A 227,440-nucleotide genomic window follows, 5' to 3' on the forward strand; every position below is an offset into this window, starting at 1 on the left:
GCTCGGTTGTCCTTGACGTTCGAACCTCAGCACATCTTTGACTGCATCACCGACGAACCGGGAAGGTCCGCGGCTGCTCCACCCGGCTAAGGAAAGGAGCGCAATCAAACTTTCTGTTTCTCGTGCTTCAGTACCAAAGGCACCGAAGACCGACAAACAGTGAAGCTGACACTTCATTATCGCGCTACCGCTTTGCTACTTGAGCGCTACGGCGTTGCTAGAAGCGTTGATATGCTAGGCTTGATCCATCGAAATGAACCAGTGCCGCCCGCATATCTCTTCAGATATCTGCGATGTCAAAGAGCGTGAGAGACAAAACCAGACCAGTGCGCCCTAACTTCCGGCGCGCCCGCCTGCCCGTCTCTCGAATTCCTGTCCGCCTCGTCTGCGCCAGCCCCGCGTTTCCGCTCGCCGCCGCCCCGTCTGGCGTCCCGTTCAGCGCCTCAGCGCCGCCGGTGAGGGGCTATTTACGTACTCCACGCTGGACCCGCAACCCCTTTTTTCAATTTTCGTCATAAAAAATGCATAGAGGTCGGAAACCGCATAAAATCAGGGCTCGCGGCGGAGCGGAGCAGCAGGCCCCCCAAACCCTCAAGGATGCCGCGGGCCCGTGCTCGGCGGGGCGCCGCTGCGCCCCGGGAGAAACATGACAGCGCCGAGACACCCACAGCCGAGACACCCTGCGAGGAGTGACCTGGTTCAGCGCGCCAGCCTGAGTCCTTGGGCGGACCCGGGCAGGCCAGAAAGCGGCCGCGGGATTCCTGCCTCCTATATATGACTGAGACCTTGGGCCCAGCCCACCGCTCGACGCCCAGATCGGCCCGGCGATTCACCATCCATGAGGCGGGATCCTCACCCTCGCGGACCCAGCCCGAGCAGAGACCACCAGGATCTAGAAGCCCGACAGCCCGCGAGCGCACATATGGAGAGACGTTTGGACTTTGACCGCATCAGAGCCGTCAGGCCAGAAAACCAAAACCCCCGTGAAATCCGAAGATTTCACGGGGGTTTAATGGTGCCCAGGAGAGGACTCGAACCTCCACGGCCGTTAAGCCACTGGTACCTGAAACCAGCGCGTCTACCAATTCCGCCACCTGGGCACAGGTGGTGAGGGGGCGTTTAAATATGTCCGCAGGGAGTGTCAACGCAGTTTTTTCGATTTCTTCAACTTCCCCGACGGAGCCGCCTTGCCCGGTCCCGGACGGGCCGGTATTCAAGGTTTCAGAACCTCGGAGTAGGAGTAGCCAGATGAGCAAGCTCGTCACCATTTACGGCGGATCCGGATTTGTCGGTCGCTATGTCGCCCGCCGCATGGCCAAGCTCGGCTGGCGCGTCCGTGTCGCTGTCCGCCATCCCAACGAAGCGCTCTTCGTGAAGCCCTACGGCTCGGTCGGCCAGGTCGAGCCGGTCTTCTGCAATATCCGCGACGACGAGTCGGTGCGCAGCGTGATGCAGGGCGCGGATGCGGTGATGAACTGCGTCGGCACCTTCGACGCGCGCGGCAAGAACAGCTTCGACGCGGTGCAGGTCGAGGGCGCGGCGCGCATCGCCCGCATCGCCGCCGAGCAGGGTGTCGAAGCGCTGGTGCATATCTCGGCGATCGGCGCCGACAAGGTGAGCGCCAGCGGTTACGCCCGGACCAAGGCGCTTGGGGAAGAGGCGGTTCTGGACGCCTTCCCCGGCGCGATGATCCTGCGGCCTTCGGTGATCTTCGGAATGGAGGACCAGTTCTTCAACCGCTTTGCCTCGATGTCCCGAATGGGGCCGGTGCTGGCGCTGGTCGGAGCGGACAGAAACTTCCAGCCGGTCTACGTGGACAATGTCGCCGAGGCCGCCGAGAAGGGGCTGACCGGCACTGCTGACGCGGGCATCTACGAGCTCGGCGGTCCCGAGGTGAAGAGCTTCCGCGCTTTCATCGAAGAGATGCTGACCGTCATCCGCCGCCGCAAGATGCTGGTGAACCTGCCCTACGGCCTCGCTTCTTTCATCGGGCGCGTGTCGGAATTCCTGCAGCGGATCACCGGCGGGCTGTTCACCGCACCGATCACCCGCGACCAGGTGGTGATGCTGCGGAAGGACAACGTGGTGTCCGAGGGCGCCAAGGGTCTTTCCGATCTCGGGATCAGCGCCGTCGCCCCCGAGGCGGTGATGCCCGACTACCTGTGGCGCTTCCGGCCCGGCGGGCAATATGACGCCATCAAAGAATCGGCCGCGCACCTGCGGACCGAGTGAGATCAGAAAGCCGGCCCCGGGGCCGGCTTTTTCTTTTGCCGGGCTGCTTCTTTGTCCCGGTCACGGGCGCGAGAGGAGACCGCGATGACCGAGCTTCCCCAGATCGGGAGCTGCCGCTGCGGCACGCTGCAGCTCGAAGTGAGCAAACCCCCGATGATGACTGCCGCCTGCCATTGCCGTGGCTGCCAGAAGATGAGCGCCAGCGCCTTTTCCCTGACCATGATGGTGCCTCCTGACGGGGTCAGGCTGATTGCCGGAGAGGCGGTGAAGGGGGGGATCAAGGGGCCGCAGCTTGATCATTACATGTGCCCCGAGTGCGGGACGTGGATGTTCACCCGGATCAGCGGGGTCGACGCCTTCGTGAACGTGCGCCCCATCCTGTTCGACGTGCCCGAGTGGTGCCTGCCCTTCATCGAGACCATGACCGGCGAAAAGCTGGACTGGGCACAGACGCCCGCACGGCACAGCTACGACGGGTTCCCGCCCGAGACGGACTTCCCGATGCTGCGTCAGGACTTCGCGCGGCGGTAGGGGCCCATCCCGCGCTTGCAACGGAAAACGGCGCGCAGTCCCCTGCGCGCCGCTCCCTATTCTACTCGTCCGACAGGATCAGAAGTCGAGGTTCTCCACGCTCAGCGCGTTCTGCTGGATGAAGTCGCGGCGCGGCTCGACCACGTCGCCCATCAGCTTGGTGAAGAGATCGTCGGCCTCGGCCATGTCGTCGATCTTCACCTGCAGTAGCGTGCGCGCATCCGGGTCCAGCGTGGTTTCCCAGAGCTGGCCGGGGTTCATCTCGCCCAGACCCTTGTAGCGCTGCAGCGCGAGGCCCTTCTCGCCCTCTTCGAGGATCGCCTTCAGCAGGTCGAGCGGGCCGTAGACCGCCTGGCGGCGATCCTTGCGCTCCAGCACGGCCGGCGCGCTGTAGACCGCCTGCAGCGCCTGGGTGAAGCTGCCGGTGCGGCGCGCCTCGCCCGAACGAAGCATGGCCCCGTCCAGCGTCCGCACCTCTTCGACGCCGCGCAGGATGCGGGCAAGACGGATGCCGCGGTCCTGGGTGATGCGTCCCTGCCAGCCCTTCTCGTATTCCAGCGCGATCAGGTCGAGCCGCTGCGCCACCTTGTCGGCCACGCCCTGCAGGTCCGATTCCACCGCGCCCGGCACGAAGCCGCCGGCGATCGCCGCCTGCTCGAGGATGTGCCGCGGGTAGTGGGTCGGGAAGGCATCCAGCACGCGCTTGAGCTGACGCGCCTCGTCGATGACGCGCACGAGATCCTGGCCGGCGATCACCTCGCCATTGGCCAGCTTCAGCCCCGCGCCGTCGATGCCCTGGTTGATCAGGTACTCGTCGAGCGCGTTCTGGTCCTTCACGTAGACCTCGGACTTGCCGCGGGTCACCTTGTAGAGCGGCGGCTGCGCGATATAGAGATAGCCGCCCTCGATCAGCTCCGGCATCTGCCGGTAGAAGAAGGTCAGCAGCAGCGTCCGGATGTGCGCACCGTCGACGTCGGCGTCGGTCATCAGGATGATCTTGTGGTAGCGCAGCTTCTCGATGTTGAACTCGTCGCGGCCGATGCCGGTGCCGAGCGCCATCACCAGGTTGCCGATCTCCTGGCTGCCGAGCATCCGGTCGAAACGCGCGCGCTCGACGTTGAGGATCTTGCCCTTCAGCGGCAGGATCGCCTGGGTGCCCCGGTCACGCCCGGTCTGCGCCGAGCCGCCCGCGGAGTCACCCTCGACGATGAACAGCTCGGTCTTGGACGGGTCCTTCTCGGAGCAGTCCTTGAGCTTGCCGGCGAGGTAGTTCACGTCCATCGCGGTCTTGCGGCGGGTCAGCTCGCGGGCCTTGCGCGCGGCCTCGCGGGCCAGCGCCGCCTCGACGATCTTGCCGACGATCCGCTTCGCCTCGTTGGGGTTCTCCTCGAACCACTCGGCGAGACGCTCGTTCATCATCCCCTCGACCGCCGGGCGCACCTCGGACGACACCAGCTTGTCCTTGGTCTGCGAGCTGAATTTCGGGTCCGGCACTTTCACCGACAGCACGCAGGTCAGACCCTCGCGCGCGTCGTCGCCGGTGAAGGAGACCTTCTCCTTCTTGGCGATGCCGGACGCCTGCGCGTAGTTGTTGATCGTGCGGGTCAGCGCGCCGCGGAAGCCGGCCACGTGGGTACCGCCGTCGCGCTGCGGGATATTGTTGGTGAAGGGCAGCACCATCTCGTTGAAGCTGTCATTCCACCACATGGCGATCTCGACACCGATGCCGTCCTTTTCCCCGGTCATGTAGATCGGGTCGGTCATCACCGGCTGCTTGGAGCGGTCGAGATACTTCACGAACTCCTTCACGCCGCCCTCGTAGTGCAGCTCGGTCTTCAGCGGCTCGGCGGGGCGCTCATCCTCGAGAATGATGCGCACGCCCGAGTTCAGGAAGGCCAGCTCGCGCAGGCGCTTCTCGAGGGTCTCGAAGCTGTAGTCGAGGTTGCTGAAAGTGTCGGTGGAGGCCAGGAAGCGCACCTCGGTGCCCTTCTCGCCCTCAGCTTCGCCGACCACGCGCAGGTGCTCGACCGTCTCGCCGTGCTCGAAGCGCGCGTAGTGCTCCTTGCCGTTGCGCCAGATGCGCAGTTCCAGCCAGACCGACAGCGCGTTCACCACCGAGACGCCCACGCCGTGCAGACCGCCCGAGACCTTGTAGGAGTTCTGGTCGAATTTCCCGCCGGCGTGCAGCTGGGTCATGATGACCTCGGCCGCCGAGACGCCCTCTTCCTGGTGAAGATCGACGGGAATGCCGCGGCCGTTGTCGCGCACCGAAACCGAGTTGTCGGCGTGGATTTTCACCCGGACAGCGTCCGCGTGACCCGCCAGAGCCTCGTCGATGCCGTTGTCCACGACCTCGTAGACCATGTGGTGCAGGCCCGAGCCGTCATCCGTGTCCCCGATATACATGCCGGGGCGTTTGCGAACAGCCTCCAAGCCTTTGAGAACTTTGATGGAATCCGCGCCGTATTCCTGCGGTGCGCTTGCCGGTTCGGCCATGCCGCGATCCTTCATGATTTTTGTTGGTTTTATACGGTGTTCGGGCCCGATTGTCACGCCGCTGACACAAGATTTGGTGTCAAAGCGTGCGGTTTTCAACCAAAGATTGCCCGTCCCGCTCGATGACTTCCAGGTGCTGCGCGCGCCCCTCCAGCTCGGCGAAAAGTTCCGGCCCGGTGCCGGTCATCCAGGCCTGCGCTCCAAGTGCGCAGATCTCGTCGTAGAGCGCCGCGCGGCGGCCCGCGTCGAGATGCGCCGCCACCTCGTCGAGCAGCAGGATCGGCGCCGCGCCGGTCTCCAGCGCCAGGGCGCGGGCATTGGCGAGGATCAGCGAGATCAGCAGCGCCTTCTGCTCGCCGGTCGAGCAATCCTCGGCGGGCACGCCCTTGGCCGCGAAGGTGCCGCGCAGGTCGGCGCGGTGCGGCCCGACCAGCGTCCGCCCCGCCCCGAGGTCGCGCGGGCGGCTTGCCTCCAGCGCGGCACGGAGCTCGGCGGTGTCCTCGGGCGTGGGCGTCTCGGCATCGACCAGTTCCAGCTCGGCGGCGGGAAACTGCGTCTCGGCCCCGGCCTGGGCCTCGGCCAGCCGCGCCAGTGCCGCGCGGCGGTTGGCCTGCAGCGCCGCACCCGCCTCGGCCATCTGCCCCTCCAGCGCCGCGTACCAGAAGCCGTCGCGCACCTGGTCGCGCAGCAGCCGGTTGCGTTCGCGCATCGCCTTCTCGTAGCCGAGGCTCAGTTCGGCATGGTCGGGAAAGAAGCTCAGCGTCATCCGGTCGAGGAAGCGCCGCCGCCCCTCCGGCCCCTCGATCCACAGCCGGTCCATCGACGGGATCAGCCAGAGCACGCGCGCCAGCCGGCCAAGCGCCACCTGCGGCGCCGCCTTGCCGTCGATCTGCACCTGCCGGGCGGCGCCGGCCTCCGAGCGGAAAGTGAGCTCGTGCAGCGCGTCGCCGGTCTGCAGCAGCCCCTCGATCTTCCACCCCAGCGCCTCGGGGCGGCGGACCATCTCCTGCGCCGAGGCCCGCCGCATGCCGCGGCCCGGCGAGAACAGCGAGACCGCCTCGAGGATATTGGTCTTGCCCGCGCCATTGGGGCCGTGCAGCGCCACGGGGCGCGCGTCCACCTCGAGCTCGGCACCATGGTGCGAGCGGAAATGCGACAGGGTCAGGCGGGTGAGATACAGGGACATGGCTCAGGCGGTAGCGCGGGCACGATCCCCGCGAAAGGACGTATTTCAGGAATCACGAAAGGCAGAAGCATAGCCCCTGCCTTTCGATGAATGACGGATGCTCAAGATCGGAGCGTCAGACGCGCATCGGCATGACGACGTAGACGGCCGAGGTGTCGGTGCCTTCGCGCATCAGGGTCGGATCGCCCGAGGAGTTGAACATGAAGACGGCGTTCTCGCGGTCCACCTGGCTGGCGATCTCCAGCAGGTACTTCGCGTTGAAGCCGATCTCCAGCGGCTCATCGCCATAGGCCACTGCCAGCTCTTCCTCGGCGGCGCCGCTGTCGGGCGCATTGACCGAGAGCACGAGGCGGTCCTCGTCGAGCTGAAGCTTCACGGCGCGCGATCGTTCCGACGAAACGGTCGCCACGCGGTCCACCGCCTTGGCGAACTCGCCCGCATCGACCTCGAGCCGGCGGGTGTTGTTCATCGGGATGACCCGCGAGTAGTCCGGGAAGGTGCCGTCGATGACCTTGGAGGTCAGCGTGATGTCGGGCGTGGCGAAGCGCACCTTTGTTTCCGAGACCGAGACGGCGATGTCCATATCGTCCTCGTCGAGCAGCTTGCGCAGCTCGCCCACGGTCTTGCGCGGCACGATCACGCCGGGCATCGCTTCCGCACCAGCAGGGAGCGGCGCGTCGATGCGCGCGAGGCGGTGGCCGTCGGTGGCGACGCAGCGCAGCATCCGGCCCTCTTCGCTCTCGGCGACATGCATGTAGACGCCGTTGAGGTAGTAGCGGGTTTCCTCGGTCGAGATGGCGAACTTCGACTTGTCGAAGAGACGGCGCAGCACCTCAGCCTTGGCGGTGAAGTTCGACGAGTACTCCGAGGACGCCATGACCGGGAAGTCTTCCTTGGGCAGCGTCGCAAGGCTGAAGTTCGAGCGGCCCGCGGCCACGGTCAGGCGACCTGCGGCATTGTCGGCGGTCAGCTGGACCAGCGCACCGTCGGGCAGCTTGCGCACGATCTCGTGCAGGGTCACCGCCGAGACTGTGGTGGCTCCGGCCTGTTCGACCACGGCGGGGGCGCGGTCGAGTACTTCGATGTCGAGATCGGTTGCACGGAAGCTGGCAGTGTTGCCCTCGGCCTCGATCAGCACGTTGGCCAGGATCGGGATGGTGTTCCGGCGCTCGACCACCGATTGTGCCTGGCTGACTGCCTTGAGCAGCGTCGCCCGTTCTATGCTGACTTTCATCGCCCTGTTCCTCGGTTGGTCGAAGGGGTAGCCTGGCGGATCCGCGAAGCTACTCCAAATTCTTTTGCTGATTGATCCGATGGATTGTCTGCAGCGTCAAGGCCGCGGGGCCGCCCGAAGGCAGCCCCGTTTGCGAATGTGGTCGTGCGGTCTCAGGCTTCCAGCGCGCGGCGCAGCAGCTCGATGTCGTCGGCGATCTGGCTGTCCTGCATGCGCAGGTCCTCGATCCGCTTCACGCCGTGCATGACCGTGGTGTGGTCGCGCCCGCCGAAACGGCGGCCGATCTCGGGCAGCGAGCGGGCGGTGAGCTGCTTGCACAGGTACATCGCCACCTGGCGCGGGCGGGCGAAGTTGCGCACGCGCTTGGGCCCGATCAGGTCGGAAAGGCGGATGTTGTAGTGATCCGCGACCTTGCGTTGGATTTCCTCGATCGAGATCTTGCGGTCCGAGGCGCGCAGCACGTCCGCGAGGCAGTCCTGCGTCAGCTCCATGGTGATCGGCTGGCCGACCAGCGAGGCGAAGGCGAACAGACGGGTCAGCGCGCCTTCGAGCACGCGCACGTTGGTCGAGATGCGATGCGCCAGGAACTCGAGGATGCCATCGTCGATCTGCAGCGACGGGTACTGCTTGCGATAGGTGTCGACCTTCGACTGCAGGATGCCGAGGCGCAGCTCGTAGTCGGTCGGGTGCAGGTCGACCACGAGGCCGGACTGCAGGCGCGAACGGATGCGGTTCTCGAGATCCTTGATCTCGTCGGGCGCGCGGTCGGCCGAGATGACGATCTGCTTGTTCTGGTCCACCAGCGCGTTGAACGTGTGGAAGAACTCTTCCTGCGTCGAGTCCTTGCCGGCGATGAACTGCACGTCATCGACCATCAGAACGTCGACCGAGCGGAACAGCTCCTTGAAGTCCATCATGCGACGCTCGCGCAGGGCCTGCACGAAGCGGTACATGAACTGCTCCGCCGACAGGTACAGCACGTTCAGGTCGGGCCGGCGGTTGCGCAGCTCCCAGGTGATCGCGTGCATCAGGTGCGTCTTGCCGAGGCCCACGCCGCCGTAGAGGAACAGCGGGTTGAAGGTCACGGTCTCGGCCTCCGCCACGCGGCGCGCGGCGGCATGGGCGAGCTCGTTGGGCTTGCCGACGATGAAGTTGTCGAAGGTGAACCGCGCGTCGAGCGGCGCGCTCGGCAGCAGGTCACTTCCGGCCTGCGCGGCCTGGCCGTTGGCACTCGCCTGGGCCGGCTGCTCCGGCTGCGCCGAAACCGGGCGCGGGCTCGGACGGCCCGCCGCCGGACGCGGCGCGTTGCTCACACGGAACTGCAGGCGGCGTACCTGCGAATCCAGCGTGGAGATCTGCGACAGCAGCAGGTCTCCGAAATTTTGCGACACATAGGTGCCGATAAAATTCGTTGGTGCCAGGAAGACCGCCACCCCGTCGGCTTCCAGACCTTTATATTCGAGGGGCTTGATCCAGGTACGGTAATTGTTTTCCCCGATCGTGCTGCTCAGCCTGTCTTGCAGCGCACCCCATTGTTCCTGCGTCATTTATCCCCGCTCCGTGTCTTCACCGGTTCTTCTGTCCCTTGGGCAACACACACAAACGCGCCCATTCGAGACATCGTGGGGAAGCAAAATATGGCCCGATGCCGAACGGCATAGGTCAGGAAGAGTTTCCTCTGTCCCCGTGAATAAGCACACACGAACCGCCCCCGGGACTCCCAGCATCCCGAAGCGACCCCGCAAGGTGCACTACTCACCCATTTCACAATTGGACTGGCAGGATGAAATCACCCCAGTTTCGGCGTCCTTTTCGTCAGACGACCGAAGCGACGGAAACGAATCCACATTTCATGTGGTGTAGTCCCCGATTGCCTGTCCCCCCAGCGATGTGACTCGCCTGATGAAATTACTCCTGTTCTGAGAAGGGCAGCAACCGAACTTCAAACTTGACTCAATGGAATCCGAAAAAAGAATCTCGGCCTTCAAAATATGGTGTGAGTCACGAAAAAAGGCACCACCAATGGCGATGCCTTTTCGATCACACACTTTTTAGGTGTGTCATTTCAGCCTAACACTTGACGTGATTAGGCGAGCGATTTCACCCGCGAGGAAAGGCGCGACATTTTGCGCGATGCGGTGTTCTTGTGGAAGACGCCCTTGGTCACGCCGCGCATCAGTTCGGGCTGAGCTGCGGCGAGCGCTGCGGCGGCTGCGTCCTTGTCGCCCGAAGCGATCGCTTCCTCGACTTTGCGCAGGTAGGTGCGGATGCGCGAACGGCGTGCTTTGTTGACGGCGTAGCGCTTCTCGTTCTGACGGGCGCGCTTCTTCGACTGGGGCGTATTTGCCATGATGATCGGTCCTGTGTCTGTGGACTTGCCTGTGAGCGACAAGGCCAGGGTCTGAATTTCGGACGTGCAATATCCACCAGACCCGGATCTGTCGTCGCCGGACCGATTCTTGCCTGAGCGGGCATCACACGCATGTAGCCGCGGCGCATAGCCCATTTTCCGCCGGTTGCAAAGGGGCCTGCAGCAAAACTTGGGGAAACGGCACGGAATCGGCTAGGATCGGTCTCCCAAGGCGTTTGCACACGACGTTTGCACACGACGTTTGCCAAGGGACGCTTCATACTGAAGGGAGGAGTCAGCCATGAACGCGATGCAGATCAACGAGGCCGCACAGGCCCTCTATCGGGCGCATGGTGCCCGGGCCGAGGCCGAAGCCGCCGCGAAAGTGCGCGAGAACGAAAGCAAGGGCGCGGCCGAGGAGGCGGAGAACTGGCGCGCCATCCAGGCCGCCATCCGCCAGGTCCGTGGGCCGCTGCAGTCCTGAGCGCCGCGAGCGGCGCATAAACCCAAAACGGCATGAAAAAAGCCTGTCCCCGCGCGGGGACAGGCCCGAATTCCCAGGACGCCGGCTCAGCGGTCGCGGAACTGCGGCGTGCGCTTCTCGAGGAAGGCCGACATGCCTTCCTTCTGGTCCTCGGTCGCAAACAGCGAGTGGAACAGGCGGCGCTCGAAGAGCAGTCCCTCGTCCAGCGTGGTCTCGAAGGCGCGATTCACCGCCTGCTTCGCGGCGATCGAGGCCAGCATGGATTTCTCGGCGATCTTCGCCGCGGCGCTCTGAGCCTCGTCCATCAGTTGCTTGACCGGCACGACGCGGCTCACCAGACCCGAACGCTCGGCCTCCTCGGCATCCATGAACCGCCCCGTCAGGTGCATGTCCATGGCCTTGGCCTTGCCGACGTAGCGCGGCAGACGCTGCGTGCCGCCGATCCCGGCGATGACGCCGAGGTTGATCTCGGGCTGGCCGAATTTCGCGGTCTCGGAGGCAATGATGAAATCGCACATCATCGCCAGCTCGCAGCCGCCGCCAAGCGCGTAGCCGCTCACCGCGGCGATCACTGGCTTGCGTACCTTCGCGACAGCCTCGGTGGCCGGCTCGAAGAAATCGCCGAGGTACATCTCGACAAAGCTCTTTTCCGACATCTCCTTGATATCGGCCCCGGCGGCAAAGGCCTTGGCCGAGCCGGTCAGGATGATGCAGCGCACCTTGTCATTGGCATCCGCCTCGGTCAGCGCCTGCGCTAGCTCGCCTAGAAGCTGGCTGTTCAGCGCATTGAGGGCGTCCGGGCGGTTCAGGGTAATTGTTGCAACGTCGTCGTCTACTTCGACGATAATCGTCTCATAGGCCATGACTTCGGGCTCCCGTCCGTTGGCATTGTCGCGCAGCCTTACCAACTTGACCCCTGCAATCAAGCTATCTTTGGCAGCTCGGACAGAAGAAGGACGAGCGCCCGGACTGCACGATCCGGTGTACCATGTTCGCGCAACCATCGTTGCGGCAGGGCTGGCCTTCGCGCCCGTAGACATCGAAGCTGTGCTGAAAATACCCAAGTTCCCCATCAGCTTGGCGGAAATCCTTCAGCGAGGATCCGCCCGCGGCGATGGCCTCCGTCAGCACCGTCCGGATGATCGGCACCAGCGACGCGATGCGCTTTTCGGAGATTCGGTTGACGCGGCGTGAAGGATGGATACCGGCGCGGAACAAGGCTTCGCAAACATAGATATTCCCCAGACCGGCAACAATCTTCTGATCCAGAAGCGCGGTCTTGATCGGCATGCTCCGCCCCTTCAGCGCGGCGATCAGGTGGGATTCGCTGAAGGTGTTGCCCAAAGGCTCCGGTCCGATGGCCGCCAGCAGCGGATGCGTCTCGGCCGTGGCCGTCTCCATCAGGTCCATCGCCCCGAAGCGGCGCGGATCGTTGAATGTGACGCGCGCGCCACTGGCCATCTCGAACACCACGTGGTCGTGTTTCTCGGGCGCGGGGTGTTCATGCACGAAACGCCCCAGCGGATCGCCGGAAATCAGCATCCGGCCGGACATGCCGAGATGGATCAGCAGCGTCTCGCCGGTGTCGAGATCGGCCAGGATGTACTTCGAGCGCCGCCGCAGCCGCAGCACCCGCGCGCCGGTCAGCCGCTCGGCCATGCGTTCGGGAAAGGGCCAGCGCAGGTCGGGCCGGTTCACCTTCGCCTCGGCGATCACCTGGTTTTCCATCACCGGGGCCAGCCCGGCACGGACGGTTTCCACCTCGGGAAGTTCGGGCATCACGGATCCTTTCCACTGGGCCGCATTGCAGCGCGGCGCGCGGGCTCTATAAGGAGTGTCGGACACAGGACGGCAAGGCCCATGACCAAAGAGACCGGAAAAACCACCCATTTTGGGTTCACCGACATCCCCGAGGAAGAGAAGGCCGGCCGCGTGCGCGGGGTCTTCGGGTCGGTCGCGTCGAAATACGACGTGATGAACGACGCCATGTCCTTCGGCATTCACCGCGTCTGGAAGGATGCGATGATGGATTGGCTGGCACCGCGCCCCGGGCAGAAGCTGCTCGACGTGGCCGGCGGCACCGGCGACATCTCCTTCCGTTTCCTCAAGCGCGCGGGCCACGGCCACGCCACGGTCTGCGACCTGACCGAGCCGATGCTGGTCGAGGGCCGCAAGCGCGCCGAAGCGGGCGCCATGTCTGACCAGCTCGACTGGGTGGTGGGCGATGCCATGGCCCTGCCCTTCGCCGACAACACCTTCGACGTCTACACGATCTCCTTCGGCATCCGGAACGTGACCCGCCCGCAGGAAGCCCTGAACGAGGCCTTCCGCGTGCTCAAACCCGGCGGGCGCCTGATGGTGCTGGAATTCAGCCAGATCCCCAACGAGCTGATGCAGAAGGTCTATGACCTGTATTCCTTCAACCTGATCCCCCGCATGGGCCAGGTGATCGCGGGCGATCGCGACAGCTACCAGTACCTGGTGGAATCGATCCGCAAGTTCCCCGACCAGGAAACCTTCCTCGGCATGGTGCGCGCGGCGGGCTTCGGCAACGCCAAGTACCGCAACCTGAGCATGGGAATCGCCTGTCTGCATTCGGGCTGGAAGATCTGACATGAAGGGTCCGCACAATATCTGGCGGCTGGTTCGCACCGGCGCCACCTTCGAGCGCACCGGCGCCATGGGCGTGGTGCTCGATGCGGTGGACGCGCCGCCGACCCTGCGCGCCGCCGCCCGCATCCTCGCCTGGCCGTTCAAGTGGCTCGGCTACGAGGGCGATCCCGCGATGCCGCCGGTGACCCGCGCGCTCACCGCGCTCGGCCCCGCCTACATCAAGTTCGGCCAGGTGCTCTCGACCCGCCCCGACGTGGTGGGCGAGGATCTGGCGAACCAGCTGCGCGTGCTGCAGGACAAGCTGCCTCCGTTCCCGGTCGAGGCCGCCAAGACCCAGGTCGAGGGTGAGCTCGGCGTGAAGGTCGACGAGATCTTCTCCGAGTTCAGCCCGCCCGTCGCCGCCGCCTCGATCGCGCAGGTGCACAGGGCGCGGCTGGCCGAGACCGGCGAAACCGTCGCGGTGAAGGTGCTGCGCCCGGGAATCGAGCGCGCCTTCCGCAAGGATATCGACGCCTTCTGGCTCGCCGCCGATGCGATCAACCTCCTGTCCCCCGCCTCGCGCCGGCTGCGTCCGCGCGACGTGATCGCCCATTTCGAGGGCGTGGTGAACGGCGAGCTGGACCTGCGGCTCGAAAGCGCCTCGGCCAGCGAGTTCGCCGCCAACACCGTCGACGACGACGGCTTCCAGCTGCCCGAGGTGATCTGGGGCCTTTCGGGCCGCCGGGTGATGACCATGAGCTGGGCCGAGGGCGTACCGCTTGGCGACAATGCCGCCATCGACGCTGCCGGCCACGACCGCGTGGCGCTCAGCGAGCGCGTGCTGCAGCTCTTCCTCAACCATGCCTTGCGGGACGGCTTCTTCCACGCCGACATGCACCAGGGCAACCTGAAGGTGGCGCCGAACGGTGACATCATCGCCTATGACTTCGGCATCATGGGGCATATCGACGAGTACACCCGCCGGGTCTACGCCGAGATTCTCTACGGTTTCATCCGCCGCGACTACCGTCGGGTTGCCGAGGTGCATTTCGAAGCCGGATACGTGCCCGCCGACCAGGATGTCGACGAGTTTGCCCGCGCCCTGCGCGCCGTGGGCGAGCCGATCTTCGGCATGGATTCGACCCGAATCTCCATGGGCCGGCTGCTCAACTACCTCTTCGAGGTGACAGAGCGTTTCGGAATGGAGACCCGGACCGAGTTGATCCTGCTGCAGCGCACCATGGTGGTGGTCGAGGGGGTTGCTCGCTCCCTCAACCCTCACATGAATATATGGAGCGTCGCACGACCTGTGGTCGAGCAATACATCAAGACCTCCATCGGGCCGCGTGCCGCGCTGCGCGATTTCGCCAAGACCGCCCGCGTTATGGCCCGCTTCGGCCCCCGCCTGCCCGGTCTCGTCGAAGAAGCGCTCATCCGTCAAACCCAGGGACTCGCCGACGAACTCGAGTCGAAATGGGCCCGGCGGCTTGGCTGGGGCATCGGTGGGCTGATCTCCGGGGCCGGGCTGACGCTGGTCCTGATGTCTATTCTCTAGATTTGGCACTTTGCGCATTCCCGGCCCATGAGCGCACCCCAAGGGGCGCTCACTCGATTGGGCGACGCACGGCTGTGACCTCTGATGCCGGGACCTGGGCGTTTCCGGGCAGCGTCAGGAGCACGCCGTCCTCCGCCCGGGTCACCTCGGAAATCCGCAGGTAAGAGAAGGCAGGCAGGCTTTCTGCCTGCACATCGTCCTGAACGATCTCGATCTCCACATGATAGAGCCCCTCCGGCAGCACCGCACCGGCGAGGTCACGCCCGTCCCAGAGGTAACTGCCGTCGCCCGGCGTCAGCGCAATACGGTTCCGCACGGCGCCCTCCTCATCGCGGATGGCCAGCACCGCGCTCTGCACGTCCTCCGGAACCTCGTACTCGAAAGTGACCTCCGATCCGTCAAAATAGGCGGCCTCGGCGACACGGGCCTCCAGCCCGATCCAGGAGACCAGCCTTTCGAATTCGCCATCGCTCGCACGAAGAGAGAGCCCGGTCAGCAGCTCGTTGGTGAGCACCTGTTGTTCAACAGCCGAAAAGCTGGCGAGCTGCGAGGCATATTCCGTCGCATCGACCGGGTTGAACGGATCCTGATTCCGGGCCTGGGTCGTCAGAAGTTGCAGGAATGTATCGAAGTCACTGGTCAATGCAGCCGCACCACTGACCTCCGCAGAGGACGCAGTCGGGGAGGTCGAGGTTTGGGAAACCGTTGAAATATCCATATCTCTCTCCAGCCTAGAGCCTGAGGTCGAGCCCATCCGTGGCAGCGGGCGGGGTGAGGGGAGGCGTTGCCACAGGGTCCGACTCGGCGACAGAGGCCCCGCTGCTGCTCCCCCCGCGCGCCCGTCTGGATCGGCGCTCATCCGAGAAGTCTAGCCTGCTGCCCTGATAGCCCGCCTCCGAGAGGTAGCGCGCCAGTTGGTCGGCATTGCGCCGCAGCAGATCGAGCGTCTCGGGCCGGTCGGCGCTGACCTGAAGGGCGACCCCCTGCTCGGACACCTGCATATGGAAGCGGACGCGCCCCAGTTCCTCGGGTTCGAGGCGCAGCTCCACGCGCGCGCCCTCCGCCGCCACGATGGCCTCCGCGACCTGACGCATCGGGCTCATTGAGTTCTGCGGGCGACCCACCGGGAACTGCTCACGGGGCAGCACCGACTCCTTGGCGGCAGCGTGCTGTACACCGGCCAGGCTCACCTCTTCGCCCGCGTCGCCCCGTTCCAGGCCATCCCCAAACCTTGAGACCTTTGGCCCCAGACCTGTTGGTGCCCAGGGACTGCCCGCTGGAACGCGGGCGTTGCCCGCACTCCCCGCACTGACCATTGCCGAGAGGGCTGACGACGCCCCCCCGGCCACCGTCCCCCCTGCGGTTGGCACGACCGTCTGCGCCGGAGTGATAGGGGTCTGCGGGTTGGCAGTCCGCGCTGACTGCTCCACCGCTGTCTCTGGACCCGAATCGGAGGAGAGGGGCACCTCCGCTTGTCCCCCCATCGAGTCAAAGAGTCGCGAACTTGGCATCCGATACGAGATACCTTCCGGCGCGGCAAAGGCATCCCGCCGCGGCATCCCTTCTCCCGCCATTTCAGGCATCTGCCGAGCCGTACCATCCACGAGGAAAGGCGTAGCAAAGCTACGCCCGGGATCAGTCGCGCTCTCCGCGAAGCGCGAATGGTGCGCCGCAGATCGACCTTGCGCGACGGCGTCGTCACCAATGACCGCCTGCCCCGAGGCCCGCAGGCCCGGTTCGGCGCCAGGCACCGGTGTCGGAGGAGCGCCCGCCGACGCCGTCATCCCGACCTGTGGGCTCGGTTCGATAGCGCGTCGAACGGCAATCGTGCCTTCGCGAAACGACCTCTGCTGTGTACTAGCCCGCTTGCGCTTGGGTGCGTCTATGCCGCCCTCCTGCGTGCTCACGCCTGCGCCGCTTGGATCATCGCTTCCCCGGTTCCCGACAAGTCCCCGCGGAAACGCCCGCCCCGTCTGCCTCTCCTCGGGGTGTCCGAGGCTCGCGCCCGGGTCGACGGACGCGACATCGAGATGGGAAACGGACAGTTGTCCAGGGGCCGCACCGGTAGTCGCACGCTTCGCATCGGAACCCTCCTGACCGGCGGCGTCACCCTGGCTGACAGCCTGAACAACCGCATTCCGGCCTTCCCCTTGACGTTCGGGCTCTGACACATCCCGCCCTTCGCCCTTCGACAGATCGTGCCGCCCCCGCGAGGTACCGACCGAGCCCTTGAACGCGGGAGCGGAAGGGGTCAGCTCGTTGGGCAGGCTTTCGTCTCGCCGCGAAAGTTCAGGAGATGCTGATAACGCGACATGCGACCCGCTTGTGTCGACCTCTGCGGCCCCTCCCGGCAAGCCTTTCTGAGATGCAGAGCCCCGGCGCGACCCGGCGTCCGTGGCGGCTTGCGCCATTTCAGCAGTCTCCACACCCGAAGTCACGGTTCCGCGGATCGCATCTACACCGGCCATCTGCTGGTTTTCGAGAGGTTCCGGCTCAAGCGCATTCTCGGGACCCTCCTCTGGATCGTTCGGGCCGATTTCCTCCGAAGAAACTTCCTGACCAAAGACGGGCCCGACGGGCCGCATGTCAGGCATCACCCTCTTTAGAAACTCGCTGAAATCCTCTCTGTGCGCGCCTTGCTTCTGGGGATCGGCTGCTCTTTCCAAGTGCATTGCAGGCTCGCGCGCAGGGCGCGCTTGCGCGTCAGACGACACCGGGAACATCGCTTGCGTCGGGACCATTCTGTAAACCCCAGGTCAGGCAATACTTCCCAAGCCTGCACCCATAGCCGCTAAGAATACCTTTACCGGGATCATTTTAAACATCGAGGGGAGCACACGACCGAGTCATCCGGAGGATCGTCATGACAGACCCGTTGAAGGGCCAGGCCCTTGCCCCGCAGCACGCCCTGCTCAACCGCCTGTACGTCTCGCAAATGTTGAAATTCTCGGGCCTATTCGCAAGCCGCGCCAGCTACGGCGGCGGCGCCGGCGAGGAGCAGTTCGCATCCTTCCTACGAGAGGAATATGCCGCGCGCCTCGCCGACAGGGTCGATGTGCTGCCAGCCCGGCTGGCTCAGCGGGCATCAAGTCGATGAGGGCCCGGCCCCCGCGTGCCACGACGATCGAATCGGAGCCGGCAGCGCTGCTGGCTTTGCTCGACGCCGAGCGAACCGCCCTGCTCGCGGGTCAGCTGGGCCAACTGCCCGAGCTTGCCCGCAAGAAGGAAGCCAGCCTCGCGCGCTACGCGGCGGACCCTGAACGGCTGCGCCGGCATGCGCCGCGGCTCCTGGCCGAGCTGCAGCGCAACCAAAGGCTGCTCGACATGTCGCTGAAGGGGCTCGCCGCCGCGCAGGGCAGGCTCACCGCCTGGCAGCAGCTGATCCACCAGATGGATATCTACGATCCGGTCGGGCGCCGGACCCGGCTCGGGTCCGGACAGGCGGGAAAACTTCAAAAGAAAATTTAGGCGTTTACCCGCGTCACCGCGGCGGATTCGAAGGCGGCTTAGCCCGGGCTTAAGATCTCACAGGCTAGGTTGCTCTGGCATCCAAAGCTGGATGGCGCAGGGGGGCAGGACCCCCGCCTGCTTCGTCAGAACGACGTCCCGAGAGGTTTCCCCTCCCGCCCTGCGGCGCTCTTCAGCATCGGGGGCTATCGCTCCGTAGTGCAGTCCTGGGCGACGCGTGCGGCACGACGCAGGAGGTGCAACCGCAGACAGGAATGGCGCAAAGCGCCAAATTCAAGGACGAAACGAATGTCTAGCATCCTGACGAACAACGGCGCGATGGTCGCGCTGCAGACCCTCAAGACCATCAACATGAACCTGGACACGACGCAGGGCGAGATTTCGACCGGCAAGAGTGTCGCCAGCGCCAAGGACAACGCGACCGTCTGAATCACCTTGGCGTTCGAAGAATAGGCGCGCTGCGTCTGGATCATGTCGGTCAGTTCCTGCGCCACGTCGGTGGTGGATTCCTCGCGCGCATAGGACTTGATGTCGCCGGTCGGCCCGTCGCCCGCGTCCCAGAGGAAGTAGGACCCGCTTTCCGGCGAGGGTTTGAAGGTCTGGTTGTCCATCGGGATCATGCCGTTCGGGTTCGGCAGGTCGGCAAGCGGGATCTGGTAGATCGTCTTGCTCACCCCGCTGTCGTAGAGCGCATTGACGTAGCCGTTCTCGTCGACCTCGACCGAGACCATGTTGCCCACCGGCGAGCCGTCCTTGGCGATGGAGATCGGCGCGAAGCTGTTGGACAGCTGCGAGAGGCCGATGTCGTCGCCGATCGCGCCGATGTCGACCTCGATCGGCCCGCCCGCCACGGTCACCGTCATGGTGCCGGTGGTGGCGTTGTAGGCCCCGCCGGAGACGGTGGTGACCGTGCTGATCTTGCCGCCCGCGGCGCGGGTGTCGTCGAAAGTCACCACGTATTCGCCGATCACCGCGCCGGCAGAGGCGGAATCGGTCATCACGATGGTCCATTCGTTCGACATGCCGGTGGCCGGCACCGTCGGCGTGAAGGTCATCGAGATGTTCTGCGAGACGCCGAGATTGTCGAAATATTCCACCGAGAGCGTTTCCGACGCGCCATCGGAATCGGACATGGTGGCGGTGGCGGGCAGGTTCAGGCTCATCTCAACCGCGGTGGTCGGATCGCCCTGCAGGTTGAGGCTGAAGCGCACCGGCTCGAGCCCGTCGACCGTGTCGCGCGGGAAATTCGGAATGCTGCCGTCGATATCCGCGGGCCAGCCCATGAGGTAGTACCCCAGCTCGTCCGCCAGGTAGCCTTCCTCGTTGATGCGGAAGGAGCCGGTGGAGGTGAGCAGAAGCTCGGGCTCTGCCGGGTTGGCCTGGTATTGCGGGCCGCCCACCACGGGCAGCATCCCCCTGCCCCGCACCGCGAGATCGGTGGCATTGCCGGTCGTCACCAGCGAGCCCTTCTGGTCGATCACCCGCATGTTCGAGGACATCACCCCGCCCGCCGTGTAGGAGCGGCCGCCGTCGGTCATCACCAGCGAATTGAACTCCGTCTCGGCGCGGCGGTAGCCGTAGGTGGAGGAATTGGCGATATTGTCGGAGATCGCGGCGAGCCTGCTGGCATTGGCAGTCAGACCCGAGACACCGGCGTTCAGAGACGAAGAGATAGTCATGGGCGCGCCTTTCTGCTGTCACCTGTTCCCGTCCTCCGAACCCTACGAACCCCGGCTTAACGGCGGGCTAACAGGTAAAATCCCGGCGATTTCGCGGAGGGGTCTTTGACCGCCCAGGCGCCACCTTCCCCGATGCCACCTTTGCAGATGCCCGCTTCCCAGATGTCGCCTTCCGAGGTGTCACCGTTGGCGTGCCACAGTTTGGATGTCACAGTATGGGTGGCACGCCCCGCACGTCGCATCGGAGCGCTGCGCGGCGGAGCCGTGCCCCGCCACACAGGCGGGAGCACAGCCGCCCTGCCCGCTCCGCGCGGCACGTCACTGCCGCAGGAAGATCACCTCGACCCGGCCATTGCGCGTGTCCATGGGGTTGGCGCGCGCGGGCTCGCGGTCGGCATGGGCGGTGGTCCGGGCAAGCCTGGCGCCGGGCACACCCTCGGCCTGCAGCAGCTCGCGCATGCGGCTCGCGTGCTCCGCCGACCGCTCCCAGGAACGGTCGCGCGCCAGGACGATGGGCGATGCCGGCACGTGGCCCTCGACGGCGAGCGGGTTGCGCACCGTGCGGCTCGCCCCGGCGATGATCTGCGCCAGCCGCCGCAGCAGCGCCGTCGGGCCGCCGTCCTCGGCGAAGAGCCGTGCCTCGGGGGTCTCGAAGAGCTCGACCACCAGACCCTCGTCGGTGACCCGCGTCACCACGTGGCGCATCAGCCCGTCGTCGACCATGCTCTCGCCGTGGCGCGCGGTGAGCCGGTCCCGCAGCTCCTCGAGCTCGGCGGACTCGGCAGCATCGGGATCGGACTCGCCCATGGTCTCGCTGCCCCGCGCGGCGTTCTTCTCTGTCGCCTCGAGCGCGGTCGAGCCGGTGCCCATGCGCGGCAGCACGTTCTCGGAGAAGGTGCTGTCCCCGCCCATGAGCCCATCGCCCCCGCCGGAAATCCGGGCGACGGCAATCGTCGGGTTGAAGTAATCCGCAAGCCCCTTGCGCTGTTTCTCTGTCGTCGCGTTGAGCAGCCACATCAGCATGAAGAAGGCCATCATCGCCGTCACGAAGTCCGCGTAGGCGACCTTCCAGGCGCCGCCATGATGACCATGGCCGCCGCCCTTCTTCTTCCGCTTGATGATGACTGGCGCGACATTGCTGTCGACGGCCATATCCACCACCTTCCAAACACCCCGGAGACGGGATAGCCCGCGGCGGTTACCCCTGGCTTAAAATTTCGAATGCCCGGGATTATCGGCCACGCGCCCCCTTTGACGCGGCTCTGCGCGGAACTTCGCCCGCCCGCCGCAGGCAACCGTGCCGCAGAACCCACAGCCGCGACGCTGCGGCATGCAGATTGATGGACAGGGGCGGCGATTGCCTCTAGCTCTTGGGAAAACACCTAAGCAAGACAACAAAACAAGACGAGGACGTGATGGCACGACGGGCAGGTATCGCGGCATTGCTCGCAGGGGCAACGGCCCTGGCGGGCGCCCCCCATGCGGACACCGTGCCGAGCTACAACCTCTACGGCCTGCCCGGCCTCGTGGACATGCCCGACGCCAACATGTCGCCCGATGCCACGCTGGCGCTGACCTACGGCCGCATGGGGACCGCCAACCGCGGGTCGGTCAGTTTCCAGATCGCCCCGCGGCTCGTCGGCACCTTCCGCTATACCGGCATCGGCAGCTTCGATCACCGCGCCTCGGTGGACGGGGTCTACTACGACCGCAGCTTCGATGTGCGCTTCCAGCTTCTGACCGAAAGCGGCTGGCGCCCCTCGGTGGTGATCGGCCTGCAGGATTTCATCGGAACCGGCCTCTACAGCGCCGAATACCTCGTCGCCACCAAGACCATCGCGCCCGGGCTGCAAGTCACCGGCGGTCTCGGCTGGGGCCGTCTCGGCAGCTACAACGGCTTCGGCGGCTTCGGCACCCGCTCCGAGGAGGTGCTCGACGACGGCGGCCAGCCCACCACCGACCGCTGGTTCCGCGGCGACATCGCGCCCTTCGGCGGCATCGCCTGGTCGCCGGATGACCGGCTGACCTTCAAGCTCGAGTATTCCTCGGACCAATACGACCTCGAGCGCGAGAACTCGACCTTCGAGCACAATTCGCCGATCAATGTCGGCATGGACTACCGCTTCAAGGGCGGCAGCCAGCTGTCGCTCTACTACGCCCATGGCAGCACCATCGGCGCGCAATATACCTACACGATGAACCCCAAGACGCTCGGCGTGCCCGGCGGCACCGAGACCGCGCCGCTTCCGGTGAAGCCGCGCAGCGCCGCCGAGGCGCGCGATCTTGGCTGGACCAGCGATATCTCCGGCACCGAAGCCTCGACGCAGGCGCGTCTGGCACGCAGCCTGTCGCGCGAGAAGCTGGAACTCGAGGGCTTCGATCTCGAACCGAACCGCGCCACGCTGCGGCTGCGCAACGACACCTATGGCGCCACCTCGCAGGCGGTCGGCCGCGCGGCCCGGGCGATGAGCCGGATCCTGCCCGGCTCGGTCGAGGAATTCGTCATCGTCCCCTCCGAGCGCGGCATGCCGGCCTCGGCCATCACCCTGCGCCGCTCGGATCTCGAGGCGCTGGAAAACGAGGCCGCCGCCGACATGCTGGCACGCACCGGCTTCGGCGAGGCCCCGGCGAACACGCCGCCGATGGAGCTCGACGATCACCCGCGCTTCCTGTGGTCTCTGGCGCCCTATTACAACTACGCCACCTTCGATCCCGACGGCCCGCTGCGGCTCGACCTCGGCGTCGCCCTGCGCGGCCAGATCGAATTCAGTCCGAACATCGTGCTGAGGGGCTCGATCGGCAAGAAGATCGTCGGCAACATCGACGACATCACCCGCGAGTCCGCCTCCAACCTGCCACGGGTCCGCACCGACTATGCCGAATACGCCCGCGAGGCCGATCCGCGCATTCCGCGCCTGACGCTGGCCTTCTACGGCAAGCCCGCCAGCCAGCTCTACAGCCGCCTGACGCTGGGCTACCTCGAGACGATGTACGCCGGCGCCTCTGCCGAGATTCTGTGGAAGCCCGTGGGCAGCCGCCTCGCGCTCGGGGCCGAGCTGAACTACGTCGAGCGGCGCGATTTCGACATGCTGTTCGGCCTGCAGGGCAACGAGACCACCGACCCGGTCACCGGCATCACCCGCAGCTTCCCGCATGTGAACGGCCATGTGTCGGCCTATTACGACTTCGGCAACGGCTACAACACGCAGCTCGACGTCGGCCGCTACATCGCCGGAGACAAGGGCGCGACGCTGACCGTCGCCCGCGAGTTCGCCAACGGCTGGCGGATCGGTGCCTTCGCGACCAAGACCGACGTGTCCTCCAAGGACTTCGGCGAGGGATCCTTCGACAAGGGTCTGTTCTTCACCATCCCGGTCTCCATCGGCACCGGCAAGCCCTCGCGCAGCGATAGCACCTTCACCATCCGCTCGGTGCAGCGCGACGGCGGCGCCAAGCTGTCGGTCAGCGACCGGCTCTACGAACGCATCCGTGACAACCACGAGCCCGACGTGGCCACCTCCTGGGGGAGATTCTGGCGATGAGCTTCAAGACGACCTGCCGCGTCGCGCTTCTGACTGGGCTGATCGCAGCGCTGGCCGCCTGCGGCAACGACGACAACCGCGACCCGGTGTTTGAAACCGCTTATGCCAGCCTTTTCGGCAAGGACAACGAGGACCAGACGCCGATCTCCGACCAGGAGATCGCCGAGACCCTGGCCGCCACCGACCTGCCGGTGATCCGGCTGCGCATCGAGGCGCGCAAGTCCGAGGCCGTGGCGCTGGAAATCGAGCGCAGCGGCGAGCACCGCACCTATGGCACCGCCAACCGCCAGGGCATCGTGCTGCGTCACGGCATGATCACCGCGACGCGAGGCCTCGGCGGTGACCTGATGTCGGTCGAGGAAGACCAGCTTCTGAGCCTCGTGCGCGCCCGCAGCGCCGGGCAGGCGCGCTACGTGCAGCGCTACCTCACCCCCGAGGACGTGACCGAAGAGCTTGTCTACAGCTGCGAGATCCGTCCGCAGCAGCAGGTCGAGGTGACCCCCGGCGTGAGCGGCACGACGGTCCGGGCCGCCTGCAGCAGCGAGACCGCCCCCAACTTCGCCGATGTCTACATTGTCGATGCGGGCGGCGAGATCGTCGGCTCGCGGCAATGGCTGGGCAAGACCACCGGGTACGTCACCATGCAGCAGCTGCGGCGCTGATCAATGCAGCCCGACGCGCCTGACCACGGTTGCCGCCATCAGGCGCAGATCGTAGCACAGGCTCCGGCGGCGCGCGTAGATCAGGTCCAGTCGCGCCTTGCGCGGCACGCAGCGGCGGCAATAGACCGCCTCGGTCTCGTCGGCATCGCGGCAGGGCGCCAGCAGGCGCTCCTCGGTGCGGTGAAAGGCCAGGGTGGCCAGACCCGTCACCCCGGGCCGCGCGCGCAGCACCTCGGTGTAGAGCTCGGGAAACATCTCGGTGTAGCGGCGCAGCGGCGGGCGCGGGCCGACGAAGCTGATATCGCCGCGCAGGATGTTCCAGAGCTGCGGCAGCTCGTCGAGCCGGTGACGCCTGAGAAATTTTCCCGTTTTCGAGATCCGGTCACTCTTGTCTCCGCCCGACACACCGCGATCCCCGGCGTCGGGGCGCATGGTGCGGAATTTCCACAGGCGAAAGCCCCGCGCAGGGCTGTGCATCCGTTCCGACAGGTAGAGCACCGGGCGACCGTCGCGCAGCAGGATGGCAAGGCTGATGCCGAGGATCAGCGGCGACAGCAGGACGAGCAGCAGCGCGGCAAGGCAAATGTCGAGCAAGCGCTTCGAAACCGTCATCCCCGTTCGTCTCCTGCAAGCAATCCCACGGCCCGGCGCAGAGAAAACCCACGTCGAAGGCGCCACCTCGGCGCAAGCGACTTTTCCCAAGCCCAGAAACTGTCTATCACTTTGCTCAAACCTTTAGAAACCCTCGGAATGCCCCGGAGACACCTGTGTTGAAACTCTCGCGTAGTCTTTTTGCCGTCGCTGCGAGCCTTGCTCTTCTGGGGGGCTGCGCGCTGCCGCGCGGCGCGGCGATGCAATCCGAGATCCTCGCCGAAGCCAACAGCGAGACCCCGACCTACCAGGTCGTCGAGGTCACCCGCGCCAACATGCCGCTGATCGCCTCCTGGCCGGAAACCGGCCCGACGCTGGACGGCCACTGGCCGCGCACCGCGACCGGCTCGAACCAGAGCGTGATCCAGACCGGCGACCATATCGACATCCGCATCTGGGACAGCCAGGAGAACTCGCTGCTGACCAACCCGGCCGAGAAATCGACTGTGCTGCCCGGGGTCGAGGTCGGCTCGAACGGCGCGGTCTTCCTGCCCTATGTCGACGAGGTCTTCGTGCGCGGGCTCAGCCCGGCCTCGGCCCGCGGCCGCATCCAGGAGAAGCTCGAGGCCATCGTGCCCACCGCGCAGGTGCAGGTCAGCCTTACCGAGGGCCGCGGCAATGCCATCGAGATGGTCAGCGGCGTCGCCCAGCCGGGCAGCTTCCCGATGCCCTCGCGCAACTACAAGATCCTCGGCGCCATCGCCGACGCCGGCGGCATCAGCCCCGGGCTGAAGAACCCGCTGGTGCGCCTGATCCGGCAGGGCGCCACCTACGAGATCTCGGCCCGCACGCTGATGGAGAGCGGCACCTACAACTCGCTGCTCATGCCCGGTGACACGGTGGTGATCGAAGAGGATTACCGCACCTTCACCGGCATGGGCGCCTCGTCGCGGCAGACGCTGGTGACCTTCCCCAAGGACCAGATCAACGCGCTCGAGGCGCTGTCGCTGATCGGCGGCCTCTACGACGTGCGCGCCGATCCCACCGGGGTGATGGTGCTGCGCGAGTACACGCCGAAGCAGCTCGGGACGGGCGGTGCCAAGCCCAACATGCAGCAGGTGGTCTTCTCCTTCGACATGACCACCGCCGACGGGCTCTTCGCCGCGCGCAAGTTCCAGATCTACCCCGACGACGTGGTGCTGGCGACCGAGAGCCCGCTGGCCGGCCTGCAGACGCTGCTCAGCATCGTCAACAGCGGCGTCACGACCACCCAGCGCACCACCGCGCTGGTCAACTGACGCCGACCGGTCCCGGACCGCGGACACCAAAAAGGGCGCTCCCTCGGGAGCGCCCTTTGTCATTTCAGCGGCTATGCCTGGCTTACTCGGAGACCGAGGCGAGATAAGCGTAGACGTCTTCCATGCCTTTCTTCAGCTTGAAGGTCATGCCCGAGCGCGCGCCGCTGTCGTCGAGATATTCTTTCAGGAAGCCCGAGGGATCCTGCACATAGGCTTCGAGGCTCGCCTCGTCCCAGGTCAGGCCCTTCTGCCCGGCTTCGACGATGGAGTCCTTGTAACGGTAGCCCTCCTCGCTGCCCGCCACGCGCCCGATCACCCCGTAGAGGTTCGGCCCGGTGCGGCCGCCTTTCTGGATCGCCGTGCCGTCATCGGCCTGGATCATGTGGCAGGCGCGGCAGCGCTGCTGGAAGAGTTTCTCACCCGCCGCGACATCCCCGGCCTGCGCCGAGCCCGCCATGAACATCGCCGCGATGCCAAGTATCATCTTGTTGTACATACCATTCTCCAGTTTCGCGTCTCCAGGGACAGTTCTAAGTCACTCTGCGGCCCGTTGCGCTGCGACGGAATGCCCGCCTCGGGAAAAACCCCCGACTTGACCTCGCCGCGGGCACGGAGGAAACAGACGCCTCAGAAGGAGGCGCCGCATGGCCCAGGACATTCCCGCATGGGTGGGCGGAGAGCTCGTCCCGGCGGACAAGCTCGACGTGCATCTCAAGGGGCTGCGCCACAAGGCGGTCTCGGTCTTCGTCATGCGCGGGGGCCGCACGCTGCTGCAGCGCCGCGCCCTGGAAAAATACCATACGCCGGGTCTCTGGGCGAATGCCTGCTGCACCCATCCGCATTGGGACGAGGATCCGCGCGACTGCGCGCTGCGCCGTCTCGACGAGGAACTGGGGCTGCGCGGTCTCGATCCGCAGTATCGCGGGCAGGTGGAATACCGCGCCGAGGTCGGCGGCGGCATGACCGAGCACGAGCTGGTCGACATCTTCGTCGCCGAGGCAGGGGCAGGGGTCGAGGCCGCGCCCAATACCGCCGAGGTGATGGCCACCGAATGGCTGACGCTGCCCGAGTTGCGCGCCCGCATCGCGGCGGAACCGGAGGCGTTCACGCCCTGGCTGCGCATCTACCTCGCCGAGCATGACGAAATGATCCTTGGCTGAGGTTTCCACGTGCCGGGCGCCGGGCGGATTGGTTCGCCGCTCTACCGCCGCTTCTTGAGATAGACGTAGTAGGCGCCGCCGCCGCCGTGCTTGATATGCGCTTCCGAGACCTGAAGCACGCAGGCCGAAAGCGGCGGCATGCGCAGCCATTGCGGCACCTGGGTCTTCAGCACGCCGCGTCGGCGCGGCATCGGGTCGTGCGGATCCTCGCGCATGCCCTTGCCGGTGATCACCAGCACCAGCCGGAAGCCCCGCATCTGCGTGCCGAGGATGAACCCCACCAGCTCGCGATGCGCCTGGTCCAAGGTCATGCCGTGCAGGTCGAGCCGCGCCTCGGGCTGCAGCTTGCCGCGCTTCAGCCGGCCAAACGCCTTGGCATCCATGCGCACCGGATCCTGCGCCAGCCGGTCGGAGGTGGAGGCGAAGAAATCGTGCCGCTCCTGCGGGCTCGGGGCGCGGGTGCCGAGGGCGAAATTCTGTACCGGGTCGCGGGGCGTGATCGGCTTGCGCAGCTTGGCAGGTTTCGGGGCAGGGGCTTCGGGCGCCACCTTGCGGCCCGGCAGCTTCTCGGCGCTGCGCGCGACGAGCTCCCAGAGCTCGACCTCCTCGGGGCGCAGCTTGCGGCGGCTCACAGCACCGACTCCGGCAGCAGGGCATAAGCGCGCTGGATCGGCAGCAGCACCACCAGGCGGCCCGGATCCTTCATCGTGCCGGCCCGCCGCCCGGCCTCGTCGCCGGTGCCCATGAAAACATCGGCGCGCTGCGGACCCTTGATGGCCGAGCCGGTGTCCTGCGCGATCATCAGCCGGTGCATCGGCTCGGCGCCCGCCTTCTCGATCCACACCGGCGCGCCCAGAGGCACGTAGGCCGGGTCCACGGCGATCGAGCGCAGCGGCGTGATCGAGCGGTTCATCGCGCCAAGCGGGCCGAGCTCGGCGGGCACCTCGTTCACCTCGCGGAAGAAGACATAGGAGGGGTTGTGCATCAGCAGCTCGGCCCCGTCCTCGGGGTTGTCGCGCACCCAGGCCTTGATCACCTGCGCCGAAACCTCGTGCAGGGTGAAGATGCCGCGCTCGACAAGTTCGCGGCCGATCGAGCGGTAGGGATGGCCGTTGGCGCCGCCGTAGCCCACCCGCAGGTGATGGCCATTGGGCAGGCGGATGCGGCCCGAGCCCTGCACCTGCAGGAAGAACAGCTCGACCGGGTCGGCGACCCAGGCGATCTCGAGCCCTCGGCCCTGCATCACTTCGCCGGTGAGAATGTCGCGGCGCGAGAGCCACGGCCCCTCCGTCTCGCCGACCTCGGGGGGCAGGCGGTAGACCGGGTGGCTGTGCAGCGGATCGCGCTGCAGGGCGCCGTCGATCTCCGGCTCGAAATAGCCGGTGAAGAGCCCTTCGGTGCCCTCTTCTTCGTCCTCCGGCGTGCCGGTGATCATCACCGGGCGGAAGAACAGCTCGAAGAAGGCGCGGGCATCGCCGGCATCCCGCGCCAAGGCGCAGAGCGAGCCCCAGTCGGGATCGTTCATGTCGCCGCAGGTGTTCAGAAAAACCGAAAGGGCGGCGGAATGATCATCCGTCGCCCATCCGTCGAGATCGCCGAAGCTCAGGATCTCGTAGCTGGTGTCGCTCTCCGCAGCGGCCATGGTCCCTGTCAGTATTGCTCCTGTCAGCACGGCGGCCCGGATCGCGCGCCTCATTCGTCGGTCGCGACCAGCTGCCAGTTCGGATCGTCGCTACCCATGTTGCGGGCGTAGGTCCAGACGTCCTTCTGACGTTTCACAGACGTCGGGCTGCCCTCGATCACCGTGCCGGTCGCATCCTTCACCACCGAGGTCAGCTCGCCGGTGTAGCGCACGGTGATCTCGGCCAGCTTGGTGGCCTCGTCGAAGGTCGCCTCGACCAGGGACATCTCGCGCACGCCGACAAACTCGGCCTCGATGGTCAGACCCTGCTGGCGGCGGTTCTCGACCACCTCCGCAAAGCTGTCGTAGACATCGGGCGCGAGGAAGGGCTTGAGTTCTTCGACATCGCCGCGCTCGAAGCCCATGAGGATCATCTCGTAGGCGCCGCGCGCCCCGCCGAGGAATTCGCCGACGTTGAAGCTCGGCTCGGCCGCCTTCATCTTGGCCAGGGCCTTGGCCGAGGGGCTGCCCTCGGGCGCGTGGTCGATGATGTCGTGGTCCGGCCCGCCTTCGATCACCTCGAAGTCGCGACGGCTGTCATCACGGCGGGCAGGCGCCTGCGCGGGCGGCTTCTCGAACCCGTCGCGTGTGCCCAGCACGCTCCGCAGACGCAGGATCAGGAAGATCGCGATCGCGGCAAGTACCAGCAGCTGGACGATCGGCATATTCATCGGCACCTCTTGGGCAAAACATGGAAAATCTGATGTTGCATTCCTATGTAGGCACTGGGCGGCGCCAAGTCTACCGGTGCGCAGCCACGGAAAAGGAGTGAGGCCATGTGGCTTTTTCTGGCATTCGTCGCAGTGCCGCTGATCGAAATCGCGCTGTTCATCCAGGTCGGGGGGCTGATCGGGCTCTGGCCGACGTTGCTGATCGTCGTCGTCACCGCAATTCTCGGCACGGCGCTGGTCCGCCGCGAGGGGCTGCGGGCGCTGACCGACGTGCAGAGCTCGTTCTCGCGGCTGCAGGATCCGACCCGGCCGCTGGCGCATGGCGCGATGATCCTGTTCTCCGGCGCGCTGCTGCTGACGCCGGGCTTCTTCACCGACGCCTGCGGCTTCGCGCTGCTTATCCCGGCGGTGCGCGACGCGGTGATGCGCTTCGTGTCGAGCCGCATCAAGGTGCAGCGCTTCGAGATGGGCGGGCAGGGGCCGCGCACCGCGCAGGGTGGCCCGCAGACCGAACGCTACCGGCCCGGCCCGCGCGAGGATGACGTGATCGAGGGCGATTATACCGAGGTGCCGCCGTCGAAACGTCCCAATCACCCCGGGTCAGGCTGGACTAAGCATTGAGCCGCCTATCCCGGGCTGCTATTCGGGATACAAAATTCCAACAGGAGCTTTCCATGGCTGAAGAAGCAACCGAGAACGGCGCAGCCGCCGAACAGCAGACCCCGGCAGCGGTGAAGATGAACGTGCTGGCGCAATTTGTGCGCGACATGAGCTTCGAGAACATCCTCGCGCAAAAGGGCGTGAGCGGTGAGGTCCAGCCCGACGTGCAGGTGCAGGTCAACCTCGACGCCAAGAAGCGCACCGCCGAGAACCAGTACGAGGTCGTCCTCAAGCTGAAGGTCGAGTCCAAGTCGAAGGCGACCGGCGACATGCTGTTCATCCTCGAGCTGGACTACGCCGGCGTGTTCAACATCGAAGGCGTGCCGCAGGAGCAGCTGCACCCGTTCCTGCTGATCGAGTGCCCGCGGATGCTCTTCCCCTTCGTGCGCCGCATCGTGTCGGACGTGACCCGCGACGGTGGCTTCCCGCCGCTGAACCTGGAAACCATCGATTTCGTCGCGCTGTACCGCAACGAGATCGCACGCCGCCAGCAGGCAACTGCCGCGACCGGCGAAGAGCGCAAGCTCGACGCGTAAGCGCAAAGATGGTGGCGGGGCCTCAGCCCCGCGACCAGAGCGCGTTTTCTCCGAGTTTATCGACAAAGGCGGCGTGAGCCGCCTTTTCTTCTTCGGTGAGCCGCGAAGGCAGGGCCACGGGCCGCCGGGACGGACGCCATTCCTCGTCACCGCCGGCGCTGTTGCGGCCCGAGGACACCGGCGCCAGCACCAGATCCGGCTGCTTGCCACCGATCAGTTCCAGATAGACCTCCGCCAGGATCTCGCTGTCGAGCAGCGCGCCGTGCAGCGTCCGGCTGGAGTTGTCGATGCCGAAACGTCGGCAGAGCGCGTCCAGCGAGGCCGGCGAGCCGGGGAACTTCTTGCGCGCGATCATCAGCGTGTCGATCGCGCAATCCTTCGGTAGTTGCGGCCGGTTCGCCCATTTCAACTCTGCGTTGAGGAATTTGACGTCGAAGGTGGCGTTGTGGATCACCAGCTTGGCGTCGGTGCCGACGAAGGCGATGAACTCGTCGACGATCTTGGCGAAGACCGGCTTGTCGCGCAGGAAGTCGTCCCCCAGCCCGTGCACCTCGAAGGCCTCCTGCGGCATCGAGCGTTCGGGGTTGATGTACTGGTGGTAGACCTTGCCCGTGGGCACGTGGTTGTAGAGTTCGACCGCGCCGATCTCGACGATGCGGTCGCCCTGTTCCGGCTCGAAGCCGGTGGTTTCGGTGTCGAGAACGATCTCACGCATCGATCCGCCTTTCGATTTCTTTCAGCACATCCTGAACCTGCGCACGGGCATGGTCCAGCGTGTCCGTTACGATCACGAAATCCGCGCGGGCGCATTTCTCGGCATTGGGCATTTGGCGGGCGAGGATGCGATCCAGATCCGCCGCGCTCATCGTGCCGCGTGCCAGCACCCTGTCGCGCTGGAACTCTTCGGGAATGGTGACGCAGGCCACCGCGTCGAACTCGGCCTCCGACCCTGTCTCGTAGAGCAGGGGGATGTCGAAGACGCCGATGGCCTCGGGGTGGGATGTGTCGAACGCGGCGCGGTCCGCGCGCACCAGCGGGTGCACGATGGCCTCGATGCGCTTCAGCGCCCCGGCATCCGCCGCGATGACCTCGCGCAGCGCCTCACGTGAAACGGCGCCCTGCACGATGGCCTGCGGGAACTCTGCAGCGATGGCCGCCACCGCGGCGCCCCCCGCACCATAGAGCCTGTGCACCGCCGCATCGGCGTCCCAGACGAGGCAGCCCGCCTCGGCAAAGAACTCCGCGGTCTGCGACTTTCCCATCCCGATGGATCCGGTGAGCCCAAGCTTGAAGCGCATCAGAGCACCGCGTCGCGGGTCGCCTGATCCACCACCGGGCGCTGGCCGAACCAGCGCTCGAATCCCGGCACCGCCTGGTGCAGCAGCATGCCCAGCCCATCGACGCAGGTGCAGCCCAGCTCGCGCCCGATGCGCAGCAGACGGGTCTCCAGCGGCGTATAGACGATGTCGGTGACCAGCGTGCCCGGCCGCAACCCGTCCAGTGGCACCCGCAGCTCGGGCTTGCCGACCATGCCCAGCGAGCTGGTGTTGACCACCGTGTTCGCCTCTTCCAGCACGTTGCCCGCATGCACCCAGTCGATCACATGGATGCGCTGTCCGAAGTCTTCGCGCAGCGCTTCGGCGCGGGTCCGGGTGCGGTTGCTGAGATAGATCTTCGGCACACCCGCCTCGAGCAGCGAGGCGATCACCGCGCGCGAGGCACCGCCCGCACCCAGCACCACCGCCGGGCCCGCAGCGGCCCGCCACTCCGGCGCGCCCTGCTTGAGGTTCTCGATGAAACCATAGCCGTCGGTGTTGTCGGCATAGATCCGGCCGCCCTCGCGGAAGGTCAGCGTATTCGCCGCGCCGATCAGCGTCGCCCGATCCGAGACCACGTCGGCGATCTCCATCACCCGCTCCTTGTGCGGAATGGTGATGTTCACCCCGACAAAGCCGATCTCGGGCAGCAGCCGCAGCGTCTCTTCCAGCTTGGCCGCCGGAACCTCCATAGGAATGTAATGGCCGGGCAGCCCGTAGCTCTTCAGCCAGTGCCCGTGCAGCAGGGGAGAGAGCGAATGCGCGATGGGCGAGCCGATGACGCCGGCCAGGGGGATCCTGTCTGCACTCATCCCGCGATCACCCCGCGCACTTCCAGGAAGCCCAGAAGCTCCAGCAGGGGCAGGCCAAGAATGGTGAAATGGCTTCCCTCGATACTCGCAAACAGCCGCACGCCTTCCTCCTCCAGCTTGAAGCCCCCCACGGAACTGCGCAGGCTCTCCCAGTTTCGCTCTATATAATCGTCGAGATAGGCCTCGGAGAAAGCCCGCATCTTGAGACGCGCGACGCCGACATGGCGCCAGACCGGCTCGCCGCCTTCGTAGATCACCGCCGCCGACAAAAGATGCAGCCGCTGATCCCGCAGCTCCAAGAGCTGCGCGCGCGCCTCCTCGGGGCTGTCGGGCTTGGAATAGAGCTTGCCGTTGCAGCTCAGCACCTGATCGCAGCCGAGCACCAGCGCGCCGGGGTTCCGGTCGGAAACCTTGCGCGCCTTATACTCGGCCAGCGCGTCAGCCACGTCGCGCGGCGGCGCACCCTCCGCCAGCAGCGAGTCGCGAATCGAGGATTCGTCGACACGCGCCACCTCGATTCCAAAGGAAACGCCGGCGGCGCGCAGCAGATCGGCGCGGATCTGGGAGCCGGAGGCGAGGACGAGCGGAAGACTCATGGGGATAAACCTGTTCGCAGACTTGGGCCTTTGTCAGGGGAAGCTTCTGGGGAAAATCGCCCCCGGTTTCAAGGCTGGGGAGATCTCCCGAGGTTCACGTCGAGTCGGGGTGATTCCTGAGTCTGTGGGTTTGGATAACTTCCCACTGTGGAGAACCGGATCCGACCGGATCTCTTCAAGATCTATCCACAATGGACCTTATTGCTTTCAAAGGCCTTTTTTACATGATCAGAACGTCGATTCACCCAAAGCAGATCCGAGGGATCTCCGCAGATCTATCCACAGAGGGATCCGCCGTGGATAGGGTTCCGTGAAACATTTGATCCACCGGAGTCGGGTTACCAATAAACAAAATCATCTCTTCTTTTCTTTATTTAATTTTTTGAAAACTAGGCCGGGCCGACGTGCTCGGCCCCGGGAATTGACTTCGACCGGGGGAGCAGATAGGCATCTTCTCAACACCTGTTCTGGTGGGACCTTCCCGAAAGACATCCGCAGGATACTGCGAAAGCGACGGCCAACCGTGGCCCGGAGGAATGCATGACTGATGCCGATATCGTCGAGCGTCTGAACCTGTCTGATCTGAAGGCGCAGAGCCCGAAAGATCTCCTGGCGATGGCCGAAGAGCTGGACATCGAAAACGCATCGACGATGCGCAAGGGCGAGATGATGTTCCAGATCCTGCGCGAGCGCGCAGACGAGGGCTGGACCATCTTTGGCGACGGCGTGCTCGAGGTGCTGCAGGACGGCTTCGGCTTCCTGCGCTCGCCCGAGGCGAACTACCTGCCGGGCCCCGATGACATCTATGTCTCGCCGGAAATGATCCGGAAGTACTCGCTGCGCACCGGCGACACGATCGAAGGCGAGATCCGCGCGCCCGACAACGAAGAGCGCTACTTCGCGCTGGTCGACGTCTCGGCGATCAACTTCGAGGATCCGGACCGGGCGCGCCACAAGATCGCCTTCGACAACCTGACGCCGCTCTATCCCGACGAGCGCCTGAAGATGGAAATCGAGGATCCGACGATCAAGGACAAGTCGGCCCGGATCATCGACCTGGTCGCGCCCATTGGTAAGGGCCAGCGTTCGCTCATCGTGGCACCGCCGCGCACCGGTAAGACGGTGCTGCTGCAGAACATCGCCAGCTCGATCGAGAAGAACCACCCCGAGTGCTACCTGATCGTCCTGCTGATCGACGAACGCCCCGAGGAAGTCACCGACATGCAGCGTTCCGTGAAGGGCGAGGTGATCTCCTCGACCTTCGACGAACCGGCAACCCGTCACGTGGCCGTTTCGGAAATGGTCATCGAGAAAGCCAAGCGTCTCGTCGAGCATAAACGAGATGTTGTGATTCTTCTCGACTCGATCACAAGACTTGGTAGAGCCTTCAATACCGTTGTGCCGTCGTCGGGCAAGGTTCTGACCGGTGGTGTCGATGCGAACGCACTGCAGCGTCCGAAGCGTTTCTTCGGTGCCGCGCGGAACATCGAAGAGGGCGGTTCGCTCACCATCATCGCCACCGCGCTGATCGACACCGGCTCGCGCATGGACGAGGTGATCTTCGAAGAATTCAAGGGCACCGGTAACTCGGAAATCGTGCTCGACCGCAAGGTCGCGGACAAGCGGGTCTTCCCGGCGATCGACATTCTCAAGTCGGGCACCCGGAAAGAGGATCTGCTCACCGACAAGATCGACCTGCAGAAGACCTTCGTGCTGCGCCGCATCCTCAACCCGATGGGCACGACCGATGCGATCGAGTTCCTGCTCTCCAAGCTCAAGCAGACGAAGACCAACGGCGAGTTCTTCGACTCCATGAACAGCTAAACATAAACCGCAAAGGAGGCGGGGATGGATACGATCTTCGCACTTGCCAGCGCGGTCGGCAAAGCAGGCGTTTCCGTGGTGAGGGTTTCCGGACCCTCCGCATGGGACGCCTGTTCTCGTCTTTGCGGCGATGTTCCAACGCCGCGTTGCACCGCGCTGCGCAAGCTGACCGACGGGGCAGGGCAGCTGCTCGACGAGGCGCTGGTTCTGACCTTCGAGGACGGCAAGAGTTTCACCGGCGAGCAGGTCGTCGAATTCCACCTGCACGGCAGTATCGCCATCCTGCGTGCGGTGCTCCGCGAGCTCGCCGCGATGGAGGGGATCCGCCAGGCCGAGCCCGGTGAGTTCACGCGCCGCGCGCTGGAACACGACCGGCTGGATCTCACTCAGGTGGAGGCGCTGGCGGATCTGATCGAGGCGGAAACCGACAGCCAGCGCACGCAGGCAATGACGATTTTTGCCGGCGCGCTCGGGAAAAAGGTCGAGACATGGCGTGAGGAGCTGATCTTCGCCGCCTCTCTGCTCGAGGTGACGATTGATTTCGCCGATGAAGAGGTGCCGGTCGACGTCAGCGACGACGTGCGCACCGCGCTCATCAAGGTAAAGGCCGAGCTGGAGCGGGAACTCGCGGGTGTCGACGCTGCCGAACGCATCAGATCCGGCTTCGAAGTTGCGATCATTGGCCGTCCGAACGTCGGAAAATCCACTCTTCTCAATGCGTTGTCGGGTCGCGACGCGGCCATCACCTCGGAGCATGCCGGCACCACCCGAGATGTGATCGAGGTCCGCATGGAAATCGCCGGGCTGCCGGTCACGCTTCTTGATACGGCCGGGCTGCGCGAGGCGGCAGATCCGGTCGAGAAAATCGGCATCCAGCGCGCCCGCGATCGCGCCGAACTGGCGGACCTGCGGGTCTTCCTGCTCGAGGCGGACGAAACGCTCGACGTTCTCCCGCGGAAGGGTGACCTCGTGCGGCGATCAAAGGGAGATCTCTCCGGCGACGCGCAGGCGATTTCCGCCGCAACCGGGCAGGGGATCGAAGCGCTGATTTCGGAAATCGGCGCGACCTTGTCCGAGCGTGTGCAGTCCAGCGGGCTTGCAACGCGGGAACGGCATAGAATTGCCTTCCAGGACGGCGCCGATGCGCTCACAACCGGGCTGGAATTGCTTGATTTCGGACCCGAGCGGTACGATATCGCTGCAGAAGAAGTCCGGGTCGCGATTCGACGCCTTGAAGCCCTGATCGGGCGCGTCGACGTGGAAAATCTTCTGGACAAGATCTTTTCGAGCTTCTGCCTGGGTAAGTAAGGAGTGTTTCACGTGAAACAACTCGATTTTGACGTCGTCGTCGTGGGGGGCGGACATGCGGGCACCGAGGCCGCCGCGGCTTCGGCGCGAATGGGCGCGAAAACGGCGCTCGTCACCCTGACCCGAGGCGGGATCGGGGTAATGTCGTGCAATCCGGCCATTGGGGGGCTCGGAAAGGGCCATCTTGTGCGCGAAATCGACGCCATGGACGGTGTCATGGGCCGCGTGGCGGACCAGGCGGGCATCCAGTTCCGTCTTCTTAACCGTCGCAAGGGCCCCGCAGTGCAGGGGCCGCGAACACAGGCCGACCGAAAACTCTACCGCGAAGCCATGCTCCGCGAGGTGGAGGCCGCGCCGAACCTTTCCATTGTGGAAGGGGAGGTGACGGATCTGCTGAAAACCGGAGACCTCGTGCAGGGTGTCGTCCTTGCCGACGGATCCGAGCTCAGATCGGCGGCCGTAGTGCTCACCACGGGCACGTTCCTTCGCGGCGTCATCCATATTGGCGAGCAAAAACGCCCGGGCGGACGCATGGGCGACAAGCCGGCTGTAAAGCTGGCCGAACGTTTGGACGAGATGGCCCTGCCGCTCGGTCGCCTGAAAACCGGGACGCCGCCGCGTCTCGACGGGCGGACGATCAATTGGGACATTCTCGACATCCAGCCGGGCGATGACGATCCGGCCATGTTCTCTTTCCTGTCGAAAGAACCCTTTGTCCGGCAGATCTCCTGCGGCATCACCCATACCAACGCGCGCACACACGAGCTGATCCGCGACAATCTCTCGCGTTCGGCCATGTATGGCGGTCATATCGAGGGTATCGGCCCCCGCTATTGCCCCTCGATCGAAGACAAGATCGTGCGGTTCGCCGACAAGGAGTCCCACCAAATCTTCCTTGAGCCCGAGGGACTGGACGATCACACGGTCTATCCCAACGGAATCTCGACCTCGCTGCCGGAGGACGTGCAGGAAGCCTATGTACACTCCATCCTAGGCCTCGAATCCGCAAAGATCCTGCAGCCCGGCTACGCTATCGAGTATGATTTTGTCGATCCGCGGGCGCTGGACCTGCGGCTTTCGGTGAAAGCCTGCTCTGGACTGTATCTTGCGGGGCAAATCAACGGTACCACGGGATACGAGGAAGCCGCGGCTCAGGGCATGGTTGCGGGGCTCAACGCCGCCGCGCAGAGCCTCGGGCAAAAGGAAATCACCTTCAGCCGCGCGGAAAGCTATATCGGCGTGATGATTGACGATCTCACGTCGCGGGGTGTGACCGAGCCCTACCGCATGTTCACCTCGCGCGCGGAATTCCGGCTGTCGCTTCGGGCAGACAACGCGGATCAACGGCTTACTCCAATGGCGATTGCCCTGGGCTGCGTCTCGGAAACCCGCAAGGCTGCCTTCCTCGAAAAATCTGAGAAGCTCGAGCAGGGCAGGGGCGTGCTCAGCGAGATCTCTATGACTCCGCGCGAATTGACCGAGCTCGGGCTCAAGATGAATGCGGATGGCGCGCGGCGGAGCCTGTTCCAGCTTCTGTCTTTCCCCGACATCTCCATGGAGTTCCTGCGCCAGCATGTGCCGGAACTGACGGCGATCGACCTGGAAATTGGAGAACAGCTCGCGAAGGACGCGCTCTACGCCAATTATATCGACCGGCAGAAGCGCGACGTCGAAGCGCTTAAACGCGATGAGACCTACCAAGTGCCATCCGATTTCGATTTCTCGACGATCGAAGGGCTTTCCAATGAGCTGAAGCAAAAGCTTGCGAGGGCCAAGCCCTCGACGCTGGCGCAGGCCGCGAAAGTGGATGGGATGACGCCCGCTGCGCTCTCGCTTCTGCTCATTCGGCTTCGTCGGAACGACAGGGCGCGCAGCGCATGAGTGCGTTGGACCTTGGCGGCGGTCTCAGTGTTTCACGTGAAACATGGGACCGCCTGGAGCACTACACCGACCTTCTGCGAAAGTGGAATCCACGGATCAACCTTGTCTCGCCGACGACGCTCGAGGAAGCCTGGACCCGGCACATCGTGGATTCCGCACAAATCTGGAGTATTCCACAGGAATATCCCCAGCACTGGGCGGATCTCGGGGTTGGTGGCGGCTTTCCCGGGCTCGTAGTCGCGATCCTTCGGGATGAATTCGCGCCGGAGATGAAAGTCTCGCTCGTCGAAAGTGACCAGCGGAAATGCGCCTTCCTGCGCACCGTGCTGCGCGAGACCGGGGTCGACGCGAACGTCGAGCCCCGGCGTATCGAGGAAATTCCGCCGCTTGGTGCAGATTTGCTCAGCGCCCGCGCGCTGGCCTCGCTCGACAAACTTTTGGGCTTTGCCAACCGTCACCTGTGCGAGAATGGCACCGCACTCTTTCCCAAGGGGGCGCAGGCCGAAAAAGAAATCGCAGACGCACGCAAGATGTGGCAGTTTGATCTGGTACGGCATACAAGTCTTACGGATCCCCACGCGGTTGTCTTGCAAATCGGAGCGCTGACTCATGTCTGATACCTTCCGGCCGGGCGCGGCCAAGATCGTAGCCATCGCGAACCAGAAGGGCGGGGTGGGCAAGACCACGACGACGATCAACCTCGGCGCCGCCTTGGCAGAGCGCGGTCTGAAGGTGCTCATCGTTGATCTCGATCCGCAGGGGAACTCGTCGACTGGGCTCGGAATCGAGCCTGAGGCGCGGGAATACACCGCCTACGAGCTGTTGCTCGAGGACGCGCCGCTGTCGGACATGATCCTCGAAACCGAGACCGCAAACCTGAAATTGATCCCGGCGACGGTGGATCTGGCCTCGGCTGACATCGAGCTGGTGGCGAACGAAAAGCGCAGCTTCCTGCTGCACGACGCGCTGCGCCAGGCCGAGATGGCGCAATTCGCCTTCGACTTCATTCTCATCGATTGCCCGCCGTCGCTGAACTTGCTGACGGTCAATGCCATGGTCGCGGCGCATTCGATCCTCGTGCCTCTGCAGAGCGAGTTCTTCGCGCTCGAGGGTCTGTCGCAGCTGATGCTGACGATCCGCGAAGTGCGGCAGAGCGCCAATCCGGAACTTCGGATCGAAGGCGTGGTCCTGACCATGTTCGACGCGCGCAACAACTTGTCGCGCTTGGTCGAGGAAGACGCGCGCGCCAACCTCGGCGACCTGGTGTTCAACACGGTGATCCCGCGCAACGTGCGGGTCAGCGAGGCGCCGTCCTATGCCTGCCCGGTGCTGACCTACGACACCAATTCCAAGGGCGCGCTGGCCTACCGGGCGCTGGCGGACGAGCTGCTGCGCAACAACGCGCAGATGGCGGCATAAGAACAAATTCGAGACGAGAGGGCAGTTATGGCAGAGAAACGCGAAATGCGTCGGGGACTCGGGCGGGGTCTGTCGGCCCTGATGTCGGATGTGGATGTGCGCCCTGCGGTGGTTGCGGAAGAAGACGCTTCGCCGCGGCAGCCAGATCGGATGATCCCGATCGAGAAGCTGTTCCCGAACAAGGATCAGCCTCGCCGGACCTTCACGCCGGACCAGCTGAACGAGCTGTCGGAATCGATCCGCACGAAGGGGATCATTCAGCCGATCATCGTGCGGCCGCGTCCCGGCTCGGAGGGCGAGTTCGAGATCGTCGCGGGCGAACGTCGCTGGCGCGCCGCACAGATGGCGCAGCTCCACGAGGTGCCGGCGCTGGTGCGCGAGTTCGACGACATCGAAGTGCTCGAAGTCGCGATCATCGAGAACATCCAGCGTGCAGACCTGAACGCGATCGAAGAGGCGGCCGGCTACAAGCAGCTGATGAACCGCTTCGGCCACACGCAGGAAAAGATCGCCGAGGCACTGGGCAAGAGCCGCAGCCATATCGCCAACCTGCTGCGTCTTCTGAACCTGCCGGAGACGGTGCAGACCATGGTGGTCGAGGGCGAGCTGACCGCGGGCCACGCGCGCACGCTGATCACCTCGGAGAACCCCGAGGAGCTGGCGAAGGAAATCGTGAAGCGCAGGCTGTCGGTCCGTCAGGCCGAGCAGCTTGCGAAGCCGCAGACACAGAAAGCCCCGAAACAGGGTCAAACGAGTTTCGGCGGCGGGCAGAAGGATGCGGACACGCGGGCGCTCGAGGGAGATCTCTCTGCGGCGCTTGGCATGAAGGTCGCAATCCAGAACGCGCCCGGGGCGGAGAGCGGCAAGCTGGTGGTCAGCTACCAGAGCTTCGAGGAACTCGACAAACTCTGCGCCATCCTGAGCGCCGCGCGCTGAGGGATCTCTCCACAGGATCCTGTGGAGAGATCCCGCGCCGTTTCACATGAAACAAACGGCGCAGGCCCAGGAAGGGCTGTTTGTTCACCAGATCTGACCGGATCCGCCGGATCTGGTTCCAATAAAGAAGGCCGAGCCCTTGTGGCTCGGCCTTCTTGTTTTCCAGGGTGCCCGGACGGTGAGAGATCTCCACAGGATCCGGCGGATCCTGTGGGTAACGTTTCACATGAAACCGTCTTGGATCAGTTGGTCAGTAGTTCGGAGATCACGCCGTTGAGCACCAATCGGCCCTCCGTCGTGGTGCCGATCAGATCGAGGTCGCGCCAGAGCAGGCCCAGCTCCTGAAGCTCGGTCAGCTTGTGGGCGGGCAGGGGCGATGGCGAGATCTCTTCCAGGCGTGAGAGGGAGATGCCCTCGCGCAGACGCAGGCCCATCATGACAAATTCTGTCATGATGTCTTCACTCCCGAGCGGGTCGAAAACGCTGTCCGCGCGCCCGGTCTCGGCCTTCTCGATCCAGGCGCCGGGCATCTTCCAGGCCTCGGTCGCGTGGCGGGTGCCGTTCACCGTGACACGGCCATGGGCGCCGGGGCCGACACCGACGTAATCGCCGCCGCGCCAGTAGACCAGATTGTGCCGCGACTGCGCGCCGGGCAAAGCATGGTTCGACACTTCGTAAGGGGAATAGCCTGCCTTCGCCGTGATCTCCTGCGTCGCGAGGAACATGTCGGCGGCGAGGTCTTCATCGGGCAGCTTCTTCATCTGGCCGCGCTGCGCGCGCTCCCAGAACATCGTGCCTTCCTCGATGGTGAGCTGGTAGAGGGACAGGTGGTCGGCGGCGAGGTCGAGCGCCTCGCGCAACTCGGTCTCCCAGCCCTGCAGGGTCTGGTTCTCGCGCGCGTAGATCAGGTCGAAGTTGACCCGCTCGAAAACCGACTTCGCGGTCTCCAGCGCGACGATCGCTTCACCCACGTCATGCAGTCGCCCGAGGCGGCGGAGATCGTCCGGCCGCAGGCTCTGAATGCCCATGGAGACCCTGTTGACGCCCGCCTCGCGGAAGCCCTCGAACTTCGAGACCTCGACCGAGCGCGGGTTCGCCTCGAGCGTGATCTCGATATCATTGGCCCAGGTCCAGTGTTCCTTGGCAGCGTCGAGCACCGCCTGCACGGTCGCGGGCTCCATGAGCGAGGGCGTGCCGCCGCCGAAGTAGATCGAGTTGAGGATGCGCCCCGAGGTCATCTCGCCGTAGCGGCGGACCTCGGAGCTGAGTGCGTCTGCCCAGCGGGTCTGGTCGATCGACCGGACGACATGGCTGTTGAAGTCGCAGTAGGGGCATTTGGCCTCGCAGAAAGGCCAATGCACGTAGAGGCCGAAGCCCCCCTCACGCCAGGTTTCCGTGGCGGTTTCAGGCATCATCGCGGGCAAAGCAGCCCTTCACGAACTTGGCGAAGGCATCGGCGCGGTGGCTGATGCGGTTCTTCTCGTCGCTGTCCATCTCGGCGAAGGTGATCTCGTAGCCTTCGGGCTGGAAGATCGGGTCGTAGCCGTGACCGTTCTTGCCGCGCATCGGCCAGACCACCTTGCCCTCCATCACGCCGGGGAAGACCGCATCGGTGCCATCCGGCCAGGCCAGGACCAGCGTGCAGTTGAAGCGCGCGGTCCAGGGCTCTTCGGTGCCGGTCTGCAGTAGGGCGTCATGGGTCTTGCCCATGGCCATGATGAAGTCGCGGCCATTGCCGGTTTCGGCCCAATCGGCGGTATAGACACCGGGGGCGCCGTCCAGCGCATCGACCGAGATGCCGCTGTCGTCGGCCAGCGCGGGCAGGCCGGTGGCCTTTGCCGCCGCATGTGCCTTGATGCGGGCGTTCTCGACGAAGGTGGTGCCGGTTTCCTCGGGTTCGGGAAGGTTCATCTCCTTCGCGCCCACGACCTCGACCCCGTAGGGTGCGAGCAGCTCGGTGATCTCCTCGAGCTTGCCCGCGTTGTGGGTCGCGACGAGCAGTTTCTTGTCGCTGAACACCCGGGTCATTTGCAGGCCGCCAGCTGCGCGTCGACCAGCTGCGAGACGCCGGCTTCGGCAAGGTCCATCAGCTTGTTCATCTGGTCACGGCTGAAGGTCGCGCCCTCTGCCGACATCTGTACTTCGATCAGCTGGCCATCGCCGCGCAAGATGAAGTTGCCGTCGACGCCCGCCTCGCTGTCCTCGGCATAGTCGAGGTCCAGAACCGGCTGGCCGGCGTAGATGCCGCAGCTCACCGCCGCGACCGGGGTCAGCGGGTCGGTGGTGATGGCGCCGGTCTTCATCAGCTTGTTCACCGCAAGGCGCAGTGCGACCCAGCCGCCGGTGATCGAGGCGCAGCGGGTGCCGCCGTCGGCCTGGATCACGTCGCAGTCGATGGTGATCTGGCGTTCGCCGAGCGCGACGCGGTCGACCCCGGCGCGGAGCGAACGGCCGATCAGCCGCTGGATCTCGACGGTGCGGCCGCCCTGCTTGCCGGCGGTCGCCTCGCGGCGCATGCGCGAGCCGGTGGAGCGCGGCAGCATGCCGTATTCCGCGGTCACCCAGCCCAGGCCGCTGCCCTTCACGAAGGGCGGCACCCGGTCCTCGAGCGTGGCGGTGCAGAGCACGTGGGTGTCGCCCATCTTGATCAGGCAGGACCCTTCGGCATGTTTCGTGACGCCCGTTTCGATTGAAACGCTGCGCATATCGCTTAAATCTCGTCCAGAAGGTCTCATGAATGCCTCTCTTCTCGGTTGCTGCCGGGATACTGGGGCTGATGCTGTCTCGCAACCCCGATTGACGGCTGCGGAAGGGGGCCTTTAATGACCCTGAACAGCGGGAGTTTGCGCATGAAAGAGGGGAACCGTCTTCTCGATGAAATGAATGATCGCTCGCGCGAGGTGTTCCGCCGCGTGGTCGAATCCTATCTCGAGACGGGCGAGCCGGTGGGCTCGCGCACCCTGACGCGCAGCCTGTCGGAGAAGGTCTCGGCCGCGACGATCCGCAACGTGATGCAGGATCTCGAGTATCTCGGGCTGCTCGACAGCCCGCATGTCTCGGCGGGGCGGGTGCCGACGCAGGTGGGCCTGCGAATGTTCGTTGACGGGCTGCTGGAGGTGCGCGATCTCGACAACTCCGACCGTCTGGCGCTGGACGCGACCACCACGCAGGGCGGCGACGACGTGGGCGGGCTGCTCGACCGGGTCGGCGCGGCGCTCTCTGGCGTAACCCACGGCGCCTCCTTGGTTCTGACTCCGAAGCACGAGGCGCCGGTCAAGCACATCGAGTTCGTCTCGCTCGGCCACGACCGGGCGCTTGTGGTGCTGGTCTTTGCCGACGGTCACGTCGAGAACCGGCTGTTCCGCCCGCCCGCCGGGCAGACCCCCAGCTCGATGCGCGAGGCGGCGAATTTCCTCAACGCGCTGATCGAGGGCAAGACGCTCTCGGAGCTGCGCGGCGAGATCTCGCGCCAGATCGCGACGCGCCGGCAGGAGATTGACACGCTGGCGGCGGATCTCATCGAAACCGGCATGGCCGCCTGGGAAAAGGATGCCGACAACTCGGCGCGGCTGATCGTGCGCGGGACGTCGAATCTGCTCAGTCCGGAGGGAGAGGCGGAGGAGTTGGACCGCATCCGCTCGCTGTTCGACGACCTCGAACGCAAGCGGGATATCGCCGAGTTCCTTCAGCTTGCCGAAACCGGCGACGGGGTCCGCATTTTTATCGGCTCCGAGAACAAACTTTTCTCACTTTCGGGTTCCTCTCTGGTGGTCTCTCCATATATGAACGCGGATCGAAAGATAATCGGTGCGGTCGGGGTCATCGGACCCACGCGGCTCAACTACGGGCGGATCGTACCCATCGTGGACTACACGGCACAGCTGGTCGGCAGGCTGATTGCCGAGCGGAGCTAGAGGTTAGACATGGCAGACGCGAAGAAAGACGAATTCCTCGACGACATCGAGGCGGCAGAGGCAGAGGCTTTCGCCGACGAGATGGAAGAGATCGACAACGAGGCGCTCGAGCTCGACTCGCTGCGCGCCGAGCGCGACGAGTACAAGGACCGCTTCATGCGGGCGCTGGCCGATGCGGAAAACGCGCGCAAGCGCGCCGACAAGGATCGCCGCGAGGCGCAGCAGTACGGCGGCTCGAAGCTCGCCCGTGACCTGCTGCCGGTCTACGACAACCTCAACCGTGCGCTGAACGCGGCGCGCGAGGCAGAGGCCGGCGAGGCGCTGGTCGAGGGCGTGGAGCTGACCCTGCGCGAGCTGACCAACGTGTTCAGCAAGCACGGCATGACCGCGATCACCCCGCAGGTCGGCGACAAGTTCGACCCGAAGATGCACGAGGCGATGTTCGAGGCGCCGGTGCCCGGCACCAAGGCGGGCGAGATCATCCAGGTCTCGGCCGAGGGCTTCATGCTCTACGACCGCCTGCTGCGTCCAGCGCAGGTCGGCGTCAGCTCGATGCAGGGCTGATCTCGTCAGGAATGGCTACGGAGAACCCCCGGTCGCGAGGCCGGGGGTTTTTCTTTTTTGCATGGGAGCTACGGGGAGCCGGACCTGTGCCGGTCCGTGGCGTGGCGCTGCACCGGTTGCGGGGCAGCCGTTTGTCCCGGCCAAATCGGGACTCCGTTTGAGCGGGCTACGAGGACGAAGAAGCGCCAGCCCGCCGGGACGGGCCGGCGCTCGTCCGGCGGCTTCGCCTTGATCCCGGATGATCACCCGGCGTCCGTTTCACGTGAATCCAAATGCCGAGCATGGATTCACGTGAAACGCGCTTAGCCCTTCATCAGACCCTTCAGCTCGTAAAGCGCCTGCAGCGCCTCGCGCGGGGTCATCTCGTCGGGCAGCAGGGTGCCGAGCCGTTCCTCGACCACCGAGGGGCCCTTCGGCGCCGCAACAGGCTCTGGTTTCGCCGCCGCCGAGAAGAGCGGCAGGTCATCGATCAGCGCCTTCGGAGAGCTGCGGCCGCGCTCGCCTTCCTCCAGTGCGCTCAGCACATCGCGGGCGCGGGCGATGACGGCGGGCGGCAGGCCCGCCAGCTGCGCCACCTGCACGCCGTAGGAGCGGTCGGCGGCGCCCTCGCGCACCTCGTGCAGGAAGATCACCTCGCCTTCCCATTCCTTCACCGCGACGGTGGCATTGCCGACGCCCTCCAGCTTGGCGGCAAGCTGGGTCAGCTCGTGGTAGTGCGTGGCGAAGAGCCCGCGCACGCGGTTCACCCCGTGCAGGTGCTCGAGCGTTGCCCAGGCGATCGACAGACCGTCATAGGTCGCCGTGCCGCGGCCGATCTCGTCGAGGATCACCAGTGCCCGGTCGTCGGCCTGGTTGAGGATCGCGGCGGTCTCGACCATCTCGACCATGAAGGTCGAGCGCCCGCGCGCCAGGTCGTCAGAGGCGCCGACGCGGCTGAAGATCTGGCTCACCACGCCCAGATGCGCGCGGTCGGCGGGCACGTAAGACCCCATCTGCGCCAGCAGGGCGATCAGCGCGTTCTGCCGCAGGTAGGTCGACTTACCGGCCATGTTGGGGCCGGTCAGCAGCGTCACCGCCGCGCCCTCGCCATTGGCGTTCAGGGCGCAATCATTGGCGATGAAGGGTGCGCCGCCCTGCTGCTGAAGCGCGCGTTCCACCACCGGGTGACGGCCCGCGACGATCTCGAAGGCGCGGCTGTCGTCGACCTGCGGGCGGGCCCACTTCTGGGCCTTCGCAAGGTCCGACAGGCCAAGCGCCACGTCGAACTCGGCCAGCGACAGGCCGGTTTCCGAAACCTGCGGTGCGCGCTCCAGGATGGCAGCTTTAAGGCTTTCGTAGAGCCGCTTTTCGATCTCCAGCGCCTCGTTGCCGGCGTTGAGGATACGGGTCTCCAGCTCGGTCAGCTCGACCGTGGTGAAGCGCACCTGGTTGGCGGTGGTCTGGCGGTGGATGAAGGTCTCGCTCAGCGGCGCCGACATCATCTTCTCGGCGTGCGTCGCAGTCGTCTCGATGAAATAGCCGAGCACGTTGTTGTGCTTGATCTTCAGCGAATTCACCCCGGCCATCTCGGCATATTTCGCCTGCATCGAGGCGATCACGCCGCGGCCTTCGTCGCGCAGGGTGCGCGCCTCGTCGAGCTGCGCATCGTAGCCCGGCGCGATGAAGCCGCCATCGCGCACCATGAGCGGCGGTTCGGCGATCAGCGCGGTCTCGAGCATTTCGATCAGCGTGTCGTGGCCGGTCAGTGTTTCACGTGCATCGCGCAGCAGCGGCGGCAATTCGGCTCTGTTCAGGGTCTCGGCGATCTCCTCGGCCTGCGCCAGCGCGTTGCGCACGGCAGCAAGGTCGCGCGGACCGCCACGGTCGAGGCCAAGCCGCGAGAGCGCACGGTCGAGGTCGGGCACCTTGCGCAGGCTGTCGCGCAGGAGCTTTGCCTCGGCGCTCTCCATCGCCCAGTCCAGAGCCTGAAGCCGGGCTTCGATCACCCCCAGGTTGCGCGACGGGGAGGACACGCGCCTTTCCAGAAGGCGGGCGCCGCCGGGCGTCACCGTCCTGTCGATCACCGACAGCAGCGATCCGGCGCGACCGCCGTTCATCGAATGGGTCAGCTCGAGATTGCGCCGGGTGGCGGCGTCGATCTGAAGCAGGTTCGAGACCGCGTCGCGCTGCGGCGGGCGGAGCAGGGGCAGGCGGCCCTTCTGCGTGATGTCGAGATAGTCTACCAGCGCGCCGAGGGCCGAAAGCTCGGGCCGCTCGAAGGCGCCGAAGCCCGAAAGCGTCTGCACGGCAAAGAGCCGTTTCAGTCTCTCTTCCGCGCCGGTGGAGTCGAAGGAGGCGGCGCCCAGCACGGTGGGGTAGATGCCGAGATCGCTCAGCACCGGGCGCAGTTCCTCGTCGGTGCTGTCCGAGACCAGAACCTCCGAGGGCGCCAGCCGCGCCAGCTCGGCGCCAATGCGCGCGCGGCTCAGCGGCATGACGTGCAGCGCGCCGGTGGAAATGTCGGTCCAGGCCAGCGCCCAATCGTCCCGAATGCGGCCCAAGGCGGCGAGGTAATTGTGGCGCCGGGCTTCCAGCAGAGACTCTTCTGTGAGTGTGCCGGGGGTCACCAGCCGCACCACGTCACGCTTCACCACCGACTTGTGGCCGCGTTTCTTCGCCTCGGCGGGGCTTTCCAGCTGTTCGCCCACGGCGACGCGGAAGCCCTTGCGGATCAGCGTCAGCAGGTAGCCCTCGGCCGCGTGCACCGGCACGCCGCACATGGGGATGTCGTTGCCGGCGTGCTTGCCGCGCTTGGTAAGCGCGATATCCAGCGCCTCGGCCGCCGCCACCGCGTCGTCGAAGAACATCTCGTAGAAGTCGCCCATCCGGTAGAAGAGGAGCGCGTCCGGATACTGCCCCTTGATCTCAAGATATTGCGCCATCATCGGCGTGACTGCCGTCATCTAGTCCCCCAGTGCTGCTTCGGGCAGACATATCAAAGCGCGCAGGGTCGGTGAAAGGCGAAATGCGCCCAGTCGAGCGCAGTTGAGCCGGGGCTTCCCCTGCGCTAAGAGAAACGCCGCTCATACCGGAGGACTGCAGGCCAATGACAAAAACAAAATTCACCCGTGAAGAGGCGCTTGCCTTCCACCTCGACCCGACCCCCGGTAAATGGGAAGTGACTGCCACGGTCCCGATGACCACGCAGCGCGACCTAAGCCTCGCCTATTCGCCCGGCGTCGCCGTTCCCTGCGAGGAAATCGCCGCCAAGCCCGAGCTGGCCTATGACTACACCAACAAGGGCAACCTCGTCGCGGTGATCTCGAACGGCACCGCGGTTCTGGGTCTCGGCAACCTCGGTGCCCTGGGCGGCAAGCCGGTGATGGAGGGCAAGTCGGTGCTCTTCAAGCGCTTCGCCGACGTGAACTCGGTCGACATCGAGCTCGACACCGAGGATCCCGAGGAATTCATCAAGGCCTGCAAGCTGATGGGGCCGACCTTCGGCGGCATCAACCTCGAGGACATCAAGGCGCCCGAATGCTTCATCATCGAGCAGCGCCTGAAGGAAGAGATGGACATCCCGGTCTTCCACGACGACCAGCACGGCACCGCGGTGATCTGCGCCGCGGGTCTGATCAACGCGCTGCACCTCTCGGGCAAGAAGATCGAGGACGTGAAGATCGTGCTCAACGGCGCGGGGGCGGCGGGCATCGCCTGCCTCGAGCTGCTGAAGTCGATGGGCGCGCAGCATGACAATTGCATCATGTGCGACACCAAGGGGGTGATCTACCAGGGCCGCACCGAGGGCATGAACCAGTGGAAGTCGGCCCATGCCGCCAATACCAAGCTGCGCACCCTCGAAGAGGCGATGGTCGGAGCCGACGTCTTCCTCGGCGTCTCGGCCAAGGGCGCGGTGACCCAGGACATGGTCAAGAGCATGGCCGACAACCCGGTGATCTTCGCAATGGCGAACCCCGACCCGGAGATCACCCCGGAAGAGGCGCATGAGGTCCGCGTCGACGCCATCGTCGCCACCGGCCGGTCCGACTATCCGAACCAGGTGAACAACGTGCTCGGCTTCCCGTATCTCTTCCGCGGCGCGCTCGACATTCACGCCCGGGCGATCAACGACGAGATGAAGATCGCCTGCGCCCGCGCGCTGGCCGAGCTGGCGCGCGAGGACGTGCCCGACGAGGTGGCGCTGGCCTACGGCAAGTCGCTGACCTTCGGCCGTGACTACATCATTCCCACGCCCTTCGATCCGCGGCTCATCCACCGCATCCCGCCCGCCGTCGCGCGGGCCGGCATGGACACCGGCGCGGCGCGGCGCCCGATCATCGACATGGAGGCCTATGAGGCCGGCCTGCGCGGACGCATGGACCCCACCGCCTCGGTCCTGCGCAGCATCAACAGCCGCGCCCGGGCGGCGCAGGCGCGGATGATCTTCGCCGAGGGTGACGATCCGCGCGTGCTGCGCGCCGCGGTCATGTACCAGCGCAACGGCTTCGGCAAGGCGGTGGTCGTGGGCCGCGAGGCCGACGTGAAGGAGAAGCTCGAGGCCAGCGGCCTCGGGGATGCGGTGCGCGAGATCAAGGTGGTCAACGCCGCCAACACGCCACATCTCGAGACCTACAAGGAGTTCCTCTACCAGCGCCTGCAGCGCAAGGGCTACGACCGCCAGGACGTGCACCGGCTGGCGGCGCGCGACCGCCACGTCTTTGCCTCGCTGCTGCTGGCGCACGGTCATGGCGACGGGCTGATCACCGGCGCGACCCGCAAGTCGGCGCATGTGATGGAGGCGATCAACCAGGTCTTCGACGCCGACGCCGAAAGCGGTGTGGCCGGGGTGACCGCGCTGCTGCACAAGGGCCGCATCGTGCTGATCAGCGACACGCTGGTGCATGAATGGCCCGAGGAAGAGGACCTGGCGAACATCGCCGAGCGCGCCGCCGGCGTCGCCCGCCACCTCGGCCTAGAGCCGCGCGTCGCCTTCGTCTCCTTCTCGACCTTCGGCTACCCGGTGTCGGAACGCGCCTCGAAGATGCATCGCGCGCCGATGATCCTCGACAAGCGCGGCGTCGACTTCGAATACGAGGGCGAGATGACCGTCGACGTGGCGCTCAACACCCGGGCGCAGGAAAACTACCCGTTCCAGCGCCTGACCGGCCCGGCCAACATCCTTGTGGTGCCGGCGCGCCACTCGGCCTCGATCTCGGTCAAGCTGATGCAGGAAATGGCGGGAGCCACGGTGATCGGCCCGATCCTCGCAGGCATCGACAGCTCGATCCAGATCTGCTCGACGACGATGACCGCCAATGACATTCTGAACATGGCGGTGCTGGCGGCCTGCAAGGTCGGCTGACACGCACAATGTCCCCTGCCGGTCCTGCCGGTGGGGGACTTTCGAATTTCACAGGCTGGGGAACAGCATGGCGATCTACAACCTCGGCTCGATCAATGCCGATATGACCTACCGCGTGCCGCACCTTCTGGCGCCGGGCGAGACGCTGGCCACCACCTCGCTGACCCGCGGGCTGGGCGGCAAGGGCGCCAACATGTCCGTCGCCGCGGCGCGGGCCGGGGCGCAGGTCCGTCATCTCGGCGCGGTCGGGGACGACGGGCGCTGGGCGATCGAGCGGCTGACCGAATACGGCGTCGACACGCGGCAGATCGCGGTGCTCGAGGAGGCCACCGGCCATGCCATCATCATGCTCGACACCGAGGCCGAGAACTGCATCCTGATCTACCCCGGGGCCAACCGCATGCTCTCGGTGGAGCGCATCGAGGCCGGGCTCGCCGACGCCTCGCCCGAGGACATCTTCGTCTTCCAGAACGAGACCAATGCACAGCGCCAGGCGGCGGAACTGGCCTCGTCGCGCGGGCTGCGCGTGGCCTATGCCGCGGCGCCCTTCGATGCGGATGCGGTGACGCTGGTGCTGCCGCTGCTCGATCTGCTGGTGCTCAACGAGGTGGAGGCCGCGCAGCTCGAAGCGGCGACCGGCCAGAGCCTCGAGACGATCCCGGTGCGCGACCTGGTGGTGACGCTCGGCGCGCGTGGCTGCCGCTGGATCAACACCGACTCCGGCGAAAGCCGCGATTTCGCGGCGCTGCCGGTGACCCCGGTGGACACCACCGGCGCGGGCGACACCTTCACCGGCTACCTGCTGGCCGGGCTCGACCGCGGCCTGCCGATGGCCACCTCGATCGAACTGGCGCAGCGCGCCGCGGCGATCATGGTCACCCGCCACGGCACCGCCGACGTGATCCCCGACCTCAAGGACGTCACCGAATACCGGTTCTGAGCTAGTCTTCCGGGATCAGGCTTTGGATCAGCCGTTCAGATCAGCCACCGGCAAAGGGCGCGGCGCTGCCCCAGAGCGCCCGCACCCGGGCGTCCCGCCCGCAGGCCTCGCGGTAGCGCTTGTAGGCCTTCGACTGCCGCAGTGGCCCAAAGCGGGTCAGCACGAGCCCCGTGCCCTTGTAATAGTCCTGGTGCTCCGCCTCGGCGGGCCAGAAGTGCCCGGCCTGCAGCACCGGGGTGATGATGTTCTGTCCCAGCGCTGCCTGTGCCTGCGCCTTGGCCGCCATCGCCGCGCGCTTCTGCGCCGGCCCGTTGGCGAAAATCGCCGTGCGGTAGCTCTCGCCCCGGTCGCAGAACTGTCCACCCGCGTCGGTCGGGTCGATCGAGCGGAAGAACAGGGCATAGAGATCCTCGGCCGAAACGCGGGTGTCGTCGTAGAGGATCCGCACCGCCTCGTAATGGCCGGTGCCGCCGCGGCTGACCTGCTTGTAACTGGGGTTCGGCACGGTGCCGCCGATGTAGCCCGAGATCGCCGCGCGCACGCCTCGGACCTTTTCGAAGTCGGCCTCGACGCACCAGAAGCACCCCCCAGCGACGATGATCTCGCGGGTGGCCGCGGCCGCGGGCGGGGCCGTGCCCAGAAGTGTCAAAGCGGTCAGAAACAGTCCCGAAACAACAGCTTTCATCTCTCCTCCCTCCTCAGGTCTGCCAGCTTGCGCCCCCGCCGCCGGACGATCAACGATTTTCCGCCGACGCACGCGGAGCGGGGCACCACCAAACCCGAACCCGATGCCGAACCGGCGCGGCGGTCGCCTTGCTCTGGCATTGTATGGCGCGCCGCAAAAAAAGTTGCAGGCCGGTGAAACTCCTCGCTGCGTGGTTGCGTGACTGTTGCGATTGCCGCGGTGACCGGGTGCTGTTGCTCCTGCGTGCCGGTCCACGGCGGTATGAGTAACGAGTGAACTCGGTTGTGTTCGGCTGCGAGCTACAGGTGTTGTTAATGATTTGCCGCCAGTCTTTTGGGCAGCGGTCGGCGCGAAGACCGAGAGGTTTGACGGAACAAAAGACCGAATAAGGGTCTGAAGACCAAAGGATCACGGCGCCAGCCGCATGGAACGGGCTCTGCGAGGAGTCTGCTGTTGGCGCCGACAAGCTAGGGCACGCTTGCGTATCCCCACCTCTGCGTGCCTTGGGCCGCCTCCGGTGTCGTGACCGGGGGCGGCAATCTTTTTCAGGGCCGCCTTCTTTCCGCGAGGCAGTCTTCCCACGAGGGGTCAGACCGAGAGGGCCGCGCGCGTCACCGGGCAGCGCTGACCGCCGTAGAGACGCTCGAGCACCTCGGAGAAGACCTCGGGCGCGCCTTCAAGCCTCTCGAAGAGCGTCATGCTGGAGCGAACCTTCAGCGCATCCACAGGACCGAGCATCTGCTCGGCGCTCCGTTCAGGATGCAGCAGAAGCAGGCCCGCGACCTCGGCCAGCCGTGGCCCGAGCACCGGGTGGTCCAGGTAGCGCTGCGCCTCCGCGGCATCGCGCAGCCCGAAATGCCGCGCGCGCGGCGAGCGGCCGAGGCTTTCGAGCTGCGGAAACACCCACCAGATCCAATGCGTGACCTTCTGCCCGGCCCGAAGCTCGCGGGTGACCTGCGGCCAGACCTGCGCCTGCGCGTCGAGAAATTCCTGCAGCTCGGCCATGAGAGCGCCCTCCGTCCTGTGTGCCAGTCTAGCGCGGCACGGGCGGAAAGCGAGCGTGGGGCGCTGCCCCGCCCGCGCTGCGCGCGCACTGCCCGGGAAATTTGGGTCTGGACAAAGCCAGGGGCGGGCATGCGCCGCTTCGCTTAGATAAAAATATCCCCGCCGGAGGCATGTCCGGCGGGGATCATTCAGGTCAGCGCTGGGGGAGGGCTCAGCCCTTCAGACGGCGGTTCCGCGCGGCCAGCAGCTTCAGGCGCAGGGCGTTGAGCTGGATGAAGCCCGCCGCGTCCTGCTGGTCGTAGGCGCCGGCGTCATCCTCGAAGGTCACATGCGCCTCGGAGTACAGCGAGTGATCCGACCAGCGCGCCACGGTGCGGGCCGAGCCCTTGTAGAGCTTCAGGCGGACGGTGCCGCTGACGTGCTCTTGGCTCTTGTCGATCAGCGCCTGCAGCATCTCGCGCTCGGGCGAGAACCAGAAGCCGTTGTAGATCAGCTCGGCGTAGCGCGGCATGATCGAATCCTTGAGGTGGCCGGCGCCGGAATCCAGCGTGATCTGCTCGATGCCGCGGTGCGCTTCGAGCAGAACGGTGCCGCCCGGGGTCTCGTAGATGCCGCGCGACTTCATGCCGACGAAGCGGTTTTCCACGAGGTCGAGCACGCCGATGCCGTGCTTGCCGCCCAGCTCGTTGAGCTTGGTGAGGATCGTCGCGGGCGACATCGCCTCGCCGTTGATCGCCACGGCGTCGCCCTTCTCGAAGGTCACCTCGATGAACTCGGGCTCGTTCGGTGCCTGCTCGACCGGCACGCTGCGCTGCAGCACGTAGTCGGGGGCCTGCTCGGCGGGGTTCTCCAGAACCTTGCCCTCGGAGGAGGTGTGCAGCAGGTTCGCGTCGACCGAGAAGGGCGCCTCGCCGCGCTTGTCCTTGGCGATCGGGATCTGGTTCTTCTCGGCGAAATCGATGAGCTTGGTGCGCGAGGTCAGGTCCCACAGGCGCCAGGGCGCGATCACCTTGATGTCGGGGTTCAGCGCGTAGGCGGCGAGCTCGAAGCGGACCTGGTCATTGCCCTTGCCGGTGGCGCCATGGGCCACGGCATCGGCGCCGGTGGCGGCGGCGATCTCGACGAGGCGCTTGGAGATCAGCGGGCGGGCGATCGAGGTGCCCAGCAGGTAGAGACCTTCGTAGAGCGCGTTGGCGCGGAACATCGGGAAGACGAAGTCGCGGACGAATTCCTCGCGCAGGTCTTCGATGTAGATTTCCTTCACGCCCAGCATCTCTGCCTTGGCGCGGGCGGGCTCCAGCTCTTCACCCTGGCCGAGGTCGGCGGTGAAGGTGACGACTTCGCAGCCGTATTCGGCCTGCAGCCATTTCAGGATGATCGAGGTGTCGAGGCCCCCGGAATAGGCCAGGACGACTTTCTTGGGCGCGGACATGGGCTTTCCCTCACGTATGAACTGGCCCCGCGCATTACTGCCTTTTATCCCCGGTAGCAAGGATCGCCCGTTGACCTGCCGTCGTCATATGCTAGCGGTCGGCGATGAATTCGGAAACGGGCAGGGGTGTTTCATGAAGGGTTGGCGCATTTTCGTGCATTCGTTGCGGATGGTGGTCGACAATATCGGCACCGCGCTGCGCGTCTCTCTCGTGCTCTACCTCGTGCAGGCCGCCAGCCAGATCGCCACCTACCTGCACCCCGGAGAGGTTGGCGCCGACGGCATGCCGGTGCCGATCATCGGCGTGCCCGCGCTGGCGCTGGTGGTTCTGGCGGTGCTTGCCAGCCTGTGGATCGCCGTGGCCTGGCATCGCTTCGTGCTCACCGGCGAGCAACCGCGCGGCTGGCTGCCGCAATGGCACGGCGGCGAGATCCTCGGTTATTTCGGCCGCTCGATCCTCATCGCGCTGGTGATCTTCCTCGGCATGATGGTCTCGGCGATCCCGGTGGGGCTGGTCGGCGCGGCGGTGCCGGGGCTGGCGCCGATCCTGGTCTTCGGCCTGGTGGGGCTGGGCGGCTACCTGTTCTTCCGGCTCGGCCTGATCCTGCCCGCCGCGGCGCTGGGCGAGAAGCTGACGCTGAAACAGGCCTGGCGCGCGACGGCGGACGATGACGGCGCGGTGGTGGCCTTGGCGCTGCTGGTGATCGGTGGCTCGCTGCTGGTCGAGCTTCCGGCACTGATCGACAACAGCGCGGGCTCGATCGTCAACCTGGTCTACGGGCTGGTGATCAACTGGTTCGCCACGATGATCGGCATCTCGGTGCTGACCTCGCTCTACGGTCACTTCGTCGAGAAGCGCCCGATCGACTGAGGCCGCCCGGCGGCTTCGAGGCGCGCGTCGGTCTTGCGCTGGACGCGTCGATGCGCCACAGCCTAGGGCATGGATGATTTTCTCGCTCACGCCCGCGCCGCCACGCAGGAGATGCGCTCGGTCTTTCCCGAGACGCCGCTGCTGCGCAACGATCACCTCTCGGCGATCTTCGGCGCCGACATCTGGCTCAAGCGCGAAGACCTGAGCCCGGTGCGCAGCTACAAGCTGCGCGGCGCCTTCAACGCCATGCGCAAGCGCCCCGAGGTCGACACCTTCGTCGCGGCCAGCGCCGGCAACCACGCGCAGGGCGTGGCCTACATGTGCCGCCAGTTCGACAAGACCGGGGTGATCTTCATGCCGGTGACGACGCCGCAGCAGAAGATCCAGAAGACCCGCATGTTCGGCGGCGAGAACGTCGAGATCCGCCTGATCGGGGACTATTTCGACGAATGCCTCAGCGCGGCGCAGGCCTATTGCGCCGAGATCGGCGGGCATTTCCTGTCGCCGTTCGACGACGAGGACGTGATCGAGGGGCAGGCGACCGTGGCGGTCGAGATCGAGACGCAGCTCGGCCGGGTGCCGGATCACCTGGTGATCCCGGTGGGCGGCGGCGGGCTCGGCTCCGGGCTGCTGAGCTATTTCGGCACCTCGACCAACTACACCTTTGTCGAGCCGCGGGGCGGGGCCTGCCTGCGCGCGGCGCTGGAGGCGGGCAAGCCGGTGACCCTGCCGGCCGTGAACAATTTTGCCGATGGCGCCGCGGTGGCGCGGATCGGGGCGAAGACCTTCGAGGTGCTGAAGGGTGTCGGCCTTGCGAACACGCTGACCGTCGACGAGGACCGGCTTTGCACCACCATGCTCGACATGCTGAACGTCGAGGGTGTGGTGCTGGAGCCGGCCGGGGCGCTGTCGATCGACGCGCTGAAGGATCTTGGCCAGTCGATCAAGGGCAAGACCGTGGTCTGCATCACCTCGGGCGGCAATTTCGACTTCGAGCGTCTGCCGGAGGTGAAGGAGCGGGCGCAGCGCTACTCGGGGGTGAAAAAATACTTCATCCTGCGGCTGCCGCAGCGCCCCGGCGCGCTGAAGGATTTCCTGAATTTCCTTGGGCCGGAAGACGATATCGCGCGCTTCGAGTACCTGAAGAAATCGGCGCGCAACTTCGGTTCGGTGCTGATCGGCATCGAGACCGCGGACCCGGCGAACTTCAACCGGCTCTTTGCCGATCTCGACGCACATGGCTACGCCTATCGCGACATCACCGACGATGAGGTGCTGGCGCAATTCGTGATCTGATCACGACGCCCCGCAGCGCGCTGGGCGCGACCCGCCCGGCGCAGGGGCGCATGCTCCTTTTCAGGTCGCTTCTCGGCGGATCAGGCGGCGCGGAGGTCGGGCAACTGCGCAAGGAACTCCTCGCGCGAGCGCGCAAAGCACGTGCGCAGCAGCTCGGGATCGAGCCCTGCGCCGAGGCCGGCGCTGATCGCCAGTTCCCCCGCCTCGCAGAGTGACGAGAGCCGCGCGAAGCCGAGGTTCAGCGTGCAGCCTTTCAGGTAGTGGAGCTGCTCGGAGAATTCCTGCAGGGACTCGGGCCGCGCCGGCAGGCGGTCGAGCGTGGCCTGCACCTCGGTCAGGAAGAGCGCGACCACCTCATCGAAATCCGCGGCGCCGATTTCGCCGCGCAGCTCGGCCACTCTTCGCCAGTCGATCAGCGGCTCAATCGAGCCCGCAGCCACGGACCCCGCACCCGCGGAACCTGGGTCGAGCGACTGGCTGTCATGAGCTCGCCCATCACGAGCCTGCCCGTCTTGATCCAGTCCGTCCTGACAATACCCGCCATGACAATGCCCGTCCTGACCCTGTCTGTCCTGACCCTCACCGTCGTGAGCCTGCCTGCTGCGAGTTCTCGGCGCTTCGGTCATCTGCGTACCCTCCTGTGCGGAGCGTGGCAGCAAAAACTGAACGAAGTGTTTCGCCACCCGGGATCTGCCCCGCGTCCTGCGGTCGAAAGCCGGCATTAACGCGCGCGCTCTAGGCTCTGCCGGGCGCAGTTAGAAAGGACGCAGGTTGATCCCGAGCACGGCGGAGAGTTTCGAACCAAGGTGGGGACAGGCCCCGATACGGCGCGTTCTGGTGGTGGATGACAGTCCGCTGCAGTTGCGCATCCTTTCGGCGATGTTGCAGCGTTGGGGGCTCGAGGTGCATCAGGCGCAGGGCGGGGCCGAGGCGCTGCGGCTCTGCGACGTGATGCGCCCCGATGCGGTGCTGTCGGACTGGATGATGCCGGGGATGGACGGGCTCGAATTCTGCCGGTTGTTCCGGGCGCAATGCGGCGAGCGCTACGGCTATTTCATCCTGCTCACCAGCAAGAGTGACAAGGCCGAGATCGCCCGCGGGCTCGACGCCGGGGCGGATGATTTCCTCACCAAGCCGGTGAACGCCGGCGAGCTGCGGGCCCGGATCAACGCCGGGGCACGGATCCTGCAGATGCAGCGCCAGCTTTCGGCAACGCTGGGGCGGCTGCAGGCGGCCTATGACGCGGTGGACCGCGACCTGCAGCAGGCCCGCACCATTCAGGAGGCGCTGGTGCCGCGCCGCAGCCGGCGCATCGGCGCCTCGCAGGTGAGCCTGCTGCTGAAGCCCTGCGGCCATGTCGGCGGCGATCTCGTCGGCAGCTTCTCGCATTGCGAGCGCAGCGTAGGGCTCTACAGCATCGACGTTTCGGGGCACGGCATCACCTCGGCGCTGATGACCGCGCGGATCGCCGGGCTGCTGGGCGGAGATTTCCCGGATCAGAACATCGCGCTCGAGCGTATCGTGCACGGCACGCTGTTTCGCCCGCCCGAGGAGGTGGCGCGGCGGCTGAACGAGCGGCTGGCGGCGGATCCGGGGGTCGAGCAATACCTGACCATGGCCTATGCCGTGGCCGATCTCGATTCCGGCAGGGTCGAGCTGGTGCAGGCCGGCCACCCGCCGCCGCTGCTGCTGCGTGCCTGCGGCGGGGCCGAATTCGTGGGGCAGGGCGGGCTGCCGGTCGGGCTGATCCCCGGCGCCCGTCACGAGCGACTGTGCCTGCAGATGCACCCCGGCGACCGGCTCCTGCTCTACTCCGACGGGCTGACCGAGGCGCTGATGCCCGATGGCACGCAGCTCGACCTTGCGGGGCTGCGGTCGCTGGCGCTCGAGGTGCAGGGCCGGGGCACGGAATACCTCGACGACCTGTTCTGGAGGCTCACCCAGCGCACGCGCAGCGGTGTGCGTCTGGAGGACGATGTCTCGGCGGCCTTGCTGGAGTTCGGCGGGAAGTGAGCCTGCTGGGCCAGGGCCAGAGCCTCTCGGCTTGGGTCAGGCCCGGATCAGACACTCCAGGGGGGGGCGACCAGCCGTGGAGTCAGGCCAGCGCGCGGCGCAGGAAGTCGCGGTCTCCGGGGTTGCCGAGGATCTCTGCGGCCAGCACCGGGTCCATCCACACGGCCTGATGGCCGGGCTCGCTGGGGGCGCCGCGCGGCAGCACCGGGCGGGCGGCGTAGATGATGCAGAGCTTCTCGGCCCAGAGGTCGTATTCCGGCATGTAGGTGAAGCGGCGGAAGGCGCCGAGCCGGCGCGGCGCGCCAATTTTCCAGCCGGTCTCTTCGAAGACCTCGCGGTGCAGCGCCGCGATCGGCGACTCGCCCGCGTCGATGCCACCGCCGGGCAGCTGGTACTCGGGCCAGGGATCTGCCTGATGGGTGACCAGCACCGCCCCGTTTCGCGGCAGGATGGCATAGGCCCCGGGGCGCAGGGTGTACCGGCGCCCGGATTCGGGCGGTTCGCCGTATCTTGCGGTCATCGGTCCCCCTTGGTTCCCGTGTTTTTGCTGCTTATATGGGGCCGATATGCCAAGATCCGGCAGATAAGGAAACCCCATGACCATCGGCAGCAAACTCGCCTGGGACGATACCGTCCTGCCATTTCAATTGGATCACGCCGACATCCGGGGCCGCGTGGCGCGGCTCGACGGGGTGCTGAACGGGGTCCTCAGCCAGCACGACTACCCCGAGCCCGTCGAGGCGCTGGTCGCGGAGATGACTCTGCTGACCGCGCTGATCGGGCAGACCATGAAGCTGCGCTGGAAGCTTTCACTGCAGGTGCAGACCCGCGGCGCGCTGCGCATGATCGCGACCGATTACTTCGCTCCCGCCAAGGAGGGCGAGCCGGCCCGGCTGCGCGCCTATGCCAGCTACGACCCCGAGCAGGTCACCGATGCCCCGGCCTACGACCAGCTCGAGGACGGCTATTTCGCCGTGCTCATCGACCAGGGCAAGGGCACCACGCCCTACCAGGGCATCACCCCGCTTGCGGGCGGTGCGCTGGCGCGCTGCGCCGAGAGCTACTTTGCCCAGTCCGAGCAGATTCCGACCCGTTTCATGCTCAACTTCGGCAATGTGCCGCAGGCGGATGGCTCCTCGCACTGGCGTGCCGGCGGCGTCATGCTGCAGCACATGCCCAAGGCTTCGCCCTTCGCCAAGCCCCCGGTCGACGGCGAGGGCGGCAGCGGCGAGAACGGCGTGCTGCGCCCCGAGGACCTGCTCGGCGATGACGATCACGGCGAGAACTGGCGCCGCGTGAACTTCCACCTCGATACGGTGGACGAGCTGGAGCTGATCGGCCCCGACCTGCCTCCGACCGACCTTCTGGTGCGGCTCTACCACGAGGAAGGGCCGCGGGTCTTCGACGCCCAGCCGGTGCGCTTCGGCTGCACCTGCTCCGAGGATCGCGTGCGCCAGTCGCTGTCGATCTACTCGGCGCGGGACATCGAGAAGATGACCACCGACGACGGCAAGGTCACCGCCGACTGCCAGTTCTGCGGCGCGCATTACGAGCTCGACCCGGAAACGGTCGGTTTCGAGGCGAAGAAGTGAGCCGCGTCCGGGATCAGATCGATCTGCTGAAACGGGCGCTGGAGTCGACCTCCGGCGCGTCCTCCGATTTCGATCTGAACCCGGGCACGGTCCTGCCGGAGGGGCGCAAGCTGCGTCCCGCCGGTGTCCTCGCGGGGTTTGTCGCCTGCGAGCGGGGGCTCGAGCTGGTGCTGACCAAGCGCAGCTCGCGGCTCAAGCACCACCCCGGCCAGATCGCCTTTCCCGGCGGCAAGGTCGATCCCGGCGACGAGGACGCGGTGGCCGCCGCCCTGCGCGAGGCGCGCGAGGAGGTGGGCCTGTCGGAAAGCCGGGTGGATGTGCTGGGCACATTGCCGCCGCACGAGACGGTCACCGGCTTCCGGGTGACCCCGGTGCTCGGCCTCGTGATGTACGATTTCGAGCCTGTCCCGGAGCCCGGAGAGGTGGCCGAGGTCTTCCGCGTCCCCTTCGAGCATATCGCCGCGCTGGGCAACTACAGTATCCAGGGGCGGCGCTGGCGCGGCAGCACGCGGCACTATTGGACGGTGCCCTTCGGCCCCTATTACATCTGGGGCGCGACGGCACGGATGCTGCGCGGGCTGGCGGAGCGCATGGCATGAGCCTTGGAAAGACCACGGTCACCGGCGACTGGCTGACCCGCGCCGAGACGCAGCAGGTTCTGACCATGCTCGAAGACGGCGGGCATCAGGGCTACGTGGTCGGCGGCTGCGTGCGCAACGCGCTGATGGGCGTGCCGGTGAGCGATGTCGACATCGCCAGCGACGCGCGCCCGGAGCGGGTTGTCGAGCTGGCGCAGGCGGCCGGGCTGAAACCTGTGCCCACGGGCATCGAGCACGGCACGGTCACGGTGGTGGCGGGCGGCATCGGCCACGAGATCACCACCTTCCGCGCCGATACCGAGACCGATGGCCGCCGCGCGGTGGTGCGCTTTTCGGACGACATCGCCGAGGATGCGGCGCGGCGCGATTTCACCATGAATGCACTCTATGCCGATGCGCGCGGGCTGATCCTCGACCCGCTGGACGGCCTGCCGGACCTGCGCGCCCGCCGCGTCCGCTTCATCGGTACCGCCACCGACCGCATCCGTGAAGACTACCTGCGCACCCTGCGCTACTTCCGCTTCTCCGCCTGGTACGGCGATCCCGAGCAGGGCTTCGACCCCGAGGCGCTGGCGGGCATCGCCGAGACGCTCGAAGGGCTCGACACGCTGTCGCGCGAGCGCGTCGGGCAAGAGATGCTGCGCCTGCTGGCCGCGCCCGACCCGGTGCCTGCCGTGTCGGTGATGGCGCAGGTCGGCGTGCTGGCGCATGTGCTGCCGGGCGCCTCGGTGATCGCGCTGGGCCCGCTGGTGGCCGAGGAACAGAGACTGTCCGTCGCCCCGGACGGGCTGCGCAGGCTCGCGAGCCTCGGTGTGGAAGCGCCTGACCTGCGGCTGTCGAAGGCGCAGCAGCGGCACCTGGCCCTGTATCAGAGCCTGATCGGCACGCCGCAGGGCCCGGCGGAGCTGGCCTATCGCCACGGCGGTGACGTCGCGCAGAGCGTTCTGCTGCTGCGCGCCGCGAGCTTCCAGCAGCCGGTCAGCGAAGAGGCACTCTTCGAAATGGCCAAGGGCACCGAGGTGACCTTCCCGCTCTCGGCCAGGGATTTCATGCCCGCCCTAAAGGGCCCCGCGCTGGGCGAGGCGCTGCGTGCCGCCGAGAAACGCTGGATCGGATCGGGTTTCACGCTTACCAAGGCGGAACTTCTGTCTGACGAGTAAGCGCCTTCCATGACTCTCGACCCGCTCTACGCCTTTGTCTTCTTCGGGCTCTTCTCGCCGGGTCCCAATGTCATCCTTCTGACGGCCTCGGGCGCGCGTTTCGGCGTGAAGCGCACTCTGCCGCATCTTTTCGGCGTGGTGATCGGCGTCGGCATCACCGCCGGGCTCACCGGGCTCGGGATTGCCGCGCTGCTGCAGCAGATGCCGCGGCTCGAGTTCGCGCTGCGCATCGCCGCCAGCGCCTGGATGCTCTACATGGCCTGGGGCCTGTGGAATTCCGAGCGCCGCAAGAAGGCCGAGGCCGCAAGGCCGATGACCTTGATCGAGGCGGTGCTCTTCCAGTGGGTGAATCCCAAGGTCTGGGCGGTGGCGCTGGCGGCGGCCTCGGCCTACCCGTCGATGCTGGGCCCCTGGGGCGAGGCGCTGCGGCTGGGCTCGGCCTTTTCGGGTCTGAACCTGGTCTGCTGCCTGTTCTGGACCTCGGCGGGCGCGCTTCTGACGTACCTGCTCTCGACCCCGGCGGCCTGGCGCTGGTTCACGCGGGCAATGGCCCTCGCACTGGCAAGTTTTTCCGTCATGGTGTTCCTGTAAGGCCTGACCTAGACCTTTTGGTCAAAGTACAGGACCTGACCCATGTTTCGCCGTTTCGAGAGCATGGTCGATCCCTATGCGGACTATCCGCAGACGGACCGGCCCCCGACCAAGCTGCTGCCCTTCATGCTCGACTATTCGCGGCCGTTCCGCCGGGTGTTCGTCTGGACGGCGCTGCTTTCTGTCGTGGTGGCCAGCATCGAGATCGGGCTGATCTGGGCCATGGGCTGGGTCGTCGACATCCTCGGCGGCGAGCCGGCGCAGGTCTGGGAGGCGCACGGCTGGCAGCTCATCGGGCTCGCGCTGTTCATCCTGCTGCTGCGGCCGCTGTTCCAGGCGCTGGACGTGCTGCTGCTGAACAACGCGATCATGCCCAACTTCGGCACGCTGGTGCGCTGGCGGGCGCACAAACAGGTGCTGCGCCAGTCGATCGGCTGGTTCGAGAACGACTTCGCCGGGCGCATCGCCAACCGCATCATGCAGACGCCCCCGGCGGCGGGCGAGGCGGTGTTCCAAGTCTTCGATGCGATCACCTTCTCGCTGTCCTACCTCGTGGGCGCATTGGTGCTGCTCGGCGATGCCGACGTGCGGCTGGTGATCCCCATGCTGATCTGGCTCGCGCTCTACGCGGCGCTGATGAAATGGACGGTGACCCGTGTCGGCAAGGCGTCAAAGGCCGCCTCGGACGCCCGCAGCTTCGTGACCGGGCGCGTGGTGGATGCCTATACCAACATCCATTCGGTCAAGATGTTCGCCCACGATCGGCAGGAGCTCGACTACGCCAAGGAGGCGATCGAGGAAGCGCGGCGGACCTTCCAGGCCGAGATGCGGATCTACACCCTGATGGATCTGGGGCTGATGATGCTCAACGGTCTGCTCATCGTGGGGGTCGTCGGCTGGGCCATTGCGCTGTGGATGCAGGGTCAGGCCAGCACCGGCGCGGTGGCGGCGGCGACGGCGCTGACCCTGCGGCTCAACGCGATGACCGGCTGGATCATGTGGGCGCTGACCACCTTCTTCCGCCAGCTCGGTGTGGTGGCCGAAGGGATGGAGACCATCGCCCAGCCGATCGAACTGGTCGACGCGCCGGAGGCCAAGCCGCTGCAGGTGACGAAAGGCGAGATTTCCGTCTCGGATCTCTCGCACCACTACGGGCGCGGCTGGGGCGGTCTGGACCGGGTGACGCTGACCATCAAACCGGGCGAGAAGATCGGCCTCGTGGGCCGCTCGGGCACCGGGAAATCGACCCTCGTGAAGCTGCTTCTGCGGTTCTACGACCCTGAATCGGGCCAGGTCGAGATCGACGGGCAGGACATTACCCGGGTGACGCAGGACAGCCTGCGGCGGCAGATCGGCATGGTGCAGCAGGACAGCGCGCTGATGCACCGCTCGGTGCGCGAGAACCTGCTCTATGGCCGCCCCGAGGCGAGCGAGGCCCAGATGATCGAGGCCGCGAAGCAGGCACAGGCGCACGACTTCATCCTGACGCTCGAAGACGGGCAGGGGCGGCGCGGCTACGACGCCCATGTGGGCGAGCGCGGCGTGAAGCTCTCGGGCGGCCAGCGGCAGCGCATCGCGCTGGCGCGGGTGATCCTCAAGGACGCGCCGATCCTCATTCTCGACGAGGCCACCTCGGCGCTCGATTCCGAGGTCGAGTCCGCCATTCAGGACACGCTCTACGGCATGATGCAGGGCAAGACGGTGATCGCCATCGCGCACCGGCTCTCGACCATCGCCGCCATGGATCGCATTCTCGTGATGGACGGCGGGCACATCGTCGAGGAGGGTGCACATGACGCGCTTTTGGCCCAAGCTGGCCTATATGCAGGTTTCTGGGCGCGCCAGTCCGGCGGGTTCCTCGACCCCGACGCCGACAGCCAAGCGCAGGGCCCTGCATGATCTGACCCAAGACCGAGAGGGCAAGGCATGAGCCTTTCCGACATCATAGACCCGTTTTCCCGCGCCCATACGCCGCCACCGCAGACGCTGGGGCGCTTCGTGCTCTGGGCACTGCGCGGTGCCTGGCCGGTGCTGGTCCCGGCGGGGATCCTCTCGGCGCTCGGCGGGGTCTTCGAGGTGATGTCGGCAAAGCTGCTGGGTGACGTGATCGACCGCACGCTGAGCAGCCCGGCCAGCACGGTCTTTGCCGACCACTGGCTGTTCCTGCTGCTCTGCGCCGCCTTCTTCATCCTGCTGCGGCCGGGCATCGCCGGGCTCTCGGCCTACGTGCAGTCGGTCATCATGCAGCCCAACGTGTTCAACCTGATCCTGAGCCGGGTGCACCGTTACACGCTGGGCCATTCGGTGACCTTCTTCGACAATGACTTCGCCGGGCGCATCTCGCAGAAGGAGATGCAGACCGCGCGGGCGCTGAACGACGTGATCTCGGAGGTCATCCAGGCGGTGCTCTTCGCGCTGGCCTCGGTGATCGGCTCGGTCTGGCTCGTGGGCTCGATCGACTGGCGCATCGGCGTGGCGCTGATCGGCTGGATCGTCGTCTACGGCCTGCTGCTGCGCCACTTCATGCCGCGCATCCGAACGCGCTCGAAGGCGCGCGCGGCGGCGCGGGCGATGGTCACCGGGCAACTCGTCGACACGGTGACCAACATCAAGACGGTGAAGCTCTTCGCCCATGACGAGTTCGAGGATCGCGCGGCGCTCGACGCCATGTCGACCTACCGCGAGCGCTTCATCGCCTTCGGGCATATCGCCTCGGCCTTCCGCTTCTGGCTGATGGCGCTGGCAGGCACGCTGCCGGTGCTGCTGATCGGCGGGGCGCTGGCCTTTTGGTCACAGGGCTACGTCACCGCGGGCGATATCGCCGCCACCGGGGCCGTCGCCATCCGGCTCAGCCAGATGACCGGCTGGGTCAGTTTCACGCTGATGGGCATCTACGCCAATATCGGCGAGATCGAGGACGGCATCCGCACCATCACCCCCGACCACACGCTGCTCGACGCGCCCGACGCCCCGGCGCTGCAGGTGCCCGAGGGGCGCATCGAGTTCCGCGACGCCGGCTTTGCCTATGGCCGCGAGGAGGGCGGCGTCGAGCATATCGCGCTCGACATCCGCCCGGCCGAGAAAGTCGGCATCGTCGGCGCCTCGGGGGCCGGGAAATCGACCCTCGTGGCGCTACTCCTGCGGCTCTACGACACGGAAAAGGGCGGCATCTACATCGACGGGCAGAACATCTCGGAGGTTACCCAGGAGAGCCTGCGGCGCAAGATCGGCATGGTCACGCAGGAGACCGCCATGTTCAACCGCTCGGCGCTGGACAACATCCGCTACGGGCGTCCCGATGCCACGATGGAGGAGGTGATCGCCGCCGCCGAGAAGGCCGAGGCGCATGACTTCATCCTGCACCTGCGCGACCACATGGGGCGCACAGGCTATGACGCGCACCTCGGCGAGCGCGGCGTGAAGCTCTCGGGCGGGCAGCGGCAGCGCATCGCGCTGGCCCGGGCGATCCTCAAGGATGCGCCGATCCTGGTGATGGACGAGGCGACCTCGGCGCTGGATTCCGAGGTCGAGGCGGCGATCCAGCGCGCGCTCGAGCGGGTGATGGAGGGCAAGACCGTGCTGGCCATCGCGCACCGACTCTCGACCATCGCCAGCATGGACCGGATCGTGGTGCTCGATCAGGGGCGCATCGTGGAACAGGGCAGTCACGCGGTGCTGCTGGCGCAGAACGGGCTCTACGCGCGCTACTGGAACCGCCAGAGCGGCGGGGTGATCGACCCGCAGGAAGCGGCGGAATAGAGGCTGCGCGGCGTCGGGCACCCGGCTTATCAGGCTTGCGCGGGGCCCCGGTTTGAGGGCATGAGGCGGCGCATGGAACAGGTCACCATCGAACGGCTCGGGCACCAGGGGGACGGCATTGCCGCCGGTCCCGTCTTCGTGGCCGGCACTCTGCCCGGCGAGATCGTCGAGGGCGAGATCACCGGCGGCGTCATGGACGCGCCGCGCATCCTCACGCCCTCGGAGATGCGGGTCAGCGCGCCCTGTCGCCATGCGAAGACCTGCGGCGGCTGCCAGTTGCAGCACGCCCGGCCGGACTTCGTTGCCGCGTGGAAGCAGGACGTGGTGCGTCACGCGCTCGCCGCCCACGGCATCGAGGCCCCGTTCCGCGAGATCGCCACCTCGCCCGAGCAGACCCGCCGCCGCGCAGGCTTCTCGGCCAAGCGCACCAAGAAGGGCGCGCAGGTGGGCTTCCACCGCAAGCGCTCCGACGTGATCGTCGAAGTGCCCGATTGCCGCGTGATAGACCCGAAACTGGCCGCAGCGCTGCCGCTGGTCGAGGCGCTGGCGGTGCTCGGTGCGAGCCGCAAGGCCGAGCTGTCGGTGATGGTCACCACCAGCCACGGCGGGCTCGACGTGGTCGCCAAGGGCGGCAAGGAGGCCGATGCGCAGATGCAGCAGCAGCTCTCCGAGCTGGCGCGGCAGCATGACTGCGCGCGCATCGCCTGGGGCGACGACGTGGTGCTGACCCGCCGCCCGCCGATGCAGAAGATGGGCCGGGCCGAGGTCTCGCCGCCGCCGGGCGCCTTCCTGCAGGCGACGCCGCAGGGCGAGGCGGCGCTTCTGGCCGACGTGCTGGAGCATATCGAGGGCGCGAGCCACGTGGTCGACCTCTTCGCCGGTTGCGGCACCTTCGCGCTGCCGATTTCCGAGAAAGCGCGGGTGCACGCGGTCGAAGGCGACAGGGCGATGACCCAGGCACTCGATCACGGCTGGCGCCATGCGCAGGGGCTGCGTCACGTGACCACCGAGGCGCGGGATCTCTTCCGCAACCCACTGCTGCCGACCGAGCTGGCGCGTTTCGACGCCGCGGTGATCGACCCGCCGCGTGCCGGGGCCGAGGCGCAGGTGGCGCAGCTCTGCGAGGCGAAGATCCCGCGCATCGCCTTCGTTTCGTGCAACCCGGTGACCTTTGCCCGCGATGCCGCGGCGCTGCTGCGCGCCGGTTACGCGCTCGACGGGCTGCGGGTTGTGGACCAGTTCCGCTGGTCGACCCACATCGAGCTCGTTGCAGGATTCAAAAGGCAATAGTGCCGATATTCCGACAACTTCCTGCCAACTCCTTCTATCGCGATGCCGCAGCGTACTGTATAACTGAGGCAAAATAAGAACGAGTGAGACAGGCAAGATGTTTATTGGCAGGCACGTGTTCGTGCTCGCAGCAGTGTTGCTGCTTGCCGCCTGCGGCGGTGGGCGGGACCCGGCGAGCATGAAATTCAGGTCCTATAGCGGGCCGTCCGTCACCCATGTCGTGGTGCATAAGCAGGCCCGCAAGATGTACCTGCTGCACCATGATTCGATCATGAAGGTCTACGACATCGGGCTCGGTTTCGACCCGACCGGAGACAAGAAGATCGAAGGCGACGGCAAGACGCCCGAAGGGCTCTACATGATCGACCGGCGCAACCCGAACTCGCGGTTCCACCTGAGCCTCGGGATTGACTATCCCAATGCTGCCGACCGTGCCGAGGCGCGCTTCCTGGGTAAGAGCCCGGGCGGAGACATCTTCATCCACGGTCGCCCGCCGGCCTATCAGAACGGGGTCTGGGACTGGACCTGGGGCTGCATCGCCGTGACCGACCGCGAGATCGAGGATATCTACGCGATGATCCGCACCGACAGGCCGACGCCGATCCTCATCATGCCCTGAGCGGCGGCCCGGATCGGGTGGTGCCGCGAGCCTTGCCGACAGGCCGTCCCCCGGGGCGGCCTTTTGCTTGGGTGGATGCGGCGCCAAGCCTCGCGACGCGGCCTGCCGGGAAACAAAAAAGACCGCCCCGAGAGGCGGTCTTGTCATCGCTGCCGGGGCGGCGAGCTTCAGAAACCCGCCGTCTGCGTGCCGGGGGTCGGCGCGAGGTCGGGCGCGCCCATGACCAGGGTCCACCAGATCTTGCCGCCGGGTTCCTGGAACCAGGAGAAGCCCATCTGGCGGGCGGCCGGATCGAGGATGACATCGCGGGTCGGCGCGTCTTCCATCCAGGCGGCGAGGGTCTCGAGCTCGGATTCGTAGGTCTCGGAGATGTTCTCGCCCAGAAGGCGCCCGGTGTAGCCGACGCGCTGCACCCGGTCGATCGGCGAGGAGCCGTCGGAGCCGAAGTGCCAGGGACGGTTCTGCACCGACATGTCGCGCGAGTGGGTCGCCGCGGCGGCGTTGAGCCGGCTGTCGAGCGACACGGTCGGCACGCCGCGTGCCTGGCGCAGCGCGTTCACCGAATCGAGCATCGAATACTCGATCTTGCCGCTGTCGCTGTCATTGATCCGGTAGACGCGGGGAAGCGGCTTTCCGTCCGGGCCGATCTGCGGTGCGGTCACCGCAGGGGCGCATGCCGCCGCAAGGAGGCCGGTGGAGAGCAGGAGAAACGTGCGTCTGTTCATAGGGGGCTGGCCTTCGCGTACCGCTGGTTCACTATTGCCGAACACACATAGCCCGGCCCGCCTGCGTGATCAAACCCACATGCATGTGATCGCAGGTGTACACCCGCGTTTGATTTGCGACTGCGGCGCTCTCGCAATATGATTGAGGAACCCTTAACGACCGTCAGGCGTAGGGCCCTCACAAGCCCCTGACCGGGTCGACTACTGACATTTCGTTTCTCGTGGCTCCAAAGGACAGTTCCGCCATGGCAAAATCCCCCTACTCCCGTCGCGCCTTCCTCGCCGGATCGGCCGCGCTGGCCAGCGCCGCGGCGTCTCCGGCCCTGGCGCAGAGCTACAACGGTGCAGGAACGGTCGAGATGGAGAGCGACATCTCGAAGGTCATCCGACACAATATCTCCAGCTTCCGCACGCTCGACTGGCAGCCCTACTTCAGCAACCTGAGGAAGGGCGCCGTGCTGGTCGACATTTCGTCGCGCGCGCTGCACTTCTGGGAAGAAAACGGCACCTATCACCTGTATCCGTCGTCAGTGCCGCTGACCGACGACCTGACCCGCAAGGGCCGCACCGAGGTGGTGCTCAAGGATCCGAGCCCCGACTGGCGCCCGACGCCGTCGATGAAGGAACGCAACCCGGAGTGGCCGGACTATGTGCCGCCGGGCCCGGACAACCCCCTCGGCACCCGCGCGCTGCACCTGAGCTGGACCTACTACCGGATCCACGGCACCCACGACACCCGCAAGATCGGGCGCCGCTCGTCGAACGGCTGCATCGGGCTCTACAACGAGCACATCGAGGCGCTCTACGAGATGGCCCAGGTGGGCACGCAGGTGTTGCTCATTTGATAGCGGACGCGCGGCACGGCGGACCCTGGGTCAACCAAGGTTTGCAATCGCCGGGCTTTGCGGCTTAGACCAGAAGCACGAGGTAAGTCTTGGGGCTTGCCGCTTCTGGCTTTCTCCTGATGCGGCAAGCGTTTAACTGGAGAAGAGCAATGAAGAAATTCGCACTTGCCGCTGCGATCGCCGCATCCGCAACCTCGGCCTTGGCCGGGTCCTACGAGACCGCAGAGCCGGTCGCAGAGCCGATCGTCGTGGTCGAGGAAGCACCGGCGTCCTCGTCCTACGGCGGTATCCTGATCCCGCTGCTGCTGATCGCCGTTGTCGCGGCAGCAGCCTCGACCGACTGATCTGACGCGCGCTTCAGACATGGAGCTTCAGACATGGAAAAGGCGGTGCCGAGGCACCGCCTTTTTTAATGCGTCGAGGGGCCGGAGCGCCGCTGTCAGTCGAGCCAGCCCCTGAGGTTCTGTTCGATCACGCCGCTCAGCGCCGCGATATGCGCCGGGTCGTCGTTCAGGCAGGGGATATAGGTGAACTCCTCGCCGCCCGCGTGCTCGAAGCTCTCCTTGATCTCCTCGTTGATCTCTTCCAGCGTTTCGATGCAGTCGGCCGAGAAGGCGGGGGCGATCACCGCGATGCGCTTCTTGCCCTCGTCCTTGGCCAGCCGCGCGACCTCCTCGACGGTATAGGGCTTGAGCCATTCCTCGGGGCCGAAGACCGACTGGAAGGTGGTGCGGATCTCGGTCGTGTCCCAGCCGAGCCGCTCGCGCAGCAGGCGCGTCGATTTCTGGCACTGGCAGTGATACGGATCGCCCTGCATCAGGTAGCGCTTCGGCATGCCGTGATAGGAGACCACCAGGATCTCGGGCTTTTTCTCCTTGGCCGCATAGGCCCGCTCGACCGATTGCGCCAGCGCCTCGATATAGGCCGGGCTCTCGAAATAGGGATCGACCACGCGCGCGGTGGGCTGCCAGGGCTCGTCCATCAGCGCCTTGAAGAAGGCGTCGTTGGCGGTGGCCGAGGTCGCGCCGGCGTATTGCGGATAGAGTGGGAAGAACAGGATCTTGCGGCAGCCGGCCTCGGTCATCGCCTTGACCTTGGACTTGGTCGAGGGATTGCCGTAGCGCATGCAGAAATCGACCATGACCCGATCACCGTAGCGCGCCTTCATTGTCTCGGCGATGGCGGCGGTCTGCGCCTTGGTGATCGTCATCAGGGGGCTCTCGTTGAGCTCCTCGTTCCAGATCGACTTGTAGTTTGCGCCCGACGAGAAAGGCCGCTTGCTGAGGATGATGAGCTGCAGCAGCGGCTGCCACTTCCACTTCGGGTAGTCGATGACGCGCTGGTCCGAGAGGAACTCGGACAGGTAGCGGCGCATCGGCCAGTAGCTGTAGTGATCGGGCGTGCCGAGGTTGGCGAGCAGGATACCGACTTTTTCGCGTGGGAGCGCCGGGTGATCGGCGGGGGCCTGGGCGGGACGGATCGGGCCGGTGGTCATGTCGTTCATGCGTTCTGTTCCCTCAAAGTCTGCCGCTAGTTAACGCGAATTTAGAATGATTCAATCCTTGAGCGGCGTTTCCTTGGCGTTGAGCGCGTCGGCGAGACGATGCGCCGCAGATCCCGGGCGCAGCGGCTTTTGCTGGCTCTCGTCGGGTGCCCAGCCGGTCAGGGTGACCAGCTCGTAGGTGGCGGAAATCCTGCCGTCGGGGCGGGTGTAGCTCGCGGCGTAGATCTCGGCGGTGCGCAGCAGCAGCGCGCGGCGGGTGGGCCGGCGCAGCCGGGCGGAAAGCGCATTGGCCTCGCCCATGGCGCGCAGGTCGCGCATCAGGTGCAGCGCGCTCTCGTAGCTGACATCGAGCGGCAGCGAGTCCGCCACCGGCAGCGCCAGGCCCGCGCGTTGCAGCAGCGCGCCAAGGTCGCGAATCTCGCCCATCGGCAGCACGCGGGGCGAGAGCCCGCCGGTCACCTCGATCTCGGCCTGCCCCATCGCGGCGCGCAGCTCGGAGAGCGTCTCGCCGCCGAAGGCGATGGTCAGGCAGAGCCCGTCTGCCTGCAGCGCGCGGCGGCACTGGATGAGCTGGCCCACCGGGTCGTTCGCCCAGTGCAGGGCGAGCGCGTGGATCACCAGGTCATGTGCGCCGACTTCGAGATCGAGCACCTCGTCATCGCGGACGACCTTGGCGCCGGGCAGGGCGCCGTCCCAGACCTCGGGGAAGGGGGTGACGATGGCCGGGGATTTGAACTCCCTGTTAACCATCATCAGCCGATCCTGCGCCTCGTCCCGCGCGGCTTCATGCAGGAACATGGCGCGCGCGACATCCGGGGCGCGGCGCGCGCGGGCGCGGTTGCGCGCGAGGGCGGCGCGGTCGATGAGCTGCGGAGCCTGGCTTGGAACGGGGCTGGACATGGGGGCTAGATAGGGTGCGGCAGGAACGGTTGCAAACCTTGTTGCGCGGGGCGCTGCGGCTTGTCTACCCGCCGCGCTGCCTGATCTGCGGCGGGCTTGTGGAAAGCGACCACGGTCTCTGCGGTCCCTGCTGGCGCGACACGACCTTTCTCGGCGGGCTCTGCTGCGACCTGTGCGGCGCGCCCCTGCCGGGTCAGTCGGAAGTGGCCGAGGTCTGCGATGACTGCCGCGCGCTGGGGCGCCCCTGGGAGCGCGGCCGCGCGGCGCTGCTCTACAAGGGCAACGGCCGCAAGCTGACGCTGCTGCTCAAACACGCCGACCGGACCGACATCGCGCGGCCCGCAGCGCGCTGGATGGCGCGCGGGCTGCAGGGCCTCGACGGCGACACGCTGGTGGTGCCGGTGCCGCTGCATCTGCGCCGCCACCTGCGCCGCCGCTACAACCAGTCGGCGCTGCTGGGCGCGGCGCTGGCCCGCGAGCTGGGGCTGCGGCATGCGCCCGATGCCCTGCGCCGCACCCGTGCCACCCCGCCCCTCGACGGCAAGGGACGCGAGGAACGCTTTCGGGCGCTAGAAGACGCGATTGGCGTTTCCGGGCGCGTCGAGCTTCACGGGCGTCCGATCCTGCTCGTCGATGACGTTCTGACGTCCGGGGCGACGCTTTCCGCAGCGTCGCGGGCCTGCAAAGCGGCAGGGGCGGCACAGGTGATGGTCTCGGTACTGGCGCGCGTTGCAAAGGATACCTAAATCCCTGAAAGATGGGCTGCCAGCCCGCCGGAAAGGGAAACCGAATGAAACCGATCGAAATCTACACCACGCCCACCTGCGGCTTCTGCGTTGCCGCCAAGCGGCTGCTCACCCAGAAGGGCGCAGAGTTCACCGAGATCAACGTGGCTGCCGCGCCCGAGCGCCGCGCCGAGATGACCCAGCGCGCGAAGGGTGGCCGCACCGTGCCGCAGATCTTCGTGGGCGAGACCCACGTCGGCGGCTGCGACGAGCTTTACGCTATGGAGCGTGACGGCAAGCTCGACCCGCTGCTCGCGGGCTGACGGACCCGGGCGATGAAGGCCGCGCTGCTGCAGATCACCTCGTCGGACGATCCGGCGGAGAATCTCGGGACCGTCCGCGCGATGATGCGCGAGGCGGCCGGGCAGGGCGCGGGGTTCATCCTGACGCCGGAGGTCACCAATTGCGTCTCCTCGAGCCGCAAGCACCAGCAGGCGGTGCTGCGGCCCGAGAGCGAGGATCAGACTCTCGCCGGGCTGCGCGCCGAGGCGAAGGCGCTTGGCGTCTGGCTGCTGATCGGCTCGCTGGCCGTGACGTCCGAACCGCCCGAGACCCGCTTCGCCAACCGCAGCTTCCTGATCACGCCGCAGGGCGAGATCGCCGCGCGCTACGACAAGATCCACATGTTCGACGTGCAGGTGACCGAGACCGAAACCTACCGCGAGTCCGACGGCTTCGCGCCCGGTGACCGGGCGGTGGCGGTCGAGACGCCCTTCGGCACGCTCGGACTGTCGATCTGCTATGACGTTCGCTTCGCCTATCTCTACCGCGCGCTGGCCCATGCCGGGGCGCAGATCCTGACGGTGCCGGCGGCCTTTTCGCCCGCCACCGGCCCGGGCCATTGGGAGCCGCTGCTGCGCGCCCGCGCCATCGAGACCGGATCGTGGGTGCTGGCCCCGGCGCAATGCGGATCGCACAAGGTCTCCGAGGGCAAGCCGCGCCGCACGCATGGCCATTCGCTGGTGATCTCGCCCTGGGGCGAGGTCATCGCCGATGGCGGCGCCGCGCCGGGCATCATCTACGCCGAAATCGACCTCGCGCAGTCCGACAAGGCGCGCGCGCAAATCCCGGTCCTGAGCCACGACCGCGTCTTCGAGGGCCCCGCATGACGTCTTCCCCCGCAGATGCGCTTGCCATCTCGCTGTTCAGCGAGCTGCTGACCGCCGACCAGCTCTTGCGCAACCGGCTGACCCGCGTGCTGCCCGACCGCATGGAAATCTCGCATTTCTCGGTGCTCAACCATCTGGCCCGGGTGCAGAACGAGCGCAGCCCGGCGCAGCTTGCGCGCAGCTTCCACGTCACCCGCGGCGCGATGACCAACACGCTCACCAAGCTGGAGATCGCCGGCTACGTGCACATCCGCCCCGACTGGGACGATGCGCGGCGCAAGATGGTGGCGATCAGCCCCGCCGGAAAGCGCGCGCGAGAGGCGGCGCTGGCGGCGATGGCGCCGGTGATCTCGGAAATGGTCAAGGACCTGGGGGTCGACAAGGTGCGCGCGGCGCTGCCGGTGCTGCGCGAATTGCGCCTGAAGCTCGAGGCGGATTGAGCCGGACGCGGCCCGCCGCGGCAGGGTCATGCTGACCCAGCGTCACCTATTTTCTGGAAATTTGCCGAAAATCTATGCAAGCTGAGGGGGACTCGGAGTTGTCCGTTCACCTTTTCAGTTCGCGTGTCACAAAGAAATTCGCCTCCGGTGTCGCCTATCCGAAAGTGTAGGTCAGCAACAACAGGAGGGCGGAATGAGCGCCACAAGCACGAAACTCTCTTTGACCACCAAGGTGATGATCGGCATGGGGGCGGGCTTCGTCCTCGGCGTGATCCTGAACATGCTGCAGATCGGCTGGATCAACACCAATATCGTCGGCGGCTTCTTCGGCATGGTCGGACGCATGTTCGTCAACGCGTTGCAGATGCTCGTAGTGCCGCTGGTCTTCTTCTCGCTGATCTGTGGCGTCGCAGGCATCGGCGACATCCGCATTCTCGGGCGGGTCGGCGGGCGCTCCTTCGCGCTCTACCTGCTGACCACCGCCACGGCGATCGCCGTGGCGATCCTGATCGCGCTGGTCGTCGCGCCGGGCACCGGTTTCACCATCGAGGGCGTCGATACTTCGGGCGTCACCGGCAAGGAGGCCCCGACGGTCTGGGAGACCTTCGCCGCCATCGTGCCGCGCAACCCCGTGGCCTCCTTCGCGGCGGGCGAGATGCTGCAGATCATCTTCTACACCATCATCCTCGGCGTCGCGGCGCTGATGCTCGGTGAGCGCTCGACCACTTTCGTCGATGCCTGCGAGTACATGAACGAGCTAATGATGAAGGTCGTCGAGATCGTCATGGCCTTTGCGCCCTACGGCGTCTTCTGCCTGATCGCCAAGACCTTCACCGAGCAGGGCATCGGGCTGTTCCTGCCGGTGATGACCTACGTGCTTGTGCTGGTCGGGGCGCTGCTGCTGCACCTCTTCGTGACGCTGATGTTCTATCTCAAGGTCTTCTCCGGCCTCGATCCCTTCATGTTCATGCGCAAGATCCGCCCGGCGCAGATCTTCGCCTTCTCCACCGCCTCGTCCAACGCCACGATCCCCGTCACCCTGCGCGCGGTGACCGAGCGCATGGGGGTGAAAAACTCGGTGGCGTCCTTCACCGTGCCCTTCGGCGCGACGATCAACATGGACGGCACGGCGATCATGCAGGGCGTGGCGACGGTGTTCCTCGCCAATGTCTACGGCATCGACCTCGGGATCGGCGGCTACCTGACGGTGATCGGCATGGCGGTGCTGGCGTCGATCGGCACTGCGGGCGTGCCAGGTGTCGGCATGGTGATGCTGACCATGGTGCTGGGGCAGGTCGGCCTGCCGATCGAGGGCATCGCGCTGATCCTCGGGGTGGACCGGTTGATGGACATGATCCGCACTGCGGTGAACATCACCGGCGACGCGGTGGTCACCGCGATCGTCGCCAAGACCGAGGGGCAGATCGACATGGATGTCTACCGCGATCCGACGGCGGGCGTGGTGATCGACGATCTGCACATCGACCCCGAGGCCGAGGCCGAGCTTGCGGCCCACGCGCAACGGCCGGCGGAGTAGGGCCAGGGGCATCGGTAGCCGCGCAGCGCCTGCCCGCGGGGAGGCGCTGCGCGGCGGCTTCGTCTTGATTCCGCGAGACGGTGTCCTCAGCCCCTGGGCTTCAACGCCGCCGTCACGTAGTTCACCGACAGGTCCCGGTCCGAGATCGACCAGCGCCAGCTCACCGGGTTGAACACGTAGCCCTTGCGGTCCACCGGCTCGAGCCCCGCCGTGCGCATCAGCTCGTAAAGCTCGTCCGGGGTGATGAACTTGGCCCAGTCGTGGGTGCCCTTGGGCAGCCAGCGCATCACCCATTCGGCGCCGACGATGGCCATGGCGAAGCTCTTGGCGTTGCGGTTGATCGTCGAGCACAGGTGCAGCCCGCCGGGCTTCAGCAGGTCGTGGCAGGCATTCAGGTAGGCCTGCGGGTCGGCCACATGCTCGACCACCTCCATGTTCAGCACCACGTCGAACTGTTCGCCCGCTTCGGCCAGCGCCTCGGCGGTGGAGAAGCGGTAGTCGATCTCCAGCCCCGACTGCTCGGCATGGGTCTGCGCCACCGGGATGTTGCGCTCGGCGGCATCGACGCCGACGATCTCGGCCCCGAGCCGCGCCATCGGCTCGCAGAGCAGCCCGCCGCCGCAGCCGATGTCGAGGATGCGCAGCCCCTCGAAGGGACGCGGCGTCGCAAGGTCGCGATCGAACTCGCCGGCAATCTGCGTCGTGATATAATCGAGACGCACCGGGTTCATCATGTGCAGCGGCTTGAACTTTCCGTTCGGGTCCCACCATTCTGCCGCCATGGCTTCGAACTTGGCGACTTCGGACGGATCGACGGTCAGGGTCATAGTGCAGGTATCCCGTTTTCTTTTGGGCTCATTAGCCAATATAGAGGTTCCATGGACAAATACCCGGGCCAAAAGAGCGCAGTGCAACATCTCTATCCCGCGATCGACCCGTTCGACCAGCGCATGCTCGACGTGGGCGACGGGCACAAGCTCTATGTAGAGCAATGCGGTAACCCGTCCGGCATTCCCGTGATCGTGCTGCACGGCGGCCCCGGTGGCGGCTGCAGCCCGGCGATGCGGCGCTATTTCGATCCGGATGTCTACCGCGTGGTGCTCTTCGACCAGCGCGGCTGCGGGCGCTCCACGCCGCATGCCAGCGTCGAGAACAACACCACCTGGCATCTCGTCGCCGACATCGAGAACATCCGCGAGACGCTGGAGATCGACAAGTTCATCGTCTTCGGCGGCAGCTGGGGTGCAACGCTCTCGCTGGTCTACGGCATCAGCCACCCCGAGCGGGTGCGCCAGCTTGTGCTGCGCGGCGTCTTCATGATGACCCAGGCCGAGCTCGACTGGTTCTACGGCGGCGGCGCCGGGCAGTTCTGGCCCGAGACCTGGGCGCGTTTCGAGAGCCTGATCCCGGAAGGGGAGCGCGGCGATCTCGTCGGCGCCTACCACCGGCGGCTGTTCTCCGGCGACCTGCGCGAGGAAGTGCGCTTCGCCCGCGCCTGGTCGTCCTGGGAAAACGCTTTGGCCTCGGTCTATTCCAACGGCCACGGCGGCGAGGCCCCGGCGGAATACGCCCGCGCCTTCGCCCGGCTGGAGAACCACTATTTCGTCAACGCGGGGTTCCTCGAACAGGACGGCTGGATCCTTGACAACGTCGACCGGCTGCGTGGCATTCCCGGGGTCATCGTGCAGGGCCGCTACGACATGATCTGCCCGCCGCGCCGCGCCTGGGAGCTGTCGCGGGCCTGGCCCGAGGCCGAGCTGCGGATGATCCGCAACGCCGGGCACGCGCTCTCAGAGCCCGGCATCAGCGCCGAGCTGGTGCGGGTGATGGACCAGATCGCCCTGCTCGAGAGCCTGCCGAACCGGCACGAGGGCTGATTGTGTCACCCGATGGCGGAGGTTTGACCGGGACGCAGCGGAGCTGCTGTTGCACCCGGCCCGGTCGCCGTGCAGAGTGAGCGCCGCAAGAGACACGAAGCCCAGGGGAGCGCCCCGCACCATGACCGTCATCCGCCGCCGCCGCGTGCTGCAATCGGCCCTCGCCGCCGCCGTCCTCGGCGCGTCGGGACTGGCCGGGGGCGGCGCCGTGGCGGGCGCCACGCGCGGCGGCTACTTCCGCGCCGCGCTCGGCGGTGCACGCGGCACCGACGGCTGGGATGCACGGACGCATGCCGGGCTCTTCATGAGCGCCGCGGCGCAGGGCGCGGTCTTCGACACGCTGACCGAGGTCGGTGCCGACGGCGCGCTGCGCGGCGAGCTGGCGACCGGCTGGAGCGCCTCGCCCGATGCCCGTGTCTGGACCTTCGACCTGCGTCCCGGCGTGCGCTTCCACAACGGCAAGGCGTTCGGCGCAGAGGACGTGCTGGCCTCGCTCGCGCTGCACCGGGATGCGGCCTCTCCGGCTCGGCCCATCGTCGCCGAGATCGCGGAGATGCGCGCCACCGCGCCGCATCAGGTGCAATTCACCCTCGCCACCGGAAACGCCGATTTCCCCTACCTGCTCGCCGACTACCACCTGCTGATCTACCCCGCCGGGCAGATCGCGGAGGCCATGGCAAAGGGCATCGGCACCGGTCTCTACCGCGTCGAGCGTTTCGAGCCGGGCCGCCGCTTCATCGGCCGCAGGGTCGCCGAGCACTACAAGGATGGCCGCGCGGGCTGGTTCGACGGTGTGGATTTCCTCGCCATGAACGACCCCCGCGAGCGGCTCGACGCCCTGCGGTCCGGCCGCGTCGACGCCATCGACCGGCTGCCGGCGTCCGAGGCCGGTGTGCTCGAGGCCGAGCCGCGCTTCACGGTGCAGAGCCTCGCCGGCAACCAGCACTACGGCTTCGCGCTGCGCACCGATCTTGCGCCCTTTGCCGATCCGCACCTGCGGCAGGCGCTGAAGGCGGCGGTCGATCGCGAGGCGATGGTCGCCGAGATCCTGCACGGGCACGGCAGCATCGGGCAGGACAGCCCGATCGGCCCCGCCAACCCCTATTTCGCCGCGCTGGAACCGCAGGGCTTCGATCCGGACCGCGCCCGCTGGCACCTCGCGCAGGCGGGTCACGACGGCATCGCCCTGCCGATGCTGGTCTCCGAGGCGGCTTTCGACGGCGCCACCCGCGCCGCGGAGCTCTACCGCGAGAGCGCGGCGCAGGCCGGGATCACGCTCGAGCTGCGCACTCTCCCCGCCGAAACGAGCTGGCCGCGCGCCAGCGCCGGGTTCCGCGCCGGTGGCTGGTCGGGCCGTGCCACCGAGGATTGGGCGTTTTCCACCGTTCTCACCGAAACCGCGCCGTGGAATGCCACGCGCGGCGGTTCGGGCCGGTTCGGAGATCTGCTGCGCGAGGCACGCGCCGAGTTCGACAGCGCCCGCCGCGCCGAGCTCTATGCCGAGATGCAGCGCCTCAGCCGCGACGAGGGCGGGCTGATCCTGCCGATGTACGCCAACCACCTGCAGGCGCATTCGGCGCGCATCGCCACGCCCGCGCGCGTCGGCGCCATGCGCGCGATGGACGACTCGCGCATGGCCGAAAGGTGGTGGATGGCCTGAGGCGCCCGGCGCCAGCGTCACAGCTTGTCGTCGTAGTCCGAGACCAGCAGGTGCAGCGGCGCCTCGTCTTCCTCGATCTCCGAGAACCGCCCCAGCGGCTCGGCGAAGACATTGTCGGTCAGATCGTCGTTGACCGTCGAGACCTCGCCGATCAGCACGTCGCTGCCCTCGCCCCAGAATGCATGCCAGGTGGTCGGGAACAGCGTCACCGACTCGCCCGGCGCCAGCTTCAGGTGGCCACCCGCGGGCAGCGTCCGCTCCATGCCGTCACAGAGCACGGTGACCTCGGCGTCGCGGTCGATCTCTCCCTCGGGCTTGGCGGTGAAGAGCTCCAGCACCAGCGTGCCGCCGCCGCGGTTGATGATGTCCTCGACCTTCAGATCGTGGCGGTGCATCGGGCTGAGCTGGTTCTGCCGCGAGATCATGATCTTCTCGGCGTAGAGCATGGCGCTGCGCTGGCCCAGATCGGCATTGAGACCGTTGCGCGTGGTGAAGAGGAAGAGGCCCAGCTCGTCGAATCTTCCGCCGCCGTAGTCGGTCACGTCCCAGCCCATGCGGCGACGCTTGATCTCGCCGTGCTCCGCCTTCTTCAGCCCCTCGGGGGTGAGATAGGCAAAGGGCGGCAGGCTGTAGCCGTGGCTGCGAATGAAGGCCTCGCTGGCACGCAGGATCTCGTTGACGTGGGAACGTTTCATCGCCGGTCTCCTCTTCGGGATGCTGGGGCGACGATAGCCGGAGGGTGGGCGCAGCGGTAGGGGCAGGACGCCTCCGGCGGGCGTATTTGGAAAGAGAAGAAGCAGGGCGGTGTTCGCCCTTCTTCTCTTCGGAAATACGCCGGGGGGTGTGGGGGGCTGGCCCTCCCACGAAAAGGCGCGGCATGGGGGCTGCGCGGGGCGGTCCCGCGCAGCCTGAAGGTCAGAGCACGTAGCGGCTGAGGTCCGTCGAGCGGGTCAGCTCGCCGAGGTGCTTCTCGACGAAAGCCTCGTCGACGGTGATCTCGGTGCCCGGCTGGTCGGGCGCGGTGAAGCTCAGCTCCTCGAAGACCCGTTCCATCACCGTGTAGAGCCGCCGCGCGCCGATGTTCTCGACGCTCTCGTTGACCTCGGCGGCGATCTTCGCCAGCGCGTGGATGCCTTCCTCGGTGAAGCTGACGGTGACCTCCTCGGTGGCCATCAGCGCCGTGTACTGGCGGGTGAGGGCGTTGTCGGTCTCGGTCAGGATGCGCACGAAATCCTCTTCGGTCAGCGCCCGCAGGTTCACCCGGATCGGCAGGCGGCCCTGCAGTTCCGGCAGCAGGTCCGACGGCTTGGCGATGTGGAAGGCGCCCGAGGCGATGAACAGGATGTGGTCGGTCTTCACCGCGCCGTGCTTGGTGCTGACGGTGGTGCCCTCGATCAGCGGCAGCAGGTCGCGCTGCACGCCCTCGCGGGAGACGTCACCGCCGCGGGCTTCCTGCCGCGCCGCCACCTTGTCGATCTCGTCGAGGAAGACGATGCCGTTCTGCTCCACCGCCTCGATGGCGGCGAGCTTCACCTGCTCGTCGTCGAGCAGCTTGTCGGCCTCTTCCGAGATCAGCACCTCGTAGCTTTCCGCCACGGTCATCTTCTTGCGCGTGGTGCGCCCGCCGAAGGCTTTGCCGAAGATGTCACCGAGGTTCATCATCCCCATGTTCTGACCCGGCTGGCCGGGGATCTCCATGGTCGGGAAGGGCGAGGCGGTGTCGGCCACGTCAAGCTCGATCATGGTGTCGTCGAGCTCGCCGTTCTTGAGCTTCTTGCGGAACATCTCGCGGGTGCCCTCGCGCGCGTCCTCGCCGGCGATGGCGGAGACCACGCGCTCCTCGGCGTTCTTGTGCGCGGCGGCCTTCACGTCTTCGCGCATCCACTCGCGGGTCTGCACGATCGAGGCATCGACGAGATCACGGATGATCTGCTCGACGTCGCGGCCGACGTAGCCGACCTCGGTGAACTTGGTGGCCTCGACCTTGATGAAGGGCGCGCGGGCGAGCTTCGCGAGGCGGCGCGAGATCTCGGTCTTGCCGACGCCGGTCGGGCCGATCATCAGGATGTTCTTGGGGTAGACCTCGTCGCGCAGGTCGGCGCTCAGCTGCTTGCGGCGCCAGCGGTTGCGCAGCGCCACCGCCACGGCGCGCTTGGCGTCCTGCTGGCCGATGATGAAGCGGTCGAGTTCCGAGACGATCTCGCGGGGAGTCAGGTCAGTCATGGTCGTCCTTTCAGGCTCTGTCTCAGGCTCTGTTTCAGGCCGAAATGGTTTCAACGGTCAGCTTGCCGTTGGTGTAGACGCAGATGTCGGAGGCGATCGCCATGGCCCGGCGGGCGATCTTCTCGGCGTCTTCCTCGTAGTCGTAGAGCCCGCGTGCGGCGGCGAGGGCGAAGTTGCCGCCGGAGCCGATGGCGGCGATGTCATGCTCGGGTTCGAGCACGTCGCCGGCGCCGGTGATCACGTAGAGCTCCTTGCCGTCGGTGACGATCAGCATCGCCTCGAGCTTCTGCAAGTACTTGTCGGTGCGCCAGTCCTTGGCGAGATCGACGCAGGCGCGCTGCAGCTGGCCGGGGGATTTCTCGAGCTTGCCTTCCAGCCGCTCGAGCAGGGTGAAGGCATCGGCGGTGGAGCCGGCGAAGCCGCAGACCACCTCGTGACCGCCGGGCGCGAGCCGGCGCACCTTGCGCGCGGTGCCCTTGATGACGGTCTGGCCGAGGCTCACCTGCCCGTCACCTGCGACGACCACCCGGCCGCCCTTGCGGACGCCGATGATCGTGGTGCCGTGCCAGCCCGGAAATTCCTGATCGGACATTGTCTTTCCTTTCTTGCTGGGCGCCATATGGGGGCTGAGATGTCCCCTCGCAAGGCGCTGCCCTTGCCGGGGCAGATAGCGCAGGGGGCGGGAAATGGGAATGATCGCGGGGGATTTGGCGCAGGCGGCGCTGGCGCATTGGCCGGTTCTTGCCCGGGAGATCGGGCTTGACCCGGCGTCCTGGCGCGCCGCGCTGCTGGCCTGGCGCGAGGATGCGCGCGTGGCGCGGATCCTGCTGCGGATGGAGGGGCCGGACGGTGCGCGGCTGGTGCTGAAGCACGAGGCGCGGCCCGGCGATCCGGAGAAGTTCGCCGCGGCCATGGCGGCGCATCTGGCGGTGCAGGCGGTCTATGCGCAGGGTGTGCCGGAGCTGCTGGCCTTCGATGTGGCGCGGCGGGCCTGCGTCATGTCGTTTCTCGAGGCGCGGCCCCTTTCGGTGCTGCTGGAGGGTGCGCCGCTGGTGGAGCAGGCGGCGCTGCTGCGGCGGGCCGGGGTCTGGATGGGCGGGTTCCACGGGGCCTCGCCCGGCGCGCGGCGGGTGTTTCAGCCCAAGCATACCGTGCGGTTCCTGCGCACGGTCATGGCGGAGGTCTCCGACGGCGCGCGGATCGTGGAGGAGCCAGGGCGCTTTCTCGCCTGCGCCGAGGCGCTTTGCGCGGATCAGTCCCTATACGAAGGGCGGGAGACCGTCACGGCGCAGACCCATGGCGATCTGCACCTGCGCAATCTCGTGCTCGGTGGGGCGGGCTGCTGGGGGCTCGATTTCGCCGGGGGGCGGGTGGTACCGGTAGGGCATGACATCGCCCGCCTGCTGGCCGATTACGCTATCCTGCATGCGCCGAAAGGGGCCATCCCCGCAGGAGAGGTGCTGCCGCCCGAGGCCCTGAGCGCCTTTTTCGACGGCTATGGGCTGGTTGCGGCAGAGGATCCTTCGGTGCAGCTCCTGCTGCGCAACCGGGTGTTGGCGGAATGGTGGGGGCTGCCAGCGAGGGCCGTGGATCGCGGGCTGGCGCAGGCGCGGCGGTGGGCCGGTGTACAGGCGCTGGCGGCGCGGGTGTTTGCCTGCTGAGGATATGGAAAGCGACATGGATGACGATCTGCTCAACCGATTGCGCCGCGACGCGCAGGGCTTGCCCCAAGGCAAGTTCCACTTTCCGGCGCTCTACGGCGCTGGCTGGGAAGACCTTTGGATCGGCGACAAGGTGAAGATCGGTCGCGCCTTCCTGAAGGCGGTGCGGGCAGGCCAGATTCCGGACGTCGAGGATAGTGGGCACAAGGTCGGCGGTGGTCGGGTCTACCGAAAGATTTGAGCTTGCCTGGTCGGAACTTCTCTGATGCCAAAAGAAAATGCGCCCCCGCTCGGGAAGCGCATTTCCATGGTTCAGCGGGGTCGCCGGGCTCAGATCGACTCGTTGATCCAGCTCTGCAGTGAGGCTTTCGGGGCCGCGCCGGCGCGGTTCGAGATCACCTGGCCGTCCTTGAAGATGAACAGCGCGGGGATGCCGCGCACGCCCATGGCGGCGGCGGTGTTCGGGTTCTGGTCGACGTCGACCTTGGCAACCTTGATCTTGCCTTCGTACTCGGCGGCGAGCTCTTCCAGAGCCGGGCCGATCTGCTTGCAGGGGCCGCACCATTCGGCCCAGAAATCCACCACAACGGGGATGTCGGAGTTCTTCACTTCTTCGTCGAAGGTCGCGTCGGTGACGGGGACGGTGGCCATGGGAGGTCTCCTTGGCAGGGGTTTGGCAGCAGGGCGCGCGGCAGGGGCACGCCCGGGTTTCGGGAGGCGAAGGTAGGCACGCCCCGGGGAGTCGTCAAGCGATCGTGGTTCTTGAAAGGGCGGCAGACACTAGATCGTGTGGCAGGACCATCAGCTCCTGCGTCGCGGTCCAGACCAGACCGGTCTCGATGCTGCGCCCGGGAAAGACCTGCGTCAAGGCGGCGGCATAGGCGCCCATCTGGCGCAGCAGCCCCTCCGGCACCTCGGCGGGCGTGGCGGGCACGGTGCGGTTCGACTTGAAGTCGAGCGCGGTGACCTTTTCGGGGGTGACCAGCAGCCGGTCGATGACGCCGTGAATGCGCCCGACAGGCTCTATTTCAGCGGAAATCGGCACTTCGGCGAGGGCATCCCCGGCGAAGACCGGCGCCAGCGCGGGGGCGCCGAGCACCGCCAGCGCCTCTGTCACGATGCTGCCTGTCTCCTCGGGCAGTTCCTCGGCCAGCGTCAGCACGTGCGGCACGGCCTCGGCACGGGCCTCGGCATCGAGCGGGGCGAGATGTTCGAGCAGCAGGTGCAGCACCGTGCCGCGCAGCTTCGCCTCTTCCTCGTCGAGCCCCTCGATGCCCGAGAGCGCCTTGGCGCCGCCGAGGTCCGAGGGCGAACGACTCTCGGGCAGCGGCGCGGCCACGGGCGCGGGGGTGCGCAGGTGCGGCTCCAGCTCGGGCAGGACCGGGGTCTGCACCGTGACTTTTTCGAAGGGCAGGTGCGACCAATCGGCCTGACCGAGCCGCAGGCCCTCGCCCGAGCCCCACCGGCCGAAGTCGTAACCGACCTTCTCGGCGCCGGCGCGCTCCATGCCCTTATGCACCTGGTCGAACCAGGCGCTGCCGTCCTTGCCGAGGTTGCCCGCGGCAGCGACCACCAGCCATTTCTCGGCCCGGGTCAGGGCGACGTAGAGCAGCCGGTCACGCTCGCGCTCGGCGGCGGCCTTGGCGCGGTCCAGCGCCTCGGCCTGCACCTGCGGCTGCGACGCGGCGCTGGACTGCCAGACCATGCCTGCGGTCTCGCCCTCCCCGGCGGGCAGGAGGCGCTCGCGGATGGTTTTCGTGGGCTGGGCGCAGTCGGGCAGGATCACGATCGGGGCTTCCAGACCCTTCGACCCGTGCACCGTCATCACCCGGATGCGGGCTCCGGCGCTGTCGGGGGCGCGCTTGATCTCCAGATCGTCGGACTGCATCCACTCGAGGAAGCCAGTGAGCGAGGGCACGGTGCTCTGCTCGTAGGCCAGTGCCTGTTGCAGCAGCGCGTTGATGCCGTCCTCGGCCTCTTCGCCGAGCCGCCCGAGCAGCTTCTGGCGACCGCGGTGGCGGGTCAGGATGCGCTCGATCAGGTCGTAGGGGCGCAGGAAGTCGGTGCGGTTCAGCAGGTCGTCCATCACCTGCAGCACAGCGGGGAACTCCTCGCGCCGCTCTCGCAGGGCGACCCAGAGGTAGCTGCCCGGCTTGCGGTGGTGGGCGAGATCGAAGAGCGCCTTCTCGGTCAGCCCGAAGAGCGGCGAGCGCAGCGCGGTGGCGAGCGAGAGGTCATCCTCGGGCGTGGCGAGGAAGGCCAGCAGCGCGCCGATGTCCTTCACCGCCAGTTCCGACATGACCTTCAGCCGGTCGGCGCCTGCAATGGGCAGGCCGCGCGCCTTGATGGCGCGGATGATCTCGGTGAAGAGCGTGCCGCGACGGCGCACGAGGATCAGGAAGTCGCCGGCATGGGCGGGGCGGGCCTTGTACTCGCCGCTAAAGCCGATCTCGACGGGGAGCGGTTTGCCGATGGTTTCGTCGATGAAGAGGGCGATGCGGTTGGCCAGCCGCACCGTGTGGTGCTGCGCGCCGACCCGGTCGACCGGCTCGTACCACTCGGCGTCGTCCTCTTCCTCCTTGGCGGGCTCGATATGGGGCCAGAGATCGACACGGCCCGGCATCTCGGATTTGAACGCCTTGTGTCTCTGTTCCGGGGAAAAGCCCGACTCCTCGCGCCCTTCGAAGGTGGCGTCGACCAGCTTCAGAACCGGCCCGGCTGAGCGAAAGGAGTATTCCAGCATCATCCGGCTGAGCGGCGCGTCGGTGCCCTGCAGCCGTTCGGCGAAGTCGTCGCACATGCGGTCGAACTCGCGCGGATCGGCGCCCTGGAAGGAGTAGATCGACTGCTTCTTGTCGCCGACGACGAAGATCGTCCGCCGCACGTCGCCGCGCGCGCCTTCGCCCGAGGTGAACTCGCGCGCAAGCCGCTCGATCACCTGCCATTGCACCGGGCTGGTGTCCTGCGCCTCATCGACGAGGATGTGGTCGATGCCGCCGTCCAGCCGGTAGAGCACCCAGTCGGCCACCCGGTCGTCGGCCAAGAGGTCGCGGGCGCGCACCACGAGGTCGTCGAAATCGAGCCAGCCGCGGCGCATCTTCTCGGCCTCGTAGGCGGGCAGGAAGACCTGCGCGAAGCGGTGCAGGGTGATCTCGCGCTTCACCGCCTCGACCGCGAGGCGGCTTTCGCGGGCGCTCTCGACCCGCTGCGCCAGTTGCTCAAGCCGGGGCGCGTCGGGGCCGAGCGCCTGCTTGCTGTCCTTGGTCGGCACGCGGCTGCTGATCGTGCCCTTCTGGGTGAGCAGCGCGTCCTCGAGCGCCAGCATCCCGGCCATGTCCGGCGCGGTGAAGCGCTCCAGCTTCTTCGCAGCGCCCTGGTCGGTGCTCTTGCCGGCCTTCAGTACCGGCAGCACGCGGGCGATGAGATCGCTCTCGCTGCCGAGGAAGACCTCGGAGAGCACCGCCGCTTCGTCCATGTCGCCGGGCAGACCGTAGAGCGCGCGGATGTCCTCGGGGCTGCGCGGCGGCAGGAAGGCCGCCTTGCGCCCGCAAAGCTCGGCCAGTAGCGCCTCGGGCTGCTCGCCGAGGAAGGGGGCCATGGCCTCGACCAGATATGCCTCGCGCCCCTCGGCCATGCGCTCGAGCACCTCGGCGCGCAGCATCTCGGCGGAGCGGTCCTCCATCTCGGTAAACTGCGGCGAGACCCCGGCCTCGAGCGGGAAGCGCCGCAGCAGGCTCGCGCAGAAGGAGTGGATGGTCTGGATGCGCAGGCCGCCGGGAGTCTCGATGGCGCGGGCAAAGAGCGTGCGGGCCTGGCGCAGCCGCTCGGGCGGCAGCGCGCCGTCGAGGCCGAGCTGGCGCAGCTCGCCGATGAGCTGGTCGTCGTCGAGCATGGCCCAGGCCCCGAGCCGCTTGAACAGGCGGTTCTGCATCTCGGTGGCGGCGGCCTTGGTGTAGGTCAGGCACAGAATGTGCTCGGGCAGCACCTCGTCGAGCAGCAGCCGCGCCACACGGTCGGTGAGCACGCGGGTCTTGCCCGAACCGGCGTTGGCGGCGAGCCATGTGGAGGCATCCGGGCGCGCGGCCTCGACCTGCTTTTCGCTGGCCTCGTTGCGGCTCATTCCAGCATCTCCCGTTCGGCGGCGTCGATCACGTCCCATTCGCCGAAGCGCGAGAGGTGGTCGTAGTCGGAAAAATCGTTCTCGCTGAGCATGGCGGCGCGGGCGGTATAGCCGCGTTCCGGCTCGAACCAGCGGGTCATCAGGGTCTCGAACTGGCTCCAAACCTTGGCGGGCGGCACCTCGTCGAGCGGCGCCTCGACCTCGTTCGGATTGGCCGAGACAGAGACGAAGACGGCGCGCGCGGCATGGCGCGGGTGCAGGTTCGGGAAGGCCCCGCGCTCGACCATCGCCGCTTCGAGCAGCAGCTGCTTGTCGAAGTTCTTCTGCTGCTTGGCGGTGGGGGCCGCGCCGGTCTTGTAGTCGTAAAGGTGCGCGTTGCCCTTTTCGTCGATGTCGATCCGGTCCGCCGTCCCTTTCAGCGTGAAGCCGAGGGACGCAATGTCGCTGGAGCCGCTGGTCTCGAAATGCGCGGGGCGGGCGATCTGCTGGCGCGCGGTTTCGGTGCGGGTGAACCACTCGGCGATGCGCGCGATGCGCGATTGCCAGACGTGGCGGGTCACCGGGAAGGGAAGCACCTCGGGATCGCCGATCACCGCCGCGGCCTTGGCGCGCAGCGCCTCGGAGGTCAGAAGCCCCGGATCAGAGACTGTTTCGCGCACGAACTCCTCGAACACCTGGTGGATGAGGATGCCGCGCAGCAGGGCGTCGGGCGCGCGTTGCAGCGGGTTGAGCGGGCGCAGCTTCAGCACCCGCTTGGCATAGATGGCGTAGGGGTCGCGGATCAGCGTCTTGATCTCGGTGACCGAGAGCTGCCTCGGACGGGCCGTGACCGGCGGCACCGGCGACGGGCGCGCCGCCGAGGGGGCCTTGATCGGGCTCTCGACCTGCCGCGCCAGCGCCAGCCAGTGACGCCCGCGCGCCTGCATGGCTTTCAGCGCCTCGGGGCCCTGCTTCGCGGGCAGGCCGTTCATCAGGTTCATCAGCCGGTTCACCCAGCGGGCGGGCACCGTCTCGGCGTCGTCGGATTTCAGCGCGCGGGTGATCCAGACCTCGTCGGCGGCGACCGCCTGCTGGAAGTCATGCGCGGCGAGGCCGATGCGCCGCTCCGGCAGCAAGAGCCCGGCCTTGTGCCGCATGCGGCGGTTCAGCCAGGGGTCTGCGCCGGGGATTTCCGGCCAGCTTCCCTCGTTGAGCCCGCCGAGGATCAGCAACTCGGCGCCCATGACGCGGGCCTCCAGCGTGCCCCAGATCAGGATATGCGGGTGCGGCGCATCGCGGTCGCGCAGCTCGCCCTTGGCGAGGATGGCACCAAAAAGATCGGCGTAGTCGCGGGCGTCGAGATCGGTGCCGTGGCTGGCCTCGCCCTCGAGCTCGGCGACCACCTGCCGTGCCTTGCGGCCGGCGCCTTCCTTCCAGAGCTCGGATTCGCCCATCTCGGGTCCGGCGGCGATGGCCTCGGCCCGTTCCACGTGAATCATCAGCCAGTCGCTCAGCGCGCGCGTGCCGTGCAGGGGGGGCTGGCAGAAGGTCTCGGCGACCCAGTTCGCCCAGTCGGGGAAACCGGCCGCCGCGCCCCAGGCCTCGATCAGCTCGGCCTGCGGGAAGGGCCAGCTCTTCTTGCGGATGTGCAGTTCAAGCTCGCGGGTGGCGCGCAGGTGGTTGTTGCGTTCCGAGCCGCTGTGGGTCAGCGGGTGCTTCAGGAGCGACAGCAGGCTCTCGGCGGTCAGATCGCGCTGGAACAGCGCCGCCACCTGCCGCAGGAAGCGGCCCGGCGGGGTCAGCTGCAGCGGGATGCCGGCGCTGTCGTCGGGCACGATGTCCCAGCGGTCGAGCGCCGCGGTCACCTGACGCGTCAGCATCCGGTCAGGGGTGATCAGCGCCGCCGTGGTGCCCTCTTCCGCCGCCTGCCGCAGCCGTAGCGCGATGGCCATGGCCTCCTCGCGCTTGGAGTTGGCCTCGACCAGCGTCAGCTTTTCCGTCGCCGCGGTGAGCTCGGGCAGGTGCACGCCCTCCGAGCGCCACTGGTCGGTGACCGGCGCGGGGCGCAGGGCGAGCGAGACGAGCCGGTTGCGCGCGGCGCTGGGCGCAGGTTGGTCGTGCCAATGCGGCAGGGTCACCGGATCGAGCGCCAGCTCATGCAGCAGCCTTGCAAAGCGGAACTGCGGGTGGTCCTCGCCCGAGAGCGCATCGGTGAGCCCCCCCCAGACGGGCCCCGGCATGTCGAAATCATAGCCGGGCAGCACCAGCGCGCCCTGCGGCAGCTTCGAGACCGCGCACATCAGCCGATGCGTACCCCCGCGCGAGCCGGTGGAGCCGGCAAGGATCACCGGGTGCTCGGGCGGGGTCTCTTGCCAGCGCTTCAGTCTCTCTTCCAGCGCGTAGCGGCGGAAGGCGATGGTGTCCGGAGCCTCCTCGCCCTGCTCGAAGTAGCGCTGCACGATGTTCAGGAAGCTGAGCGCGCGCTGCCAATGACCGGACTCGTCGCTGACATCGAGCGCGGCGATCTCGTCCGGCGACACGCCCTCGTCCTGCATCTCGTCCATCAGCGTGGCGAGGCTGTCTGCCAGGTCGAAGAGCGCGGCGCGCGGGGCGAGGTCGGGCTGCGCGTCGAGCAGTTTCGACACCAAACCAGTAAGTTCGAGCCTGCGCCGCAGCGGCGGCACCGGCGCGGGCAGGTCGCGCAGCGCGGCGGGATCGGCCATGTCGGTCAGCAGGCGGATGCGCGGCAGCAGGGTCGCGGGTCCCTGGTCGAAGATCGCCTTCACCCGCCGCGCCATGCGGCTGGTGTTGAGGATCAGCTCGACCTTGGCCATCTCCTCAGGCGGTCGGCCCGCCATGCGCGCGCGCAGACCGGCGACCAGCGCGGCGGGGAAATCGACGCCAGGGGCGAGGCCGTAGACGCGGGGGGTGCCTGAAGGCTCAAACATTGCGGGCCAGCATCTCTTCGGCGAGGGCGATGCCCTCGGGGTGGCCGACATCGGCCCAGTGCCCGGGGTAGTCGAGCCCGTGCAGGCGGCCCTCGTCGCCCATCCGCTGCCACAGCAGACGCAACGAGAAGGCCTCGTCGGGCACCTCGGCCAGAAGCTCGGTCTTGATGATCTGTGCGCCTGTGTAGACGTGATCGCCTTTCCAGCGCAGTTGGCCACCCTCCTGCAGCGTGAAGTCTCCCGCACCCTTGCGGCCCACGGCATTGGCCAGCGGCACGCAGAGCAGCAGCGCGTCCATCCGGGCGGGATCCCAGGCCTCGGCCAGCAGGTCCAGCGGGTTGGGCCCGGCCCAGACGGCATCGGTGTTCAGCGTGAAGACCGGCTCCGGCCCCAGCAGCGGTAGCGCATGGCGGAGCCCGCCGCCGGTGTCGAGGATCTCCGGCTGCTCGACTGAGAGCACGACCCCTCTGCGGTCGAGATGCGCGGCCAGCTGTTCGGCGCGGTAATGGGCGTTCACGACCCGCGTGGGCAGGTCCGCCGTCAGTTCCAGCGCATGGTCGAGCAGCGGCTTGCCGGCGACCTCGATCAGCGGCTTGGGGCGGTCGGCGGTGAGCGCGCCCATGCGCGTGCCGAAGCCCGCGGCAAAGAGCATCACGGCGTGGGGCATCAGGATTTCAGCCTTTCGAGGGTCGCGGGCGTGGGGGCGGGCAGGGCCGGCTCGAGCAGGGCGCGCAGCTCCGCCAAGGCCGGATGGGCGAGGTCGGTTCGCAGGTTGCCCCAGACGCGCGGGATCAGGTCGATGTACTGCGGCTTGCCACGGGTTTTGGCGAGCGAGGCGAAGATGCCGAGGATGCGCAGGCTGCGCTGCACGCCGAGCACGGCGAGGGCGCTGCGGAACCGGGTCTCGTCGGTGCCCGTTGCCCCGAGATAGTGCCTGATGCAGGCCTCGGCGGTCTCGGCGGAGACGTCCCGGCGCGCGTCGCGGATCAGCGAGATCAGGTCATAGGCGCGGGGGCCCTTGAGCGCGTCCTGGAAGTCGAGCAGCCCGGCCCGCGCGGCCCCCTCGCGCCCGGGCAGCCAGAGGATGTTCTCGGCGTGGTAGTCGCGCAGGATCATCACGTCGGTTTCGGGCGCGTGCTCGGCGATCAGATCGTGCAGCGCGGCGATGACCCTGTCGCGGGTTTGCGGGTCCTGCGGAGCACCCGTGCCGGGCACGTAGGCGTCGAAGGCGAGGCCGGTGATCTGCGACAGGTGCGCGGCGTCGGCCACGGGCAAATTCTCGGGCGGGGCGTGCCGGTGCAGGGCGATCAGCGCGTCGGTTGCCACGAGATAGAGCCGCGTTTCACTCTCGACGTCGGTACAGAGCCGCGCCAACAGCCCGTCGCCGAGGTCTTCCAGCAGCAGCAGGCCCGGCGCCTCGGCCAGAACCCGCGGCGCGCTCAGGCCGATCGACAGCAGATGCCGCGCGAGCTGGGCAAAGAGCGCCACGTCGCCCTCGGGGTCGTCCATCAGGATGGCGCACTCGGTGCCACGGGTCAGCCGGGTGTAGCGGCGCGACGAGGCGTCGCCGGCGAGCGGATGCGCCTCGGCATCGGCCCAGCCCGCGGTAAGCAGAAAGTCGTTCACGAGAGCCCCTCCAGGCGGCTGTCCCAGCGTGCGTCCTGCCAGTCGAGCGTCACCTGCCGGGTCTCGTCACCGGTCACTTCGAAGCTGAGGGTCAGCGCCGCGGCGGGGGTGAGATCGGCGAGCCGGTCGGGCCATTCCACCAGGCAGATCGCCTCGTCGAAGGCCTCGGTCAGACCCAGCTCGACCACCTGCTCGGGGTCCGAGAGGCGGTAGAGGTCGGTGTGCCAGAGTTCGCCCGTGGGCACGTCGTAGACTTGTACCAGCGTGAAGGTGGGCGAGGGTACGTCCTCGGGCTCGTCCAGCAGGGACTGGATCAGGCAGCGGGCGAAATGGGTCTTTCCCGCGCCGATGCCGCCGATCAGCAGCAGCACGTCGCCGGGACGCAGGCGCGGGGCCAGCGTGGCGGCCAGCGCGCATGTGGCGTCTGGGGAGGGCAGGGACAGGGCGCGCGTCGTCATGGCGGGAAGATACAATTCCCGCCCGCACGCGCAAGCCGGATCGGGGGTCAGCCCGGAGCGTCGGCCATCCGGGGGGCCGGGATGAAACGCAGCAACGTCGCGCCGCCCGCCATCGGGCTGATGCGGCAGGTCAGCGGCGTGCCGTCCCGGGTGACCAGCGGCGCCTCCCAGACGGCGCGGTCGCGCAGGCTCAGCACGAAGCCGCGAATGTCGCCCCAGACCGGGCTCGGGGCGCAGGCGGCCTGCCAGCGCGCCGTCGCCTCGGTCACCGACAGGTCGGCGACGCAGGCGTCCGGATCATCGCCCCAGAGGTCGCGGTAGGCCTCGTTGCAGAAGCTGAGCGCGCCCTGGTGCGAGAAGACCGCCACCGCTTCCTCGAAACTGTCGAGCACCCCATGCGCCTGTTCGAGCTCGCGGCGGAAACGGCGGGTGAGCGAGACCTCGGAGCTGATGTCCTCGAAAAGGAAGGCAATCCCGGCATCCGGGTGCGGCCTTCCGGTGATCCGGTAGATCCGGCCGGTCGGCAGCTCCCAGGTCTCGACGTAGAGATCCGAGGCGGCGGCGGCGGTCACCGCGGCGAGATGCTCGCGCCAGCCCTGGTAGTTCTTCGGTTCCGGCATCATGCGCGCCTCGCGCAGCGCGTCGAAGACGCTCATCAGCTTGGGACGGGTGCTCAGGAATTCGGCTTCGAGCCCGGTGAGGTCAATCAATGCGGGGTTGAACAGCGCCAGCCGGTGATCGCGGTCGAACACGGCGAGACCGATGGGCAGATGCGCGAAGATGCGGGTCAGCGACTGCAGGAAGCTGCGCTGGTTGATCTCGGAGCGGATGATCGTGTCGATATTGGTGGCGAAATGCATCCAGCCGTCGCAGGTGCGGTGCGATTGCACCTCGTACCAGAACTCGCTGTCGTCGCCGCGGGCGCCGAGCGCGGTGCGGTTGCGGTGGGTGTCGCTGCCATCGGGGGCGGCAAGATCGAAGGGGGCGGGGCCGGTGGTCGGGGCGTCGACCTGGGCGCAGGCATCCTCGTAGGCGGCGTTGAACCAGGTGACCCTGTTGTTGTCGTCGGTCTGCCAGATGGGGCAGGGCACCAGCGCCAGCGCGCGGCTAAGCCGCGGCAGCTCGGCCTGCTGCTGGTGCAGTTTCAGTTGCGTGCCGGCGGCAACCGCCTGCGCTTCGACCGAGACCCGCAGTGCCTGTCGTTCGGGCCGCAGCACGAGGTCTATCCCGGCAGCGTTGCGGGCCGGAAGCCGCGCTGGCGCGGTTGGGGGCGTTGCAGGCAACGGGCCGAAAAAGGGCGCAAGTCTGGCGCACAGCCAGTCCCAGTCGAGCGTGTCGCCCGGCTCTGTCGCAAGCAACTCTCGGGCGGGGTCGGTCATGTCGGCGATACGGCTGCCGATCACGATAATCTCGGTCTTGGTGACGTCAGGGGGCGAGCTGGCATTACCCTGACCGGCGGTGACCTGCGCTGCGGGAAAACGCAGGAAGAACGCGCCGAGGAATGCGGCGATTCCGGCGCCGATTCCGATGGAAAGCGCGATTGTCAGCTCCAACCGGGACTCCGAATTACGAGGCTTTGTGCCTGCTTAGGGCCTCATTGGTAAATATTCCGTAAATGATGAGCCAAAAAGATGACTTTTAAATAGATGTCTGGTCGACATGTTTCTGGCCCTCGTATCGGCAGCATCGCTGCTCATGCATCGAAGCTGGGGTTCTCTCCGAGCGGGGTGCCCGGCGCCGCCTCGGGGGCGGCGATCGCCTCGCGCGGCCAGACCAGTTCGACCACCGCGCCACGGCGGGTGCCCGGCGGCTCGGGCGCGGTCGGATCGGAGCCATTGGCAAAGCTCAGCTCGGCGCCGGAGCGCTCGAGCAGGGTCTTGGCGATGAACAGCCCCAGCCCCATGCCCTCGTACTCGGGGCGGGCGCGGCGCTCGGCCTCGGAGCGGCGACGACGGATCATCGGATCGCCGATGCGGCCGATCAGCTGTGGCGGAAAGCCGGGCCCGTCGTCGATGATCCGCACGGTGATCCTGTCGGCGTCCCAGCCGGTCTCGATCCAGACCTGGCTGCGGGCGAAATCCACCGCGTTCTGCACCAGGTTGCGCAGCCCGTGGATCACTTCGGGGTGGCGCAGGACCTGCGGCATGGGCAGGTCGGTCTCGCCGATCGGCTCCAGTGTCACCTGCTTGCCGCGGTTCTCATGCGGCTCGGCGGCCTCGCGGATCACCTCGGTCAGCGGCGCGCGGCGCAGGTGCAGGTCGTCCTTCCCGGCCCGGCCCATGGAGCGCAGGATATCGCGGCAGCGGTCGGCCTGCGCCCGGATCAGCCGCGCGTCCTCCTGCAGCTCGGGAAGGTCGTCGAGTTCCTCGATCAGCTCGGCCGAGGTCAGCTTGATCGTTGCCAGAGGTGTGCCCAGCTCATGCGCCGCGGCGGCCACCACGCCGCCCAGGTCGTTGAGCTTCTGCTGCCGCGACAGCGCCATCTGCGTGGCGTTCAGCGCATCGGACATGGCGTTCATCTCGGTGGTGACCCTACGCGCGTAGACCGACAGGAAGACCAGCGCGATGGCCACGGCGACCCATTGCCCGAAGACGAAGAGATCGGGGATCTGCAGCACCTCGCCCTCGACCGTGTGCAGCGGCACATGCACGAAGACCATGCCCGAGATCAGCAGGAAGGCGGTGACGTTGAGCACGATGGTCGAGCGCAGCGAGAGCATCACCGCCGAGACGGTCACCGGCCCCAGCACCATGACCGAGAAGGGGTTGTGCAGCCCGCCGGTCAGATAGAGCAGGAAGCAAAGCTGCAGCAGGTCGAACATCACCATCAGGAAGTTCTCGGCTTCCGACAGGCGCTTGGTTTCCGGGAAGATCAGGCTGGCGACGAGGTTGCCCATCACCGAGATGCCGACCGCGAGGTAGCACAGGCCAAGCGGCAGCTGCAGGTCGTAGATCGACTGCGCCACCACCAGCGCGGCGATCTGACCGACGATCGCCACCCATCGCAGCAGGATCATCGTGCGCAGGCGGATGAAGGTGCTGCGCTCTTCCTGCCAGGGCAGGTCCAGGTCCGTCGGGCTCATGTCGTTGCCTTCTATTGCGCGCGTTCCGCGCTTGATCCCCGGGGGGCAATTGGTAGGTGTGGCAGTGTCATGTCCGGGGCGGGGATTTGCAATGCGCCCCGCCCCGCCGCCGCAAACAGGAGACCGCCATGAAACCCGCCACGCTTGTCGCCCTCGTTGCCGCCGGTGGGCTTGTCGCGCTTTCAGCCGGGGTCTGGGTGGCGACGCAATGGGGCCGCGGCGACGATCCCTTCGCCGATTGCCGCGAAGGCGTGGTCGCGGGCGGTGCCGGGGCGATCGGCGGGCCGTTCGAGCTGGTGCTGCCCTCGGGCGAGACGGTCACCGACGCCGAGGTCATCACCGAGCCGACGCTGCTCTATTTCGGCTATACCTTCTGCCCGGACATCTGCCCGCTGGACAATATCCGCAACGCCGACGCGGTCGATCTGCTGGCCGAGGCGGGGTATTCGGCGACGCCGATGATGATCTCCGTCGATCCGGCGCGCGACACGCCCGAGGTGATGGGCCAGTATGCCGCCAACATCCACGAGAAGATGATCGGGCTCACCGGCTCCGAGGCGCAGATCGCTCAGGCCGCGAAGGCGTACCGCGCCTACTACAAGAAGAACGACGACGACCCCGAGTTCTACTCGGTGGACCATTCGGCCTTCACATACCTTGTGCTGCCGGGCACCGGATTTGCCGAGTTCTTCCGCCGCGACGTCTCGCCGGTGCAGCTTGCGGAGCGCACCACCTGTTTCATCGACCACATGTGAGCCGCAAAGCGGCGCTGCGATTTGACCGCATGTCGCGGGCGGGATAAGAGAATTTCCTAGGCGGCGCTTTCTGCCGCTGGACAGGACGGGGGCCCCCGTGGCGGAGCTGACAGAAGACGACCTGGGCGAAGATCGCTCGTTGCTGCTTGTCGATGACGACGAGCCTTTCCTGAAGCGCCTGGCCAAGGCCATGGAAAAACGCGGCTTCGAGGTTGAGACCGCCGAGACGGTCGCGGCCGGCACCGCCATCGCCAAGGCGCGCCCGCCGGCCTATGCCGTGGTCGACCTGCGGCTCGAGGACGGCAACGGGCTCGACGTGGTCGAGGTGCTGCGCGAACGCCGCCCCGACAGCCGCATCGTCGTGTTGACCGGCTATGGCGCCATCGCCACCGCCGTCGCCGCGGTGAAGATCGGCGCCACCGACTACCTGTCGAAACCGGCCGACGCCACCGACATCACCAACGCCCTGCTTTCGCGCGGCGACGATCTGCCGCCGCCGCCGGAAAACCCGATGAGCGCCGACCGGGTGCGCTGGGAGCACATCCAGCGGGTCTACGAGCTGTGCGACCGCAACGTCTCGGAAACCGCGCGCCGGCTCAACATGCACCGCCGGACGCTGCAGCGGATCCTCGCGAAACGCTCGCCGAAATGAGTGGAGCGCCCTCTCGGGCGCTGCCTCCGGCGGGGATATTTCTGCCTAGAAGAAATCAGGGGCCGCGCTTCGCGAGGGGCGCGGCTTTCGAGTGTTCAGCGGCACTCAGAGATCGTAGCGCTTGAGCACCTTGTCCACGGTGCTGCCGTCGCCGAGGCGGTGGCCGCGGATATGGCCGTAGTCCTCGAAGCCGCGGCTCTGGTAGTAGATCAGCCCGCTTTCGTTGTCGGCGCGGATCTCGGCATTGATCCAGGTGTACCCCTCGGCGCGGCAGGCGGTGCGCGTCGCCTCGAAGAGCGCCGTGCCGGTGCCGAGCCCGGTGCGTCCGACCCGCGCGAAGCTGGCGATCTGGGCCACGCGTGCGCCGTGCTGCGGGTGCGGCTCGACCCATTGGAAGCCGAGCAGCGCGCCGCACTCGTCCTCGGCGACATGCCAGATCGCGCCAGGGGTGCGCATCCAGGCGCGCAGCTCTGCGCCGCTGACCGGCGCGGTCATCGCGTTGGTGCCGCCCCGGGCGATCACCTCGTTCAGCAGCTCGGCCATGGGGCGGGCATCGAGCGCCCCGGCGCGGCGCACGGAGATCGGCGCGCTCACAGCTCGGCCAGCAGCTCGGCGTGGCGCGCGGTATAGGCGCGGCGGACCTCGACCGGCGGGCGCAGGTGGATGTCGAGCCCCTCGATCAGCGCGGGTTCGGGGCGCTTGAAGAAGCGCGAGGCCTCGGCTTCGGAAAAGCCGGCGATCTGTGTCGCCTCCATCCAGGCCGAGACATTGTCGGCCTTCTTGATCTGCTTCTTGAGGCGGATGCTGGGGGCCGAGGCCAGGCCGAAGCGGATGTGGATCGCCGCCGCCAGCCGTTTGTCGAGCTCGCCGTAGCCGGGACCGACCGCCGCCTTCACCGGCGAGATCATGTCGCCGATGACATATTCCGGCGCGTCGTGCAGCAGCGCAAAGAGCTTCTCGGCGGGCTTGGCGTTGGGACAGATCCGGCAGAACAGCGTTTCGACCAGCAGCGAGTGCTCGGCGACGGAATAGGGGAAGTCGCCCATCGTCTGGCCGTTCCAGCGAGCGACGAAGGCGAGGCCGTGGGCGATGTCCTCGATCTCGATGTCCACCGGGGTTGGGTCCAGCAGGTCGAGGCGGCGGCCGGAGAGCATGCGCTGCCAGGCGCGGGGCTGTTTCGGCATGGGCTCAGCGGCCTGCGCTTGGGGTGGCGGGGGCGGGGATCATCTGGCTGCGGCCTCTGGCGAATTCTCTGGCGGATTATGTTTCCGTTTGCCCCGAATAGTGATCGACGTTGCGGGGCATAGCAAGGGATGCTACCTCGCGGGGCAATCCCGATATTGGAATTGGAGCGCCGGAACATGGCTGAAGACTATATCGTCAAGGACATCTCGCTGGCCGACTTCGGCCGCAAGGAACTCGACATCGCCGAAACCGAGATGCCGGGCCTGATGGCGTGCCGCGCCGAGTTCGGCGAGGAAAAGCCGCTGACCGGCGCGCGTATCGTCGGCTCGCTGCACATGACCATCCAGACCGCCGTGCTGATCGAGACGCTGGCGGCGCTGGGCGCCGACGTGCGCTGGGCGTCGTGCAACATCTTCTCGACCCAGGACCACGCCGCCGCCGCGATCGCCGCGGGCGGCACGCCGGTCTTCGCGGTGAAGGGCCAGACGCTGGAAGAGCACTGGGACTATCTGGACCGCTCGTTCCAGTTCCCCGAGGGCGCGAACATGATCCTCGACGACGGCGGCGACGCGACGCTCTACATCCTGCTCGGCGCGCGCGCCGAGGCGGGTGAGGACCTGGGCGTGCCGACCTCGGAAGAGGAAGAGGTGATCCACGCGCAGATCAAGAAGCGGATGGAGCTGAGCCCCGGCTGGTTCGCCAAGACCCGCGACGCGATCATGGGCGTTTCGGAAGAGACCACCACCGGCGTGCACCGCCTGTACGATCTGCAGAAGAAGGGCCTGCTGCCCTTCCCGGCGATCAACGTCAACGACTCGGTCACCAAGTCGAAGTTCGACAACAAGTACGGCTGCCGCGAGAGCCTGGTGGACGGCATCCGCCGCGCCACCGACGTGATGCTGGCCGGCAAGGTCGCCGTGGTCTGCGGCTACGGCGACGTGGGCAAGGGCTCGGCCGCTTCGCTGGCCGGCGCCGGCGCACGGGTGAAGGTCACCGAGGCCGACCCGATCTGCGCCCTGCAGGCAGCCATGGACGGCTTCGAGGTGGTGCTTCTGGAAGACGTCGTCGCCGACGCCGACATCTTCATCACCACCACCGGCAATAAGGACGTGATCCGCATCGAGCACATGCGCGAGATGAAGAACATGGCCATCGTCGGCAACATCGGCCACTTCGACAACGAGATCCAGGTGGCCTCGCTGAAGAACCACAAGTGGACCAACATCAAGGATCAGGTGGACATGATCGAGATGCCCTCGGGCAACAAGATCATCCTGCTGTCGGAAGGCCGCCTGCTGAACCTCGGCAATGCCACCGGCCACCCGAGCTTCGTGATGTCGGCTTCCTTCACCAACCAAGTGCTGGCGCAGATCGAGCTCTACAAGAACGGCTCGGCCTACGAGAACAAGGTCTACATCCTGCCCAAGCACCTCGACGAGAAGGTGGCGCGTCTGCACCTTGATCGGGTGGGGGCGAAGCTGACCCAGCTCTCGACCGAGCAGGCATCCTACATCGGCGTGACGCCGGAGGGCCCGTTCAAGCCCGAGCACTACCGCTACTGATTTCGAGTCTGTTTCAGGCTTTTTGCGACGCCCCGCCATCTGGTGGGGCGTCTTTCGTTTGGAGCACATTGCGCTGATCAGTCCGGAGACAAGGCCGAAGGCCGCCGGGCGAGCGCCTGCCCGTCCCGGCAGGCTGGCGCTCTGTCATGCTCGTACAACGCACGGGTGTCACAAGGATTTGGCGGGATAAAGCGCAGACCTCAACAGGCGAAGTGCCACCCCACGGGCAGGCGCTCGCCCGGCTCCCCACTTTCACCGCCCCGTCACATCACGGCCATGTGAGCTTTACGCAAGAGCGGTAGCAGCGGCGCATCGCAGCATCCTTGAGGAGATTCACGATGCGTCTTTCGCTGTCCGTTCTCGCGCTCGCCAGCGCGCTTGCCGCGCCCGCCCTGGCACAGGACGTCTTTCCGGCCAAGCTCGCCGGTCACGCCTACCTGCCCGCCCTCTCGCTGGTCGAGCCGCCGGCAGACGCGCCGCGCGATGCCTGGCTCTCGGGCAAGTTCACCGGCGGTGCGCGCGTTGAGCGGGCGATGAGCGTCGAGGGCAACACCGGCAAGAACTACGGCAACCACGGCACCGGCATCTCGCTGCCGTTCATCGGCCAGCCGGTGCAGGGCATGTCGGGCTTTGCCATGACCCGCGCCGAGGATGGCAGTTTCTACACGCTGACCGACAACGGCTTTGGCTCGAAGCGCAACTCGCCCGACGCGCTGCTGTTCTTCCACCGCATGGCCCCGGATTTCGAGACCGGCAGCGTCGAGCGCCGCGAGACCGTCTTCCTGTCGGACCCCGACCATAAGGTGCCCTTCCGGATTGCCTATGAAGGCACCGAGAGCCGCTACCTGACCGGTGCCGATTTCGACACCGAGTCGATCCAGGTACTCGACGGCGAGGTCTGGATCGGCGACGAGTTCGGGCCCTACCTCATCCGCGCCGGTCTCGACGGCGTGGTCCGGCAGGTCTTCGCCACCGAGCTCGATGGCGCGGAACTGCACGGGCCGGACACCTACAGCGTCTACGTCCCCGCCGAAGCCGGCACCGACTACCAGGTGCAGCGTTCGGGCGGCTACGAGGGCATGGCGCTGCAGCCGGGCACCGACCTTCTCTGGGCGATGCTGGAAAAGCCGATCCTGATCGAGGGTGGCGAGATCGAGGGCCCGTTCCTGCGGGTCATCGCATTCGACCCTAATGCTGGGGAATGGACCGGCGAGAGCGTGAAGTTCCAGCTTGCCGAGGGCGCCACGGCGATCGGCGATTTCAACTTCATCGACGAGACCCGCGCGCTGGTGATCGAGCGCGACAACGGCGAGGGTGACATGGCGATGGCCTGCGCCGAGGGGGCGACCGAGACCGCCGACTGCTACCCGAACCCCGCCAGAGTGAAGAACATCGTGCTGGTCGACATGGCGCAGACCGACGATGAGGGCTTCATCCGCCGCATTGGCCAAATCGACTTGCTGAACATCGCCGATCCGGGCGCCAAGGCGCTGGACGGCATGGGCGCGGGCGGCGAGACCTTCAGCTTCCCGTTCTTCACCATTGAGGACGTGATTGCGGTGGACGAGAGCCACATCCTCGTGGCCAACGACAACAACCTGCCCTTCTCGGGTGGCCGGGTGCCGGGCGAGGCGGCGCACAACGAGTTCATCCTGCTCGAAGTGCCGGAGCTGCTGGCGGCGAAGTAAGGCTGCCGGGAACGAGAAAGGGGGCGCCGGGTGGCGCCCCCTTTGCGTTGCGGTTGGGGGTCGATCAGGCGTAGCGCTTGATCTCGCCCGACTTCAGCCGCGTCTGGTAGCTGTTCAGCTCGGCCTTCACGATCGGCATCAGGAAGTAGAGGCCGATGATGTTGATCAGCGCCATGGCGAAGATCGCCGCATCCGAGAAGTCGATCACCGGGCCGAGGTTCATCGCCGCGCCGATGATGACGAAGATGCAGAACAGGATCTTGAAGCTCAGCTCCTGGAACTTGCCCTCGCCGAACATGTAGGTCCATGCCTTGAGCCCGTAGTAGCTCCAGGAGATCATCGTCGAGAAGGCGAAGAGGATCACCGCCAGCGCCAGCACGTAGGGGAACCACGACAGCGCCGAGCCGAAGGCCGCCGAGGTCAGCGCCACGCCCGACACGTCGCCCAGGGTTTCCACGCGGCCCAAATCGGCGTTCCAGATGTAGTTGCCGGTCTCGGGGTCGATCTGCAGCACGCCGGTGATGACGATGACCAGCGCGGTCATGGTGCAGATCACCACGGTGTCGATGAAGGGCTCGAGCAGCGACACGAAGCCCTCGGTGATCGGTTCCTTGGTGCGCACCGCCGAGTGGGCGATGGCGGCCGAACCGACGCCTGCCTCGTTCGAGAAGGCGGCCCGCTTGAAGCCCTGGATCAGCGCGCCGACGAGACCGCCGGCCACGCCGAGCCCGGTGAAGGCGCCGTCGAAGATCTGTCCGAAGGCCCAGCCGATCTTGTCGAAGTTCATCAGCAGGATGATCAGCGCCGTGCCGACGTAGAGCACGCCCATGAAGGGCACGACCTTCTCGGTCACCTGGGCGATGCTCTTCAGGCCGCCGATGATCACCGCGAAGACGATGGCCGCGAAGATCACGCCGGTGATCCAGCCCGGGTAGTCGCCGATGATATTGGCGAGCTGCGCATGCGCCTGGTTGGCCTGGAACATGTTGCCGCCGCCGAGCGAGCCGAGCACGCAGAAGATCGAGAAGATGATCGCCAGCACCGAGCCGAGCCCGCCGAAGCCACGCTCCGCCATGCCTTTCTTGAGGTAGTACATCGGCCCGCCCGAGACGGTGCCGTCGGGGTATTCGTTGCGGTATTTCACGCCGAGGGTGCATTCGGTGAACTTCGACGCCATCCCCATCAGACCCGCGAGGATCATCCAGAAGGTCGCGCCGGGTCCGCCGATCGAGACGGCCACCGCGACGCCGGCGATATTGCCGAGCCCGACGGTGCCCGAGAGCGCCGTGGCAAGGGCCTGGAAGTGGCTGACCTCGCCGGCGTCATTGGGGTCGGAGTATTTGCCCGACACCAGCGCGATGGAATGCGGGAAGGCGCGGAACTGCACGAAGGCGAAGTAGAGCGTGAAGATCGTCGCGGCCACCACCAGCCAGAGCACGATCCACGGGAAGGACGTGCCGGGGAAGGGGGCGAAGATGAAGTTCACGAAGGGGCCGGTGACGGAGCCGACAACCTCGTTGATCTTTTCGTCGACGCTGTGCGCGGTCTCCTGAGCCTGCGCAGGCAGGGCGGCAAGCGCCGCGCCAAGGGCCGGCAGGGCGGCGCGAAGGGCGAATTGATTGGGTTTCATAAGGGGTCTCCAGCGGCTCATGGCACGATGACGGTCGGCACGGGGGCGATCTGCGAAAGCCCCAGCGGCACGGACCCGAAGATGCGCGCGGTCATGGATTGGGTGCCGGATCGGCCGACGAAGATCATGCTGGCCTTCTCTTCGGTTGCGATCTCGGCCACCAGTTCCACCACCGAGCCGTAGCGGATGCGGCAGTCGCCCTCGAGTCCCGCCGCGCTCACCTTGGCGAGCGCCGGATCGAGGATCACCTCCTTGGCCCGCGCCAGCTCTTCCTTGCGGCGGGCGTGGCGCTCTTCCAGCTCTTGAGGGGTCAAGAACTTGTAGGGCGACCATTCAAGGATATGGACGAGCAGCAATGCCGCATCGTCCTTCTTGGCCCGCGCGATCGCGTAATCGAGCAGGCCGTCATCACCTTCCTTGTTCTCGTAGGCGACGACAAACGTCTCTGTTGCCATTGGAATTCCCCGGTTTCTGCGTTCTGAAAGCCGTCCGCTGTGCCCGTTTTCCGGATCTTCACGGCCCAGTGCTCTCTGGCCCATGCTGCGGGCGACGTCACGGGTTTGTCACTAAAAAAAGCTTAATGGGATGCCGTTACGTAATGCGGTGCGAGAAAACAGGCGATTTTCTTCTCTTTATCAACAATCAGGGCCGACTATAGTCGGCGCAGGAACGGCCGTGACGGTCGTGCCGGAACATGCAGTTGCAAGGGAGAGTGACATGGGCAAACGGGACGAGCTGATCGAGAAATACGCCGGCGACCTGCGCGACAAGTGCGGCATGGAGCCCGACATGGACCTGCTCACCAAGGTCACCATCGGGTGTGGCCCATCCATCTACGATGCCGATGCCTCGACCGTCGCCGCCAGCCAGGATCACGAGCTGGAAACGGTGAAGGACAACTTCCTGGTCAAGAAGCTGGGGCTCGAGGACGGGCCGGAGCTGATGGATGCGATCCATGCGGTGATCGAAACCTACGGGCACTCCGAGCGGAACAAGTACCGGGCGGTGGTCTACTACATGCTGGTGAAGCATTTCGGCAAGGACGGCGTCTACGCCTGAGAGACCTGTAGAATGCGAGGCACTTCCGCTTTGCGCTGGCGCTGCGGACGTGCGATTTTGGGGCTCGGCCAGAACGGTCGGATCCAGTTTCTCCGAGACGTGCGTGGGAGCACGCGGGGTGGTGCAGGGGTCCGGCCTTTGGCGGACCCCTGTTTTCTTTGGGGGGTCTCCCGAAGACTTCTCCAGATCGAGCGCGCCGCAGCACGCGCGTCAGAGCCGCGCCGCGGCTCAGAAAAGCCCCAGAACCAGCCCGATCACCGCGCAGCCGAAGGTGGCGTAGCCGCCGTCGATCAGGGTGAGCGCGACGGGTCGCTGCCCGTAGGCGTTGTTGATCATGATCCAGGGCGCGATGAAGAACAGGCCGATCCCCAGCCCCGCAACCAGCCCGGCCCCGGCGCTGGTGATCCCGGCCATGTGAAAGATGTGCCGCATCATGCCCGCCACCAGCAGCATCGCCACCGCCGACAGCACGAAGGGCAGGGGGCCGGTGCTCTTAGGCTTGCCGGTCTCGTCACAGGCGATGCCCGCAGCCGCGAGCCAGGGTTTCGACAGGGTCATGTACCAGCCCGCGCCGAACAGCCAGCCGGCCAGAGCCGAGACGATCACGCTGATGAATTCCATGGCAGCCTCCCTCGCGCACGAGGAAAGCCTGCCGCAAAGCCGGTGTGCTGCCTAGCGGCTTTCGGCGCCGGATCAGCGCTTCAGGCCACCCTTGGCGCAGATATGCGCGAACTCGGCCTCGGTCACCGGCTGCACCGACAGGCGCGATTGCTTGATCAGCGCCATCTCCGAGAGCGCCGGGTCACCCTTGATCTCGTCGAGCGTGACCGGGGTCGGCAGCTTCTCGATCGCCTTGATGTCCACGCATTCCCAGCGTGGGTCATCGGCCTTGCTGTCGGGATGCACCTCGGCGCAGATCTCGACGATGCCGACGACGGCCTTTTCCTTCTGCGAGTGGTAGAAGAAGCCGCGGTCGCCGAGCGTCATCTCGCGCATGTAGTTGCGGGCCTGGTAGTTGCGGACGCCGTCCCATTCCTCGCCCGCCTCGCCCTTGGCGACCTGGTCCTCCCAGGACCAGGTCGAGGGCTCGGACTTGAAGAGCCAGTATCTCATCGCACAACCCTCAGCCGATGACCTTTTTCCACGCGGTCAGCGTGACGCTCTCGAACAGGCCCGCCAGCGCATAGGGGTCCTTGTCGGCCCAGTCCTGCGCCGCGGCCATGTCGGCGACGTCGAGGATCACCAGGCTGCCCGCCATCTCGCCGGCGTCATCCAGCAGCGGGCCGGCCTGGGACACGACGCCGGTGCGCTCGATGTAGGCGAGGTGTTCGGCGCGGGTGTCCTTGCGGATCTGCAGGGCCCCGGCTTTGTCCTTGGCAACGAGAGCGACGAGCATGGTTATTCCTCCTTCAGGGGTCTGGAAAGAAGCTCATCGAGAGCTTCGGAAATGGTGACCTTGCCTTCGGTCAGCGCGGCGACAACGCCCGAGACCGGCATCGGGATCCCGTTGCGCGCGGCGAGGGCGGCGACGGCGCGCGCGGTGGCGGCGCCCTCGACCGTGACCGACGGATCGAACCCCTCGGCGCGGCCGAGCGCCATGCCGTAGCGGTAGTTGCGCGACAGGTCCGAGGTGCAGGTGAGCGCCAGGTCGCCAAGGCCGGAAAGCCCCGTGATCGTCTCTGGTTTCGCCCCCAGGTGCACCGCGAGCCGGGTCATCTCGGCAAAGCCGCGGGTCATCAGCGCGGCGCGGGCGCTGTCGCCGAAGCCGGCACCGATGCAGGCACCGCAGGCGATGGCCATGACGTTCTTCAGCGCGCCGCCGACTTCGGCGCCGGTGACATCGGTGCTGCGATAGAGCCGCAGTGTCTTGGTCGAGAGCACGTGCTGCAGCACCAGCCCCGCCTCGGCGTCTTCGCAGGCCAACGTCAGCGCCGTGGGCAGGCCGCGCGCGATGTCGGCGGCAAAGCTCGGGCCGGTGAGGATCGCGGGCAGGGCGCCGGGCTTGGCGTTGGCGATGACATGGCTCGGCCCCTCGCCGGTGGCCAGATCGATGCCCTTGCAGCAGGCGACCAGCTTCTGCCCGTCGAGCGGGTCCGAAATAGACCCCAACACAGCGGAAAGCGTCTGCATCGGTACTGCCAGAAGCAGCGTCTCGGCACCGGCGGCGCGGGCGAGGTCGGCGGTGATCTCGATGCCCTCGGGCAAGGTCACTCCGGGCAGGCGGCCGGTCTCGCGGGTCCGCGCCATCTCGGCCATTGTGACTTGGTTGCGTCCCCAGAGCATGACCTGCCGTCCGTCGCGGGCCAGCGCCACGGCCAGCGCCGTACCGAAGGCGCCCGCGCCGAGAACGCCGATCATGCCTTGGCTCCCTTCTTCCCCGAGCCGAGCAGCGGCGCCGCGGCCTTGTCGAGCGGCCAGCGCGGGCGGGCGGCAAGGCTCATGTCCGAGACCTCGCCCGCCGCCAGCAGCTCGCCGCCGGCGTAGGCGATCATCGCGGCATTGTCGGTGCAAAGCCGCAGCGGCGGCGCGGTGAAGGCCACGCCATGCTCTTCGCAAAGCGCTTCCAGCGCCCCGCGCAGGGCCTTGTTGGCAGCAACGCCCCCGGCCACGGCCAGCGCGGGCTCGGCGGGGTTTTCCTCGAGGTAGGCACGCATCGCGCGGCGGGTCTTCTCGGCCAGAACGTCGCGCACCGCCGCCTGGAAGCCGGCGCAGAGGTCCGCCACGTCCTGCCGGTGCAGCCCGCCCTGCTCGTCGATCAGCTTGTCGCGCATGCGCAGCAGCGCGGTCTTCAGGCCCGAGAACGACAGGTCGCAGCCCTCGCGGTCGAGCAGCGGGCGCGGGAAGCGGAAGCGCTTCTCGTCGCCGGATTTCGCGGCCTCCTCGACCGAGGGGCCACCGGGCTGCGCCAGCCCGAGCAGGCGGGCGGTCTTGTCGAAAGCCTCGCCGGGCGCGTCGTCGATGGTGCCGCCGAGCCGTTTGAACTCCTGCGGGCCGCGCACGATCAGGAACTGGCAGTGCCCGCCCGAGACCAGCAGCATCAGGTAGGGGTAGGCGAGCCCGTCGGTCAGCCGCGGTGTCAGCGCGTGGCCGGCAAGGTGGTTCACCCCGATCAGCGGCTTGCCAATGGCCGCGGCGATGCCCTTGCCCATCATCACGCCCGAGAGCACGCCGCCGATCAGCCCGGGGCCCGCGGTCACCGCGATGGCGTCGAGCTCGTTCACCGGCACCCCGGCCTGCACCAGCGCCTGTTCGATGGCGAGATCGAGTTTCTCGGCATGGGCGCGGGCGGCGATCTCGGGCACCACGCCGCCGAAGGCCGCGTGCAGCTCGGCCTGTCCGAGCACCACCGAGGACAGGATCTCCTGCCCGCGCAGCACGGCGGCGGCGGTGTCGTCACAGCTGCTTTCCAGCCCGAGAATCGTCAGTTCAGGCATCGGCACATCCGTTGCATCCCTTTGGTCCTGCAGCTACCACCAGAGCAGGGTCCTCACAATCCCGGGCCCCGCAATCCCGGAGCAAGGATGCCAGATTCTCAGCCCCTCCTGCTGCTCACCCGCCCGCGCGCGGCGTCGGAGCGCTTTCTCGGGGCGCTTCGTGACGGCGGCGTTTCGGGGTTCACGCCGGTCCTCAGCCCACTGATCGAGGTCGAGACCACCGGCCCGCTGCCGGAGATGACCGGGGTGACGGGGCTCATCTTCACCTCTGCCAACGGCGTGCGCGCCTATGCCGGACTGGGCGGCGAGCCGCTGTCGCTGTGCTACGCCGTGGGCGAGGCGACGGCGCGGGCGGCGCGCGACATCTGCATGGACCCGAAGGTGGCGCAGGGCGATGCCGCGGCGCTGCGGGCGCTGGTTCTGGAGGAGGCCCCGGGCGGCCGGCTGCTGCACCTGCGCGGCACCCATGCGCGCGGCGATCTGGCGGCGCGACTCACCGCGGCCGGGCAGCCCTGCGCCGAGGCGGTGATCTACGACCAGCCGACTCGTCGCTTGAGCTCCGGGGCTGTGTCGGCCCTTCGTGGTCAACTCCCGGTGGTCGTGCCGCTTTTTTCACCGCGCAGCGCCGCGGTTTTTGCCGCCGCGGCGCGGGACGTTAACGCTACCGCGCCGCTTTTCGCCGCTTATATGAGCGCGGAGGTGGAAGCCGCCCTCTCTGGCCTCTATGTTCTCGACTCAGAGATTGTTTTGCGACCCGACGCCGGGCTCATGCGTAAGTCGGTGGAAAAGCTTCTAGAAAGCGCGCGATCGCTTGTGGAGCGTGGCGGGTCCGTGAAAAGTTATGAAAGTGACGTGAGGTCCGGTAAGGGCCCGCAGGCGACAGATTGAAAGGGTGGACCGCGTGGCCGACAAGAAGAAGCCTCTAGACGACGCCAAGGACAAGCTCGAGGGGGACAAGCCGGAGGAGGGCAAGCTCCCGGAGGCTGAGACTCCCGAGACCGAAACCACCCCGGAAGACAGGCCCGGAAGCAGCGACGAGACCTCCTCTGCCGACAGCGTGGCGGGCGAGGGCGCGGACACGCTCGGCGACGAGGTAAAGAACGCCGCCGGGGCCGAGAGCCTCGAGGCGGATGCCGATGATACGCTGCCCGCCGAGACCCCCGAGACGCTCGAGGGCGCGGATGGCGACGACACCGTCGCCCAGGAGGCCGCGCAGGAACCGGCGAACTCGATGGAATCGATCCACTCGGTCGGCGAGGCGGTCGAGCTCGACAGCGAGACGGATGTCGGCAAGGACGCCGATACGCTGATCGCCGGGGGCGAGGACACCGTCGCGGCGGAGGCGCAGAGCTTTGAGCCCGCCGCGGCAGCCGCCGTGCCGCCGCGCGAGGTGGTCCGCGAGACCGTGGTCGAGCGCAAGGGCGGCTTCGTGCCCATGGCGCTCGGCGGCATCATCGCGGCCGCCCTAGGCTGGGGCGCGTCGAGCTACCAATCCGGCAGCTACCCCTTCGGAGACGGCGGCGCGGGCTTCGAGGCAGAGACCTCGGCGGCGCTGGCGGCCCAGTCCGAAGAGATCGACGCGCTGAGCGGCACGGTTGCCGAAACCGCGGCGCAGGTAGGCGGCATCGACCTGTCGGGGCTGGAAACCTCCACCGCCGATCTCGGCGCCCGCATGCAGGCCGCCGAGGGCTCCGCAGCCTCGCTCAGCGAGCAGGTGGCGCAGCTGCAGACCCGCATCGAGGACATGCAGAACCAGTGGCTTTCGGAGTCGGTCTCGCCCGAGGCCATGGCCGCCTATGAAAAGGCGCTTGCCGACGTGCGCACCGCGATCGAGACGCAGCGCGCCGAGGTCGAGCAGATGACCCAGGAGGCGATGCAGGCCCGCGAGGCGGCCTCGGACCAGGCGATGGTCGCCGAGTCACGCTCGGCGCTCGCCGATGTCGAGACCGCGCTGCGCGACGGCACGCCCTATGCCGGTGCGATCCAGACCATGCAGGAGAACGGTGTCGACGTGCCCGAGGGGCTGAGCGCCCCGGCGGGCGACGGCGTGCCGACGCTCTCGGCGCTGGAAACGGAGTTCCCGCCGGCCGCGCGCGATGCGCTCTCGGCCGCGCGCCGGGCGGAGTCGACCACCGAGGACACCGCCAGCCGCGTCACCACCTTCTTCGCCAACCAGCTTGGCGCGCGCTCGGTCGAGCCGCGCGCGGGCGATGACCCGGATGCCGTGCTGTCCCGCGCCGAGGCGGCGCTGCGCTCGGGCGATCTCGGCACCGTGCTGAGCGAGCTCGCGGCCCTGCCCGAGCCGGCCCAGGCCGAGCTGGCCGAATGGACCGCCCGCGCCGAGACGCGCAAGGCGGCACTCGACGGCGCCGATGCCGTTGCACAGACACTGAACCAGAACTGAGGGTAAGGGATCGTTTTCATGCTTTGGTCACTTCTGAAAATCGTTCTCTTCGTCGCCGCCGTCGCGGGGCTGACCCTCGGGGCCGGCTACCTGATGGAAAGCCAGGGCGGCATCCAGGTCACCGCCGGCGGGATGGAATTCACCCTCGGGCCGCTGCAATCGGTGATCGCCGCCATCGTGCTGGTCATCGTGCTCTGGGTGGTCTTCAAGCTGGTCTCGCTGCTTATCGCGGTGCTGAAGTTCATCAACGGCGATGACACGGCGCTGTCGCGCTATTTCGACCGCAACCGCGAGCGCAAGGGCTACCAGGCCATGTCCGAGGGGCTGCTGGCGCTGGCCTCGGGCGAGGGCAAGCTCGCCATGGCCAAGGCCCAGAAGGCCGAGCGCTACCTGCACAAGCCCGAGCTGACCCAGCTGCTGACCGCGCAGGCCGCCGAGATGACCGGCGACTCGCGCCGCGCCGAGGAGGTCTACAAGAAGCTCATCACCAACGAGCAGACCCGCTTCGTCGGCATCCGCGGGATGATGAAGCAGAAGCTCGCCAAGGGCGACACGGATACGGCGCTGAAGCTGGCCGAGCGCGCCTTTGCCCTGAAGCCCAAGCACGAGGAAATCCAGGACGTGCTGCTGCAGCTTCAGGCCGCCAAGCACGACTGGCAGGGCGCGCGCAAGACGCTCTCGGCCAAGCTCAAGCACGGCGCGCTGCCGCGCGATGTCTACCGCCGCCGCGACGCGGTGCTGGCGCTGTCGGAAGCCAAGGACATCATGGACGAGGACAAGCCGATCGAGGCCCGCGAGGCGGCGATTGCCGCGGCCAAGGGCTCGCCCGACCTGATCCCCGGTGTCGCCATGGCGGCGCGCTCCTACATCGCGCAGGAAAAGCCCAAGCTGGCGACCCGCATCCTCAAGAAGGCCTGGTCGGTGCAGCCGCACCCGGATCTCGCCGCCGCCTTCGCCGAGATCGCGCCGAACGAGACTCCGGCGGCGCGGATGAAGCGGTTCGGCACGCTGACCTCGGTCAACACCGAGCACCGCGAGACCAAGCTGCTGAAGGCCGAGCTGGCGCTCGCCGCCGAAGACTTCCCCGAGGCGCGCCGCGCCGTGGGCAACCTCGCCGAGACCGAGCCGGATGCCCGCGTGCTGACGGTGATGGCGGCGATCGCCAAGGGCGAGGGGGCCGAGGAGCCGGTGGTGCGCGGCTGGCTGGCCAAGGCGCTGCTGGCGCCGCGCGGCCCGCAGTGGGTCTGCGACAAGTGCAACCACATCCACGCCGAATGGGGCCCGGTCTGCGCCAACTGCGAGGGTTTCGACACGCTGAGCTGGCGCACCCCGCCGCAATCCGACGTGGCCCCCGCCGGCGCCGAGATGCTGCCGCTGATCATCGGCTCGCTCGAGGACCGCAGCGCCGAGGCACAGGCGGAAAAGGACGCCGCGCAGGAGGCCGAGGCGGCACCGGAGGTGCTGCGACCGAGTCCGGAGGCCACCCCGGACTCCGCCTCTGAGTCCGGCGCCGCGTCGCCTGGGGCGAAGAACGATGTGCCGGACGCCGAGACCGTCGAGGACACGGTCGAAAGCGGTGCGGTGGAGCGCGAGCCCGAGAAGGCAAAATAGGCCTTTTCCTGCGGCGGCCTCGGTGCTAAGAGGCCGCCCACCAGTGCCGCTGTAGCTCAGCTGGTAGAGCACGTCATTCGTAATGATGGGGTCGGGGGTTCGAGTCCCTTCAGCGGCACCACGGTTCTTCCGAAAGCACTTCCGGAGACCGCATGAGAGAAAAGGCCACCCAGAGCGGGTGGCCTTTTTCGTTTGAGCGACGGGTTTTATGCGTCAGCTGCGCGGAAGAGGAAGAGGAAGAGGGGGCTCTGCCCCCGTCGCCTATGGCGACTCCCCCGGGATATTTGAACCTAGGCGAAAGGGCGGGCGCGCTGCCTGTTTCCGCGGCAGGGGCGCGGGGCATTGCCGCGGCGCGGGCTTCCGCCCTCTCGACTTGCCCCTGGGTCAGCCGTTAGGTGGCGGCATGCACCACCACCAAGAGGTCAGCCCATGCCCGCCATCGTCTCCGGAATCATCACACTGCTGCTCTTCCAGCTCTGCGGCGAGGTGATCTCGCGCATGTTTTCCCTGCCGCTGCCTGGGCCGGTGCTGGCGATGGTGGCGATGGTGATCGGCATGGCGCTCTCGGAACGGCTGCTGGCGCTGATCCGGCCGGTGGCGAGCTTCCTGTTGCAGAACCTCTCGCTGCTCTTCGTGCCGGTGGGCGTGGGGGCGGTGGCACGGCTGTCGGACCTGTCGGCGCATGCGCTGGCCATCGGCGTGTCGCTGATCGGCTCGACGCTGCTGGCGATCTGCGTCGGCGCGCTGACCTTCGAGCACGTGGCGCGGCTCACCGGCAATGTCGACGAGGAGGAGGAGGCATGACCGACCCGCTGCTGATCTGGTCCTACCTCGAGAGCGGGCCGCTGCTCTGGCTCACCGCCACGCTGGTCGCCTATTGGATCGGCGACCGCATCTTCCGCCTGTCGCGCGGCAAGCCCTGGTTCAACCCGGTGCTGCTGTCGGTGATCGTGCTGGGCACGCTGCTGCTCGCCACGGGCACGCCCTACGAGACCTATTTCGAGGGTGCGCAGTTCGTCCACTTCATGCTCGGCCCGGCGACTGTGTCGCTGGCGCTGCCGCTGCACGCCAACCTGCGCCGGGTGCGCAAGGCGGCGCTGCCCATGGCGCTGGCGCTGCTGGCGGGCTCGCTGACCGCGGTGGTGTCCGCTCTGGGTCTGGCCTGGCTGCTGGGGGCGGACTTCGGCCTGCTGGCCTCGCTGGCGCCGAAATCGGCGACCGCGCCGGTGGCGATCGGCATCTCGGAAAAGCTCGGCGGCGATCCGGCGATGACCGCGGTGCTGGTGCTGATGACCGGGATGATCGGGGCGATCGCCGTGACGCCGATGCTGAACGCGCTGGGGCTGCGCGACTGGCGCGGGCGGGGCTTTGCCACTGGCGTCGCCGCTCATGGCGTGGGCACCGCGCGGGCGCTGCAGGTCAACCCCACCGCCGGGGCCTTCGCCGGGATCGGCATGGGGATGAACGCGGTGCTGACCGGCCTGCTGGCACCGCTGGTGCTACAGCTCTTCCGCTAGGCAGAGGGCGGAGGGGGCGCCTACGCCCCCTTCGACACCTCGTCGAGCGCGCGCAGCTTGGTCAGCAGCGCGCCGAGCTGGTCCACCGGCACCATGTTCGGCCCGTCCGACGGTGCGTTGTCCGGGTCCTCATGCGTCTCGATGAAGACCGCGGCGCAGCCCACGGCGACGGCGGCGCGGGCCAGCGTGGGCACGAATTGACGCTGGCCGCCCGAGGACGTGCCTTGCCCACCCGGGAGCTGCACCGAGTGGGTGGCGTCGAAGACCACCGGGTAGCCGGTGTCCGCCATGATCGGCAGCGAACGCATGTCCGAGACCAGCATGTTGTAGCCGAAGCTGGCGCCGCGCTCGCAGAGCAGCAGCCGCTCGTTGCCGGTGCTGGCGATCTTGGAGGCCACGTTCGCCATGTCCCAGGGGGCGAGGAACTGGCCCTTTTTCACGTTGATCGCCGCGCCGGTCTCGCCCGCGGCGAGCAGCAGGTCGGTCTGGCGCGAGAGGAACGCCGGAATCTGCAGGATGTCGACCGCCTCGGCCACCGTGGCGCATTGCTCGGCGGTGTGGATGTCGGTGAGCACCGGCACGCTGAACTCGGCGCCGATCTGCGACAGGATCGACAGCCCCGCCTCCATGCCGATGCCGCGCTTGCCCGAGAGCGAGGAGCGGTTGGCCTTGTCGAAGCTGCCCTTGAACACCCACGGCGTGCGCGCGGCCTCGGCGGCGGCGGCGATCTTCTCGGCCAGCATGCGCGCGTGCTCGAGGCTTTCGAGCTGGCACGGCCCGGCGATCAGCGCCAGCGGCGCGTCATTGGCGAAGGTGACGGATTTGACGGCGACGGGCTTGTTGGCGGTCATGCGATGCCTTCCTTCTTCAGAACGGCCTCGATGCGGGCCACGTCGACGGGGTTGTTGAGTTCCCAGAACACCCGGCCGCGGGCCTCGACGGGCACGCAGGTGACAGGGGTGCCGTTCTCGAGGAAGCGCAGCTGCTCGAGCCCCTCGGCGCGCTCCAGCGGGCCCTCGGCCCAGGCGGCGTAGCGGCGCAGCGCATCGGGGCGATAGCCGTAGACGCCGACATGGTGCCAGACCTCGGGCGGGGTTTCGAGGTTGCCGACGTAGGGCAGCACTTCCTTGGAGAAGTAGAGCGCGGTGCCGTCGTGGCGCATCACTGCGGTGGTGCCGCCGACGCGGCCGGCGTGGCGGTCGGTGACGAAGTTCGCCAGCGTCTCGGGATCGGTCTTCAGCACCGGGGTGGCCATCTCGACTGACGGATCCTGCATGGCGGCGATCAGCGCCTCGATGAACCACGGCGGGGTCAGCGGGGCGTCGCCCTGCAGGTTGATCACCATTTCCGGCTCGCCGTCGAGCTGGGCGACGCCCTCGGCGCAGCGCTCGGTGCCGTTGCGGGCCTGGTCCGAGGTCATCAGCACCTCGGCGCCGAAGCCGCGCGCCGCCTCGGCGATGCGCTCGTCGTCGGTCAGCACGTAGACCGCCGAGACGCCCTCGACCGAGAGCGCGGCGTCCCAGGCGCGCTGGATCAGGCTCTTCTTCTCGCCGGTGGCGCCGGTCAGCTCGACCAGCGGCTTGCCCGGGTAGCGGCTCGAGGCGTAGCGGGCGGGGATGAAGATGACGGCGCTCATGCCACACCTGCCCGCAGCGCGTCGTGGATGTGCAGCAGCCCGACGAGGCGCTCGGCCTCGTCGACCACCAGAAGGACGGTCCGTTTCTTCGCGTTGAGCACGCCGAGTGCCTCCGTAAGCAGGGTGTCGGGACGGGTGACCAGCGGGCCGGGCGTGGCAACCTCGCCCGCGCGGCGCTCCAGCAGCCCCTCCATGTTGCGGCGCAGGTCGCCGTCGGTGATGATGCCCGCAACGCGGCCCTCGGTCACCACCGCCGCGACGCCGAAGCCTTTTTGCGACATGACCACCAGCGCCTCGCTCATGGGGGTGTCGGGGGTAACCACGGGCAACTCGTCGCCCTTGTGCATCACCGCCGAGACCCGCAGCAGCGCTGCGCCGAGCGAGCCGCCGGGGTGAAAATGCGCGTAGCTCTCGCGGCCGAAGCCGCGGTTGCTCATCAGCGCCACGGCGAGCGCATCGCCGAGCGCCATGCACAGGGTCGTCGAGGTGGTGGGCGCCATGCCGATGGCGCAGGCCTCTGGGGCGTCGGGGAGCAGAAGGATGTGGTCGGCGGCGCTGGCCAGCGTGCTTTCGGCGCGCTTGGTGAGGGCGATCATCGGGATCGAGAAGCGCGCGCAATAGCCGATCATGTCGGCGAGCTCGCGGGTTTCGCCGGAGTTGGAGATCAGGATCACCGCGTCGGCCGAGGTGATCATGCCGAGATCGCCGTGGCTGGCCTCGCCCGGGTGCACGAATTGCGCCGGGGTGCCGGTCGAGGCGAGGGTGGCGGCGATCTTCGCGGCGACATGGCCGGACTTGCCCATGCCGGAGACGATGACGCGGCCGCGGATGCTCAGCAGCAGCGCCACCACGGCGTCGAAATCCGCGGGCAGCTCGTCCGAGAGGCGCACCAACGCCTCGGTCTCGGTGGCCAGCACCCGGCGGGCGATGTCGGAAGGGGTTTCGGACATGGGGATCCCTGAACTTGAGATGTCCGCGTGTTATCCCGCTATGGCGGGCTTGTCCAATGGCGCGGGAGGGGCGGAGGGGCAGCGCTGTCGCGCCGCGCCCCGTCCGCCGTACGGCAGCCTGCGGGCCGGGTGATTCGACCCACTCACCGCCGGGGGTTGTGCGTGCCGGTTCGCGGCTCTGCCGAGGCAAGAATCTGACACAAATTGGGTCACCTGACTGCCGCTCAATGGCGTCATTGCCGCTAGGACCGGGGCGCGACGCTTGGTATTTTGAAAACTGCATACAAAAAGAAAACGAGAGCAGGATTTCAGGACATGGCAACGGCCTCGCATGGCACGTTTGTCGTCTCCTGGTCACAGACACACATAGACGGCCTCAAGGCCGCACCAGTGTCCTCGCTGCAGGTCGGGGCCCGATGGGCCTGGAATGGTGACATTGTACGGGTTGACGGACCTGTGGGTCCGTCGGGGATTGACCAGGCAGACGGAGAGGCGGCGCGTCGTGGACGCGCGGCTCTCAGAGTGCGTCAATTGGTTGGCGACGCCTTCGGTGGCGCGGGCGCCGTCACGCCGGACACGACCGAGGCGAGCTTCGTCGTCACCGACGGGCAGTCCCGCTACACGGTGAGCCGGATCGACCTGGCCCAGAGCCCCCGGCCTCTTCTGATGTTTCTCGACGCCGTGCCGCCGCGCGGCCGCGACCTGCGGGTGGTGAGCGGCTCTGGCGCGTCCGCGCCGCAGCGCGACCCGGCGCAGCCCGACGCAGGGGGCGTGATCTGCTTCGCCAAGGGCACCCGTATCCTCACCCATCGGGGCCTGGCGCCGGTCGAGACCCTGCGCGAGGGCGATCTCGTGCAGACCAAGGACAATGGGCTTCAGCCGGTGCAATGGACCGGCAGCCGCCGGATGACCGGCGCGCGGCTGCACGTGCTGCCGGAACTGCGCCCGGTGCTCATCCGTGCCGGGGCCTTCGGCATCGCGTGCCCCGAAGATGCGTTTCTCGTCTCTCCCGAGCACCGCATGCTGATCCGCGGCGCGGTGCCGCGGGAGTTGTTCGGCATCGACGAGGTCCTGGTGGCGGCCAAACACCTGGTGAACGGCTCGACCATCCGTCGTGACCTGGCGCTGCGCGAGGTGACCTATTTTCACCTGTTGCTGCCACGGCACGAGATCGTCTTTGCCAATGGCGTCGAGACCGAGAGCTTCCACCCGGCCAATACCGCGCTGTCGAGCCTTTCGGCGCCGGACCGCGCGCGGCTTCTGGCGCTGTTGCCGGGCGTCGAGCTGCGCCCGGCCGACTATGGCGCCCATGCCCGTCGCAACCTCTCCGCCCGCGAATCCGCGCTGCTGGTCCGGCAGGCGGCCTAACGCGGGCCCCCGCCGTTTTCCGTTTCCGCGGGCCCTGCGGAGGGCTATGGAAAGGGGTGTTTCGGAACCGGACAGGACCCCATGCAGATTACCCGGCGCATCGCTGTGCCTTCAGACGCGCCGGCGCTTGCCGAGCTGCGCGCCGAGGCAATGCGTCCGAGCCTCGAGGCATTGGGGCGCTACGACCCGCTGCGTGTCCGGCGCCGCTTCCTTGACAGCTTCGTGCCCGCGGAGACGACGGTGCTGCTGAATGTTGAGCAGATCATCGGCTTCTTCGTGCTGCGGCAGCGCCCGGACGAGCATTACCTCGACCACCTCTACCTCGCGGATCAGGTGCGCGGCCTGGGGGTTGGCCGCCGCGTCGTCGCGGAGCTGCAGCAGGACGCGCGGGCGGCGGGTCTGCCGATCCGGCTCATGGCGTTGAAGGGGAGCCCGGCAAACGGGTTTTACCGGGCCTGCGGTTTCGAGGCGGTGGGCGAGGAGCGCTTCGACATCCTCTACCGCTGGCAGCGCTGAGCGGGCTATTCGAGGATTTCGTCCGGTCCGACGCCCCAGACCGCGCTTTTCGGCGCCCAGCCGTCGTAGCCGCCCGCGGAGAGCTCGCACCAGTCCTTCTCGCAGTGCTCGAGATGGGCGATGACCCCGACCGCCAGCTTGGCCTCGACGGGGGTGTCCGGGTCGGGGCGCTGGTGCAGCTCGAGCATGTCCTCCTCGACCAGCACCGTGCGCACGCCCGAGAGCAGCGCGTAGTGGATCCAGCCGCCCGCGCCGTCCTTGTCGCGCACGCGGCGCCAGTGACCATATTCGGCGATGATCTCGAGCGGCATGTCGCGCCGCTTGTAGACCCAGTCGATGCGGTGGGTGAGCGAGGGGCCGCGCCGGGCGTTGCCCTCGCTGGTCTTCAGCGACACGTAGCGCGGCAGCGGCAGGTTGGTGACCGGCCCGCGCTCTTCGGCCGCCTGCGCGGCCGTGCCGCTCAGCAGGGCGGCAAGCAGCCCCGCCAACACAGAAGTCCTGACCATCGTGTCTGTCCTGCTCGAGATTTTATGCCGGGGTTCTTGTGCCCCGTGCACGCTTGCGACAGTGTGCCAAAGCGGAACGCGTAAGGAAAGGGAGGCCCTGACCGGAATGCCGCAGAAACGCCTGACTGTTGTCGTCACGCGACGTTTGCCGGAGGTGGTTGAAACCCGCCTGAGCGAGCTTTTCAACGTCAAGCTGCGCACCGACGACCTCGCGATGACTCGCGCGGAATTGACCGCCGCGATGGCCGAGGCCGATGTGCTGGTGCCCACGCTGACCGACCAGATCGACGCCGGGCTGATCGCCCAGGCCGGTCCGCGACTCAAGCTGATCGCCAACTATGGTGCGGGCGTCGACCATATCGACGTGGAAACCGCCCGGGCGCGCGGCATCATGGTGTCGAACACGCCGGGGGTGATGACCGACGATACCGCCGACATGGTGATGGGGCTGATGCTGGCGGTGATGCGCCGCATGCAGGAGGGTCTCGCCACCATGCAGGAGGGCAACTGGGCCGGCTGGGCGCCGACCGCCTTCCTCGGCACCCGGCTCGGCGGAAAACGGCTCGGCATCCTCGGCATGGGGCGGATCGGCCAGGCGGTGGCGCGGCGCGCCTCGGCCTTCGGCATGCAGATCCACTACCACAACCGCCGCCGGCTGCGCGACGAGACCGAGGCCGCGCTGGAGGCGACCTACTGGGAGAGCCTCGACCAGATGGTGGCGCGGATGGACGTGGTGTCGGTCAACTGCCCGCACACGCCCTCGACCTTCCACCTGCTGAACGCGCGGCGGCTGCGGCTGATGAAACCCTCGGCAGTGCTGGTGAACACCTCGCGCGGCGAGGTGATCGACGAATCGGCGCTGACCCGGATGCTCAAGGCGGGCGAGCTCGGCGGCGCCGGGCTCGACGTCTACCAGCACAAGATCAAGGGCAATCCCGAGCTGGTGAACATGCCCAATGTGGTGATGTTGCCGCACATGGGCTCGGCGACGCTGGAAGGCCGGATCGAGATGGGCGAAAAGGTGATCATCAACGTCAAGACCTTTGCCGACGGGCACCGCCCGCCGGACCAGGTCGTGCCGGCAATGCTCTGAGCCCGGCAGACAGGCAACTTGGAAGACACGGATAGATCATGCGGATACTGATGTTCGGCGCGACGGGGCAGGTGGCGCGCGAGGTGCAGCGCCGGGCGCCGGTGGTGGCGCTTGGGCGCGACGAGGCGGACCTGACCGACCCGGCCGATTGCGCCGAGGCGGTGCGGGCCGAGGCCCCCGACGTGGTGATCAACGCCGCCGCCTATACCGCGGTGGACGCCGCCGAGAGTGACGAGGTCACCGCCGCGCGGGTCAACGGCGAGTCGCCGGGCGCCATGGCGCGGGCCTGCGCCGATCTCGGCATTCCCTTCATCCATATCTCCACGGACTACGTCTTCGACGGCACGGGCGATCAGCCCTTTGCCCCCGATGCCCGCACCGGCCCGCTCGGCGCCTACGGCCGCACCAAGCTGGCGGGCGAGGCGGCGGTGCGCGCCGCCGGCGGCACCCATGCGATCATCCGCACGAGCTGGGTCGTCTCGGTGCACGGCAAGAACTTCGTGAAGACCATGCTGAGGCTCGGGGCCGAGCGCGACCGTCTGACCATCGTCGCCGACCAGGTCGGCGGGCCGACCCCGGCGGCGGATATCGCCGAGCTCTGCCTCGCCGCGGCGAAGCAGCTGATCGAGTCGCCGGAGAAATCGGGCACCTACCACCTTTCGGGCGGACCCGACGTCAGCTGGGCCGATTTCGCCCGCGAGATCTTTGCCCAGTCCGGGATCACCTGCGAGGTGGTCGACATCCCGACCTCCGACTTCCCGACGCCGGCAAAACGCCCGGCCAATTCGCGGCTGGACAACAGCGCGACCGAGGCCGCCTTCGGCCTGCCGCGCCCGGATTGGCGGGTCGGTCTCGCCGCGATCCTCAAGGAGCTTCGGGGCGCGGAGAGCTGATCTCCGCCCGCCCCGGGCAACTCATCCAGTTCAGCTAAAAACGCGGGAAACCTCCGCTTTCCGGCCATGTTCCTGCGCCGGTTCCGCCCGTCCTCTGCGCGATTGTGACGCCATCGCAACGAAGCGAATGAGGGTGACCCATGGAACGGACACAGGAACGCGGCCTGTCCTCCGGGCAGGCCTGGGGTGTGGACAACGGCGTCCATCACGATCACGCGGCCCGGGACCACGCGACTCAGGACCTGGCTCTCGTGGATGCCGGCATTTCTGCCGGGGTCTTCGGGTATGACAACACGGATGCGCGCTTGCGCGCGCGCCTCGAGGCACTCGACGAGGCGCGGCTCGAGGATGCGCTCGCCGAGCATGCGCTTGCGCATGAACAGGCCCTGCTCTCGCAGAGCCGGAAGTCGAAGCTCGCGTTGCTGCGCGGCGAGGCGGATGGCAGCGTGCGCGGCCTGCGCAACGCGGTGATCAGCATCGGCCATTGGTTCGACCTGGACCACGCGCCCGAGGACAGCGCCACGGCGCCCACGGTCGCGGGCTACGCGGAAAGCTGGCGCATCGGCTGGGCCGAGCGCCTGCCCGAGATCATGCAGCTTTCGATCGATGGCCCGCTCGAGGAGATGGGGCTCGAGGACAAGGAACACATGCCCAGCAGCGAGCTGGTTCCCGAGCCCTTCCGGATCGGCGAGAGCACGCCCGCCGTGAGCGCGGAGGCACCTTCGGAGGCCGGGCGCGCCTTTCTTGTCGGAATGTTGGCAGAGGAAGACGAGTCGGAAGGTTTCGTCTTTGCCGGGCCTGCGGACACGGCCGGACCCGCCGGGCAGGTCGGAGATGCCTATCATGCGCAGGAGCAGGTGATGTTCGCCGAGAGCCAATACGCGGCGCTGCACGGCGCGCTTTTCGATGGCGACGCCGCCTGGGAATGGAAGCTGGATCACACCGCTCCCGGCGAGGCTGCCACGCCGCATGAGGGGTACGATCGCCACGGCCCCGACGCGCATGGGCACAGCTACGATCTGCATTTTGCCTGAGCGGATTGATTGGGGCAGGGGTGCACGTTCGGGCCGCGGGCTGAGCACGCAGCAAAAAGCCCGCTCCGTTGGGAGCGGGCTTCGATGCGTCGTGGGGTGGCCCTTCGCGGGGTGGTCCGTCGCGTTGTCGGGCCGGGACCGGATCAGCCAACGTCCTTGTAGCTGATTTCTTTCTGGTCGGTGCCGGTCTTGCTGCGGCGCACGTGCAGGCGGTTGAGCGCGTTCACATAGGCCTTGGCCGAGGCGTAGACCGTGTCGGTGTCCGCCGACTGGCCGGTGGCGATCTTGCCGTCCTCTTCGAGGCGCACGGACACGGTGGCCTGCGCATCGGTGCCCTCGGTCACCGCGTTCACCTGGTAGAGCTGCAGCCGCGCCGAGTTCGGGTAGAGCGCGCGCACCGCCTTGAAGGTGGCGTCGACCGGGCCGTCGCCTTCCATCACGCAGGATTTCTCTTCGCCGCCGACCTCCATCTCGAGCGTCGCCTCGGCCGGGCCACCGGTGCCGCAGACGACCTTGAGCGAGACGATCTCGAGGTGATCGGCGCCATCGGTCATCGCCGCCGTCACCAGCGCGAGAATGTCCTCGTCGAAGACCTCCTTCTTGCGGTCGGCGAGATCCTTGAACCGGACGAAGATGTCCTTGAGTTGGTTGTCGCCCACATCGACGCCGAGATCCTTGAGCTTGGCGCGCAGCGCGGCGCGGCCCGAGTGCTTGCCGAGCGGCAGCGAGGTGCCCGCAAGACCGACGTCCTCGGGACGCATGATCTCGAAGGTCTCTTTGTTCTTGAGCATGCCGTCCTGGTGGATTCCGGACTCGTGGGCGAAGGCGTTCTTGCCGACGATCGCCTTGTTGAACTGCACCGGGAAGCCCGAGACCGTCGCGACGCGGCGCGAGATGTGCATGATCTTGCGGGTGTCGATATGCGTCTCGTACGGCATGATGTCGCCGCGGACCTTGAGCGCCATCACCACCTCTTCGAGCGCGGTGTTGCCCGCCCGCTCGCCGAGGCCGTTGATCGTGCATTCGATCTGCCGCGCACCCGCCTCGACGGCGGCCAGCGAGTTCGCCGTCGCCATGCCGAGGTCGTTGTGGCAGTGGGTGGCGAAGATGATCTCGTCGGCGCCCGGCACCTTCTCGATCAGCATGCGGATCAGTTCCGCCGATTCCACCGGCGCGGTGTAGCCCACGGTGTCGGGGATGTTGATCGTCGTGGCGCCCGCCTTGATGGCGATCTCGACCACGCGGCAGAGGTAGTCATGCTCGGTGCGGGTGGCATCCATCGGCGACCACTGCACGTTGTCGCAGAGGTTGCGCGCATGGGTCACCGTCTGGTGGATGCGCTCGGCCATCTCGTCCTGCGTGAGGTTCGGAATGGCGCGGTGCAGCGGCGAGGTGCCGATGAAGGTGTGGATGCGTGGGCGGTTGGCGTGTTTCACCGCCTCCCAGCAGCGGTCGATGTCGTTGATCTGGGCGCGGGCGAGGCCGCAGATCACCGAGTTCTTGCTGCGCTCGGCAATTTCCGAGACGGCGCGGAAGTCGCCTTCGGAGGCGATCGGGAAGCCGGCTTCGATGATGTCGACCCCCATCTCGTCGAGCAGCTCGGCGATTTCGAGCTTCTCGTCATGGGTCATGGTCGCGCCGGGCGACTGCTCGCCGTCACGGAGGGTCGTGTCGAAGATGTACACGCGGTCTTTGGCTTGGTCGGTCATTTTTCGGATCTCTTGAGTCGTCGTCCTGGAAAGGGTTCGCCGGCGCGAAACGTTCCTCCTCTGAGCGGTCGCGCCGAGATGCGCGCTCAGAGGCGGATTAGGACTAGACGCAGGCCAAGCGCAACCGGCGCGCGGAACGCACGTGCAGCAGCGGGGATATGGCCAAGGGTCAACATGGGCGCGACTATACGCAGCGGAACCGAAATGAAAACCGAAAATCCCACCCGGATCGCGGAAAGTTATGCCGCAGCGCAGCACCTTGCCCGCGCCGCTTGAGTGACCGCGCCGCGTGCCCATATGCTTCGGACAAGCTGTTTGGTTCAGGGTCGTTTCGGGGGAGTTTGATGATCGGGCGTTTACTGAGGGCGGCACTTCTGGCCGCCGGCTGGCCCCTCGCGGCCCTCGCGCAGGAAGGCGGCGGCCCCGAGCGCGAGGTCTACGTCTTCGGCAATTCGCTGGTGCATTTCCTCGGGCAGGAGGCGCATAGCAACACGCCCTACTGGCTTGCGCAGCTCGCTCAGGCGGGCGGGGCGGAACTGGCGCTCGACGGGCAATGGGGCTTCCTGCGCGATTTCTCGGACAACCTGCCGCCCGAGCCGAACTGGACGATTCCCGGCGTGAGCAACCATTGGGATCCGGGGCGCGGCGCCTTTGGCGATGCGGGCTATGACGCGGTGCTGATCACCCCGGCGAACTTCCTGCAGTACCAGGCGTCGGATGCGCCCTACCCGGGCATCAACCTCTCGGGCACCAGCCCTCTGGACGCGATTCTCAAGGTCGCCGACTGGGTCGAGAGCCACGCCCCGGGCACGCCGCTGTGGATCTACGAGGGCTGGCCGGACATGGCCTCGACCGCCGGCGACTACCCGCCCTCGGCGCGCGGCATGCGGCGCTACCACGACTACACGCTCGGCGCCTACGGGGTCTGGTACGACGATCTGCTGGACAAGCTGCGCGCCGCGCGGCCCGATCAGGCGGTGCATCTGATTCCCGTGGCGCGGGTCATGGCCGCGCTGCTCGAGGACGGCGGGCCGCTGCAGGACGTGCCGGTCGAGGTGCTCTATGTTGACGATGCGCCGCATGGCACGCCCTCGCTCTATTTCCTCGCGGCCATGGTGACCTACAGCGCTCTCTACGGCGCGCCGCCGCCCGAGGGGTACGCGCCGCCGCCCGAGATCGACCGCGAGATCGCCGCCGCCTACCCGCAGGTCGCCGCGCAGGTCTGGCAGGCGGTCTCGGAGGTTCTGCCCGAGGAAACAGCGGCGGATGCGCCGCAGCCGGACGCGCCGCGACAGGCCGCCGCCGAGCTTGCCGTCGAGCCTGCCGCCGAGACGCCCCTGCCGCCGCGCCCGGACCTGGCGCTGCCCGACTCCGGCGCCCGCCCCGAGGGCGCCCCGGCGCTGGCCATGGGGCTCAATGGCCTGTCGGACTGGTCCACCCAGCATCCCTTCGTCGATCTGATGAAATCCTCGCGGCCCTGGATCGGCCACCTGCCCGGGCAATGGGGGGGCGTCGAGATCGACGCGCTGCGCGCCCTCGGCGCGCTCGACCCGGACGGCTGGCCGCTGCGCATCCCCGACGGCGTCGAGCGGCTGGAGGCGCTGCTGCTCACCGACCAGCCCCCAGAGGCGCAGCACCTGCGCGGCACCTATGTCGTCACGTGGCAGGGCACGGGCGATCTACAGCTCACCGGCCGCGCCAGTCGCGTGCGCATGGAGGCGGGGCGGGCGCTCTTCGACTACACGCCGGGCGAGGGGTCCGTGGGCATCTCGATCTCGGCCACCGATCCCGAAGACCCGATCCGCGACATCCACGTGGTGCGCGAGGACCAGGTGCCGCTCTTCGAGGCCGGGGCCTTGTTCAACCCCGCCTGGCTGGCGCGCATCCACGACCTGCGCAGCCTGCGCTTCATGGACTGGATGATGACCAACGGCGCCCCGGTGCAGCATTGGGACGACCGCCCGCGGATGAGCGATGCCACATGGGTGGCCTGGGGCGTGCCGCCCGAGGTGATGATCGCGCTCGCCAACGAGGTCGGTGCCGACCCGTGGTTCACCCTGCCGCATATGGCCGATGACGACTACGTTCGGCACTTCGCCGAGCTGGTGAAGGCGCGGCTCGACCCGGGGCTGAAGGCCTATGTCGAATATTCCAACGAGGTCTGGAACTTCATCTTCCCGCAGGCGCAGTGGGCGACGCAGCAGGCCGAGGCACGCTGGGGCCGCTCCGAGACCGGCTGGATCCAGTTCTACGGGCTGCGCGCGGCGCAGGTCATGGACATCTGGAGCGAGGTCTACGGCGCGGAGGCGAAACAGCGGCTGGTCCGGGTGATCTCCACCCACACCGGCTGGCCCGGGCTCGAGGAGCAGATCCTCACCGCGCCGCTGGCCTATCTGGCGCTCGGCCACCCGCCGCAGGAGAGTTTCGACGCCTATGCCGTGGCGGGCTATTTCGGCTACGAGCTCGGCAGCGAGGAGATGGCCGGGCAGATGGACGACTGGCTGTCGCGCGCCGAGATGCAGGCGCAGGAGGACGGCGAGGCGCAGGGGCTGCGCCGCGTCGCCCTGCGCGAATACGTGAAACGGCACCGTTTCGACGCGGCCATGCTGCCCGTCGCCATGGCGCTGCAGGAGGGCTCGCTGGCCGAGCTGACCGGGGACATCCTGCCCTATCACGCCGGGGGGGCCGAGGCGGCCGGGCTGCGGCTGGTGATGTACGAGGGCGGCACCCATGTGGCGGCACAGGCCGAGCGGGTGCAGGACGAGAGGCTCACCGCCTTCTTCGCGCAGTTCAACTACAGCCCCGAGATGGCCAAGCTCTACGAGCAGCTGCTGACCGGCTGGATCGCCGCGGGGGGCACGCTGTTCAACGCCTTTGTCGACGTCGCGCCGGCCTCGCAATGGGGCAGCTGGGGCGCGCTGCGCCACCTCGATGACGCCAATCCGCGCTGGGACATGCTGATGAGCTACAACGCCTCGGCCTCCACCGGCTGGGAAGAGCGCGCCGATGGGGCCTTCAACGACGGGCTGCTGCTGCGCGCCGCACCCGGGGGCGAGACATTGGAAGGCAGCGCGCGGCCCGATATCCTGCTCGGCGGGGCCGGGGACGATCTGCTGGTCGGGCAGGGGGGCGACGATCACCTGCACGGTGGGGAGGGCGAGGACAGGGCGCTGCTGCCCGGGGCGCGGAGCGATTACGCCTTCGCGCGCGATGCGGCGGGGCGGCTGGTCGCCGAGGGGCGCAAGGGCCGGGTCACGCTCTTCGCCATCGAACTGCTGAGCTTCGAGGACGCGCCCGATTCGGCGCTTCCAACCTCCGGGTTCTGAGCCGCACCGCTCTTCGAAGAGACTCTTAAACGCCTTCGAAGGCTTTTGCCGCTACTGCCGCGCGCGCAGGATTTCCTCGACCAGTGACTCGGCGCCGAGGCTGGCGCGAAAGTCCTGCTCGACCTTGACCCGGCCCGCCGCGCCGAGCCGCCGCGCGGTGTCGGGGTTCTGCGCCAGGTCGCGGATCGCCCGCGCCAGCGCCGTCGGATCCCTAGGCGGCACCAGCTTGCCGCAATGCCCGTCGTCGATCAGCTCGCGCACCCCGCCCGCGTCGGTGCCGATCACCGGCAGGCCGCAGGCCATGGCCTCCATGTAGGCGACGCCGAGCGGCTCGTGCCAGGAGGCCAGCACGAAGACATGCGCCGCCAAAAGCTTGTCGCGCACGGCGCCGGCGTCGATCGCCCCCAGCAGCTTCACGTGGTCCTGCAGCCGCAGCTTGCGCAGGTGCGCCTCGAGCTCGGCGCGGTAGCCGCTGCCGCCGGCATCATCCTCGCCGGCGATCTCCAGCCGCACGTCGACGCCCTGGTCGAGCAGCTGGCGCATGGCCGACATCAGGTCCTGGTGGCCCTTCACCACGTTCAGCCGCCCGCAGGAGAACAGCCGCACCGGCCGGCCCTTCTCGGGCGGCGCGTAGGGCGTGTCGCGGCGCAGCACATCGGTGTCGACGCCCATCGGGCGGATCACCATGCGCGGCGGCAGGTTGTCCCCCAGGGCCGCCTGCAGCGCGCCGGTGAGCTTGCGGGTGATCACCGTGGCAAAGGCGGCCTCGCGCCATTTCACCCGCTGGCCGGGCCCGTAGTCGGAAAGCGGGCCGTGCAGGGTCAGCGAATAGGGCGTGCCGCCCAGTCTCTGTGCAAGGGTGGCCACCAGCGCGGCGCGGCCGCAGCTGTGCGCGTGCACGTGGTCGAGGGCGTGTTCCGCCGCGTAGTCGCGCAGCGCCTCGGCGGCCGAGAGCGTCAGCGCGGTGTCCCTTGCAAAGCCCGGCCCCTCGCGCAGCAGGTCCAGCGCCAGCCCGCGCGGCAGCAGGCGCAGCAAGCTGGTGGCGGCGGCGAGGGGGCGAATCTCGCCAAGGTAGGTGGTGCGGGCGATGGCTTCCTTGGACCAGCTGTGCGCGATCAGCCCGACCGGCGGCACGCGGGTCGACAAAAGGTGCACCTCGTGGCCCATGGCCTCGAGCGCCTGCACCTCGCGCCAGAAGAAGATATGCGTCTGCCCCGGGAACTGGGGCACGAGATACCCGATCCGAAGGTTTTGAGACACCAGACCCCCACGCGCCGAGCAGCCAGCCGGGACGGCTGTCGACATTTGAACCAAAAACTCCCTCAAACCATTCTTTGGCCATAGTTCACTGGCAAAGCCACCCCATCCTGGTGCAGGACATGGGCATGTGTGTCGTCCTTGGTACGGATCATGGCGTCTGACGAGTTTCGGTTTTGTGGCAGCCCCGCGGTTTCGGTGATCCTGCCCGCTTGCAACGAAAGCGCGCTGATCGGCGCGTGCCTGAAGGCCGTTCTGGCCTCGGACTGGCCCGGGGAGACCCCCGCGCCGGAGGTCATCGTGGTGGCGAACGGCTGCGCGGATGACACCGCTGCGCGCGCACGCAACTTCGTGGATGACTTCGCGTCACGCGACTGGTCCCTGCGGGTGATCGAGCGCGCGGAGGGCGGCAAGCTCGCCGCGCTCAACGCCGGCGACGCCGCGGCGCGCTCGGGCATCCGCATTTACCTCGACGCCGACGTGACGGTCAGCAAGGCGCTGCTGCAGCAGCTCCACGCCGCCCTGTCGCGGCCCGGCGCGCGCTATGCCAGCGGGCGGCTGCGCATCACCGCCCACGGCTGGGCCGCCCGCGCCTATGCCCGCAGCTGGCGGCAGGTGCCTTTCATGTCGGATGGCGTGCCGGGCTGCGGCGTCTTCGCGGTCAATGCCGAGGGGCGGGCCCGCTGGCAGGAGTTCCCCGACATCATCTCGGACGACACCTTCGTGCGGCTCAGCTTCGCCCCCGAGGAGCGCAGCGCGGTCCCGGCCCACTACGAGTGGCCGATCGCCGAAGGGTTGCCCGCGCTGGTCCGCGTGCGCCGCCGGCAGGATGCGGGCGTGGCGCAGGTCGGACGGCTATACCCGGGGCTGCTCGGCAATGACGACAAGCTGCCGCTTTCGCCGCTGGGCAAGCTGCGCATGGCGCTGCGCGACCCGCTGGGCTTCGCGGTCTACGCCGGGGTGGCGCTGCTGGTCCGGCTGACGCCGCAGGCGCGCCCGGCCTGGAGCCGGAGCCGGTGAGCCTGCCGCTGGTCCAGCGCTTCTCGGGCGCCTCGCTCGGCGCGCGCGTGCTGCGCAGCGCGCTGCTGACCGTGGGCAGCTTCGGTTTTGCGCAGGCACTGCGGCTCGGCAGCAACCTGATCCTCACCCGGCTGCTCTTTCCCGAGGCGTTCGGCCTCATGGCGCTGGTCTCGGTCTTCCTGATGGGGCTGATGCAATTCTCCGACGTCGGCGTCACCCCGGCGATCCTGCAGAGCAAGCGCGGCGACGACCGCGACTTCCTCGACACCGCCTGGACCATCCAGGTGCTGCGCGGCATCGGGCTCTGGCTCTCCGCCTGCGTGCTGGCCTGGCCGATGGCGCTGTTCTACGACGAGCCGCAGCTTTTGTACCTTCTGCCCGTCGCGGCGCTGTCGCTGCTCATCGTCGGCTTCCGGCCGACCCGCATGGACAGCGCCAACCGCCACCTGCGGCTCGGCCGGGTCACGCTGCTGGAGCTGGCCACCCAGAGCCTCGGCGTCGGCAGCGCGGTGCTGCTGGCCTGGGCCACCGGCTCGGTCTGGGCGCTGGTGCTCTCGGGGCTGATCAGCAGCCTCTTCGAGGTGATCGCCAACTCGCTGCTGCTAGCCGGAGGCCGCAACCGGTTCCGCATGGAGCCCGAGGCACGGGCCGAGCTGGTGAACTTCGGCAAGTGGATCTTCCTGTCGACCGTCTGCGGCTTCTTTTTCAGCCAGGGCGACAAGATCCTGATCGGCAAGTACCTCAGCCTCGATGCCTTCGGGGTCTACAACATCGGCTATTTCCTCGCCTCCTTCCCGATGCTGCTGGGCGGCATGGTGACGCGCAAGGTGCTGATCCCGATCTACCGCGAGAGCCCGCCGCGCCAGAGCCGCCAGAACTTCCTGCGCCTGCGCAAGATGCGCTTTTCGGTGACCGGCGTGCTGCTGGTGCTGGTCGCCAGCTTCGCCGTCTGCGGCCACTGGCTGGTCGATCTGATGTACGACGACCGCTACCTCGCCGCCGGGGCGGTGACGGTAATCGTCGCCTGCGTGCAGATGCCGCAGATCATCGTGCAGACCTACGACCAGGCGGCGCTGGCGGCGGGTGACAGCCGCAGCTTCTTCGTGCTGGCGCTGGCGCGGGCGCTGCTGATGGTCGGCTGCATCCTCGTCGGGCTCGAGAGCTTCGGCCTGATCGGCGCGCTGCTGGGCTACGGCGCGGCCTTCGGGCTGGCCTACCCGGTGGTGGTCTGGCTGGCGCGGCGCATGGGCGTCTGGGATCCGCTGCATGACCTGTGCTTCTTGCTCTTCGGCGCGGCCTTCGCCGCACTCGCGATCACCCTCAACTGGCCGGCCGTCACCGCGCTGAGCGCCCAGGGCTGGTGAGGCGCCGGGCGGCGGTCAGACTTGCCCGTGACACAGGACCGGCCCGAGACAGCCGGCGCCCTAGCTGATACGCTCTCTGCGGCGGACAGTGCCGGGACCTGTCCTGCTTTGTTTCCCGCGACCGCGCGTCATGCGAGGTTTGTGCCCAATTTTCTCCGTAATCTCTATTTACGGAGCATGGGGTCGCGGGGTTGTGCGAGTGAGGAAGGTTTCTTGGACAGTCAACGGGACATCGCCGAGACGGACATCGCCATCGTCGGCATGGCCGCGCATCTGCCCGGGGCTGCCGATATCGCCACCTACTGGGAGAACCTGCGCGAGGGCCGCCGCGCCATCCGCCGCTTCACCGAGGACGAGCTGCGCGCCGCCGGCGAAGACCCGGGCCTGCTGCGCCACCGCGACTACGTGCCCTTCGGCGCGCCGCTGGACGGCTTCGAGATGTTCGATGCCGAGTTCTTCGGCTTCGCCCCCAAGGACGCGGCGATCATGGACCCGCAGCACCGGCAGTTCCTCGAGACCGCCTGGGAGGCGCTCGAGACCGCCGGCCACGTGCCCGAAAGCTTTGACGGCGCGGTCGGCGTGTTCGGCGGTGTCGGCATGGGCAGCTATTTCTACGTCAACCTCTGCTCGAACCCCGATCTGGTCGACAGCACCGGCCTGTTCCTGCTGCGCCATACCGGCAACGACAAGGACTTCCTGACCACCCGTCTGAGCTACGTGCTCGACCTGCACGGCCCGTCGGTCAACGTGCAGACCGCCTGTTCCACGTCGCTCGTCGCCACCCATCTCGCGGTGCAGGCGCTGCTGAACGGCGAATGCGACATGGCGCTGGCGGGCGGGGTGACCATCGAGCTGCCGCAGACCCGCGGCTACCTCTACCGCGAGAATGAGATCCTCTCGCCCGATGGCGAATGCCATGCCTTCGACCACCGCGCACAGGGCACGGTCTTCGGCTCCGGCGCCGGGGTCGTGGTGCTGCGCCGCCTGAAGGATGCCGTGGCCGATGGCGATCACATCTGGGCGGTCATCAAGGGCTCGGCGATCAACAACGACGGCGCGGGCAAGGCGGGCTATCTCGCGCCTTCGGTTGACGGCCAGGCGCAGGCCATCGCCGAGGCGCAGGCCGTGGCGGGCGTCGGCTCGGACAGCATCGACTACGTCGAATGTCACGGCACCGGCACCTATCTCGGCGATCCCATCGAGGTCGCGGCGCTGACCCAGGCCTTCGCGCAAAGCGGCTCTGATACGGGCCATTGCCGCATCGGCTCGGTGAAGACCAATATCGGCCATCTCGACACCGCCGCCGGGGTGGCGAGCCTGATCAAGACCTCGCTGGCGCTGCACCACGGGCAGATGCCGCCCTCGCTGGGTTACGAGAAACCCAACCCCGCCATTGCCTTCGAGCACTCCCCTTTCGTGGTGAACGACGCCCTGACTCCCTGGACACGCGGCGATCATCCGCGCCGCGCCGGGGTGAACTCGCTCGGGGTCGGCGGCACCAACGCCCATGTGGTGCTGCAGGAGGCGCCGCCGCGCCCGGCTTCGGAACAGAGCGACTGGCCGTTCCAGATCCTCACCCTCTCGGGCCGCAACAAGGCTGCGCTCGACGCGAACGCGCAGCGCCTCGCCGCGCACCTGCGCGCGCATCCCGAGCAGCCGCTGGCCGATGTCGCCTTCACCCTGAAGGAGGGCCGCCGCGCCTTTGAAAAGCGCCGCGTGGTGGTCGCCGGAAGCCATGAGGAAGCCGCGCGCCTGCTGGAGGAAGACACCCTCCGCCGGGTGCACACCCACAGCGCGCTCGACCGGCCCGACGTCGCTTTCCTCTTCCCCGGCGGTGGCGCGCAATATGCCGGGATGGCGCGTGATCTCTACGAAACAGAGCCTGTTTTCGCCGACTGGATGGACCGCGGGCTGACCGCTCTGGACGAGATCACCGACGAGGACATTCGCGCGCTTTGGCTTCCCACGCCCGAGGCGAAACCCGCTGCCGAGGAGGCTCTGAAACGGCCTTCCCTGCAGTTGCCGCTGATCCTGATGACCGAGGTGGCGCTGGCGAAGCTCTGGATGAGCTGGGGCATCGAGCCCGCCGCGCTCGCGGGTCATTCCATGGGCGAGAACGCCGCCGCCTGTCTCGCGGGTGTGATGAGCTATGAGGATTGCATCGGCCTCGTGCACCTTCGCGGGCGGCTCTTCGACACGGTGCCCGCGGGCGGCATGCTCTCGGTTAGCCTGCCCGCCGAGACACTACGGGAGCACCTCGGCGAAGACCTCGATCTCGGCGCGGTCAACGCGCCCGGGCTTTCGGTGGCCTCGGGACCGGCGGAGGCGCTGAACGCCCTTGAACAGAGACTGATTTCGGACGGCATCGACTGCCAGCGCATCGCCATCGACATCGCGGCTCACAGCCGCATGCTCGAGCCGATCCTCGCGCAGTTCCGCGCCTACCTGCGCTCCATCGACCTCAGCCCGCCGCGCCTGCCGCTGACCTCGAACCGCACCGGCACCTGGTTGACCGACGAACAGGCGACCAGCCCCGACTACTGGGTGGAACACCTGCGCGGCACCGTCCATTTCGCCGACTGCATGGCAACGATTGCCCAGCAACAGAGCCGGATTTTTCTCGAGGTCGGGCCGGGCAAGGCGCTCTCCTCGCTGGCCCGCCAGCACCCCGTGGTGCCGGGCCAGCAGGTTCTGAGCTCGCTGCGCCACTCCGAAGAGAAGATCGCCGACGACCGCTACATGTTCGAGGTGCTGGGCCGTCTCTGGGCGCTCGGCGCCGAGATCGACTGGGCACAGGTCTGGGGCGGGGCTCGTCGCAACCGCGTCGTGCTGCCCACCTACGCCTTCCAGCGCGCGCCCTATTTCATCGAACCGGGCAAGCAGGTCGAGAGCGCGCCGAAACACCTGGTGCGCAACGATGACCTGAGCGCCTGGGGCTGGAAGCCGGTCTGGCGCGCGCGCGCCGCCGAGGCCGCGCTGGACGTGACCGAGGCGCTCTCGGAGACCGAGCCGCAGGTCTGGCTGATGTTCATGGACGAGGCCGGGCTCGCCGCCCGCTGCGCCGCGCGGCTCGCCGCGGCCGGGCACGCGGTGATCGAGGTGCGCCCCGGCGATGCCTTCACCCGCCTGTCGGACAGCGCCTACATCCTGCCGCCCGAACGCGGCCGCGAGGGCTATGATCTGCTGCTGCAGGACCTCGCCCTGCGCGGCCACGTGCCGACCCGCATCGCGCATTTCTGGCTGGTCACCGAGGGCGAGGGGCACCGCCCGGGCTCGAGCTTCTTCCACCGCGTGCAGGAGCAGGGTTTCTACGCGCTGCTCTTCCTGGCGCAGGCCATGGCCGAGGAAAACCTGCCGCGCCCGCTGCAGATGACCGTGGTGACCACCGGCGCGGCGCAGGTGCAGGGCGAGCCTACAACGCATCCGTCGAAGGCCACGATCGCCGGTCCCGCCCGGGTCATCCCGCGCGAATTGCCCGGTGTTCGTGTCGAAACGCTCGACCTTGTGCTGCCCGAGCCCGCCGCCGGCACCCTCTTTACCCGCCGCAAGGCCGAGGCCGCGCGCGATGAGGAGTTTGCCCGGCTCACCGACCTCGTGCTCGAGGACCTGCTGGCCGCGCCCGGGGAGGCGACCGCCGCCCTGCGACATGGTCGCCGCTTCGAATGCGCCATGGCCCCCGTGCCGCTGCCCGAGGGCGCGCCGCAGCCGGGGCAGGGGACCTACCTGCTCACCGGCGGCTTCGGCGGCATCGGCCTGACGCTCGGTATGGCCTTTGCCAAGCACGGCGCCAAGCTGATCCTCGTTGCCCGCCGCGCCCTGCCCGCGCGCGGGGCGTGGCCCGGCTACCTCGCCCGCCACGCGCCGCAGGACGCCATCGCCCGCCGCATCCGCGCGGTACAGGCGCTAGAGGAGGCCGGGGCCGAGGTCATGGTGATCGCCGCCGACGTCTGCAACCGCGCCCAGCTTCAGGCCGCGCGGGACGAAGCCGAGGCGCGCTTCGGTCGCATCACCGGGGTGATCCACGGCGCCGGGGTGATCGACGACGCGCCGCTGCTCACCAAGACCCCCGCCGCGGTCGAGGATGTATTCACCCCGAAGCTCCACGGCACGCAGGTGCTGGGCGAGGTCTTCCCCGACGGGTCCACCGACTGGATCGCGCTGTTCTCGTCGTCGTCCACCGTCACCGCCCCGGCGGGGCAGGTGGATTACGTCGCCGCCAACGAATACCTCAACGCCTTCGCCCGGTCCCGCGCGGGCGGGCAGACGCGGGTCACGGCGATCAACTGGGGCATCTGGAACGAGGTCGGCATGGCCGCCGAGGCCGTCGCGGCCCGCAGCGGCGATCTGCCCGCGCCGCCGGTGGCGCCCACCGGCCTTCCGCTGCTCGGCGATGCCACTTTCGACCGGCTCGGCAACCGGCTCTTCACCAGCACGCTCTCGACCGGCGACTGGATCATCGACGAGCACCGCACCCGCGCCGGCGACGCGCTGCTGCCCGGCACCGGCTATCTGACCCTCGCCGCCCACGCGCTAAAGGCGCAGCACGAAGACCGGGCTTTCGAGATCCGCGACCTCACCTTCCTGCGTCCGCTGCGGGTGGCCGACGAGCGTCCCCGCGACCTTCGCCTGCGCCTCACCCGCAGGGACGAGGGCTATGGCTTCGAGGCGCTGGCCGACGCCACGCTGAACGGTCGCCACGGGTTCGCTCTCACCGCGCAGGCCACGCTGTCGCTCGCGCCGCTGCCGCGCCCTGCACCGCTGGACCTGACAGCGCTGCGCGCCCGCTGCGCCGCCCCCGCGCGCGCGCCGCGGGGTGGAAAGCTCGCCGCCGCGCAGGAGCAGCAACTGGCCTTCGGCCCGCGCTGGAAGGTGCTCGACACCGCGGCGCTGGGGCAGGGCGAGGGGATCGCCGATCTCTCGCTGCCGCCCGAGGCGGCGCAGGACGGCTGCCTGCTGCACCCGGCGCTGCTCGACATTGCCACCGGCTGGGCGATGGAGCTGATCGCGGGCTGGCAGCCGACCCATCTCTGGGTCCCGGTCTCCTACGCCCGCGTCCGCGTTCACGCGCCGCTGCCGGATCGCATCGTGAGCTGGGTCCGCAACGCCGCGGACAACCGGGCCGACAGCGAGACCGCGAGTTTCGACGTCACGCTCTGCGCGCCCGATGGCCGCGTGCTGGTGGAGATCAACGGCTTCACGCTCCGCCGTCTCGACACGCCGGAGCAATTGCAGGCCGCGCCGCGCCTCACCGCCGCCGAGCTGGAGACCGAAGAGGATGGCGCCGCGCCGCCGCTCTCGCCGGCCGAGGAACGGCTCGCCCACAGCCTGTCGCAGGGCATCCTGCCCGAAGAGGGCGTCGAGGCCTTTGCCCGGGCGCTGCAGCTCGGCCTGCCGCAGGTGGTGGTCTCGCCCGTGGATCTCGACCAGCTCACCCGGCAGAGCGCCGAGTCTTCCGCCGAGACCCCCGAAGGGCAGAGCTTCGAGCGCCCGCAGCTCGACAGCGACTTCGTCGCCCCCGAGGGCGAGATCGAGCGCACCCTGGCGGGTTTCTGGCAAGAGCTGCTGGGCGTGCAGAGCGTGGGGGCCGAGGACAGTTTCTTCGACCTCGGCGGGCACAGCCTGATCGCCGTGCGGCTCTTTGCCATGGTGCGCAAGGCGTTCCGCGTCGACTTCCCGATCTCGGTGCTTTTCGAGGCGCCGACGATCCGCCGCTGCGCCGCACTCATCGCCGAGCGCACCGGCCACACGGGAGACGCCGAGCGCGCAACGCCCAGCATCCCCGAGCGCCGCTTCACCCACCTCGTGCCGATGCACGACGGCGAGGGCGGGCCGCGCCGGCCGTTCTTCCTCGTGGCGGGGATGTTCGGCAACGTGCTCAACCTGCGCCATCTGGCACATCTGCTGGGCGCCGACCGGCCCTTCTACGGGCTGCAGGCGAAGGGGCTCTATGGAGGCGAGGCGCCGCATGCCTCCATAGAGGACGCCGCCGCCGACTACATCGCCGAGATGCGGCAGGTGCAGCCTGAGGGCCCCTACATGGTCGGCGGCTTCTCGGGGGGTGGCATCACCGCCTACGAGATCGCCCGCCAGCTCGAGGCGATGGGCGAGCAGGTCGCGCTCTGCGTGCTGCTCGACACGCCGCTGCCCACGCGCCGCCCGCTGGAGCGCGGTGACCGGCTGCGCATCCAGTGGCAAGAGGCCAAGGCAAAAGGCCCCCTCTACCCGCTGATCTGGGCCCGCAACCGGCTGCGCTGGGAAATCGCCAAGCGCCGTGCCGGCGAGGCCACCGGCGCCGAGCATGCCTTCCATAACGCCGAGATCGAGGCCGCCTTCCTTCGGGCTGTGGCGCAGTACCGCGTGCGGCCCTGGGACGGGCGGCTGGTGCTCTACCGTCCGCCTTTGGTCGGCACGTGGCAGGTCGGCGGTGGCCGCATGGTGAACTCGGAACGCGCCTACGTGCTGGCCGACAACGACTGGGGCCAATACGTGCCCGGCGTCGAGGTGCAGGAGGTGCCCGGCGATCACGATTCCATGGTGCTCGAGCCCAACGTGCGGGTGCTGGCGGCGCTGATGCGGCAGGCAATCGCCGAGGCCGAGGCGCGTGACCGGGGCCCCGCGCCGATGCCCTACCGGGCCGAGGCGGCGGAGTAGACCGATGCCGCGCGTGCTCGTCATATCGCTCAACTACCGTACCGCGGAGATGACCCTGCGCTCGGCGCGGGCCGCGCTGCGCGCCATGAAGGGCCTCGAAGCGGAGCTGGTCATCGTCGACAATGCCAGCGGTGACGGGTCTTACGAGACCATGAAGGCCGCGCTCGCCGAGGCGCCCTGGGCGCAGGGCGCGCCGGTCCGGCTGATCGGCTCGGACCACAATGGCGGATTCGGCGCGGGCAACAACATCGGCATCCGCGCGGGCCTGTCGGACGGCAGCCGCCCCGATTACGTCTACCTGCTGAACTCCGACGCCTTCCCCGCGCCGGGCGCAATCCGCGCGCTGGTCGAGCACCTCGAAGCCCACCCCGAGGCGGGCCTTGCCGGCAGCTATCTCCACGGCGAAAACGGCGCGGCGCATATGACCGCCTTCCGCTTCCCCTCGCTCGCCTCGGAATTCGAGGGGGCCATCCGTTTCGGCCCGGTCTCGCGGTTGCTGAAGACCCGGGCCGTGCCGATGCCCGTCCCCGCGGGGACGCAGCCCGTCGACTGGCTGGCGGGGGCCTCGTTGATGATGCGGCGGGAGGTGCTCGAAGAGATCGGCCTCTTCGACGAGACCTTCTTCCTCTACTTCGAGGAAACCGAGCTTTGCCACCGCGCCGCCGGTGCCGGGTATCAGACCCACTACGTGCGCGGCAGCGAGGTGATGCACATCGGCTCGGTCTCCACCGGGATGAAGCGCTGGACCCGCATTCCCGGCTTCTGGCTCGACAGCCGCTGGCATTATTTTTCAAAGACCCGCGGGCGGGGCTACGCGGCGCTGGCGACGCTGTCCCATGTCTGCGGCGGGCTGCTCTGGCGGCTGCGCCGGGTGATCCAGCGCAAGCCCGCCGCCGATCCCGCGCATTTCCTGCGCGACCTGATATCCCATGACCTCCGCGCCCTGTTCCGGCCCGCGCCGGGCCGCGCCGTCCCCGCGGGGACAGGCGGCGCCGAGGCGAAAGTGGAGTGAGTGTGATGGCCAAGTTCAGCTCTGTCGTCGCCGGCAACGAGTCGCTGCTGGTGCAATGCTCGGAAAAACTGCGCGCCGCGGGGCATGACATCGCGGCGGTGGTGACCCAAAATCCCGATATCGGTACATGGGCGATGGATCAGGGAATTCCTGTCATTGCACCCGGTTCCGATTTGGCCGCGCGCCTGCCAAAGGATTTCGACTACCTGCTGTCGATCTCTAATCTGGGAATTATTCCCAAGGATGTCTTGGCGCTGCCCGCCAAGGGCGCGGTGAACTTCCACGACGGGCCGCTGCCGCGCCATGCCGGGCTGAACGCGCCGGTCTGGGCGCTGATCGAGGGCGAGACCCGCCACGGCATCACCTGGCACATGATCGAGGGCGGCATCGACGAGGGCGATATCCTCGTGACCCGCGGCTTCGACATCACCGCCAGCGACACGGCGCTGACGCTCAACGCCAAGGCTTTCGAGGCCGCGATCGAGAGTTTCGACGATGTCATCGAACAGCTGTCCTCCGGGCTGAGGCGCCTGCCGCAGGATCTTTCGCAACGCAGCTATCACGCGCTGGCGGACAGGCCCTCGGGGCATGGGCTGCTCGATTTCACCAAGCCCGCCACCGATCTCGCCCGGCTGGTGCGGGCGCTGGATCACGGCGGCTATGCCAACCCGCTCTCGGCCGCCAAGGTCCGTGCGAATGGCCAAATCTGGCTGGTGGGCGAGGCGCGGGGCATCGAGGGCCGCGGCACGCCGGGGGAAATCCTCGAGGCCACCGACGATCATCTCACCGTGGCCTGTGGCAGCGGTGCCCTGCGGCTGGCGCATTTCGCCCATCCCTGCGGTGCGCCCGCGCTGGTGGCGCAGGTCGGCAAGCCCGGCGGGGCGCTGGATCTGCTGGAACCGGACGAGCGCGCCCGGATCGACAGCGCGATCCGCGCTGTCGCCCCGCACGAAGCCGGCTGGCGTGCCCGTCTGGCCGGGCTCCGCCCCTTCGAGATGCCGGGTCTCGGTCGGGAAACCGGCGAGATCACCACACGCGCGCTCTCGCTGGGCGAGGCCGATCTTGCCTCGGTGGTCGCCGCCTTCGCCGCGCGGCACGATGAGCACGGCGCCTGCGATATCGCGCTTGCCGATCTGGCGCTGAGCGGGCTCGCCAAGAGCGGGATCCTCATGCCCTGGGTGCCGCTGCGCGCCGAGGCCGAGGGGGATGCCGCGGCCCTGCAGGCGCGCATGGCCGAGGCGGTCACCGAGGCGCGCACGCGCCGCGGCTTTGCCACCGACCTGCCCGCCCGCGCGCCCGAACTGAGCGCCGCGCCGCAGGTGCCGCATCTGGGGCTGAGCCTTGCCGCCGGGCCGATCCCCGGCGCCGTGCTGACCGTCGAGCAGACCGCGCAGGGCACTCTGCTGCACGCCGACACCGGCCGCATCGCCGCCGCGCAGGCCGAGCTGATCGCCGCCCGGCTGGAGCTGATCGCGGCGCATCTCACCGGCGAGACCGAGATCCGCGCCCTGCCGATCCTGCCCGAGGCCGAGCGTGCCATGGTCATCGACCTGTGGAACGCAACCGGGGTGGACCATGACCGCAGCCTGACCCCGCAGGCGGCCTTCGGGGCACAGGTGGCGAAGACACCGGACGCCGTGGCGCTGGTCTTCGAGGGGCAGAGCCTGAGCTACGCCGACCTCGATGCCCGCGCCAACCGCACGGCGAACGTGCTGCAGGGCATGGGCGTCGGGCCGGGCGTGGTCGTCGGGCTCTGCACCCGCCGCTCGGTCGACCTGATGGTCGGTGCGCTCGGCATCCTGAAGGCGGGCGGGGCCTACCTGCCGCTCGATCCGGCCTACCCGGCGGACCGGCTGCAGCACTACATCGCCGACAGCGGTGCACCGGTGATCGTGACGCAGGCGGCTTTGGCAGAGACTTTGCCCGAGCACGGCGCGCAGCTCCTGCTGCTCGACGCCGATCCGCGGCTGGCGCAGGCCCCGGCCACGCGCCCCGAGGCGACCAGCGCGCCCGGTGACATCGCCTATCTGATCTACACCAGCGGCTCGACGGGCACGCCCAAGGGGGTGATGGTCGAGCAGCGCAACGTGGTGAACTTCTTTACCGGCATGGATGCGGTCGTCCCGCATGAGCCCCCGGGAACATGGCTGGCGGTGACCTCGCTCAGTTTCGACATCTCGGTGCTCGAGCTGTTCTACACGCTGGCGCGCGGCTTCAAGGTGGTGCTCACCTCGGACGAGGACCGGGCGCTGATCTCGAAAGGGCCGATGCCGCTGTCGGACCAGCGCATGGACTTCTCGCTCTACTACTGGGGCAATGACGACGGCGTCGGGCGCGACAAGTACCGGCTGCTGCTCGAGGGCGCGAAGTTCGGCGACACACACGGGTTCTGCGCCGTCTGGACGCCTGAGCGGCATTTCCATGCCTTCGGCGGGCCCTATCCGAACCCCTCGGTGACCGGGGCCGCGGTGGCGGCGGTGACCGAGAATTTGGCGGTACGCTCTGGTTCTGTGGTTTCGCCGCTGCACCACCCGGCGCGGATCGCCGAGGAATGGGCGGTGATCGACAACCTCACCAACGGCCGCGCCGGGCTGGCGCTGGCCTCGGGCTGGCAGCCGGATGACTTCGTGCTGCGCCCCGAAAATACGCCGCCGGACAACAAGAAGGCAGTGATCGAGAATATTTCCCAAATTCGGGATTTGTGGGCCGGGCGGCCCGTGGGTTTCCCGCGCAGGGACGGGGCGATGTTCGACGTGGTGACCCAGCCGCGCCCGGTGTCAAAGGAGTTGCCGCTCTGGCTCACGGTCGCGGGCAACCCGCAAACCTGGAAGGACGCGGGCACCCATGGCTGCAACGTGCTGACGCACCTTCTGGGCCAGAGCGTCGATGACGTCGCCGAGATGATCCGGCTCTACCATGCAACGCTGCGCGAGGCCGGGCGCGATCCCAAGGATTTCACCGTCACGCTGATGCTGCACAGCTTCGTCGCCGAGACCTGCGAGGCGGCGCGCGAGACCGCCCGTGGCCCGATGCGCGAGTATCTGCGCTCGGCCGCCGCGCTGATCAAGCAATACGCCTGGGCCTTCCCGGCGTTCAAACGGCCGAAGGGGGTGAACAACGCCTTCGATCTGGACCTCGACATCCTCGATCCCGACGACCTCGAGGCGATCCTAGACTTCGCCTTCGAGCGCTATTTCAACGAAAGCGGGCTCTTCGGCACGGTCGAGGATGCGCTGGAGCGGACCGAGCAGCTCAAGCGCATCGGCGTGGGCGAGATTGCCTGCCTGATCGACTACGGCATCCCCGTGGACACGGTGCTCGAGGGGCTGAAGCCGCTGGCCGAGGTGGTGAAGCGCGCCAACGTGGCGCCGGAACTGGCGGCGGATGACTTCTCGATCGCCGCGCAGATCCTGCGCCACGGGGTGACGCACATGCAGTGCACGCCCTCGATGGCGCGGATGATCGCGATGAACGACGAGGCGCGCTTTGCCCTGTCGAAGGTGGATCACCTGTTCCTTGGCGGCGAGCCGCTGCCCGGTGCGCTGGTCGAGGAGTTCGGGCGGATCACCGACGCCGCCGTGACCAATATGTACGGGCCCACCGAGACGACGATCTGGTCCTCGACCGAGGATGCGCGCGCCGCCGAAGGCGTGGTGAACATCGGCCTGCCGCTGGCGAACCAGCAGCTCTACGTGCTGGACACGGCGCAGCAGCCGGTGGGCGTGGGCGTGCCCGGCGAGCTCTGGATCGGCGGCGAGGGGGTGACCCGCGGCTACTGGGGGCGCGAAGAGCTGACCGAGGAACGTTTCGTGCCGAACCCCTTCCACCCGGGTCGCATGTACCGCACCGGCGATCTGGTGCGGCGGCGCATGGATGGCCGGATCGACTTTATCGGCCGGGTCGATCACCAGGTGAAGCTGCGCGGCTACCGCATCGAACTGGGCGAGATCGAGGCTGTCCTGGAGGCGCAGCCGGGGATTGCGCAGGCCGTGGTGGTGGCGCGCGAGGACACGCCGGGCGATCTGCGGCTGGTGGGCTATTACACCGCGGCGGCGGAGGTGCACGAATCCGGGCTGCGCAAGGAGATGAGCCAGAGGCTGCCATCTTTCATGGTTCCGGCGCATTTCGTGCGGCTGGATGCCTTCCCGCTGACGCCGAACAAGAAGGTCGACCGCAAGGCGCTGCCCGCACCCGTCGCGCGCCGCGCGGTGGTGAAACCCGAGGCCCCGTCGCCCGCAGATGCACGCGCCTCTACGCCGCCTGCCGCTAGGGCCCCAGCCGCTCGCCCGCTCGCCGCTGAACCCGCCGTGCCTGTCGGCCCGGTGGCAGCCGCCTCCGAGGTCGACGGCAGCCGGGTCCGGGCGCAGATCGCCGAGATCTGGTCGACCGTGCTGGGGGTGCAGGGCATTTCGGGGCGGGACAATTTCTTCGAGCTGGGCGGGCATTCGCTGCTCGCGGTGCAGGCGCACCGGGCGATCCGCGACGAGCTTGGCGCGAAGGGGCTGTCGATCACCGACATCTTCCGCTTCCCGGTGCTGGCGGATCTGGCGGGGCGGGTCGCGGCGCTTTCCGGTGGCGCGCAGGCGACTCCGAACAAGGGGGCCGCGCCGAAACGGAGCGCGACGGTGGCGCCGCCTGCGCCCAAGCCCGAGCCCGGGCCCGCCGAAGCCGAACCCGCACCGCCGTTGAACCCGCGCGCGCAGATGCGCGCCGATCTCATGGCCCGGCGGCGCGAGATGCGCGCCCGGCGTAGCGCCTGAAATGGCGCGGCCCGAAGATCTCCGCGAGCTGCTGGGCCGCGCCGACTTGCCCGAGGGGGTGGTCTGGGAGGTCTCGGGGCCGGTGGACGATCTGTCGGAGCTTTTCCCCGAGGAACGCGAGAGCATCGCCCGGGCCGTGCCGAAACGGCAGGCGGAGTTTGCCGGCGGGCGGCGGGCGGCGCGGGCGGCGCTGCGCCAGCTCGGCCTGCCGGACGGTGCCATTCCCAAGGGGGCGGACCGCGCCCCGGTCTGGCCCGAGGGCGTCGTTGCGAGCATCACCCACACCGAGGGGCTTTGCCTGGCCATGGCGGCCCGGGCGGAGGACTGGCGCGGGCTGGGCATCGATCTGGAGGTCGACCGGCCGATGCGCTCCGAGCTGATCCCCTCGATCGCCAGCCTGGCCGAACTTGCCCGGCTCTCGCCTCTTCCCTTCGCCAGCGCCGGGGTGCGGATCTTCAGCGCCAAGGAGGCGGCCTACAAGGCGCAGTACCCGCTCACCGCGGCGCTCTTCGGATTCGAGGCGATCGAATCGTATTTGCCCGCGCCCGAAATGCGAATGGTGGCGGAAATGGGGCTCGGCTGGGGGGCGCGATTCCCGATGGTCCAGAGGGCGGACTTTGGCCTAATTCTGTCGATCTGCGCCTTACCGCACGGTAAGAGTATCTAAATACCCCAAAATGCGTCTCAATTGTGGCCTTGGTTCGCGATCGGGACACGAAGTGTTTCCCCATATGCGCTCTATAAACATGGCACAAACGGGGCACGCTTGTTAAATTCAGGCAAGAAAACGGCGTGACCGTGTTCTGCTCCGGCCCGGGTGGGCCGGGGTGGTCGCGCCGCTTTCCGGTCGCATTGGGGGCCTTTGCGGGAGTGTTGTTGTGAACCAGTTCCAGTCGTTTTCCGAGGTGCTCCTTGCCGTGCGCCGCCGTCTTGGCCTGATTGCCCTGATCTTTCTGGTCGGCACGGCGATCTCCGTGTTCTTCGCGCTGAACCAGCCCAAGCTCTACGAGGCGACGGCGGTGCTGCAGATCGAGGACGCGCAGGTCGCACCGAACCCGACCAGCACCTCCAGCGCGGCGGACACCGCGTCGCGCCGGGTGCAGCTCATCGAGCAGCGGATCATGTCGCGCGACAACCTGATGCGGATCATGCAGGAGTATCAGCTCTTCATGGACGATCCCGAGATGCCGATGAACCAGCGCGTGTCGCAGATGCGCGAGTCGGCCTCGATCCAGGAAATCCGCGCGAACCCCAACGTCTACATGCCGCAGAACGCGCCCTCGGGGCTGATGATCACCGTGCTGCTCGATGATCCGCAGAAGGCCGCCGATGTGGCCAACGAGCTGATGCATTCGGTGATCGACTTGTCGCGCAGCCGCAGCGAGACGCGGGCCCGCGATGCCCTCGCCTTCTTCGAGGCCGAGGAGGCGCGGGTGGAGACCGAGATCGAGGCGATGGATGCCCGCATCGCCGAGTTCAAGAAGCAGAATTCCGAAGCGCTGCCCTCGGGGCTGACCGCCATGCGCGACCAGCTCGGCACGCTCGAGGACAACAAGCTGCAGCTCGATCGTGACATCGTCGCGATGCAGGCGAACTCGGCACGTCAGCGCGAGGATGTGCAGACCCGGCAGCTTGCGCTGCTGCAGGAGCAGAAGCAGCTTATCGCGATGCGTATCGACGGCATCGAAGACACCATCCGCCGCGCCCCCGAGGTCGAGCGCGAGCTCAGCGGGCTGGAGCGCGAGCGCACCCAGTTGCAGGACCAGTACAGCGTCATCACCCGCCGCAAGGCCGATGCCGAGATGGGCCAGATGCTCGAGGACCGGCAGCAGTCGGACCGCTTCGAGGTGCTCGAGACGGCGCTGGTGCCCGAGGTCTCGGCCTCGCAGAGCCGCCGCAAGCTGGTCGCCGCGGGCGCCGTGGCGAGCCTGATTGCCGGTCTGATCACGGCCTTCGGTGCGGAAATGATGAATCCGGCGCTGCGCAGCGCCGCGCAGATGGAGCGGGTGCTGGGCGTGCAGCCGGTGGTTGCGATCCCGACGGTCAAGAGCCGTGGCCCGCGCCGCGGCACGGGGCTCGGCCTGACGGCGCTGCTGCTGGCGCTGGCCGGGGGGCTGTTCGGGGCGCTGCGCCTGATGGGCGACCGGCTGCCGTTGATCGACCGCTTCCTGCCGCGGGTCGGGGCCTGACGGACCAGCAGGGCGGACGAGCGTTTGAAAGAAGGCGGGCCCGGGCCCGCCTTTTTCAGTATTGGTACTTCTTGAGGTTGGTGCCCTCGGCCTTGTTCAGCACCATGCCGAGCAGCGGCGTCTCGGTCCCGAGCCGGCGTTCGACCTCGCGGATCTCGCGCTCGGTGGTCAGCCCGCCGCCGACCACCATCAGCACGCCGTCGATCTGCGGCCGGAAGGCCAGCACGTCGTCGTAGTAGAGCGCGGGCGGCAGGTCGAAGAGCATCACGTCCGGTTTCAGCTGCGCCTCGATCGCGGTGATCACCTCGGCGGTGGCGGGGGCGTTGAGCAGCTCGGCGGCATAGGGTTCGACCACCTCGTTGAAGCCGAAGGCGATGTTGTGCCCGGCGTGGATGTGGTTCTCGCCCATGCGCATCAGATGCGCCTCGGGCGAGACCACGCCGCGCAGCAGCGCCCCCATGGCACCGGGCGCGCGCACGCCCATGACCTTGTGCAGAGACGGGTTGCGCAGGTCGAGATCCATCAGCAATGCCCGCAGCCCCTCCTGCCGCGACAGCGAAATCGCGAGGTTGGCGGCGGTGAAGGTCTTGCCGCAGCCCTTGCTGGGCGAGGTGATGCCGACGCGGGTCCAGCCGTTCTCGGCCAGCGCCTGGGTCAGCCGGGTGCGCAGCACGTCGAAGGCGGCATGGGCCGGGTCTTCGCGGCTGGCGGTGATGATGCGGTTGCGGTCAAGGTGGCCGCTGTCGATCTCGAAAACCGGCAGCCGGTCCCAGAGCGCGCCGGGGCGCGGGGCGGAGGTCCGCGGGGACGGGCCGGGCACTGAGTCTTCCGGCATGGGGGCGGGGGCGGCGGTCTTTTGAACGCGGGCAGGACGCACGGTCTCGGCGCGGGGGGCTGCGGAGTGTTCCGGCCGCTCTGGCTTCGGGCGCGGGGCGGTGGCCCGGGCGCGCGTGGCCGCCAACTGGCGGCGGGCGGTTTCCATTTCGGCGCGGTGCTGGTCAGCGCGGGCCTGCTCGGCTCGGATCTGTTCGGTTCGGATCTGCTGGGCGCGGGCCTCTTCGGCCTCGCGGTCGGCCTGACGGCGGGCAAGCCGCTCTTCGCGGCGTTCGAGCGGCAGGATCGGCGGATCCTCCGGCGTCTCCTCGGCCCGCTTCCGGCGCTGGAACTTGCGGCGTTCTACCATACTCGTCTCTCCGCACCGCACAGGCGGGCACTCTAAACACGCGGGCACTCTGCCTGCTGATCCTACGTCGAGGCCATGACCGCTGCGCCGACCCGCCGCAAGGCAAGGACGCGCAGAGGGCGGGCGCTCGTGATCTTCAGCGTCATAACGTCATGAGATTCGGTCAAGAATAAGGAGGAAATGGGGGGATTGTTCACGCCCTGCGTGGACCCTCTGCCCCTCCGTTTGCCTAGAAGCCGAAGAGGTTTGCCTCGCCGATGGCCTTCTGGAGGAAGCGCGCGCGGTCGGCCTCGGGCTGCCAGCCCAGCACGGTCTTCGGCTTCTCGTTCACGAAGGGCGAGAAATGCGCCCGGCTCTTCCAGTCGGCGAGCGAGGGGCGCACGAGGCCCTTCTTGCGCAGCGCGTATTTCTTCAGCCCGTATTTCACCGCGTCGCTGGCATAGAAGACCGTCAGGTTGCCCGAGTTCACGCGGATACGTGCGCCGAGCGTCTTCTCGATGGCGTCGAAATAGCCGCGCGCGGTGAGCATCGGCTCGCCCACGAGGTTGAAGCTCTGGCCGATGGCCGCAGGGTCGGTGCCCATGCGCAGCAGCCCGTCGGCCACGTCGTCGATCAGCACGAAGGGCAGCAGGTTGTGGCCCGGTCCCCAGATGCGCACCGCGCCGGCGCCGTGCCAGCGCCCGATGCCCCAGTGCTGCAGCGGCCCGCCATGGCCGACCACGATGCCGGGCCGGGCGATGGTCACCGGCAGGCCGCGCTCGGCGTGCAGCTTCATGAGTTGGCGTTCGCATTCGGCCTTGGAGCGGGCGTAGAGGTTGCGGTCCGTCATGTCCTCGGGGAAGCGCGTCTCCTCGGTGATCTGCACATGCGGGTCGGACATGTCGTAGCTGGCGATGGTGCCGGTGTAGACCAGCCGAGTCACCCCAGCCGCCTCGCAGGCCATGGCGATGCGGGTGGAGACGCCGACGTCGTTGACCAGCGCCCCGGCCCAAGTCGTCTCCAGCGAGCGGGCGAGGTTGTAGACCGTGTCGATGCCCTGCATGGCCTGCGTGAGCGCGTCCAGATCATGCAGCGAGACCGGGGCGGTCTCCACCCGGTCGGGCAGATCGGGGAAGGGGCCGTGGCGCCCGCGCGAGAGCACGCGCACGTCCTGGCCCTCGGCCACCAGCCGCCGGGTCAGGGCACGACCGATGAAGCCGGTGCCGCCGATCACCATGGCGGTGGGCTTCGGCTTGCGGGTCTGCACGGCGGGGGCCTTCACCTCCAGCGCCTCGGGCGGCAGCTTGGCGATGGCCGCCTCGAGCGCCTGCATCACCGTGAGCGCGCTCTCGGCGCTGAAGCGGCTGTCCTGCGGCTGGCCGCTGGCGAGCGGTCCGTAGATGGCCGCCATCATGCCGCGGAAGCTCTGGGCATAGGGGCCCTTCTGGTTCAGCGAGCCGGTCTGGATCGCGGCATTGCGGAGGCCTTCGCGCAGGTGCTGCCAGCTTTGGTCGAGCTGCCGCCGAAGCGGGTTCACGATCAGGTCCGAGGCGTTCTCGCGGTCCACCACCAGCGTGTCGGCGGCATAGTCGAGCCGCGCCCGCCCCGAGGAGCCGCGCAGGGTAACAGAGCGGTCGTCCACCGTCTCGACCATCGACAGGTGGAAGGTGATCTCGACGCCGCCGGCGCGGGCGAGGATGCGGAAGCCCTGCGGGCGCATGTCGTCGCCGGGCAGGGCGATCGGCTTGGTGGCCTCGGCGTGCAGGATGTCGAGCGGGCCGAAGAGGTCGACGGCAAAGGCGAAGGGGTGCGGCCCCAGCTCCAGCAGCAGGTTCTTTGGCGCGCGCAGCAGCCACAGGTTGAACGGGCCGGAGCGCAGCGGCGCCAGCGGCAGCGCCCAGGTGATCTCGGCCTGCGAGACGCGGCCATAGGTGCCGGCCAGCAGCGCTCCCTTCATCCGGACGTAGGACGGCAGGCCGAGGAAGTTGTGCCCGGGATGGAAGCGTTTTCCGGCGGCCTCGGCTGTCTCGGCGATGGCGCGGGTCTCTTCAAGGCTCACCGCCACCGGCTTTTCCACCAGAACGTGCAGCCCGGCCTGCAGGCATTCTTGCGCCAGTTCCGCGTGCAGTTGCGGCGGGGTGAGGATGTGCACCGCGTCGCAGGCGCCGCTTCGGATCAGCGCTTCGACAGAGGTGAAGGGAACCGCGCCGTAGGCCATGGCCAGCCCCTCGGCGGCGGGTTCCGACAGGTCGCAGACGGCGGTGACCTGCGCGTCCGGGGTCGCCTTCAGCGCATCTCCGTGCCAGCTGGCGATGTAACCGGCGCCGATGAGGCCCACGCGGATGGGTTGCGGCATGGGGGCTCCTTACTTGTACTCGATCAGGCGCATGGGCGCCTGCCTCAGCCGGCGCCAGTGGAAGGTGGCCATGCCGATGAGGTTGGGAAACTTGGACAGGGTGAGCAGCAGCGCATGGCGGCGGGCCTCGGGGGCGGGGAGCCCCTCGTGGCGCAGCCCCTGCGCGGTGCGGACCCAGTTGAGCGGGTAGGCGACCAGCGCCGCGAGGGCGAGCGGCCAGAAGACAGCGGCACCGAGCAGGATCAGCAGCGGCAGGAGCAGCGCGTAGACCAGCGCGCGCTTGCGCTCGGTGGTGAAATACTCGGGATGCAGATGACCGACCTGCGCAAAGCCGTGGCCGGTGCGCACGGCGCGGCGCCACCATTGTCCGAAGCGCAGCATGGCGGCGTCGTGGCGGGTCATCTCCCGCGCCAGGCGTTCGAGCGTCCAGCCCGCCTTGCGCAGGCGGGTGCAGAACTCGTCGTCCTCGGCAGCGATCACCGTGGGGTCGAAGCCGCCGACCTCGCTGAAGGCCTCGGCGCGCAGCATCATGTCGCCGCCGCAGGTCTGGATGATCCCCGCCGGGCGGTGCCATTCCACATCGCAAAGCTGGTTGTAGAGGCTGGCATTGGGGTGGATCTCCGAACGCCAGCCGGTGACGAGGGCGGTCTTTGGGTTTTCCTGCATTTGGGCGCGGGCGGCCTCCAGCCAGCCGGGCACCAGCGCGCAGTCGCCGTCGATGAACTGCACGAGCTGCGGATCGTCGAGCGCGGCGAAGCCCGCGTTGCGGGCGCGGGCGGCGGTGAAGGGGGCGCTGAGGTCCAGCTCGACCACCTTGGCCCCGGCCTTGCGGGCTTCGGCGAGGCTGCCGTCGGTGGAGCCGCTGTCGACATAGACCACCTGCCGCGCCTGCCCCACGACTGAGGCCAGCGCGGCGACCAGCCGGGCACCCTCGTTGCGACCGATGAGCACCACGTCGACCGGGGTCATGCGCCGGGCTCCGCGGCGCTGAAGAGGGCGGAGAGCTTCGCCGCCTCGGTCGTCGCGTTGAACTCGGCCGCCACCTTGGCGCGACCTGCGGCGCCCATGGTCCGGCGGCTCGCGGGGTCGGCGAGCAGGGTGTCCAGCGCATTTGCCAGAGCCTCCACCTCGCCCGGGGGCACCAGAATACCGCTGGTGCCATGCTCGACCAGCTCGGGCACCCCGGCGATGCGGGTGGTCACCACCGGCACCTGCGCGGCCATCGCCTCCATCAGCACCACGGGCACGCCCTCGGCGAAGCTCGGCAGGACGAAGACGTCCGCCCCGGTCAGCGCCTCGGCGACCTCGGCCTGCGCGCGGTAGCCGAGGAACGCGCAGCGCTCCGCGATGCCCAGCTCTGCCGCCAGGGACTCCAGCGCGCTGCGCTCGGGGCCGTCGCCGATCAGGCGCAGGCGCAGCTCCGGGTGTCGGGGAGCGAGCGCGGCCAGCGCGCGCAGCAGCACCGGCACGCCCTTCACCCCGGCGAGCCGACCAACGAACAGCAGGCTCTGGCCGTCGTGCGCCGAGGGCGCGTAGCGCGCGGGATCGATGCCGCAGTGGATGATTTCCAGCTTGGCCCAGTCCCCCCGGTCCGCGAAGCACATGAGCTGCGCGCGGCAGAAGGCGCTGATGCAGGCGACGAAGGTGGCCCGGCGGGTCTTTTCGTCGAGGCGCCAGTGCTGCGGCTCGAAGAAGATGTCCGGCCCGTGGATGGTGAAGCTGTAGGGGATGCCCGAGAGCTCCGAGGCCAGCATGGCGACGGTGCAGGAGGCCTTGGCGATGTGGTTGTGCAGGTGCTGCACGCCTGCCTCGGCCAACGCGTCGGCCAGCACCCCGGCCTCGGCGAAGTAGATCAGGTTGTAGGCGCGGCCCTTCAGCCCCTTCGGCGCGGTCCCCCATGCCAGCGCCAGCGCGCGCAGGTAGCGGCGGGGCCGGCGCAGCCAGCGGGCATGGGCGCGGAGCAGGCGCAGCGGCGACTTGCAGGCCTCGAGCACCTTGAAGGTCCGCGCGTGTTCGGCGCGCTGCTCGGGGCCGACGAGGTGCTCCGGCCCGGTGGTGCGGATCGAGCAGGTGAGCACCTCGTGGCCCAGATCGCGCAGGGCGGCGACCTCGCGCTGGATGAAGGTGTCCGAGGCGCGGGGGTATTCGCCGGTGAGGTAGGCGAGCTTCGGCAGGCTCATTCGCGGCTCTCCCGCAGCGCGCGGGCCATGAGCGTGCCGAAGCGGTCCTGCGGCAGCGGGCCGAGCGCGGCGATGAGCCCGCGGTCCGGGTAGCGCAACGGCATCATGCGGGCCTTGAGGATCGGCACGCGCAGCAGGCCGGGCAGCCGGGAGGCGAGCGGCGAGAGCAGCCGGGCGGCCAGCATCCACAGCGGCCAGGGCAGCGGCAGTACGAGCTTCGGCCAGCCCGAGGCGGCATGGGCGCGCAGGAAGCGGGTGCGGTCGGGGCGGTCGGGGTCGATGACATTGACCACGCGCAGCCCCTCGGGGCGGCGCAGGGCGGCCTGCAGCAGGCGCTTGGCGACATGACCGACATGGGCGAGCGGCAGCTCTCCGCGGGTACCGACGCGGATCAGCAGCGGGCCGAGGGCGGGGCCGAGGTGGGCGTTCCACGTTCGTCCCGCGCCGAAGATCACGCCGGGACGCAGGATCCAGAGCGGCAGGCCCGAGGCGCGGCAGAGCGCTTCCTGCGCCAGCTTGCCGGCGACATAGGCGTCACGGGCGCCGGCGGCGGACTCGAGCGGGGTCGTCTCGGTGACCTCGGCACCGGGGGCAAGCCGCGCGGTGTCGTAGAGGCCGATGGAGCTGACCAGCACGAGATGCAGCGGCAGCCCGTCGAGGGCGGCGAGCAGGTGGCGGGTGCCGTCCACGGTGGCGGCGCTGACCGCAGCCACGTCGGAGCCGAGATGGGCGGCGGCATGGATCACGGCGGAGCAGCCCTGCGCCGCGGCGCGCAGGCGCGGGATGCAGGCGGGATCCGACAGATCCGCCGCGATCCAGCTCACGCCCTTGCCTTGCACGCCCGTCTCCGGCGCGGGCGACCGGCGGAGGGCGGTGACATGCAGCCCCTGCGCACGGGCCTCGGCCAGCACCGCGCGGCCGACGAAGCCGGTGGCACCGGTCAGCAGGATGCGGGCGGGGCCCGGTGTCGGGCCCTGTTCGGTGCCAGTCACATGGCCCACGGCATCGGCTCCATTGGATCGCAGCGGGTGGTCATCACCTGCGGGCCGGTGTCTTCGCCGGCGTTCTGGATCGCCAGCGTCACCTCGGTCAGATGCAGCGCGAAGTCCGAGGACAGGCGGCAGGGGCGGCGCTCGCGCAGGGCCTCCAGCATCTCGGCGGGCCCGAGCATGAAGTTCATCGCCGCGGCGCCCCAGCGTTTCACCTTGGGGTGTGTCGGCTGCGGCAGCCGGAGGCGGCGCGGGAAGGGGCTTTCGACCAGCCTCCGGCGCAGCACCCGGCGCTTGGCGAAGCGCACCTTGGCGGCATTGTCCCAGGACGCCTCGCAGCTCAGCACGCCCGAGTCGCCGAAGATCCGGATGCCATGGCCGTGGCTGGCGACGATCGAACAGGTGAGCCGGGTCACCGGCCCGTTCTCGAAGAACAGCGTGGCGACCGAGAGATCGGGCGCCGCGGTGCCGAGCCCGGCCTTGTCCGGCAGCACCTCGGTCGAGGCGGCGACCACCTTGCGCACCGAGCCGAACCAGGAGATCAGCCAGGTCAGGTAGTAGCCCGCATGCTCCAGCGTGCAGCCGGTGCGGAACTCATCTTCGTGGGGCCAGGAGGCGCCGGACTCGCTCCGCCACCTGCCGTAGGGCGCCTGCGGGACGAACCCGTCGTCGAGCTCGGCGTAGATCGCGCGGGGCGTGCCGGCGGTGCCGTGGCGCAGCGCGTGGCCCAGCGTCTGCGCCGCCTCGCCCAGCACCGAGCAGGGCGCGGAGGCGAGCAGCAGGCCCTTTTCGGCGGCCAGCGCGTGCAGCGCCTTGGCCTGCTCCAGCTTCATCGCGAGGGGTTTTTCGCAGTAGACGTGGTGCCCGGCCTCGAGCAGCCGGAGGTTCAGCGCGAAATGCTCGGCGGGATTGGTGAGGTTGAGCACGACGCAGCCCTCGGGCAGGCCGGCGATGAAGGTCTCGAGATCGGGCGCGGCGCGGAGCTGCCAATGGGCGCAGAAGCGCGACAGGCGCTCCGTGTCCCGGTCGTGCACGCTGTGCACCGAGAGGCCCGGCATTGCCTGCAGCGAGCGCAGGTAGAGGTCCGCGACGAAGCCGCAGCCCAGGAGGGCGATGGTCCCGCTCATCGACGGCCCGTCGCGCGGCAGGGCGCGCTGGCGCGGTGCGCGGGGCGGGGGAGGCGGAGGGCGATCATCGGGGTACCTGACTAGGGGTCGTGCAAAGACTGGATGCGCATTCTGGAGGCGCCTTCGGGGCACCAATGAGCAGAGAACTTTGACCGAAATTCGACCATGCGCAGGTCTCTTCGTCGCATTGCCGGGAATGCGGCGCATTTGTCTCGAGACTGCGGCACGGCGGCCACGGTCGGGGGCAAATCGCGCCGCTGCGCTAGGATCACCCGGGGCCATGGGTCACATTCTCCGGCGGGGCGAAAAGGGGATGTCGCGCGCCAATGGATCCGCGCATGGAATTTCGGGTTGGCGGCCAGCGCGTCGCCATCAGCGTGCCCAACTGGGCAGCGCTGCAGGCGCGGGTGACCGAAAGACTCGCGCAGCGGCAGGGCTTTGCCCTGGCCACGATGAACCTCGACCATCTGGTGAAGCTGCGCCGCTCGGCAACCTTCCGGGCCGCCTATGCGGCGCAGGATTTCGTTGTCGCGGATGGCAATCCCATCGTCTGGCTGTCGCGGCTTGCCGGGCGCCCGGTCGAACTGATCCCCGGCTCCGACGCGATCCTGCCGCTGGCCCGGATTGCGGCCAAGCAGGGCATCGGCGTGGCGCTGGTCGGCAGCACGCCCGCGGCGCTCTCGCGGGCGCGCAGCTACCTCGAGCGCGAGGTGCGCGACCTGACCGTGGTGGCGCTGGTCTCGCCGCCCATGGGCTTCGATCCCGAGGCGCCCGAAGCCCGGGCCGTCTTCGACGAGATCGCGGAGTCCGGCGCCGGGCTGTGCTTCGTGGCGCTGGGGGCGCCGAAGCAGGAAATCTTCGGCGCCGTGGGCCGCAAGCTGCTGCCGCATGTCGGCTTTGCCGGGATCGGCGCGGGGCTGGATTTCTTTGCCGGGGCGCAGCAGCGCGCGCCGGAGTGGACGCGCAAGCTGGCGATGGAATGGCTGTGGCGGGCGGTGAACAACCCGCGACGGCTCGGGCTGCGCTACCTGCGCTGCCTGTTGATCCTGCCCGCGCAATCGGTGCGGGCGCTGCTGCTGCGCTTCTTCACGCTCCGGCCCTAGGGGGCGGTCAGCCCGGCGTAATCTGGCGCGGCTTGCGGCGGCGCATGAGCAGCAGGTCCTTGAGCCTGCCCTTCCTGCCGCGTGGCGGCAGGACTTCCCGGTCCATCTCGAAGGTCGCGCCGGTGAGCGCGGGATCGGCCTGCAGCGCCAGCGCCACGCCCCATCGCGCCGCCTGCTCCGGGGGCAGCCCGTCGGGGAGGCCCATCTGCGTGCGCAGCATGCCGGGCATCCAGTCGGTGATGACGATCTCGGGAAAGCGGTCCGCGAGGTCGGCGATTAGCGTGCGGGTGAAGATCCGCGCGGCCCCCTTGGAGACGGAATAGGCCGACGACGCGGGCAGTGGCGCGAGATCGGCGAAGGTGGCGACGTTGAGGATGCGCCCGTGCCCGTCCTCGACCATACCCTCGAGCGCGGCGCGGCAGCAGGCGACGGTGCCACCGAGGTTGGTGGCGACGGTCGCCATGAAGCTCTCGGCGCTTTCGTCGAGGATGTCGCGCCGCGGGTAGGTCGCGGCGTTGTTGATCAGCAGCGCGATGCGCCCGTGTTCGGCGCGGATGCGGGCGAAGGCCTCGGCGACCTCCTGCGGGAGGGCGACATCCGCGGGGTAGAGGTGGAAGCGTCCCGGCACGGCCTTGGCGCGGGTCTCTTCGAGCGCGGCGCGGCGACGGCCGAGGCCGGCGACGGTGAAGCCGCGCGTCGTCAGCTCGATCGCCATGGCGCGGCCGAGGCCGGAGCCCGCGCCGGTGACCACGGCGATGCCGCTGTCGGGGGTGAGCTGTGTCATCTGCCCTCCTTGAGGATCGAACCGGCCACGCGCAGGGCATTGGCGGCGATGGTCAGGCTGGGGTTCACCCCCATCGAGCTGGGCATGAACGATGCATCCGCCACCCGCAGGTTGCGCAGCCCATGGGTGCGGCACTCCGCGTCGAGCACCGAGGTCCGGGGATCCATCCCGAAGCGCAGCGTGCCCGAGGGGTGGCCGAAGTTCAGCTCGGGCGCGTGCCCGAGGAACAGGCGGCGCTGGCCCTTGAGCGCGCGCGAGATCGCCTTGCGGAAGGCGCGGCGGCGCTGCAGCAGCTCGGGGTGCAGCGTGTAGTCGACCGACAGCCGCTGCGGCTGCGCCGGATCGTAGGTGACCCGGTTTTCCGGGTAGGGCAGGTCCTCGAGCAGGCCGACGAAGATCTGCGCATGGCCGAAGAGCTTCGCCGCGACGGCGGCGGGCACCCGGGTGAACTGGCTCAGCCCGGGCAGGCGGCGCAGGCGCGAGCGGGCCAGCATGCGGTTCAGGTAGAAGGTGATCTCGCCATAGGAGGCGCGGATGCCCATGGCCTGCACCGTGCCCATGCGCGTGCCCTCGGCGTGGTAGAGATCGCGCAGCGAGATCGCCTTGGTCGCGCCGTGATCGGACGTGCCGCGCGGCGGCCAGAGGGCGAACATCTCGTTGAGGTGGAACATCAGGTTGCGCCCGACGCGGCCCGAGCCATTGGCGGCGCCCTCCGGCCAGGCCTCGCAGGCCGAGGCCAGCAGCAGGCGCGGCGAGTTGAGCGCCCCGGCGGCCAGGACATAGGTTTCGGCATGGAACACATGGGTCTCGCCGTCGCGGCGGACCTCGACGCCTTCGACCCGGTCGCCGCTGCCGAGCAGGCGGGTCACCTCGGTGCGGTCGAGCAGCATGGCGTTTCCGGTGGCCAAGGCGGGCTCCACCCCGGCGGAGCGCCCGTCCATCTTGCAGGTCCGGGGGCACTTGCTGCCGAGGCAGCGCAGGCAGTCCGGCCCGCGGTCGATGGCGGTATGGGTGTGGTAGGGGTGCAGCCCGTTCGCCTCCAGCACCCGCATCAGCGCGGTTTCGGTGGCGTTGAGCGGTGGCGGTTCGCGCAGGGCCGGCGCGGGCTCGGGCGAGAGCGGGTCGGGCGTGCCGTGGAGGCGGTAGAGCTCTGTGGCGCGGTCGTACCAGGGACGCAGAGCATCATAGCCCACCGGCCAGCCGCCCGAGGGGTGCGGCAGGTCGGAGAGATCGTCGAGATCGTGCCGCTCGGGCCGTTCGAGCGTTGCGGCATAGAAGACCGAGGAGCCGCCTAGCCCTGCGCCGAGCGGGGCGTAGAAAGAGGTTTCGACACCGTCCACCCGCGCGTGCAGCGGCTCGGGCCAGAGGCCGCGGGCGAGCCGCGCCTCGGGCACGAAGACCTCTGACAGCCCGTTGCGGGCGGCGCGCTGCCCGGCGGGGCCGCGTTCGAGGAAGAGCACCTTTTGCCCGGCCTCGGCGAGCGCGCGGCCGAGCGTGCCGCCGCCGATGCCGGTGCCGATGACGATGGCGTCCCAGCGGGTTTCGGTCAGCGGATGGCTCACAGGCCGGCCACCTTGGTGCCGAAGATCGGGGCGAAGAGATCGCGCAGGGCGCGGGCGGCGGTGTTGGTGATGTGGTTGTTGTCGAAATACCAGCCCTGCATCCCCTCGGCGCTGCCGTGCAGCGCGTGGCAGGCCGCGGCATCGCAGAAGCGCGGCCAGGTGTCGACGAGGGTGATCTCGTTTGCCTCGGCCATGGCGCGCCAGGGCGCTTCGGCCTCGGAGACCCGCTGATCCAGGATGCCGCGCGCCACCTCCGGCTCGGTGACGGGGGCGGGCGCCAGCGGCCAGCCGGCGTGGGCCGTTTCGCGCGCGGCCAGCCGGCTGTCGTAGCGCGGGATCTCGGGCGGCTGGCGCAGGGCGATGACCTCGGCCCCGCCCGCACGCAGTTCGGCGACCGTGGTGCGCGCAGCCTCGGCGACGATCTGCGATTGCGGCGCATCGGCCGGGGTTGGCGCATCGATGGGGAAGATCCTGATGGTGTTGGCCGCGTCGAGCCCGATGCCCGCGCCATGGGCGTAATAGGTCCAGCGCCCGATCAGGGCGATGCGCTGCAGGTCGGGCATCGCTGGCAGGGCCTGGCGGATTTGCAGGTTGGCCTGGGTGCAGGCGCGGTCCTGCGCCGGGGTGGCGGCGCTTTCGGTCTTGCGCACCCCGAAGAGCGGCGGGCAGCCGGCGCGCCAGATGATGAGGCCGGGCACCCCGGCCTCATGGGCGGCGAGATCGAGCCCTTCCTTGAAGGCGCGCACGTGGCTGTCGCCCCAGACCAGCACCTGCGGCGGGCCCTCGGGGCCGATCGGGCAGGTCTCGATCCCCATCAGCGGGCCGCCCGCAGGGGTGGTGCAGCGGCTCCAGTCCTGCAGGAAGTCGGCGGAGGCGGCGATATGCGGGCGCACCGACGGGCCGAAACGCTGCGCCAGCCCGTCGCCGAGGTAGAGCCAGGCGCCCACACCCAGCGTTGCCGCGGAGGCCAGAGCGGTGCCCCCCACGATGGCGATCCCCGGCAGCCGGGCGCGGCGCATCGGGGTTTCCACGAAGCGCCAGGACAGCCAGGCCAGCGCCACCGAGAGCGCCATCCAGCACAGCGCCTCCAGCGCGCCGGAGTACTCGCCGCGCAGGTAGAGCGACAGGCACAGCACCGGCCAGTGCCAGAGGTAGAGCGAATAGGAGATGCGCCCGAAGAACAGCGCGGCGGGATGCGACAGCGCCCGGTTCACCGGGCTCGCGCCGGTGCCGTTGCCGATCAGCAGCACCGCGCCCAGAACCGGGGCGAGCGCCAGCAGGCCGGGAAAGAGCGGTCCTGCCGGGATCAGCAGCACCGAGCCCAGCACCAGCGCCAGACCGGCCCAGCTCAGCGCCGGGTGACCGCGCCAGACGCGCCCGGTCTCCAGCCCCCAGATCGCCAGCAGCACGCCCGAGAGCAGCTCCCAGGCGCGGAACGGGAAGAGGTAGAAGGCCGCGCCCGGATGCGTCGGCGTGGCGAGGATCGAGGAGCCCAGCGAGCCGGCCCAGAGCGTGACCAGCGCCAGGAGCAGCAGGCTGCGTTTGCGCGACAGCAGCAGGATCAGCAGCGGCAGGACGATGTAGAACTGCTCTTCCACCGCCAGCGACCATGTGTGCAGCAGCGGCTTCATCTCGGCGCCGGTGTCGAAATAGCCCGCCTGCCGGTAGAACAGCACGTTCGACAGGTAGACCGTGGCGGCGATCAGCGACTTGCCGAACTCGCGGAACTCGAAGGGCAGCAGCAGCGCCGCGCCGAGCGCCGTGGTGAGCAGCGCCATGGTGAAGAAGGCCGGGGCGAGGCGGCGGAAGCGGCGCAGGTAGAAGGCGCCGAGGCGGATGCGCCCCTCGGCCTCGTACTCGCGCCAGAGGATGCCGCCGATCAGGAAGCCGGAGATGACGAAGAAGACGTCGACCCCGGTGAAGCCGCCGCCGAGCCAGGGCAGGCCGAAGTGGTAGAGCACCACCGAGAGCACCGCCACCGCCCGCAGCCCGTCGATGTCGGGGCGGTAGGGCATGGGGGCGTGGGCGGGATCGCGCGGGGCTGCCGGATCACGCATGGGCGGGGCAGCCATCTGAGGGTGGGACGGAGGCGGGCATGACCGGAGCGGATCTCAACATGATGCGAACTCGATATGGAACGACCCCGACAGGGGCAGGTGCGCCTCGCGCCCCGGCGTGCGCATGTTCGCGACTATAGGAAGGCGTGCGGCCGCATCGCAAGGCAAAGGCGGGTGCCCGGAGGGTAGCCGCAAAAGTGTTGCGAAACTGCGAGCGGCTTGGGGTAATTTCATCGAAGCGCCAATGCATCGGGTCAGGCCTGCCCGTCTCGCAGGAGGTCCGGCGGCGGCGCGGGACGGCCCCGGGCGATCCAGTCGTAGACCTCTGCCAGCTGCGCCGCCTTGCGCGCCCAGGTGAACTGCGCGTGGACGCGCGCCCGCGCCGCCTGCGCCATGGCGGGCAGGCCGGAGGGGGCGTCGGCGAGGCGCTCCAGCGCGGCGCGGAAGGCGGCGGTGATCCCGGCGCGGTCGCGGCACGGCAGCTTGATCCCGCTGGCCGCGGTGACCAGCTCGGCGGGCCCGGCGTAATCGACGATCATCGGCACCACCCCCAGCGCCATCGCCTCGAGCACCACGCCGCCGCCGAACTCGCGGATCGACGGAAAGCTGAGCAGGTGGCAGCGGCAGAGCACGTCCTGCACCGCGTGGTGATCAAGCCAGCCGTGGAAGGTGACGGCATGGGCGATCCCGAGTGCTTTCACCTGCGCCTCGAGGTCGCCGCGCATCGGCCCGTCGCCGACCATCTCGAGCTGCAGGCGTCCGTCGCGAAGCAGGGGCGCCGCGGCCTCGAGCAGCATGTCCGGTCCCTTGTAGGGCACCAGCCGCCCGACGAAGGCGGCGCGCAGCGGGCCGGGCGCGGGGGCCGCCCGCTTGTTGAACCGGGCCGGGTCGATGGCGTTCTCGGGCAGGTAGATGAGCTTGTCCCGGTGGCGGGAGGGAATCTCGGACGCGGTGTGACGCGAGCCCGCGAGGATCGCACTGGCGTGACGCAGCGTCGATCCGCGGCCGGGCAGGGCCTTGTAGGCGCCGCGCAGGTAGCTCAGCCATTCCCGTTCGCGCCGGCGCTCGGCGTCGAAGCCCTTGGGCCAGGGCACGCCGCCGTTCAGCGGCCCGAGCACGAAGGGCACGCCCGCGCGCGCGCACAGCCCGGCCAGCGGCGAGGCGACGGTGGGGCTGAGCGGGGTGATGCGGTGCACCACGTCCCATTCGCCGGCGCGGATCCCCGGCCCGAAGCGCCGCCAGACCAGCCGCTCGAAGTAGGGGTAGCTCAGCGCGTTGATCGCCTGCACCATGGTCCAGCCCTTGCCCTCGCCCATGCGCAGCAGCTCGGCGAGCTTCCACATCGGGCGGGCGAAGGCTTCGGAATCGATGGCGGTGAAGTCCTCCCCCTCGACCATGCCGGCGCGCAGGAAGGCGTCGCGGTTGCGCACCTGCGTGATGATATGCACCTCGGCGACCTGGCGCAGCGCCGTGGCGAGCGACCAGCCGACCAGCGGCACCGAGACCCACTCGGGATTGGCGGCCTCGGCAATGGCAAGGATGCGGGGTTTGCGGGGAGGGCTCATCGACATGGGGGTCCGAGGGTCAGAGGATCGATTGCCATTTCAGCGCCCCCGGGCGGTCGCGTTCGATCCGCTTCAGGCGCGCGGACTTCAGCGCCTCGGCGTAGCCGGTGAGCGATCCGGCGACGAGCCAGGTCAGCGGGGTGAGCGTGGCATTGGGCACCATGTCCGACAGGTTGATCGCCAGCAGCAGCGAGAGCGCCGCGACGAAGGGAGAGATCACCTCGTCGCCGCGCGCGGCGCTTTCTCGCCAGAGCAGCAGCAGCGGCAGCAGGATCAGCCCGAACTCGGCAAGGAAACCGACCCAGCCGTAGACGCCGATGACGATGATCCAGCGCCCGTCGGTCACCGTCAGGATATTGCCGGTGACCGGGTCGAGGATGTGGTTGCGCCCCCAGCTGCCCCAGCCGAACACCGGTTTCTCGTAGGCGCGGTCGAGCAGCGTGTTCTCGTTCTCGAAGCGGAACTCCAGCGAGTAGGCGCGCTCCTGATCGATCTTCGCGGCCTGCGCGAGGATGCGGTCCTCGGGCACCAGGTGGGTGCCCTTCAGCACCGGGTAGGTGATCGCCACCAGCCCGATCAGCAGCGCCACGCGGAACTGACCCATGCGGGTCAGCAGCAGCACCGCCGGGATCAGCACCACGGCGAAGATCAGCGCGCCCAGCGATTTCGCCAGCACCAGGATCAGCGTCAGCCAGAGCGCCGCCAGCAGCAGCTTCACGCTGCGCTCGGTGCGCCAGAGCGCCCAGGCCGAGACCGCCGCGGTCATCAGGAAGAAGGCGACCCAGAGGCCGTGGTAGAGGAACACGATGGGCCGGTAGCCATTGGCGCGGATCGACTGTCCGAAGAGGTGCTGGTAGTAGCCGTAGATCCAGTTGTTGAGCTGCGGCGAGAGCCGCATCTCGACCAGCATCGGCAGCGTGTAGAGCAGCCCGCCCCAGAGCAGCGCCATCAGCAGGTGCCTTTGCGAACCGCCCTCTGCGAGAAACTGCCGGGCCAGCAGGAAGGGCAGCACCAGCAGCGCCTGCTGCAGCACCAGCGCCGCGCCGTCCTTCACCGAGAGCCCGGGCAGGCCGATCTGGCCGTAGAACACGGGCTCGGTGTTGGTCACCGCGGTGAGCGCCGGTGACAGAACGTAGGTGATCAGCAGGATCTTCCCGAGCAGCGAGCGCGGCAGCAGCCCGCCCTCCAGCCCGTAGCGCCAGAGGCAGAAGGCAAAGGCGGCGATGGCCGGGATATTGTGCTTGGTCAGCGGCGGGAACATCGGCAGGTCGAAGGCCGCCGGGGGCTCGGGCAGGATCAGGTAACCCGCCAGCAATGCGGCGACCAGCGCCCGGTCGGGCGCCATGCGGCGGAACAGCACGACCGTCACGATCGGCCAGAGCGCCAGCATCAGATAGGCAAGAGCGTTGGGCATGCCGTGTCGCGACCCGTGAACCAGACAACTCAGAACGCTGCCCCGCGCGGCGCCCCCTGCGCCCGGAACAGGGCCTTTCAGTATCACGCCGCCGCCGTGCTGTCGCCTGCAGAGCGCGGCGATGCACCTCGGATCGGCAGATTTGGCACATTTTCCGGCGCGGCGTCCGGCGGCGGCTGGCGGGGTGTCTCCGGCATGGCGTAAATCTAGGGGAAACCGCAGGATTGTTCGTTTGGAGACATGTTCCTGCCCGATTGCGGGTGGAGCCTGACCTCAAGGAAGGTTGCAGGAGTAGGAGTGCAGGATGGTCCGTCGCCGCCTCAAGATCGCCTATCTGAGTGATTTCTCGGCGCTCGACCGGAACCTCTATTCGGGGGGCAATGCGCGGATCCACGATGCGCTGCAGGCCCATGCCGGGGAGGTGACGATCCTGCCCACCGACTGGGGCGCCGCCGAGCCGGTCCGCCGCGCCATCCTGTCGCTGCCCGACGCGCTCAGCCTGCGGTTGCGCTGGCGTGCGCAGATCGCGCTTTCGCAGCTGGTGGCCCGGCGCGTCGAGGCGGCGCTGCGGCAGGATCACTACGACGTGCTCTTCGGCGCCTATGCCTTCCAGTCGCTGCTCGGCCTGCGGCTGCCCTACCCGATGACCGTGGCCTATACCTCGGACGCCACCCACAGCATCTACCGCGACTCCGAGATCGGTCAGGCGCATCCGGGGCTGATCCCCGGCGGACGGCTGCTCGACGATTGGGTCGAACGCGCCGAGGCCGAGGTGTTCCGACGCGCCGACCTGCTGCTCTGGCCCTCGCAATGGCTGATGGATGCCGGCGCCCTGCGCTACGGACTGCCCGAGGGCAAGGCGCGGCTGGTGCCCTGGGGCGCCAATATCGCACCGCCGCCACCGCCCGCGCCGCGCCAGATCTCGCGCTCGGGCACGCTGCATCTGCTGGTTGTGGGCCGCAACTGGTGGGCCAAGGGTGGCCCGGTGGCGCAGGAGGTCATGTGCCTGCTGCGCGCGCGCGGCATCGACGCGCGGCTGACGGTGATCGGCTGCGTGCCGCCGCCCGAGGCGCAGGGGCCGCACATGGAGGTTCACCCGCAGCTCGACAAGGCGGTGCCCGAGCAGGCGGCGCTCTTCGAGCAGCTCTACGCCCGCGCGCATTTCACCGTCATGCCCAGCTTCGAGAGCTACGGTTTCGCATTCTGCGAGGCCTCGGCGCATGGCGTGCCCTCGCTCTGCCTGCGCATCGGCGGCGTGCCGGTGCGTGACGGGATCAACGGCTTCGCCCTGCCGCCGGGCAGCGGCGCCGAGGACTTCGCCGCCTGCGTGCTTGCCTGCCTCGACGCGCCCGCGCGCTACGCCGCGCTCTCGCGCCGCAGCCGCGAGGAATACGAGTCGCACCTCAACTGGGACGCCTGGGGGCAGTCTGTGGGATCGCTGCTGCAGGAGCAGGTGGCACAGCGCGGCAGGGCCTCCGAACCCTGTGCATCCACGGACATGCCCTGCCAGGCGGCACCGGCGGGCTGATCCGGCGCGCGGGTCTGCGCGGCCCATGCGCGACGGGCGCCGCCCCGCCCATCGCGGTTGCGTGACCGGAAAACACCTAGCCACACGGGGGGCTTGTGTCCTAGCCTTCGGAGCAGGCACGGACGTGGACCCGCATGGCGCAGACGGAACGGCAGCACGACACACCCGACACCCAGGTGCAGATCTCGGACGAGATCCGCAAGACGACCTGCTACATGTGCGCCTGCCGCTGCGGCATCGACGTTCACCTGAAGGATGGCACCCCGGTCTACATCGAGGGCAACCGCGACCACCCGGTGAATCGTGGCGTGCTCTGCGCCAAGGGCGCGGCGGGGCTGAAGCAGGTGACCTCTCCGGCCCGGCTGCGCGCACCGCTGCGCCGCGTGGGTCCGCGCGGCTCCGGCGACTTCGAGGAGATCAGCTGGGAGGAGGCGCTCGACACCGCCGCCGGCTGGCTGAAACCGCTGCGCGAGACGGCGCCCGAGCAGCTCGCCTTCTTCACCGGGCGCGACCAGTCGCAGAGCCTCACCAGCTGGTGGGCGCAGCAGTTCGGCACGCCCAACTACGCCGCCCATGGCGGCTTCTGCTCGGTGAACATGGCGGCGGCGGGGGTCTACACGCTCGGTGGCAGCTTCTGGGAATTCGGCGGCCCCGACTGGGAGCATGCCGAACTGCTGCTGCTCTTCGGGGTGGCCGAGGACCACGACAGCAACCCGATCAAGATCGGGCTCTCGAAACTCAAGGCGCGCGGCGCCAAGGTGGTCAGCATCAACCCGGTGCGCAGCGGCTACAGCGCTGTCGCCGACGACTGGCTCGGCATCACCCCGGGCAGCGACGGGCTTCTGGTGCTCTCTCTGGTGCACGAGCTGCTGCGCGCCGGGCGCATCGACCTGGAGTTTCTCGCGCAGTTCACCAATGCCCCGGTGCTGGTCGACTGCGACCCGAAATCTCCTGACTACGGGCTGTTCCTGCGGGGCGACGACGGCACGCCGCTGGTGATCGACGCCCGCACCGGCCGCCCCGCGCCCTGGGACGGCGAAGGGGTGACGCCGAAGCTCACCGGCCACCTGCGCCGCGCCGGGATCAGCCACCGCACGGTGATGGAGATGATCGCCGGGCAGTACATGGACAGGGCCTATGCCCCCGAGGCGGTGGCCGAGTGCGTCGGCCTGCCACCCGAACGCATCCGCTGGCTCGCTGCCGAGATCGCCCGCGCCGCCTTTGAAACGAAGCTGGAGCTGGACCGCCCCTGGACCGATTTTCGCGGCCGCGCGCACGCCACCATGCCCGGTCGCCCGGTGGCCATGCACGCCATGCGCGGCGTCTCGGCCCATTCCAACGGTTTCCAGACCTGCCGCGCCATCCATCTGCTGCAGGCCCTGCTCGGCGCGGTGGAGACCCCGGGCAGCTTCCGCTTCAAGCCGCCCTATCCCAAGCCGCCCGAGGCGCACTGCCGTCCGCATGCCCGCGCCGTTCCCGGCCAGCCCCTAGACGGCCCGCCGCTCGGCCACCCGCTGGGGCCCGAGGATCTGGCGGTGGACGCGCAGGGCAACCCGCTGCGGATTGACAAGGCCTTCAGCTGGGAGGCGCCGCTGGCGGTGCACGGGATGATGCACATGGTCATTGCCAATGCGGTGGCGGGGGATCCCTACCCGATCGACACGCTGTTTCTCTACATGTCGAACATGGCGTGGAATTCGGCGATGAACACCGCCGGCACGATGGAGATGCTCACGGCGCAGGACGAGGATGGCAACTACCTGATCCCGCGGATCATCTACTCCGACGCCTATGCCTCGGAGATGGTCGCCTACGCCGATCTCATCCTGCCCGACACCACCTATCTCGAGCGCCACGACTGCATCTCGCTGCTCGACCGGCCGATCTCCGAGCCCGATGCCGCCGCGGATGCGATCCGCTGGCCGGTGGTGGAGCCCGACCGCGACGTGCGCCCTTTCCAGTCGGTGCTGCTGGACCTCGGTGCCAGGCTCGGCCTGCCGGGCATGTCAGAGGGTGGCAAGCCGGTCTACCGCGACTACGCCGATTACATCACCAACCATGAGCGCCGGCCGGGCATTGGCCCGCTCGCCGGCTTCCGCATGGGGCCGCACGGGTTGCAGGACGGGCGCGGCACGCCGAACGAGGCGCAGCTGGACAGCTACATTGCGGCGGGCGGCACGCACAGTATCCCGGTGCCGCCGGAGGCCGCCTACTACAAGCCGTGGAACCGCGCCTACCAGGATTGGGCGATGGAGATCGGCCTGCTCGACACCCCGTCCCCCGCGCTTGTCCAGCTCTGGTCCGAGCCCCTGCGCCGCTTCCAGCGGGCCGCCGAAGGGCAGGGCGCGCTGCAGCCGCCCGAGCCGCTCCGCGAACGGCTCGCCGCGGTGATGACGCCGCTGCCGGTCTGGTACCCGCCGCTGTCGGAGAGCTCCGGGGCCGAGGACAGCTACCCGCTGCACGCGCTCACCCAGCGCCCCATGGCGATGTACCACAGCTGGGGCAGCCAGAACGCCTGGCTGCGGCAGATCCACGGCAGCAACCCGCTCTACATCCCCGGCGCATGGTGGCACGCGCTCGGCCTGCAGGCGGGCGACTGGGTCCGGGTCATCTCGGCGCATGGCGAGATCACCGCCCCTGCCGCGCGCATGGAGGCGCAGAGCGAGAGCGTGGTCTGGACCTGGAACGCCATCGGCAAGCGCAAGGGCGCCTGGGGGCTCGACCCGGATGCGCCGGAGGCGACACAGGGCGTGCTGCTCAACCACCTGATCCCCGAGCACCTGCCCCCGCGCGCAGATGGCCACAGCCTCTCCAACTCCGATCCGATCACCGGCCAGGCCGCCTGGTTCGACCTGCGTGTCCGCCTCGAGAGGATCGCCGCGCCCCGCGAGGCCAGCCCCGGCTTCCCACCGCTCCGCTCTCCCGTCCCGCACCCCGCCTGAGCCTTCGTCTAGACGAAAATATCCCGGGGTCCGGGGCAGCGCCCCGAAACCCCGCCAGCCACGAGCCACACGCCAGAATGACCGACCTTCCCAGCCACACGGAACGCCAGCTCGGCCTGGTCATCGACCTCGACACCTGCGTCGGCTGTCACGCCTGCGTGGTGGCCTGCAAGGGCTGGAACACGCAAAGCCAGCCGAGCCCCCTGTCGGATCAGGACGCCCATGGCGCCGCGCCCTCGGGCACCTTCCTCAACCGCGTCCACGCCTACGAGGTGATGCCGCAAGCCGGCCCGGCGCAGCTCGTGCATTTCCCGAAGTCCTGCCTGCATTGCGCCGATGCCCCCTGTGTCACCGTCTGCCCCACCGGCGCGAGCTTCAAGCGGGCCGAGGACGGCATCGTGCTGGTCAACGAGGCCGACTGCATCGGCTGCGGGCTCTGCGCCTGGGCCTGCCCCTATGGCGCGCGAGAGATGGACATGGCCGAGGGGGTGATGAAGAAATGCACCCTCTGCGTCGATCGCATCTACAACGAGACCCTCCCCGAGCAGGACCGCGAGCCCGCCTGCGTCCGCACCTGCCCGGCGGGGGCGCGGCATTTCGGCGATCTGTCGGACCCGGAAAGCGAGGTGAGCCTGCTGGTCGAGGCGCGTGGCGGCATGGACCTCATGCCCGAGCAGGGCACCCGCCCCGCCAACAAGTACCTGCCGCCCCGGCCGCGCGACGCCTGGCAGGGCGAGGTGGACGTGCTCGCCCCCTGGCTAGAGCCGGTGGCCGAGGAGCCCCGCGGTCTGCTCGGCTGGATCGACCGGACGCTGGCGAGGCTCTGAAATGCACCCGGCACCGTCGCTCATCCTCTTCACCACGCTCTCGGGTCTCGGTTTCGGCCTGCTGGCCTGGCTCGGCATCGACCTCTCGCCGCCCGAGGGGGGCACGGCCTTCGCATGGCTGGCGCTGGCCTATGCGCTGTGCCTGTCGGGCCTTGCCGCCTCGGCGCTGCACCTCAAGCGCCGTGAGCGGGCGCTGAAAGCCTTCAGCCAGTGGCGCACGAGCTGGCTCTCGCGCGAGGCCTGGGCGGCGCTGGCCACGCTGCTGCTGGGCGGCGGCTACGGGCTGTCGCTGCTGCTGGGGTATCCGCTGCTGCCGCTGGGCTGGCTGACGACGCTCGCCGCGCTGGGCACCGTGCTCTGCACCGCGATGATCTACGCGCAGCTCAAATCCGTGCCGCGCTGGCACCACCGGTCGACCCCGGCGCTTTTCTTCGCCTACGCGCTGACCGGCGGGGCCCTGCTCTACGGGCAGAGGTGGCCGGCGCTGCTGCTGCTGGCGCTCACCGCCGCGCTGCAGTGCTGGGTCTGGATCGACGGCGACAGGCGCTTCGCCCGCAGCGGCACAACGCTGGCCAGCGCCACTGGCCTCGGGCCGCAGGGCAGTCCGAGGGAGCTCTTCCCGCCGCATACCGGCAGCAACTACCTGCTGCGCGAGATGGTCTTCGTGGTCGCCCGGCGCCACGCGGTCAAGCTGCGCGTGCTGGCGGGGCTGCTCGCCTTCGTGCTGCCCGCGGCACTCCTGCTCGCGACAGCTATCTCGTATTTTAACTTCATCTGCCTTGCCCTGCATGTCGCGGGCGTGTTCCTCTCGCGCTGGCTCTTCTTCGCCGAGGCCGAACACGTGGTGGGCCTCTACTACGGTCGGTAAGGACGACGGTCGATAGGAACTGTGGTTGGTTAGGACTGTAGTTCGGAAGGACTTCAGTCGGTACGGATCGGGGTCGGAAAGGCCCGGCAGGCGGAGGTCGCGGTGCGGAGCCGCCTCTGGCAGAGGGGCCGTGAACAGCGGGGCAGAAGAAAGGTGACGCGCGTGTCGTTTCTCGCCGGGTTCGACCCGTGCTGGCAGGATGCCGGCGCCTATCTCTCCGCCCTGACCCGCGATCTCGATGAGGGGCGGCGCCTCGACCGGTTGGAGGCGCTGCTGGCGCCCGAGGTGATCTCGCACGGCGGCAGCGGCGCCCTGGTGGAGCCCGAGGTTCTGGGCGCCGACCTGGCCGCCCGGCTCGCCGCGCTGACCGGGCCGCGGCTGCGGCTGGAAGACCGGCTCTGGCACGCCTTGGGGGCGAACAGTCTCTATGCCGCCGAGCGTTTCCATGTCAGCGCCCGGCATGACGGTGCCGGGCTCTACGGGCCGCCGAGCGGCGCGCGGGTGCAGTTCACGCAGATGGCCGAGCGGCTTTGCGCATCGGGCCGGCTGCGCGAGCAATGGCTGCTGCGCGACGAGGCGGCGATCCTGCGGCAGATCGGGCTGGACCCGGTGGAGTGCGCGCGGCTGCGCCTCGCGGGCGGCGCGCCGGAGTCGGTCGCGCCGCGCTACAGCGGTGCGGGCAACGGCGATGGCCCGGGCGGGTCGTGGGGGGCGGCGCTCTCCGAACTTGTCACGCGGGTGATGTCGGGCGAGGTGGCGGCGCTGGCCGAGCAATACGACCCGGCGGCGGAACTCTTCCTGCCCGGCGCCGAGGTCGGCTGCGGCCCGCGCGAGGCGGAGGCTTTCTGGATCGGGCTGCGCGCGGCCTTCCCCTCGGCCCACTTCGAGGTCGAGCATGCGCTTGGCGCCGAAACGCCACTGGCGCCGCCGCGCGCCTGCATCCGCTGGCGGCTCACCGGGCGGCACGACGGGCAGGGGGTTTTTGGTGCCCCCAGTGGCGCGCCGGTCGAGATCCTCGGGATGACCCAGGCCGAGTTCGGCCCGGAGGGGCTGCGGCGGGAATGGACGCTCTACGACGCGCCCGGCGTCTGGCAGCAGATCCTGCGCGGCACGGGGAGTTACTGACCCGGACGGGGCCCGTAGCGGTTGTCGCCGGGCGTGCCCTTGGACGCCAGCCAGACGATGAGGACGATCACGCCAATGAGCGGGATCAGCGCGATCCAGTACCACCAGCCGCTGCGATCGGTGTCATGCAGCCGCCGGACGGTGACCGAGATGTATGGCAGCACCACCGCCAGGCCGAAGAGCGAGGAGAAGGGCGCGAAACTGGTCTGCGAGGCGACGGCGGTGGTCGTCTCGGTCGAGACCGTGGTGGTCTGCCCGAAGAGCGCGAGGTCGAGAAGGCCGAGCAGCAGGCCGCCGCCGTAGACGAAAAGCGCGAACCACCAGAATTCCGGACGCGCCGCACGGCCCGAGAAGGTCACGTAGTTCCGAAAGCAGGTCTTCACCGCGTCCACGAAGCCCATCGTCTCACCTCACTCCATTGGCTATGGCACCATTGGCAACATAGGGGCCGTGCCGCGCGAGGCGACCCTTGTGGCACTCCGCGGCTTTGGCACCCGGGCCTCAGCCCTTCTTGCGCCCGAAGAAGCCGCGGATGCGACCGCCCGCCTCGTCGAGATTGTCGCCCATCTCCTCCAGCGCCGGGTCGATGCGGGCGCGGCGGAAGCGCCGCCAGCGCACCCAGACCGCCCAGGTGAGCGCCGCCAGCAGGGTCAGCACGATGATATTGGTCCAGGGGATGATGCGCACGTCCGGCCCGTCGACCGGACGGATTTTCACCGCGTTGGGGTAGATCGAGAAGAACTCGTTGCGCCAGCCGTAGTGTTTGATCGACACCCATTGCGGCTCGGCAGAACCCGAACGCAGATCATTGGCCTCGGCCTGCAGGTTCGAGGTGTCGAACTTGAAGTAGGGCGGCCAGCCCCAGCTCGTGTCCTCGTTGCGGTAGACCATCACCTTGTCGTTCGCCAGCCGGGTCTGGATGAAGAACACGTCGCGCCCGCCGGCGGCGGCGGCGCTCTTGCTGCCGGCCTGGCTCCAGAACCAGCGGTTCAGCGAGCCCGGCGTTTCGCGTTTCTCGTAGGTGTCGGTGATCCGCGCGATGTCGTGCTGCGGCAGAGTGTAGTGCAGGAAAGACCCGACAAGCACCCAGAAGAGCACGATAAAGGTCCATTTCACGTAGGTCACGGGGGCTCTCCTGATGACTGCGGACGGGCAAGCGTGGCGCGGTGCGCCTTTCCCTCAGGTGACCTGTCCGGAAGGGAAAATCAACCGTGCAGCCGCAGAAGACTCCCCGCCCGGCCATTGCCCGCCCGGCAAGGGAACGTGCTGGTGTCCGCTTGGTGGAGATATTCCGAGGGAAATCCGCGATAGCGGACGGGGGCAGGGCCCCCATCCTTTTGCGCGCCTTAGCCGACCACGTTGAACCCCGGGCCGTAGGGATAGCCGGTGATGTTCTCTGCCCCGTCTTCGGTGATCACCAGGATATCGTGCTCGCGGTAGCCGCCGGCGCCGGGCTGGCCTTCGGGGATGGTCAGCATCGGCTCCATCGAGATCACCATACCCGGGGCAAGCACCGTGTCGATGTCCTCGCGCAGCTCCAGCCCCGCCTCGCGGCCGTAATAGTGCGAGAGCACCCCGAAGCTGTGGCCGTAGCCGAAGGTGCGGTACTGCAGCAGGTCCCGCTCGGACAGGAAGGCGTTGAGCGCTTGGGTCACCTGGGCGCAGCTCACCCCCGGCCTCAGCAGCGAAAGGCCGAGCTCGTGCGTGGCGACATTGGACTCCCAGATTTCCAGCGAGGCGGGATCGACCTCGCCGACGAAGAGCGTGCGCTCCAGCGCGGTGTAATAGCCCGAGATCATCGGGAAGCAGTTGAGCGAGAGGATGTCGCCGCGCTGCAGGGCGCGCGCGGTGACCGGGTTGTGGGCGCCGTCCGTGTTCAGCCCCGACTGGAACCAGACCCAGGTGTCGCGGTACTCGGCATCCGGGAAGCGTTTCGCGATCTCAAGTTCCATGGCATCGCGTCCGGCCATGGCCACGTCGATCTCGCGCGCGCCCTCCCGGATCGCCTCGCGGATGGCATAGCCGCCGATGTCGGCGACCTGCGCGCCGTGGCGGATGAGCGCGATCTCGGCGGGGGATTTCAGCATCCGCTGGCGCATGGTGGCCGGGGCGATGTCCGAGGTCCGCGCCGGGGAGAGGAACTCGTCGAGCAGTGCCTTTTGCGCTAGCGTCAGGTGGTCCGCCTCGAAGCCGACGACCTTGCCGGTGCCGGTGACCTGCCGCACCGCGCGCCAGAGGTTGTTCCGCGTCCAGTCGGTATAGGTGATGTTGTCGCCATGGCAGCGCCGCCAGGGCTGACCGGCGTCGATGCCGGCGCTGATCGTGACGCTCTCGGTGGCGGTGACCACCAGCGCGTAGGGGCGGCCGAAGCTGCAATAGAGAAAGCCCGAGTAATAGGCGATGTTGTGCATCGAGCTCAGCACGCAGGCGTCGATGCCCTGCGCCGCCATCTCGGTACGCAGGCCGCTCAGGCGGGCCTCGTACTCCTCGGGCGCGAAGGGCAGGGGTGCCTTCTCGCCGTTGTGGAACCGGTAGGTCGCGGGGCGGGTGTTCACTTGGTGGTCCATATGGCCCTCCTTTGGATGCGGAGGGGCGGAACCCGACCCTGCCGCAGAGACAAAGCAAGGTCCCGGCGTTCAGGACGGTCGTGTCTTTGGATGACGGGATGTCACCGGACGACAGGGCGTGCCACGCGGCACCGGCGACGCCATCGCCTGCCCGGCGCAAAGGATGCTGCGCGGCGGCGGGTTTGGCAAGAGGGCTGTTTCACGTGGAGCGTTACGCTGGGGGAGTGTGGTGCAACGAAAGCCGGGCGAGCGCCGTCCCTTGGGGTGGCGCTGCGACTTGCGGGGCAAGCGCTTTATCCCGGCCAGCTCCGGAAGACACCCGAGCGGTGTGCTGCTGCGCAAAAGCGCCAGCCCGTGGGCACGGGCCGGCGCTTGCCCGGCGGCTTCGCCTGGATTCTGGGCTGGTTCATCGCGGATCCGCGATGTGCTCAGACGCTCAGGCAGACGTATTTCATCTCGAGGTAATCCTCGATGCCGTGGTGGCTGCCCTCGCGGCCGAGACCCGACTGCTTGACCCCGCCGAAGGGGGCGAGCTCGGTCGAGATGAGGCCGGTGTTGACGCCGACGATGCCATACTCCAGCGCCTCGGCCACCTTGTACACGCGGCTCAGGTCCTTGGCGTAGAAGTAGGAGGCGAGGCCGAAGATCGTGTCGTTGGCCATCTCGATGACCTCATCCACGTCCTCGAACTTGAACAGCGGGGCAAGCGGGCCAAAGGTCTCTTCCGTCGCGAACTTCATCTCGCGGGTGGCGCCGGTGACGATGGTCGGGCCGAAGAACTGCCCTTGCAGCTCCTGTTCCTCGCTGCCGAGAAGGAGCGTGGCGCCCTTCTCCTTGGCGTCGCGGATGTGCTCCTGCACCTTGTCGATCGCCTTGGGGGTGATCAGCGGGCCGAGATCGGTGCCCTCTTCCAGCCCGTCGCCGACCTTGAGCTTCTTCACGGCGGCCGCGAGCTTCTCGGCAAAGGCGTCATAGACCCCGGACTGCACGTAGATGCGGTTGGCGCAGACGCAGGTCTGGCCGTTGTTGCGGAACTTGCAGGCGATGGCGCCTTCGACCGCGGCATCGAGATCGGCGTCGTCGAAGACGATGAAGGGCGCGTTGCCGCCCAGTTCCATCGAGCATTTCATCACCTGGTCGGAAGCCTGGCGCAGCAGGATGCGGCCGACCTCGGTGGAGCCGGTGAAGGTCAGCTTGCGCACCTTGGGGTTCTCGCAGAACTCCTTGCCCGCCTCCGACGCCGACGAGGTCGGCACCACGTTGAATACGCCTGCCGGGATGCCGGCGCGCTCGGCCAGCACCGCGATGGCCAGCGCCGAGAGCGGGGTTTCCGAGGCCGGGCGCGCGACGAAGGAGCAGCCGGCGGCCAGCGCCGGGCCGGCCTTGCGGGTGATCATCGCGTTGGGGAAGTTCCACGGCGTGATCGAGGCGGCAACGCCGATCGGCTGCTTGAGCACGGTGATGCGCTTGTCGCGGGCGTGGCCGGGGATGGTCTCGCCGTAGACGCGCTTGGCCTCTTCGCCGAAGAACTCGATGAACGACGCGCCATAGGCGATCTCGCCCTTGGCCTCGGCCAGCGGCTTGCCCTGCTCGGCGGTCATGATGGTGCCGAGGTCGTCCTGGTTCTCCATCATCAGGTCGAACCACTTGCGCAGCACTTTCGCGCGCTCCTTGCCGGTCCAGCTCGCCCAGTCCTTCTGCGCAATGTAGGCGCCGTCGATGGCGCCGGCGATCTGCGCGCGGTCGAGGTCGGCGACGCGGGCGATGACGTCGCCGCGGGCCGGGTTGGTGACCTCGAACTCGCCGTCAGCGCCGGTGATCCATTCACCGTTCACATAGGCGCGGGTGGCGAGGAGGCTGGGATCCTTCAGCAGCCCGGGAAGGTCGGTGGTCTGGTCTAGCATGGCGATCTCCATTTGTCGTGCCGCGCGCCTAGCCGCGTTTCCTGCTGCGGGCGGCGGCGTATCTGTTATTCCCGAGTCTAGTACGAGAACGGAGAAAGACGATGGACCTCAGCGACGCATATGCCAATGCCGCCCATATTCCCGGTGCGGCGGACTTCCCGCCCCGCTGGAGCGCGGCGGCCGAGGCGTTCCGGGCGCAGCTTGCCGAGGCGGGCCGGTTCCGCAGCCTCGCCTACGGGCCTGGCGCGCGCGAAGCGCTGGACCTGTTCCTGCCCGAGGGGGAGGCGAAGGGCCTCGTGATCTTCGTGCACGGCGGCTACTGGCTGCGCTTCGACCGCTCGGTCTGGTCGCATTTTGCCGCCGGGCCGCTGGCGGAGGGCTGGGCGGTGGCGATGCCGTCCTATGACCTGTGCCCCGACGTGCGCATCTCGGACATCACCCGGCAGGTCGCCGCGGCGGTGCACAATGCGGCGGAGGAGGTCGCGGGGCCGATCCATCTGACCGGCCATTCGGCGGGCGGGCACCTCGTGGCGCGGATGCTGGCGCCGGGGATGCTGCCGGAGGCGGTGGCGGCGCGGATCGCAGGCGTGGTGCCGATCTCGCCGCTGTCGGACCTCGCGCCGCTGATGCAGACCGACATGAACGCCGGTCTGAAACTGGACGCGGCGGAGGCCGAGGCCGAAAGCCCGATCCACCAGCTCGCGCCGAACGTGCCGGTCACGGTCTGGGTCGGCGGAGACGAGCGCCCGGTGTTCCTCGACCAGGCGCGCTGGCTGGGCGAGGCCTGGGACTGCGACGTGGTGATCGACGCCGGGCTGCACCATTTCGACGTGATCGACGGGCTGGCCGTGGCGGGCAGCCCGCTCTGCCGCGCGGTGACCGGGGCCTAGGCCCCGGTTCCCGCTGGTCTCACTCGGCAACCTCGACGATCTGCAGAAGCTGCCAGACCGTCATGCTGTGCACCGCCTCGACGTCCAGCTCCGGCTGGGCGTCATAGGGGAACATCACCCAGAGCGGGCCGTTCTCTTCGAGCGGGAAGGGCTCGCCATTGATGCGGGTGGTGATGATCGGGTACGCGTCCGTCAGGTACTGTGCGTTCTCTGTCAGGTCGACGCGTGCGCGGTACCCGTCATCGGCGACGAACTCGATCACCCCGCCGGAGGCCGGACCGGGGAGGCCCGCCATCTCGAGCACGTCGACCAGCAGCGGACCGCGAAAGCTCTGCTCTTCCCAGGTCCATTGCGTCTCGGTGCTGAACTCCTGCTGGGGCAGGGCGTCCAGCGCCTCGCGGTCGAGCTCGGTCGTCTGGCCACCGGCGGCGATCACGGTGAGCAACGTGTCGGACGCCTGCGCGGGACCGCTCAGCGCCGTTCCCAGCGCGAGGATGCCACAGGCGGCGGGAAATCGAAGCGTGCTGAAATAAGCGCGCGCAGTTTCTGAAATTGCGTTGAACAAGGTGGGTCTCCTACCTGACATCAGAAGCGTAAAGCCGGTTTTGGGGCCGGAAAACTGGGCAAGGTGCCACGCCTCCGAAAAATGCGAATCTCTGTTGCGCGGGGGCGGACTGCGGCATTTTCCGCGCAGTTTTCGCGGCTTGGGAAGGGTGTGATTTCCGTTGGGTCATCAATGCGTCATTCGCGCATCACGCGGCTGTTACATTTCGGGATCATGGCGGGGCGGACCGAAACAGGGGGACATCCAATGACCATCCGCACGCTGTGCCTGACCTCGGCACTGGCGCTTTTCGCCGGGGCCGCGCAGGCCGAGATGAACTTCAACCGCATCGCCAGCTTTGCCACGCCCGAGAACATGGCCGAGGGCGAGGATCGCGCCCGCGTGACCTCTGCCGAGATCATCTACGCCTCGGAAGACGGCAACACGCTGGTCTATACCGACAGCCCGCTGGGGGTGATCGGCCGTATCGACATCACCGACCCGCGCGCGCCGAAGCCGCTCGGAAACATCGCGATGGGCGGCGAGCCGACCTCGGTGGCCGTTGCCGGTGGCATCGCCTTCGTCGGGGTGAATACGTCGCAGAGCTACACCGACCCGTCGGGCAAACTCGAGATGGTGAACATGGAGAGCGGCGAGATCGTCGGGGAATGCGACCTCGGCGGCCAGCCGGACAGCGTGGCGCTGGCCAGGGACGGAAGCTTCGTCACCGTCGCCATCGAGAACGAGCGTGACGAGGACGCCGGCGACGGTCGCGTGCCGCAGATGCCCGCGGGCTTCGTGGCGATCCTCGACGTGGTGGATGGCGCGGCGGATTGCGCCAGCCTGGTGAAGGCGGATGTGACCGGCCTGGCCGAGATCGCGCCGGAAGACCCCGAGCCCGAGTTCGTCGACGTGAACGGCGCGGGCGAGATCGTGGTGACGCTGCAGGAGAACAACCACATCGTCGTGCTGAACAAGTCCGGCGAGGTGCGCAGCCACTTCTCCGCCGGCAGCACCGACCTGACCGAGATCGACGCCACCGACGAGCGCGGCGCGCTGGTCTTCACCGAGAGCCAAGAAGGACGCCTGCGCGAGCCCGACTCGGTGCAGTGGCTTGACGACGACCACTTCGCAATCGCCAACGAGGGCGACATGGATGGCGGCTCGCGCAGCTTCACCGTGTTTGGCAAGGACGGCAGCGAGGTCTACGACAGCGGCAACAGCTTCGAGCATGCCGTGGTGCAGGTCGGCCACTACCCGGACAAGCGCTCCGACGCCAAGGGCGCGGAACCCGAGGGCATGGAGGTCGCCAGCTTCGAAGGCACGCCCTACATGATCCTGCTCTCCGAGCGGGGCTCGGTGGCCGGTATCTACGACATGACCGACCCCGCAGCGCCGGTGCTGAAGCAGATGCTGCCCTCGGGCATCGCCCCCGAAGGCGCCGTGGCCATCCCGCAGCGCAACCTGCTGGTCACCGCCAACGAGGAAGACCTGATCGAGGACGGCGGCGTGCGCGCCCACGTGATGATCTACGAATACGCCGAGGGCGAGGCGATGTACCCGACGCTCACTTCCGAAGGCGCGGACGAGCTGATCGGCTGGGGCGCGATCTCGGGCATGGTCGCCGGGGACGACGGCATGGTCTACGCGGTCAACGACAGCTTCTACGGCTTCCAGCCGCGCATCTTCACCATCGACCCCTCGTCGAAGCCGGCGAAGATCACCAAGGCGCTCGACGTGACCCGCGCGGGCCGCCCGGCGCAGAAGCTCGACCTCGAAGGCATCACCACCGACGGCGAGGGCGGCTTCTGGCTCGCCTCCGAGGGGCGCACCGACCGGCTGATCCCGCATGCGCTCTACCACGTGAACAGCGATGGCGAGATCGAGGACGAGGTGAGCCTGCCCGCCGAGCTTCTGGCGCAGGAGAAGCGCTTTGGCTTCGAGGGCATCACCATGGTGGATGGCACGCTGTGGATGGCGGTGCAGCGCGAATGGGGCGATGATCCGAAGGACCACGTGAAGCTCGTGTCCTACAACCCGGGCACCGAGGAATGGGGCGCCGTGCGCTATGCCAAGGCCGCCCCCGAGACGGGCTGGGTCGGCCTGTCGGAGATCACCGCGCATGGCGACCACGTCTACGTGGTGGAGCGCGACAACCAGATCGGCGCCGCGGCGGTGACCAAGAAGGTCTATCGCATTCCGCTGTCGGAGCTGGTGCCCGCTCCGCTGGGCGGCAATCTGCCCGTGGTCAGCAAGGAAGAGGTGCGCGACCTGATCCCCGACCTGAAGTCCTGGGGCGGCTACGTGGTCGACAAGGTCGAGGGCCTCGCCATCGCGCAGGACGGCACCGTCTATGTCTCGACCGACAACGACGGCGTCGACGACAGCTCGGGCGAGACCTTCTTCTGGTCGTTCAAGCTCGACTGAACCTAGCGGGTCGAACAGGGGCGCCGTGCGGGGGACCGTGCGGCGCCCTTGCCGTTCGTGGCGCAGGTGGGGATTTTGCGCCATGCGTATTTGGAAAGAGAAGAAGGGTCAGGGCGCGCGCAGCAGCGGCGGGATCAGCTCGGCCAGCAGGTCGTAGACCAGCCGGATGCGGCGCGAGGTGTGCAGCTCGCGGTGGGCGACCAGCCAGACCGGGTAGGGTATTTCCAGAGAGGGCAGGGCGCGGGTGAGCTGCGGGTCGGGATCGCCGAGCCCGAGCGGGCCGACCCCGATGCCCAGCCCGGCGCGGGCCATCTGCCAGTGCACGAGGTGGCTGGAGCTGACCAGCGGGAAGTTCGCCTCGGTGACCGGCACGCCCAGCTCGCGCAGGAAGGCCCTGTGCGGGCCCGGGTCCTCGAAGGCAATGAACTCCGCCGCCGCGAGGTCGGGCAGCGCTGCGATTGGCGGCAGCGTCGCGAGATAGCCCGGGGTGGCGTAGAAGCTGCCGCAGTCCTCGGCGATGCGTTTCGCGATGAGGTCGAGTTGCTCTGGCCGGGCGTTGCGCAGGGCGATGTCCGCCTCGCGCCGCCGCAGGTCGCGGATGGCGTTGGAGGCGAGGATCTCGATGGTCAGCCCGGGCGCGGCGGCGCGGATCTGCGGCAGGAGCTGCGGCAGCAGCCAGGCGGCGTAGATCTCCGAGGCGGTGATCGTCACATGCCCGGCGATCTCCTGCTGCTGGCCGGAGGCGACCCGCGACAAGCGCTCCGCCGCTTCCCCCATGGCGCGGGCGTGCTCGGCCAGTTGCAGGCCCGCCTCGGTAAGCTGCAGGCCGGTGCCATGGCGCTCGAAGAGGGTGAGCCCCAGGTCCGCCTCCAGCGCTGCCACCTGCCGCCCGAGGGTGGGCTGGCTCATTTGCAGCGCGCGGGCCGCGCCGGAGAGCGAGCCCTGCTCGGCGGTCGCGAGAAAGCCGCGCAGGCGGTTCCAGTCGAAGCGGAGGTTCTGCCAATCCATGCGTATTTGTATAGGTCTGGTGCAATATTGGTCAATATCCCTGCGAAATCGTGGAGTGTATCTGCGGCGCATCCAACCAAGATCTGACACTGAGCCCCGAGGAGCCCGCCATGAAAGCCGTCACCGCCCGCCGCTACGGCCCCGCCGACATCCTACGCATCGAGAACCTGCCGCGCCCCGAGCCGGGGCCGGGCGAGATTCTCATCCGCATCCGGGCCGCCTCGGTGACCACCGCCGACTGGCGCCTGCGCGCGGCAGCCTTCCCCGGCGGGCTCGCGATCATCGGGCGGCTGGTTGCGGGCCTGTGGAAGCCGCGGCACCTCGTGCCGGGCTCCGACGTGGCGGGTGAAGTCGCGGCGCTGGGCGCAGGCGTCACCGGCTTCGAGATGGGGCAGCGGGTGGTAGCCGTACTGGGCCACGGCGGGCACGCCGAATACGGTCTGGCCAAGGCCGAGGACGCGGTGGCCCTGATTCCCGAGGGCATGAACTTCGACGAGGCCGCGGCGCTGCCCTTCGGCGGGCTGACGGCGCAGGAGTTCCTGCGGGACGTGGCGCAGCTGCGCGCAGGGCAGACGGTGCTGATCCTCGGGGCCTCCGGCGGGGTGGGGGCCTATGCGGTGCAGATCGCCGCCGCGTGCGGTGCGCATGTCACCGCCGTGGCGGGACCGGGGCGCGCAGCCGTCCTGCGCGGTCTCGGGGCGGAGCGCGTGCTGGACTACCGCCGCGACGCGATCACCGGCCGTTTCGATCTGGTCTTCGACACCGTGGGGGCGATGCGCTGGCCCGAGAGCCGGCGGCTTCTGGACAAGGACGGGCTGTTCCTGCCGCTCAACTTCGGGCTGCGAGAGCTCGGGCACATGCTGCGGGCAAAGCTCTCGGGTGGGCCGCGCATGGCGCTGCACGTGAGCGGCGACAGCCGCGCGGCGCTCGACGCGTTGCTGGAGCTGTGGCGCGCCGGAAAACTGCGCCCGGTCATCGACAGCCGGTTTCCGCTGGAGCAGATCGCGGCGGCGCACCGGCTGGTGGAAACGCGGCACCGGGCGGGGGCGGTGGTGTTGGAGGTTGACCCCGCAACGGAGGGCCAGAGCCAAACCACCGGGCTGACGTGATGCGCAGACTCAGCGCGGGGAAGCGCGGTTTCTCCACCGCCGGTCGGGAGGGCATCTGAAAATGCTTTCGAGTTCGTTAACGCTGCGCGGTTGGGTGGTTAATTTCGGCCCGATTTTCTTAACCAACTCGAGGTACGTAAGCGGAGATCGGCGATTAGGTTTCCGACACCTCTATACATAAACTTTTCGCGGCAATTGTTTTGACGCTCGGCGGGGTCTTGATCGACCATTCTTGGGTCTGGCGAAATTCCGTGTCGCCGGTGTTCAGAGGGAACATGTTTATGATTGATCTTAGGAACTTGGTTTTTGGCTCAGCCGCGGCACTGTCGCTCATCGCGGCCTCGACGGCCGGTGCGGCGACGGTGAACTGGTCCGCCAATGGAGGCAGCGACGGATTCAATATCGAGCAGATCACCTTCGCCGGGTTCGAGGCCGACACCCTGACCGGTGTTTTCGGGAACCCCTATTTCCATGCGCACAACTCATCGTCTCCTGTCGAGTTCACGCTCGACCTTCTGTTGAACGGATCCTGGACGCAGATATTTTCCGCTGAGACGGCGTCCTATGTTCGGGATGCGTCGAACAACCTGTCGCTGCTGATTTCGGACCTCAGCTTCAGCAAGGGCATGGTCTCGGGTATCCGTGCTGAAGGCACCCCGCACCAGACCTGGTCTACCCACGGCTGGCACCTCGCGAAGTTCGACTTCGAGCTCTCGCCGGTTCCGGTGCCGGCGACGCTGCCGCTCCTGGGGCTCGCTCTCGCCGGGCTGGGCATTGCCCGCCGTCGCAAGGCTCGCGGGGGTGGAACGCCGTTGGCGACCTAGGCGCCGAGACAAATGGGCCCCGCTGCGTCCAGCGGGGCCCTGGTCAGGTCAGGTCGACCTCAGCTTGCTGTGAAGCTTGATGTGCGGCGGTCAGTTCACCGATTGCGCGTCGACCACGTCCTTCTCGATGGCCTCGGTGCGCTGCGGCTTGGCGATCGCGATCCGGCGCGGTTTCAGCGCCTCGGGGATCTCGCGGCGCAGATCGATGTGCAGCATGCCGTTCTCATGCGTCGCGCCTTCGACCCGTACGTGGTCGGCGAGGGTGAAACGGCGCTCGAAGGCGCGGGTGGCGATGCCGCGGTGCAGGTAGCTGCGCTCCTGGCCATCTTCGGATTTCTTGGCGGAGACGACCAGAGCGTGGTCCTTCACCTCGACCGAGAGGTCTTCGTCGGCGAAGCCGGCCACGGCGATCGAGATGCGATAGGCATCATCGGCGGTCTTCTCGATGTTGTAGGGGGGATAGCTGGGCTGGGCCACGTCGCTGGCCAGCACCCGGTCCATCATGTCGGCGATCTGGTCGAAACCGACGGTGGCGCGATAGAGCGGGGCAAGATCGAAATGTCGCATGGGAATCCTCCATTGAGCGAGACTGTGCGATAGCGTTGAGCTGCGCCTTTCCATCCGGAACAGGCGCGGGTCGGTCCGGAGCCCTGTCTCAGGCACCCCGGTCAAACTCAGATGGGGAGGGATTTTTGCGCTTTCAAGAGGGCGGGACCCTCAGGGCCGGACGAAGCGCGCGCCGGTGCCGTCGCGCCCGCCACCGACGGTGATGCGCCGTGCGCCGGCGCTCGCCGCCGGGCGGGATCCCTCGCGCCGCAGCCGTGCCGACAGCTCGGGGACCAGCGCCGCGATCCCCGGGCCGTAGGCCGAGCCGCCGCCGGTCGAGGAGATCACCGACAGGATGCGCAGCCGTCCGTTCTCGCGCAGGAAGACCGGCGCGCCGGAGCTGCCGAAGGTCACGTCGCAGTCGAAGGCGAGCACGCCGTCCGCATAATGCCCGGTGACCGCGCAGGATGGCTCGCGCGAGAGCACTTCCTCGCGGCCCCGGCCGTAGCTGAGCACGGTGACCGCGCTGCCCTGCGGCGCGTGCTGCAGGACGCGGAAGGGATCGGCCTCGGCGCTGGTGATCGGCGCCTCGAGCTTGAGGAGCGCCACGTCGACCGCGACGCTCTCATGGGTGGGCGTGGGGTGCTGTACGTAGCCGGGCGGCGTCACCCAGCGCCGCACGCGCTGCGTCACGATCTGCGTGCCGCGGTAGTAGCCCGCGCGGAAGGTCAATGTCTCGGGCGGGCGGGGCGTGCCGTCGGGCTCGTAGACGCAATGCGCGGCGGTCAGCACGATGTCCGGGGCGATCAATGCGCCGGTGCAGAAGCCTCCCTCGGCGTCGAGCCGGCCGACCGCCTCCCAGCCCAGCAGGTCGCCGCGCCCCTCGATCACGTCGAAGTTCGCCTGCGCGGCTGCCAGCCCGGGCAGCAGCAGGAGAAGGGCGAAAAGCGCTCTCATGGCTTGATGAACTTCGCGCCGGTGTCGCGCCGGCGGCCCGCGCCGAGCGGGTTGCGCACGATGTCCGCCTCGAGCGCGCCGCGCAGTTCCGCCAGCGGGCCGGAAACGCCGGTGGCCAGCGAGACCGGCGCGCCACCCGCCTCGGCCTTGGCGGAAATCACCGAGACGATGCGCGGCGCCCCGCCCTCGAAGGAGAACACCGGCGCGCCGGAACTGCCGAAATCCACCGTGCAGTCGAGCACCAGCATGCCCTCCTGCCGGTCCAGTACGCCGCAATACTCCTGCAATGCCGGCGCCTCGGAGCGGTCATGCGCGTAGGAGACCACGCCCAGCTCTTCGCCCGCCTCGGGAAAGGGGCCGAGCGCGAAGGGCGCGATGGCATGGTTGCGGATCGGCAGCTGCAGCTCGATTACCGCAAGGTCGTGGCGCACCCGGCGGTAGGCAGCGGCGCGGCCGTTGCGCCATCCGGCGAGGAACTGGATGTCTTCCACCGGCACCCGCGCACCGCTCTGCGCATCGAACAGGCAATGCGCCGCGGTCAGCACCAGCTCCGGCGCGATCAACGCGCCGGTGCAGAAGGCGGTGCCGCCGATCTCCAGCCGCCCGACCGCCTCCCAGCCGCGCCCGTCCTCGCGGCTTTCCATGGAAAACAGGCCACCCTGCGCAAGGGCTGGCGGAGCCAGCAGCGCGGCGAGCAGCGCAATGAGGTATCTCACGCCATGATCTCCCTGTTCGCTCCGTCACGCTAGGCAGAGTCTGGGGCGAAATTGGGGCGCTTGAGCGGGGCTGCCGGCGTCAGCCGAGCGCCTCCAGCGCGCGCGGTTTCGGCCCGCCGGTGGCCCAGTCGAGCAGCTCGACCGTATGCACCACCGGCAGCCCGGTGCCCGAGCCGATCTGCATCATGCAGCCGATATTGCCCGCGGCGATGAGCTGCGGTGCCTTGGCCTCCAGCGTCTGCACCTTGCGGTCGCGCAGCTGTTTGGAGATCTCCGGCTGCAGCAGGTTGTAGGTGCCGGCGCTGCCGCAGCAGAGGTGGCTGTCGGCGGGCTCGACCACTTCGAAACCGGCGCGCTTCAGCAGGTCCTTGGGCGCGGATTTCACCTTCTGCCCGTGTTGCAGCGAGCAGGCGGCGTGATAGGCGACGCACAGGTCCTTGGGTGCGCCTTCCGGAATTTCCAGATCGCGCAGCAGCTCGCTGATGTCCATCGCCTTCGCCGAGACCTGCGCCGCCGCCTCGGCCAGCGGGCCGTTGCGGAACATGTGGCCGTAGTCCTTCACCGTGGTGCCGCAGCCCGAGGTGTTGATGACGATGGCATCGAGCCCGTCCCCCTGCATCTCGCCGGTCCAGGCGTGGATATTGGCCTCGGCCGAGCCGTGGGCGTCCTTCTCCCGCCCCATGTGGTGGGTGAGCGCGCCGCAGCAGCCGGCGCCCTTGGCCACCACCACCTCGCAGCCGAGCCGCCGCAGCAGCCGGATGGTGGCGTCGTTGATGTCGGTGTTCAGTGCCTTCTGTGCGCAGCCGGTCATCAGCGCCACGCGCTTGCGCTTCGGTGCCACGGGGGCAAAGCTCTGCGGATCGTCGTTGCGGCTGACCGCCGGGATGCGCTTCGGTGCCATCTGCAGCATCGCCTTCAGCCGCGGGTCGGGCAGCAGCCCGGCGAAGGGACGGCCCAGCTTGGCCAGCGCCAGCGCCACACGAAAGCGCATCGGGTGCGGGATGACCTGTGCCAGCATCCAGCGCAGCGCGCGATCATGCCAGGGGCGGGTGTAAGTCTTCTCGATATAGGCGCGCGCATGATCCACGAGGTGCATGTAATGCACGCCCGAGGGGCAGGTGGTCATGCACGACAGGCACGAGAGGCAGCGGTCGATGTGCCCGACGGTCTTGGCGTCCGGCACGCGCTCGTTCTCGAGCATGTCCTTGATCAGGTAGATGCGCCCGCGCGGGCTGTCGAGCTCGTCGCCCAGCACCTGGTAGGTCGGGCAGGTGGCGGTGCAAAAGCCACAGTGCACGCAGGAGCGCAGGATCTCGTTGGCCCGCTGCGTGCCCGGATCGCGAAGCTGGTCGGGGGTGAAGGTGGTCTGCATGTCTTGGTCCTCAGCTCGCTCGGGTCACGCCATCAGCCCGGGGTTCAGCACCCCGCGCGGGTCGAAGCGGCGGCGCAGCCCCTCGGCGAGCGCGGCGACGGGGGCGGGATCGGGGTGGAAGGCCGGCGCGCTGCCCGTGCCGCGGACCCGGGTGGCATGGCCCGCGACGCCGCCGAGCCGGCTGCGGACTTCGGTGCCCTCGGGCAGCAGCGCCCAGACCAGCCCGCCGCCCCAGTCGTAGAGCACTGCCTCGGCCTCGAGCGTTTCGGCCAGCCCGGGCGCGTCCGAGGGTTTGCAGGAGATGCGCCAGACATCCCCCGCGCGCCCTTGAAGCGGCACCACGTCGCGCACCCCGGCCCAGAGCGCCGCCACGGCGCCGGGATCGGTCTCCTCGGTGATCTCGCGCCCGGGGAAGAGCGCCTTCAGCTGCGCCAGCCGGTAGGCGACCGAGCGCGCGAAGCCCTCGATGCGCAGACAGGTGCGCTGCGCCGCCGGATCATGCGCCGCGCCGGTGACGTCGTAGGGCGCGCCGAGCGCCGTTGCCATCGCCGCCACCGCCTCGACCTCCGGCAGCCCGTGCAGCACCAAAGTCGCGGCGGCCTCGGGCTTCGGCAGCACCTTGAAGCTTACCTCGGTCAGCACGCCAAGCGTGCCATGGCTGCCGGCCATCAGCTTGACCAGGTCGTAGCCGGTGACGTTCTTCATCACCCGCCCGCCGTTCGACACCACGGTGCCGGCCCCGTCGACGAAGCGTACGCCCAGCAGGAAATCCCGGCAGGCGCCGGCGGCGATGCGCCGCGGCCCCGAGGCATTGGCGGCGACAATGCCGCCCAGCGTGCTGTCCCCCTGCGTGCCGAGCAGCCCGCGCATGTCCGGCACCTCGAAGGCCAGCCGCTGGTTCTCGGCGTCGAGCGCCGCCTCGACCTCGGCGAGCGGCGTGCCCGCCCCGGCCACCAGCGTCAGCGCGCCCGGCTCGTAGAGCGTGATTCCCGACAGCCCGCCGGTCTCCAGCGGCTCTCCCTCTGCCGTGCCGATGGCGCGAGTGCCGCCGCCCCGGATCGCAAGCGCTCCATTTGCGCCAAGGATTGCCTCGGCCAGCTCTTTTTCGGTCTCTGGTCTCATGCCACTTCGTCTAGATCAAAATATCCCGGGGGTACGGGGGCAGCGCCCCCGCCTTGTTCTGGGTGCGGGGCACGCCCCGGCGCCTCACTCGGCGGCGATTGCGAGAGTGCGGCGGCTTTCCGAGGCGTCCAGCGGGAACACCTTGGCGGGGTTGAGCAGCCACTGCGGATCGAAGACGTCCTTCACCGCCATCTGCGCCTCGAGGTCGGCGCGTGCGTATTGCGAGTGCATGAGGTCGCGCTTCTCGATCCCCACGCCGTGCTCGCCGGTCAGGCAGCCGCCGACCTCGACGCAGAGTTTCAGGATCTCCGCCCCGAAGCGCTCGCAGAGCTCGAGCTGGCCTTCCTCGTTGGCGTTGAACAGGATCAGCGGATGCATGTTGCCGTCGCCGGCGTGGAAGACATTGGCGACCTTCAGGCCGAACTCCTGCGACATCTCGCCGATCCGCCGCAGCACGTAGGGCAGCGAGGAGACCGGGATCGTGCCGTCGAGGCACATGTAGTCGTTGATCTGCCCCATGGCGCCGAAGGCGGACTTGCGGCCGAGCCAGATGCGGCCCGCCTCGTCCTCGTCCCGCGCCTCGCGCAGTTCGACGGGGTTGTGGCGCTTGGCGATCTCGATGATCTTTTCGAGCTGCTCAGCGATCTCGGCCTCGGAGCCTTCGACCTCGACGATCAGCAGCGCCTCGCACATGGGGTAGCCCGCGTGGGCAAAAGCCTCGCAGGCCTCGATGCAGGGGCGGTCCATGAACTCGATCGCCACCGGCAGCACGCCCGCCTTGATGATGTCGGACACGCATTCCCCGGCGACCTCGTTGGCGGCGAAGCCCATGAGCACCGGCCGCGCGCCCTCGGGCTTGCGCAGGATGCGCAGGGTGGCCTCGGTGACCACGCCGAGCTGGCCTTCGGAGCCGCAGATGACGCCCAGCAGATCGAGCCCCGGCGCGTCGAGATGCGCGCCGCCGAGCTCGATCACCGTGCCGTCCATCAGCACCATGGTCACGCCCATGAGGTTGTTGGTGGTCACGCCGTATTTCAGGCAATGCGCCCCGCCCGAGTTCATCGCGATATTGCCGGCGATGGCGCAGGCGAGCTGCGAGGAGGGGTCGGGGGCGTAGAAGAAGTCTTCCTCGGCCACCGCGCCGCTGACCGAGAGGTTGGTGCGCCCGGTCTGCACGCGGATGATCCGGTTGGCGTAATCGGTCTCGAGCACGCGGTTCATCTTCGCCACGCCGAGGATCACGCTGTCGGCGGTCGGTAGCGCGCCGCCCGCCAGCGAGGTGCCGGAGCCGCGCGGCACGACGGGCACGCCTTCCTCATGGCAGATCTTCAGCACCGCCGAGGCCTCTTCGGTCGAGGAGGGCAGCACCGCGCAGAGCGGCGGGCAGCGGTAGGCGGTGAGCGCGTCGCATTCATAGGCACGGGTCTCGGACAGCTCCGAGATCACCGCATCGTCGGGCAAGACCTCCCTCAGGCGTGCGACGATCTGGTCCTTGCGCGCGAGGATGCTTGCATCGGGGGCTGGCATCTGCATCGGGGTCTCCTCCTCGAATTGGTAAACTCATATAACCAATTCCGCCGGCAGCCAAGCGTTTTTGCCACGCCGCCGCGCGGTGCGCGCCACGGCATCTTGCGCGGCGCAGAGGAATGATAGCAGGTGAACCCCATGACCTGGCTGAAGATCATTCACATTCTTTGCGTCATGGGGTGGATGACCTCCATCTTCGCCGTGCCGCGCGCGCTCATCTACTGGAAACGCGACTTCGCGAAGACCGGGGCGTTCGGCCCCCTAGGCGATCTGACTTACCGGCTCTACCGCTTCTCGTCGGGTCTGGCGGTGATCGCGGTGATCACCGGGCTATGGCTCGGGGTGCTCTGGGGCTTCCCGGCGTGGTTGCATGCCAAGATCGGCCTCGTGGTGCTGCTAGCGGCGCACTACGTTTGGACCGGGGTCCTGGTCGGTCGCGCCAAGCGCGGCGAGTTCCGCGAGTCTGACATGTTCCTGCGCATTTTCAACGAGATCAGCGTGGTGGGCACGATCGCCATCCTGTGGCTGGTCGTGGCCAAGCCGTTCTGACCATGCTGCCGACGCTCGATCCCTTCTACTATTTCTCGCCGGTCGATCTCACCGGTGTCGTGCTGCTGCTGCTCTGCTGGCTGGGCAGCTCCTGGCTGATCGAGCATCCGCCGAAGCGCCGCCCCTCGGTGACCAAGCTCATGGCGCTCTACCGGCGGCAATGGATGAAGCATTTCGTCACCCGCCAGCCGCGCATCTTCGATTCCCAGATCGTCGGCAGCCTGCGCCAGAGCACCGCTTTCTTCGCCTCGACCTCGATGATCGCCATCGGCGGCATCTTCGCGCTGCTGGGCAACCCCGACCAGGTGCGCGGCGTCGCCGAGGACCTGTCGACGGGGGGCGACTCGCCGGTGATCGTCTGGGAGGCGAAGCTGCTGCTGATCCTCGCCTTCGCCGCCAATGCCTTTCTGAAGTTCGTCTGGTCGAACCGGTTGTTCGGCTATTGCTCGGTGCTGATGGGCTCGGTGCCCAACGACGACAGCCCGCTGGCCTATACCCGCGCGGCCAAGGCCGCCGAGATCAACATCTTCGCCGCGCGCAGCTACAACCGCGGGTTGCGGTCGGTCTATTTCGGCATCGGCTCCACCGCCTGGCTGCTGGGCTCCTGGCCGCTGATCGCGGCGGCTCTGATCACCCTGACGGTGATCCTGCGGCGCGAGTTCACCTCGCAGTCGCGCGAGGTTCTGCTGACCAGCGAGGACGACTGAAAAGCCTTGGGAGGCTTTTGCAAATCCCTTCGAAGGGAATTGCGCTATACTCGCGCCATGCGAGCCCCGATTGCCTTCGTCCTGTGCCTCTGCGCTGCGCCTGTCCGGGCCGCGCCGCCCGAGATCGTCTCCGCCGGGGCCGCGCGCAGCGGCGAGCGCTGGGACATCTCGGTGACACTGGCCCATCCCGACACCGGCTGGGACCATTACGCCGACGGCTGGCGGGTCGAGAGCGAGGACGGCACCGTGCTGGGCGTGCGCGAGCTCTTTCACCCGCATGAGACCGAGCAGCCTTTCACCCGCAGCCTGTCCGGAGTTGCCATCCCCGAGGGCACGGCGCGGGTCTACATCCGGGCGCGCTGCCTGACGGATGGGTGGACCGAGGGCCGCAGCGCGCTCGAGCTGGAGTAGCTCAGCGCCGACCCTCGCGCAGCCAGGCGCCGACGATGAAGCCCGCCGCAAGAAGCAGCGTCAGCCAGGCCGGCAGCAGCGGAATGCGGGTCACGTCCATGGTCTCGAAGGCCTCGCGCGGGGTGATGCCCATCCAGCCGCGGCCGGCGGCGGGGCGCCCGGCGCCCACGGCGCGGATGGTCGGCAGACCATCCTCGATCCGCGCTTCGCCGCCGCGGAGGGCGGCAACCACGGGCTCCAGTGCTTCGCCGCTGGCGATGGTCTGCTCGAACTCGCGCGGCGCGGCGGGGCCAAGGCCGATCACCGCCTCCTGCTCGCCTTCCTTGAGCCGGTAGAGGCCGATCTCGGGGCCATCGTATTCGGCCTCGAAGCGGCCGGGCGAGACTTCCTGCAGGGGCACGCTCTCCTCGGTGCCATCGGGGCGGGTCACGGTGACCGCCCCCACGCCGTCCTCGAGCGTGCGGCGGATGATGCGCATGCGCTTGCCCGTGGCCTCGGCCCAGAGCGCCTCTTCCTCGAGCTCCGGCTCTTTCATCATCCAATGGGCCAGCCGCCGCAGCAGGTCGAGTTGCGGGCCGCCGCCCTCGAAGCCGCGCGACCAGAGCCAGGCCTGGTCCGAGGCGATGAGCGCCACGCGGCCCTCGCCGATGCGGTCGAGCACCAGCAGCGGCTTGTCCTCGGCACCGGACATCAGCACCTCGGCGTCCTCGTTCGGCTGCACTTCGACCTGCCGCATCCAGCGGCCCCAGCTGTCGGCCCCGGTGAGGCCGGCGGTGACCGGGTGGCGCTGGCCGAGGTCGGTGACCGTGGGGCGGTAGCCTTGGTCGATGACCCGCGCGGTGGGTTCGGCGGGCAGGATCTCGGACAGCGGCGAGCGGTAGATGGAATCGGCGCTGGCGAAATCGGGCCCGGCGGCGACCAGCACCGCGCCGCCGTTCTCGACGTAGTTGCGGACGTTGTCGAGGTAGATGGCCGGCAGGATGCCGCGGCGCTTGTAGCGGTCGAAGATGATCAGGTCGAAATCTTCGATCTTCTCGAGAAAGAGCTCGCGGGTGGGGAAGGCGATCAGCGACAGCTCGGTGACCGGCACGCCGTCCTGCTTCTCGGGCGGGCGCAGGATGGTGAAATGCACGAGGTCGACGGAGCTGTCGGATTTCAGCAGGTTGCGCCAGGTGCGGCTGCCGGAATGCGGCTCGCCCGAGACCAGCAGCACGCGCAGCCGGTCGCGCACGCCGTTGATCTGCACCAGCGCGGTGTTGTTGCGGTCGGTCAGCTCGCCCGCGCCCTCGGGCACGGTGAACTGGATCACGTTGAGCCCGCCGTGCGGCAGGGTGACCGGCAGCTCGATGTCTTGGCCCAGCGGCGCGCGGAAGCCCTCGGGCTCGCCGCCGTCGACGGAGATCTGCAGTTCGGTCTCGGTCTCCTGCGGTGCGGCGCCGTCGTCCTCGATCCGCAGGGTGAGGGTCACCGGCTCGCCGAGGATGGCGAAGGCCGGGGCGTTCTTCACGATGAGGCGGCGGTCCCAGTCTGTGTCATGCCCGGTCAGCAGCAGGTGCATCGGGGCGGGCAGCGAGGGCGCACGTTCGAGATCGTGCAGCCGCCCGTCCGACAGCAGGAAGATCCCCGCGACGCGGCCGCGCGGCTCCTCGGCGAGCGCCTCCGACAGGGCGGTCATCAGCAGGGTGCCGCTGTCGCCCGCGCCGTCAGGGACGGTGATGCGGCGAACCTCGGTATTGGGGCGGGCGGCGATGCGCGCCTCGAGCGCGTCGGCGGTCTCAGAGGTGGTCTCCAGCCGGTCGCCGAGCCGCTGCGAGGCGCTCTGGTCCTCGAGCAGCAGCACGATGTCGGAGAGCGGGGCACGGTCCTCTTCCTGGAACGATGGCTGGGTGAGCGCCGCCACCAGCACGACCCCGGCGAAGAAGCGCAGCGCCCAGCCCGGCATGCCGCGCCAGAGCGCCAGCGCCACGGAGGCCAGGGACACGGCCCCCAGCGCCCAGATCACGGGCCAGGGCAGGAGCGGGTCGAAGACGATCTCGCCGGTCATATGTGCAGTCCGTTCCTTGCGCCGGTTTCAGGTCTGTTGGCCTCAGTGCTACTTGCCGCAGTCCTGCCAGCCTCAGTCCGACCAGTCTCAGTCCTACCGGTCTCGGCTCTTCCGGTTGTCGTGGAACCGGTCATTGGCCGAGCCTGTCGAGCAGCGCGGGCACATGGACCTGGTCGGATTTGTAGTTGCCGGTCAGCACGTGCATCACGAGGTTGACCCCGAAGCGGTAGGCGATCTCGCGCTGGCGCTCGCCGGCGAAGCCCGAGCCGATGCGCACCTGCGGGTTGCCGCGGTTGTCCACCGCCCAGGCTGCGCCCCAATCGTTGCCGCCGATCACCACGGGGGTGACGTTGTCGTTGAGGTTGCGGAAGGGCATGCCCTCGACCATTTCGGCATCGGGCGGCGCGGCCTCGACCCAGACGTCGCGGCTGGCGTAGCGGCCGGGGAAGTCCTGCAGCAGGTAGAAGGTGCGGGTCAGCACGTGGTCCTGCGGCACCGGCTCCAGCGGCGGAATGTCGAGCGGGGCGGCCAGCTCGCGCAGCTTGCGGCCCTCGGGCGAGGCGGCGCCGAAGCCCGCCACGTCGGCATCGCGCGTGTCGAAGAGGATCATCCCGCCCGAGCGCAGGTACTCGTTGAGCTTGGCGTAGGCGGCGGGGGAAGGGGTCGGCTGCGACGGCGTGATCGGCCAGTAGAGCAGCGGGAAGAAGGCCAGCTCGTCGCTCTCGAGGTTCACCGCCATGGGCTCGGCGGGCTCGACCGAGGTGCGGTAGTAGAGCGTCTCCGACAGGCCGCGCAGGCCGTTCTGCGCCAGCTCGTCTAGCTGCGCGTCGCCGGTGATGACATGGGCGAGGGTGACCTCGGCGGTGGCGGCCTCGGCGAAGGCGTCGGCCTGGGCCGAGGGAGCGCCCTGCGCCTGCGCCGTCCCGGGGGCGGCCAGCGGGCCGAGCACCAGCGCCAGAAGCACGGCGGTGGTGCCGGGCGCGCTGGGGCGGGCGCCGCGCAGCCGGCCCGAGAGCGCCAGCGAGGCGATCACGTCGGCCAGAAGCAGCGCGATGGCCAGTGCCAGCAGCCAGCCGGCGAGCGGGGTTTCCTGCGGGCGGCTGAGGCCCTCGACCGGCACGGTGTCGGGCCAGATGGCGGGCTGCAGCACGCTGTCGGGTGTCACCACGTTGCGCGCGAGGCTGCGCTCCTCGCCCTGGTAGAGGCCGGGGCGCAGCTCGGGGCCGAGGTCGGCGGTCAGCAGCGACTCGCCGGGCACGCCGGGCAGGGTGCCGGCATCGACCACCGCGCCGAAGCCGTCGAGCACGCGGATCGGCTGCCAGATGGTGCCGACCAGTTCGCCGGGTTCGGGGGTGGCGGGCATGGCCGAGATCGCCAGCCGTTCGAGCATCTGCACGAAGAGCCCCGAGAGCGGCAGCGTCGACCATTCGGCATTGGCGGTGACATGGAACAGCACCACCTGCCCGGCGCCGACGCGCTTGCGGGTGACCAGTGGCGTGCCGTCGCTGAGCTGGGCAATGACCCGCTCGGCCAGCGTGGGATCGGGCTGGGCCATGACCTGGCTGGTGACGGTCACGTCCTCGGGGATGGCGAGCCCTTCGAAGGGGCTGCCTTCGGGGAAGGGGGCCAGGGATTTCGGCTCGCCCCAGCTCATCGCGCCGCCGACCGAGCGCCCGCCGGCGCGAAGCCGCACCGGCATCAGCGGGTCCTCGCGGTCGCGCGAGAGGTCCGAGGCGGCGATCCGGGGCCCGGCGAAGCGCAGCAGCGTGCCGCCCTTCTCGACCCAGTCGGCCACGCCCTCTTCCTCGCCCGGGCCGAGCGTGGCCACGTCGGCCAGCACGATGACGTCGGGGTTGGCGGGCAGCACCTCGGTGAGCGCGCCGTCCAGAAGGTCGACATCCTCCTCCAGCGCCTTGTGCAGGTAGTAGAGCGGCGAGAGCAGCTCGAGCCCCTCGCGGTTCTCGTTCCCGGCGATCAGCGCGACCTCGCGGCGGCGCAGGCTGTCGTCGGGCAGGCTGACCGCGCCGGCGCTGCGGGCACCGTCGATCTCGAAGCGGGTGATGCGGGCGCGCAACTCGGCGGGCAGCGAGAGGTCCAGCGCACCCTCGTCGGCACCCTCGGGGAAGGTCAGCGGGGCGCGGACCAGCACGGTGGGGTTGCCCGCCGGGTCGAGCCCGTGCGCAGCGATGGAGATCTCGCGCGCGCTCCCCGCGTGCAGACGGCGGGCGGTGAGCTGCACGTGGCCATCCTCGAAGCGCGGCGGCAGCAGGGCGGTCAGGTTGCGCGGGCTCTGGAAGACGGTGACCTGCCCGTGGTCCATCAGCGCATCGAGCATCGGCTCGCGGCTGTCGCGGGCGAGCCCGTCGGACATCCAGTAGCTGTCGAAATCACCGGCGGGCAGCATCGACAGCGCGCGGGTGACATGTGCCTCGCCCGGCTCCCAGGGTTCGGGCTGCAGGCCGGTGAGGCGGGCGCGCAGCACGGCGGCCTGCTGGAACTGCGGCACCTCGGGATCGGTCAGGCGCAGCACGGCGACGGGGCGCGCTTCGCGCTCGGCGCGGGAGAGCAGCGCGTCGAGCGCCGCCTGCCGGGCGCGCCAGTCGGCGGCGGAGGACCAGCTGGCATCCATCACCACCAGCAGCGGGCCGGTGCCGGCGCCCTGCGCCTCATCCTCGGGGTTCAGGATCGGCCCGGCGAGGCCGATGATCACCGCCGCCACCGCCAGCATGCGCAGCAGCAAAAGCCACCACGGCGTGCGGTCGGTGACCTGATCGTCATCCTTCAGCCCGAGCAGCAGCACCACGCCGGGGAACATCCGACGGATCGGCGCCGGGGGCACGGCGCGCAGGATCACCCAGAGCACCGGCAGGGCCAGCAATCCAAGCAGCAGCCAGGGGGCGGTGAAGCCCAAGGGGCCGAGAACGGTCATCAATGACCTCCGTCCATCGCGCGGTAGACCCAGAGCAGGGCGTTCTGCGCGCTGTCACTGGTATGATGGCACAGAAATTGCCAACCGGTTAAGCGAGATAGGTGGTCAAGCCGCGCTTTTCGTTCGGCCAGACGCTCGAGGTAGCGCTCGCGCAGATCGCCCGCCTTCAGGGTCTCATGGGCCAAGGTCTTGCCAACGCTTTCGAAAATCGTGCGGCCCTTGAACGGGAAGCTTTCTTCCGACGGGTCGAGCACCTGCAGCAGAACCCCGCGCACCCCGCGGTCGGCGGCCTTGGTCAGCGCGGCCTCCATCGGATCGAGATCGCCGAGGAAATCCGACACGAACATCGCCCGCGCGTGGGGGATGATGCCGCGCGCCTCGGGCTGGGAATAATCCTCGTCGCCGTCCTTGGTCAGCGCCTCGGCGAGGCGCAGCACCTGGATGTCGCCGTTGCGCGGCGGCAGCGACCAGCCGGTGAAGCCGACCCGTTCACCGCCGCGGATCAGCAGGATCGAGGCGGCCAGCGCGACCAGTCGGGCGCGATCGCCCTTGGTCGGCAGGTCCTTGTGCGAGGAGAAGCGCATCGAGGCGCCGGAATCGACCCAGAGCTGCACGCTCTGCGCGATCTGCCACTCGCGCTCGCGTACATATTGCTCGTCGCCGCGGCCCGAGCGCCGCCAGTCGATTGAGCGGTAGGTGTCGCCGGGGCGCAGCGGACGGTATTGCCAGAAGTCGTCGCCGAGCCCCGAGCGCCGCCGCCCGTGCTCGCCCAGCAGGACGGTGCCCGCGAGGTGTTCGGCACGGGCCAGCAGGGCCGGGAAACGGGTGGCCTCTTCCTGCGCGCTCTGCCGGAGCTGGGCGATAGGGGTGATCAAGCGGCGGCCTCGGAGGGCTCGAGCGTGCCGCAGACCTCGTCGATGATGCTGCCCAGGTCCTCGCCGCGGGCGCGGGCCGAGAAGGTCAGCGCCATGCGGTGCACCAGCACCGGGCGGGCCATGTCCATCACGTCCTCGGGCGAGGGGGCGAGCCGGCCCTGCAGCAGGGCGCGGGCGCGCACCGTCAGCATCAGCGCCTGTGCCGCGCGCGGGCCCGGGCCCCAGGCGACCGTGTCCTTCACCCGGGCCGAGGCCGAGGGGTCGCCGGGCCGGAAGGCGCGCACCAGGTCGAGGATCATCTCGACCACCGCGTCGCCCACGGGCATGCGGCGCAGCAGGTGCTGGGCGGCCATCAGCGTCGCCGGATCGAAGACCTGATGCGCCATGGCCTCCTCGGTGCCGGTGGTGGCGAGCAGGATGTCCTTTTCCGTCTTGCGGTCGGGATAGGCCACGTCGATCTGCACGAGGAAGCGGTCGAGTTGCGCTTCGGGCAGCGGGTAGGTGCCCTCCTGCTCGATCGGGTTCTGCGTGGCGAGCACGTGGAACGGCAGCTCGAGGCTGCGCGTTTCGCCGCCGATGGTCACCGATTTCTCCTGCATGGCCTGCAGCAGCGCCGACTGGGTACGCGGCGAGGCGCGGTTGATCTCGTCGGCCATCAGCAACTGGCAGAAGATCGGGCCGGGCAGGAACTTGAAGGCGCGGCTGCCGTCCGTGGCGGTCTCCAGCACCTCGGAGCCGAGGATGTCGGCGGGCATCAGGTCGGGGGTGAACTGCACGCGGTTGCCATTGAGGCCCATGACCGTCGACAGGGTTTCCACCAGCCGCGTCTTGCCAAGGCCGGGCAGGCCGATCAGCAGCGCATGGCCGCCGCAGAGCAGCGCGGCAAGGGTCAGGTCGACGACCCGTTCCTGCCCGATGAAGCGCCGGGTGATCGCCGACTTGGCTTCGGCGAGCTTTTCTTCCAGCGCCTCGATCTCGGCAACCAGGTCTTCGGCCATGGGGGAGACTCCCTTGCGTAAATGCTGTACCGAACCGAGTGTATCGCGGGGGTGAAAAATGGCAAAAGCAATGCGCACACAAAATTACGTGACACCCTCGGCTGACGGCATTGCTGCTGCAGCACGCGCCGCTTCGGGGCGCGGTTTGCCGCCGGTCGAGCACTGGAATCCGCCGTTTTGTGGCGATCTGGACATGCGGATCGCGCGCGATGGCACGTGGTTCTACCTCGGAACGCCGATCGGGCGCTTCGAACTGGTGAAGCTGTTTTCGTCGATTTTGCGCAAAGATGACGGGAAATACTTCCTCGTCACCCCGGTCGAGATGGTCGGAATCACCGTCGATGACGCCCCCTTCGTCGCCACCGACTTCGAGGCAGAGGGCACGGGCGAGTCGCAGGTGCTGACCTTCCAGACCCATGTGGGCGACTTCGCCGTCGCGGGGCCCGAGCATCCGATCCGCGTGGTGCGCGACCCCGAGACCGGCGAGCCCTCGCCCTACGTCCTCGTGCGGCGCAATCTCGAGGCGCTGATCGACCGCAAGAGCTTCTACCGGCTGGTCGAGCTGGGCGCGCACCACGAGCATGACGGCGCGCGCTGGTTCGGCCTGTGGTCCTCGGGGGAGTTCTTCCCGATGATCCCCTCGGAAGAACTCGAGGTCTGAGGCTCAGTCGCCGAGCTTGGCGTGCACCTCGTCGAGGTCGATCTCTCCGATCGGCATCTTGTTCGCCGGGGTCTCGAAATCGTAGCGGAAGAGCTCGAAGTCGCGCTTGTAGATCTCGTAGACCAGATGCATCGACAGGTCGTCGAAGTAGTCTTCCACGGGGTGCGCGCGCTTCGGTCCGTGGCCCTCGGATTCGTTGAAGCGCGGGATCGCCGACAAGTCGACCGGATGGCGGGTCTGCACCCGGTCCAGCACGCCCTGCATGCCTTCGTCGAATTTCTCGGTCCAGAAGATGCGGTCGTAGCGCCCGCCGTTGACGATGAAGGTCGAGACGTGCCCGGACATGGCCGACCAGTGAATGTCGGGATCCATCGGGCGACGCCAGCGGATGGTGTCGCGGGCGAACAGCAGGAAGCGGCGGAACGAGCGGATCTGGTCGAACTCTTCCTTGCCGTCCGGCCCGCCGACCTCGATCCCGTATTTCTGCACCAGCAGCGGCACGAGGTTGCCACGGTAGCGGTTGCCGTTGCGCTGTATTCCGCAGATCTTGTCGAAGAAGCTCGACAGGATGCGGCTGTAGGGGTTGCGCACGGCGGTGAACGCATAGGCGCTGTGGCTCTTCACGTTGGCGCGGATCGGGCCCTGGCTCTCGTCGCGGGCCCATTTGTGCAGGCCCTGCGCCGCATCATGGATGTCGCCGTCGTAGAAGTCGCCATGGTCCGAGTGATACATGATCTGGCCGATCGTCGAGCAGGCGCATTTCGGCACCACGCGATAGACCATGCTTTCGCTCTCGGTCATCCATGTGCCCGGAAATCCCATACTGCCCGCTCCTCGAACCGCCCGGCTTGTCGCGGGCTCATTGGACATGCAAAAAAGCAAAAGACATCGGCCTGTTCAATGTCTTCGCCGGGGTAAAGGTGAAGAAGCGGGCGAAAATTGGGCGGACCTCATCCTTTGGCGAAGATTGCCTTCATATTGCTGTGCCACAAGGATCCCGAGGCGATCATCAAGCAGGCGCAGAGCCTGACCGCCGTCGGCGACTGCATGGCGATCCATTTCGATGCCGGCGCCCCGCGCGCCGATTTCGAACGGATCCGTGCCGCCCTCGCGGACAATCCCAACGTGACCTTCGCGCGGCGGGTGAAATGCGGCTGGGGCGCCTGGTCGCTGGTGCAGGCGACGCTGAACGCGGTGGAGGCGGCGCTCGAGCGCTTCCCGCGCGCCACGCATGTCTACATGGTCTCGGGCGACTGCATGGCGATCAAGACCGCCGAATACGCCCATGAGATGCTCGACGCGCGCGAGGCCGACTATATCGAGAGCGTCGACTTCTTCACCTCCGGCTGGATCAAGACCGGCTGGACCGAAGAGCGGCTGATCTACCGCCACGTCTTCAACGAGCGCACCCAGAAGCGGCGCTTCTACGCGATGTTCGAGCTGCAGAAACGGCTCGGGCTGAAGCGCAAGATCCCCGCCGACCTCGAGGTGATGATCGGCTCGCAATGGTGGTGCCTGCGCCGCCGCACGGTCGAGGCGATCCTGAAGTTCATCGCCGGGCGCCCCGACGTCATGCGCTTCTTCCGCGGCACCTGGATCCCCGACGAGACCTTCTTCCAGACGCTGGTGCGCCATCTGGTGCCCGAGCGCGAGATCGAGAACCGCACGCTGACCTTCCTGATGTTCTCGGACTACGGGATGCCGGTGACCTTCTACAACGACCACTACGACCTGCTGCTGGCGCAGGACTACCTCTTCGCCCGCAAGATCAGCCCCGGCGCGCTCGACCTGAAACGGCGGCTCGGGGTGCTCTATTCCTCGGAGCGCGTGGCCTTCCAGATCTCCGGCGAGGGGCGGTCGCTCTACCGCTTCCTGACCGAGAAGGGGCGCGACGGCCACCGCTTCGCGCCGCGCTTCTGGGAGACCGAAAGCTCGCTCGGGCGCGAGCGCGAGCTGCTGATCGTGGTCAGCAAGAAATGGCACGTGGCGAAACGGCTGATCGGCCATATCCGCGATGCCACGGATCTGCCCTGCATCGACTACCTGTTCAACGAGGAGAGCTGCCCGCTGCCGGACCTCGGCGGCATCCAGTCGACCATGGACAAGCGCCACCGCCACCGCCGCGCGCTGATGCGCATGCTCTACGATTTCTACGACTGCGAGCGGCTGGTGATCTGCCTCGATCCGGGCAACCTCGACCTGATCGAGGATTTCTGCCGCGACCGCGCCACCACGCGTATCCTGCAGATCGATTGCGCCTTCTCGGACGCCTTTCTTGCGGGGCACGCCAGCCGCATCGGGCTGGCGGGGGCGCGCACCTCCGAGACCGCGATGGCGCGGCTGGTGCCGGCGGTCCGCAACGATATCCTGCGCGAGAGCGACGCGCTGCGCGATGCGCAGCTGCCGGGCCACCTGCACCTGCGCGAGCGCGACCCGCGCGAGGCGCAGGCGCAGGCGCTGGCAGCGTTCCTTTCGGTCTCGCCGGGCGTGGCCCGGCAGATCGTCTCCGACGACCAACTCTATTCCGATTGAGGGTTTCCCATGGCCTACAGCTACGACGACCAGAACATCTTCGCGAAGATCCTGCGGGGCGAGATCCCCAACAACACGGTGCTCGAGACCGAGCACAGCCTTGCCTTCCGCGATATCCGCCCGCAGGCGCCGGTGCACGTGCTGGTGATCCCCAAGGGCGCCTACGTCTGCTACGACGATTTCGCGCAGAACGCCTCGGACGCCGAGATCCTCGATTACACCCGCACCATCGGCAAGGTCTGCGAGATGGAAGGCTTGGCGGCGAACGGCTTCAGGCTGATTTCCAACGCCGGGGCCGAGGGGGTGCAGGAGGTGCCGCACCTGCACGTGCACATCCTCGCCGGCCGTCCGCTGGGGCGGATGCTCGAGCACGGCTGACCCGGGGCCGCGCTGGCGGCCTGCGCCGGACCGCCTCCGGCGGGCGTATTTTCAAAGAGAAGAAGGCGGGGGCGCGGCGCCCTTGCAGGGCCCACGTGCCGGGGCCCCGAATGGGGCGCCGCCGGGGTTCCGGCGCCGCCCTTTCATGCTTTCGGAAAATGTCTCGCCGGAGGCGCCCTTCAGGCGGCGGGGCGGCTGCGGGTCAGCTCGAGGAAGACATCCTCGAGGTCGGCCTGCTCGGTGCGCACGTCGCGCAGGCGGATGCCGCGCTCGCGCACGAGGGTCAGCACGTCCTCGGCCGAGGTCTCGCGCGCCTTGTAGCTGAGCGCGATCAGCCCGCCGTCGCGGCGCTCGGCCTTGATGCCGGGGGCCTCGGGCAGCACCTCGGGCATGTCCTCGGGGGTGATCACCATGGTCTTGGCGTCGATGTTGCCCAGCAGGTTCACCGTGCTGTCGCGCGCCGCCACCTCGCCATGGTTGATGATGGCGATCTCGTCGCACATCTCCTCGGCCTCCTCGAGGTAGTGGGTGGTGAGGATGATGGTCATGCCGCGCTCGCGGTTGAGCCGCCGCACGTTGCGCCAGAGCATCTGCCGCAGCTCGATGTCGACCCCGGCCGTGGGCTCGTCCAGCACCAGGATATGCGGGTGGTGCACCAGCGCCTTGCCGAGCAGCAGCCGGCGGCGCATGCCGCCCGAGAGCGTGCGCGCATAGGCCTCGGCCTTGTCCTCCAGCCCCACCAGTTCGAGGATCTCCTCGGTGCGGCGGTCGCGCTTCGGCACGCCGTAGAGCCCGGCCTGCACCTCGAGCGCGCCGCGCGGGGTGAAGAACGGGTCGAGGTTCAGCTCCTGCGGCATGACCCCGATCGAGGCGCGCGACTGGCGCGGGTTGCGGTCCTGGTCCCAGCCCCAGATCGACACCTTGCCGGCGCTCTTCACCACCAGCCCGGCGAGAATGTTGATCAGCGTCGACTTGCCCGCCCCGTTGGGGCCGAGCAGGCCGAAGATCGAGCCCTGCGGCACGTTTAGGTCGATGCCCTTCAGTGCCTGCTTGCCACCTGCGTAGGTCTTGCGCAGCCCCTCGATGCGGATCGCGTCGTCACTCATGCCGAGCCTTGCTCCTTAGCCTGACTTGTCTCATAACGCAGGTAGTGCAAAGCCAGTGAAAAGGGAACCGGAGCATGGCCACCGAGGCGCCCGAGACCAAACTCGTCGACAGCTACCGCATCGCCTGTGACGGCGGCGAGGGAGCACTTGGCCACCCGCGCGTCTGGCTTTCGGTGCCGCATGACACCGGCGTCGTCGAATGCCCCTACTGCGATGCGCGCTACGTGCACAAGGATTTCGAGGGCAAGGTCTGAGCGCCCGCGCGGCCATCTGACCCCGGTACATGCTCGCCGTCTTTCTCAAGGTTCTTCCCTTCTTCGCGCTGATCGGCCTCGGGTACGGGGCCGCGCGGATCAGGTTCTTCTCCGAGCAGTCCGTTGCGGCGATCACCCGCTTCGTCTTCTACTTCGCGCTCTCGGCGATGCTCTTCCGCTTTTCCGCGACGCTGTCGATCTCCGAGATCTTCGATCCGCGTGTGGCCTCGGCCTATCTCTTCGGCACCACGGCGGTCTACGCGGTGGCCACGGTGGTCGGCTTGATCCGGCGGCAGGACGTGCAGACCACGGCGATCGAGGCGCAATGCGCGGCGATCGGCAACACCGGCTTTCTCGGGGTGCCGATGCTGGCGGTGCTGCTGGGGCAGGCGGCGGTGGGGCCGATCATCCTGATGCTGTCGATCGACCTCATCGTCTTTTCGACATTGCTGGTCATCCTCGTCACCGGCTCGCGCGAGGGGCGCATCTCGCCCACCATGCTAAAGCGCGTCGGACTGGGGCTGGTGCAGAACCCGATGATCGTCTCGATCGCGGCGGGGCTCTGCGTCTCGGCCTCGGGGATCCCCTTGCCCGCGCCGGTCACCGAGTTCCTGGCCATCCTCGGCAATGCCGCGACCCCGGGCGCGCTCTTTGCCATCGGCGCCTCGCTGGCCTCGAAGAGCGCCGAGCGGCTGGCGGTGGCGGGCTGGCTGAGCTTCTGCAAGCTGGTGCTGCACCCGGGGTTCGTGGCCGTCGGCGCCTTCTTTCTCTTCCCGGTCACCAGCTACCAGGCGGCGGTGATGGTCTCGGCGGCGGCGCTGCCGGTGGCGGGCAATGTCTTCATCCTCGCGCAGCACTACGGCATCGCGCCGCAGCGTGTCTCGGCGGCGATCCTGATCTCGACCGTCGCGAGCATCGTCACCGTCAGCGCGGTGATCGCCTGGGTGCATCCCTGAGCCATTGAGTCCCTGCCACCCGGCGGTCTTTCCCTTGCGCGGCGGCGCCTTGGCGGGGTAGCCCTTGGGCCGAACCGGAACTGGCGCAGACAGGAGTGCCCCATGGAAACCATATCCGAGAACCGCTGCTTCGGCGGCGTGCAGGGCGTCTACAGCCACGCCTCCGAGGCCTGTGGCTGCGACATGACCTTCGGTCTGTTCCTGCCCGAGATCGCCAGGGACATGGAGGTGCCGGTGCTGTGGTACCTCTCGGGGCTCACCTGTACGCATGAAAACGCCATGACCAAGGCCGGGGCGCAGGCTTGGGCCGCCGAGGCGGGCGTGGCGCTGGTCTTCCCCGACACTTCGCCGCGCGGCGAGGGGGTGGCCGACGACGAGGCCTATGACCTCGGCAAGGGCGCGGGCTTCTACGTCAACGCCACCGAGGCGCCCTGGGCGCCGCATTTCCGCATGTGGGACTACGTGGCCGAGGAGCTTCCGGCGCTGATCGGGCAGGAGTTCTCTGTCGACATGGAGCGGCAGGCGATCACCGGCCACTCGATGGGTGGCCATGGCGCGCTGACGCTGGCGATGGGCCTGCCGGGCCGCTTCCGCTCGGTCTCGGCCTTCGCGCCGATCACCATCCCGACGCAGAGCGACTGGGGCCGCAAGCAGCTCGGCGCCTATCTTGGCGCGGATGAAAGCAAGTGGGCGGCGCATGATGCGACGCTGCTGATGCGCGAGAAAGGCTTCGACGGGCCGGTGCTGATCGACCAGGGCGGCAGCGACCAGTTCCTGCACCTGCTGAAGCCCGAGGCGCTGGCCGAGGCGATGGCGGCGAAGCGGCAGGCGGGCAGCTTCCGCACCCAGCCGGGCTATGACCACAGCTACTTCTTCGTCTCGACCTTCATGGAAGAGCACATCGCCTTCCACGCCGAGGCGCTCTACGCGTGACGCTCTACATCGACGCCGACGCCTGCCCGGTGAAGGAGGAGGCGGAGCGCGTGGCGACCCGCCACCGCCTGCCGATGGTGCTGGTGTCGAACGGCGGGTTGCGCCCCTCGCGCAATCCGCTGGTCGAGGTGGTCACCGTCGCCGCCGGGCCCGACGAGGCCGACATGTGGATCGCCGAGCGCGCGGGCAGGGGCGACGTGGTGGTGACCAACGACATCCCGCTGGCGGCGCGCTGCATCGAGGGCGGCGCGCGGGTGCTGCGCCCGGACGGCGAGATCTTCACCCCCGGCAATATCGGCGCGCAGCTGGCGATGCGCGACCTGATGCAAGATATCCGCGCTTCGGATCCTTTCTACCAGAGCGGGAAAGGCCGGAGCTTTACAAAGAATGACCGCTCCCGTTTCCTAAATGCACTAGAGCGCGAGGTGCGCGCTGCAGGGGACTAGGAAATGACAATCGAAGCTGTTGTCTTCGACATCGGGAACGTGCTCATCGAGTGGCAGCCCGAACGATACTTTGATCGCCTTCTGGGCGAGGAACGCCGGCGGGCCATGTTCGCCGAGATCGACCTTCACGGTATGAATGACAGGGTCGATCGCGGCGAGGACTTCCGAAGCACCGTCTATGCGGCGGCCGAGCAATACCCGGACTGGCACGACGAGGTCCGGCATTGGCACGACAACTGGATCGAGCTGGCGAGCCCGGAGATCCCGAAGTCCGTGGCGGTGCTGCGGGCGCTCCGGGCGCGGGGCGTGCCGGTCTTCGCGCTGAGCAATTTCGGCATCGGCACCTTCGAGGTCGCCGAAAGGGCCTATCCGTTCCTCGGGGAATTCGATCGCCGGTTCATCTCGGGGCACATGGGGGTGATCAAGCCCGACGCCGAGATCTACGCGCGGCTCGAGGCCGAGAGCGGGGTGGCGCCGGAGCGGCTGCTGTTCACTGATGACCGGGCAGAGAACATCGCCGCCGCCGCCGCGCGCGGCTGGCAGGTGCATCTGTTCGAGGGGCCGGAGGGCTGGGAACGCAGCCTGATCTCCCACGGGCTCCTGCCGGAGCGCGACGCCGCATGAGCTATGTGCTAGGTGCGCTCGGCGTGGCGCTCCCGCTGCTCGTGGCACTGCCGGGGATTGGGGAATTCCGCCGCCGGCCGCTCAATGACACCTACCGTTCGGTGGCGCCCGGTCAATTCGCCCGGCTTTCGCAGGGCGACACGCATTATGTGCTGACGGGCCCGGAAAGCGGCGAGCTGGTGGTCTGCATCCACGGGCTGACCGCCCCTGCCGCGGTGTTCCACGCGCTGGCGCGCCATCTCGTGGCGCAGGGCAAGCGGGTGCTGATCTACGACCTCTACGGCCGCGGCTATTCCGCCCGCCCCCGCGCGCTGCAGACCCCGGCTTTCTTCACTCGCCAGCTCCACGAACTGCTCGCGGCGCTGAAGCTCGAGGGGCCGATGACCCTGCTGGGCTATTCGCTGGGCGCGATGGTGGCGGTGCAGTTCGCCGCGGAGATGCCGGAGCGGGTCTCGCGGCTGGTGCTGTTGGCGCCGGCGGGGATCGAGTCCGAGCTCTCGCCGATCGTCGACTGGACGGCGCAGAACCGGGGGCTGGGCGACTGGCTGTTCCACCTGGTCTTTCCCAAGGCGCACCGGCAGAACGTGATCGAAAGCTCCGACACCCGCAGCGAGGTGCCCGAAATCGACCAGTTGCACCTCGACGAGCTCGACCGGCGCGGCTACGTGCGCTCGGTGCTGTCGAGCCTGCGCGGTTGCCTGCAGGAGCCGCAGGAGGCGCAGCACCGGCGCATCGCCGGGCTGGGCATTCCCGTGCAGGCGATCTGGGGCGGGCAGGACCGCATGGTGCCCGCCGGCACCATGGAGCAGCTGGCGTCGTGGAACCCCAACGTCGAGCAGCGGCTGATCGAGGACGCCTGGCACGGGCTGCCGCACACCCACGCCCGCGACGTGGCGCGACTCGTGCTTGGGCAGGAGCTGGCGCGCGAGTTCGGCTGAAGCGGAAACCGCGGCGCCCGGCCGGCCTCAGGCCGGCTGGGTCGCCGCCGTGCGGGGCGTCTCGCGCACCGGCAGGTGCACGATGGCGCTCAGCGCGCCGACACCCACGCCGATCCACCACACCAGCGTGTAGTCGCCGTAGACATCGTACATCCGCCCGCCCAGCCAGACGCCGAGGAAGCCGCCGAGCTGGTGGCTGAAGAAGACGATCCCGTAGAGCGTGCCCATGTAGCGCAGCCCGTAGAGATGCGCGACGAGACCCGAGGTCAGCGGCACGGTGGCCAGCCAGAGGGCGCCCATGACCACCGAGAAGACCAGCACGCTGACCGGGGTGATCGGCAGCATGATGAACAGCGCGGCGGTGATCGTCCGGCCCAGGTAGATCAGCGCCAGCAGGTACTTGCGCGGCCAGCGCTTGCCGGCCCAGCCAGCGAGCAGCGTGCCGCCGACATTGGCCACGCCGATCACCGCGATCGACAGCGCGCCGAGCGCCGAGGTGCTGGTGATGCCGATGTTGGCGAGCACGCTGCCCGCGGCGATGGGGCTGCATAGTTCGGTAACGAAGGCCGGGAAATGCGCGGTGACGAAGGCGAGCTGGTAGCCGCAGGAGAAGAACCCGAGGAAGATCAGCGAGAACGAGGGGTCGCGGAAGGCGCGCTTCAGGATCGTGCCCATGCTTTCCTCGAGCTCGGCCTTGCTGGCGGCGGGGGCGCGCATCAGCGGCAGGAACAGCAGCACGGCGAGGATCGCGGCGGTGAACACCAGGAACACCTGCTGCCAGGGCATCATGCCCAGCATCCACTCGGCCACCGGCGCGCCGAAGATCTGCCCGGCGCTGCCCGCCGCGGTGGCGATGGCGAGGCTCATCGAGCGGTTCTCGTCGGAGGAGGCGCGGCCCACGACGGCGAGGATCACGCCAAAGCCCGTGCCCGCGACGCCGAAGCCGACCAGCACCTCGTAGAGCTGGTGCTGCACCGGGCTGACGGCAAAGCTCGAAAGCACGAGGCCCGCGGCGTAGATCAGCGCGCCGAGGATGATCGCCTTGCGGTCGCCGATCTTCTCGGCCATCGCGCCGAAGATCGGCTGACCAATGCCCCAGGCGAGGTTCTGGATGGCGATGGCGAGGCTGAACTCGGCACGCGGCCAGTTGAACTCCGCGGCGATCGGGATCTGGAACACGCCGAAGCTGGCGCGGATCGCGAAGGAGATCAGGATGATCAGACAGCCCACCACGAGGACGGGCGTGAAGAGAGGGGTGCGGCTCATTGGGGAGGCTCCTGCTGCGCCGCGGCAGCTTTACGGGATATGAACGCGGGGTCAATTCGTGGATGTTGATGAAAAACATCACCGATCTGAATGAATGCGGCGCCGCGGCGCGTCCCGCCCTCGGCAGGCTCTACACAAACCCCGCGCGGCGCGCTATGGCGCGTGCATGACCACGCTGATGGACCTCTACGACGAGAAGGTGGCCGAGGGCCTGCTGCTGCGCGATCCCGCGCAGGAAGAGGCGCTTCCCCATTTCGAACGCATCCGTGCCGAGCTTGCCAAGCCGGTGAAGAAGGGCTTCTTCCGCAAGGCGCCCGAGCCGCCCAAGGGGCTCTACCTCTGGGGCGGGGTGGGCCGAGGCAAGTCCATGCTGATGGACATGTTCGTCGAGAGCCTGCACGTGCCGGTGCGCCGGGTGCACTTCCATGCCTTCATGCAGGAGATGCAGTCGGAGCTGCACCGGCTGCGCGAGCAGGGGGTCGAGGATCCGGTGGTGCCGATGGCCAAGAAGGTCTCGGACGCGGTGAAGGTGCTGGCCTTCGACGAGATGCAGATCACCGACATCGGCGACGCCATGCTGGTCGGGCGGCTCTTCGAGCAGCTCTTCGCGGCGGGCACGGTGGTGGTGACCACCTCCAACCGGGTGCCCGACGATCTCTACAAGGATGGTCTCAACCGCCAGCTCTTCCTGCCCTTCATCAAGCAGATCAAGGAACGGCTCGAGGTGCGCGAGCTGGTCTCGGAAAAGGATCACCGGCAGGACCGGCTGAAGGGGGCGCAGGTCTATTTCTGCCCGGTGACCCCCGAGACGCGGGCCAAGATCGACCATGTCTGGCAGGAGCTGACCCACGGCCACGAGGAAGTGCTGACCCTGCACATCAAGACCCGCAAGGTCGATCTGCCGCGCTACTGGAACGGCGTGGCGCGGGCCTCCTTCTACGATCTCTGCGGCCAGCCGCTGGGTCCGGCGGACTATCTTGCGCTGGCCGATGCGGTGCGGGTGCTGGTGATCGAGGACATTCCCCGGCTGGGACGCGGCAACTTCAACGAGGCGAAGCGCTTCGTGACCCTGGTGGATGCGCTCTACGAGGCGAAGGTGAAGCTGATCGCCAGCGCGGTGGATGAGCCCGAGAGCCTCTACGTCGAGGGTGCCGGGGCCTTCGAGTTCGAGCGCACCGCCAGCCGCCTGCGCGAGATGCAGGATGCGGACTGGGGCAAGCCGATCTGAACGGGTGGCAGCGCCAGAGGCGGCACCCGCGCAAAAAGGAAGGGTCCCGAGGGACCCTTCAAACTGCTCGTTTTTATAAAGTCTTCTGCCTGCGATAGAAATTCCACTTCGACCCCGTGGGGCCGTGGGTATGGCAGAGAATTCGGCAGCGGAAATCGCACATTAATTCCGTGCGTTTTTTGTCCTGTCCCTAGGGTGCCGACTTGGCTGGCACCGCCCCGTGAACTTACCGTAGCTCTGTCTGTCCCCGATGTGCTTCGCCGCGCAGATTGCAGTGAAGCCTAACCTTACATATCAAAGCCTAGGTGACGTTTGCGTGATCCGTCAAGATATAGTTGGTTAAACGAACCCTAAGAGTCCGATTTTACCTCTCCACCACCCTTAGTGCCGTAGAGTCAGCCTGAAACTCAGCCGTTTTCGCGCAGAACCGTGCCCGCAAGATAGAGCGAGCCGCAGATCAGGACCCGGGCGCGCGGCTCCTCGGCGGTGATCGCGGCCAGCGCCGCCGGGACATCCGCGGCCGCATGGGCGCGCAGGCCGGAGGCGCGGGCGATGCGCGCGGTTTCCTCGGCCTCCAGCGTCGCTGGGGCGTCGGGGATCGAGACCGAGGTCAGGCTGTCGGCCACGGCGGCGAGCGGGCGCAGGTAGCCCGAGACGTCCTTGGTGTTCAGCATGCCGCAGATCAGGTGCGTCGGGCGGCGCGGCATCCGGGCAATGTGGTCGGCCAAGGCTTCGCCGGCCGCCGGGTTGTGGCCGCCGTCGAGCCAGAGCTCGGCAAGCGGCGCCGCCGAGAGCAGCGGGCCACGGGTCAGGCGCTGCATGCGGGCGGGCCAGTCGGCGGAGGTCACGGCCGCCTCGCAGGCGGGCTCGTCGAAGCCGAGATGGCGCAGCGCCGCCAGCGCCGCGCCGGCGTTGTAGAGCTGGTGCTTGCCCGGCAGGTTCGGCAGCGGCATGTCCAGAAGACCGGTCTCGTCCTGGTAGACCATGCGGCCGCGCTCTTCCCAGACGTGCCACTGCTGGCCGTGGGCCAGGAGCGGAACGCCCAGCCGGGCGGCGCGGGCCTCGATGACCTCCATTGCCTCGTCGGGCTGTGGGCCGACCACGCAGGGCACGCCGCGCTTGAGGATGCCGGCCTTCTCGCCGGCGATCTCTGCCAGCGTCTCGCCGAGGTACTGCTGGTGGTCCAGAGAGATCGGCGTGAGGATGGTCAGCGCGGGCCTCTCGACCACGTTGGTGGCGTCAAGCCGCCCGCCGAGCCCGGTCTCCAGCAGCGTGTAATCGGCGGGCGTGCGGGCATAGGCCAGCAGCGCGGCGCAGGTGGTGATCTCGAAATAGGTGATCTGTTCGCGCTGGTTCTTCTCCCAGCACTCGTCGAGCACGGCGCTCAAGGCGTCTTCCGAGATCAGCTCGCCGGCGAGGCGGATGCGTTCATGGAAGCGCACGAGGTGCGGCGAGACATAGGCGTGCACGCGCTTGCCGCCCGCCTCTAGCCCGGCGCGGATCATCGCCTGGGTCGAGCCCTTGCCGTTGGTCCCGGCCAGGTGGATCACCGGGGGCAGGGCGCGCTCGGGGTGGTCCAGTGCTTCCAGCAGCCGCCAGACCCGGTCGAGCGTCAGGTCGATGATCTTGGGGTGCAGGGACATCATCCGGTCGAGGATGACGTCCGAGCCGGGCGTTCCGGTCACGCTGGCCACGTCGCTCACTTGGCGGATTTCTTCTTCGCGGGCTTGGCCTCGGCCTCGGCTTTTGGAGCCGTGGCGGGCTGGGCCTCTTCGCTGGGGGCGGGCAGATCGCCGGCGACCGCGGGCGGCATCCCCAGCAGCATGCGCAGGATGGTGGTCAGCTCGGTCTTCAGTTCGCGGCGGTCGGTGACCCGGTCGAGCATGCCGTGCTCGAGCAGGTACTCGGCGCGCTGGAAGCCCTCGGGCAGCTTTTCCCGGATGGTCTGCTCGATCACCCGCGGGCCGGCGAAGCAGATCAGCGCGCCCGGCTCGGCGATCTGAACGTCGCCCAGCATCGCGTAGGAGGCGGTGACCCCGCCGGTGGTCGGATGGGTGAGCACGACGATGTAGGGCAGCCCCGCCTCGCGCAGCATCTGCACGGCGACGGTGGTGCGCGGCATCTGCATCAGCGAGAGGATCCCCTCCTGCATGCGCGCGCCGCCCGCAGCGGAGAACAGGATCAGCGGGCGCTTCAGCTTCACCGCTTCCTCGGCGGCGGCGACGATGGCATTGCCGACGTACATGCCCATCGAGCCCGCCATGAACGAGAAGTCCTGCGCGCAGGCCACCACGGGGGTGCGGTTGATCTCGCCGGCGGCGACCAGCATGGCCTCGCGCTCGCCGGTGGATTTCTGCGCCGCCTTCATCCGGTCGGGGTATTTCTTCTGGTCGCGGAACTGCAGCGGATCGGTGATCGGCTCGGGCACGGCGATCTCGTTGAACACACCGCCGTCGAAGAGCGCGCTGAAGCGGGCGCGCGGCGTGATGTTCATGTGGTGGCCGCAGCTGGTGCAGACGCCGAGGTTGTCCGCCACCTCGCGGTGGAAGAGCATCGTCCCGCAGGAGTCGCATTTGGTCCACAGGTTCTCGGGCACCTCGCGGCGCGAGAAGATCGAGTTGATCCGGGGACGGACGTAGTTGGTAATCCAGTTCATGCGGTGCTGCCCTTGTTTTCCGAGCGTTCCGTGCGGCGTCAGCGGTTTTCGGTTGGCGCTGACTTAAGCAAGCGGCAGGGGAAATGCAATCGTGGCCTGCGCGAGGGGGCTCGCGGGGCCGCCGGGGCGCGCGGTCGTCAGCGGCGCAGGGCGAGCCGCGCGGCGAGCCAGCTGATCAGCAGCGTCACCAGGTCCATCGGCAGCATGCGCAGCAGCGCCTCGGTGTCCGAGGGGCCGAACGGCCAGAGCATCAGCGCCAGCCCGGACATGTCACCCTGCGGCGCGATGAGCGCCAGCGCCACGATATTGTTGACGAAATGCAGCGCGATGGCGGGGCCGAGCGTACCCGAACGGGCGGTCAGATCGGCCGCCGCCAGGCCGAAGAGAAAGGCCCAGATCGCCACGCTGGTCGCGGCGCTGCCATAGGTTCCGGGGGCGTAGTGCCCCAGCGCGAAGAGCAGCGAGGGCACGGTCAGCCAGACCCAGGGCTGCGGCAGGCGCGCGGCCAGCTGGGTCTGCAGGTAGCCGCGGAACAGGAGTTCCTCGCTGGTGGTCTGGATCAGGATCGCGGGCAGGGTCAGCGGCAGCAGCGCCAGCCAGCGCAGCGGGGCGAGTCCCGCCTGAGGCGCGCCGCCCATGCCCCAGATCATCAACGCCGCGCCGACCAGCGCGGCCAGCCCCGCCGCCGCGCCGGTCCGCAGGAACTGCGCCACGGCCAGCGGTAGCGGGCCGAAAAGCGTGCGCGGGTTGCGGTCGTGCACCACCCGCGCGGCGACACCGGTCCCGATCCCGAGCGCGCCCATCGAGACCAGCAGCACCAGCATGCCAAGCGGCGTGTCGGCGCGGTGGATGGCCTCGGCCAGCGCGGCGCTGCTGCCCGCGGGTGCCAGCATCAGCACGAGGCCGAAGAGCAGCTGGCCCAGCACGAAGGTCACCGCCAGGACCATCCCGACGCCGATCACCAGACGCCAGAGCTGCGGCCGTCGGGCCGTCTCGGTGAGCAGGGCAAAGGGGACGTAGCTCATCGCCGCGCCTGCACGTGCCGGCGCGGCGGAAGGGCTGGGCTGTCGGCTCTGTCAGGGCGCATCGGACTTGTCCTTTTGCGCCGATGGTCAGGTGCTTGCGCCGGGCTGTCAATGCGCGGATCCGTGACCATCACGGGGCGCTTTCGGCTTTGTTGCTTGTGCGGTTTCCGGCGCTTCGCTACCCCCATTCGCATGATGACGATCCTTGGAAAGAGCCGCGCCCTGCGCGGCATGGCGCTGCTGGCGCTTGTCGCCCTGGCCGCCTGCGAGACCACGGGCCGCCCGCCATTGCAGCAGGCGGCGCTCGAGAACGGCGCGGTCGTCGTTGCCGGGCCCTCCGGCTACTGCATCGACCCGGTGACGCTCGAGCGCCGCGCCGGGCGCGGCTTTGCCGTGCTTGCCTCGTGCCAGAACCTCAGCGGTGGCGAGAGCGGGGCCTTCGTCGATCCGATGATGCTGACGGTGGCGGTCGGCCCAGCGGGCCGCTCCGGGGCGCTGCCGGCGCCCGAGGTCATGGCGGCCGAGGCCGGGCAGCGGGCGATCGCGGGCGGCGGCCTGCGCGACGGGCTGTCTCTGGCGCATCTCGCGGCAGGCGGCAACCGCGTGCTGCCCGAGGGCGACCCGCGCTATTGGCGCGGCGCGTTCCAACTGAACGGGCGGCTGGTGGTCATGGCGCTTTACGCGCCGAAGGACGGGGCGCTGGCCGGGCGCGATGGCGCGGCCATGTTGCAGGCGGTGCGCGCGCGGATCACCGCGCTCAGCCCCGAGGCGGTGGCGCAACGCTGAGCGCGCCACGCATCGCAGCCCCGTTTATTCGATCTGCGGGATTTGCCATAAGAACCGAGACGCACATCACAGGGTGCGCAGTGGGGTAGGCGCGCACGATGGCGTGCGGCGGTGTATGGCGAAGGGCCGGGTAACGCATGGCAAGGCAATGGGGCGGCAGGTGGGTGCAGCAGGCGCTGCAGGCGGCATCGCTGCGGCGCTGGTCGCGGCAGGCGGGCGCGGCGCCGGACATGCCGCTGGCCGAATTGCGCACCCAGCGCAGCGCGGCCCGGCGGCTGCGGGCACGGCTCGATGACCTGCTGCAGGTGGCCGAGGAGCGGCTGGCGCTGCCCCTTGTCGGCAACCAGGCCTTTCCGCGCCCCGCCGATGCCGACTGGGCCTGGCGCCCCGAACTCTGGCGCGGGCCGCTGCCGAAGCCCGGCATCGCCTCGGTGCCCAACAAGTCGAAACTCGGGGCCGAGGCGACGCTGTTCCACGACTGCCCGCGCTCGGAGATCACCCTGCGCCAGATCCGCAACCTGCGCGAAGCCGACCTCGCCCCCTACGGGTTGCGGCTCGACGTCTTCCGCTTCAGCGGCTCCTACCTGTCGCTGGCGGTCGATCTTCCGGCCGAGGCCTGCGCGGGGCTCGGCCGCCGCCACCTGATCCGGGCCGAGACCATCGTCGAGATGGAAAAGCCGCTGGAGATCTTCGCCCGGCTCAATATCCGCCACGGGCCGAACACCGAGCAGATCGTGCGCGAGCTGCCGCTGAACGCCGAGGAGATCAGCGTCGAGTTCGACCTCGCCTATACGCGGCTCAACGAGAAGCGGATCGACGGCATGTGGCTCGACCTGATCTTCGAGGGCCCCGAAATGAACGAGGTGATCCTGCGGGACCTGACCTTCAGCCGCCGCCCGCGGGCGGAGCTCTGAGCCGGAGAGACCGATGAGCGAGTATACCCTGACCAAGACCCGCTTCCGCGAAGGCGTTTGGCATGGGCTGCTGTCCGGCCCTGCCGGCAGCCAGCCCGAGATCACCGTGATGCTCGACGACAGGCCGGTGCGCGGCGTCACCCTTGCCGATATGGGCACGCCCGGGCAATGGGCGCTGGAGGTGCCGGTGCCGATCGAGGCGGTGGGGGACGGGGTGCAGACCTTCCTGATCTCCGAGGCGGCGGGCGGCACGCTGCTGGAGAGCTTCACGCTGATCGCGGGCGAGGCCATGGGCGAGGACATCCGGGCCGAGATGGCGCTGCTGCGCGCCGAACTCGACATGCTCAAGCGCGCCTTCCGTCGCCATTGCCTGGAAACCGAGGGCCCCGCCGAAGGTTGACCTTGCCGCGGCCAAGCGCCAGTGTGTGCGGGATTTTTCTTTTTCGGCGCATCGCCCGGAGCCTTCATGTCCCCCTTGCGCGGCATTGCGCTGAAACTCACCTCCGTGGTGCTCTTTGTCATCATGTCCGCCATCGTGAAATCGGTCTCCGACGAGGTGCCGACCGGCGAAACCGTGTTCTTCCGCTCCTTCTTCGCGCTGCCGGTCATCATTGCGTGGCTGATGGTGCGCGGCGACATGAAAGCCGGGCTTTACGTGGCCAGCCCGACGGCGCATTTCCTGCGCGGCATCGTCGGCAGCGGGGCGATGGCGCTCAACTTCGCGGCCCTGGGGCTGCTGCCGTTGCCCGAGGTGACCGCGCTGAGCTATGCCGCGCCGCCGCTGACGGTGATCTTCGCCGCGCTGCTGCTGGGCGAGACGGTGCGCCTCTTCCGGATCTCCGCGGTGTGCACCGGGCTGCTCGGGGTGCTGGTGATCATGGTGCCGTTGCTGACAGTCTCCGAGGTCAGCACGGCGGTGCTCTGGGGCATCGGCTGCGTGATGGGCTCGGCGGTGCTGCGGGCGCTGGTGCAGATCCACATCCGCCGCATGGTGCAGACCGAGCAGACCTCGGCCATCGTCTTCTATTTCTCTCTGACGACGACGCTGCTGTCGCTGCTGACCGTGCCCTTCGGCTGGGTGATGCCGGAGCCGGGCACGCTGGCGCTGCTGATCGGAACCGGGCTGATCGGCGGCGTGGCGCAGATCTGCCTGACCTCGGCGTACAAGGGCGCCGAAGCCGCGCTGCTGGCGCCCTTCGACTATGCCTCGATCCTCTTTGCGATCTTCATCGGCTACGTGGTCTTTGCCGAGGTGCCGACGCTGCTCATGCTGCTCGGCTCGGCCATCGTCGTCGCCTCGGGCATCGCCATCATCCTGCGCGAGCGGGCGCTGGGACTGAAGCGGCACAGGGCGCGCCCGGGGATGACGCCGCAGGGCTGATCCCGCTCGGCCCGGATCAGTCGCGAAACCGTTCGGGGTGGGCGCGCCGGTACTCCGGCAGCCGCCGAAGGACGCTGCTGACGTGATATCGAATGGCCGCTGCCGCGCCCTCGACATCGCGCATGGCAATCCGGTCGACGAGCGCCGTGTGCTGGCTGATCATCTCCTCGGGGGTCTGGCTTTCGTCGACGGTGAAGCGCACCCGGTCGATGCAGAGCTTCCAGATCTCGAGGCAGGGCCAGATGCTGTCGACACCGGCCTGGGCGGCCAGCGTGCGATGAAACCGGTTGTCGAGGCGCAGCAGGTCGCGCGGCCCGCGCATGCCCACGAGCTTTTGCCGCAGGATCTGCTCGCGCAGTTCGTTGAGAAAGCCGGTGTCCGCCTCTTCGGTCACCCGGCGGATGATCTCGACCTCTGCCTGCTCGCGGAGGAAGACGGCATCGCGCAGCCGCTGTTCCGAGATCGGCAGCACGATCGCCCGATCGCGATCGCCGCGCTCGACCAGCCCTTCCTCGGCCAGCAGAAGCACGGCACGGGCGACGGTTTCAGGGGAGCTTCCGCGATCCTCAGCGACACCGGAGACCCGGATCTGCGTACCGATCGGGATGCGATTCCGCGCGATCGCGTCGCGCAGGTATCTGAAAATCATGGTCTCCGGCGGCTGGTCGACTCCCGTTTCCGCCGAAGGCGCAACCCGGCACACCATCGCAACACACTCAAAACTCACCCACGAAAAACGTAGGGAATTATCTCGATCATCGCAATCCCGGAGTTTCATTCCTGCCGGGGCCGCCGATGTCCTCCGGGGCGACGGCCACGGATTTCATCACCGCGTGGCAGATCGCCCCGGGCGCCAGCTCCAGCGCCGCGGCGGAACGGCGGGTGATCCGCGCCAGCACCCGGCCCGCGGGCGTGTCCAGAGAGACCAGCATGCCGGGGCCGTCCCCGGCACGGATTTCCTGCACCTGTCCGGCGATGATGTTCAGCGCCGAGAGACCCTCGGGGCGCTGCCGCGACAGGATCACCTCATGCGCGGCGATGCGGACCCGGACCTGCGTGCCCGGGGCGGCATTGAGGCGTGGGATGAACAGCGGCGTGCCGCCGGCATCGAGCTCGGTCAGCCCGTCGTCATGCTGCCGAACCACCTGCGCGCTCAGCACCGCGCCCGCGGCCCGCGCGCCGAGCGGGGTGACGGCCGGATCGGCCAGCACCTCGGCCGCCGGACCCTGCCGCGTCACGCGCCCGTTCTCCAGCGCGACGACGGTGGTGGCGAGCCGCGCGACCTCGGCGGCGGAGTGGCTGACGAAGAGGATGGGCACCTCGGCCTCGTCGCGCAGCCGCTCGAAGTAGGGCAGGATCTCGGATTTGCGTGCCTCGTCGAGCGCCGCCAGCGGCTCGTCCGCCAGGAGCATGCGTGGCGAGGACAGCAGCGCCCTCCCGATGGCGACACGCTGTTTCTCGCCGCCCGAGAGCGCCCCGGGGCGGCGCTCGAGCAGGGCGCCGATGCCCAGCATCTCGACCACGCGCCCGGCCTCGGCGTGTGTGGGGCGCCGTGGCGAGAACCTGGCGCCGTAGTGCAGGTTCTGCCGCACCGACAGGTGAGGGAACAGGCGCCCCTCCTGGAAGATGTAGCCGATGCGCCGCCGGTGCGGCGGCAGCCAGTGGCGGCGCCCGGTGTCGAAGAGCACGAGATCGTCCACTGCAACCCGCCCGGCATCGGGGCGGAGCAGCCCGGCGACGGCATTGACGATGGTGGTCTTGCCCGAGCCCGAGCGACCGAAGAGCACGGTGATCCCCGCCGGCGCCTCGAAACAGGCGTCGAGGTCGAAGCTGCCGAACCGGTGCTGGAGCGAGACCGACAGCGTCATGTGCCCGCCACCCGTTTCTGGGCCCGCCGCGCCAGCCATTCGGACAGCAGCAGCGCCGACATGGCCACGGCGACCGAGACCGCCACCAGCCGCAGCGCCGCGCTTTCGCCGCCGGGCACCTGCAGGAAGGCGTAGATCGCCGAGGGCAGGGTCTGGGTCTGGCCGGGGATGTTCGACACGAAGGTGATGGTGGCGCCGAACTCGCCCATGGCCTTGGCAAAGCCGAGCACCGCCCCGGCGATGATCCCGGGCAGGATCAGCGGCAAGGTGACGGTCACGAACACCCAAGGACGCGAGGCGCCGAGCGTGGCGGCGGCCTGTTCCAGCTTCGGATCGACCGCTTCGAGCGACAGCCGGATCGCCCGCACGACCAGCGGAAAGGCCATGACCCCCGCGGCCAGCGCGGCGCCGGTCCAGCGGAAGGCGAAGACCAGGCCGATCTCCTGCAGCATCGCACCGACGGGACCGCGGGTGCCGAAGGTCAGCAGCAGCAGGTAGCCGGTGACCACCGGCGGCAGAATCAGCGGCAGGTGCACCAGCCCGTTGAGCAGCTGCTTGCCGGGAAAGCGCCAGCGCGCCAGCGCATAGGCCGCGAGCAGTGCCGGGGGCAGACCGGCCAGCGTGGCCCAGAAGGACACCCGCAGCGAAAGCCGCACGGCCTGCCATTCTTCCGGGCCCAGCCACTCCATGCCTCAGCCGCCCGTGCCGGTCTGGGTCACGATCCCGAAGCCCTGCCGTTCGAAGGCGGCGCGGGCCTCGGGGCCGTGCAGGTAGTCGAGAAAGGCCGCCTCGGCCTCGGTGTCGCGCCCGGCAAGATCGGCGACGGGGTAGACGATCGGCGGGTGGCTGTCCTCGGGGAAGGTCCCGATCACGCTGACGTCGTCATCGGCGGCGGCGTCGGTGGCGTAGACGATGCCGAGCGGAGCCTCGCCGGCCGAGACCAGCGCCAGCGCGGCGCGGACGTTGTCCGCCTGCGCCACCTGCGGCAGCGCGCTGTCCCAGAGGCCGAGGTTCTCCAGCGCCGCCTTGCCGTAGATGCCCGCGGGCACCGCGTCGACCAGCGCCATCGCCAGGCGCCCGCCGTCGAGCAAAGCGGGCAGGTCCATCTCCGGGGTGATCTCGACCGGCGCGGCGTCCTTGCCGTGCGCAATCAGCACGATCGCGTTGCGCAGAAGGTCGCTGCGGCCGTCGGGCTCGAGCAGCCCGTCCGCTTCCAGCGCGTCCATCCAGCTTTCGTTGGCCGAGATGAAGATGTCGGCGGGCGCGCCTTGCTGGATCTGCCGCGCCAGCGCCGAGGAACCGGCGAGCGAGACCGTGACCGCGTGCCCGCTCTGCGCCTCGAAGGCCGGGGCGATCTCGTCCATCGCGTTCTTCAGGCTGGCGGCGGCAAAGACCACGACCTCCTCGGCCTGCGCGGCAAGCGGGAGGGTGCTGAGCAGCGCGGCAGGAAGCGCGGGGCGGAGGAGGGCGGCAAATCGCATGTGGGGAGGTCCCTGAATCCGGATATGTATGGCTGAACATATCGCAACAAGGGGCTGACGGGGCAAGCGTTATTTCCCTTCGGGAATATCGGCAGCGGCGGGGGTGGTGGTTTCGCGCAGCATCCCCTGCAAGGTCTCGATCCGGTCGGCCCCGGCTTCGGCGATGATCTCCTCGAGCGCCCGGTAGTTGGCCAGCACCTCCTCGCCCAGTTCCGTGAGATGGGCACCGCCGCCCCTGGCGCCGCCGCGGCTGCTGTCGACCAGCGGCCCGCGAAAGGTGCTGTTCATCTCTTCCACGAGGCTCCAGGCGCGCTTGTAGCTCATCGACATGGCGCGGCCCGCGGCGGCGATCGAGCCGGTCTCGCGGATATGTTCGAGCAGGTCTGCCTTGCCCGGGCCGAGCATGGCATCGGTGCCGAAGAGGATGCGCAGCCGCAGCCGCGGCGCGCTGTCTGAAGGTGTCTGGCTCATGCGCAAGTCATCCCGCATTGCCCGCGGCCTGGCAAGCGCGCGTGGGGGCGGCCCACGGAGCTGCGGCGCCGGGACGGGCGAAATGGCAACGCCGCTCCGCGGCGGGCTTTTCCTGCATTGTCTTTCCCCGACGTCTGTCCAAAACTGGCCGCAATCAAACGCCGCGGCCCGGAAGAGGCCGCCCGAAGGGACAACAGGGAGATTTCCATGCTCAAACAGCTTCTCGCCTCCGCGGCGCTTGTCGCCTGCGCGACGGCCGCCTCGGCCGAGGTCAAGGTCGGTCTCATCACCACGCTGTCGGGCGGCGGTGCCGGGCTCGGCATCGACACCCGCGACGGCTTCATGCTGGCCATCGACGAGGCCGGGCGCGACGATCTCGAGGTGGTGGTCGAGGACGACCAGCAGAAGCCCGACGTCGCGGTGCAGATCGCCGACCGCATGATCCAGTCCGACAAGGTCGACCTGCTGACCGGCATCGTCTGGTCGAACCTCGCGATGGCGGTGGTGCCCTCGGCGACCGCGCAGGGGCTGTTCTACCTGTCGACCAATGCCGCGCCGGCGCAGCTGGCGGGGCGGGGCTGCAACGCCAACTACTTCTCGGTCTCCTATCAGAACGACAACCTGCACGAGGCGGCGGGCGCCTATGCCACCAGCGCCGACTTCAAGAACACCTTCATCCTCGCGCCGAACTACCCGGCCGGGAAGGACTCGCTGAACGGCTTCAAGCGCTTCTACGAGGGCGAGCTGGCCGGCGAGATCTACACCAAGCTCGGCCAGACCGATTACGCCGCCGAGATCGCGCAGATCCGCGCCTCGGGCGCCGACAGCGTGTTCTTCTTCCTGCCCGGCGGCATGGGGATCTCCTTCCTCAAGCAATATGCCGACAGCGGTGTGGACCTGCCGCTGGTCGGCCCGGCCTTCTCGTTTGACCAGAACATTCTGCAGGCCGTGGGCGATGCGGCGCTCGGCGTGAAGAACACCTCGTCGTGGAACAAGGACCTCGAGAACGAGAGCAATGCGCATTTCGTCGAGGCCTATCTCGCCAAGTACGACCGGCTGCCGTCGCTCTACGCGGCGCAGGGCTATGACACCGCGCTGCTGCTGCTCTCGGCGCTCGAGAAGGCCGAGATCACCGACAAGGACGCCTTCCGCGCGGCGCTGAAAGAGGCCGACTTCGCCTCGGTCCGCGGCGCGTTCGAGTTCTCGCCGAGCCATCACCCGATCCAGGACATCTACGTCCGCGAGGTGATCAAGGAGGGCGACATCCTCACCAACAAGATCGTCGGCACGGCGATCGAGGATCGCGGCCACGCCTACGAGGACGAGTGCAAGATGTGACCCTGCAGGGCGCGGCCCCTCGGAGCGATCCGGGGCTGGCCGCGTCCGACCCCGGCGCATGGGCCGGGCGCGCGGGCCGAGGCCCGCGGCTGACCTGAGACGGACCAAAGAATGACCCCCATCCTCATCGCCGAGCAGGTGCTGAACGGGCTGCAATCCGGCGTCATGCTGTTTCTCATGGCCGCCGGGCTGACGCTGATCTTCGGCGTCATGGGGTTGATCAACCTCGCCCATGGCTCGCTTTACATGGTCGGCGCCTTTGCGGCCGCCGCCACCGCCGCCGTCACCGGTTCGTTCGTGCTGGCGCTGGTGGCCGCACTGGCCGCCGCCGCTGCTGCGGGCGCGCTGGTCGAGCGGCTGGTGATCCGGCGGCTCTATGACCGCGACCACCTTGATCAGGTGTTGGCCACCTTCGCGCTGATCCTGATCTTCTCGGAAGGCACGCGCTGGATCTTCGGCTCCTTCCCGCTCTACCTCGACATCCCCGAGGCGCTCTCGGGGCCGGTCACCCTGCCGGGGGGCATCCAGTATCCGCTTTACCGGCTGTTCATCATCGGTATGGGCCTCGTGGTGGCCGCGCTGCTGTTCTGGCTGATCGCCCGCACGCGGCTCGGCATCCGCATCCGCGCCGGTGAGAACGACCGCGAGATGATCGCCGCGCTCGGCGTCGACATCGCCCGGCTCTACACGCTGGTCTTCGCGCTCGGCGCGGCGCTGGCCGGGCTGGCTGGCGCGCTGGTGGGGGCGATCCAGTCGGTGCAGGTGGGCATGGGCGAGCCGGTGCTGATCCTTGCCTTCGTGGTGATCGTGATCGGCGGCATCGGCTCGATCGAGGGGGCGCTGGTCGGCGCGATCCTCGTGGGGCTGACCGACACGCTGGGCGGGATCTTCCTGCCGCAAATCTTCGGGCTCTTCATGGAGCCCGCCGCCGCCACGCAGACCGGGGCGGCGCTGGCCTCCATGGCGATCTACGTGCTGATGGCGGCGGTGCTGGCCTGGAAACCCACCGGCCTCTTCGGAGCGAAATCATGAGCCGCGAACGCATTCTCGGCGCGGTGGTGCTGCTGGCGCTCGGCCTTGTGCCGCTGGCGGCGCATGTCATGGGCGAGCCCTTCACCATCACGCTGGCGACCCGCGCCGCGATTCTCGCGCTGGCCGCGGTGGGACTGAACATCGCGCTGGGGATCGGCGGGCTGGTGAGCCTCGGCCACGCCACTTTCTTCGGCATCGGCGGCTACGCCATGGGCATTCTCGCCAGCCACGTGCAGAACTACGAGCCAATGTTCGAATGGCCGTTCCTGTTCGAGGGCTCCACCTCGATGCCCTTCATCTGGCTGGTAGCGGTGCTGGTCTCGGCCTTGGCGGCACTGCTGATCGGGCTCCTGGCTCTGCGCACCTCGGGCGTCTACTTCATCATGATCACGCTCGCCTTCGGGCAGATGTTCTACTTCTTCTCGATCTCGTGGAGCGCCTATGGCGGCGAGGACGGGCTGTCGATCTACGTGCGCAATGGCTTTCCGGGGCTGAACACGCTCGATCCGATCCAGTTCTTCGGCCTGTGCTACGCGGTGCTCTGCCTGGTGCTCCTGGGCGCGCACCTGCTGGCGCGCAGTCCCTTCGGCCTCGCACTCGGCGCTGCGCGTCAGAGCCCGGACCGGGTGCAGGCGGTGGGGCTGGATCCCAAGCGGCTGCGGCTGGTGGGCTTCGTCATCTCCGGCGCGATCACCGGTCTGGCGGGCGCGCTCTTTGCCGATCTGAACCGCTTCGTCAGCCCGACCATGTTCAGCTGGCAGACCAGCGGAGAGATCATGGTCTTCATCATCCTCGGCGGCGTCGGGCGGCTGTTCGGCCCGGTGGTCGGGGCGGCGGTCTTCGTGATGCTCGAGCATTTCCTCGGCGATATGTCGGAGTTCTGGCACATCTGGCTGGGGCTCCTGCTGCTCGCCGTGGTGCTCTTCGCGCGCGGCGGCCTCGTCGGGCTGATCGCGGGACGGGAGAAGGCGCATGACTGAGCCTGTTCTAGAAACCCGCGGGCTGGTGAAGAGCTTCGGCGCGCTGCGCGCCTCGGACGGCATCACGCTCGATCTGCGTCCCGGCGAGATCCACGCGGTGATCGGCCCCAACGGCGCCGGAAAGTCGACGATGATCAAGCAGCTCTCGGGCAATATCGCGCCCGACGAGGGGACGGTGCATTTTCTCGGGCGGGACGTCACCGGGCTCAGCACCATGGCCCGCGCCCGCGCGGGGCTGGCGCGCACCTTCCAGGTCTCGGCGCTGGCGATGGAGGACACGGTGCTGCAGAACGCGGTGCTGGGCGCGCTGGGGGCGAGCAGCTCGCCCTACCGCTTCTTCCGTCCGGCATTGAAACGGGCGGAGCTGCGCGACCGGGCGATGGCCGCGCTCGAGCGTATGGGATTGGCGGATCACGCCGCCACGGTGGTCAGCGAGCTGAGCCACGGCCAGCGCCGCCAACTCGAGGTGGCGGTGGCGCTCACCCTGCAGCCGAAAGCCTTCCTGATGGACGAGCCGATGGCGGGTCTCGGCGGCGAGGGCTCGCAGCATCTCACGGGCATCCTCGACCGGCTGCGCGCCGAGGCGCCGATCCTGCTCATCGAGCATGACATGGACGCGGTCTTCGCGCTGGCCGACCGCATCTCGGTGCTGGTCTACGGGCGCATCATCGCCACCGGCACGGTGGAGGAGATCCGGCGCAGCCCGGAGGTGCGCGACGCTTATCTCGGAGATGCGTCATGAGCCTTCTGGAACTGCACGATCTGACCGCCTCCTACGGCGCATCGCAGGCGCTCTTCGGCGTGTCGCTGGAGATCGAGGAGGGCGAGGTGCTGGCGCTCATGGGGCGCAACGGCATGGGCAAGAGCACCACGGTGCGTTGCCTCTGCGGGATGATGGCCGCCGGCGGTGTCCGGCGCTTTGCCGGGCAGGACATCGGCAAGCTGCCCTCGCACAGGGTGGCGCGGCTGGGGGTCGGCCTGGTGCCCGAGGGCCGGCGCTGCTTCCGGGACCTCACGGTGACCGAGAACCTCATCGCCGCGGCACGTCCCGGCGCATGGGATCAGGCAAAGGTCGAGGCGCTCTTCCCCCGCCTCGCCGAACGGCGCGGCCAGGTCGCGGGGACGCTGTCGGGGGGCGAGCAGCAGATGCTGGCGATCGGCCGGGCGCTGATGACCAACCCGCGGCTGCTGGTGCTGGACGAGGCCACCGAGGGGCTCGCGCCGCTGGTGCGGCAGGAGATCTGGGACGCGCTGGGGCTGCTCAAACGCGAGAGCGGACTGTCGATCCTGGTGGTGGACAAGGCGCTTGCGGAGCTGGCGCAGGTGGCCGACCGCGCGGTGATCCTCGAGCGCGGACGCTCGGTCTGGGACGGGGTGTTCGCCGAGGTGAAAGGCGAGGTCGCGGAGCGCTACCTGGGGGTGTGAATCCGCCCGGAATCAAGGCCGAAGGCCGCCGGGCGAGCGCCTGCCCGTCCCGGCGGGCTGGCGCTTTGGCGGCCTTGTGCGTCGCTCTCATTTCGTCCGGAACTGGCTGGGATAAAGCGCCTACCTCCGACGTTGCGGCGCCATCCCACGGGCAGGCGCTCACCCGGCTACCGCAAGTCCAAAGAAAAAGGGGCGGGAAAATTCCCGCCCCTTCTCCTGTCTCTGATCCCGAAGGCTTACGCCTGCAGCGACTTGACCACCAGCTCGCCCTCTTCGCGGGCCTGCATCGCCTGCGCGGCGGCGTGGGCGCCGGCGGCGGTGGTGAAGTAGGGGATCTTGTCGTAGAGCGCGACCGAGCGGATGGCGCTGCTGTCGGAGATCGACGCCGCGCCCTCGGTGGTGTTGAGCACAAGCTGCACGCCGCCATCCTTCAGCAGGTCGACCACGTTGGGACGGCCCTCGTAGACCTTCTTGACCACCTCGCAGGTGATCCCGGCCTCCTCGAGGAACTTCGCGGTGCCGACGGTGGCGAGGATCTTGAAGCCGAGGCCCGACAGGATCTGCGCGCTTTCGATCATCTGCGGGGTCTTGTCCTCGTTGCGGATCGAGATGAACACCGCGCCCTCGTCCGGCAGGTGTGTGCCCGCGCCCATCTGCGCCTTGAGGAAGGCGCGCGGGAAGGAACGATCCCAGCCCATGACTTCGCCGGTCGAACGCATTTCCGGCCCGAGGATCGTGTCGACGCCCGGGAAGCGGGCGAAGGGCAGCACGGCTTCCTTCACCGAGAACCAGGGCATGTTCGGATCGGCCAGGGTCATCGGGTCGGCGAGCGGCAGCGCCGTGTCGTAGTCGGCATTCTCGGGGTAGGGCGCGCGCAGCGGGAAGGCCGAGAGCTTCTCGCCCGCCATGATCCGCGCGGCGATCGAGGCGATCGCGCTGTCGGTGGCCTTGGCGACGAAGGGCACGGTGCGCGAAGCACGCGGGTTCACCTCGATGAGGTAAATCTCCTCGACGCCCTGCTCATTCTTCTTGATCGCGAACTGAACGTTCATCAGGCCTACGACGTTGAGCGCCTTGGCCAGCGCCTCGGTCTGCTGCTTGATCTGCGCGATGATCTCGTCCGAGAGCGAGAAGGGCGGCAGCGAGCAGGCGGAGTCGCCCGAGTGCACGCCGGCTTCCTCGATGTGCTGCATGATGCCCGCCACGTGCACGGCCTCGCCGTCGCAGAGCGCGTCGACGTCAAGCTCGGTCGCACCCGAGAGATAGCTGTCGAGCAGCACCGGGCTGTCGCCCGAAACCACCACGGCCTCGGCGATGTAGCGCTCGAGGTGGGCCATGTCGCGGACGATCTCCATCGCCCGGCCGCCCAGCACGTAGGAGGGGCGGATCACCAGCGGGAAGCCGATCTCGTCGGCGATGGCCAGCGCCTGCCCGTCGGTCGAGGCGATGCCGTTGCGCGGCTGCTTCAGGCCGAGCTGGTTGACCAGCGCCTGGAAGCGCTCGCGGTCCTCGGCGAGGTCGATCGCGTCGGGCGTGGTGCCGAGGATCGGGATGCCCTCTGCCTCGAGCGCGTTTGCCAGCTTCAGCGGGGTCTGGCCACCGAACTGAACGATCACGCCGTGCAGCGAGCCGTTGTCCTGCTCGGCGCGGAGGATTTCCATCACGTGCTCGAAGGTCAGCGGCTCGAAGTACAGGCGGTCCGAGGTGTCGTAGTCGGTCGACACGGTCTCGGGGTTGCAGTTGACCATGATGGTCTCGTAGCCGGCGTTGGTCAGCGCAAAGCAGGCGTGGCAGCAGCAGTAGTCGAACTCGATGCCCTGGCCGATGCGGTTCGGGCCACCGCCGAGGATGACCACCTTCTTGCGGTCGGAGGGGCGCGCCTCGCATTCGACCTCGCCCATCATCGGCATCTCGTAGGTCGAGTACATGTAGGGGGTCTGCGCCTCGAACTCGGCGGCGCAGGTGTCGATGCGCTTGAAGCTGGCGACAACGCCGAGGTCGGTGCGGCGCTTGCGCACGTCCTTCTCGGCAAAGCCGGTGAGCTTGGCGAGGCGGGCGTCGGTGAAGCCCATGATCTTCAGCGCGCGCAGCCCGTCGGCGTCGGTCGGCAGACCTTCCTTGCGGACCTGCTCCTCGGCCTCGACGATCTCGCGGATGCGGGCGAGGAACCACGGGTCGAACATGGTCACGCCGTGGATCTCGTCATCCGAGAGGCCGTGACGCATGGCCTGCGCGATGGTGCGCATGCGGTCCGGGGTCTGCTGGCCGATGGCCTTGATGACCGCCGATTTCTCGGGCGCGCCGGGGATCTCCACTTCGTCGAAGCCAGTGAGCCCGGATTCCATCGACGCGAGTGCCTTCTGCAGCGATTCGTGGATGGTGCGGCCGATGGCCATCGCCTCGCCGACCGACTTCATCGCGGTGGTGAGATAGGGCTCGGAGCCGGGGAACTTCTCGAAGGCGAATTTCGGGATCTTGGTGACGACATAGTCGATGGTCGGCTCGAAGGAGGCCGGGGTCACCTTGGTGATGTCGTTGTCGAGCTCGTCGAGCGTGTAGCCCACGGCCAGCTTCGCGGCGATCTTGGCGATCGGGAAGCCGGTAGCCTTCGACGCCAGCGCCGAGGAGCGCGACACGCGGGGGTTCATCTCGATCACGACCATGCGGCCGTTGTCGGGGTTCACCGCCCATTGCACGTTCGAGCCGCCGGTTTCGACACCGATCTCGCGCAGCACGGCGATCGAGCCGTTGCGCATGATCTGGTATTCCTTGTCGGTCAGCGTCAGCGCCGGGGCCACGGTGATCGAGTCGCCGGTGTGCACGCCCATCGGATCGACGTTCTCGATGGCGCAGACGATGATCGCGTTGTCCGCCTTGTCGCGGACGACCTCCATTTCATACTCTTTCCAGCCCAGCAGCGACTCGTCGACGAGGATCTGGTTCACCGGCGAGGCATCCATGCCGGAGCGGCAGTAATGCATGTAGTCTTCGCGGTTGTAGGCCACGCCACCGCCGGTGCCGCCGAGGGTGAAGGCGGGGCGGATGATCGCCGGCAGGCCGATGTCCTCGAGCGCTTCCAGCGCGATGGCCACACCCGCGTCGAGGTCGGCCTTGCCGTTGGCTTTCTTCGGGGCGGTGACGATGGTGGCGCGCGGGTTCTCGAGGCCGATGCGGTCCATCGCCTCGCGGAACAGGGCGCGGTCCTCGGCCATCTCGATGGCATCGCGCTTGGCACCGATCATCTCGACGCCGAACTTCTCGAGCACGCCCATTTCCTCGAGTTTCAGCGAGGTGTTGAGGCCGGTCTGGCCGCCCATCGTCGGCAGCAGCGCGTCGGGGCGCTCCTTCTCGATGATCTTGGCGACGACCTCGGGGGTGATCGGCTCGATGTAGGTGGCATCGGCGAGCTCGGGGTCGGTCATGATCGTGGCCGGGTTCGAGTTCACCAGGATGACCCGGTAACCTTCTTCGCGGAGCGCCTTGCAGGCCTGGGCACCGGAGTAATCGAATTCGCAGGCTTGCCCGATGATGATGGGCCCCGCTCCGATGATCATGATGGATTTGATATCGGTTCTTTTAGGCATGGGGGCACCTTTATGTCATGTCTGTCGCGGTCGGGCAGGGGGCAGCGCGCGACGGAGTCGCCGCTCCCCGCAAATTGTCGTGCGTTATAGACAGAAGCTTTGCCCACGCAACCCCAGATCCGCCTTGTTTCCTTCTGCAAAGCAAATGGCGGTGACAGGGGTGCGACGGTTCGGGTGCCGCGAGGTCATGTCGGGGCACGGAATTTGCCGCTCATCCGGGGTCCGGCCCGGGGGGCAAGCCCCACTCGCGAGCCGCGGGCCCGGACGGACAGACCGCCTACGGGTTCCGCCGACCTACTGCGCCGCGTGCAGCATTTCCGCTTCGCTGTGCCCGTAGAGATAGTCGCGGGTCGTCGGTACAGCGTATTGCTTCTTCGACAGCTGCAGGTGGAAGACGCCCTGCCGGGTCTCCTCGAAGGCCGCCTCGCAGAGCACGAGGTAGAGCCGCCACATGCGGATGAAGCGCTCGTCGTAGCCGAGCGCGCGCACCTTGGGCAGCGCGGCCTCGAAGCGCCGTCGCCAGTGGTTGAGCGTCGGCCCGTAATGTCCGCGCAGCACCTCGACGTCGGTGGCCCAGAGCCCCGAGTCCTCCACGGCCGAGGAGACCTCCGAGAGGCTCGGCACATAGCCGCCGGGAAAGATGTACTTGTCGATCCAGGGTGAGGTCGGCGCGGGCGGGGCCGTGTGCCCGATGGTGTGGATCAGCGCGACGCCGTCCGGCGCGAGCACATCCTGCACCTTGCTGAAATATTCCCGCAGGTGCGGGTAGCCGACGTGCTCGAGCATCCCGACCGAAACGATGCGGTCGAACTTGTCCTCGATCTTGCGGTAGTCGAGCAGCCGGAAGTCGGTCTTGTCCGCCAGTCCCGCCTCCTCGGCGCGGCGCTTGGCGGTGGCGAGCTGGTTTTCCGACAAGGTGACGCCGGTGACATGCGCGCCGTAGTCGCGCGCCAGCGTCAGCGCCATTCCGCCCCAGCCGCAGCCGATGTCCAGCACCTTCATGCCGGGCTTCAGCAGCAGCTTGTGCGCGATGTGGTCCTTCTTGGCCTTCTGCGCCGCCTCGAGGCTGATGCCGGGGTCGGTGAAATAGGCGCAGGAGTACTGCATGTCCTGATCGAGGAAGAGCCGGTAGAGATCGTCCGAAATGTCGTAGTGATGCTTCACGTTCGATTGCGAGCGTAGCGGGTTGTTGCGCTGCTCTATGCCGCGCAGCACCACACGCATCCGGTCCATGGCGGTGAACCAGCCCGGCATCTTGCCTGACTGCTGGTTGCGCACCAGAAGCGATACGAACTCGTAGAGTTTGTGCGGCGGACAGTCGATTCTGCCGTCCATGTAGCCCTCGCCGAGGGCCATCACCGGGCTCTTGCAGAGCGCGCCGATTATGCTGTCATCGGTGAGGGTGACCTCGGCTTGCGGTCCGGTCCCCGGGCCGTAGTCGCGGCTTGTTCCGTCGGGCCAAGTGACCCGCAAGCTCCCTTCGACAATGAGTCTTTTCAGAATGCGTTCGAGGACGGATTGCCACATCGCCGGACCCCCAATGGTTCAAGTTGTTCAAAAACGACTAAAAACGTCTTGAAACGCGAAAAGGTTCCCCGACGTTACATCATGAACGAATTATGGCAAATCCCGAGGCCCTCCCTTGACTTCCCGCGGCTCTAGCGGTGTATCGGCGCCTAACTTTCCAGCAGTTTCCGAAGGGCAAGAGCCATGCATGCCTATCGCAGCCATACCTGCGCAGATCTGACCAAGGCCAATGTCGGCGAGACCGTGCGTCTCTCCGGCTGGGTGAACCGTATCCGCGATCACGGCGGCATTCTCTTTATCGACCTGCGCGATACCTACGGGATCACGCAGGTGCTGTGCGACCCCGACAGCGCCGCCTTCGCAGAGGTCGAGAAGGTGCGCTCCGAGTGGTGCATCCGCATCGACGGCGAGGTGAAGGCCCGCGACCCCGAGCTGGTGAACCCCAAGCTCCCGACCGGTGAGGTCGAGGTCTTCGTGCGCGACATCGAGGTGCTGGGCGCGGCGAACGAGCTGCCGCTGATGGTCTTCGGCGAGCAGGAGTACCCGGAAGAGACCCGCCTGCGCTATCGCTACCTCGACCTGCGCCGCGAGAGCATGCAGCGCAACATGACCCTGCGCTCGGACGTGGTCGCCTCGATCCGTCGTCGCATGTGGGACAACAACTTCCGCGAGTTCCAGACGCCGATCATCACCGCGTCCTCGCCGGAAGGCGCGCGCGACTTCCTCGTGCCGTCGCGCCTGCACCCGGGCAAGTTCTACGCGCTGCCGCAGGCGCCGCAGCAGTTCAAGCAGCTGATCATGGTGTCGGGCTACGACAAGTATTTCCAGATCGCGCCCTGCTTCCGCGACGAAGACCCGCGCGCCGACCGCTCGCCGACCGACTTCTACCAGCTCGACATGGAGATGAGCTTCGTCGAGCAGCAGGACGTCTTCGACACCATCTCGCCGGTGATCGCGGGCATCTTCGAGGAGTTCGGCGGTGGCCGGAAGGTCGACGCGCCCGGCGAGTGGCCGCAGATCTCCTACCGCGACGCGGCCAAGTGGTACGGCACCGACAAGCCCGACCTGCGCAACCCGATCAAGATGCAGGACACCTCCGAGCACTTCCGCGGCTCCGGCTTCGCGATCTTCGCCAAGCTGCTCGAGCAGGAGGGCACCGAGGTCCGCGCCATCCCCGCGCCCACCGGCGGCTCGCGCAAGTTCTGTGACCGGATGAACGCCTTTGCCCAGAAAGAGGGTCTGCCCGGCATGGGCTACATCTTCTGGCGCGACCAGGGGCAGGGCATCGAGGCCGCAGGCCCGCTCGCCAAGAACATCGGCCCCGAGCGCACCGAGGCGATCCGCCAGCAGCTCGGCCTCGACGTCGGTGACGCGGCCTTCTTCCTCGGCGGCAAACCCTCGAGC

Annotated in this window: 200 protein-coding genes and 2 tRNA genes (1 of these 202 cut by a window edge); 102 read left to right on the plus strand and 100 right to left on the minus strand. The window is 68.1% G+C overall.

The window, feature by feature from the left end; translation table 11 throughout:
- Positions 1–1,013: 1,013 nt before the first annotated feature.
- Positions 1,014–1,100 (minus strand) — tRNA-Leu (locus LC039_RS10165).
- A 148-nt stretch (positions 1,101–1,248) separates the two neighbouring features.
- On the opposite strand from LC039_RS10165, the gene LC039_RS10170 reads away from it, so the two are divergent.
- Both LC039_RS10170 and LC039_RS10175 read left to right on the plus strand, forming a co-directional pair.
- Complete coding sequence (locus LC039_RS10170) at positions 1,249–2,232, plus strand: complex I NDUFA9 subunit family protein (RefSeq protein ID WP_226623817.1); 984 nt, start codon at positions 1,249–1,251, stop codon at positions 2,230–2,232.
- An 84-nt stretch (positions 2,233–2,316) separates the two neighbouring features.
- Positions 2,317–2,763, plus strand: a complete 447-nt coding sequence (locus LC039_RS10175; protein WP_226623819.1) for a GFA family protein — start codon at positions 2,317–2,319, stop codon at positions 2,761–2,763.
- A gap of 78 nt (positions 2,764–2,841) precedes the next feature.
- Here LC039_RS10175 and gyrB read toward each other — a convergent pair whose 3' ends face one another.
- The 5 genes from gyrB to rpsT form a co-directional block, all read right to left on the minus strand.
- Complete coding sequence (gyrB, locus tag LC039_RS10180; protein WP_226623820.1) at positions 2,842–5,259, minus strand: DNA topoisomerase (ATP-hydrolyzing) subunit B; 2,418 nt, start codon at positions 5,257–5,259, stop codon at positions 2,842–2,844.
- A 79-nt stretch (positions 5,260–5,338) separates the two neighbouring features.
- Positions 5,339–6,445 carry a DNA replication/repair protein RecF gene (gene recF, locus LC039_RS10185; protein ID WP_226623821.1) on the minus strand — a complete coding sequence of 369 codons (1,107 nt, stop codon included), beginning with the start codon at positions 6,443–6,445 and terminating at the stop codon, positions 5,339–5,341.
- Between the two features lie 115 nt (positions 6,446–6,560).
- Positions 6,561–7,679, minus strand: a complete 1,119-nt coding sequence (dnaN, locus tag LC039_RS10190; protein WP_226623822.1) for a DNA polymerase III subunit beta — start codon at positions 7,677–7,679, stop codon at positions 6,561–6,563.
- 152 nt (positions 7,680–7,831) lie between these two features.
- Positions 7,832–9,226, minus strand: a complete 1,395-nt coding sequence (dnaA, locus tag LC039_RS10195) for a chromosomal replication initiator protein DnaA (RefSeq protein WP_226623827.1) — start codon at positions 9,224–9,226, stop codon at positions 7,832–7,834.
- Positions 9,227–9,765: 539 nt separating this feature from the next.
- Entirely contained in the window at positions 9,766–10,029 is a 264-nt protein-coding gene (rpsT, locus tag LC039_RS10200) for a 30S ribosomal protein S20 (protein ID WP_226624327.1), read from the minus strand.
- Between the two features lie 301 nt (positions 10,030–10,330).
- Between rpsT and LC039_RS10205 the strand changes: the two genes are divergently transcribed.
- Positions 10,331–10,513, plus strand: a complete 183-nt coding sequence (locus LC039_RS10205) for a hypothetical protein (RefSeq protein WP_226623829.1) — start codon at positions 10,331–10,333, stop codon at positions 10,511–10,513.
- Between the two features lie 86 nt (positions 10,514–10,599).
- On the opposite strand, the gene LC039_RS10210 is transcribed toward LC039_RS10205, so the two are convergent.
- Positions 10,600–11,376, minus strand: a complete 777-nt coding sequence (locus LC039_RS10210; RefSeq protein ID WP_226623830.1) for an enoyl-CoA hydratase — start codon at positions 11,374–11,376, stop codon at positions 10,600–10,602.
- A gap of 64 nt (positions 11,377–11,440) precedes the next feature.
- Positions 11,441–12,292 (minus strand): bifunctional DNA-formamidopyrimidine glycosylase/DNA-(apurinic or apyrimidinic site) lyase, encoded by an 852-nt coding sequence (gene mutM / locus LC039_RS10215; protein WP_226624329.1) that lies wholly within the window; start codon positions 12,290–12,292, stop codon positions 11,441–11,443.
- A gap of 81 nt (positions 12,293–12,373) precedes the next feature.
- Here mutM and ubiE point away from each other — a divergent pair, with 81 nt between their 5' ends.
- Together ubiE and ubiB are read left to right on the plus strand one after the other, a co-directional pair.
- Positions 12,374–13,126, plus strand: a complete 753-nt coding sequence (gene ubiE, locus LC039_RS10220; RefSeq protein WP_226623832.1) for a bifunctional demethylmenaquinone methyltransferase/2-methoxy-6-polyprenyl-1,4-benzoquinol methylase UbiE — start codon at positions 12,374–12,376, stop codon at positions 13,124–13,126.
- A 1-nt stretch (position 13,127) separates the two neighbouring features.
- Complete coding sequence (gene ubiB, locus LC039_RS10225) at positions 13,128–14,660, plus strand: 2-polyprenylphenol 6-hydroxylase (protein WP_226623834.1); 1,533 nt, start codon at positions 13,128–13,130, stop codon at positions 14,658–14,660.
- A 49-nt stretch (positions 14,661–14,709) separates the two neighbouring features.
- On the opposite strand, the gene LC039_RS10230 is transcribed toward ubiB, so the two are convergent.
- Both LC039_RS10230 and LC039_RS10235 read right to left on the minus strand, forming a co-directional pair.
- Positions 14,710–15,378, minus strand: a complete 669-nt coding sequence (locus LC039_RS10230) for a flagellar hook capping FlgD N-terminal domain-containing protein (RefSeq protein WP_226623836.1) — start codon at positions 15,376–15,378, stop codon at positions 14,710–14,712.
- A gap of 13 nt (positions 15,379–15,391) precedes the next feature.
- On the minus strand, positions 15,392–15,850 hold the full coding sequence (locus LC039_RS10235) for a flagellar hook-length control protein FliK (RefSeq protein WP_226623838.1): 459 nt from the start codon (positions 15,848–15,850) through the stop codon (positions 15,392–15,394).
- Between the two features lie 1,673 nt (positions 15,851–17,523).
- On the opposite strand from LC039_RS10235, the gene LC039_RS10240 reads away from it, so the two are divergent.
- Together LC039_RS10240 and LC039_RS10245 are read left to right on the plus strand one after the other, a co-directional pair.
- Complete coding sequence (locus LC039_RS10240) at positions 17,524–17,757, plus strand: chemotaxis protein chel (RefSeq protein ID WP_226623840.1); 234 nt, start codon at positions 17,524–17,526, stop codon at positions 17,755–17,757.
- Positions 17,754–18,128 (plus strand): hypothetical protein, encoded by a 375-nt coding sequence (locus LC039_RS10245; RefSeq protein WP_226623842.1) that lies wholly within the window; start codon positions 17,754–17,756, stop codon positions 18,126–18,128. Before LC039_RS10240 ends, LC039_RS10245 begins: the two co-directional genes overlap by 4 nt.
- 185 nt (positions 18,129–18,313) lie before the next feature.
- Here LC039_RS10245 and LC039_RS10250 read toward each other — a convergent pair whose 3' ends face one another.
- On the minus strand, positions 18,314–19,807 hold the full coding sequence (locus LC039_RS10250; RefSeq protein WP_226623844.1) for a flagellar hook-basal body complex protein: 1,494 nt from the start codon (positions 19,805–19,807) through the stop codon (positions 18,314–18,316).
- Positions 19,808–20,125: 318 nt separating this feature from the next.
- Complete coding sequence (locus LC039_RS10255) at positions 20,126–20,959, minus strand: flagellar motor protein MotB (protein WP_226623845.1); 834 nt, start codon at positions 20,957–20,959, stop codon at positions 20,126–20,128.
- 263 nt (positions 20,960–21,222) lie between these two features.
- Here LC039_RS10255 and LC039_RS10260 point away from each other — a divergent pair, with 263 nt between their 5' ends.
- A complete protein-coding gene (locus LC039_RS10260; RefSeq protein ID WP_226623847.1) occupies positions 21,223–23,349 on the plus strand; it encodes a YjbH domain-containing protein in 2,127 nt (708 codons plus the stop codon).
- Positions 23,346–24,011 carry a YjbF family lipoprotein gene (locus tag LC039_RS10265; protein WP_226623849.1) on the plus strand — a complete coding sequence of 222 codons (666 nt, stop codon included), beginning with the start codon at positions 23,346–23,348 and terminating at the stop codon, positions 24,009–24,011. The genes LC039_RS10260 and LC039_RS10265 overlap by 4 nt, the downstream gene beginning before the upstream one ends.
- Here LC039_RS10265 and LC039_RS10270 read toward each other — a convergent pair whose 3' ends face one another.
- Positions 24,012–24,623, minus strand: a complete 612-nt coding sequence (locus LC039_RS10270; RefSeq protein WP_226623851.1) for a sugar transferase — start codon at positions 24,621–24,623, stop codon at positions 24,012–24,014. It abuts the gene before it with no gap.
- A 158-nt stretch (positions 24,624–24,781) separates the two neighbouring features.
- Between LC039_RS10270 and LC039_RS10275 the strand changes: the two genes are divergently transcribed.
- A complete protein-coding gene (locus LC039_RS10275) occupies positions 24,782–25,900 on the plus strand; it encodes a polysaccharide biosynthesis/export family protein (RefSeq protein ID WP_226623856.1) in 1,119 nt (372 codons plus the stop codon).
- Positions 25,901–25,982: 82 nt separating this feature from the next.
- Here LC039_RS10275 and LC039_RS10280 read toward each other — a convergent pair whose 3' ends face one another.
- A complete protein-coding gene (locus tag LC039_RS10280) occupies positions 25,983–26,396 on the minus strand; it encodes a c-type cytochrome (protein ID WP_226623857.1) in 414 nt (137 codons plus the stop codon).
- Between the two features lie 148 nt (positions 26,397–26,544).
- On the opposite strand from LC039_RS10280, the gene idi reads away from it, so the two are divergent.
- Positions 26,545–27,060 carry an isopentenyl-diphosphate Delta-isomerase gene (gene idi, locus LC039_RS10285; protein WP_226623858.1) on the plus strand — a complete coding sequence of 172 codons (516 nt, stop codon included), beginning with the start codon at positions 26,545–26,547 and terminating at the stop codon, positions 27,058–27,060.
- 41 nt (positions 27,061–27,101) lie between these two features.
- On the opposite strand, the gene LC039_RS10290 is transcribed toward idi, so the two are convergent.
- From LC039_RS10290 to LC039_RS10300, 3 genes are read right to left on the minus strand one after another with little or no spacing between them, the layout of a single operon-like run.
- Entirely contained in the window at positions 27,102–27,692 is a 591-nt protein-coding gene (locus LC039_RS10290; protein ID WP_226623859.1) for a Smr/MutS family protein, read from the minus strand.
- Entirely contained in the window at positions 27,689–28,756 is a 1,068-nt protein-coding gene (locus tag LC039_RS10295) for a murein transglycosylase A (RefSeq protein ID WP_413463826.1), read from the minus strand. Before LC039_RS10295 ends, LC039_RS10290 begins: the two co-directional genes overlap by 4 nt.
- Entirely contained in the window at positions 28,753–29,412 is a 660-nt protein-coding gene (locus LC039_RS10300; protein WP_226623861.1) for a Tim44/TimA family putative adaptor protein, read from the minus strand. The genes LC039_RS10295 and LC039_RS10300 overlap by 4 nt, the downstream gene beginning before the upstream one ends.
- 105 nt (positions 29,413–29,517) lie before the next feature.
- Here LC039_RS10300 and LC039_RS10305 point away from each other — a divergent pair, with 105 nt between their 5' ends.
- Together LC039_RS10305 and secB are read left to right on the plus strand one after the other, a co-directional pair.
- Positions 29,518–30,033 carry an FxsA family protein gene (locus LC039_RS10305; protein WP_226623862.1) on the plus strand — a complete coding sequence of 172 codons (516 nt, stop codon included), beginning with the start codon at positions 29,518–29,520 and terminating at the stop codon, positions 30,031–30,033.
- A gap of 53 nt (positions 30,034–30,086) precedes the next feature.
- Positions 30,087–30,608 carry a protein-export chaperone SecB gene (secB, locus tag LC039_RS10310; RefSeq protein WP_226623863.1) on the plus strand — a complete coding sequence of 174 codons (522 nt, stop codon included), beginning with the start codon at positions 30,087–30,089 and terminating at the stop codon, positions 30,606–30,608.
- Between the two features lie 22 nt (positions 30,609–30,630).
- On the opposite strand, the gene dnaQ is transcribed toward secB, so the two are convergent.
- Genes dnaQ through LC039_RS10330 form a run of 4 tightly spaced genes read right to left on the minus strand, consistent with a single transcriptional unit; the run spans position 30,631 to position 33,332 of the window.
- A complete protein-coding gene (dnaQ, locus tag LC039_RS10315; protein WP_226623864.1) occupies positions 30,631–31,323 on the minus strand; it encodes a DNA polymerase III subunit epsilon in 693 nt (230 codons plus the stop codon).
- Positions 31,316–31,906 (minus strand): dephospho-CoA kinase, encoded by a 591-nt coding sequence (gene coaE / locus LC039_RS10320; protein ID WP_226623867.1) that lies wholly within the window; start codon positions 31,904–31,906, stop codon positions 31,316–31,318. Before coaE ends, dnaQ begins: the two co-directional genes overlap by 8 nt.
- Positions 31,906–32,736, minus strand: coding sequence for a shikimate dehydrogenase (locus tag LC039_RS10325; protein WP_226623869.1), 831 nt, complete (start codon positions 32,734–32,736; stop codon positions 31,906–31,908). Before LC039_RS10325 ends, coaE begins: the two co-directional genes overlap by 1 nt.
- Complete coding sequence (locus tag LC039_RS10330) at positions 32,733–33,332, minus strand: Maf family protein (protein ID WP_226623870.1); 600 nt, start codon at positions 33,330–33,332, stop codon at positions 32,733–32,735. The genes LC039_RS10325 and LC039_RS10330 overlap by 4 nt, the downstream gene beginning before the upstream one ends.
- 540 nt (positions 33,333–33,872) lie before the next feature.
- Here LC039_RS10330 and rho point away from each other — a divergent pair.
- From rho to LC039_RS10360, 6 genes are read left to right on the plus strand one after another with little or no spacing between them, the layout of a single operon-like run.
- Positions 33,873–35,156 (plus strand): transcription termination factor Rho, encoded by a 1,284-nt coding sequence (gene rho / locus LC039_RS10335; RefSeq protein ID WP_226623874.1) that lies wholly within the window; start codon positions 33,873–33,875, stop codon positions 35,154–35,156.
- A gap of 24 nt (positions 35,157–35,180) precedes the next feature.
- Complete coding sequence (gene mnmE / locus LC039_RS10340; protein ID WP_226623876.1) at positions 35,181–36,464, plus strand: tRNA uridine-5-carboxymethylaminomethyl(34) synthesis GTPase MnmE; 1,284 nt, start codon at positions 35,181–35,183, stop codon at positions 36,462–36,464.
- 3 nt (positions 36,465–36,467) lie between these two features.
- Positions 36,468–38,345 (plus strand): tRNA uridine-5-carboxymethylaminomethyl(34) synthesis enzyme MnmG, encoded by a 1,878-nt coding sequence (mnmG, locus tag LC039_RS10345; protein ID WP_226623877.1) that lies wholly within the window; start codon positions 36,468–36,470, stop codon positions 38,343–38,345.
- Positions 38,342–38,962, plus strand: a complete 621-nt coding sequence (gene rsmG / locus LC039_RS10350) for a 16S rRNA (guanine(527)-N(7))-methyltransferase RsmG (RefSeq protein WP_226623878.1) — start codon at positions 38,342–38,344, stop codon at positions 38,960–38,962. The genes mnmG and rsmG overlap by 4 nt, the downstream gene beginning before the upstream one ends.
- Positions 38,955–39,764, plus strand: coding sequence for a ParA family protein (locus LC039_RS10355; protein ID WP_226623879.1), 810 nt, complete (start codon positions 38,955–38,957; stop codon positions 39,762–39,764). Before rsmG ends, LC039_RS10355 begins: the two co-directional genes overlap by 8 nt.
- 27 nt (positions 39,765–39,791) lie before the next feature.
- Positions 39,792–40,700, plus strand: a complete 909-nt coding sequence (locus tag LC039_RS10360; RefSeq protein WP_226623881.1) for a ParB/RepB/Spo0J family partition protein — start codon at positions 39,792–39,794, stop codon at positions 40,698–40,700.
- Between the two features lie 242 nt (positions 40,701–40,942).
- Here the strand turns inward: LC039_RS10360 and hemW are convergent, their stop codons facing one another.
- The 3 genes from hemW to rph are packed head-to-tail and all read right to left on the minus strand — an operon-like array spanning position 40,943 to position 43,435.
- Positions 40,943–42,112, minus strand: coding sequence for a radical SAM family heme chaperone HemW (hemW, locus tag LC039_RS10365; RefSeq protein WP_226623883.1), 1,170 nt, complete (start codon positions 42,110–42,112; stop codon positions 40,943–40,945).
- The gene (rdgB, locus tag LC039_RS10370; protein ID WP_226623884.1) at positions 42,105–42,728 is read right to left on the minus strand and encodes an RdgB/HAM1 family non-canonical purine NTP pyrophosphatase; all 624 of its coding nucleotides are present in this window, start codon (positions 42,726–42,728) and stop codon (positions 42,105–42,107) included. The genes hemW and rdgB overlap by 8 nt, the downstream gene beginning before the upstream one ends.
- Entirely contained in the window at positions 42,725–43,435 is a 711-nt protein-coding gene (gene rph, locus LC039_RS10375; protein ID WP_226623885.1) for a ribonuclease PH, read from the minus strand. The genes rdgB and rph overlap by 4 nt, the downstream gene beginning before the upstream one ends.
- Positions 43,436–43,549: 114 nt before the next feature.
- Here rph and hrcA point away from each other — a divergent pair, with 114 nt between their 5' ends.
- Entirely contained in the window at positions 43,550–44,614 is a 1,065-nt protein-coding gene (gene hrcA / locus LC039_RS10380) for a heat-inducible transcriptional repressor HrcA (RefSeq protein WP_226623886.1), read from the plus strand.
- Between the two features lie 9 nt (positions 44,615–44,623).
- Positions 44,624–45,178 (plus strand): nucleotide exchange factor GrpE, encoded by a 555-nt coding sequence (locus LC039_RS10385; RefSeq protein ID WP_226623887.1) that lies wholly within the window; start codon positions 44,624–44,626, stop codon positions 45,176–45,178.
- A 302-nt stretch (positions 45,179–45,480) separates the two neighbouring features.
- Here the strand turns inward: LC039_RS10385 and mutS are convergent, their stop codons facing one another.
- Positions 45,481–48,120 (minus strand): DNA mismatch repair protein MutS, encoded by a 2,640-nt coding sequence (gene mutS, locus LC039_RS10390; RefSeq protein WP_413463827.1) that lies wholly within the window; start codon positions 48,118–48,120, stop codon positions 45,481–45,483.
- A 143-nt stretch (positions 48,121–48,263) separates the two neighbouring features.
- Between mutS and LC039_RS10395 the strand changes: the two genes are divergently transcribed.
- Complete coding sequence (locus LC039_RS10395) at positions 48,264–50,519, plus strand: NADP-dependent malic enzyme (RefSeq protein ID WP_226623888.1); 2,256 nt, start codon at positions 48,264–48,266, stop codon at positions 50,517–50,519.
- A gap of 67 nt (positions 50,520–50,586) precedes the next feature.
- A complete protein-coding gene (locus LC039_RS10400) occupies positions 50,587–51,459 on the plus strand; it encodes a ribokinase (RefSeq protein ID WP_226623889.1) in 873 nt (290 codons plus the stop codon).
- A 40-nt stretch (positions 51,460–51,499) separates the two neighbouring features.
- Here the strand turns inward: LC039_RS10400 and msrA are convergent, their stop codons facing one another.
- From msrA to LC039_RS10415, 3 genes are all read right to left on the minus strand, one after another.
- Positions 51,500–52,144 carry a peptide-methionine (S)-S-oxide reductase MsrA gene (gene msrA / locus LC039_RS10405; RefSeq protein ID WP_226623891.1) on the minus strand — a complete coding sequence of 215 codons (645 nt, stop codon included), beginning with the start codon at positions 52,142–52,144 and terminating at the stop codon, positions 51,500–51,502.
- 588 nt (positions 52,145–52,732) lie between these two features.
- Positions 52,733–53,149 carry a DUF1810 domain-containing protein gene (locus tag LC039_RS10410; protein WP_226623892.1) on the minus strand — a complete coding sequence of 139 codons (417 nt, stop codon included), beginning with the start codon at positions 53,147–53,149 and terminating at the stop codon, positions 52,733–52,735.
- A gap of 211 nt (positions 53,150–53,360) precedes the next feature.
- The gene (locus LC039_RS10415) at positions 53,361–54,581 is read right to left on the minus strand and encodes an argininosuccinate synthase (RefSeq protein WP_226623894.1); all 1,221 of its coding nucleotides are present in this window, start codon (positions 54,579–54,581) and stop codon (positions 53,361–53,363) included.
- Between the two features lie 133 nt (positions 54,582–54,714).
- On the opposite strand from LC039_RS10415, the gene LC039_RS10420 reads away from it, so the two are divergent.
- Together LC039_RS10420 and ilvA are read left to right on the plus strand one after the other, a co-directional pair.
- Positions 54,715–55,452, plus strand: a complete 738-nt coding sequence (locus LC039_RS10420) for a hypothetical protein (protein ID WP_226623896.1) — start codon at positions 54,715–54,717, stop codon at positions 55,450–55,452.
- A 69-nt stretch (positions 55,453–55,521) separates the two neighbouring features.
- Positions 55,522–56,748, plus strand: coding sequence for a threonine ammonia-lyase IlvA (gene ilvA / locus LC039_RS10425; protein ID WP_226623899.1), 1,227 nt, complete (start codon positions 55,522–55,524; stop codon positions 56,746–56,748).
- Positions 56,749–56,828: 80 nt separating this feature from the next.
- Here ilvA and LC039_RS10430 read toward each other — a convergent pair whose 3' ends face one another.
- Positions 56,829–57,188: an Hpt domain-containing protein gene (locus tag LC039_RS10430; RefSeq protein WP_226623900.1), complete on the minus strand. Its 360-nt coding sequence runs from the start codon at positions 57,186–57,188 to the stop codon at positions 56,829–56,831.
- A gap of 331 nt (positions 57,189–57,519) precedes the next feature.
- Between LC039_RS10430 and LC039_RS10435 the strand changes: the two genes are divergently transcribed.
- Positions 57,520–58,761, plus strand: coding sequence for a fused response regulator/phosphatase (locus LC039_RS10435; protein WP_226623902.1), 1,242 nt, complete (start codon positions 57,520–57,522; stop codon positions 58,759–58,761).
- Positions 58,762–58,843: 82 nt separating this feature from the next.
- On the opposite strand, the gene LC039_RS10440 is transcribed toward LC039_RS10435, so the two are convergent.
- A complete protein-coding gene (locus LC039_RS10440) occupies positions 58,844–59,281 on the minus strand; it encodes an NUDIX hydrolase (protein WP_226623903.1) in 438 nt (145 codons plus the stop codon).
- 76 nt (positions 59,282–59,357) lie between these two features.
- On the opposite strand from LC039_RS10440, the gene LC039_RS10445 reads away from it, so the two are divergent.
- From LC039_RS10445 to LC039_RS10480, 8 genes are all read left to right on the plus strand, one after another.
- Positions 59,358–60,353 (plus strand): Hsp33 family molecular chaperone HslO, encoded by a 996-nt coding sequence (locus tag LC039_RS10445; protein ID WP_226623905.1) that lies wholly within the window; start codon positions 59,358–59,360, stop codon positions 60,351–60,353.
- Positions 60,350–60,952, plus strand: coding sequence for a CoA pyrophosphatase (locus LC039_RS10450; protein WP_226623906.1), 603 nt, complete (start codon positions 60,350–60,352; stop codon positions 60,950–60,952). Before LC039_RS10445 ends, LC039_RS10450 begins: the two co-directional genes overlap by 4 nt.
- Entirely contained in the window at positions 60,949–62,112 is a 1,164-nt protein-coding gene (locus LC039_RS10455) for a CCA tRNA nucleotidyltransferase (RefSeq protein WP_226623908.1), read from the plus strand. Before LC039_RS10450 ends, LC039_RS10455 begins: the two co-directional genes overlap by 4 nt.
- A 9-nt stretch (positions 62,113–62,121) precedes the next feature.
- Positions 62,122–62,703 carry a LysE family translocator gene (locus LC039_RS10460; protein ID WP_226623909.1) on the plus strand — a complete coding sequence of 194 codons (582 nt, stop codon included), beginning with the start codon at positions 62,122–62,124 and terminating at the stop codon, positions 62,701–62,703.
- A 42-nt stretch (positions 62,704–62,745) separates the two neighbouring features.
- Complete coding sequence (locus LC039_RS10465; protein WP_226623911.1) at positions 62,746–64,602, plus strand: ABC transporter ATP-binding protein; 1,857 nt, start codon at positions 62,746–62,748, stop codon at positions 64,600–64,602.
- 27 nt (positions 64,603–64,629) lie between these two features.
- On the plus strand, positions 64,630–66,462 hold the full coding sequence (locus tag LC039_RS10470) for an ABC transporter ATP-binding protein (protein WP_226623913.1): 1,833 nt from the start codon (positions 64,630–64,632) through the stop codon (positions 66,460–66,462).
- Between the two features lie 72 nt (positions 66,463–66,534).
- Positions 66,535–67,752, plus strand: a complete 1,218-nt coding sequence (locus tag LC039_RS10475) for a class I SAM-dependent RNA methyltransferase (RefSeq protein WP_226623915.1) — start codon at positions 66,535–66,537, stop codon at positions 67,750–67,752.
- A gap of 97 nt (positions 67,753–67,849) precedes the next feature.
- Entirely contained in the window at positions 67,850–68,371 is a 522-nt protein-coding gene (locus LC039_RS10480) for a L,D-transpeptidase family protein (RefSeq protein ID WP_413463828.1), read from the plus strand.
- A gap of 167 nt (positions 68,372–68,538) precedes the next feature.
- Here the strand turns inward: LC039_RS10480 and LC039_RS10485 are convergent, their stop codons facing one another.
- On the minus strand, positions 68,539–69,096 hold the full coding sequence (locus LC039_RS10485) for a CAP domain-containing protein (RefSeq protein ID WP_226623919.1): 558 nt from the start codon (positions 69,094–69,096) through the stop codon (positions 68,539–68,541).
- 245 nt (positions 69,097–69,341) lie between these two features.
- On the opposite strand from LC039_RS10485, the gene LC039_RS10490 reads away from it, so the two are divergent.
- The gene (locus LC039_RS10490) at positions 69,342–69,941 is read left to right on the plus strand and encodes a L,D-transpeptidase (protein ID WP_226623920.1); all 600 of its coding nucleotides are present in this window, start codon (positions 69,342–69,344) and stop codon (positions 69,939–69,941) included.
- 149 nt (positions 69,942–70,090) lie between these two features.
- Positions 70,091–70,285: a ferrochelatase gene (locus LC039_RS10495; protein ID WP_226623922.1), complete on the plus strand. Its 195-nt coding sequence runs from the start codon at positions 70,091–70,093 to the stop codon at positions 70,283–70,285.
- 95 nt (positions 70,286–70,380) lie between these two features.
- On the opposite strand, the gene hemH is transcribed toward LC039_RS10495, so the two are convergent.
- Both hemH and LC039_RS10505 read right to left on the minus strand, forming a co-directional pair.
- A complete protein-coding gene (gene hemH / locus LC039_RS10500) occupies positions 70,381–71,445 on the minus strand; it encodes a ferrochelatase (RefSeq protein WP_226623923.1) in 1,065 nt (354 codons plus the stop codon).
- A gap of 51 nt (positions 71,446–71,496) precedes the next feature.
- A complete protein-coding gene (locus LC039_RS10505) occupies positions 71,497–72,345 on the minus strand; it encodes an SAM-dependent methyltransferase (protein ID WP_226623924.1) in 849 nt (282 codons plus the stop codon).
- A 29-nt stretch (positions 72,346–72,374) separates the two neighbouring features.
- Here LC039_RS10505 and LC039_RS10510 point away from each other — a divergent pair, with 29 nt between their 5' ends.
- The 5 genes from LC039_RS10510 (at position 72,375) to LC039_RS10530 (ending at position 76,216) form a co-directional block, all read left to right on the plus strand.
- A complete protein-coding gene (locus LC039_RS10510; protein ID WP_226623925.1) occupies positions 72,375–73,091 on the plus strand; it encodes a ComF family protein in 717 nt (238 codons plus the stop codon).
- Positions 73,092–73,135: 44 nt separating this feature from the next.
- On the plus strand, positions 73,136–73,393 hold the full coding sequence (gene grxC, locus LC039_RS10515; RefSeq protein WP_226623927.1) for a glutaredoxin 3: 258 nt from the start codon (positions 73,136–73,138) through the stop codon (positions 73,391–73,393).
- Positions 73,394–73,405: 12 nt separating this feature from the next.
- Complete coding sequence (locus tag LC039_RS10520) at positions 73,406–74,239, plus strand: carbon-nitrogen hydrolase family protein (RefSeq protein WP_226623928.1); 834 nt, start codon at positions 73,406–73,408, stop codon at positions 74,237–74,239.
- On the plus strand, positions 74,236–74,679 hold the full coding sequence (locus LC039_RS10525; protein WP_226623929.1) for a MarR family winged helix-turn-helix transcriptional regulator: 444 nt from the start codon (positions 74,236–74,238) through the stop codon (positions 74,677–74,679). The genes LC039_RS10520 and LC039_RS10525 overlap by 4 nt, the downstream gene beginning before the upstream one ends.
- Positions 74,680–74,872: 193 nt before the next feature.
- Positions 74,873–76,216: a dicarboxylate/amino acid:cation symporter gene (locus tag LC039_RS10530; RefSeq protein ID WP_226623930.1), complete on the plus strand. Its 1,344-nt coding sequence runs from the start codon at positions 74,873–74,875 to the stop codon at positions 76,214–76,216.
- Between the two features lie 86 nt (positions 76,217–76,302).
- Here the strand turns inward: LC039_RS10530 and ubiG are convergent, their stop codons facing one another.
- Entirely contained in the window at positions 76,303–77,043 is a 741-nt protein-coding gene (gene ubiG / locus LC039_RS10535) for a bifunctional 2-polyprenyl-6-hydroxyphenol methylase/3-demethylubiquinol 3-O-methyltransferase UbiG (RefSeq protein WP_226623931.1), read from the minus strand.
- A gap of 51 nt (positions 77,044–77,094) precedes the next feature.
- On the opposite strand from ubiG, the gene pip reads away from it, so the two are divergent.
- Both pip and LC039_RS10545 read left to right on the plus strand, forming a co-directional pair.
- Positions 77,095–78,093: a prolyl aminopeptidase gene (pip, locus tag LC039_RS10540; RefSeq protein WP_226623934.1), complete on the plus strand. Its 999-nt coding sequence runs from the start codon at positions 77,095–77,097 to the stop codon at positions 78,091–78,093.
- A gap of 121 nt (positions 78,094–78,214) precedes the next feature.
- A complete protein-coding gene (locus LC039_RS10545; RefSeq protein WP_226623935.1) occupies positions 78,215–79,753 on the plus strand; it encodes an ABC transporter substrate-binding protein in 1,539 nt (512 codons plus the stop codon).
- A 17-nt stretch (positions 79,754–79,770) separates the two neighbouring features.
- Here the strand turns inward: LC039_RS10545 and LC039_RS10550 are convergent, their stop codons facing one another.
- The 3 genes from LC039_RS10550 to hslV all read right to left on the minus strand — a co-directional run bounded on the left by LC039_RS10550 (position 79,771) and on the right by hslV (position 82,568).
- Positions 79,771–80,448 (minus strand): D-lyxose/D-mannose family sugar isomerase, encoded by a 678-nt coding sequence (locus LC039_RS10550; RefSeq protein ID WP_226623936.1) that lies wholly within the window; start codon positions 80,446–80,448, stop codon positions 79,771–79,773.
- 220 nt (positions 80,449–80,668) lie between these two features.
- Complete coding sequence (gene hslU, locus LC039_RS10555) at positions 80,669–81,976, minus strand: ATP-dependent protease ATPase subunit HslU (RefSeq protein WP_226623937.1); 1,308 nt, start codon at positions 81,974–81,976, stop codon at positions 80,669–80,671.
- Between the two features lie 34 nt (positions 81,977–82,010).
- Positions 82,011–82,568 carry an ATP-dependent protease subunit HslV gene (hslV, locus tag LC039_RS10560; protein ID WP_226623939.1) on the minus strand — a complete coding sequence of 186 codons (558 nt, stop codon included), beginning with the start codon at positions 82,566–82,568 and terminating at the stop codon, positions 82,011–82,013.
- A gap of 100 nt (positions 82,569–82,668) precedes the next feature.
- Here hslV and LC039_RS10565 point away from each other — a divergent pair, with 100 nt between their 5' ends.
- Positions 82,669–83,637, plus strand: coding sequence for a phosphotransferase (locus tag LC039_RS10565; protein WP_226623940.1), 969 nt, complete (start codon positions 82,669–82,671; stop codon positions 83,635–83,637).
- A 16-nt stretch (positions 83,638–83,653) separates the two neighbouring features.
- The gene (locus tag LC039_RS10570; RefSeq protein WP_226623941.1) at positions 83,654–83,878 is read left to right on the plus strand and encodes a DUF1413 domain-containing protein; all 225 of its coding nucleotides are present in this window, start codon (positions 83,654–83,656) and stop codon (positions 83,876–83,878) included.
- An 89-nt stretch (positions 83,879–83,967) separates the two neighbouring features.
- On the opposite strand, the gene trxA is transcribed toward LC039_RS10570, so the two are convergent.
- The 8 genes from trxA to regB all read right to left on the minus strand — a co-directional run bounded on the left by trxA (position 83,968) and on the right by regB (position 95,850).
- Complete coding sequence (gene trxA / locus LC039_RS10575; protein WP_226623942.1) at positions 83,968–84,288, minus strand: thioredoxin; 321 nt, start codon at positions 84,286–84,288, stop codon at positions 83,968–83,970.
- A 94-nt stretch (positions 84,289–84,382) separates the two neighbouring features.
- Positions 84,383–87,757: a double-strand break repair helicase AddA gene (addA, locus tag LC039_RS10580; RefSeq protein WP_226623943.1), complete on the minus strand. Its 3,375-nt coding sequence runs from the start codon at positions 87,755–87,757 to the stop codon at positions 84,383–84,385.
- Positions 87,754–90,684 (minus strand): double-strand break repair protein AddB, encoded by a 2,931-nt coding sequence (gene addB, locus LC039_RS10585; RefSeq protein ID WP_226623944.1) that lies wholly within the window; start codon positions 90,682–90,684, stop codon positions 87,754–87,756. The genes addA and addB overlap by 4 nt, the downstream gene beginning before the upstream one ends.
- Entirely contained in the window at positions 90,677–91,351 is a 675-nt protein-coding gene (locus tag LC039_RS10590) for a nucleotidyltransferase family protein (protein ID WP_226623950.1), read from the minus strand. Before LC039_RS10590 ends, addB begins: the two co-directional genes overlap by 8 nt.
- Positions 91,351–92,310, minus strand: coding sequence for an aminoglycoside phosphotransferase family protein (locus tag LC039_RS10595; RefSeq protein WP_226623952.1), 960 nt, complete (start codon positions 92,308–92,310; stop codon positions 91,351–91,353). The genes LC039_RS10590 and LC039_RS10595 overlap by 1 nt, the downstream gene beginning before the upstream one ends.
- Positions 92,307–92,768: a tRNA (adenosine(37)-N6)-threonylcarbamoyltransferase complex ATPase subunit type 1 TsaE gene (gene tsaE / locus LC039_RS10600; protein WP_226623957.1), complete on the minus strand. Its 462-nt coding sequence runs from the start codon at positions 92,766–92,768 to the stop codon at positions 92,307–92,309. Before tsaE ends, LC039_RS10595 begins: the two co-directional genes overlap by 4 nt.
- Positions 92,769–92,815: 47 nt before the next feature.
- A complete protein-coding gene (locus LC039_RS10605; protein WP_226623958.1) occupies positions 92,816–94,321 on the minus strand; it encodes a PAS-domain containing protein in 1,506 nt (501 codons plus the stop codon).
- A gap of 140 nt (positions 94,322–94,461) precedes the next feature.
- Positions 94,462–95,850, minus strand: coding sequence for a sensor histidine kinase RegB (gene regB, locus LC039_RS10610; RefSeq protein ID WP_226623959.1), 1,389 nt, complete (start codon positions 95,848–95,850; stop codon positions 94,462–94,464).
- A gap of 128 nt (positions 95,851–95,978) precedes the next feature.
- On the opposite strand from regB, the gene LC039_RS10615 reads away from it, so the two are divergent.
- Positions 95,979–96,605 (plus strand): SCO family protein, encoded by a 627-nt coding sequence (locus tag LC039_RS10615; protein ID WP_226623960.1) that lies wholly within the window; start codon positions 95,979–95,981, stop codon positions 96,603–96,605.
- Between the two features lie 106 nt (positions 96,606–96,711).
- Positions 96,712–97,257, plus strand: a complete 546-nt coding sequence (locus LC039_RS10620) for an ActR/PrrA/RegA family redox response regulator transcription factor (RefSeq protein ID WP_264179520.1) — start codon at positions 96,712–96,714, stop codon at positions 97,255–97,257.
- Positions 97,258–97,362: 105 nt separating this feature from the next.
- Here LC039_RS10620 and LC039_RS10625 read toward each other — a convergent pair whose 3' ends face one another.
- Both LC039_RS10625 and LC039_RS10630 read right to left on the minus strand, forming a co-directional pair.
- Positions 97,363–97,800: a GNAT family N-acetyltransferase gene (locus tag LC039_RS10625; protein WP_226624340.1), complete on the minus strand. Its 438-nt coding sequence runs from the start codon at positions 97,798–97,800 to the stop codon at positions 97,363–97,365.
- A 47-nt stretch (positions 97,801–97,847) separates the two neighbouring features.
- Positions 97,848–98,441 (minus strand): HD domain-containing protein, encoded by a 594-nt coding sequence (locus tag LC039_RS10630; protein WP_226623963.1) that lies wholly within the window; start codon positions 98,439–98,441, stop codon positions 97,848–97,850.
- Between the two features lie 177 nt (positions 98,442–98,618).
- On the opposite strand from LC039_RS10630, the gene ahcY reads away from it, so the two are divergent.
- Together ahcY and LC039_RS10640 are read left to right on the plus strand one after the other, a co-directional pair.
- Entirely contained in the window at positions 98,619–100,004 is a 1,386-nt protein-coding gene (ahcY, locus tag LC039_RS10635; protein ID WP_226623965.1) for an adenosylhomocysteinase, read from the plus strand.
- Positions 100,005–100,342: 338 nt separating this feature from the next.
- Complete coding sequence (locus LC039_RS10640; protein WP_226623967.1) at positions 100,343–101,692, plus strand: esterase-like activity of phytase family protein; 1,350 nt, start codon at positions 100,343–100,345, stop codon at positions 101,690–101,692.
- Between the two features lie 64 nt (positions 101,693–101,756).
- Here the strand turns inward: LC039_RS10640 and LC039_RS10645 are convergent, their stop codons facing one another.
- Together LC039_RS10645 and LC039_RS10650 are read right to left on the minus strand one after the other, a co-directional pair.
- Positions 101,757–103,322 (minus strand): alanine/glycine:cation symporter family protein, encoded by a 1,566-nt coding sequence (locus LC039_RS10645; protein WP_226623969.1) that lies wholly within the window; start codon positions 103,320–103,322, stop codon positions 101,757–101,759.
- Positions 103,323–103,339: 17 nt separating this feature from the next.
- A complete protein-coding gene (locus tag LC039_RS10650; protein WP_226623971.1) occupies positions 103,340–103,777 on the minus strand; it encodes a universal stress protein in 438 nt (145 codons plus the stop codon).
- Positions 103,778–104,039: 262 nt separating this feature from the next.
- Between LC039_RS10650 and LC039_RS10655 the strand changes: the two genes are divergently transcribed.
- Positions 104,040–104,381: a DUF2853 family protein gene (locus tag LC039_RS10655; protein ID WP_226623973.1), complete on the plus strand. Its 342-nt coding sequence runs from the start codon at positions 104,040–104,042 to the stop codon at positions 104,379–104,381.
- A 228-nt stretch (positions 104,382–104,609) separates the two neighbouring features.
- Here the strand turns inward: LC039_RS10655 and LC039_RS10660 are convergent, their stop codons facing one another.
- The 5 genes from LC039_RS10660 to tsaD form a co-directional block, all read right to left on the minus strand.
- Positions 104,610–105,002, minus strand: coding sequence for a DUF1761 domain-containing protein (locus tag LC039_RS10660; RefSeq protein ID WP_226623975.1), 393 nt, complete (start codon positions 105,000–105,002; stop codon positions 104,610–104,612).
- A 72-nt stretch (positions 105,003–105,074) separates the two neighbouring features.
- Positions 105,075–105,494, minus strand: coding sequence for an EVE domain-containing protein (locus LC039_RS10665; RefSeq protein ID WP_226623977.1), 420 nt, complete (start codon positions 105,492–105,494; stop codon positions 105,075–105,077).
- 10 nt (positions 105,495–105,504) lie between these two features.
- On the minus strand, positions 105,505–105,777 hold the full coding sequence (locus LC039_RS10670; protein ID WP_226623979.1) for a YciI family protein: 273 nt from the start codon (positions 105,775–105,777) through the stop codon (positions 105,505–105,507).
- A 2-nt stretch (positions 105,778–105,779) separates the two neighbouring features.
- The gene (locus LC039_RS10675; protein ID WP_226623981.1) at positions 105,780–106,739 is read right to left on the minus strand and encodes an NAD(P)H-dependent glycerol-3-phosphate dehydrogenase; all 960 of its coding nucleotides are present in this window, start codon (positions 106,737–106,739) and stop codon (positions 105,780–105,782) included.
- Entirely contained in the window at positions 106,736–107,815 is a 1,080-nt protein-coding gene (gene tsaD, locus LC039_RS10680) for a tRNA (adenosine(37)-N6)-threonylcarbamoyltransferase complex transferase subunit TsaD (RefSeq protein ID WP_226623982.1), read from the minus strand. The genes LC039_RS10675 and tsaD overlap by 4 nt, the downstream gene beginning before the upstream one ends.
- Before the next feature lie 87 nt (positions 107,816–107,902).
- Here tsaD and LC039_RS10685 point away from each other — a divergent pair, with 87 nt between their 5' ends.
- From LC039_RS10685 to LC039_RS10710, 6 genes are all read left to right on the plus strand, one after another.
- Complete coding sequence (locus LC039_RS10685; RefSeq protein ID WP_226623984.1) at positions 107,903–108,703, plus strand: uroporphyrinogen-III synthase; 801 nt, start codon at positions 107,903–107,905, stop codon at positions 108,701–108,703.
- 13 nt (positions 108,704–108,716) lie between these two features.
- Entirely contained in the window at positions 108,717–110,219 is a 1,503-nt protein-coding gene (locus LC039_RS10690) for a COG4223 family protein (protein ID WP_226623985.1), read from the plus strand.
- Between the two features lie 18 nt (positions 110,220–110,237).
- Entirely contained in the window at positions 110,238–111,830 is a 1,593-nt protein-coding gene (locus tag LC039_RS10695; protein WP_226623987.1) for a heme biosynthesis protein HemY, read from the plus strand.
- A 45-nt stretch (positions 111,831–111,875) separates the two neighbouring features.
- Positions 111,876–111,951: transfer RNA gene (locus LC039_RS10700), tRNA-Thr, on the plus strand.
- A gap of 308 nt (positions 111,952–112,259) precedes the next feature.
- Positions 112,260–112,634 (plus strand): CidA/LrgA family protein, encoded by a 375-nt coding sequence (locus tag LC039_RS10705; protein ID WP_226623989.1) that lies wholly within the window; start codon positions 112,260–112,262, stop codon positions 112,632–112,634.
- Positions 112,631–113,347: an LrgB family protein gene (locus LC039_RS10710; protein ID WP_226623991.1), complete on the plus strand. Its 717-nt coding sequence runs from the start codon at positions 112,631–112,633 to the stop codon at positions 113,345–113,347. The genes LC039_RS10705 and LC039_RS10710 overlap by 4 nt, the downstream gene beginning before the upstream one ends.
- A 20-nt stretch (positions 113,348–113,367) precedes the next feature.
- Here the strand turns inward: LC039_RS10710 and kdsA are convergent, their stop codons facing one another.
- The 3 genes from kdsA to LC039_RS10725 are packed head-to-tail and all read right to left on the minus strand — an operon-like array spanning position 113,368 to position 115,933.
- Complete coding sequence (gene kdsA / locus LC039_RS10715; protein ID WP_226623993.1) at positions 113,368–114,198, minus strand: 3-deoxy-8-phosphooctulonate synthase; 831 nt, start codon at positions 114,196–114,198, stop codon at positions 113,368–113,370.
- Positions 114,195–114,983 carry a 3-deoxy-manno-octulosonate cytidylyltransferase gene (locus tag LC039_RS10720; protein ID WP_226623994.1) on the minus strand — a complete coding sequence of 263 codons (789 nt, stop codon included), beginning with the start codon at positions 114,981–114,983 and terminating at the stop codon, positions 114,195–114,197. The genes kdsA and LC039_RS10720 overlap by 4 nt, the downstream gene beginning before the upstream one ends.
- A complete protein-coding gene (locus LC039_RS10725) occupies positions 114,980–115,933 on the minus strand; it encodes a KpsF/GutQ family sugar-phosphate isomerase (RefSeq protein WP_226623995.1) in 954 nt (317 codons plus the stop codon). The genes LC039_RS10720 and LC039_RS10725 overlap by 4 nt, the downstream gene beginning before the upstream one ends.
- Before the next feature lie 522 nt (positions 115,934–116,455).
- Here LC039_RS10725 and LC039_RS10730 point away from each other — a divergent pair.
- Positions 116,456–117,301: a Hint domain-containing protein gene (locus tag LC039_RS10730; protein WP_319003716.1), complete on the plus strand. Its 846-nt coding sequence runs from the start codon at positions 116,456–116,458 to the stop codon at positions 117,299–117,301.
- Between the two features lie 81 nt (positions 117,302–117,382).
- Positions 117,383–117,817, plus strand: a complete 435-nt coding sequence (locus LC039_RS10735; protein WP_226623999.1) for a GNAT family N-acetyltransferase — start codon at positions 117,383–117,385, stop codon at positions 117,815–117,817.
- A gap of 5 nt (positions 117,818–117,822) precedes the next feature.
- Here the strand turns inward: LC039_RS10735 and LC039_RS10740 are convergent, their stop codons facing one another.
- Positions 117,823–118,323: an SH3 domain-containing protein gene (locus tag LC039_RS10740; RefSeq protein WP_226624000.1), complete on the minus strand. Its 501-nt coding sequence runs from the start codon at positions 118,321–118,323 to the stop codon at positions 117,823–117,825.
- Positions 118,324–118,429: 106 nt separating this feature from the next.
- On the opposite strand from LC039_RS10740, the gene LC039_RS10745 reads away from it, so the two are divergent.
- From LC039_RS10745 to LC039_RS10755, 3 genes are all read left to right on the plus strand, one after another.
- Positions 118,430–119,416, plus strand: a complete 987-nt coding sequence (locus LC039_RS10745; RefSeq protein ID WP_226624001.1) for a 2-hydroxyacid dehydrogenase — start codon at positions 118,430–118,432, stop codon at positions 119,414–119,416.
- A gap of 38 nt (positions 119,417–119,454) precedes the next feature.
- Entirely contained in the window at positions 119,455–120,309 is an 855-nt protein-coding gene (rfbD, locus tag LC039_RS10750) for a dTDP-4-dehydrorhamnose reductase (RefSeq protein ID WP_226624002.1), read from the plus strand.
- A gap of 140 nt (positions 120,310–120,449) precedes the next feature.
- Positions 120,450–121,343, plus strand: coding sequence for a hypothetical protein (locus LC039_RS10755; RefSeq protein WP_226624003.1), 894 nt, complete (start codon positions 120,450–120,452; stop codon positions 121,341–121,343).
- A 143-nt stretch (positions 121,344–121,486) separates the two neighbouring features.
- On the opposite strand, the gene LC039_RS10760 is transcribed toward LC039_RS10755, so the two are convergent.
- Positions 121,487–123,052 carry a 2-isopropylmalate synthase gene (locus tag LC039_RS10760; protein WP_226624004.1) on the minus strand — a complete coding sequence of 522 codons (1,566 nt, stop codon included), beginning with the start codon at positions 123,050–123,052 and terminating at the stop codon, positions 121,487–121,489.
- Positions 123,053–123,396: 344 nt separating this feature from the next.
- Between LC039_RS10760 and LC039_RS10765 the strand changes: the two genes are divergently transcribed.
- A complete protein-coding gene (locus LC039_RS10765; RefSeq protein ID WP_226624006.1) occupies positions 123,397–126,378 on the plus strand; it encodes a calcium-binding protein in 2,982 nt (993 codons plus the stop codon).
- Between the two features lie 51 nt (positions 126,379–126,429).
- Here the strand turns inward: LC039_RS10765 and epsE are convergent, their stop codons facing one another.
- Positions 126,430–127,638, minus strand: coding sequence for an exopolysaccharide biosynthesis GT4 family glycosyltransferase EpsE (gene epsE / locus LC039_RS10770; RefSeq protein WP_413463829.1), 1,209 nt, complete (start codon positions 127,636–127,638; stop codon positions 126,430–126,432).
- A 150-nt stretch (positions 127,639–127,788) separates the two neighbouring features.
- Between epsE and LC039_RS10775 the strand changes: the two genes are divergently transcribed.
- The 7 genes from LC039_RS10775 to LC039_RS10805 all read left to right on the plus strand — a co-directional run bounded on the left by LC039_RS10775 (position 127,789) and on the right by LC039_RS10805 (position 144,631).
- The gene (locus LC039_RS10775) at positions 127,789–128,655 is read left to right on the plus strand and encodes a glycosyltransferase (protein ID WP_226624010.1); all 867 of its coding nucleotides are present in this window, start codon (positions 127,789–127,791) and stop codon (positions 128,653–128,655) included.
- Complete coding sequence (locus tag LC039_RS10780; RefSeq protein WP_226624011.1) at positions 128,652–130,019, plus strand: oligosaccharide flippase family protein; 1,368 nt, start codon at positions 128,652–128,654, stop codon at positions 130,017–130,019. The genes LC039_RS10775 and LC039_RS10780 overlap by 4 nt, the downstream gene beginning before the upstream one ends.
- Before the next feature lie 177 nt (positions 130,020–130,196).
- The gene (locus LC039_RS10785; RefSeq protein WP_413463830.1) at positions 130,197–136,670 is read left to right on the plus strand and encodes a type I polyketide synthase; all 6,474 of its coding nucleotides are present in this window, start codon (positions 130,197–130,199) and stop codon (positions 136,668–136,670) included.
- 4 nt (positions 136,671–136,674) lie between these two features.
- The gene (locus LC039_RS10790; protein ID WP_226624013.1) at positions 136,675–137,682 is read left to right on the plus strand and encodes a glycosyltransferase family 2 protein; all 1,008 of its coding nucleotides are present in this window, start codon (positions 136,675–136,677) and stop codon (positions 137,680–137,682) included.
- A gap of 5 nt (positions 137,683–137,687) precedes the next feature.
- Positions 137,688–142,442, plus strand: a complete 4,755-nt coding sequence (locus LC039_RS10795; RefSeq protein WP_226624014.1) for a MupA/Atu3671 family FMN-dependent luciferase-like monooxygenase — start codon at positions 137,688–137,690, stop codon at positions 142,440–142,442.
- A 1-nt stretch (position 142,443) separates the two neighbouring features.
- Positions 142,444–143,109, plus strand: coding sequence for a 4'-phosphopantetheinyl transferase family protein (locus tag LC039_RS10800; protein WP_226624015.1), 666 nt, complete (start codon positions 142,444–142,446; stop codon positions 143,107–143,109).
- Between the two features lie 211 nt (positions 143,110–143,320).
- Complete coding sequence (locus tag LC039_RS10805; protein WP_226624016.1) at positions 143,321–144,631, plus strand: GumC family protein; 1,311 nt, start codon at positions 143,321–143,323, stop codon at positions 144,629–144,631.
- Between the two features lie 55 nt (positions 144,632–144,686).
- On the opposite strand, the gene LC039_RS10810 is transcribed toward LC039_RS10805, so the two are convergent.
- The 6 genes from LC039_RS10810 to LC039_RS10835 form a co-directional block, all read right to left on the minus strand.
- On the minus strand, positions 144,687–145,814 hold the full coding sequence (locus tag LC039_RS10810; protein ID WP_226624017.1) for a CpsD/CapB family tyrosine-protein kinase: 1,128 nt from the start codon (positions 145,812–145,814) through the stop codon (positions 144,687–144,689).
- Positions 145,815–146,043: 229 nt separating this feature from the next.
- Positions 146,044–148,149, minus strand: a complete 2,106-nt coding sequence (locus LC039_RS10815; protein WP_226624020.1) for an NAD-dependent epimerase/dehydratase family protein — start codon at positions 148,147–148,149, stop codon at positions 146,044–146,046.
- 9 nt (positions 148,150–148,158) lie between these two features.
- Complete coding sequence (locus LC039_RS10820) at positions 148,159–149,118, minus strand: glycosyltransferase (protein WP_226624021.1); 960 nt, start codon at positions 149,116–149,118, stop codon at positions 148,159–148,161.
- Entirely contained in the window at positions 149,115–150,329 is a 1,215-nt protein-coding gene (locus tag LC039_RS10825) for a glycosyltransferase (RefSeq protein ID WP_226624023.1), read from the minus strand. Before LC039_RS10825 ends, LC039_RS10820 begins: the two co-directional genes overlap by 4 nt.
- Positions 150,326–151,330, minus strand: coding sequence for an NAD-dependent epimerase/dehydratase family protein (locus LC039_RS10830; protein WP_226624025.1), 1,005 nt, complete (start codon positions 151,328–151,330; stop codon positions 150,326–150,328). The genes LC039_RS10825 and LC039_RS10830 overlap by 4 nt, the downstream gene beginning before the upstream one ends.
- Complete coding sequence (locus tag LC039_RS10835; RefSeq protein WP_226624026.1) at positions 151,318–152,445, minus strand: Gfo/Idh/MocA family protein; 1,128 nt, start codon at positions 152,443–152,445, stop codon at positions 151,318–151,320. Before LC039_RS10835 ends, LC039_RS10830 begins: the two co-directional genes overlap by 13 nt.
- A gap of 338 nt (positions 152,446–152,783) precedes the next feature.
- Here LC039_RS10835 and LC039_RS10840 point away from each other — a divergent pair, with 338 nt between their 5' ends.
- Positions 152,784–153,548, plus strand: a complete 765-nt coding sequence (locus LC039_RS10840; RefSeq protein WP_226624028.1) for a WecB/TagA/CpsF family glycosyltransferase — start codon at positions 152,784–152,786, stop codon at positions 153,546–153,548.
- A gap of 7 nt (positions 153,549–153,555) precedes the next feature.
- Here LC039_RS10840 and LC039_RS10845 read toward each other — a convergent pair whose 3' ends face one another.
- The 5 genes from LC039_RS10845 to LC039_RS10865 all read right to left on the minus strand — a co-directional run bounded on the left by LC039_RS10845 (position 153,556) and on the right by LC039_RS10865 (position 160,930).
- A complete protein-coding gene (locus LC039_RS10845; protein ID WP_226624030.1) occupies positions 153,556–154,332 on the minus strand; it encodes an SDR family oxidoreductase in 777 nt (258 codons plus the stop codon).
- The gene (locus LC039_RS10850) at positions 154,329–155,894 is read right to left on the minus strand and encodes a GMC oxidoreductase (protein ID WP_226624032.1); all 1,566 of its coding nucleotides are present in this window, start codon (positions 155,892–155,894) and stop codon (positions 154,329–154,331) included. The genes LC039_RS10845 and LC039_RS10850 overlap by 4 nt, the downstream gene beginning before the upstream one ends.
- The gene (locus LC039_RS10855) at positions 155,891–157,951 is read right to left on the minus strand and encodes an acyltransferase family protein (RefSeq protein ID WP_226624033.1); all 2,061 of its coding nucleotides are present in this window, start codon (positions 157,949–157,951) and stop codon (positions 155,891–155,893) included. The genes LC039_RS10850 and LC039_RS10855 overlap by 4 nt, the downstream gene beginning before the upstream one ends.
- Before the next feature lie 254 nt (positions 157,952–158,205).
- Positions 158,206–159,516: a glycosyltransferase family 4 protein gene (locus LC039_RS10860; protein WP_226624035.1), complete on the minus strand. Its 1,311-nt coding sequence runs from the start codon at positions 159,514–159,516 to the stop codon at positions 158,206–158,208.
- A 19-nt stretch (positions 159,517–159,535) separates the two neighbouring features.
- The gene (locus LC039_RS10865) at positions 159,536–160,930 is read right to left on the minus strand and encodes a hypothetical protein (RefSeq protein WP_226624037.1); all 1,395 of its coding nucleotides are present in this window, start codon (positions 160,928–160,930) and stop codon (positions 159,536–159,538) included.
- 304 nt (positions 160,931–161,234) lie between these two features.
- Between LC039_RS10865 and LC039_RS10870 the strand changes: the two genes are divergently transcribed.
- From LC039_RS10870 to LC039_RS10890, 5 genes are all read left to right on the plus strand, one after another.
- Positions 161,235–162,458, plus strand: a complete 1,224-nt coding sequence (locus LC039_RS10870) for a glycosyltransferase family 4 protein (protein WP_226624038.1) — start codon at positions 161,235–161,237, stop codon at positions 162,456–162,458.
- Between the two features lie 134 nt (positions 162,459–162,592).
- On the plus strand, positions 162,593–165,400 hold the full coding sequence (locus LC039_RS10875) for a molybdopterin-dependent oxidoreductase (protein WP_226624040.1): 2,808 nt from the start codon (positions 162,593–162,595) through the stop codon (positions 165,398–165,400).
- Between the two features lie 77 nt (positions 165,401–165,477).
- Positions 165,478–166,227, plus strand: a complete 750-nt coding sequence (locus LC039_RS10880) for a 4Fe-4S dicluster domain-containing protein (RefSeq protein ID WP_226624042.1) — start codon at positions 165,478–165,480, stop codon at positions 166,225–166,227.
- Position 166,228: 1 nt separating this feature from the next.
- Positions 166,229–167,095 (plus strand): dimethyl sulfoxide reductase anchor subunit family protein, encoded by an 867-nt coding sequence (locus LC039_RS10885; RefSeq protein WP_226624044.1) that lies wholly within the window; start codon positions 166,229–166,231, stop codon positions 167,093–167,095.
- A 162-nt stretch (positions 167,096–167,257) separates the two neighbouring features.
- The gene (locus LC039_RS10890) at positions 167,258–168,220 is read left to right on the plus strand and encodes an ester cyclase (RefSeq protein WP_226624046.1); all 963 of its coding nucleotides are present in this window, start codon (positions 167,258–167,260) and stop codon (positions 168,218–168,220) included.
- Here LC039_RS10890 and LC039_RS10895 read toward each other — a convergent pair.
- From LC039_RS10895 to LC039_RS10910, 4 genes are all read right to left on the minus strand, one after another.
- The gene (locus LC039_RS10895; protein ID WP_226624047.1) at positions 168,214–168,621 is read right to left on the minus strand and encodes a DUF805 domain-containing protein; all 408 of its coding nucleotides are present in this window, start codon (positions 168,619–168,621) and stop codon (positions 168,214–168,216) included. The genes LC039_RS10890 and LC039_RS10895 overlap by 7 nt on opposite strands.
- Before the next feature lie 100 nt (positions 168,622–168,721).
- A complete protein-coding gene (locus LC039_RS10900; protein ID WP_226624049.1) occupies positions 168,722–169,345 on the minus strand; it encodes a DUF1523 family protein in 624 nt (207 codons plus the stop codon).
- A gap of 221 nt (positions 169,346–169,566) precedes the next feature.
- Entirely contained in the window at positions 169,567–170,787 is a 1,221-nt protein-coding gene (locus LC039_RS10905; protein ID WP_226624051.1) for a M24 family metallopeptidase, read from the minus strand.
- 428 nt (positions 170,788–171,215) lie between these two features.
- Positions 171,216–172,691 (minus strand): NAD-dependent succinate-semialdehyde dehydrogenase, encoded by a 1,476-nt coding sequence (locus LC039_RS10910; RefSeq protein ID WP_226624053.1) that lies wholly within the window; start codon positions 172,689–172,691, stop codon positions 171,216–171,218.
- 101 nt (positions 172,692–172,792) lie between these two features.
- Here LC039_RS10910 and LC039_RS10915 point away from each other — a divergent pair, with 101 nt between their 5' ends.
- Entirely contained in the window at positions 172,793–173,581 is a 789-nt protein-coding gene (locus LC039_RS10915; protein WP_226624059.1) for an alpha/beta hydrolase, read from the plus strand.
- A 19-nt stretch (positions 173,582–173,600) separates the two neighbouring features.
- Here LC039_RS10915 and LC039_RS10920 read toward each other — a convergent pair whose 3' ends face one another.
- On the minus strand, positions 173,601–174,146 hold the full coding sequence (locus LC039_RS10920; protein WP_226624061.1) for a hypothetical protein: 546 nt from the start codon (positions 174,144–174,146) through the stop codon (positions 173,601–173,603).
- A 246-nt stretch (positions 174,147–174,392) separates the two neighbouring features.
- Here LC039_RS10920 and LC039_RS10925 point away from each other — a divergent pair, with 246 nt between their 5' ends.
- Positions 174,393–176,552 carry an esterase-like activity of phytase family protein gene (locus tag LC039_RS10925; RefSeq protein WP_226624062.1) on the plus strand — a complete coding sequence of 720 codons (2,160 nt, stop codon included), beginning with the start codon at positions 174,393–174,395 and terminating at the stop codon, positions 176,550–176,552.
- 108 nt (positions 176,553–176,660) lie between these two features.
- Here the strand turns inward: LC039_RS10925 and LC039_RS10930 are convergent, their stop codons facing one another.
- The gene (locus tag LC039_RS10930; RefSeq protein WP_226624064.1) at positions 176,661–177,560 is read right to left on the minus strand and encodes a LysR family transcriptional regulator; all 900 of its coding nucleotides are present in this window, start codon (positions 177,558–177,560) and stop codon (positions 176,661–176,663) included.
- A gap of 110 nt (positions 177,561–177,670) precedes the next feature.
- Here LC039_RS10930 and LC039_RS10935 point away from each other — a divergent pair, with 110 nt between their 5' ends.
- Positions 177,671–178,669 (plus strand): NAD(P)-dependent alcohol dehydrogenase, encoded by a 999-nt coding sequence (locus LC039_RS10935; RefSeq protein ID WP_226624065.1) that lies wholly within the window; start codon positions 177,671–177,673, stop codon positions 178,667–178,669.
- Between the two features lie 275 nt (positions 178,670–178,944).
- Positions 178,945–179,493, plus strand: a complete 549-nt coding sequence (locus LC039_RS10940; protein WP_226624068.1) for a PEP-CTERM sorting domain-containing protein — start codon at positions 178,945–178,947, stop codon at positions 179,491–179,493.
- A 90-nt stretch (positions 179,494–179,583) separates the two neighbouring features.
- On the opposite strand, the gene LC039_RS10945 is transcribed toward LC039_RS10940, so the two are convergent.
- The 6 genes from LC039_RS10945 to LC039_RS10970 all read right to left on the minus strand — a co-directional run bounded on the left by LC039_RS10945 (position 179,584) and on the right by LC039_RS10970 (position 185,739).
- Complete coding sequence (locus tag LC039_RS10945) at positions 179,584–180,060, minus strand: Hsp20 family protein (RefSeq protein ID WP_226624069.1); 477 nt, start codon at positions 180,058–180,060, stop codon at positions 179,584–179,586.
- Between the two features lie 150 nt (positions 180,061–180,210).
- Complete coding sequence (locus tag LC039_RS10950) at positions 180,211–180,996, minus strand: trypsin-like serine peptidase (RefSeq protein WP_226624071.1); 786 nt, start codon at positions 180,994–180,996, stop codon at positions 180,211–180,213.
- Positions 180,993–181,712: a trypsin-like serine peptidase gene (locus tag LC039_RS10955; RefSeq protein ID WP_413463831.1), complete on the minus strand. Its 720-nt coding sequence runs from the start codon at positions 181,710–181,712 to the stop codon at positions 180,993–180,995. Before LC039_RS10955 ends, LC039_RS10950 begins: the two co-directional genes overlap by 4 nt.
- 79 nt (positions 181,713–181,791) lie before the next feature.
- Positions 181,792–183,084 carry a glycolate oxidase subunit GlcF gene (gene glcF, locus LC039_RS10960; RefSeq protein ID WP_226624073.1) on the minus strand — a complete coding sequence of 431 codons (1,293 nt, stop codon included), beginning with the start codon at positions 183,082–183,084 and terminating at the stop codon, positions 181,792–181,794.
- A 24-nt stretch (positions 183,085–183,108) separates the two neighbouring features.
- Positions 183,109–184,206: an FAD-binding protein gene (locus tag LC039_RS10965; protein WP_226624074.1), complete on the minus strand. Its 1,098-nt coding sequence runs from the start codon at positions 184,204–184,206 to the stop codon at positions 183,109–183,111.
- Positions 184,207–184,290: 84 nt separating this feature from the next.
- Positions 184,291–185,739: an FAD-linked oxidase C-terminal domain-containing protein gene (locus tag LC039_RS10970; RefSeq protein WP_226624075.1), complete on the minus strand. Its 1,449-nt coding sequence runs from the start codon at positions 185,737–185,739 to the stop codon at positions 184,291–184,293.
- Positions 185,740–185,871: 132 nt separating this feature from the next.
- On the opposite strand from LC039_RS10970, the gene LC039_RS10975 reads away from it, so the two are divergent.
- From LC039_RS10975 to LC039_RS10985, 3 genes are read left to right on the plus strand one after another with little or no spacing between them, the layout of a single operon-like run.
- Positions 185,872–186,282 carry a CopD family protein gene (locus LC039_RS10975; RefSeq protein ID WP_226624076.1) on the plus strand — a complete coding sequence of 137 codons (411 nt, stop codon included), beginning with the start codon at positions 185,872–185,874 and terminating at the stop codon, positions 186,280–186,282.
- 2 nt (positions 186,283–186,284) lie between these two features.
- Positions 186,285–186,989, plus strand: coding sequence for a DUF599 domain-containing protein (locus tag LC039_RS10980; RefSeq protein WP_226624078.1), 705 nt, complete (start codon positions 186,285–186,287; stop codon positions 186,987–186,989).
- 57 nt (positions 186,990–187,046) lie between these two features.
- On the plus strand, positions 187,047–187,400 hold the full coding sequence (locus LC039_RS10985; RefSeq protein WP_226624080.1) for a hypothetical protein: 354 nt from the start codon (positions 187,047–187,049) through the stop codon (positions 187,398–187,400).
- 1 nt (position 187,401) lies between these two features.
- Here LC039_RS10985 and LC039_RS10990 read toward each other — a convergent pair whose 3' ends face one another.
- The 4 genes from LC039_RS10990 to LC039_RS11005 form a co-directional block, all read right to left on the minus strand.
- Complete coding sequence (locus LC039_RS10990; protein ID WP_226624081.1) at positions 187,402–189,444, minus strand: glutamine amidotransferase; 2,043 nt, start codon at positions 189,442–189,444, stop codon at positions 187,402–187,404.
- A 130-nt stretch (positions 189,445–189,574) separates the two neighbouring features.
- Positions 189,575–192,373 (minus strand): DUF4159 domain-containing protein, encoded by a 2,799-nt coding sequence (locus LC039_RS10995; protein WP_226624083.1) that lies wholly within the window; start codon positions 192,371–192,373, stop codon positions 189,575–189,577.
- A complete protein-coding gene (locus tag LC039_RS11000; protein ID WP_413463833.1) occupies positions 192,373–193,245 on the minus strand; it encodes a DUF58 domain-containing protein in 873 nt (290 codons plus the stop codon). The genes LC039_RS10995 and LC039_RS11000 overlap by 1 nt, the downstream gene beginning before the upstream one ends.
- On the minus strand, positions 193,245–194,246 hold the full coding sequence (locus LC039_RS11005; RefSeq protein WP_226624087.1) for an AAA family ATPase: 1,002 nt from the start codon (positions 194,244–194,246) through the stop codon (positions 193,245–193,247). The genes LC039_RS11000 and LC039_RS11005 overlap by 1 nt, the downstream gene beginning before the upstream one ends.
- Positions 194,247–194,316: 70 nt before the next feature.
- Here LC039_RS11005 and LC039_RS11010 point away from each other — a divergent pair, with 70 nt between their 5' ends.
- On the plus strand, positions 194,317–194,907 hold the full coding sequence (locus LC039_RS11010) for a DUF1285 domain-containing protein (protein ID WP_226624088.1): 591 nt from the start codon (positions 194,317–194,319) through the stop codon (positions 194,905–194,907).
- A 3-nt stretch (positions 194,908–194,910) separates the two neighbouring features.
- On the opposite strand, the gene LC039_RS11015 is transcribed toward LC039_RS11010, so the two are convergent.
- Complete coding sequence (locus tag LC039_RS11015; protein WP_226624090.1) at positions 194,911–195,729, minus strand: sulfotransferase family protein; 819 nt, start codon at positions 195,727–195,729, stop codon at positions 194,911–194,913.
- 135 nt (positions 195,730–195,864) lie between these two features.
- Between LC039_RS11015 and LC039_RS11020 the strand changes: the two genes are divergently transcribed.
- Positions 195,865–197,439, plus strand: coding sequence for a DUF5928 domain-containing protein (locus LC039_RS11020; protein WP_226624092.1), 1,575 nt, complete (start codon positions 195,865–195,867; stop codon positions 197,437–197,439).
- 9 nt (positions 197,440–197,448) lie between these two features.
- Complete coding sequence (locus LC039_RS11025) at positions 197,449–197,817, plus strand: histidine triad nucleotide-binding protein (protein WP_226624094.1); 369 nt, start codon at positions 197,449–197,451, stop codon at positions 197,815–197,817.
- Positions 197,818–197,996: 179 nt separating this feature from the next.
- Here the strand turns inward: LC039_RS11025 and LC039_RS11030 are convergent, their stop codons facing one another.
- Positions 197,997–198,923 (minus strand): ABC transporter ATP-binding protein, encoded by a 927-nt coding sequence (locus LC039_RS11030; protein ID WP_226624096.1) that lies wholly within the window; start codon positions 198,921–198,923, stop codon positions 197,997–197,999.
- A 74-nt stretch (positions 198,924–198,997) separates the two neighbouring features.
- Here LC039_RS11030 and LC039_RS11035 point away from each other — a divergent pair, with 74 nt between their 5' ends.
- From LC039_RS11035 to LC039_RS11060, 6 genes are all read left to right on the plus strand, one after another.
- The gene (locus LC039_RS11035) at positions 198,998–199,177 is read left to right on the plus strand and encodes a zinc-finger domain-containing protein (RefSeq protein ID WP_226624097.1); all 180 of its coding nucleotides are present in this window, start codon (positions 198,998–199,000) and stop codon (positions 199,175–199,177) included.
- A gap of 29 nt (positions 199,178–199,206) precedes the next feature.
- Entirely contained in the window at positions 199,207–200,133 is a 927-nt protein-coding gene (locus LC039_RS11040; RefSeq protein ID WP_226624099.1) for an AEC family transporter, read from the plus strand.
- Between the two features lie 102 nt (positions 200,134–200,235).
- Positions 200,236–201,066 carry an S-formylglutathione hydrolase gene (gene fghA, locus LC039_RS11045; RefSeq protein ID WP_226624100.1) on the plus strand — a complete coding sequence of 277 codons (831 nt, stop codon included), beginning with the start codon at positions 200,236–200,238 and terminating at the stop codon, positions 201,064–201,066.
- The gene (locus LC039_RS11050; protein WP_226624101.1) at positions 201,063–201,512 is read left to right on the plus strand and encodes a YaiI/YqxD family protein; all 450 of its coding nucleotides are present in this window, start codon (positions 201,063–201,065) and stop codon (positions 201,510–201,512) included. The genes fghA and LC039_RS11050 overlap by 4 nt, the downstream gene beginning before the upstream one ends.
- A gap of 3 nt (positions 201,513–201,515) precedes the next feature.
- Entirely contained in the window at positions 201,516–202,136 is a 621-nt protein-coding gene (locus tag LC039_RS11055) for an HAD family hydrolase (RefSeq protein ID WP_226624102.1), read from the plus strand.
- Positions 202,133–203,074 (plus strand): alpha/beta fold hydrolase, encoded by a 942-nt coding sequence (locus LC039_RS11060; RefSeq protein ID WP_226624103.1) that lies wholly within the window; start codon positions 202,133–202,135, stop codon positions 203,072–203,074. Before LC039_RS11055 ends, LC039_RS11060 begins: the two co-directional genes overlap by 4 nt.
- Before the next feature lie 27 nt (positions 203,075–203,101).
- Here LC039_RS11060 and LC039_RS11065 read toward each other — a convergent pair whose 3' ends face one another.
- On the minus strand, positions 203,102–204,340 hold the full coding sequence (locus LC039_RS11065) for an MFS transporter (RefSeq protein WP_226624108.1): 1,239 nt from the start codon (positions 204,338–204,340) through the stop codon (positions 203,102–203,104).
- A 166-nt stretch (positions 204,341–204,506) separates the two neighbouring features.
- Between LC039_RS11065 and zapE the strand changes: the two genes are divergently transcribed.
- Entirely contained in the window at positions 204,507–205,568 is a 1,062-nt protein-coding gene (zapE, locus tag LC039_RS11070) for a cell division protein ZapE (protein ID WP_226624110.1), read from the plus strand.
- Positions 205,569–205,975: 407 nt separating this feature from the next.
- Here zapE and LC039_RS11075 read toward each other — a convergent pair whose 3' ends face one another.
- The 3 genes from LC039_RS11075 to LC039_RS11085 form a co-directional block, all read right to left on the minus strand.
- Positions 205,976–207,214: a bifunctional folylpolyglutamate synthase/dihydrofolate synthase gene (locus LC039_RS11075; protein ID WP_226624344.1), complete on the minus strand. Its 1,239-nt coding sequence runs from the start codon at positions 207,212–207,214 to the stop codon at positions 205,976–205,978.
- Positions 207,215–207,267: 53 nt separating this feature from the next.
- On the minus strand, positions 207,268–208,224 hold the full coding sequence (accD, locus tag LC039_RS11080) for an acetyl-CoA carboxylase, carboxyltransferase subunit beta (protein ID WP_226624111.1): 957 nt from the start codon (positions 208,222–208,224) through the stop codon (positions 207,268–207,270).
- Positions 208,225–208,361: 137 nt separating this feature from the next.
- Positions 208,362–209,249 carry a CPBP family intramembrane glutamic endopeptidase gene (locus tag LC039_RS11085; RefSeq protein WP_226624113.1) on the minus strand — a complete coding sequence of 296 codons (888 nt, stop codon included), beginning with the start codon at positions 209,247–209,249 and terminating at the stop codon, positions 208,362–208,364.
- 195 nt (positions 209,250–209,444) lie between these two features.
- On the opposite strand from LC039_RS11085, the gene LC039_RS11090 reads away from it, so the two are divergent.
- The 4 genes from LC039_RS11090 (at position 209,445) to LC039_RS11105 (ending at position 212,330) form a co-directional block, all read left to right on the plus strand.
- Positions 209,445–210,035 carry a dihydroxy-acid dehydratase gene (locus LC039_RS11090; RefSeq protein WP_226624115.1) on the plus strand — a complete coding sequence of 197 codons (591 nt, stop codon included), beginning with the start codon at positions 209,445–209,447 and terminating at the stop codon, positions 210,033–210,035.
- Positions 210,036–210,172: 137 nt separating this feature from the next.
- Complete coding sequence (locus LC039_RS11095) at positions 210,173–210,949, plus strand: DUF6478 family protein (protein WP_226624117.1); 777 nt, start codon at positions 210,173–210,175, stop codon at positions 210,947–210,949.
- 13 nt (positions 210,950–210,962) lie between these two features.
- Complete coding sequence (locus LC039_RS11100; RefSeq protein ID WP_226624119.1) at positions 210,963–211,349, plus strand: hypothetical protein; 387 nt, start codon at positions 210,963–210,965, stop codon at positions 211,347–211,349.
- Between the two features lie 66 nt (positions 211,350–211,415).
- A complete protein-coding gene (locus tag LC039_RS11105) occupies positions 211,416–212,330 on the plus strand; it encodes a DMT family transporter (protein WP_226624121.1) in 915 nt (304 codons plus the stop codon).
- Positions 212,331–212,346: 16 nt separating this feature from the next.
- On the opposite strand, the gene LC039_RS11110 is transcribed toward LC039_RS11105, so the two are convergent.
- The 5 genes from LC039_RS11110 to LC039_RS11135 form a co-directional block, all read right to left on the minus strand.
- Positions 212,347–212,979 carry a GntR family transcriptional regulator gene (locus LC039_RS11110; protein ID WP_226624122.1) on the minus strand — a complete coding sequence of 211 codons (633 nt, stop codon included), beginning with the start codon at positions 212,977–212,979 and terminating at the stop codon, positions 212,347–212,349.
- A 106-nt stretch (positions 212,980–213,085) separates the two neighbouring features.
- A complete protein-coding gene (gene modC / locus LC039_RS11115; protein WP_226624124.1) occupies positions 213,086–214,198 on the minus strand; it encodes a molybdenum ABC transporter ATP-binding protein in 1,113 nt (370 codons plus the stop codon).
- Positions 214,195–214,887 carry a molybdate ABC transporter permease subunit gene (gene modB / locus LC039_RS11120; protein WP_264179513.1) on the minus strand — a complete coding sequence of 231 codons (693 nt, stop codon included), beginning with the start codon at positions 214,885–214,887 and terminating at the stop codon, positions 214,195–214,197. The genes modC and modB overlap by 4 nt, the downstream gene beginning before the upstream one ends.
- 3 nt (positions 214,888–214,890) lie before the next feature.
- The gene (gene modA / locus LC039_RS11130; RefSeq protein ID WP_226624127.1) at positions 214,891–215,679 is read right to left on the minus strand and encodes a molybdate ABC transporter substrate-binding protein; all 789 of its coding nucleotides are present in this window, start codon (positions 215,677–215,679) and stop codon (positions 214,891–214,893) included.
- 69 nt (positions 215,680–215,748) lie between these two features.
- Positions 215,749–216,150 carry a winged helix-turn-helix domain-containing protein gene (locus tag LC039_RS11135; RefSeq protein WP_226624129.1) on the minus strand — a complete coding sequence of 134 codons (402 nt, stop codon included), beginning with the start codon at positions 216,148–216,150 and terminating at the stop codon, positions 215,749–215,751.
- Between the two features lie 207 nt (positions 216,151–216,357).
- On the opposite strand from LC039_RS11135, the gene LC039_RS11140 reads away from it, so the two are divergent.
- The 5 genes from LC039_RS11140 (at position 216,358) to LC039_RS11160 (ending at position 220,925) form a co-directional block, all read left to right on the plus strand.
- On the plus strand, positions 216,358–217,488 hold the full coding sequence (locus tag LC039_RS11140) for an ABC transporter substrate-binding protein (RefSeq protein ID WP_226624131.1): 1,131 nt from the start codon (positions 216,358–216,360) through the stop codon (positions 217,486–217,488).
- 111 nt (positions 217,489–217,599) lie between these two features.
- Positions 217,600–218,520, plus strand: coding sequence for a branched-chain amino acid ABC transporter permease (locus tag LC039_RS11145; protein WP_226624133.1), 921 nt, complete (start codon positions 217,600–217,602; stop codon positions 218,518–218,520).
- Positions 218,517–219,500, plus strand: coding sequence for a branched-chain amino acid ABC transporter permease (locus LC039_RS11150; RefSeq protein WP_226624135.1), 984 nt, complete (start codon positions 218,517–218,519; stop codon positions 219,498–219,500). Before LC039_RS11145 ends, LC039_RS11150 begins: the two co-directional genes overlap by 4 nt.
- Positions 219,493–220,242 carry an ABC transporter ATP-binding protein gene (locus tag LC039_RS11155; protein ID WP_226624137.1) on the plus strand — a complete coding sequence of 250 codons (750 nt, stop codon included), beginning with the start codon at positions 219,493–219,495 and terminating at the stop codon, positions 220,240–220,242. Before LC039_RS11150 ends, LC039_RS11155 begins: the two co-directional genes overlap by 8 nt.
- A complete protein-coding gene (locus tag LC039_RS11160; protein ID WP_226624145.1) occupies positions 220,239–220,925 on the plus strand; it encodes an ABC transporter ATP-binding protein in 687 nt (228 codons plus the stop codon). Before LC039_RS11155 ends, LC039_RS11160 begins: the two co-directional genes overlap by 4 nt.
- Before the next feature lie 236 nt (positions 220,926–221,161).
- Here the strand turns inward: LC039_RS11160 and carB are convergent, their stop codons facing one another.
- Together carB and LC039_RS11170 are read right to left on the minus strand one after the other, a co-directional pair.
- Positions 221,162–224,509, minus strand: coding sequence for a carbamoyl-phosphate synthase large subunit (carB, locus tag LC039_RS11165; RefSeq protein ID WP_226624147.1), 3,348 nt, complete (start codon positions 224,507–224,509; stop codon positions 221,162–221,164).
- A gap of 294 nt (positions 224,510–224,803) precedes the next feature.
- Positions 224,804–226,036, minus strand: coding sequence for an SAM-dependent methyltransferase (locus LC039_RS11170; RefSeq protein ID WP_226624150.1), 1,233 nt, complete (start codon positions 226,034–226,036; stop codon positions 224,804–224,806).
- 183 nt (positions 226,037–226,219) lie between these two features.
- Here LC039_RS11170 and aspS point away from each other — a divergent pair, with 183 nt between their 5' ends.
- A protein-coding gene (aspS, locus tag LC039_RS11175) for an aspartate--tRNA ligase (protein ID WP_226624153.1) crosses the window boundary here: on the plus strand, positions 226,220–227,440 show its 5' portion. 561 nt of this gene lie beyond the right edge of the window; only the first 1,221 of its 1,782 coding nucleotides appear in the window; its start codon is at positions 226,220–226,222; its stop codon lies beyond the right edge, outside the window.

This window comes from Alloyangia pacifica (genome assembly GCF_020524285.1).
GTDB classification, from domain to species: domain Bacteria; phylum Pseudomonadota; class Alphaproteobacteria; order Rhodobacterales; family Rhodobacteraceae; genus Salipiger; species Salipiger pacificus_B.

Coding starts and splice junctions, on each gene's coding strand:
- LC039_RS10170 (WP_226623817.1), top strand. CDS start 1,249: ATGAGCAAGCTCGTCACCATTTACGGCGGATCCGGATTTGTCGGTCGC.
- LC039_RS10175 (WP_226623819.1), top strand. CDS start 2,317: ATGACCGAGCTTCCCCAGATCGGGAGCTGCCGCTGCGGCACGCTGCAG.
- gyrB (WP_226623820.1), bottom strand. CDS start 5,259: ATGGCCGAACCGGCAAGCGCACCGCAGGAATACGGCGCGGATTCCATC.
- recF (WP_226623821.1), bottom strand. CDS start 6,445: ATGTCCCTGTATCTCACCCGCCTGACCCTGTCGCATTTCCGCTCGCAC.
- dnaN (WP_226623822.1), bottom strand. CDS start 7,679: ATGAAAGTCAGCATAGAACGGGCGACGCTGCTCAAGGCAGTCAGCCAG.
- dnaA (WP_226623827.1), bottom strand. CDS start 9,226: ATGACGCAGGAACAATGGGGTGCGCTGCAAGACAGGCTGAGCAGCACG.
- rpsT (WP_226624327.1), bottom strand. CDS start 10,029: ATGGCAAATACGCCCCAGTCGAAGAAGCGCGCCCGTCAGAACGAGAAG.
- LC039_RS10205 (WP_226623829.1), top strand. CDS start 10,331: ATGAACGCGATGCAGATCAACGAGGCCGCACAGGCCCTCTATCGGGCG.
- LC039_RS10210 (WP_226623830.1), bottom strand. CDS start 11,376: ATGGCCTATGAGACGATTATCGTCGAAGTAGACGACGACGTTGCAACA.
- mutM (WP_226624329.1), bottom strand. CDS start 12,292: ATGCCCGAACTTCCCGAGGTGGAAACCGTCCGTGCCGGGCTGGCCCCG.
- ubiE (WP_226623832.1), top strand. CDS start 12,374: ATGACCAAAGAGACCGGAAAAACCACCCATTTTGGGTTCACCGACATC.
- ubiB (WP_226623834.1), top strand. CDS start 13,128: ATGAAGGGTCCGCACAATATCTGGCGGCTGGTTCGCACCGGCGCCACC.
- LC039_RS10230 (WP_226623836.1), bottom strand. CDS start 15,378: ATGGATATTTCAACGGTTTCCCAAACCTCGACCTCCCCGACTGCGTCC.
- LC039_RS10240 (WP_226623840.1), top strand. CDS start 17,524: ATGACAGACCCGTTGAAGGGCCAGGCCCTTGCCCCGCAGCACGCCCTG.
- LC039_RS10245 (WP_226623842.1), top strand. CDS start 17,754: ATGAGGGCCCGGCCCCCGCGTGCCACGACGATCGAATCGGAGCCGGCA.
- LC039_RS10250 (WP_226623844.1), bottom strand. CDS start 19,807: ATGACTATCTCTTCGTCTCTGAACGCCGGTGTCTCGGGTCTGACTGCC.
- LC039_RS10255 (WP_226623845.1), bottom strand. CDS start 20,959: ATGGCCGTCGACAGCAATGTCGCGCCAGTCATCATCAAGCGGAAGAAG.
- LC039_RS10260 (WP_226623847.1), top strand. CDS start 21,223: ATGGCACGACGGGCAGGTATCGCGGCATTGCTCGCAGGGGCAACGGCC.
- LC039_RS10265 (WP_226623849.1), top strand. CDS start 23,346: ATGAGCTTCAAGACGACCTGCCGCGTCGCGCTTCTGACTGGGCTGATC.
- LC039_RS10270 (WP_226623851.1), bottom strand. CDS start 24,623: ATGACGGTTTCGAAGCGCTTGCTCGACATTTGCCTTGCCGCGCTGCTG.
- LC039_RS10280 (WP_226623857.1), bottom strand. CDS start 26,396: ATGTACAACAAGATGATACTTGGCATCGCGGCGATGTTCATGGCGGGC.
- idi (WP_226623858.1), top strand. CDS start 26,545: ATGGCCCAGGACATTCCCGCATGGGTGGGCGGAGAGCTCGTCCCGGCG.
- LC039_RS10295 (WP_413463826.1), bottom strand. CDS start 28,756: ATGAGGCGCGCGATCCGGGCCGCCGTGCTGACAGGAGCAATACTGACA.
- LC039_RS10300 (WP_226623861.1), bottom strand. CDS start 29,412: ATGAATATGCCGATCGTCCAGCTGCTGGTACTTGCCGCGATCGCGATC.
- LC039_RS10305 (WP_226623862.1), top strand. CDS start 29,518: ATGTGGCTTTTTCTGGCATTCGTCGCAGTGCCGCTGATCGAAATCGCG.
- secB (WP_226623863.1), top strand. CDS start 30,087: ATGGCTGAAGAAGCAACCGAGAACGGCGCAGCCGCCGAACAGCAGACC.
- dnaQ (WP_226623864.1), bottom strand. CDS start 31,323: ATGCGTGAGATCGTTCTCGACACCGAAACCACCGGCTTCGAGCCGGAA.
- coaE (WP_226623867.1), bottom strand. CDS start 31,906: ATGCGCTTCAAGCTTGGGCTCACCGGATCCATCGGGATGGGAAAGTCG.
- LC039_RS10325 (WP_226623869.1), bottom strand. CDS start 32,736: ATGAGTGCAGACAGGATCCCCCTGGCCGGCGTCATCGGCTCGCCCATC.
- LC039_RS10330 (WP_226623870.1), bottom strand. CDS start 33,332: ATGAGTCTTCCGCTCGTCCTCGCCTCCGGCTCCCAGATCCGCGCCGAT.
- rho (WP_226623874.1), top strand. CDS start 33,873: ATGACTGATGCCGATATCGTCGAGCGTCTGAACCTGTCTGATCTGAAG.
- mnmE (WP_226623876.1), top strand. CDS start 35,181: ATGGATACGATCTTCGCACTTGCCAGCGCGGTCGGCAAAGCAGGCGTT.
- rsmG (WP_226623878.1), top strand. CDS start 38,342: ATGAGTGCGTTGGACCTTGGCGGCGGTCTCAGTGTTTCACGTGAAACA.
- LC039_RS10355 (WP_226623879.1), top strand. CDS start 38,955: ATGTCTGATACCTTCCGGCCGGGCGCGGCCAAGATCGTAGCCATCGCG.
- LC039_RS10360 (WP_226623881.1), top strand. CDS start 39,792: ATGGCAGAGAAACGCGAAATGCGTCGGGGACTCGGGCGGGGTCTGTCG.
- hemW (WP_226623883.1), bottom strand. CDS start 42,112: ATGCCTGAAACCGCCACGGAAACCTGGCGTGAGGGGGGCTTCGGCCTC.
- rdgB (WP_226623884.1), bottom strand. CDS start 42,728: ATGACCCGGGTGTTCAGCGACAAGAAACTGCTCGTCGCGACCCACAAC.
- rph (WP_226623885.1), bottom strand. CDS start 43,435: ATGAGACCTTCTGGACGAGATTTAAGCGATATGCGCAGCGTTTCAATC.
- hrcA (WP_226623886.1), top strand. CDS start 43,550: ATGAAAGAGGGGAACCGTCTTCTCGATGAAATGAATGATCGCTCGCGC.
- LC039_RS10385 (WP_226623887.1), top strand. CDS start 44,624: ATGGCAGACGCGAAGAAAGACGAATTCCTCGACGACATCGAGGCGGCA.
- mutS (WP_413463827.1), bottom strand. CDS start 48,120: ATGACGGCAGTCACGCCGATGATGGCGCAATATCTTGAGATCAAGGGG.
- LC039_RS10395 (WP_226623888.1), top strand. CDS start 48,264: ATGACAAAAACAAAATTCACCCGTGAAGAGGCGCTTGCCTTCCACCTC.
- LC039_RS10400 (WP_226623889.1), top strand. CDS start 50,587: ATGGCGATCTACAACCTCGGCTCGATCAATGCCGATATGACCTACCGC.
- msrA (WP_226623891.1), bottom strand. CDS start 52,144: ATGAAAGCTGTTGTTTCGGGACTGTTTCTGACCGCTTTGACACTTCTG.
- LC039_RS10410 (WP_226623892.1), bottom strand. CDS start 53,149: ATGGCCGAGCTGCAGGAATTTCTCGACGCGCAGGCGCAGGTCTGGCCG.
- LC039_RS10415 (WP_226623894.1), bottom strand. CDS start 54,581: ATGTCCGCGCCCAAGAAAGTCGTCCTGGCCTATTCCGGGGGCCTCGAC.
- LC039_RS10420 (WP_226623896.1), top strand. CDS start 54,715: ATGAAGGGTTGGCGCATTTTCGTGCATTCGTTGCGGATGGTGGTCGAC.
- ilvA (WP_226623899.1), top strand. CDS start 55,522: ATGGATGATTTTCTCGCTCACGCCCGCGCCGCCACGCAGGAGATGCGC.
- LC039_RS10440 (WP_226623903.1), bottom strand. CDS start 59,281: ATGACCGCAAGATACGGCGAACCGCCCGAATCCGGGCGCCGGTACACC.
- LC039_RS10445 (WP_226623905.1), top strand. CDS start 59,358: ATGACCATCGGCAGCAAACTCGCCTGGGACGATACCGTCCTGCCATTT.
- LC039_RS10455 (WP_226623908.1), top strand. CDS start 60,949: ATGAGCCTTGGAAAGACCACGGTCACCGGCGACTGGCTGACCCGCGCC.
- LC039_RS10460 (WP_226623909.1), top strand. CDS start 62,122: ATGACTCTCGACCCGCTCTACGCCTTTGTCTTCTTCGGGCTCTTCTCG.
- LC039_RS10465 (WP_226623911.1), top strand. CDS start 62,746: ATGTTTCGCCGTTTCGAGAGCATGGTCGATCCCTATGCGGACTATCCG.
- LC039_RS10470 (WP_226623913.1), top strand. CDS start 64,630: ATGAGCCTTTCCGACATCATAGACCCGTTTTCCCGCGCCCATACGCCG.
- LC039_RS10475 (WP_226623915.1), top strand. CDS start 66,535: ATGGAACAGGTCACCATCGAACGGCTCGGGCACCAGGGGGACGGCATT.
- LC039_RS10480 (WP_413463828.1), top strand. CDS start 67,850: ATGTTTATTGGCAGGCACGTGTTCGTGCTCGCAGCAGTGTTGCTGCTT.
- LC039_RS10485 (WP_226623919.1), bottom strand. CDS start 69,096: ATGAACAGACGCACGTTTCTCCTGCTCTCCACCGGCCTCCTTGCGGCG.
- LC039_RS10490 (WP_226623920.1), top strand. CDS start 69,342: ATGGCAAAATCCCCCTACTCCCGTCGCGCCTTCCTCGCCGGATCGGCC.
- LC039_RS10495 (WP_226623922.1), top strand. CDS start 70,091: ATGAAGAAATTCGCACTTGCCGCTGCGATCGCCGCATCCGCAACCTCG.
- hemH (WP_226623923.1), bottom strand. CDS start 71,445: ATGAACGACATGACCACCGGCCCGATCCGTCCCGCCCAGGCCCCCGCC.
- LC039_RS10505 (WP_226623924.1), bottom strand. CDS start 72,345: ATGTCCAGCCCCGTTCCAAGCCAGGCTCCGCAGCTCATCGACCGCGCC.
- grxC (WP_226623927.1), top strand. CDS start 73,136: ATGAAACCGATCGAAATCTACACCACGCCCACCTGCGGCTTCTGCGTT.
- LC039_RS10520 (WP_226623928.1), top strand. CDS start 73,406: ATGAAGGCCGCGCTGCTGCAGATCACCTCGTCGGACGATCCGGCGGAG.
- LC039_RS10525 (WP_226623929.1), top strand. CDS start 74,236: ATGACGTCTTCCCCCGCAGATGCGCTTGCCATCTCGCTGTTCAGCGAG.
- LC039_RS10530 (WP_226623930.1), top strand. CDS start 74,873: ATGAGCGCCACAAGCACGAAACTCTCTTTGACCACCAAGGTGATGATC.
- ubiG (WP_226623931.1), bottom strand. CDS start 77,043: ATGACCCTGACCGTCGATCCGTCCGAAGTCGCCAAGTTCGAAGCCATG.
- pip (WP_226623934.1), top strand. CDS start 77,095: ATGGACAAATACCCGGGCCAAAAGAGCGCAGTGCAACATCTCTATCCC.
- LC039_RS10545 (WP_226623935.1), top strand. CDS start 78,215: ATGACCGTCATCCGCCGCCGCCGCGTGCTGCAATCGGCCCTCGCCGCC.
- LC039_RS10550 (WP_226623936.1), bottom strand. CDS start 80,448: ATGAAACGTTCCCACGTCAACGAGATCCTGCGTGCCAGCGAGGCCTTC.
- hslU (WP_226623937.1), bottom strand. CDS start 81,976: ATGACTGACCTGACTCCCCGCGAGATCGTCTCGGAACTCGACCGCTTC.
- hslV (WP_226623939.1), bottom strand. CDS start 82,568: ATGTCCGATCAGGAATTTCCGGGCTGGCACGGCACCACGATCATCGGC.
- LC039_RS10565 (WP_226623940.1), top strand. CDS start 82,669: ATGATCGCGGGGGATTTGGCGCAGGCGGCGCTGGCGCATTGGCCGGTT.
- LC039_RS10570 (WP_226623941.1), top strand. CDS start 83,654: ATGGATGACGATCTGCTCAACCGATTGCGCCGCGACGCGCAGGGCTTG.
- trxA (WP_226623942.1), bottom strand. CDS start 84,288: ATGGCCACCGTCCCCGTCACCGACGCGACCTTCGACGAAGAAGTGAAG.
- addA (WP_226623943.1), bottom strand. CDS start 87,757: ATGAGCCGCAACGAGGCCAGCGAAAAGCAGGTCGAGGCCGCGCGCCCG.
- addB (WP_226623944.1), bottom strand. CDS start 90,684: ATGTTTGAGCCTTCAGGCACCCCCCGCGTCTACGGCCTCGCCCCTGGC.
- LC039_RS10590 (WP_226623950.1), bottom strand. CDS start 91,351: ATGCCCCACGCCGTGATGCTCTTTGCCGCGGGCTTCGGCACGCGCATG.
- tsaE (WP_226623957.1), bottom strand. CDS start 92,768: ATGACGACGCGCGCCCTGTCCCTGCCCTCCCCAGACGCCACATGCGCG.
- regB (WP_226623959.1), bottom strand. CDS start 95,850: ATGAGCCCGACGGACCTGGACCTGCCCTGGCAGGAAGAGCGCAGCACC.
- LC039_RS10615 (WP_226623960.1), top strand. CDS start 95,979: ATGAAACCCGCCACGCTTGTCGCCCTCGTTGCCGCCGGTGGGCTTGTC.
- LC039_RS10625 (WP_226624340.1), bottom strand. CDS start 97,800: ATGGCCGAGCTGCTGAACGAGGTGATCGCCCGGGGCGGCACCAACGCG.
- LC039_RS10630 (WP_226623963.1), bottom strand. CDS start 98,441: ATGCCGAAACAGCCCCGCGCCTGGCAGCGCATGCTCTCCGGCCGCCGC.
- ahcY (WP_226623965.1), top strand. CDS start 98,619: ATGGCTGAAGACTATATCGTCAAGGACATCTCGCTGGCCGACTTCGGC.
- LC039_RS10640 (WP_226623967.1), top strand. CDS start 100,343: ATGCGTCTTTCGCTGTCCGTTCTCGCGCTCGCCAGCGCGCTTGCCGCG.
- LC039_RS10645 (WP_226623969.1), bottom strand. CDS start 103,322: ATGAAACCCAATCAATTCGCCCTTCGCGCCGCCCTGCCGGCCCTTGGC.
- LC039_RS10650 (WP_226623971.1), bottom strand. CDS start 103,777: ATGGCAACAGAGACGTTTGTCGTCGCCTACGAGAACAAGGAAGGTGAT.
- LC039_RS10655 (WP_226623973.1), top strand. CDS start 104,040: ATGGGCAAACGGGACGAGCTGATCGAGAAATACGCCGGCGACCTGCGC.
- LC039_RS10660 (WP_226623975.1), bottom strand. CDS start 105,002: ATGGAATTCATCAGCGTGATCGTCTCGGCTCTGGCCGGCTGGCTGTTC.
- LC039_RS10665 (WP_226623977.1), bottom strand. CDS start 105,494: ATGAGATACTGGCTCTTCAAGTCCGAGCCCTCGACCTGGTCCTGGGAG.
- LC039_RS10670 (WP_226623979.1), bottom strand. CDS start 105,777: ATGCTCGTCGCTCTCGTTGCCAAGGACAAAGCCGGGGCCCTGCAGATC.
- LC039_RS10675 (WP_226623981.1), bottom strand. CDS start 106,739: ATGATCGGCGTTCTCGGCGCGGGCGCCTTCGGTACGGCGCTGGCCGTG.
- tsaD (WP_226623982.1), bottom strand. CDS start 107,815: ATGCCTGAACTGACGATTCTCGGGCTGGAAAGCAGCTGTGACGACACC.
- LC039_RS10685 (WP_226623984.1), top strand. CDS start 107,903: ATGCCAGATTCTCAGCCCCTCCTGCTGCTCACCCGCCCGCGCGCGGCG.
- LC039_RS10695 (WP_226623987.1), top strand. CDS start 110,238: ATGCTTTGGTCACTTCTGAAAATCGTTCTCTTCGTCGCCGCCGTCGCG.
- LC039_RS10705 (WP_226623989.1), top strand. CDS start 112,260: ATGCCCGCCATCGTCTCCGGAATCATCACACTGCTGCTCTTCCAGCTC.
- LC039_RS10710 (WP_226623991.1), top strand. CDS start 112,631: ATGACCGACCCGCTGCTGATCTGGTCCTACCTCGAGAGCGGGCCGCTG.
- kdsA (WP_226623993.1), bottom strand. CDS start 114,198: ATGACCGCCAACAAGCCCGTCGCCGTCAAATCCGTCACCTTCGCCAAT.
- LC039_RS10720 (WP_226623994.1), bottom strand. CDS start 114,983: ATGAGCGCCGTCATCTTCATCCCCGCCCGCTACGCCTCGAGCCGCTAC.
- LC039_RS10725 (WP_226623995.1), bottom strand. CDS start 115,933: ATGTCCGAAACCCCTTCCGACATCGCCCGCCGGGTGCTGGCCACCGAG.
- LC039_RS10735 (WP_226623999.1), top strand. CDS start 117,383: ATGCAGATTACCCGGCGCATCGCTGTGCCTTCAGACGCGCCGGCGCTT.
- LC039_RS10740 (WP_226624000.1), bottom strand. CDS start 118,323: ATGGTCAGGACTTCTGTGTTGGCGGGGCTGCTTGCCGCCCTGCTGAGC.
- LC039_RS10745 (WP_226624001.1), top strand. CDS start 118,430: ATGCCGCAGAAACGCCTGACTGTTGTCGTCACGCGACGTTTGCCGGAG.
- rfbD (WP_226624002.1), top strand. CDS start 119,455: ATGCGGATACTGATGTTCGGCGCGACGGGGCAGGTGGCGCGCGAGGTG.
- LC039_RS10755 (WP_226624003.1), top strand. CDS start 120,450: ATGGAACGGACACAGGAACGCGGCCTGTCCTCCGGGCAGGCCTGGGGT.
- LC039_RS10760 (WP_226624004.1), bottom strand. CDS start 123,052: ATGACCGACCAAGCCAAAGACCGCGTGTACATCTTCGACACGACCCTC.
- LC039_RS10765 (WP_226624006.1), top strand. CDS start 123,397: ATGATCGGGCGTTTACTGAGGGCGGCACTTCTGGCCGCCGGCTGGCCC.
- LC039_RS10775 (WP_226624010.1), top strand. CDS start 127,789: ATGGCGTCTGACGAGTTTCGGTTTTGTGGCAGCCCCGCGGTTTCGGTG.
- LC039_RS10785 (WP_413463830.1), top strand. CDS start 130,197: ATGGGGTCGCGGGGTTGTGCGAGTGAGGAAGGTTTCTTGGACAGTCAA.
- LC039_RS10790 (WP_226624013.1), top strand. CDS start 136,675: ATGCCGCGCGTGCTCGTCATATCGCTCAACTACCGTACCGCGGAGATG.
- LC039_RS10795 (WP_226624014.1), top strand. CDS start 137,688: ATGGCCAAGTTCAGCTCTGTCGTCGCCGGCAACGAGTCGCTGCTGGTG.
- LC039_RS10800 (WP_226624015.1), top strand. CDS start 142,444: ATGGCGCGGCCCGAAGATCTCCGCGAGCTGCTGGGCCGCGCCGACTTG.
- LC039_RS10810 (WP_226624017.1), bottom strand. CDS start 145,814: ATGGTAGAACGCCGCAAGTTCCAGCGCCGGAAGCGGGCCGAGGAGACG.
- LC039_RS10815 (WP_226624020.1), bottom strand. CDS start 148,149: ATGCCGCAACCCATCCGCGTGGGCCTCATCGGCGCCGGTTACATCGCC.
- LC039_RS10820 (WP_226624021.1), bottom strand. CDS start 149,118: ATGACCCCGGTCGACGTGGTGCTCATCGGTCGCAACGAGGGTGCCCGG.
- LC039_RS10825 (WP_226624023.1), bottom strand. CDS start 150,329: ATGAGCCTGCCGAAGCTCGCCTACCTCACCGGCGAATACCCCCGCGCC.
- LC039_RS10835 (WP_226624026.1), bottom strand. CDS start 152,445: ATGAGCGGGACCATCGCCCTCCTGGGCTGCGGCTTCGTCGCGGACCTC.
- LC039_RS10840 (WP_226624028.1), top strand. CDS start 152,784: ATGGAATTTCGGGTTGGCGGCCAGCGCGTCGCCATCAGCGTGCCCAAC.
- LC039_RS10845 (WP_226624030.1), bottom strand. CDS start 154,332: ATGACACAGCTCACCCCCGACAGCGGCATCGCCGTGGTCACCGGCGCG.
- LC039_RS10855 (WP_226624033.1), bottom strand. CDS start 157,951: ATGCGTGATCCGGCAGCCCCGCGCGATCCCGCCCACGCCCCCATGCCC.
- LC039_RS10860 (WP_226624035.1), bottom strand. CDS start 159,516: ATGAGCCCTCCCCGCAAACCCCGCATCCTTGCCATTGCCGAGGCCGCC.
- LC039_RS10865 (WP_226624037.1), bottom strand. CDS start 160,930: ATGCCCAACGCTCTTGCCTATCTGATGCTGGCGCTCTGGCCGATCGTG.
- LC039_RS10870 (WP_226624038.1), top strand. CDS start 161,235: ATGGTCCGTCGCCGCCTCAAGATCGCCTATCTGAGTGATTTCTCGGCG.
- LC039_RS10875 (WP_226624040.1), top strand. CDS start 162,593: ATGGCGCAGACGGAACGGCAGCACGACACACCCGACACCCAGGTGCAG.
- LC039_RS10880 (WP_226624042.1), top strand. CDS start 165,478: ATGACCGACCTTCCCAGCCACACGGAACGCCAGCTCGGCCTGGTCATC.
- LC039_RS10885 (WP_226624044.1), top strand. CDS start 166,229: ATGCACCCGGCACCGTCGCTCATCCTCTTCACCACGCTCTCGGGTCTC.
- LC039_RS10895 (WP_226624047.1), bottom strand. CDS start 168,621: ATGGGCTTCGTGGACGCGGTGAAGACCTGCTTTCGGAACTACGTGACC.
- LC039_RS10905 (WP_226624051.1), bottom strand. CDS start 170,787: ATGGACCACCAAGTGAACACCCGCCCCGCGACCTACCGGTTCCACAAC.
- LC039_RS10910 (WP_226624053.1), bottom strand. CDS start 172,691: ATGCTAGACCAGACCACCGACCTTCCCGGGCTGCTGAAGGATCCCAGC.
- LC039_RS10915 (WP_226624059.1), top strand. CDS start 172,793: ATGGACCTCAGCGACGCATATGCCAATGCCGCCCATATTCCCGGTGCG.
- LC039_RS10925 (WP_226624062.1), top strand. CDS start 174,393: ATGACCATCCGCACGCTGTGCCTGACCTCGGCACTGGCGCTTTTCGCC.
- LC039_RS10930 (WP_226624064.1), bottom strand. CDS start 177,560: ATGGATTGGCAGAACCTCCGCTTCGACTGGAACCGCCTGCGCGGCTTT.
- LC039_RS10935 (WP_226624065.1), top strand. CDS start 177,671: ATGAAAGCCGTCACCGCCCGCCGCTACGGCCCCGCCGACATCCTACGC.
- LC039_RS10940 (WP_226624068.1), top strand. CDS start 178,945: ATGTTTATGATTGATCTTAGGAACTTGGTTTTTGGCTCAGCCGCGGCA.
- LC039_RS10945 (WP_226624069.1), bottom strand. CDS start 180,060: ATGCGACATTTCGATCTTGCCCCGCTCTATCGCGCCACCGTCGGTTTC.
- LC039_RS10950 (WP_226624071.1), bottom strand. CDS start 180,996: ATGAGAGCGCTTTTCGCCCTTCTCCTGCTGCTGCCCGGGCTGGCAGCC.
- glcF (WP_226624073.1), bottom strand. CDS start 183,084: ATGCAGACCACCTTCACCCCCGACCAGCTTCGCGATCCGGGCACGCAG.
- LC039_RS10965 (WP_226624074.1), bottom strand. CDS start 184,206: ATGAGACCAGAGACCGAAAAAGAGCTGGCCGAGGCAATCCTTGGCGCA.
- LC039_RS10970 (WP_226624075.1), bottom strand. CDS start 185,739: ATGCAGATGCCAGCCCCCGATGCAAGCATCCTCGCGCGCAAGGACCAG.
- LC039_RS10975 (WP_226624076.1), top strand. CDS start 185,872: ATGACCTGGCTGAAGATCATTCACATTCTTTGCGTCATGGGGTGGATG.
- LC039_RS10980 (WP_226624078.1), top strand. CDS start 186,285: ATGCTGCCGACGCTCGATCCCTTCTACTATTTCTCGCCGGTCGATCTC.
- LC039_RS10985 (WP_226624080.1), top strand. CDS start 187,047: ATGCGAGCCCCGATTGCCTTCGTCCTGTGCCTCTGCGCTGCGCCTGTC.
- LC039_RS10990 (WP_226624081.1), bottom strand. CDS start 189,444: ATGACCGGCGAGATCGTCTTCGACCCGCTCCTGCCCTGGCCCGTGATC.
- LC039_RS10995 (WP_226624083.1), bottom strand. CDS start 192,373: ATGACCGTTCTCGGCCCCTTGGGCTTCACCGCCCCCTGGCTGCTGCTT.
- LC039_RS11005 (WP_226624087.1), bottom strand. CDS start 194,246: ATGGCCGAAGACCTGGTTGCCGAGATCGAGGCGCTGGAAGAAAAGCTC.
- LC039_RS11010 (WP_226624088.1), top strand. CDS start 194,317: ATGCGCACACAAAATTACGTGACACCCTCGGCTGACGGCATTGCTGCT.
- LC039_RS11015 (WP_226624090.1), bottom strand. CDS start 195,729: ATGGGATTTCCGGGCACATGGATGACCGAGAGCGAAAGCATGGTCTAT.
- LC039_RS11025 (WP_226624094.1), top strand. CDS start 197,449: ATGGCCTACAGCTACGACGACCAGAACATCTTCGCGAAGATCCTGCGG.
- LC039_RS11030 (WP_226624096.1), bottom strand. CDS start 198,923: ATGAGTGACGACGCGATCCGCATCGAGGGGCTGCGCAAGACCTACGCA.
- LC039_RS11035 (WP_226624097.1), top strand. CDS start 198,998: ATGGCCACCGAGGCGCCCGAGACCAAACTCGTCGACAGCTACCGCATC.
- LC039_RS11040 (WP_226624099.1), top strand. CDS start 199,207: ATGCTCGCCGTCTTTCTCAAGGTTCTTCCCTTCTTCGCGCTGATCGGC.
- fghA (WP_226624100.1), top strand. CDS start 200,236: ATGGAAACCATATCCGAGAACCGCTGCTTCGGCGGCGTGCAGGGCGTC.
- LC039_RS11055 (WP_226624102.1), top strand. CDS start 201,516: ATGACAATCGAAGCTGTTGTCTTCGACATCGGGAACGTGCTCATCGAG.
- LC039_RS11060 (WP_226624103.1), top strand. CDS start 202,133: ATGAGCTATGTGCTAGGTGCGCTCGGCGTGGCGCTCCCGCTGCTCGTG.
- LC039_RS11065 (WP_226624108.1), bottom strand. CDS start 204,340: ATGAGCCGCACCCCTCTCTTCACGCCCGTCCTCGTGGTGGGCTGTCTG.
- zapE (WP_226624110.1), top strand. CDS start 204,507: ATGACCACGCTGATGGACCTCTACGACGAGAAGGTGGCCGAGGGCCTG.
- LC039_RS11075 (WP_226624344.1), bottom strand. CDS start 207,214: ATGATGTCCCTGCACCCCAAGATCATCGACCTGACGCTCGACCGGGTC.
- accD (WP_226624111.1), bottom strand. CDS start 208,224: ATGAACTGGATTACCAACTACGTCCGTCCCCGGATCAACTCGATCTTC.
- LC039_RS11085 (WP_226624113.1), bottom strand. CDS start 209,249: ATGAGCTACGTCCCCTTTGCCCTGCTCACCGAGACGGCCCGACGGCCG.
- LC039_RS11090 (WP_226624115.1), top strand. CDS start 209,445: ATGACGATCCTTGGAAAGAGCCGCGCCCTGCGCGGCATGGCGCTGCTG.
- LC039_RS11095 (WP_226624117.1), top strand. CDS start 210,173: ATGGCAAGGCAATGGGGCGGCAGGTGGGTGCAGCAGGCGCTGCAGGCG.
- LC039_RS11100 (WP_226624119.1), top strand. CDS start 210,963: ATGAGCGAGTATACCCTGACCAAGACCCGCTTCCGCGAAGGCGTTTGG.
- LC039_RS11105 (WP_226624121.1), top strand. CDS start 211,416: ATGTCCCCCTTGCGCGGCATTGCGCTGAAACTCACCTCCGTGGTGCTC.
- LC039_RS11110 (WP_226624122.1), bottom strand. CDS start 212,979: ATGATTTTCAGATACCTGCGCGACGCGATCGCGCGGAATCGCATCCCG.
- modC (WP_226624124.1), bottom strand. CDS start 214,198: ATGACGCTGTCGGTCTCGCTCCAGCACCGGTTCGGCAGCTTCGACCTC.
- modB (WP_264179513.1), bottom strand. CDS start 214,887: ATGGAGTGGCTGGGCCCGGAAGAATGGCAGGCCGTGCGGCTTTCGCTG.
- modA (WP_226624127.1), bottom strand. CDS start 215,679: ATGCGATTTGCCGCCCTCCTCCGCCCCGCGCTTCCTGCCGCGCTGCTC.
- LC039_RS11135 (WP_226624129.1), bottom strand. CDS start 216,150: ATGAGCCAGACACCTTCAGACAGCGCGCCGCGGCTGCGGCTGCGCATC.
- LC039_RS11140 (WP_226624131.1), top strand. CDS start 216,358: ATGCTCAAACAGCTTCTCGCCTCCGCGGCGCTTGTCGCCTGCGCGACG.
- LC039_RS11145 (WP_226624133.1), top strand. CDS start 217,600: ATGACCCCCATCCTCATCGCCGAGCAGGTGCTGAACGGGCTGCAATCC.
- LC039_RS11150 (WP_226624135.1), top strand. CDS start 218,517: ATGAGCCGCGAACGCATTCTCGGCGCGGTGGTGCTGCTGGCGCTCGGC.
- LC039_RS11155 (WP_226624137.1), top strand. CDS start 219,493: ATGACTGAGCCTGTTCTAGAAACCCGCGGGCTGGTGAAGAGCTTCGGC.
- LC039_RS11160 (WP_226624145.1), top strand. CDS start 220,239: ATGAGCCTTCTGGAACTGCACGATCTGACCGCCTCCTACGGCGCATCG.
- carB (WP_226624147.1), bottom strand. CDS start 224,509: ATGCCTAAAAGAACCGATATCAAATCCATCATGATCATCGGAGCGGGG.
- LC039_RS11170 (WP_226624150.1), bottom strand. CDS start 226,036: ATGTGGCAATCCGTCCTCGAACGCATTCTGAAAAGACTCATTGTCGAA.